The sequence below is a fragment of the Paracoccus sp. R86501 genome (assembly GCF_042466435.1).
Taxonomy (GTDB): domain Bacteria; phylum Pseudomonadota; class Alphaproteobacteria; order Rhodobacterales; family Rhodobacteraceae; genus Paracoccus.
In genome coordinates this window covers 1004710-1232254 of sequence record NZ_JAXHPZ010000001.1, presented here as the reverse complement: position 1 = coordinate 1232254, position 227545 = coordinate 1004710, and the positions used below count along the sequence as shown (strand labels likewise).

General features: G+C 63.5%; 214 protein-coding genes, 2 tRNA genes, 1 pseudogene, 1 riboswitch and 1 other annotated feature (1 of these 219 cut by a window edge). Of the genes and pseudogenes, 107 read left to right on the top strand and 110 right to left on the bottom strand.

Going from position 1 to position 227545, the window contains the following annotated elements; translation table 11 throughout:
* Window positions 1-65 precede the first annotated feature (65 nt).
* The 4 genes from typA to metK all read left to right on the top strand — a co-directional run bounded on the left by typA (window position 66) and on the right by metK (window position 5447).
* Window positions 66-1886, top strand: coding sequence for a translational GTPase TypA (typA, locus tag SJY40_RS06035; protein WP_378943825.1), 1821 nt, complete (start codon window positions 66-68; stop codon window positions 1884-1886).
* A gap of 278 nt (window positions 1887-2164) precedes the next feature.
* Window positions 2165-2800, top strand: coding sequence for a TetR-like C-terminal domain-containing protein (locus tag SJY40_RS06030; protein ID WP_378943823.1), 636 nt, complete (start codon window positions 2165-2167; stop codon window positions 2798-2800).
* A gap of 78 nt (window positions 2801-2878) precedes the next feature.
* On the top strand, window positions 2879-4264 hold the full coding sequence (ahcY, locus tag SJY40_RS06025; protein ID WP_378943821.1) for an adenosylhomocysteinase: 1386 nt from the start codon (window positions 2879-2881) through the stop codon (window positions 4262-4264).
* A 4-nt stretch (window positions 4265-4268) separates the two neighbouring features.
* The gene (metK, locus tag SJY40_RS06020; RefSeq protein ID WP_378943819.1) at window positions 4269-5447 is read left to right on the top strand and encodes a methionine adenosyltransferase; all 1179 of its coding nucleotides are present in this window, start codon (window positions 4269-4271) and stop codon (window positions 5445-5447) included.
* A gap of 87 nt (window positions 5448-5534) precedes the next feature.
* On the opposite strand, the gene SJY40_RS06015 is transcribed toward metK, so the two are convergent.
* Together SJY40_RS06015 and SJY40_RS06010 are read right to left on the bottom strand one after the other, a co-directional pair.
* On the bottom strand, window positions 5535-5834 hold the full coding sequence (locus tag SJY40_RS06015) for a DUF4870 family protein (protein WP_378943817.1): 300 nt from the start codon (window positions 5832-5834) through the stop codon (window positions 5535-5537).
* 11 nt (window positions 5835-5845) lie between these two features.
* Window positions 5846-6307: a type II toxin-antitoxin system RatA family toxin gene (locus tag SJY40_RS06010; RefSeq protein ID WP_378943815.1), complete on the bottom strand. Its 462-nt coding sequence runs from the start codon at window positions 6305-6307 to the stop codon at window positions 5846-5848.
* A 70-nt stretch (window positions 6308-6377) separates the two neighbouring features.
* On the opposite strand from SJY40_RS06010, the gene SJY40_RS06005 reads away from it, so the two are divergent.
* Window positions 6378-6563: a hypothetical protein gene (locus tag SJY40_RS06005; protein WP_378943813.1), complete on the top strand. Its 186-nt coding sequence runs from the start codon at window positions 6378-6380 to the stop codon at window positions 6561-6563.
* A 133-nt stretch (window positions 6564-6696) separates the two neighbouring features.
* On the opposite strand, the gene SJY40_RS06000 is transcribed toward SJY40_RS06005, so the two are convergent.
* Complete coding sequence (locus tag SJY40_RS06000) at window positions 6697-7530, bottom strand: neutral zinc metallopeptidase (RefSeq protein WP_378943811.1); 834 nt, start codon at window positions 7528-7530, stop codon at window positions 6697-6699.
* 157 nt (window positions 7531-7687) lie between these two features.
* On the opposite strand from SJY40_RS06000, the gene SJY40_RS05995 reads away from it, so the two are divergent.
* From SJY40_RS05995 to SJY40_RS05980, 4 genes are all read left to right on the top strand, one after another.
* A complete protein-coding gene (locus tag SJY40_RS05995) occupies window positions 7688-8266 on the top strand; it encodes a YqaA family protein (protein WP_378943809.1) in 579 nt (192 codons plus the stop codon).
* Window positions 8263-8739 carry a disulfide bond formation protein B gene (locus tag SJY40_RS05990; protein ID WP_378943807.1) on the top strand — a complete coding sequence of 159 codons (477 nt, stop codon included), beginning with the start codon at window positions 8263-8265 and terminating at the stop codon, window positions 8737-8739. The genes SJY40_RS05995 and SJY40_RS05990 overlap by 4 nt, the downstream gene beginning before the upstream one ends.
* A 94-nt stretch (window positions 8740-8833) precedes the next feature.
* Window positions 8834-11605, top strand: coding sequence for a DNA gyrase subunit A (gene gyrA, locus SJY40_RS05985; RefSeq protein ID WP_378943805.1), 2772 nt, complete (start codon window positions 8834-8836; stop codon window positions 11603-11605).
* Window positions 11606-11655: 50 nt separating this feature from the next.
* A complete protein-coding gene (locus SJY40_RS05980) occupies window positions 11656-12750 on the top strand; it encodes an AI-2E family transporter (protein WP_378943803.1) in 1095 nt (364 codons plus the stop codon).
* Between the two features lie 68 nt (window positions 12751-12818).
* Here SJY40_RS05980 and SJY40_RS05975 read toward each other — a convergent pair whose 3' ends face one another.
* The 4 genes from SJY40_RS05975 to SJY40_RS05960 form a co-directional block, all read right to left on the bottom strand.
* Window positions 12819-15269: a DUF3772 domain-containing protein gene (locus SJY40_RS05975; RefSeq protein WP_378943801.1), complete on the bottom strand. Its 2451-nt coding sequence runs from the start codon at window positions 15267-15269 to the stop codon at window positions 12819-12821.
* Between the two features lie 8 nt (window positions 15270-15277).
* Entirely contained in the window at window positions 15278-16309 is a 1032-nt protein-coding gene (locus SJY40_RS05970; RefSeq protein ID WP_378943799.1) for a cysteine synthase A, read from the bottom strand.
* A gap of 107 nt (window positions 16310-16416) precedes the next feature.
* Window positions 16417-17496 (bottom strand): NUDIX domain-containing protein, encoded by a 1080-nt coding sequence (locus SJY40_RS05965; RefSeq protein ID WP_378943797.1) that lies wholly within the window; start codon window positions 17494-17496, stop codon window positions 16417-16419.
* Complete coding sequence (locus tag SJY40_RS05960; RefSeq protein WP_378943795.1) at window positions 17493-18368, bottom strand: hypothetical protein; 876 nt, start codon at window positions 18366-18368, stop codon at window positions 17493-17495. Before SJY40_RS05960 ends, SJY40_RS05965 begins: the two co-directional genes overlap by 4 nt.
* A 108-nt stretch (window positions 18369-18476) precedes the next feature.
* On the opposite strand from SJY40_RS05960, the gene SJY40_RS05955 reads away from it, so the two are divergent.
* Window positions 18477-18566: transfer RNA gene (locus SJY40_RS05955), tRNA-Ser, on the top strand.
* A gap of 111 nt (window positions 18567-18677) precedes the next feature.
* On the opposite strand, the gene SJY40_RS05950 is transcribed toward SJY40_RS05955, so the two are convergent.
* Window positions 18678-19187 (bottom strand): superoxide dismutase family protein, encoded by a 510-nt coding sequence (locus SJY40_RS05950; protein WP_378943793.1) that lies wholly within the window; start codon window positions 19185-19187, stop codon window positions 18678-18680.
* Window positions 19188-19343: 156 nt separating this feature from the next.
* Between SJY40_RS05950 and SJY40_RS05945 the strand changes: the two genes are divergently transcribed.
* The 3 genes from SJY40_RS05945 to grxD all read left to right on the top strand — a co-directional run bounded on the left by SJY40_RS05945 (window position 19344) and on the right by grxD (window position 20304).
* Entirely contained in the window at window positions 19344-19511 is a 168-nt protein-coding gene (locus SJY40_RS05945; RefSeq protein ID WP_378943791.1) for a hypothetical protein, read from the top strand.
* Between the two features lie 121 nt (window positions 19512-19632).
* Entirely contained in the window at window positions 19633-19875 is a 243-nt protein-coding gene (locus tag SJY40_RS05940) for a BolA/IbaG family iron-sulfur metabolism protein (RefSeq protein ID WP_378943789.1), read from the top strand.
* A 66-nt stretch (window positions 19876-19941) separates the two neighbouring features.
* On the top strand, window positions 19942-20304 hold the full coding sequence (gene grxD / locus SJY40_RS05935) for a Grx4 family monothiol glutaredoxin (protein ID WP_378943787.1): 363 nt from the start codon (window positions 19942-19944) through the stop codon (window positions 20302-20304).
* A 36-nt stretch (window positions 20305-20340) separates the two neighbouring features.
* Here grxD and SJY40_RS05930 read toward each other — a convergent pair whose 3' ends face one another.
* From SJY40_RS05930 to lipA, 4 genes are all read right to left on the bottom strand, one after another.
* Entirely contained in the window at window positions 20341-21000 is a 660-nt protein-coding gene (locus tag SJY40_RS05930; protein ID WP_378943785.1) for a phage holin family protein, read from the bottom strand.
* Window positions 21001-21007: 7 nt separating this feature from the next.
* Window positions 21008-21439 (bottom strand): YqjD family protein, encoded by a 432-nt coding sequence (locus SJY40_RS05925; protein WP_378943783.1) that lies wholly within the window; start codon window positions 21437-21439, stop codon window positions 21008-21010.
* 115 nt (window positions 21440-21554) lie between these two features.
* Window positions 21555-21638 (bottom strand) — tRNA-Leu (locus tag SJY40_RS05920).
* Window positions 21639-21763: 125 nt separating this feature from the next.
* Window positions 21764-22714 carry a lipoyl synthase gene (gene lipA, locus SJY40_RS05915; protein WP_378943781.1) on the bottom strand — a complete coding sequence of 317 codons (951 nt, stop codon included), beginning with the start codon at window positions 22712-22714 and terminating at the stop codon, window positions 21764-21766.
* Between the two features lie 228 nt (window positions 22715-22942).
* Here lipA and SJY40_RS05910 point away from each other — a divergent pair, with 228 nt between their 5' ends.
* Window positions 22943-23491, top strand: a complete 549-nt coding sequence (locus SJY40_RS05910) for a peroxiredoxin (protein ID WP_378943779.1) — start codon at window positions 22943-22945, stop codon at window positions 23489-23491.
* A gap of 41 nt (window positions 23492-23532) precedes the next feature.
* Here SJY40_RS05910 and SJY40_RS05905 read toward each other — a convergent pair whose 3' ends face one another.
* Entirely contained in the window at window positions 23533-24435 is a 903-nt protein-coding gene (locus SJY40_RS05905) for a LysR substrate-binding domain-containing protein (protein ID WP_378943777.1), read from the bottom strand.
* A gap of 101 nt (window positions 24436-24536) precedes the next feature.
* Here SJY40_RS05905 and SJY40_RS05900 point away from each other — a divergent pair, with 101 nt between their 5' ends.
* Window positions 24537-26009 (top strand): catalase, encoded by a 1473-nt coding sequence (locus tag SJY40_RS05900; RefSeq protein ID WP_378943775.1) that lies wholly within the window; start codon window positions 24537-24539, stop codon window positions 26007-26009.
* A 48-nt stretch (window positions 26010-26057) separates the two neighbouring features.
* On the opposite strand, the gene SJY40_RS05895 is transcribed toward SJY40_RS05900, so the two are convergent.
* On the bottom strand, window positions 26058-27185 hold the full coding sequence (locus SJY40_RS05895; protein ID WP_378943773.1) for a DUF6456 domain-containing protein: 1128 nt from the start codon (window positions 27183-27185) through the stop codon (window positions 26058-26060).
* Window positions 27186-27401: 216 nt separating this feature from the next.
* On the opposite strand from SJY40_RS05895, the gene SJY40_RS05890 reads away from it, so the two are divergent.
* Window positions 27402-27734: a DUF6477 family protein gene (locus SJY40_RS05890; RefSeq protein WP_378943771.1), complete on the top strand. Its 333-nt coding sequence runs from the start codon at window positions 27402-27404 to the stop codon at window positions 27732-27734.
* A 2-nt stretch (window positions 27735-27736) separates the two neighbouring features.
* Here the strand turns inward: SJY40_RS05890 and SJY40_RS05885 are convergent, their stop codons facing one another.
* On the bottom strand, window positions 27737-29308 hold the full coding sequence (locus tag SJY40_RS05885) for a helicase HerA-like domain-containing protein (RefSeq protein WP_378943769.1): 1572 nt from the start codon (window positions 29306-29308) through the stop codon (window positions 27737-27739).
* 490 nt (window positions 29309-29798) lie between these two features.
* On the opposite strand from SJY40_RS05885, the gene SJY40_RS05880 reads away from it, so the two are divergent.
* Entirely contained in the window at window positions 29799-30641 is an 843-nt protein-coding gene (locus SJY40_RS05880) for an invasion associated locus B family protein (RefSeq protein ID WP_378943767.1), read from the top strand.
* Between the two features lie 70 nt (window positions 30642-30711).
* Here SJY40_RS05880 and SJY40_RS05875 read toward each other — a convergent pair whose 3' ends face one another.
* From SJY40_RS05875 to SJY40_RS05860, 4 genes are all read right to left on the bottom strand, one after another.
* Window positions 30712-32025 (bottom strand): beta-ketoacyl-[acyl-carrier-protein] synthase family protein, encoded by a 1314-nt coding sequence (locus SJY40_RS05875; RefSeq protein ID WP_378943765.1) that lies wholly within the window; start codon window positions 32023-32025, stop codon window positions 30712-30714.
* Window positions 32022-32288, bottom strand: a complete 267-nt coding sequence (locus tag SJY40_RS05870; protein WP_378943763.1) for an acyl carrier protein — start codon at window positions 32286-32288, stop codon at window positions 32022-32024. Before SJY40_RS05870 ends, SJY40_RS05875 begins: the two co-directional genes overlap by 4 nt.
* A 12-nt stretch (window positions 32289-32300) precedes the next feature.
* On the bottom strand, window positions 32301-33401 hold the full coding sequence (locus tag SJY40_RS05865; RefSeq protein WP_378943761.1) for a UDP-3-O-(3-hydroxymyristoyl)glucosamine N-acyltransferase: 1101 nt from the start codon (window positions 33399-33401) through the stop codon (window positions 32301-32303).
* Between the two features lie 70 nt (window positions 33402-33471).
* On the bottom strand, window positions 33472-35100 hold the full coding sequence (locus tag SJY40_RS05860; RefSeq protein ID WP_378943759.1) for a murein L,D-transpeptidase: 1629 nt from the start codon (window positions 35098-35100) through the stop codon (window positions 33472-33474).
* 305 nt (window positions 35101-35405) lie between these two features.
* Between SJY40_RS05860 and SJY40_RS05855 the strand changes: the two genes are divergently transcribed.
* Both SJY40_RS05855 and SJY40_RS05850 read left to right on the top strand, forming a co-directional pair.
* Complete coding sequence (locus SJY40_RS05855) at window positions 35406-35966, top strand: YcbK family protein (RefSeq protein WP_378943757.1); 561 nt, start codon at window positions 35406-35408, stop codon at window positions 35964-35966.
* 153 nt (window positions 35967-36119) lie between these two features.
* On the top strand, window positions 36120-36707 hold the full coding sequence (locus SJY40_RS05850; protein ID WP_378943755.1) for a TetR/AcrR family transcriptional regulator: 588 nt from the start codon (window positions 36120-36122) through the stop codon (window positions 36705-36707).
* Here SJY40_RS05850 and SJY40_RS05845 read toward each other — a convergent pair.
* A complete protein-coding gene (locus tag SJY40_RS05845; protein WP_378948294.1) occupies window positions 36704-37321 on the bottom strand; it encodes a TetR/AcrR family transcriptional regulator in 618 nt (205 codons plus the stop codon). The two genes, SJY40_RS05850 and SJY40_RS05845, sit on opposite strands and share 4 nt — an antisense overlap.
* Window positions 37322-37462: 141 nt before the next feature.
* On the opposite strand from SJY40_RS05845, the gene SJY40_RS05840 reads away from it, so the two are divergent.
* The 11 genes from SJY40_RS05840 to SJY40_RS05790 all read left to right on the top strand — a co-directional run bounded on the left by SJY40_RS05840 (window position 37463) and on the right by SJY40_RS05790 (window position 49861).
* Entirely contained in the window at window positions 37463-38788 is a 1326-nt protein-coding gene (locus SJY40_RS05840) for an aspartate aminotransferase family protein (protein WP_378943753.1), read from the top strand.
* A gap of 63 nt (window positions 38789-38851) precedes the next feature.
* Window positions 38852-40117 carry a Zn-dependent hydrolase gene (locus SJY40_RS05835; RefSeq protein WP_378943751.1) on the top strand — a complete coding sequence of 422 codons (1266 nt, stop codon included), beginning with the start codon at window positions 38852-38854 and terminating at the stop codon, window positions 40115-40117.
* A 27-nt stretch (window positions 40118-40144) separates the two neighbouring features.
* Window positions 40145-41596 (top strand): dihydropyrimidinase, encoded by a 1452-nt coding sequence (gene hydA, locus SJY40_RS05830; RefSeq protein WP_378943749.1) that lies wholly within the window; start codon window positions 40145-40147, stop codon window positions 41594-41596.
* Window positions 41597-41599: 3 nt separating this feature from the next.
* Window positions 41600-42379: an ABC transporter ATP-binding protein gene (locus SJY40_RS05825; protein WP_378943747.1), complete on the top strand. Its 780-nt coding sequence runs from the start codon at window positions 41600-41602 to the stop codon at window positions 42377-42379.
* A complete protein-coding gene (locus SJY40_RS05820) occupies window positions 42372-43247 on the top strand; it encodes an ABC transporter permease (RefSeq protein WP_378943745.1) in 876 nt (291 codons plus the stop codon). The genes SJY40_RS05825 and SJY40_RS05820 overlap by 8 nt, the downstream gene beginning before the upstream one ends.
* Window positions 43244-44077, top strand: coding sequence for an ABC transporter permease (locus SJY40_RS05815; RefSeq protein WP_378943743.1), 834 nt, complete (start codon window positions 43244-43246; stop codon window positions 44075-44077). The genes SJY40_RS05820 and SJY40_RS05815 overlap by 4 nt, the downstream gene beginning before the upstream one ends.
* Before the next feature lie 34 nt (window positions 44078-44111).
* On the top strand, window positions 44112-45095 hold the full coding sequence (locus SJY40_RS05810) for an ABC transporter substrate-binding protein (RefSeq protein WP_378943741.1): 984 nt from the start codon (window positions 44112-44114) through the stop codon (window positions 45093-45095).
* A 174-nt stretch (window positions 45096-45269) separates the two neighbouring features.
* The gene (locus SJY40_RS05805) at window positions 45270-46310 is read left to right on the top strand and encodes a TRAP transporter substrate-binding protein (RefSeq protein ID WP_378943739.1); all 1041 of its coding nucleotides are present in this window, start codon (window positions 45270-45272) and stop codon (window positions 46308-46310) included.
* Between the two features lie 2 nt (window positions 46311-46312).
* Window positions 46313-46834 (top strand): TRAP transporter small permease, encoded by a 522-nt coding sequence (locus SJY40_RS05800; RefSeq protein ID WP_378948292.1) that lies wholly within the window; start codon window positions 46313-46315, stop codon window positions 46832-46834.
* The gene (locus SJY40_RS05795; protein WP_378943737.1) at window positions 46831-48153 is read left to right on the top strand and encodes a TRAP transporter large permease; all 1323 of its coding nucleotides are present in this window, start codon (window positions 46831-46833) and stop codon (window positions 48151-48153) included. Before SJY40_RS05800 ends, SJY40_RS05795 begins: the two co-directional genes overlap by 4 nt.
* A 7-nt stretch (window positions 48154-48160) precedes the next feature.
* On the top strand, window positions 48161-49861 hold the full coding sequence (locus SJY40_RS05790) for a thiamine pyrophosphate-requiring protein (RefSeq protein WP_378943735.1): 1701 nt from the start codon (window positions 48161-48163) through the stop codon (window positions 49859-49861).
* A 4-nt stretch (window positions 49862-49865) separates the two neighbouring features.
* Here the strand turns inward: SJY40_RS05790 and SJY40_RS05785 are convergent, their stop codons facing one another.
* The 8 genes from SJY40_RS05785 to SJY40_RS05750 form a co-directional block, all read right to left on the bottom strand.
* Entirely contained in the window at window positions 49866-51317 is a 1452-nt protein-coding gene (locus SJY40_RS05785; RefSeq protein ID WP_378943733.1) for an aldehyde dehydrogenase, read from the bottom strand.
* A gap of 2 nt (window positions 51318-51319) precedes the next feature.
* Entirely contained in the window at window positions 51320-52054 is a 735-nt protein-coding gene (locus tag SJY40_RS05780) for an ABC transporter ATP-binding protein (RefSeq protein ID WP_378943731.1), read from the bottom strand.
* Window positions 52047-52775 (bottom strand): ABC transporter ATP-binding protein, encoded by a 729-nt coding sequence (locus tag SJY40_RS05775; protein ID WP_378943729.1) that lies wholly within the window; start codon window positions 52773-52775, stop codon window positions 52047-52049. Before SJY40_RS05775 ends, SJY40_RS05780 begins: the two co-directional genes overlap by 8 nt.
* Complete coding sequence (locus tag SJY40_RS05770) at window positions 52772-53686, bottom strand: branched-chain amino acid ABC transporter permease (RefSeq protein WP_378943727.1); 915 nt, start codon at window positions 53684-53686, stop codon at window positions 52772-52774. Before SJY40_RS05770 ends, SJY40_RS05775 begins: the two co-directional genes overlap by 4 nt.
* Entirely contained in the window at window positions 53683-54555 is an 873-nt protein-coding gene (locus SJY40_RS05765) for a branched-chain amino acid ABC transporter permease (RefSeq protein WP_378943725.1), read from the bottom strand. Before SJY40_RS05765 ends, SJY40_RS05770 begins: the two co-directional genes overlap by 4 nt.
* Before the next feature lie 4 nt (window positions 54556-54559).
* Complete coding sequence (locus SJY40_RS05760; protein ID WP_378943723.1) at window positions 54560-55789, bottom strand: amino acid ABC transporter substrate-binding protein; 1230 nt, start codon at window positions 55787-55789, stop codon at window positions 54560-54562.
* A gap of 245 nt (window positions 55790-56034) precedes the next feature.
* Window positions 56035-56346: an ETC complex I subunit gene (locus SJY40_RS05755; protein WP_378943721.1), complete on the bottom strand. Its 312-nt coding sequence runs from the start codon at window positions 56344-56346 to the stop codon at window positions 56035-56037.
* A gap of 80 nt (window positions 56347-56426) precedes the next feature.
* A complete protein-coding gene (locus SJY40_RS05750) occupies window positions 56427-56738 on the bottom strand; it encodes a hypothetical protein (protein WP_378943719.1) in 312 nt (103 codons plus the stop codon).
* Window positions 56739-56831: 93 nt separating this feature from the next.
* Between SJY40_RS05750 and SJY40_RS05745 the strand changes: the two genes are divergently transcribed.
* Complete coding sequence (locus SJY40_RS05745; RefSeq protein ID WP_378943717.1) at window positions 56832-57110, top strand: hypothetical protein; 279 nt, start codon at window positions 56832-56834, stop codon at window positions 57108-57110.
* On the opposite strand, the gene uvrB is transcribed toward SJY40_RS05745, so the two are convergent.
* The 10 genes from uvrB to coaBC form a co-directional block, all read right to left on the bottom strand.
* The gene (gene uvrB, locus SJY40_RS05740) at window positions 57107-59290 is read right to left on the bottom strand and encodes an excinuclease ABC subunit UvrB (RefSeq protein WP_378943715.1); all 2184 of its coding nucleotides are present in this window, start codon (window positions 59288-59290) and stop codon (window positions 57107-57109) included. The two genes, SJY40_RS05745 and uvrB, sit on opposite strands and share 4 nt — an antisense overlap.
* 69 nt (window positions 59291-59359) lie before the next feature.
* Entirely contained in the window at window positions 59360-60574 is a 1215-nt protein-coding gene (locus tag SJY40_RS05735) for an NAD(P)/FAD-dependent oxidoreductase (RefSeq protein ID WP_378943713.1), read from the bottom strand.
* A 101-nt stretch (window positions 60575-60675) separates the two neighbouring features.
* The gene (locus tag SJY40_RS05730; protein ID WP_378943711.1) at window positions 60676-61887 is read right to left on the bottom strand and encodes a cysteine desulfurase; all 1212 of its coding nucleotides are present in this window, start codon (window positions 61885-61887) and stop codon (window positions 60676-60678) included.
* On the bottom strand, window positions 61884-62477 hold the full coding sequence (locus SJY40_RS05725) for a Yip1 family protein (RefSeq protein ID WP_378943709.1): 594 nt from the start codon (window positions 62475-62477) through the stop codon (window positions 61884-61886). Before SJY40_RS05725 ends, SJY40_RS05730 begins: the two co-directional genes overlap by 4 nt.
* Window positions 62474-62884 (bottom strand): hypothetical protein, encoded by a 411-nt coding sequence (locus SJY40_RS05720; protein ID WP_378943707.1) that lies wholly within the window; start codon window positions 62882-62884, stop codon window positions 62474-62476. Before SJY40_RS05720 ends, SJY40_RS05725 begins: the two co-directional genes overlap by 4 nt.
* Before the next feature lie 80 nt (window positions 62885-62964).
* A complete protein-coding gene (locus SJY40_RS05715; protein WP_378943705.1) occupies window positions 62965-64308 on the bottom strand; it encodes a SufD family Fe-S cluster assembly protein in 1344 nt (447 codons plus the stop codon).
* Entirely contained in the window at window positions 64308-65063 is a 756-nt protein-coding gene (gene sufC, locus SJY40_RS05710) for a Fe-S cluster assembly ATPase SufC (protein WP_378943703.1), read from the bottom strand. The genes SJY40_RS05715 and sufC overlap by 1 nt, the downstream gene beginning before the upstream one ends.
* 77 nt (window positions 65064-65140) lie before the next feature.
* A complete protein-coding gene (sufB, locus tag SJY40_RS05705) occupies window positions 65141-66661 on the bottom strand; it encodes a Fe-S cluster assembly protein SufB (protein WP_378943701.1) in 1521 nt (506 codons plus the stop codon).
* A gap of 3 nt (window positions 66662-66664) precedes the next feature.
* On the bottom strand, window positions 66665-67747 hold the full coding sequence (locus SJY40_RS05700; protein ID WP_378943699.1) for a cysteine desulfurase family protein: 1083 nt from the start codon (window positions 67745-67747) through the stop codon (window positions 66665-66667).
* Complete coding sequence (coaBC, locus tag SJY40_RS05695; protein WP_378943697.1) at window positions 67744-68949, bottom strand: bifunctional phosphopantothenoylcysteine decarboxylase/phosphopantothenate--cysteine ligase CoaBC; 1206 nt, start codon at window positions 68947-68949, stop codon at window positions 67744-67746. Before coaBC ends, SJY40_RS05700 begins: the two co-directional genes overlap by 4 nt.
* A gap of 128 nt (window positions 68950-69077) precedes the next feature.
* On the opposite strand from coaBC, the gene SJY40_RS05690 reads away from it, so the two are divergent.
* A complete protein-coding gene (locus SJY40_RS05690) occupies window positions 69078-70592 on the top strand; it encodes a YifB family Mg chelatase-like AAA ATPase (protein WP_378943695.1) in 1515 nt (504 codons plus the stop codon).
* On the opposite strand, the gene gshB is transcribed toward SJY40_RS05690, so the two are convergent.
* The 3 genes from gshB to rsmI form a co-directional block, all read right to left on the bottom strand.
* Window positions 70589-71539, bottom strand: a complete 951-nt coding sequence (gshB, locus tag SJY40_RS05685; RefSeq protein WP_378943693.1) for a glutathione synthase — start codon at window positions 71537-71539, stop codon at window positions 70589-70591. The two genes, SJY40_RS05690 and gshB, sit on opposite strands and share 4 nt — an antisense overlap.
* Window positions 71540-71605: 66 nt before the next feature.
* Complete coding sequence (locus tag SJY40_RS05680) at window positions 71606-71971, bottom strand: YraN family protein (RefSeq protein WP_378943691.1); 366 nt, start codon at window positions 71969-71971, stop codon at window positions 71606-71608.
* On the bottom strand, window positions 71971-72879 hold the full coding sequence (gene rsmI / locus SJY40_RS05675; protein ID WP_378943689.1) for a 16S rRNA (cytidine(1402)-2'-O)-methyltransferase: 909 nt from the start codon (window positions 72877-72879) through the stop codon (window positions 71971-71973). The genes SJY40_RS05680 and rsmI overlap by 1 nt, the downstream gene beginning before the upstream one ends.
* 111 nt (window positions 72880-72990) lie before the next feature.
* Between rsmI and SJY40_RS05670 the strand changes: the two genes are divergently transcribed.
* Genes SJY40_RS05670 through murJ form a run of 3 tightly spaced genes read left to right on the top strand, consistent with a single transcriptional unit; the run spans window position 72991 to window position 78536 of the window.
* A complete protein-coding gene (locus SJY40_RS05670; protein ID WP_378943687.1) occupies window positions 72991-74199 on the top strand; it encodes a penicillin-binding protein activator in 1209 nt (402 codons plus the stop codon).
* A 21-nt stretch (window positions 74200-74220) separates the two neighbouring features.
* Window positions 74221-77004: a [protein-PII] uridylyltransferase gene (locus SJY40_RS05665; protein WP_378943685.1), complete on the top strand. Its 2784-nt coding sequence runs from the start codon at window positions 74221-74223 to the stop codon at window positions 77002-77004.
* On the top strand, window positions 77001-78536 hold the full coding sequence (gene murJ, locus SJY40_RS05660) for a murein biosynthesis integral membrane protein MurJ (RefSeq protein ID WP_378943683.1): 1536 nt from the start codon (window positions 77001-77003) through the stop codon (window positions 78534-78536). Before SJY40_RS05665 ends, murJ begins: the two co-directional genes overlap by 4 nt.
* On the opposite strand, the gene SJY40_RS05655 is transcribed toward murJ, so the two are convergent.
* Window positions 78527-79228 (bottom strand): rhomboid family intramembrane serine protease, encoded by a 702-nt coding sequence (locus SJY40_RS05655; RefSeq protein WP_378943681.1) that lies wholly within the window; start codon window positions 79226-79228, stop codon window positions 78527-78529. The genes murJ and SJY40_RS05655 overlap by 10 nt on opposite strands.
* 76 nt (window positions 79229-79304) lie before the next feature.
* On the opposite strand from SJY40_RS05655, the gene trpS reads away from it, so the two are divergent.
* From trpS to SJY40_RS05640, 3 genes are all read left to right on the top strand, one after another.
* Window positions 79305-80339 carry a tryptophan--tRNA ligase gene (trpS, locus tag SJY40_RS05650; RefSeq protein ID WP_378943679.1) on the top strand — a complete coding sequence of 345 codons (1035 nt, stop codon included), beginning with the start codon at window positions 79305-79307 and terminating at the stop codon, window positions 80337-80339.
* Window positions 80340-80465: 126 nt separating this feature from the next.
* Window positions 80466-80521: a sequence feature (sul1 is cis-regulatory element that is thought to sense ions involved in sulfur or methionine metabolism; They are found in Alphaproteobacteria), on the top strand.
* Between the two features lie 67 nt (window positions 80522-80588).
* Window positions 80589-82085 carry a SulP family inorganic anion transporter gene (locus SJY40_RS05645; protein ID WP_378943677.1) on the top strand — a complete coding sequence of 499 codons (1497 nt, stop codon included), beginning with the start codon at window positions 80589-80591 and terminating at the stop codon, window positions 82083-82085.
* Between the two features lie 12 nt (window positions 82086-82097).
* Window positions 82098-82955 carry a universal stress protein gene (locus SJY40_RS05640; protein ID WP_378943675.1) on the top strand — a complete coding sequence of 286 codons (858 nt, stop codon included), beginning with the start codon at window positions 82098-82100 and terminating at the stop codon, window positions 82953-82955.
* Window positions 82956-83032: 77 nt separating this feature from the next.
* Here SJY40_RS05640 and SJY40_RS05635 read toward each other — a convergent pair whose 3' ends face one another.
* The 3 genes from SJY40_RS05635 to SJY40_RS05625 are packed head-to-tail and all read right to left on the bottom strand — an operon-like array spanning window position 83033 to window position 84939.
* Window positions 83033-83968, bottom strand: coding sequence for a GGDEF domain-containing protein (locus SJY40_RS05635; RefSeq protein ID WP_378943673.1), 936 nt, complete (start codon window positions 83966-83968; stop codon window positions 83033-83035).
* Window positions 83969-84024: 56 nt separating this feature from the next.
* Entirely contained in the window at window positions 84025-84591 is a 567-nt protein-coding gene (locus tag SJY40_RS05630; protein ID WP_378943671.1) for a heme NO-binding domain-containing protein, read from the bottom strand.
* A gap of 57 nt (window positions 84592-84648) precedes the next feature.
* Complete coding sequence (locus SJY40_RS05625) at window positions 84649-84939, bottom strand: DUF3572 domain-containing protein (RefSeq protein ID WP_378943669.1); 291 nt, start codon at window positions 84937-84939, stop codon at window positions 84649-84651.
* 111 nt (window positions 84940-85050) lie between these two features.
* Between SJY40_RS05625 and SJY40_RS05620 the strand changes: the two genes are divergently transcribed.
* The 3 genes from SJY40_RS05620 (at window position 85051) to SJY40_RS05610 (ending at window position 87586) form a co-directional block, all read left to right on the top strand.
* Window positions 85051-86442 (top strand): diguanylate cyclase, encoded by a 1392-nt coding sequence (locus SJY40_RS05620; protein WP_378943667.1) that lies wholly within the window; start codon window positions 85051-85053, stop codon window positions 86440-86442.
* An 80-nt stretch (window positions 86443-86522) separates the two neighbouring features.
* Complete coding sequence (locus SJY40_RS05615) at window positions 86523-86915, top strand: DUF983 domain-containing protein (RefSeq protein ID WP_378943665.1); 393 nt, start codon at window positions 86523-86525, stop codon at window positions 86913-86915.
* On the top strand, window positions 86882-87586 hold the full coding sequence (locus tag SJY40_RS05610; RefSeq protein WP_378943663.1) for a DNA mismatch repair protein MutT: 705 nt from the start codon (window positions 86882-86884) through the stop codon (window positions 87584-87586). The genes SJY40_RS05615 and SJY40_RS05610 overlap by 34 nt, the downstream gene beginning before the upstream one ends.
* Here SJY40_RS05610 and SJY40_RS05605 read toward each other — a convergent pair whose 3' ends face one another.
* The 8 genes from SJY40_RS05605 to SJY40_RS05570 form a co-directional block, all read right to left on the bottom strand.
* Entirely contained in the window at window positions 87587-88357 is a 771-nt protein-coding gene (locus SJY40_RS05605) for an enoyl-CoA hydratase-related protein (protein WP_378943661.1), read from the bottom strand.
* Window positions 88358-88421: 64 nt separating this feature from the next.
* Complete coding sequence (locus SJY40_RS05600) at window positions 88422-88892, bottom strand: cytochrome c-type biogenesis protein (RefSeq protein ID WP_378943659.1); 471 nt, start codon at window positions 88890-88892, stop codon at window positions 88422-88424.
* Window positions 88889-90853 (bottom strand): heme lyase CcmF/NrfE family subunit, encoded by a 1965-nt coding sequence (locus SJY40_RS05595; RefSeq protein WP_378943657.1) that lies wholly within the window; start codon window positions 90851-90853, stop codon window positions 88889-88891. The genes SJY40_RS05600 and SJY40_RS05595 overlap by 4 nt, the downstream gene beginning before the upstream one ends.
* Window positions 90854-90954: 101 nt before the next feature.
* The gene (locus tag SJY40_RS05590; protein WP_378943655.1) at window positions 90955-91473 is read right to left on the bottom strand and encodes a holin family protein; all 519 of its coding nucleotides are present in this window, start codon (window positions 91471-91473) and stop codon (window positions 90955-90957) included.
* Window positions 91464-92075: a holin-associated N-acetylmuramidase gene (locus tag SJY40_RS05585; RefSeq protein WP_378943653.1), complete on the bottom strand. Its 612-nt coding sequence runs from the start codon at window positions 92073-92075 to the stop codon at window positions 91464-91466. The genes SJY40_RS05590 and SJY40_RS05585 overlap by 10 nt, the downstream gene beginning before the upstream one ends.
* A 97-nt stretch (window positions 92076-92172) precedes the next feature.
* Window positions 92173-92622, bottom strand: a complete 450-nt coding sequence (ccmE, locus tag SJY40_RS05580; protein WP_378943651.1) for a cytochrome c maturation protein CcmE — start codon at window positions 92620-92622, stop codon at window positions 92173-92175.
* A 24-nt stretch (window positions 92623-92646) separates the two neighbouring features.
* Complete coding sequence (locus SJY40_RS05575) at window positions 92647-93459, bottom strand: glutamate racemase (protein WP_378943649.1); 813 nt, start codon at window positions 93457-93459, stop codon at window positions 92647-92649.
* Between the two features lie 67 nt (window positions 93460-93526).
* Complete coding sequence (locus SJY40_RS05570; RefSeq protein WP_378943647.1) at window positions 93527-96916, bottom strand: indolepyruvate ferredoxin oxidoreductase family protein; 3390 nt, start codon at window positions 96914-96916, stop codon at window positions 93527-93529.
* 161 nt (window positions 96917-97077) lie between these two features.
* Between SJY40_RS05570 and SJY40_RS05565 the strand changes: the two genes are divergently transcribed.
* The 5 genes from SJY40_RS05565 (at window position 97078) to SJY40_RS05545 (ending at window position 102601) form a co-directional block, all read left to right on the top strand.
* Window positions 97078-97983: a LysR family transcriptional regulator gene (locus tag SJY40_RS05565; protein ID WP_378943645.1), complete on the top strand. Its 906-nt coding sequence runs from the start codon at window positions 97078-97080 to the stop codon at window positions 97981-97983.
* A gap of 330 nt (window positions 97984-98313) precedes the next feature.
* Window positions 98314-100494: a phosphoribosylformylglycinamidine synthase subunit PurL gene (purL, locus tag SJY40_RS05560; protein WP_378943643.1), complete on the top strand. Its 2181-nt coding sequence runs from the start codon at window positions 98314-98316 to the stop codon at window positions 100492-100494.
* Entirely contained in the window at window positions 100491-101636 is a 1146-nt protein-coding gene (locus SJY40_RS05555) for a bifunctional 2-C-methyl-D-erythritol 4-phosphate cytidylyltransferase/2-C-methyl-D-erythritol 2,4-cyclodiphosphate synthase (protein ID WP_378943641.1), read from the top strand. Before purL ends, SJY40_RS05555 begins: the two co-directional genes overlap by 4 nt.
* A gap of 3 nt (window positions 101637-101639) precedes the next feature.
* On the top strand, window positions 101640-102134 hold the full coding sequence (locus SJY40_RS05550; RefSeq protein ID WP_378943639.1) for a phosphatidylglycerophosphatase A: 495 nt from the start codon (window positions 101640-101642) through the stop codon (window positions 102132-102134).
* Complete coding sequence (locus SJY40_RS05545) at window positions 102131-102601, top strand: CinA family protein (RefSeq protein ID WP_378943637.1); 471 nt, start codon at window positions 102131-102133, stop codon at window positions 102599-102601. The genes SJY40_RS05550 and SJY40_RS05545 overlap by 4 nt, the downstream gene beginning before the upstream one ends.
* On the opposite strand, the gene SJY40_RS05540 is transcribed toward SJY40_RS05545, so the two are convergent.
* The 11 genes from SJY40_RS05540 to SJY40_RS05490 form a co-directional block, all read right to left on the bottom strand.
* Window positions 102602-103642, bottom strand: a complete 1041-nt coding sequence (locus SJY40_RS05540) for a threonine aldolase family protein (protein ID WP_378943635.1) — start codon at window positions 103640-103642, stop codon at window positions 102602-102604.
* A complete protein-coding gene (locus SJY40_RS05535; protein WP_378943633.1) occupies window positions 103639-104079 on the bottom strand; it encodes a YcgN family cysteine cluster protein in 441 nt (146 codons plus the stop codon). The genes SJY40_RS05540 and SJY40_RS05535 overlap by 4 nt, the downstream gene beginning before the upstream one ends.
* A complete protein-coding gene (locus SJY40_RS05530) occupies window positions 104079-105008 on the bottom strand; it encodes a bifunctional riboflavin kinase/FAD synthetase (RefSeq protein WP_378943631.1) in 930 nt (309 codons plus the stop codon). Before SJY40_RS05530 ends, SJY40_RS05535 begins: the two co-directional genes overlap by 1 nt.
* 31 nt (window positions 105009-105039) lie before the next feature.
* Entirely contained in the window at window positions 105040-105483 is a 444-nt protein-coding gene (locus SJY40_RS05525; RefSeq protein ID WP_378943629.1) for a MaoC family dehydratase, read from the bottom strand.
* Window positions 105484-105655: 172 nt separating this feature from the next.
* Window positions 105656-106525, bottom strand: coding sequence for a TIGR01459 family HAD-type hydrolase (locus tag SJY40_RS05520; RefSeq protein ID WP_378943627.1), 870 nt, complete (start codon window positions 106523-106525; stop codon window positions 105656-105658).
* A complete protein-coding gene (locus SJY40_RS05515; RefSeq protein ID WP_378943625.1) occupies window positions 106525-107442 on the bottom strand; it encodes a manganese-dependent inorganic pyrophosphatase in 918 nt (305 codons plus the stop codon). Before SJY40_RS05515 ends, SJY40_RS05520 begins: the two co-directional genes overlap by 1 nt.
* Before the next feature lie 145 nt (window positions 107443-107587).
* Window positions 107588-108100: a CarD family transcriptional regulator gene (locus SJY40_RS05510; protein ID WP_378943623.1), complete on the bottom strand. Its 513-nt coding sequence runs from the start codon at window positions 108098-108100 to the stop codon at window positions 107588-107590.
* 316 nt (window positions 108101-108416) lie between these two features.
* On the bottom strand, window positions 108417-108755 hold the full coding sequence (gene fdxA, locus SJY40_RS05505) for a ferredoxin FdxA (protein WP_378943621.1): 339 nt from the start codon (window positions 108753-108755) through the stop codon (window positions 108417-108419).
* The gene (locus SJY40_RS05500) at window positions 108752-109087 is read right to left on the bottom strand and encodes an RNA-binding S4 domain-containing protein (RefSeq protein WP_378943619.1); all 336 of its coding nucleotides are present in this window, start codon (window positions 109085-109087) and stop codon (window positions 108752-108754) included. Before SJY40_RS05500 ends, fdxA begins: the two co-directional genes overlap by 4 nt.
* Before the next feature lies 1 nt (window position 109088).
* A complete protein-coding gene (locus SJY40_RS05495) occupies window positions 109089-111941 on the bottom strand; it encodes a helicase-related protein (RefSeq protein ID WP_378948290.1) in 2853 nt (950 codons plus the stop codon).
* 9 nt (window positions 111942-111950) lie between these two features.
* A complete protein-coding gene (locus SJY40_RS05490) occupies window positions 111951-112466 on the bottom strand; it encodes a tetratricopeptide repeat protein (protein ID WP_378943617.1) in 516 nt (171 codons plus the stop codon).
* A 116-nt stretch (window positions 112467-112582) separates the two neighbouring features.
* On the opposite strand from SJY40_RS05490, the gene SJY40_RS05485 reads away from it, so the two are divergent.
* Window positions 112583-112867, top strand: a complete 285-nt coding sequence (locus SJY40_RS05485; protein ID WP_378943615.1) for an SCP2 sterol-binding domain-containing protein — start codon at window positions 112583-112585, stop codon at window positions 112865-112867.
* 5 nt (window positions 112868-112872) lie between these two features.
* Complete coding sequence (locus SJY40_RS05480) at window positions 112873-113817, top strand: alpha/beta hydrolase (protein ID WP_378943613.1); 945 nt, start codon at window positions 112873-112875, stop codon at window positions 113815-113817.
* Window positions 113818-113821: 4 nt separating this feature from the next.
* Here the strand turns inward: SJY40_RS05480 and SJY40_RS05475 are convergent, their stop codons facing one another.
* From SJY40_RS05475 to alr, 6 genes are all read right to left on the bottom strand, one after another.
* Window positions 113822-114763, bottom strand: a complete 942-nt coding sequence (locus tag SJY40_RS05475) for a hemolysin family protein (protein WP_378943611.1) — start codon at window positions 114761-114763, stop codon at window positions 113822-113824.
* Window positions 114763-115257, bottom strand: a complete 495-nt coding sequence (gene ybeY / locus SJY40_RS05470) for an rRNA maturation RNase YbeY (RefSeq protein WP_378943609.1) — start codon at window positions 115255-115257, stop codon at window positions 114763-114765. The genes SJY40_RS05475 and ybeY overlap by 1 nt, the downstream gene beginning before the upstream one ends.
* Window positions 115250-116326 (bottom strand): PhoH family protein, encoded by a 1077-nt coding sequence (locus SJY40_RS05465; RefSeq protein ID WP_378943607.1) that lies wholly within the window; start codon window positions 116324-116326, stop codon window positions 115250-115252. The genes ybeY and SJY40_RS05465 overlap by 8 nt, the downstream gene beginning before the upstream one ends.
* A gap of 153 nt (window positions 116327-116479) precedes the next feature.
* On the bottom strand, window positions 116480-117184 hold the full coding sequence (locus tag SJY40_RS05460) for an ABC transporter ATP-binding protein (protein ID WP_378943605.1): 705 nt from the start codon (window positions 117182-117184) through the stop codon (window positions 116480-116482).
* Window positions 117181-117945: an MlaE family ABC transporter permease gene (locus SJY40_RS05455; protein ID WP_378943603.1), complete on the bottom strand. Its 765-nt coding sequence runs from the start codon at window positions 117943-117945 to the stop codon at window positions 117181-117183. The genes SJY40_RS05460 and SJY40_RS05455 overlap by 4 nt, the downstream gene beginning before the upstream one ends.
* Window positions 117942-118958, bottom strand: a complete 1017-nt coding sequence (gene alr, locus SJY40_RS05450; RefSeq protein ID WP_378943601.1) for an alanine racemase — start codon at window positions 118956-118958, stop codon at window positions 117942-117944. The genes SJY40_RS05455 and alr overlap by 4 nt, the downstream gene beginning before the upstream one ends.
* 166 nt (window positions 118959-119124) lie before the next feature.
* Between alr and SJY40_RS05445 the strand changes: the two genes are divergently transcribed.
* The 6 genes from SJY40_RS05445 to SJY40_RS05420 all read left to right on the top strand — a co-directional run bounded on the left by SJY40_RS05445 (window position 119125) and on the right by SJY40_RS05420 (window position 124331).
* Window positions 119125-120657, top strand: coding sequence for an acyl-CoA carboxylase subunit beta (locus SJY40_RS05445; RefSeq protein WP_378943599.1), 1533 nt, complete (start codon window positions 119125-119127; stop codon window positions 120655-120657).
* A gap of 205 nt (window positions 120658-120862) precedes the next feature.
* On the top strand, window positions 120863-121018 hold the full coding sequence (locus SJY40_RS05440; protein ID WP_158529972.1) for a hypothetical protein: 156 nt from the start codon (window positions 120863-120865) through the stop codon (window positions 121016-121018).
* Between the two features lie 90 nt (window positions 121019-121108).
* Complete coding sequence (locus SJY40_RS05435; RefSeq protein ID WP_378943597.1) at window positions 121109-121525, top strand: hypothetical protein; 417 nt, start codon at window positions 121109-121111, stop codon at window positions 121523-121525.
* Window positions 121526-121652: 127 nt separating this feature from the next.
* On the top strand, window positions 121653-121892 hold the full coding sequence (locus SJY40_RS05430) for a hypothetical protein (RefSeq protein ID WP_108501576.1): 240 nt from the start codon (window positions 121653-121655) through the stop codon (window positions 121890-121892).
* Between the two features lie 78 nt (window positions 121893-121970).
* A complete protein-coding gene (locus SJY40_RS05425; RefSeq protein ID WP_378943594.1) occupies window positions 121971-122192 on the top strand; it encodes a hypothetical protein in 222 nt (73 codons plus the stop codon).
* Between the two features lie 93 nt (window positions 122193-122285).
* Window positions 122286-124331 (top strand): acetyl-CoA carboxylase biotin carboxylase subunit, encoded by a 2046-nt coding sequence (locus SJY40_RS05420; protein WP_378943592.1) that lies wholly within the window; start codon window positions 122286-122288, stop codon window positions 124329-124331.
* 76 nt (window positions 124332-124407) lie between these two features.
* Here SJY40_RS05420 and SJY40_RS05415 read toward each other — a convergent pair whose 3' ends face one another.
* Complete coding sequence (locus tag SJY40_RS05415; RefSeq protein ID WP_378943590.1) at window positions 124408-124824, bottom strand: DUF4174 domain-containing protein; 417 nt, start codon at window positions 124822-124824, stop codon at window positions 124408-124410.
* Between the two features lie 65 nt (window positions 124825-124889).
* Between SJY40_RS05415 and SJY40_RS05410 the strand changes: the two genes are divergently transcribed.
* The gene (locus tag SJY40_RS05410) at window positions 124890-125561 is read left to right on the top strand and encodes a hypothetical protein (protein WP_378943588.1); all 672 of its coding nucleotides are present in this window, start codon (window positions 124890-124892) and stop codon (window positions 125559-125561) included.
* Here the strand turns inward: SJY40_RS05410 and SJY40_RS05405 are convergent.
* Entirely contained in the window at window positions 125527-125715 is a 189-nt protein-coding gene (locus SJY40_RS05405; protein ID WP_378943586.1) for a hypothetical protein, read from the bottom strand. The two genes, SJY40_RS05410 and SJY40_RS05405, sit on opposite strands and share 35 nt — an antisense overlap.
* 90 nt (window positions 125716-125805) lie before the next feature.
* Window positions 125806-126348: a DUF4174 domain-containing protein gene (locus SJY40_RS05400; protein WP_378943584.1), complete on the bottom strand. Its 543-nt coding sequence runs from the start codon at window positions 126346-126348 to the stop codon at window positions 125806-125808.
* Between the two features lie 57 nt (window positions 126349-126405).
* Here SJY40_RS05400 and scpA point away from each other — a divergent pair, with 57 nt between their 5' ends.
* The 6 genes from scpA to SJY40_RS05370 all read left to right on the top strand — a co-directional run bounded on the left by scpA (window position 126406) and on the right by SJY40_RS05370 (window position 132254).
* Window positions 126406-128538 carry a methylmalonyl-CoA mutase gene (gene scpA, locus SJY40_RS05395; RefSeq protein ID WP_378943582.1) on the top strand — a complete coding sequence of 711 codons (2133 nt, stop codon included), beginning with the start codon at window positions 126406-126408 and terminating at the stop codon, window positions 128536-128538.
* A gap of 132 nt (window positions 128539-128670) precedes the next feature.
* Window positions 128671-129495, top strand: coding sequence for a glycosyl transferase (locus SJY40_RS05390; RefSeq protein ID WP_378943580.1), 825 nt, complete (start codon window positions 128671-128673; stop codon window positions 129493-129495).
* A gap of 3 nt (window positions 129496-129498) precedes the next feature.
* Window positions 129499-130017 (top strand): hypothetical protein, encoded by a 519-nt coding sequence (locus SJY40_RS05385; RefSeq protein ID WP_378943578.1) that lies wholly within the window; start codon window positions 129499-129501, stop codon window positions 130015-130017.
* 140 nt (window positions 130018-130157) lie between these two features.
* Entirely contained in the window at window positions 130158-131447 is a 1290-nt protein-coding gene (locus SJY40_RS05380; protein ID WP_378943576.1) for a homoserine dehydrogenase, read from the top strand.
* 108 nt (window positions 131448-131555) lie between these two features.
* Entirely contained in the window at window positions 131556-131762 is a 207-nt protein-coding gene (locus SJY40_RS05375) for a hypothetical protein (protein WP_378943574.1), read from the top strand.
* Between the two features lie 69 nt (window positions 131763-131831).
* Entirely contained in the window at window positions 131832-132254 is a 423-nt protein-coding gene (locus SJY40_RS05370) for a hypothetical protein (RefSeq protein ID WP_378943572.1), read from the top strand.
* Window positions 132255-132312: 58 nt separating this feature from the next.
* Here the strand turns inward: SJY40_RS05370 and SJY40_RS05365 are convergent, their stop codons facing one another.
* Entirely contained in the window at window positions 132313-133515 is a 1203-nt protein-coding gene (locus SJY40_RS05365; RefSeq protein WP_378943570.1) for a phosphoglycerate kinase, read from the bottom strand.
* Window positions 133516-133710: 195 nt separating this feature from the next.
* On the opposite strand from SJY40_RS05365, the gene SJY40_RS05360 reads away from it, so the two are divergent.
* The 3 genes from SJY40_RS05360 (at window position 133711) to SJY40_RS05350 (ending at window position 137444) form a co-directional block, all read left to right on the top strand.
* Window positions 133711-134217, top strand: a complete 507-nt coding sequence (locus tag SJY40_RS05360) for a peptidylprolyl isomerase (RefSeq protein WP_378943568.1) — start codon at window positions 133711-133713, stop codon at window positions 134215-134217.
* A complete protein-coding gene (locus SJY40_RS05355) occupies window positions 134210-134827 on the top strand; it encodes a peptidylprolyl isomerase (protein ID WP_378943566.1) in 618 nt (205 codons plus the stop codon). Before SJY40_RS05360 ends, SJY40_RS05355 begins: the two co-directional genes overlap by 8 nt.
* A gap of 76 nt (window positions 134828-134903) precedes the next feature.
* Window positions 134904-137444 (top strand): putative PEP-binding protein, encoded by a 2541-nt coding sequence (locus tag SJY40_RS05350; RefSeq protein ID WP_378943564.1) that lies wholly within the window; start codon window positions 134904-134906, stop codon window positions 137442-137444.
* 531 nt (window positions 137445-137975) lie between these two features.
* On the opposite strand, the gene SJY40_RS05345 is transcribed toward SJY40_RS05350, so the two are convergent.
* Entirely contained in the window at window positions 137976-138119 is a 144-nt protein-coding gene (locus SJY40_RS05345; protein ID WP_378943562.1) for a hypothetical protein, read from the bottom strand.
* On the opposite strand from SJY40_RS05345, the gene SJY40_RS05340 reads away from it, so the two are divergent.
* The 4 genes from SJY40_RS05340 to glmM are packed head-to-tail and all read left to right on the top strand — an operon-like array spanning window position 138118 to window position 141559.
* Complete coding sequence (locus SJY40_RS05340) at window positions 138118-138366, top strand: cell wall hydrolase (protein WP_378948288.1); 249 nt, start codon at window positions 138118-138120, stop codon at window positions 138364-138366. The two genes, SJY40_RS05345 and SJY40_RS05340, sit on opposite strands and share 2 nt — an antisense overlap.
* A gap of 57 nt (window positions 138367-138423) precedes the next feature.
* On the top strand, window positions 138424-139215 hold the full coding sequence (locus SJY40_RS05335) for a dihydroneopterin aldolase (RefSeq protein ID WP_378943560.1): 792 nt from the start codon (window positions 138424-138426) through the stop codon (window positions 139213-139215).
* A gap of 11 nt (window positions 139216-139226) precedes the next feature.
* A complete protein-coding gene (gene folP / locus SJY40_RS05330; protein WP_378943558.1) occupies window positions 139227-140219 on the top strand; it encodes a dihydropteroate synthase in 993 nt (330 codons plus the stop codon).
* Window positions 140216-141559, top strand: a complete 1344-nt coding sequence (gene glmM / locus SJY40_RS05325) for a phosphoglucosamine mutase (RefSeq protein WP_378943556.1) — start codon at window positions 140216-140218, stop codon at window positions 141557-141559. The genes folP and glmM overlap by 4 nt, the downstream gene beginning before the upstream one ends.
* 4 nt (window positions 141560-141563) lie before the next feature.
* Here glmM and SJY40_RS05320 read toward each other — a convergent pair whose 3' ends face one another.
* Complete coding sequence (locus tag SJY40_RS05320; protein ID WP_378943554.1) at window positions 141564-142697, bottom strand: FAD-dependent oxidoreductase; 1134 nt, start codon at window positions 142695-142697, stop codon at window positions 141564-141566.
* Between the two features lie 74 nt (window positions 142698-142771).
* Window positions 142772-143194, bottom strand: coding sequence for an RNA polymerase-binding protein DksA (gene dksA / locus SJY40_RS05315; protein WP_378943552.1), 423 nt, complete (start codon window positions 143192-143194; stop codon window positions 142772-142774).
* 175 nt (window positions 143195-143369) lie between these two features.
* On the opposite strand from dksA, the gene SJY40_RS05310 reads away from it, so the two are divergent.
* A complete protein-coding gene (locus SJY40_RS05310; protein ID WP_378943550.1) occupies window positions 143370-144209 on the top strand; it encodes an AAA family ATPase in 840 nt (279 codons plus the stop codon).
* A 67-nt stretch (window positions 144210-144276) separates the two neighbouring features.
* Window positions 144277-145557 carry an O-acetylhomoserine aminocarboxypropyltransferase/cysteine synthase family protein gene (locus tag SJY40_RS05305; RefSeq protein ID WP_378943548.1) on the top strand — a complete coding sequence of 427 codons (1281 nt, stop codon included), beginning with the start codon at window positions 144277-144279 and terminating at the stop codon, window positions 145555-145557.
* A 33-nt stretch (window positions 145558-145590) separates the two neighbouring features.
* On the opposite strand, the gene SJY40_RS05300 is transcribed toward SJY40_RS05305, so the two are convergent.
* Window positions 145591-146487: an SIMPL domain-containing protein gene (locus SJY40_RS05300; protein WP_378943546.1), complete on the bottom strand. Its 897-nt coding sequence runs from the start codon at window positions 146485-146487 to the stop codon at window positions 145591-145593.
* 248 nt (window positions 146488-146735) lie between these two features.
* Between SJY40_RS05300 and SJY40_RS05295 the strand changes: the two genes are divergently transcribed.
* Window positions 146736-149708: a hypothetical protein gene (locus tag SJY40_RS05295; RefSeq protein WP_378943544.1), complete on the top strand. Its 2973-nt coding sequence runs from the start codon at window positions 146736-146738 to the stop codon at window positions 149706-149708.
* Between the two features lie 28 nt (window positions 149709-149736).
* Here SJY40_RS05295 and SJY40_RS05290 read toward each other — a convergent pair whose 3' ends face one another.
* On the bottom strand, window positions 149737-150759 hold the full coding sequence (locus tag SJY40_RS05290) for a TraB/GumN family protein (RefSeq protein ID WP_378943542.1): 1023 nt from the start codon (window positions 150757-150759) through the stop codon (window positions 149737-149739).
* Window positions 150760-150954: 195 nt separating this feature from the next.
* Here SJY40_RS05290 and SJY40_RS05285 point away from each other — a divergent pair, with 195 nt between their 5' ends.
* Window positions 150955-151242 carry a co-chaperone GroES gene (locus tag SJY40_RS05285; protein ID WP_378943540.1) on the top strand — a complete coding sequence of 96 codons (288 nt, stop codon included), beginning with the start codon at window positions 150955-150957 and terminating at the stop codon, window positions 151240-151242.
* Between the two features lie 45 nt (window positions 151243-151287).
* Window positions 151288-152934: a chaperonin GroEL gene (gene groL / locus SJY40_RS05280; RefSeq protein ID WP_378943538.1), complete on the top strand. Its 1647-nt coding sequence runs from the start codon at window positions 151288-151290 to the stop codon at window positions 152932-152934.
* A 494-nt stretch (window positions 152935-153428) separates the two neighbouring features.
* Here groL and SJY40_RS05275 read toward each other — a convergent pair whose 3' ends face one another.
* Genes SJY40_RS05275 through SJY40_RS05260 form a run of 4 tightly spaced genes read right to left on the bottom strand, consistent with a single transcriptional unit; the run spans window position 153429 to window position 159126 of the window.
* On the bottom strand, window positions 153429-154952 hold the full coding sequence (locus SJY40_RS05275; protein WP_378943536.1) for a Ppx/GppA family phosphatase: 1524 nt from the start codon (window positions 154950-154952) through the stop codon (window positions 153429-153431).
* Between the two features lie 54 nt (window positions 154953-155006).
* Window positions 155007-157172, bottom strand: a complete 2166-nt coding sequence (locus tag SJY40_RS05270) for an RNA degradosome polyphosphate kinase (RefSeq protein WP_378943534.1) — start codon at window positions 157170-157172, stop codon at window positions 155007-155009.
* A 28-nt stretch (window positions 157173-157200) separates the two neighbouring features.
* Entirely contained in the window at window positions 157201-157905 is a 705-nt protein-coding gene (locus SJY40_RS05265) for a chromosomal replication initiator DnaA (protein ID WP_378943532.1), read from the bottom strand.
* Window positions 157906-157917: 12 nt separating this feature from the next.
* Window positions 157918-159126, bottom strand: a complete 1209-nt coding sequence (locus SJY40_RS05260; protein WP_378943530.1) for an AI-2E family transporter — start codon at window positions 159124-159126, stop codon at window positions 157918-157920.
* 164 nt (window positions 159127-159290) lie between these two features.
* Here SJY40_RS05260 and proS point away from each other — a divergent pair, with 164 nt between their 5' ends.
* The 6 genes from proS to SJY40_RS05230 all read left to right on the top strand — a co-directional run bounded on the left by proS (window position 159291) and on the right by SJY40_RS05230 (window position 166099).
* Window positions 159291-160652: a proline--tRNA ligase gene (proS, locus tag SJY40_RS05255; RefSeq protein WP_378943528.1), complete on the top strand. Its 1362-nt coding sequence runs from the start codon at window positions 159291-159293 to the stop codon at window positions 160650-160652.
* A gap of 179 nt (window positions 160653-160831) precedes the next feature.
* On the top strand, window positions 160832-162016 hold the full coding sequence (locus SJY40_RS05250) for an ABC transporter substrate-binding protein (protein WP_378943526.1): 1185 nt from the start codon (window positions 160832-160834) through the stop codon (window positions 162014-162016).
* Between the two features lie 114 nt (window positions 162017-162130).
* Window positions 162131-162913 carry an ABC transporter ATP-binding protein gene (locus SJY40_RS05245; protein ID WP_378943524.1) on the top strand — a complete coding sequence of 261 codons (783 nt, stop codon included), beginning with the start codon at window positions 162131-162133 and terminating at the stop codon, window positions 162911-162913.
* Window positions 162910-163743 (top strand): ABC transporter ATP-binding protein, encoded by an 834-nt coding sequence (locus SJY40_RS05240; RefSeq protein ID WP_378943522.1) that lies wholly within the window; start codon window positions 162910-162912, stop codon window positions 163741-163743. Before SJY40_RS05245 ends, SJY40_RS05240 begins: the two co-directional genes overlap by 4 nt.
* 3 nt (window positions 163744-163746) lie before the next feature.
* The gene (locus SJY40_RS05235) at window positions 163747-164754 is read left to right on the top strand and encodes a branched-chain amino acid ABC transporter permease (protein ID WP_378943520.1); all 1008 of its coding nucleotides are present in this window, start codon (window positions 163747-163749) and stop codon (window positions 164752-164754) included.
* A gap of 13 nt (window positions 164755-164767) precedes the next feature.
* On the top strand, window positions 164768-166099 hold the full coding sequence (locus SJY40_RS05230; protein WP_378943518.1) for a branched-chain amino acid ABC transporter permease: 1332 nt from the start codon (window positions 164768-164770) through the stop codon (window positions 166097-166099).
* 32 nt (window positions 166100-166131) lie between these two features.
* Here the strand turns inward: SJY40_RS05230 and SJY40_RS05225 are convergent, their stop codons facing one another.
* The gene (locus SJY40_RS05225; RefSeq protein ID WP_378943516.1) at window positions 166132-166644 is read right to left on the bottom strand and encodes a CAP domain-containing protein; all 513 of its coding nucleotides are present in this window, start codon (window positions 166642-166644) and stop codon (window positions 166132-166134) included.
* 122 nt (window positions 166645-166766) lie between these two features.
* On the opposite strand from SJY40_RS05225, the gene guaA reads away from it, so the two are divergent.
* From guaA to SJY40_RS05185, 8 genes are all read left to right on the top strand, one after another.
* Entirely contained in the window at window positions 166767-168326 is a 1560-nt protein-coding gene (guaA, locus tag SJY40_RS05220) for a glutamine-hydrolyzing GMP synthase (protein ID WP_378943514.1), read from the top strand.
* A 72-nt stretch (window positions 168327-168398) separates the two neighbouring features.
* Window positions 168399-169916 (top strand): cryptochrome/photolyase family protein, encoded by a 1518-nt coding sequence (locus SJY40_RS05215; protein WP_378943512.1) that lies wholly within the window; start codon window positions 168399-168401, stop codon window positions 169914-169916.
* Window positions 169917-169970: 54 nt separating this feature from the next.
* Window positions 169971-170771: a GNAT family N-acetyltransferase gene (locus SJY40_RS05210; protein WP_378943510.1), complete on the top strand. Its 801-nt coding sequence runs from the start codon at window positions 169971-169973 to the stop codon at window positions 170769-170771.
* A gap of 89 nt (window positions 170772-170860) precedes the next feature.
* Complete coding sequence (locus SJY40_RS05205; protein ID WP_378943508.1) at window positions 170861-172687, top strand: M3 family oligoendopeptidase; 1827 nt, start codon at window positions 170861-170863, stop codon at window positions 172685-172687.
* A gap of 114 nt (window positions 172688-172801) precedes the next feature.
* Window positions 172802-173983 (top strand): dipeptidase, encoded by a 1182-nt coding sequence (locus tag SJY40_RS05200; RefSeq protein ID WP_378943506.1) that lies wholly within the window; start codon window positions 172802-172804, stop codon window positions 173981-173983.
* Window positions 173984-173987: 4 nt separating this feature from the next.
* Window positions 173988-174371, top strand: coding sequence for a D-ribose pyranase (gene rbsD / locus SJY40_RS05195; RefSeq protein WP_378943504.1), 384 nt, complete (start codon window positions 173988-173990; stop codon window positions 174369-174371).
* A gap of 63 nt (window positions 174372-174434) precedes the next feature.
* Window positions 174435-174581 (top strand): entericidin A/B family lipoprotein, encoded by a 147-nt coding sequence (locus tag SJY40_RS05190; RefSeq protein ID WP_108501537.1) that lies wholly within the window; start codon window positions 174435-174437, stop codon window positions 174579-174581.
* Window positions 174582-174739: 158 nt separating this feature from the next.
* A complete protein-coding gene (locus SJY40_RS05185) occupies window positions 174740-175123 on the top strand; it encodes a hypothetical protein (protein ID WP_378943502.1) in 384 nt (127 codons plus the stop codon).
* Window positions 175124-175183: 60 nt separating this feature from the next.
* Here the strand turns inward: SJY40_RS05185 and lepA are convergent, their stop codons facing one another.
* From lepA to SJY40_RS05170, 3 genes are all read right to left on the bottom strand, one after another.
* Window positions 175184-176983: a translation elongation factor 4 gene (lepA, locus tag SJY40_RS05180; protein ID WP_378943500.1), complete on the bottom strand. Its 1800-nt coding sequence runs from the start codon at window positions 176981-176983 to the stop codon at window positions 175184-175186.
* A gap of 172 nt (window positions 176984-177155) precedes the next feature.
* A complete protein-coding gene (locus SJY40_RS05175; RefSeq protein WP_378943498.1) occupies window positions 177156-178085 on the bottom strand; it encodes a DMT family transporter in 930 nt (309 codons plus the stop codon).
* Window positions 178082-178777 carry an HAD family hydrolase gene (locus SJY40_RS05170; protein WP_378943496.1) on the bottom strand — a complete coding sequence of 232 codons (696 nt, stop codon included), beginning with the start codon at window positions 178775-178777 and terminating at the stop codon, window positions 178082-178084. The genes SJY40_RS05175 and SJY40_RS05170 overlap by 4 nt, the downstream gene beginning before the upstream one ends.
* 203 nt (window positions 178778-178980) lie before the next feature.
* Between SJY40_RS05170 and SJY40_RS05165 the strand changes: the two genes are divergently transcribed.
* The 6 genes from SJY40_RS05165 to SJY40_RS05140 all read left to right on the top strand — a co-directional run bounded on the left by SJY40_RS05165 (window position 178981) and on the right by SJY40_RS05140 (window position 184625).
* Window positions 178981-179283, top strand: a complete 303-nt coding sequence (locus SJY40_RS05165) for a hypothetical protein (RefSeq protein WP_378943494.1) — start codon at window positions 178981-178983, stop codon at window positions 179281-179283.
* Window positions 179284-179286: 3 nt separating this feature from the next.
* Entirely contained in the window at window positions 179287-179970 is a 684-nt protein-coding gene (locus SJY40_RS05160; protein WP_378943492.1) for an NAD-dependent deacylase, read from the top strand.
* Between the two features lie 36 nt (window positions 179971-180006).
* Window positions 180007-180195: riboswitch (cobalamin riboswitch) on the top strand.
* Between the two features lie 129 nt (window positions 180196-180324).
* The gene (locus SJY40_RS05155) at window positions 180325-182139 is read left to right on the top strand and encodes a TonB-dependent receptor plug domain-containing protein (RefSeq protein WP_378943490.1); all 1815 of its coding nucleotides are present in this window, start codon (window positions 180325-180327) and stop codon (window positions 182137-182139) included.
* Window positions 182126-182908, top strand: a complete 783-nt coding sequence (locus SJY40_RS05150; protein ID WP_378943488.1) for an ABC transporter substrate-binding protein — start codon at window positions 182126-182128, stop codon at window positions 182906-182908. Before SJY40_RS05155 ends, SJY40_RS05150 begins: the two co-directional genes overlap by 14 nt.
* A complete protein-coding gene (locus tag SJY40_RS05145) occupies window positions 182905-183891 on the top strand; it encodes a FecCD family ABC transporter permease (RefSeq protein WP_378943486.1) in 987 nt (328 codons plus the stop codon). The genes SJY40_RS05150 and SJY40_RS05145 overlap by 4 nt, the downstream gene beginning before the upstream one ends.
* Window positions 183891-184625 (top strand): ABC transporter ATP-binding protein, encoded by a 735-nt coding sequence (locus SJY40_RS05140; protein ID WP_378943484.1) that lies wholly within the window; start codon window positions 183891-183893, stop codon window positions 184623-184625. Before SJY40_RS05145 ends, SJY40_RS05140 begins: the two co-directional genes overlap by 1 nt.
* Here the strand turns inward: SJY40_RS05140 and parA are convergent.
* Both parA and SJY40_RS05130 read right to left on the bottom strand, forming a co-directional pair.
* Complete coding sequence (gene parA / locus SJY40_RS05135) at window positions 184622-185260, bottom strand: ParA family partition ATPase (protein ID WP_378943482.1); 639 nt, start codon at window positions 185258-185260, stop codon at window positions 184622-184624. The two genes, SJY40_RS05140 and parA, sit on opposite strands and share 4 nt — an antisense overlap.
* Before the next feature lie 79 nt (window positions 185261-185339).
* Window positions 185340-185663 (bottom strand): antibiotic biosynthesis monooxygenase family protein, encoded by a 324-nt coding sequence (locus SJY40_RS05130; protein ID WP_378943480.1) that lies wholly within the window; start codon window positions 185661-185663, stop codon window positions 185340-185342.
* A gap of 139 nt (window positions 185664-185802) precedes the next feature.
* Here SJY40_RS05130 and SJY40_RS05125 point away from each other — a divergent pair, with 139 nt between their 5' ends.
* Entirely contained in the window at window positions 185803-186852 is a 1050-nt protein-coding gene (locus tag SJY40_RS05125; protein ID WP_378943478.1) for a dipeptidase, read from the top strand.
* A 45-nt stretch (window positions 186853-186897) separates the two neighbouring features.
* Here the strand turns inward: SJY40_RS05125 and SJY40_RS05120 are convergent, their stop codons facing one another.
* Together SJY40_RS05120 and hemA are read right to left on the bottom strand one after the other, a co-directional pair.
* Window positions 186898-188211 carry a helix-turn-helix domain-containing protein gene (locus SJY40_RS05120; RefSeq protein ID WP_378943476.1) on the bottom strand — a complete coding sequence of 438 codons (1314 nt, stop codon included), beginning with the start codon at window positions 188209-188211 and terminating at the stop codon, window positions 186898-186900.
* A 109-nt stretch (window positions 188212-188320) separates the two neighbouring features.
* Window positions 188321-189550: a 5-aminolevulinate synthase gene (gene hemA / locus SJY40_RS05115; protein WP_378943474.1), complete on the bottom strand. Its 1230-nt coding sequence runs from the start codon at window positions 189548-189550 to the stop codon at window positions 188321-188323.
* A 164-nt stretch (window positions 189551-189714) separates the two neighbouring features.
* On the opposite strand from hemA, the gene SJY40_RS05110 reads away from it, so the two are divergent.
* The gene (locus SJY40_RS05110) at window positions 189715-191100 is read left to right on the top strand and encodes a dipeptidase (protein WP_378943472.1); all 1386 of its coding nucleotides are present in this window, start codon (window positions 189715-189717) and stop codon (window positions 191098-191100) included.
* A gap of 55 nt (window positions 191101-191155) precedes the next feature.
* Here SJY40_RS05110 and SJY40_RS05105 read toward each other — a convergent pair whose 3' ends face one another.
* The gene (locus tag SJY40_RS05105) at window positions 191156-191773 is read right to left on the bottom strand and encodes a lytic transglycosylase domain-containing protein (RefSeq protein WP_378943470.1); all 618 of its coding nucleotides are present in this window, start codon (window positions 191771-191773) and stop codon (window positions 191156-191158) included.
* 294 nt (window positions 191774-192067) lie between these two features.
* Here SJY40_RS05105 and gatB point away from each other — a divergent pair, with 294 nt between their 5' ends.
* The gene (gene gatB / locus SJY40_RS05100) at window positions 192068-193579 is read left to right on the top strand and encodes an Asp-tRNA(Asn)/Glu-tRNA(Gln) amidotransferase subunit GatB (protein ID WP_378948286.1); all 1512 of its coding nucleotides are present in this window, start codon (window positions 192068-192070) and stop codon (window positions 193577-193579) included.
* Between the two features lie 80 nt (window positions 193580-193659).
* Window positions 193660-193962 (top strand): hypothetical protein, encoded by a 303-nt coding sequence (locus SJY40_RS05095; RefSeq protein ID WP_378943468.1) that lies wholly within the window; start codon window positions 193660-193662, stop codon window positions 193960-193962.
* A 4-nt stretch (window positions 193963-193966) separates the two neighbouring features.
* Here the strand turns inward: SJY40_RS05095 and SJY40_RS05090 are convergent, their stop codons facing one another.
* The 4 genes and pseudogenes from SJY40_RS05090 to recA all read right to left on the bottom strand — a co-directional run bounded on the left by SJY40_RS05090 (window position 193967) and on the right by recA (window position 199006).
* Window positions 193967-194761: a class II glutamine amidotransferase gene (locus tag SJY40_RS05090; protein WP_378943466.1), complete on the bottom strand. Its 795-nt coding sequence runs from the start codon at window positions 194759-194761 to the stop codon at window positions 193967-193969.
* A gap of 60 nt (window positions 194762-194821) precedes the next feature.
* Window positions 194822-195121, bottom strand: coding sequence for a DUF1330 domain-containing protein (locus SJY40_RS05085; protein WP_378943464.1), 300 nt, complete (start codon window positions 195119-195121; stop codon window positions 194822-194824).
* Window positions 195118-197775, bottom strand: a complete 2658-nt coding sequence (gene alaS, locus SJY40_RS05080; RefSeq protein WP_378943462.1) for an alanine--tRNA ligase — start codon at window positions 197773-197775, stop codon at window positions 195118-195120. Before alaS ends, SJY40_RS05085 begins: the two co-directional genes overlap by 4 nt.
* A gap of 156 nt (window positions 197776-197931) precedes the next feature.
* Window positions 197932-199006: pseudogene (gene recA, locus SJY40_RS05075) on the bottom strand (recombinase RecA).
* A gap of 242 nt (window positions 199007-199248) precedes the next feature.
* On the opposite strand from recA, the gene SJY40_RS05070 reads away from it, so the two are divergent.
* A complete protein-coding gene (locus tag SJY40_RS05070) occupies window positions 199249-199833 on the top strand; it encodes a hypothetical protein (RefSeq protein ID WP_378943460.1) in 585 nt (194 codons plus the stop codon).
* A gap of 3 nt (window positions 199834-199836) precedes the next feature.
* Here the strand turns inward: SJY40_RS05070 and SJY40_RS05065 are convergent, their stop codons facing one another.
* From SJY40_RS05065 to SJY40_RS05055, 3 genes are all read right to left on the bottom strand, one after another.
* Window positions 199837-201942 carry an ATP-binding protein gene (locus SJY40_RS05065; protein WP_378943458.1) on the bottom strand — a complete coding sequence of 702 codons (2106 nt, stop codon included), beginning with the start codon at window positions 201940-201942 and terminating at the stop codon, window positions 199837-199839.
* An 86-nt stretch (window positions 201943-202028) separates the two neighbouring features.
* The gene (locus tag SJY40_RS05060) at window positions 202029-203180 is read right to left on the bottom strand and encodes an RsmB/NOP family class I SAM-dependent RNA methyltransferase (protein ID WP_378943456.1); all 1152 of its coding nucleotides are present in this window, start codon (window positions 203178-203180) and stop codon (window positions 202029-202031) included.
* 168 nt (window positions 203181-203348) lie between these two features.
* Window positions 203349-204032, bottom strand: a complete 684-nt coding sequence (locus SJY40_RS05055; RefSeq protein ID WP_378943454.1) for a GIY-YIG nuclease family protein — start codon at window positions 204030-204032, stop codon at window positions 203349-203351.
* 242 nt (window positions 204033-204274) lie between these two features.
* Here SJY40_RS05055 and SJY40_RS05050 point away from each other — a divergent pair, with 242 nt between their 5' ends.
* Window positions 204275-204799, top strand: a complete 525-nt coding sequence (locus tag SJY40_RS05050; RefSeq protein WP_378943452.1) for a redoxin domain-containing protein — start codon at window positions 204275-204277, stop codon at window positions 204797-204799.
* Window positions 204800-204835: 36 nt separating this feature from the next.
* Here SJY40_RS05050 and SJY40_RS05045 read toward each other — a convergent pair whose 3' ends face one another.
* Entirely contained in the window at window positions 204836-206167 is a 1332-nt protein-coding gene (locus tag SJY40_RS05045) for a dicarboxylate/amino acid:cation symporter (protein WP_378943450.1), read from the bottom strand.
* A gap of 210 nt (window positions 206168-206377) precedes the next feature.
* Here SJY40_RS05045 and SJY40_RS05040 point away from each other — a divergent pair, with 210 nt between their 5' ends.
* From SJY40_RS05040 to SJY40_RS05025, 4 genes are all read left to right on the top strand, one after another.
* Window positions 206378-208045, top strand: coding sequence for an ATP-binding protein (locus tag SJY40_RS05040; protein ID WP_378943448.1), 1668 nt, complete (start codon window positions 206378-206380; stop codon window positions 208043-208045).
* Entirely contained in the window at window positions 208045-209367 is a 1323-nt protein-coding gene (locus SJY40_RS05035) for a sigma-54-dependent transcriptional regulator (RefSeq protein ID WP_378943446.1), read from the top strand. The genes SJY40_RS05040 and SJY40_RS05035 overlap by 1 nt, the downstream gene beginning before the upstream one ends.
* A gap of 114 nt (window positions 209368-209481) precedes the next feature.
* The gene (locus tag SJY40_RS05030) at window positions 209482-210543 is read left to right on the top strand and encodes a type III polyketide synthase (RefSeq protein ID WP_378943444.1); all 1062 of its coding nucleotides are present in this window, start codon (window positions 209482-209484) and stop codon (window positions 210541-210543) included.
* The gene (locus tag SJY40_RS05025; RefSeq protein ID WP_378943442.1) at window positions 210543-211034 is read left to right on the top strand and encodes an isoprenylcysteine carboxyl methyltransferase family protein; all 492 of its coding nucleotides are present in this window, start codon (window positions 210543-210545) and stop codon (window positions 211032-211034) included. The genes SJY40_RS05030 and SJY40_RS05025 overlap by 1 nt, the downstream gene beginning before the upstream one ends.
* On the opposite strand, the gene guaD is transcribed toward SJY40_RS05025, so the two are convergent.
* From guaD to xdhA, 4 genes are read right to left on the bottom strand one after another with little or no spacing between them, the layout of a single operon-like run.
* Window positions 211026-212306 (bottom strand): guanine deaminase, encoded by a 1281-nt coding sequence (gene guaD, locus SJY40_RS05020; protein ID WP_378943440.1) that lies wholly within the window; start codon window positions 212304-212306, stop codon window positions 211026-211028. The genes SJY40_RS05025 and guaD overlap by 9 nt on opposite strands.
* Window positions 212294-213028 carry a xanthine dehydrogenase accessory protein XdhC gene (gene xdhC / locus SJY40_RS05015; protein ID WP_378943438.1) on the bottom strand — a complete coding sequence of 245 codons (735 nt, stop codon included), beginning with the start codon at window positions 213026-213028 and terminating at the stop codon, window positions 212294-212296. The genes guaD and xdhC overlap by 13 nt, the downstream gene beginning before the upstream one ends.
* A complete protein-coding gene (gene xdhB, locus SJY40_RS05010) occupies window positions 213025-215331 on the bottom strand; it encodes a xanthine dehydrogenase molybdopterin binding subunit (RefSeq protein ID WP_378943436.1) in 2307 nt (768 codons plus the stop codon). The genes xdhC and xdhB overlap by 4 nt, the downstream gene beginning before the upstream one ends.
* Before the next feature lie 2 nt (window positions 215332-215333).
* Window positions 215334-216785 carry a xanthine dehydrogenase small subunit gene (xdhA, locus tag SJY40_RS05005; RefSeq protein WP_378943434.1) on the bottom strand — a complete coding sequence of 484 codons (1452 nt, stop codon included), beginning with the start codon at window positions 216783-216785 and terminating at the stop codon, window positions 215334-215336.
* Between the two features lie 113 nt (window positions 216786-216898).
* Here xdhA and SJY40_RS05000 point away from each other — a divergent pair, with 113 nt between their 5' ends.
* Window positions 216899-217816: a LysR family transcriptional regulator gene (locus SJY40_RS05000; protein ID WP_378943432.1), complete on the top strand. Its 918-nt coding sequence runs from the start codon at window positions 216899-216901 to the stop codon at window positions 217814-217816.
* Here the strand turns inward: SJY40_RS05000 and SJY40_RS04995 are convergent.
* From SJY40_RS04995 to SJY40_RS04975, 5 genes are all read right to left on the bottom strand, one after another.
* Window positions 217797-219194 carry a PepSY-associated TM helix domain-containing protein gene (locus SJY40_RS04995; protein WP_378943430.1) on the bottom strand — a complete coding sequence of 466 codons (1398 nt, stop codon included), beginning with the start codon at window positions 219192-219194 and terminating at the stop codon, window positions 217797-217799. The genes SJY40_RS05000 and SJY40_RS04995 overlap by 20 nt on opposite strands.
* Before the next feature lie 114 nt (window positions 219195-219308).
* Window positions 219309-219662 carry a hypothetical protein gene (locus SJY40_RS04990; protein ID WP_378943428.1) on the bottom strand — a complete coding sequence of 118 codons (354 nt, stop codon included), beginning with the start codon at window positions 219660-219662 and terminating at the stop codon, window positions 219309-219311.
* A gap of 47 nt (window positions 219663-219709) precedes the next feature.
* A complete protein-coding gene (locus SJY40_RS04985) occupies window positions 219710-220963 on the bottom strand; it encodes a urate hydroxylase PuuD (protein WP_378943426.1) in 1254 nt (417 codons plus the stop codon).
* A 1-nt stretch (window position 220964) separates the two neighbouring features.
* On the bottom strand, window positions 220965-221318 hold the full coding sequence (uraH, locus tag SJY40_RS04980) for a hydroxyisourate hydrolase (protein WP_378943424.1): 354 nt from the start codon (window positions 221316-221318) through the stop codon (window positions 220965-220967).
* A 105-nt stretch (window positions 221319-221423) separates the two neighbouring features.
* Complete coding sequence (locus tag SJY40_RS04975) at window positions 221424-222902, bottom strand: nucleobase:cation symporter-2 family protein (protein ID WP_378943422.1); 1479 nt, start codon at window positions 222900-222902, stop codon at window positions 221424-221426.
* Between the two features lie 321 nt (window positions 222903-223223).
* On the opposite strand from SJY40_RS04975, the gene bhcR reads away from it, so the two are divergent.
* Window positions 223224-224036: an HTH-type transcriptional regulator BhcR gene (gene bhcR, locus SJY40_RS04970; protein ID WP_378943420.1), complete on the top strand. Its 813-nt coding sequence runs from the start codon at window positions 223224-223226 to the stop codon at window positions 224034-224036.
* Between the two features lie 18 nt (window positions 224037-224054).
* Here the strand turns inward: bhcR and SJY40_RS04965 are convergent, their stop codons facing one another.
* On the bottom strand, window positions 224055-225356 hold the full coding sequence (locus SJY40_RS04965; protein WP_378943418.1) for an NCS2 family permease: 1302 nt from the start codon (window positions 225354-225356) through the stop codon (window positions 224055-224057).
* 220 nt (window positions 225357-225576) lie between these two features.
* On the opposite strand from SJY40_RS04965, the gene puuE reads away from it, so the two are divergent.
* Together puuE and SJY40_RS04955 are read left to right on the top strand one after the other, a co-directional pair.
* Window positions 225577-226983, top strand: coding sequence for an allantoinase PuuE (puuE, locus tag SJY40_RS04960; protein WP_378943416.1), 1407 nt, complete (start codon window positions 225577-225579; stop codon window positions 226981-226983).
* Window positions 226980-227545: the 5' portion of a bifunctional allantoicase/(S)-ureidoglycine aminohydrolase gene (locus tag SJY40_RS04955; protein ID WP_378943414.1), read on the top strand. The gene runs 328 nt beyond the window's last position; 566 of the gene's 894 nt are visible here — the first part of the coding sequence; it begins with the start codon at window positions 226980-226982; its stop codon lies beyond the right edge, outside the window. Before puuE ends, SJY40_RS04955 begins: the two co-directional genes overlap by 4 nt.

Sequence of the window (227545 nt, the reverse complement as noted above, 5' to 3'; positions counted from 1 at the left end):
ATTTGCGGGCTAGCCTTTGGACGCCGCATCGGGTAGGGCAGCCGCGAACGTTAAAGAAGGCCGCCATGGATATCCGCAACATCGCCATCATCGCCCACGTTGACCACGGCAAGACCACGCTGGTGGACCAGCTGCTGCGGCAGTCCGGCTCTTTCCGCGAAAATCAAGCCGTTGCCGAACGCGCAATGGACAGCAACGACATCGAACGCGAACGCGGCATTACCATTCTTGCGAAGGCAACTTCGGTCGAATGGAAAGGCACGCGCATCAACATCGTCGACACCCCTGGTCACGCCGATTTCGGCGGCGAGGTGGAACGCATCCTCTCGATGGTCGATGGTGTCTGCCTGCTGGTCGATGCCGCCGAAGGTCCGATGCCGCAGACGAAATTCGTCTGCTCGAAGGCACTGGCCCTTGGCCTGCGCCCGATCGTGGTTCTGAACAAGGTCGACAAACCTGCCGCAGAACCCGAAAATGCCCTGAACGACGTGTTCGACCTGTTCGCCAACCTTGGCGCGAACGACGAACAGCTGGACTTCCCGCATGTCTATGCTTCGGGCATCGGCGGCTGGGCGGATGACACGCTGGAAGGTGACCGCAAGGACATGTCGGCGCTGTTCGACCTGATCCTGAAGCATGTCGAGCCTCCCAAGCAGATCACCCGCAACGACGAGCCTTTCCAGATGCTGGCGACCACGCTTGGTGCCGACAACTTCCTGGGCCGTCTGCTGACGGGTCGTGTCGAGGCCGGCACCGCCCGCGCCGGTGACACGCTGAAGGCGCTGTCGCGCGACGGCGAGCGGATCGAACAGTTCCGCATCAGCAAGATCCTGGCCTTCCGCGGTCTGACCCAGACCCCGATCGAGATGGCCGAAGCCGGTGACATCGTCACCATCGCGGGCATGGCGAAAGCCACCGTGGCCGATACGCTGTGTGACCCCGAGGTCGAAGCCGCCCTGCCCTCGCAGCCGATCGATCCGCCGACCATCAGCGTCACCTTCGGCATCAACGACAGCCCGCTTGCGGGCAAAGAAGGCAAGAAGGTCCAGTCGCGGGTCATCCGTGAACGCCTGATGCGCGAAGCCGAAATCAACGTCGCCATCAAGGTCGAAGACACCCCCGGCGGCGACGCCTTCGTGGTTTCGGGCCGTGGCGAATTGCAGATGGGCGTGTTGATCGAAAACATGCGCCGTGAAGGCTTCGAGCTGTCGATCAGCCGTCCCCGCGTCATCTTCCAGGAAGAAGATGGTGTCCGGATGGAGCCGATCGAAGAAGCCATCATCGACGTCGACGACGAATACACCGGCGTGGTGATCGAAAAGCTGACTGGCGAACGCAAGGGCGACCTGCTGGAAATGCGCCCCGCTGGCGTCGGCAAGACCCGCATCGTGGCACTTGTGCCGTCGCGCGGTCTGATCGGCTATCAGGGCGAATTCATGACCGACACGCGCGGCAACGGCGTGCTGAACCGCATCTTCCACAGCTGGGCCCCCTATAAGGGTGCCATTCAAGGCCGCCGTCAGGGCGTTCTGATCAGCATGGAGAACGGCATTTCGGTGTCCTACGCCCTGTGGAAGCTGGAAGATCGCGGCAAGTTCTTCATCGGCGCTCAGGAAGAGCTGTATCAGGGCATGATCATCGGCGAACACAGCCGTGACAACGACCTTGAAGTGAACCCGCTGAAGGGCAAGCAGCTGACCAACGTTCGCGCCTCGGGCACGGATGAAGCTGTCCGCCTGACGCCGCCGGTCCGCCTGTCGCTGGAAGAGGCAATCGCCTATATCAACGACGACGAGTTGGTCGAAGTCACGCCCAAGAACATCCGTCTGCGCAAGCGTCACCTTGACCCGCACGAGCGCAAGCGTGCGTCGCGCGCCGACGGCTGATCAAGACTAAATGACTGAGGGTTCCCGGAACATGTTTCCGGGGACTTTCTTATTTGACGATGACCTGTCGAAACGACAGGTCGGGCGAGCAATGGTTCCGTGATACCATTGCCGCAGGTTGCACCCTCTCTGCCCTCTTAGTGTCATACCTTTGATTGTTTGGTTGCCTATTTGGTTCCATACGGGTCTGATGACGATGTATCCTGTTTCGCGTGTTGCCTTGTATCGTCATCGACCCACCAACCAGCCTTACCGGATTCAAGCGAATGACCAACACGATGTCCTCTCCCGAAAACGCGCGCGTGCATGAAAGCGCGGTGACCGCCACTTTGCGGCTGATCGAGGAATCGCAATCGCATACGCCCAGTCTGCAAGACGTGGCCGATGCGATGGACATGCCGCTGGAACGTCTTCAGTCGATCTTCCCGGACAAGACTTCGCTGCTGATCTCGGTGGTCGAACAGGCCTGTATGGTCCTGATCGACCGATGCACCCGCGCCGTGGTGCAGATCGATCCCGACGATCCGATGCAACAGTGTCATGCGCTGATCACGGCCTATCTTTGCTGGGTCGTGGAATACCCCTCGCAGTTTCGCCTGATGTCGGACCAGCGCCTGATCAACGCCAACAGCTATTCCCAATTGCGCCGTTATCAGGATTCGATCAATGATCTGGCCAGCCGCATGATGCAGCGCGCGCAGGACAAGGGCCAGCTGCACCCCAAGGAAGACATCGCATCCCTGGTCATCACCAGCCGCTGCTTTGTCTATGGCACCGCGCGGATGATCGTGGACGGACGCCTTGGCGATTTTTCGCAGGACAGCGATCCGGTCAAAGCGGCGCAGGTCATCGTCGGCGATTATATCCGTCGGGTGGCCCGCGGGTCGCAGGGTCCGGTCAGCGCCGCCGGATGACGTGACAGTTTAACCCCTTTCGAACAGCCAGACCATGCGGTATCCCCGTGGCAACCTGGGAATGACGAAAGACACGACGTGACCGATTACATCATCAAAGATATCGCACTGGCCGATTACGGCCGCAAGGAACTGGACATCGCCGAGATCGAGATGCCCGGCCTGATGGCCCTGCTGGAGGAATACGGCGACAGCAAGCCCCTGAAGGGCGCACGGATCGTCGGCAGCCTTCACATGACCATCCAGACCGCCGTGCTGATCGAGACGCTGGTGGGCCTTGGTGCCGATGTGCGTTGGGCGTCGTGCAACATCTATTCGACGCAGGATCATGCGGCGGCGGCCATCGCCGCGGCGGGCATCCCGGTCTTCGCGATCAAGGGCCAGAGCCTTGAGGAGCATTGGGATTATCTGGACCGGTCCTTCCAGTTCGAAGAAGGCGCGAACCTGATCCTGGACGATGGCGGCGATGCGACGCTGTATGTCCTGCTGGGCGCGCGCGCCGAGGCGGGCGAGGACATCATCCCCGTCCCGCAATCGGATGAGGAAGCCGTTATCAAGGCGCAGATCGCAAAGCGCATGGAACAATCGCCGGGCTGGTTCACCAAGACCCGCGACCAGATCCTTGGCGTCTCCGAGGAGACGACCACCGGCGTCCACCGTCTTTACGATCTGCAGAAGAAGGGCCAGCTGCCCTTCCCCGCGATCAACGTCAATGACAGCGTCACCAAGTCGAAGTTCGACAACAAGTACGGCTGCAAGGAATTGCTGGTCGACGGCATCCGCCGCGCCACCGACGTGATGATGGCCGGCAAGGTCGCCGTCGTCTGCGGTTACGGCGATGTCGGCAAGGGCTGCGCCGCCAGCCTGGTCGGCGCGGGCGCCCGCGTGAAGGTGACCGAGGTCGACCCGATCTGCGCCCTGCAAGCCGCCATGGACGGCTTCGAGGTCGTGACGCTGGAAGACGTGGCCGACAGCGCCGACATTTTCGTCACCACCACCGGCAACCGCGACGTGATCCGGCTGGAACATATGCGCGTCATGAAGAACATGGCGATCGTCGGCAATATCGGCCATTTCGACAATGAAATTCAGGTCGCCAGCCTGCGCAACCACAAGTGGACCAACATCAAGGATCAGGTGGACATGATCGAGATGCCCTCGGGCAATCGCATCATCCTACTGAGCCAGGGCCGCCTGCTGAACCTTGGGAATGCCACCGGCCATCCGTCCTTCGTGATGTCGGCCAGCTTCACCAACCAGGTTCTGGCCCAGATCGAACTGTGGACCAAGGGCGACGAATACCAGCCGGGCGTCTATATCCTGCCCAAGGCACTGGACGAAAAAGTGGCACGTCTGCACCTTGAAAAGGTCGGGGCCAAGCTGAGCACGCTTTCCAAGGAACAGGCTGATTATATCGGCGTTACGCCCGAAGGCCCATTCAAATCCGACCATTACCGGTACTGATCACATGACAGAATATTCGCTGTTTACCTCCGAGTCCGTCTCGGAGGGGCATCCCGATAAGATCGCCGACCAGATTTCGGACGCGATCCTCGATGCCATCCTGACCGAAGATGCGCGCGCCCGTGTGGCCTGCGAGACGATGGTGAAAACCGGCGTCGCCATCATCTCGGGTGAAATCACCACCAGCGCGTGGGTGGATCTGGAATCCATCGTGCGCGGCGTCATCAACAATATCGGGTATAATTCGTCCGATGTCGGGTTTGACGGGGCGACCTGCTCGGTCATCAACATCATCGGCAAGCAATCGCCCGAGATCAATCAGGGCGTCGATCGTGCCAGTCTGGAAGAACAGGGTGCGGGCGATCAGGGTCTGATGTTCGGCTATGCCTCGGATGAGACCGACGTGCTGATGCCCGCGCCGATCACCTATGCCCACCGTCTGGTAGAACGCCAGTCCAAGGTGCGCCGCGACGGTTCGCTGGCTTGGCTGCGCCCGGATGCGAAATCGCAGGTGACCTTGCGCTATGGCGCTGATGGTCGTCCGGAGGGCATCGACGCGGTCGTGCTGTCCACGCAGCACAACCCCGAAATCAGCCTGGCCGATCTGCGCGAAGCCGTGATCGAGGAGATCATCAAGCCGGTCCTGCCGGCGGAATGGCTGTCCGCGGACACGAAATACTTTATCAACCCGACCGGCAAATTCGTCATCGGCGGGCCGGTGGGCGACTGCGGTCTGACGGGTCGCAAGATCATCGTCAACAGCTATGGCGGCATGGCCCGCCATGGTGGTGGTGCGTTTTCGGGCAAGGATCCGTCCAAGGTCAACCGTTCGGCGGCCTATGCGGGTCGTTGGGTTGCCAAGAACATCGTGGCTGCCGGTCTTGCACGTCGCTGCGAAATTCAGGTCAGCTATGCCATCGGCGTGGCCGAGCCGACCTCGATCAGCATCAACTGCTTCGGGACGGAAACGGTGTCTGCCGACAAGATCGTCGCCGCGGTGCGCGAGGTCTTCGACCTGCGTCCCTTCGCGATCATTCGCGAGCTGGACCTGCTGCACCCGATCTATCGCCCGACGGCCAGCTATGGCCACTTCGGTCGTGATCCCTATGCGCTTAACGGCGCAACGGCGTTCAGCTGGGAACGCACCGACCGGGCCGAGGCGTTGAAGGCCGCATTGACCTGAAACCGAAAAGGCCGCCTCACGGGGCGGCCTTTTTCGTCAAAGCGGTCAATATGCCATGACGCCCCAGTATCTGCTGCCGCTGATCGGTCAACCTTCATTCGCCAGCAGAAAGCCTGATATCACCCGAACCAATCCCCAGACCGCCAGAAACGCCCAGATCAGGAAGCCGATGCCGATCATCATGGTGATCATCGCGATCAAACCGATCAGAAGGCTGATCCAGAATGTCCTGATCTGGAAGCGAAGATGGCTATCCAGCACGGAATTCTGCCCGCGCGACATATAAGCATAGACGACACCGGCCAATGTCGTCAGCGCCACCAAATAGCCCACTGCAAAAAGACCATAGACGACTTTCGCGGGCATCAGATCATTCTGGGGCGTCATCAGCCTACTTCTCAGGAATACAGTTTGCGGGCGCGGTCTTCGAATGCGCGGACGATCCGCGACATGGCTTCGTTAAAGACGACGCCGATCAGCCGCTGCAGGATCATGTTCTTGAATTCGAAATCGACGAAGAACTCGACATGGCAGCCGCCTTCGGGACGATCCTTGAAGGTCCAGCCGCTGCGCATGTATTTGAACGGGCCGTCCAGATATTCCGTGTCGATTTTCAGAACGCCGTTCTCATCTTCGGGCCACAACACGACGCGGCTGCCAAACCGCTCGCGGAAGACTTTGAAGCTGATGACCAGATCGGCGGCAATCTCTTGTGCGCCATCATCGCGGGTCGTGGTGTTGCGGATACGGGCCGCGCTGTTCCACGGCAGAAACTGCGGATAGCTTTCGATGTCGGCCACCAGATCGTACATCTGGCGGGCGGTATAAGGCAGATCTCGGGTATCGTGATGTTTCGGCAAGGTATGGCTCTTGAGTTTCGTCGCGGCGTCTGTTTCGATTCCGATCAGGCATTAACAGGCAGGGCCCGCGATGAACAACATGATCTGGCTGATGCGTGCCACAAAATGGGCCCGCAAGCCACCAAGCGCAAAGATGGTCAAGCTGGTCTTTGCCATCATCGCGGCAGGTCTAGCCATGCTGCTGCTGGAAAAATTGGGAATGTGGCCCGAATGGGCCACATTGGATCAGCGTCGCGGAATGCGTATCCCGCGTTAGTCCTTGCGGATGGCCACCGGCTGCTGGCGCGGGGCACCCAGTTGCAGGGTGATCGCGAAGGCGGTCAGCAGACCCATGGCCATGAAGATCATCGTCATCCCGTATTCCTTTTATCCAGCTAACATCAACCTAATCACAGATCCGTGGCACGGAAAGTGTCACATTGTCCCATATCGCCACTTTCGAAGCCGCGCTGCAGCCATGTCTGGCGCTGCTGGGCCGAACCGTGGGTAAAACTGTCGGGCATCGGGTTCCGCCCGGCATTGGACTGGATGACATCGTCACCCACGGCCTCGGCTGCCTGCATCGCCTCTTGCATGTCCCCAACTTCCAGCGTGCCAAATCGTTCCTGAGCCTGACGCGCCCAGATCCCTGCGTAACAATCGGCCTGCAGTTCGGTCATCACGGATAGGCGGTTCGAATCCGCCTCGGAAACGCGACCACGTTCCTGGTTCACCGCGCCAAGCGTGCCGGTCAGGTTCTGGACGTGGTGGCCGACCTCATGCGCGATGACATAAGCGGCGGCGAAATCACCGCCCGCACCCATGCGGTTCGCCATCTGGTCGAAGAAATCGGTGTCCAGATAGACCTTCTGATCGCCGGGGCAATAGAACGGTCCCATGGCCGAGGATGCACCGCCGCAGGCCGACTGGATGGCGCCGCTGAACATCACCAGCTTGGGTTCGACATAGGCGACGTCGGCCTGATCGCGCAGGACGGGGGTCCAGACTTCTTCGGTATCGGCCAGAACGACCGAGACGAACTGGCCCATCTGTTCGTCCCGCTCGCTCAGTTCGGTCTGCTGGGTGCCACCATCCATACCCTGCACCAAGGGCGAGACATCGATGCCGAAGAAATAGCCGACAGCCAACACGACCAGCGTCCCCGCGATGCCGATGCCGCCTGCCCGGCCCATGCCGCGCCGATCCTCGATGTTGCTGCTGCCCCGCCGCCCGCGCCATTTCATGTGATGTCTTCCCTGTGCTGGGTGTTGTTTGGCAGCCAACGCGCCCGGCCGCATCGGGTTTCACGCAAGCATCACAGCCCTGCGACCCCACCGCAAGATGCTTGACCTTTGCGGCCTTCGGGGGGAAGGACAGGCAAGACAGGGAAAAGGGAACGCGATGCTGCGCAGGCTTTACGACTGGACGATGGGTTTGGCCGCACACCGGCGTGCTTCGACATGGCTGTTCGCGATCAGCTTCATCGAAAGCAGCGTCTTTCCCATTCCGCCCGATGTGCTGATGATCCCGATGGTTCTGGCACGCCGCGCGCGGGCATGGGCCATTGCCGCCATCGCCACCTGCGGGTCGGTTCTGGGGGCGCTGCTGGGATATTGGATCGGCGCCGCCCTGATGGAGTCCGTCGGCCAATGGGTCCTGACGATGTACGGCAAAGAGGCCGCATACGACCATCTTGCCCAGCAATTCGCAGCCTATGGCGGGTGGGCGGTGCTGTTCGCGGCGCTGACGCCCTTCCCCTTCAAGGTCATCACCATCTTTTCGGGCGCCGTGGGCATGTCCCTGCCCCTGTTCATCCTGACCACGATCATCGGTCGTGCCGCGCGCTTCTTCGTGGTGGCGGGGCTGCTATGGCGCTTTGGCCCGCCGATCCGTGATTTCATCGAGAAACGGCTTGGCCTGGTCTTCACTATCTTCATGGTCTGCCTGATCGGCGGATTTGCAGCTCTGAGGTTCCTGTGACTGATCGCCAGCTTGCCTATGTCGCCGGTGCGGGTTCGGCCGCGCTGCTGATCGCCGCCCTCGGGTTTCAGGCCGCGGGTTACATGCCGTGCGAACTGTGCATCCTGCAGCGATGGCCCCATGTCGCGGCGGTGGTGATCGCCGCGCTGGTGTGGCTGACCGGCTGGACACGGGCGCTTTCCATTCTGGGGATGGTTGCCGCAGGCACGGCGATGGGCTTTGCCATCTATCACGTCGGCGTCGAGATGACGTGGTGGAAGGGCCCCGCCCATTGTTCCGGCGGCGTCGCCGATTTCGCCCGCATGTCGGCCAGCGACCTGATGACCAAGCTGCAAGGTACCCCCGTGACCCGCTGCGACGAGGTCGCCTGGCGCTTCCTTGGGGTGTCGATGGCCGGCTGGAACGCGATCTGTTCGGCGATCCTTGCGATCATCTGGGGCATGGCTGCGCGAAAGGCAGGAAACAGGGGCTGAACCGGTGTTTTCCTGACCCTTGAAGCGGGGGCGCGATTGCCCCTTGCACCGGCCTCGGCTATACCAAAGATCGACAAGATGTTGAGGAATACCCGTGGCCGACACCCCAGAAGACGATCTGCCCCAATCCCCCGAGAATGGTGACGAAAACAGCACCGAGACGCGCGTGGTCATGCACCATGACGGACCGGTCATCGACATCAGCGACGAGATGCGGACTTCGTATCTGGACTATGCCATGTCGGTTATCGTCAGCCGTGCGATCCCGGATCTGCGCGATGGGCTGAAGCCGGTTCACCGCCGCATCCTCTATGCGATGGACGAAAGCGGCAATACGCCCGACAAATCCTATCGCAAATCGGCCCGTCCGGTCGGTGACGTGATGGGTAAGTATCACCCGCATGGCGACAGCGCGATCTATGATGCGCTGGTCCGTCTGGCGCAGAACTTTTCGATGTCGCTGCCTCTGCTGGACGGTCAGGGCAACTTCGGCAGCATGGACGGCGACAGCGCGGCCGCCATGCGTTATACCGAAGTCCGCATGGACAAACCGGCCAGCTATCTGCTGATGGACATCGACAAGGATACCGTCGATTTTCAGGACAACTATGACGGCAAGGACCGCGAACCGACGGTTCTGCCTGCGCGTTTCCCGAACATGCTGGTCAATGGTGCGGGCGGTATCGCCGTCGGCATGGCGACCAACATCCCGCCCCACAACCTGGGCGAAGTCATCGACGCCACGCTGGAGCTGATCGAGAACCCCGATCTGCCGACCGAACGCTTGCTGGAAATCATCCCCGGACCCGACTTTCCGACCGGTGCGACGATCCTGGGCCGTTCCGGGTCGCGCAAGGCCTATCTTGAGGGTCGCGGCAGCGTCATCATCCGGTCCAAGGTTCACATCGAAGAACCCCGCAAGGACCGCTATGCCATCGTTGTGGACGAAATTCCCTATCAGGTGAACAAGGCCACGCTGATCGAAAAGATCGCCGAGCTGGCCAAGGAAAAGCGCGTCGAGGGCATTTCCAGCGTTCAGGATGAATCCGACCGTCAGGGTGTGCGCGTCGTCGTCGAACTGAAGCGCGATGCCACCCCCGAGGTCGTGCTGAACCAGCTGTTCCGTTTCACCCAGTTGCAGACCAGCTTTGGCTGCAACATGCTGGCGCTGAACGGCGGCAAGCCCGAACAGTTGAAGCTGCGCGATTTTCTAACTTATTTCATCAGCTTCCGCGAAGAAGTTGTCGCGCGCCGCACCGCCTATGAATTGCGCAAGGCCCGCGAACGCAGCCATGTGCTGTGCGGTCTGGCCGTTGCGGTCAGCAATGTCGATGAAGTCGTCGCCACCATCCGTTCGTCCGCCGATGCCGCAGAAGCGCGCACCCGACTGATGGAACGTCGCTGGCCTGCCCATGACATCGTCGAATATCTGCGCTTGATCGACGATCCGCTGCATCCGGTGAATGAAGACGGGACCTACAACCTGTCGGAAACGCAGGCACGCGCCATTCTGGACCTGCGCCTGCAGCGTCTGACGCAGATCGGTGTCAAGGAAGTTACCGACGAACTGCAATCTCTGGCCGAAGCCATCCGTGATTTCCTGGCGATCCTGGCATCGCGCGAACGCATCATGGAGATCATCAGCGACGAGCTGCGCGAAATCCGCGGCCTGTTCGCCGTTCCCCGTCGCACCGAGATCGTCGAATGGTCCGGCGACATGATGGACGAGGACCTGATCGAGCGTGAGGACATGGTCGTGACCATCACCTCGGGCGGCTATATCAAGCGCACCGCGCTGGCCGAATTCCGTGCGCAGCGCCGCGGCGGCAAGGGTCTGTCGGGCATGGCCACCAAGGAAGACGACGTGGTCACCACCCTGTTCGTCGCCAACACCCATACCGAACTGCTGTTCTTCACCACGGACGGCATGGTCTATCGTCTGAAAACCTGGCGTCTGCCGCTTGGCGGCCGCACGTCCAAGGGCAAGGCCATCGTCAACATCCTGCCGATCGACGCGGGTGTTTCCATCGCGGCACTGCTGCCGATGGACGCCCCCGAGACCGAGTGGGAGAATTATCAGGTGGTCTTCGCCACCGATCAGGGCGACGTGCGCCGCAACGCGCTGTCTGACTTCACCAACATCATGCGTAACGGCAAGATTGCGATGAAGCTGCCCGAAGGCGTGACGCTGATCGGGGCGCGTCTGGCGACCGAACAGGATGACGTGATGATGTTCACATCGTCGGGTCGTGCCATCCGCTTCCCGACCACGGCGGTGCGTGTCTTCCAAAGCCGCGCCTCGACCGGGGTGCGCGGCATCCGGCTTGGCAAGGATGACAGCGTGGTCAGCATGTCCGTCATCCGTCACTTCGATGCCGATCCTGCCGAACGGGTGGCCTATCTGAAGATGCGCCGCGCGGTTGCAGGTGCGCTGGATGACGGCGCCGAGGCGGATGAGGACGAGGAAACCGTCGCCGAGGGCAGCATCACCCAGGAACGCTATGCCCAGATGTCGGCGGCCGAGGATCTGATTTTGACCATCACCGCGAATGGTGCGGGCAAGATCAGCTCCAGCCACGATTATCCGGTGCGCGGTCGCGGGGGCCAAGGCGTGATGGCCATGGACCGTGCGATGCGCGGCGGCGCCATCGTCGCCAGCTTCCCGGTGGAAGTCGATGACCAGATCATGCTGGCCACGTTGACAGGCCAGTCGATCCGCGTGCCGGTCGAGGGTATCAGCTTCCGGTCGCGTTCCGCCGGCGGTGTCCGCGTCTTCAACACCAGCAGCGGAGAGATCGTCGTCTCGGTCGCCCGCATCGCCGAACAGGCCGACGCCGAAGCGCTGCCCGAAGAAGATCAGGACTGAACACAACCCGCCCGCCCCTGACCGGGGCGGGCTTTTCCGAACCAGCGGGGATGCCCTTGGATCAATCGAACGACTCGGTCTTGCGCGAACGTCTTCAAACCGGCTTTCTGGGGATCATCGCGTTTTCCCTGTTGCTGTTCATGTTGGTGCAGGCGCGCTTTATCCTCATCTCGCTGGCGATCGCGATCATCCTGTTTTCGCTGACCTCCGATGCAATCCACGCCATCTCGACCCGTCTGAAGGTGCCGAACTGGCTGGCAACGACGCTGGCGCTGATTGGGATCGCGCTTGGGCTTCTGTGGATTTCGACGACCATCGTGGCGCAGGTCAATGAAATCGTCTTCCTGTCGATCAGCTATGCCGAACGTGCGCAGGCCGCCATACCGGCCCTGACCGAACGGTTGGGACCCGAGGCGCAGGAACGCATCATCACGGCGCTGACGAATTTCAACATCACCGGCTGGATCAGATCGCTTGCGGGTCAGGCATCGGGCATCCTGTCGGGCAGCGTACTGGTCATCCTGTTCGTAGGCTTCATGTTCGCCGAACAGGTCTGGTTCCCCCAAAAGGTCGAGCGTTTGTCCGAGGATGCCGACCAAGCGCGGCAGGTCCGTCGGATCATCACCTCGATCATGCACCGGGTGAACCGCTATCTGGTGGTCAAAACCGCGGTCAGTCTGGTCACCGCGACGCTGGTCTGGTTGATCTTCCGCGGTTTCGGGTTGGAACTGGCAACGGCCGTGGCGATCCTGACTTTCGTCCTAAATTTCATCCCTTCGGTCGGATCCATCGTGGCGACGGTCGTCGCGGCGATTCTGGTCTTCGTGCTGACGGGCGACATGACGATGACGCTGATCGTCGGGGCATTGTGCAGCCTTGTGCAGTTCATCATCGGCAATGTCATCGATCCGATGCTGCTTGGGCAGACGCTGCGCCTGTCCAGCTTCGGCATCATCCTGTCGCTGGCCTTCTGGGGCGCGGTCTGGGGCGTGCCGGGCATGTTCCTGGCGGTGCCGATCATGGTCGCGCTGATGATCGTCTGCGCGCATATCCCGTGGTTGCGCCCCGTGGCGGTGATGCTGTCGCGTGAAGGCTTGCCGGATGATGGCACCAGCGATCGCCACGACAGCCCACGCGCTGCCTAAGAAACACGGTTCGGCCATGAAGAAAGGGCGCCCTACTCGGGGCGCCCTTCTTTCGTGAACCCGCCGCCTTAGCGGTCGCCGTCACCGGTATCCGGCAGGGCATCGCCGTCGGCAGCCTGATCGAAGGTCAGCGCGGGGTCGTGCTTTTGCGGGCTGGACGGTGCCTCGCGCACGGGTTTTTCCGCGCCGGTCAGAGCCTCGGGGTTGCGGAGCCAGATGTCGCGCTGTGCGAAGGGCACTTCGATGGACTCTTCCTCGAAGCGACGGACGACCTCATGCAGCACGTCCGAGGTCACACCCAGCCCTGCGCCGACATCGGCCAGGATCGCACGGATCTCGAAGTCCAGCGAATCCGCGCCCAAGCCCCGGAACAGAACCGACGGGGGCGGATCGATGGCGACCATGGCCTGATCCTCGATGATCTCACGCAGGATGCGTTCGACCTTGCGGGTATCGGTGCCATAGGCCACGCCGACCGGAATGATGATGCGGCCCACCTTGTTATGGCGGGTCCAGTTGGTCACCGGCTGACTGATCAGGTCGCTGTTCGGAACGATGACTTCGGTCTTGTCAAAGGTCTCGACCTGGGTCGAACGCACCGAGATGCGCTTGACAATGCCCTGTTGACCGCCCGCGCTGATCCAGTCGCCGACGCTGACGGGGCGTTCGATCAGCAGGATGATGCCGGACACAAAGTTCGACACGATGTTCTGCAGACCGAAACCGATACCGACCGAAAGCGCACCGGCGACGATGGCAAGCGAACTAAGGTCGATGCCCGCCGAGGTGATCGCCAAAACCGCGGCCAGCACGATACCCACATAGCCCAGCCCCGACACCAGCGCATTCTGCCCGCCGGGATCAAGCTTGGTCTTGGGCAGGATCGAATTGCGGAACGCGCCTTGGACCGTCCGGGTCACGAAATAGCCGATGGCAAAGACGATCAGGAAGGTGATGATCGCGCCCGGCGACAGGGTGATGCCGCCAAGGCTGACACCGGTCCGGAAGCGAACCCAATATTCGCCCAGTTCCTGCACCGAGGCACCCCAGATGACCAGAAACAGCGGCACCGAGAGGATGACCAGCGCAAAGCCGATCAGCAGAGGCGCAAGGCCGTCACGGGCACCTTCGGCACCGCGTTGCAGCATGTTGAAAACGTCAGCGATGAAGTCCTGCAACAGGATCAGCAGCGCGACCAGACCAAGCGACAGCAGCCACGGCCAGACCAGCAGGTTGCCAAAGTTGATGAAGCCTGCAGCCATCGCGATCAGCGCGATGATCGGCACCACGCGGGTCAGCTGACCGGCCCATGCCACGATCCAGTGGCGATAGGACAGGTCCTGCGTCACGGAATCGCGCGTCAGGCGGCGCAGGGTATTGCCCAGCTTGAACATCGCCAGACCGGCCAGCACCACCATCACGACGTGCCAAACGCCCGCGGCGGCTTCGCTGAACTGGACCGGCACACGGCCAGCCTGGGCCTCGCCCTGTTCATAAAGGCCCGACAGCGGCAGGACCGCGCGGGTCAGGATATGATGGATCGACATCAGCGTGGCCAATGCGGTGACCATGCGGGCGGCCGAAATGCGCGCGGCTTCGCCCATCTGCAGCGATGTATAGGCGATGGCTTCGCGTGGGAACATGGCGCGGGCCAGCCAGATGCCACCGAACAGGATGACCGCGGCCACCGGCAGCGCATCAAGGAATGGGGTCGTCCAGGGACCGGGCAGACCGGTCGCCTTGATGGCGCGGATGGCAAGATTGACCCCGACCATCGGCACGGCGATCTGACCAAGCGACACGACAAAGGCCATGACCGCCCGGCTGTAGGATGACGCACGGGCCGACAGGCGCGACGGCAGGTTGATGATCCAGCGACGCCCAAGGGTCAGCAGCAGGATCGCCGCCAGCAGATAGGCACCGGCGACGGGCAGACGGGGCCGCACGTCGGCGAAGGTTTCCGTGGCGGCTCCTTGAACCGAAACTTCGGAGGCAACGCCCTCCAACAGTTCGAAACCGTCCGAAACCGCTGCAGCCCAGCTGGTGGGCAGCAGGGGCGACGGGGTCTGGCGGGCCAGTGCCAAGGCCTGACGCTGGCGCAGAACCTCATCGATCTGCGAGATGATGGAATTGGCGCGGCTGGCAGCCTCGGTTGCGGCAAGACGCGGTGCCTGTGCGGTGGACAGCTGTTCGTTCAGTTCCTCGCGGCGGGTCGCAACATCGGCGTCTTCGGTTTCGCCTTCAGCAGGCGCCGGACCAAGGGATTCGATCTGGTTGCGCAGGGTGGCGATGCGGTCGGCGTTGACGTTCTGGCCCAGTTGCAGGCGATCGCGCCATTCGACGATGGTATCACGCGCCTGCCCAAGGGCGGCATCGGACGCCTGCGGATCAACGGAAAGCCCCTCGACCTTTTCGGCAGTCTGCTCCCATTGGTCATAGTTCAGGGTCTGCTGGGCCAGGATGGGCGTTGCCGTGGTAGCCAGAAAGGCCACCATCAGCATTGCTAGGAAATGTCTCATGTAGTGGATCAACCTTCAAAGACTTCGGGCAGGTCCGGTGCGCCGTGGGTCAACCATTCGGGAACCGGAAGGCCCTTGGCGCGCAGGAACTCGGGGTTGAACAGCTTGGTCTGGTAACGGTTCCCGTAGTCGCACAGGATGGTGACGATGGTATGGCCCGGGCCCATTTCGCGCGCCATGCGAATGGCACCGGCGATGTTGATGCCCGACGAACCGCCAAGGCACAGCCCTTCGTCCTTCAGCAGGTCAAAGACGATGGGCAGGGCCTCATCGTCTGAAATGCGCCAGCTGAAATCGGGGGTGAAGCCCTTCAGGTTGTCGGTGATGCGCCCCTGCCCGATACCTTCGGTGATCGAACTGCCGGGGCTGTCGAATTCGCCGGTGGTATAGAAGGAATGAAGCGCCGCGCCCTCGGGGTCGGCCAGGCCGATCTTGACGCCCTTGGGCTGCAGCGCATCGGCCACCCCCGCCAGCGTTCCGCCCGATCCGACCGCGCAGATGAAACCGTCGACCTTGCCGCCGGTCTGTTCCCAGATCTCGGGGCCGGTGGTTTCGACATGGGCCTGACGGTTGGCGGTATTGTCGAACTGATTGGCCCAGATGGCGCCATTGGGTTCCGATTTAGCCAGCGCTTCGGCCAGACGACCGGAATAGCGGACATAGTTGTTGGGGTTCTTATAGGGGGCTGCCGGAACCTCGACCAAGGTGGCACCTGCAAGGCGCAGCATGTCCTTTTTTTCTTGGCTTTGGGTTTCCGGGATCACGATCACCGATTTGAAGCCCATCGAGGCCCCGACCAGCGCCAGCCCGATGCCGGTGTTGCCCGCCGTGCCTTCGACGATGGTGCCGCCCGGGCGCAATTCACCGCGCGCGACGGCATCCTTGATGATGTACAGCGCCGCGCGGTCCTTGACGGACTGGCCGGGGTTCATGAATTCGGCCTTGCCGAGGATCTCGCAGCCGGTTTCGTCGCTGGCGCGGTTCAGACGGATCAACGGGGTATTGCCGATCGCGTCGGCCAGATCAGAACAGATTCGCATGGCGATCGACCTTTTTTCCGGTTGGGTTCAATATGCTGAATACCTACACATGCACGCCACCAAGGGGCAACCCCGCCCCACGGTGCCGTGACCCGCAGGAAACGACCCTAGCGCCTTGCCAGTTCCGCCTTGAACCGGTCAGCGCGGGCGTCCAGCCACAGCGACAACGTCAACAAGGGCCCATTGGTGATCTGGCCCTGATCGACCAGATCGGACAGGCGCGCACGATCCATGACATGGCTGCGAATGTCTTCGGCCTCGGTGTCCAGACCGTGCACGCCGGTAACATCGTCCGGCAGATCCGCCACGCCGATGAACTGATAAAGGAATTCGCAGACCGCGCCGGGGCTGGGATAGCAGTTGAAACAGGGCAGCAATGTCGTGATATCCAGCGCGGCTTCTTCGCGGGCTTCGCGCAGGATGGCGCTTTCGACGGTCTCGCCTGCGTCGACGCGGCCTGCAATGGGTTCCAACTGCCAAGGTTGGCGGTCGCCGCGAATATAGGGGGCAAAGCGGAACTGTTCGATGATAAGCACGCGGTCGCGCACCGGGTCCCATGGCAGCATGACAACCGCGTCGCCCATCAGAAAGCCTTCACGGGTAACGCGGGCCGAGGTTCCGCCCTGATGCAGATCATGGGTCAGGCTGCGTTCCTCGACCGCGAAATAGCCGTGGAACCGTTGATGGCGCTCCAAAGTGCGGACCGCATCCGCACTGCGCTGTGCAACGACCCCCTGCCCCGAAATCGGCATTCGGCCAGCGCGGATCCTGGTCGAGGCCCAGATGCCGATCATCGGCAACCGCCATGCCAACAGGTCGGGATCGACGTGATCGCCCGCTGCCATGATCTGGCGCGCGATTTCAGCGTTCAGGCGATCGCGATCAGTGTCTGCATGCCACGGCTGGTCAGTATCGCCCTGCCCTGCAATGCCCATCACCTGATGCCCACCGACATCGCGAATTTGCAGCCCCATCACCGCCGCATAGCGAAGCATCTGCAGCGACGGCGTCACGGCGATGCCCGGCAACCGGCCGCCGTCATCTATCCACACGGGCCAGCCGTCGCGCTGCAGACCCGCCCAAGACCCGCCATGCAGGCTGCCGGTCAGCGTGACGTCGTGTCCCCGCAGATCAAGTGCCTGCATCAGCTGGGGCTGGGCCAGCGGTCCCGTCAGAACCACCGTCATAGCTGCTGCCCCTGCAAGCGCAGACCCGCCGCCATGCCCATATCGCGTGATGTTTGCAAAAATACCGTGTCATAGGCCGCGAACATCACCCGCGCCAATTCGCGACCCGCCGGCGAGGAGGCGAAAGAGATATAGGTCTCGACCTCATCATCTCTCAATGGCGAGTAGGCCATCATTAGAAATGATTGCAGCCAGTCGCGGGTCTCTGCCTCGATCTGATCCTGCTGGGCCCATGTTTCGGCAAGCATCTGGTCCTGCGTCAGGGGCATGTCGAAACCGCCGACCGCTTCGAACCCATCCGAAAACGCCACGGATGCATTTAGCCCGCTGCTGACGTTCGGGGCGACCAGATCTGCCACATCGATCAGACGCAGGATCTGTTCGGCGCGGGAGTCATCCTGAAACTCGGCTTGCGCGAAAGCGGCGCTGGCCTGCGCCGTCACTTCGTCGCTGAGCATCGCATGACGCGCCGAGGTTTCCAGTGGCACCATCCGCCGACCCAACCCCGTTTCGTAAAAACGCAGACCCTGTTCGATCAACGCCGGATCGGCACGATCCAATGCGCGTGTCAAACCCTGCCGGAACAAGGTCTGCAATCGCATGGGGTCGTGGATGTCCCCGACCGTTGCCGCCCATGGCCGTCCCGTCCCGGCAATCATGTTGTCCGCATCCAGCCGCGCGGCCTCGGAAACGGCCTCTTGCTGGAAAATCTGCATCTGGGGTTCAATCTTCAGCACCGACCACAGATGATCGACCGTGGCGGGTTGGGTCGTCATCTGGACCTGCAGCGTTCGTTCGGGCCAAGCTGCCGACGCGTCGGGCATGGCCGGCCCCGTGGCCAATGCGGTTCCAAGCCACAAGATCGTCAGCATCACCCGCACCTTCCCAAGAAAATTCAACACTTATGCATTTTTTGGTCGAAACCCCCTTGCGCTTCAACCCCTGTCGATCTAATCCCCGCCTCACCACCCAAGAAGCGCGGAGAGGTGCCGGAGTGGTCGAACGGGGCGGTCTCGAAAACCGTTGAGCCCGAGAGGGTTCCCAGGGTTCGAATCCCTGTCTCTCCGCCACTTTTCCACAACATTTCTGTTCGGAAAAGCGCACCCTGCGGGGGCTGTGGCATCCTGTCATTCAAAGGGGCAACGCCGAAACGCCGCCCCCGTGCAGTGATGTCAAACGGGTTATTCCGCTTCTGCTAGGACAGCGCAAAGCATCCGGTCGCCCGCATCGCCCGAGGGCTGCGATTCCAGATCATCGGCCTTGGCATGCAGCATGAAGGCAGTCCCATCGTCATCGCCGATCATGTCGGCACCCAGATCGGGGATGAAATATTCCACGGTGATCGCGCCTGTCTCGGGGACATGGATGTTGGGCATGTCGCCGACATGCGGGCCGGCCTCGGACATCACGCCGTGCTCTTCGCCTTCACTGGCCAGATGCCCGCCGGCGCTTTTGAAATCGGGGCCTTCGCACAGCCCTGTTTCATGCAGATGCGCGCCATAGGTGCCCGGTTCGACATCCGTCAGATCGATCGTGACATGCATCATGGCGGACGGCGTGGGCATCGCTTCGACCGTGCCGTGTGCATTGCCCTCGGCGTCGGCCACATCGGCGGACATGGCCTGATCCTGGGCCAAAGCCGGGGTGGCGGCCAGCAGGGCGATCAGGGCAGCGCTGGAAAAACGGGTCATGGTATCATCCTGTAGGTTGTTCAGTTGCTGACGCTCAACGGCTGCTGTGCGCCGATGTTCCACAGCGTCTGTCGAGATCGACATATGGTCGGGAACTTTGCGGGCCTTGCGGCGTCAAGGTCATGACAAGATATTCATCCATGAAAGGATTACCCCATGCGCTTCGTGACCCTTGGCCTGACCGCCGCCCTGCTGACGCTGGCCGCCTGTGGCAATACCGTAACGGAACGTGCTGCAACCGGTGGCATTGGTGGTGCAGCCGTCGCGGGCCCCGTCGGTGCCGTCGTAGGTGGGACCGCAGGTGCCGTCAGCACGATGAACTAAGCCCATCTTATCACCAAAGATGTCGATAAGGCCGCACCTTCACGGGTGCGGCCTTTCGCATGGCCTTGCGAGGCGCATGACCATCCCCTACATCTGACACGAAAGAAAGAAGGAATACCCGATGGCGATGGAAGCCCATGACATCGAAGCCCTGATCCAGGCCGCATTCCCGGATGCGAAGATCACGATCACCGATCTGGCCGGCGACGGCAATCACTATGCCGCCGAGGTCATCGACAAAAGCTTCCGCGGCCAGAACAGGGTCCAGCAACAGCGTGCAGTCTATGCCGCGCTGCAAGGCAAGATGGATGGCCCGGCCGGTGCGCTGCATGCGCTGGCCCTGACCACCAAGGCCCCCGCCTGACGGGCAGCCCCTGCCCCGAAATTACGGCCCGCCTCTAACGGGCCCGCGACCAAAAGGATTGCGCAAATGAGCGACGTGACCACGAACATCAAGGAAATCATCGAAACGAACCCGGTGGTTCTGTTCATGAAGGGCACCAAGGAAATGCCGCAGTGCGGTTTCTCCAGCCGGGTGGCTGGCGTGCTGAACTATATGGGCGTTTCGTTCCAGGATGTGAACGTGCTGGCCGATCAGGACTTGCGTCAGGGCATCAAGGATTTCTCGGACTGGCCGACCATCCCGCAACTGTATGTCAGCGGCGAATTCGTCGGTGGCTGCGACATCATCACCGAGATGACCCTTTCAGGTGAGCTGGATCAGTTGTTCGCGCAAAAAGGCGTGGAATATGATCAGGCCGCTGCGGATAAGATCCGCGAAGCGAACGCCTGATAAGGAAAGGGCGCCCATTGGGCGCCCTTTTCGTCTTCAGATCACGTCGTCCGGATCGTGATAGATGTCATTCCGACGGCTTTCCTGAACCTTGGCGGCCAGCGTAATGCCGACGGCAAAGGCTCCGATCAGCTTGGCCATACTTCCGGCATTGCTGTTCGAGGTCTGGCGTGCCTGCTGGACGAACTTGTCGGTCGAGCGTTGCGCGGCTTGGATGTTCTGCGTCGACAGTCCCAAGGACGAAGCTGTATCGCGGACGGTACCAAAGACACGGCGCTCGGCGTCGCCTGCCAATTTGGCCGCGCGGTAACCCGCTTCGTCCATCAGGGCATGCGCCTTGTTTTCAGCCATGGCCACCACTTTGTCGGCTTCGGTCCGCGCCTTGGCAACGGCAGCGTCGGTTGCCAGCGATACGCGCGCCTCGACTTCCTTCTTCAGGTCGTCCGAACTGGGCATCTTATGCTTTTCACGCGAAGACAGCGCGATCAGGATCAATGCGATGACCACCAGCCCGCCACCGATCGCCAGCGACGCCAAGGCGGCACCCCAACCCAGCTCGTTTGCCAGATAGGACCACAGCGCTGCGGTCAGGAACCCAAGGCCGATGACTGCGACCACACCGGCGGCACCTTTCAGTGCCGCGCGGCGGGCTTTGTCCGTCAGAGCAAGTTTTGCGTTACGGGCAAAATCGAACATATGCGCCTCAGCGACGCGCGATCAGCAGACCGACCAGGAAACCGACGCCTGCGGCGATGCCCAAGGACTGTGCCGGATTGCGACGGACCATTTCGGAAACTTCGTCATAACGCTCTTCGGCATAGATGGCGGCTTCATGCGCCTTCTGTTGACCGGCACCATACAGGCGTTCTGCTTCCAGACGGGCGCGATCGGCGTATTCCTGACCGGTTTCGCGGGCACGGCCGGCATAGTCGCGACCGGTTTCCACTGCGTCATTGGCGATTTCCGCGCCGCGCTGTGCCAGACGGTCAACACCCGAGTTTTCGGACAGGTTGTTCACCGTGTCACGGACATCTTCGCGAACCTTGCGCGCGCCCTCGTTCAGGTCGCCACGGGCTTCCTGAGCGGCTGCTGCTGCGTCGCGTTTCACGTCATCGGCGGAGGTCGAGTTTGCCATGATAAAATCCTTTCATCGGTGTCGTTTCACCTTCGATGGACAAACAAACGCCCAAGGTGATTGTTCCCGATCAGGACAAAAATCTTTATTGACAGGAATTAATTGCGAAAGAGCGTGGTAGGGGCGGCCGGACTCGAACCGGCACTCATTGCTGAAACGGATTTTGAATCCGTCGCGTCTACCATTCCGCCACGCCCCCGACTAATCGGCGCTCTTTCGGCGCGACCCCTTCGGGTCTGACAGACGAATATTTCCGTCTGCGCGCAGATGCAAGAGGAAGAAACGAGGCGCGGCATCATTGCCACGCCCCATCGTCGATATCGCTTACGCGCGGCCCAACTTGGCCAGACGTGCATCCCGCAGTTGCGCGAAATCATCGCCCGCGTGATAGGACGACCGCGTCAGCGGCGTGGCCGACACCATCAGGAACCCTTTGCCATAGGCTGATTTTTCGTAACCCTTGAATTCTTCGGGGGTGACGAAGCGGTTGACGCGGTGGTGCTTGGGGCTGGGCTGCAGATACTGGCCGATGGTGATGAAGTCGATATCGGCAGCGCGCATGTCGTCCATGACCTGCAGAACGCCCTGACGATCCTCACCCAGACCGACCATGATCCCCGACTTGGTGAACATCGTCGGGTCCATTTCCTTGATCTGCTGCAACAGCCGCAGCGAATGGAAATAGCGCGCACCGGGACGGACCGTCGGATAGAGGCCCGGAACCGTTTCCAAATTGTGATTGAAGACGTCGGGACGCGCCTCGACGACGATTTCCAGCGATCCGGGCTTGGACTTCAGAAAGTCGGGCGTCAGGACCTCGATGGTCGACGAAGGCGAGCGATGGCGAATCGCGCGGATGGTCTGGGCGAAATGTTCGGCCCCGCCGTCGTCCAGATCGTCGCGGTTGACGCTGGTGATGACGACATGGTTCAGCCCCAGCTTCTGCACGGCATGGGCCACGCGTCCGGGTTCGAAGGCGTCCAGATCCTGCGGGCGGCCGGTGGCCACATTGCAGAAGGTGCAGCCACGGGTGCAGATTTCTCCCATGATCATCATGGTGGCGTGGCCCTGGCTCCAACATTCGCCGACGTTGGGGCAGCCCGCCTCTTCGCAGACGGTCGACAGGCGGTTTTCCCGCAGCAGATCACGCGTCTGCTTGTAGCCTTCCGAGGTGGGTGCCTTGACCCTGATCCAATCGGGTTTCTTGGGCTGTGCCTGGTCGGCGCGATGCGCCTTTTCCGGGTGACGCTGATCCGGCATCCTGAGGTCGCGCAAGGTCTTGGTCCTTTCGATCGCGGTTCCCGCAGAATTAGGCTGTTTTTGCACGATTGGCAACGCGTTGCCGATGCGCACGACACATGGCTGTCATGCCCCGGCCCCAGACTGCGATCTGGCTGCGTCGCGGCATTGCCCTTGCCGCATTGCAGCGTTACCACCCCGCCCAAGGGGAGGAAGTCGCAGGCATCGCATCGGCGGTGTCCATTCACACAGACAGGAGCCTTTATGAAACCCGGATCGAAACTGCCAGACGTCACCTTCCACACCCGTGTCCGTGACGAATCGATCGGCGGCTCGAACCCGTTCCGCTGGCAGGACATGACCACGGCGGATTACTTTGCCGGCAAGCGCGTCGTGCTGTTTTCGTTGCCCGGTGCGTTCACCCCGACCTGTTCGACCTATCAGCTGCCGGGGTTCGAAGCGTCCCATGACAAGCTGAAGGACCTGGGCATCGACGCCGTCTATTGCATGTCGGTCAACGACAGCTTCGTGATGAACCAGTGGGCGAAGTCGCAGAACCTGAACCACGTCACGGTCATCCCGGACGGATCGGGCGAGTTCACCGACAAGGTCGGCATGCTGGTGCGCAAGGACAACCTCAGCTTCGGCGCGCGCAGCTGGCGCTATGCCGCCATCGTCGATGACGGCAAGGTCGTTGCATGGTTCGAGGAACCCGGCCGTTGCGACAATTGCGCCGACGATCCCTATGGCGAAACCTCGCCCGAGGCGATCATGGCATGGCTGCAGAACGCTAACGTCGCCGAAATGGCCTGATGGCAATGGCGGGGTCGGCCGCGTGTTGACACCGCCACCCCCTAGCCCAGCAGGGGCTGCGCCGCGCTGCGCAGCATCTGGGCCAAATCGTCGAACCACCCCTGTGCGGGCGTCGATTTGCGGCGCAACAGCATGATCTGACGGGCCGGTTGCGGTTCGGGAAAGCTGATGGCGGTCAGACCCGGCGCGGCGGCGGTTTCCTGACCCATGGCGATCTGCGGCAGGAAGGTCAGCCCCATCCCCTGCGCCGCCAATCGGCACAGGGTCGAGAGCGACGCCGCCCCCAGATCCAGCCGACTGCTGCGCCGATTGAGGCCGCAGACCTCCAACGCCTGATCGCCAAGGCAATGCCCCTCGTCCAGCAGCAGCAGATGCCCCGGATCCAGCGCCGCGGGCGCGATCGCCTTGTCGCCAAGGTCCGCGATGCGCGCCGCACTGCCCGCCAGCAGAAAGCGGTCCTGAAACAGCAGCTCGCCGTTCAGGTTCGGGTCCTCGGGCGGGCTGGCGACGACGACGGCATCCAGCCTGCCGGCCAGCAATTCGTCCAACAGCGTTTCGGTCTGCGCCTCACGCAGGTGCAGATCGCGACCGATATCGCGGGCGCGCAGGATGGGCAGCACCTCGGGCAGCAGATAGGGCGCGACGGTCGGGATCATGCCCAGCATCAGCCGCCCGCCCTGCCCCGGCTGGCGCAAACCGGTCTCGAGATCGGTCATGGCGGCCATCACCTGTTCGGCATGACCGGCCAAGGCGCGTCCCTGCGGCGTCATCACGACCCCTTGGGGCGTGCGTTCGACCAGCCGCGCGCCGATCTCATCCTCCAACGCGCGGATCTGCATCGAGAGCGCGGGCTGCGTGACATGGATCGCCTCGGCAGCGCGGGTGAAATTACCGCTGCGTGACAGGGCCAGAAAGTAGCGTAATTGGCGAAACGTGATGTTCATAAGGCATTCTGATCACATCCAACAGAAAATGCAATTTCCGTTTATATGATCCCTGCGTCATCTTGCGTCCATATCGCAGACCCAACCAAGGATCGCATTGCATGAACGACCATTCCTCCCGCCCCAAGATGACAACCACGGCTGGAGCGCCGATCGTCTCGAACCAGAACAGCGAAACCGCAGGCCCGCGCGGCCCGCTTCTGATGCAGGATTACCAGCTGCTTGAAAAGCTGGCCCATCAGAACCGTGAACGCATCCCCGAGCGTGTCGTCCATGCCAAGGGCTGGGGCGCATTCGGCACCTTCACCGTGACGAACGACATCACGCAGTACAGCTGCGCCTCGATCTTTGCCGAAGTCGGCAAGACGACCGACATGCTGGCGCGTTTCTCGACGGTGGCGGGCGAACAGGGCGCGGCCGACCACGAACGCGACGTGCGGGGCTTTGCGCTGAAATTCTATACCGATCAGGGCAACTGGGACATCGTGGGCAACAACACGCCCGTGTTCTTTGTGCGCGATCCGATGAAGTTCCCGGACTTCATCCACACGCAGAAGCGCCATCCGCGCACCAATCTGCGCAGCCCGACGGCCATGTGGGACTTCTGGGGGCAGCATCCCGAATCGCTGCATCAGGTGACGATCCTGATGTCGGACCGCGGTCTGCCGCAGGACCCGACCTTCATGAACGGCTATGGCAGCCACACCTATTCCTTCTGGAACAAGGCGGGCGAGCGGTTCTGGGTCAAGTTCCACTTCAAGACCCAGCAGGGGCATCGCCACTTCACCAACGGCGAGGCCGCCGAGATCATCGGCCATTCGCGCGAAGGCTATCAGGAGGCGCTGTTCGGCAAGATCGAAAACGGCCAGCACCCCCGCTGGAAGATGTTCGTACAGGTCATGCCCGAGGCGGACGCAGAAACCACGGAATTCGACCCCTTCGATCTGACCAAGGTCTGGTCGCACAAGGATTATCCGCTGATCGAAGTTGGTGAATTCGCGCTGAACCGCAACGCCGACAACTACTTCGCCCAGATCGAGCAGGCCGCCTTCAGCCCGTCGAACAAGGTGCCGGGTATCGGTTATTCGCCCGACAAGATGCTGCAGGCGCGGGTCTTCAGCTATGCCGATGCCCACCGCTATCGTCTGGGGACGCATTACGAACACCTGCCGGTGAACGCGCCGAAATGCCCGGTCCATCACTATCACAAGGATGGCCAGATGAACTTCTTCGGGCATCAGTCGGGCAGCATCGACGCCTATTACGAGCCGAACAGCTTTGGCGGCGCCGTCGAGGACGCCAGCTTTGCCGAACCGCCGCTGCGGATTTCGGGCGAGGCCGGACGTCATGCGCATCAGCAGCAGATGGACGATTATGTCCAGCCGCGCGCTCTGCATGACCAGGTGCTGAACGATGAAGAACGCGCGCGGCTGTACCACAATCTGGCCGCCGCGATGGAGGGCGCCGATAACGCCATCGTCGAAATCGCCTTGGGCCATTTCGACCGTATCAGCCCGACCTATGGCGCTGGCATCCGTGCCGCGCGTCAGGAAATTGCCCGCCGTCACGATTGACGACACCGCAAATGAAAGGGGCGCCCCGGTGGCGCCCCTTTTCCTGCATCACCCGATCAGCGGCGATCCCTTGCCGTAATGTTCGGCATAATGCCGTTCCAGCCGCATCAGCGCCAGTCGCAGGACGATCTTGCCGGAACGTGCCGACCAGCCCAAGCGGCGCTCGGTCATTTCGATCCCTTCCAGAAAGCAGCAAACCCGCAGCACGATGTCGCCCATGCCCGGCCCAAGGTCGCGCAAGGCCAGCGCCACGCGATCGCGCGCCGATTCCGATCCACCGCGATACCCCGAGGCGTTATGCGACACATCGATCCCGGAGGTCATGAAGCCGTCCCAGTTCTGCGTCACGCGCGGCCCCATCTGCGCCAGTTCGAAGTCTTCGCGCAGGCGTTCGCCGGCGGTGACCATGCCGGGGGTCAGGAAAGCCTCGCCCTGATGGTCGCGGCGGCGGGCCAGCACCAGCAAAGGGCTTTCGGCGATATTGACACGCATGCGCTTGCGGCGGCCATCCTCGGGGTCCTGCAGGACGCGATCTTCAAAGGTGCGGTGCTGATCGGCATGCTGGAATGTCGCTGCCGCCTCGGCCATGCCATCGGGCTGAACGGGGCTGGCATCGGCAAAGGAATCCGGTCCCATCGCCGCATTGCGCTGACGCGGCGACCGCAGCATCTGGCGCAGGGCATCGCGACCGGCGGGCGCGATCACATAGCGCTGGACCCGTCCGCCACCGCGGGTCTGGACGACCCATCCCTTCAGGGCCATCGCCTCGGCCAGATGGCGTTCCAGCACCACGGTCCGGATTTCATCGCGGGTGACGATGGCCTTATCCATGCCCGGCGCCGTGACCATGACGGCCCCCGCTTCGGCCAGCCTGCGCAGGACGCGCAGCGATTGGCGGTCATCGTTCGGCTTGGGCTGCGTATCGGTCTGCGCCAAGGCACCATCGACCAGCGGGTCGTCGCGGCGGGCCTCGAAGCGGCGGATGCGGCGCAGGATGGTCGAGGCATGGCACCCCGCTTCGCGTGCCAGTGAGCGGATGGTCTCGCCATGTTCGACATGGCGCAGGTAAAGGCGCGCATCGTCACCCAAGGCATCGCCGGTTGCGGGTTGCCGTCCTTCAGAACGGTGCTCCGCGATGGGGGTGTCGAGTGCGAAATCACCGGTCAATATGGTCATGTCAGGCCCCTTGTCGTCCTCGGGTCGCCCGGAAGTTGACCACCCTGGGTTGAAATATTTGCCCTGTGGTTAACAGGGTATTACTGCACATAGCCGCAACATTCCCTAACAATTCCTAAAGATTCCTTGCCCAAGCGGACGCTGCGTTGACCCATTTGGCAACACGCGCTTTGGTTGTGTGATGGTGGCTTCGCGTCAAATCTAAGGATCAAAAGAATGACCCACAGCACGAATGTCATCGCCTTCCCCGCACGCAATGCGAATCAACCCTTCCGTCGTCCGGCGGCATTGATCCGCGCGGCCCGCGAAGGTCAGCGCGCATGGAAGCGTGAACGCGACCTGGCCCGCCTGCTGCGCGCCGATCGCTGCCCCGAGCCTGCCCGCGCCCTGTCGCGCCTGCGCACCGAGGAGGAGATCCAGAACGATTTCCGCCTGAACCGTCTGGCCGATTACGACTTGAAGCGTCATGTGCTGCTGATGATCGCCATCATGGCCGAAATGCGCGCGGCCATCGAGGCGCACCCCGTGCCGATGGCCACCGCGCTTTAGGTTCAGCGACCTTTCAGAAGCGATCCAAGGACACCCCGGACCAAGGCCTGCCCGGTCCGGGTTCCCAACTGCCGCGCCAGACTTTTGCCGAACGTCTCGAAGACGCTGTCGGACCGGCTGCTGCGGCGCGTCGTTTTCTTCTCCGCCTTGGGTGCCTCATAGCGGCGCGCATTGCGATGACCATCGCCGGGCGACATGTCGAACAGATCGTCATCGGATCGCTTGGCGACCTCGGCTTCGGCCTGCTGCGCGGCGTCGGCGGTGCGCCTTGCCAGAATTTCCTGCGCAGAATCCCGATCCAGCGTCGTGTCGTACTTCAGTCCCTGCGGCGATTTCTTAAGAATATCCGCCCGTGTCGCCTGATCGATGGGACCAAGCTGGCTGAACGGCGGACGGATCAGCGTGCGCTGTGCAATGCCGGGGGTGCCCTTCGCCCCCAGAAAAGATGTCACGGCCTCACCGGTGCCGACCTGCTGGATTGCTTCGGCGATGTCGAATTCGGGGTTCGGGCGATAGTTTTCGGCCGCCAGCCGCAAGGCCTTCTGGTCCTTGGCCGTGAATGAGCGCAGGGCGTGCTGCACGCGATTGCCCAGCTGCCCCAGCACGCTTTCGGGAATATCGGCGGGGTTCTGGCTGACGAACCAGACGCTGACCCCCTTGGACCGGATCAGCCGCGCCACGCGTTCGACCTTGTCGATCAGGGCTTTGGGGGCGTCGTCGAACAACAGATGCGCCTCGTCGAAGAAGAAGGCGATACGGGGACGGTCCGGGTCGCCGACCTCGGGCAGCTGCTCGAACAGTTCGGACAAAAGCCACAGCAGGAAGGTCGCGTAAAGCTTGGGCGCATTCATCAGCCGTTCGGCGGCCAGGATGTTGATCACCCCCCTGCCCGATGCGTCCTGTCGCATCAGGTCCGACAGTTCCAGCGCGGGCTCCCCGAACAGCCGGTCGCCGCCCTCGTTTTCCAGCACCAGCAGGGCACGCTGGATCGCACCGACACTGGCGGTGCTGACATTGCCATAGCGCAGGGACAGATCCTGCGCGTTCTGCCCGACCCAGATTAGCATCGCCTGAAGGTCCTTCAAGTCCAGCAGCGGCAGGCCGTTCTCATCGGCGACGCGGAAGGCGATGTTCATCACGCCCTCCTGTGCCGCCGTCAAATCCAACAGTCGCGACAGCAGCAGCGGTCCCATTTCGGCAGGCGTCGTGCGAACGGGGTGACCCAGCTCGCCCCAGACATCCCAGAAAGTGACGGGGAAGGACTGGTAACTCAGCGTGCAGCCGATCTGATCGGCGCGTGTTTCGAATGCGTCATGCAGCTTGAAGTCGGAACGCCCCGCGCAGGCCAGCCCCGACAGATCGCCCTTGATGTCCGAAAGGAACACCGGCACGCCGGCCAGCGACAGGCTCTCGGCCAGGGTCTGGAGGGTGACGGTCTTGCCGGTGCCCGTCGCGCCCGCGATCAAACCGTGCCGGTTGGCATACTTCAGCAGCAGCGTTTCGGGCGTCGCATAGCCTTGGCCCGCGCCCCCGACAAACAGCGTGCCCGCCTCTGCATCCAGAAGTGGCGACATGGTGACCCCCGATCATTATTTCACGCGCGCAACAAAAAGCGCTCCCCATAAAAAGACAATCTTAACCTGTTTGGCGCAAGATCAACTTGTTCGGGATCGCCGGTCGCGGGTTCGAGCATCCTCCCTCTTGAACTGCCGCGCCCTTCGGGGCGCGGCTTTTTTGTGAAGGGCGCAGAATGCATCAGCAGTTGACTGATCACGGTCGCGCGATTAGCGTGCACATCAATAATGACCGGCCAGTCCGGCAGGGAGACTACGCAAAAGCGTCGGGGCCGTGGTGAAAGCCACGGCCTTTCGCGTTCCGATCCCGCTTGCACCGCCTGCCGCCTTGCCGCAACCTTGCCGGCATGACCGCGCGGATCACGCCATCACCCGCCGATCACCCGACGCTCAAATCAAGGTGAAGCACGGGTGGGTCGGTGGCACCTGACAAGGTGCCGGTGGCGTGCTAGATCAGCGCCAATGCTTTGAGCAAAGGGAAGAAACGTAGATGTCCATCAAACCCTCGCACGCGCTGTTGGCCGCATTGGCCCTGATCGCAGGCCCGGCATTCGCGCAGGAAGCCGCCGCCCCGACCCAACCCGAGGCGGCCTCGACCGAGCAGCCCGGCGACGCGGCAGACGCCACCAACGCCACCCCGACCGAAGCCCCGGCCGAGGCAGCACCCGCCACTGACAGCGATGCGGAAGCTGCCCCCACGCAGGAAGACGCCGCAACCGAGCCGACCGAGCCTGCAGATCAGGCCGCCGATCAGACGGATGAACCGGCCGCGCCGACCGAGGCCGCGCCCGCGGATGCCGCTGCCGCTGAAAAGCCCGCAGCGAATGACCCCAACCGCCCCGGCACCTATTACGCCAAATCCGAACATGGCGATTGGACCATCCGCTGCATCCGCGCAGGCGAGGGCAAGGACCCCTGCGAGATGTACAAGCTGTTGAACGATCAGGACGACAACGCAGTGGCCGAGCTGACGCTGGTCCCGCTGTCGAACGGCAATGTCGCAGCCGGTGCCACGCTGGTCGCTCCGCTGGAAACCGACCTGATCGAGGGACTGGGCTTCCGCGTCGACAGCGGCGAGATGCGTGGCTATCCCTTCAGCTTCTGTGCGCCGGTGGGCTGCATTTCGCGCCTTGGGTTCACGCAGGGTGAACTGAACGGCATGAAGCGCGGCAACAAGGCCTCGGTCCAGCTGCTGCCCTTCGGTGGCGATCCCAAGAAGCCGGTCCAGCTGGACATCTCGCTGTCGGGCTTCACGGCTGCCTTCGATGAGCTGGCTGCATATGCCGCCCTGCCCGCCGATCAGAAACCGGCCGAAGATAAACCTGCCGAGTGATCCGGCTGACATGACGATCGGACCGCGCCCTCTCCGGGGCGCGGTTTTTTCATGCCCGATCGGGGAAGGGTCAGATACGGCGCAGCGCGATGACCGCGTTCAGTCCGCCAAAGGCGAAGGCGTTCGAGAGGACGGCCTCGACCTCGACCTCGCGCGCTTCGTTGGGCACCACGTCCAGCGCGCATTCCGGATCGTGTTCCTGATAGCCGATGGTCGGCGCGATGACGCCGTCGCGCAGCGCCATGATGCAGGCCAACAGCTCGACCGCACCCGTGCCCCCGATCAGGTGACCATGCATGGATTTGGTCGATGAGATCATCAGCTGGTCGGCGTGATGGCCGAATGCATGTGCCACGGCGGCACATTCCGTTTTGTCGTTGGCCGCCGTGCCGGTGCCATGGGCGTTGATATAGCCGATCTGTTCGCGGTTCAGCCCGGCGTCCATCATCGCACCGGTGATCGCGCGTTCCGCCCCTTGGGCCGACGGCATCACGATGTCCTGCGCATCCGACGACATGGCAAAGCCCACGACCTCGGCCAGGATATCGGCGCCACGGGCTTTGGCGCGACCGTATTCCTCGAAGACGAAGACGCCCGCACCTTCGCCCTGAACCATGCCGTTGCGGTTGCCACTGAAGGGGCGGCAGGCGTCCTTGGACATGACGCGCAGGCCTTCCCATGCCTTGACGCCACCAAAGCACAGCATCGCCTCGGACCCGCCCGACAGCATGACGTCGGCGGCACCGGACCGCACCATCTGGAAGGCCAGACCCATCGCGTGGTTGGAACTGGCGCAGGCAGTTGCGACGGTGAATGCCGGGCCGCGCAGACCGAATTCCATGCTGACATGGCTGGCGGCGGCGTTGTTCATCAGCTTGGGGACCACGAAAGGATGAACGCGGTTCTTGCCCTCTTCATAGACGGCGCGATAATTTTCGTCCCAAGTGTTCAGCCCGCCACCTGCGGTGCCCAGAATGACCCCCGACCGCAGCCCAAGCGCACCTTCGAAGTTCAGCCCGGCCTGCGCGACGGCCTGTTTGGCTGCCAGCAGCGTGAACTGGGTGAACTTGTCATAGAGCAGGATCTGCTGGCGGTTGAAGTAGGTCTCGGGCGTCCAGTTGTGGATCTGACCGCCGATCTGGATCGACAGGCGCTCGACGTCGCGGAAATCCAGCTGGGTGATGCCGCAGCGACCTTCGCGAAACGCCTTCAGCGTTGATGGCACATCATGGCCAAGCGCGTTGATGGTGCCCGCCCCGGTAATTACCACGCGCCGTAGACCATCGCGCCCTGCCCTGTCGGTCCCCGCCGCGACCGAGGGCGCAGCCACACCCCGGTCGATCTTATCCGCCTGCTTGCCGACGGGGTTCTTCTTCTTGCTCATCCGTCCTTTTCCGCGACAAGGCGCTGAACAGCGGCGATGATCGTGCCCATGTTCGAGATGTCGAATTCGGATTTTTCGGGCTCGTTCGCGTTGAAGGGGATGGTGATGTCGAACTCCTCCTCGATTGCGAAGATGGATTCGACCAGCCCAAGGCTGTCGATACCCAGTTCCTCGGGGGTCGCGTCGTCAGTCACCTGTTCAGGCTCCAGCATCGCCTGTTCGGCAATGATGGCACGAATTCGGGTCTGGATGTCTTCGGTCATGTCGCCTCCTGCCTAGCCCTTTTCCAACAGACGTGTAACGGTTTCCTGAAGCTTTGATAGCTGTTGTGCGAAACGCGGCAAACGGCGCATCGCTTTCTGGATTTCGAGCTGGGTTTCCATCTTGACCGCCGGGTTGCCCAGGATCACGCGCCCCGCCGGAACGCGGGTAAAGATCTTGGTCGCACCGCCCGCGATCACATCGTCGCCGATGGTGATATTGTCGGAAACGCCGACCTTGCCCGCCAGAACGACGCGGTCGCCCACGGTCGACGACCCTGCAATGCCGACCTGGCTGCATAGCAGGCAATCTTGACCCACCACCACGTTGTGGCCCAGCATCACAAGGTTGTCGATCTTGCTGCCCGACCCCACGCGTGTCGCGCGGATCGTCCCCCGGTCGATGGTCGCATTCGAGCCGATCTCGACGTCATCACCCAATTCGACGGTCCCAAGCGAATGGATGCGGGTCCAGTGCTGGGCCGAAATGGCGGCGCGGGCGCCAAGGGTGCGGCGGATTTCCTCGATGCCCAATTCCTCGGGGGTGACAAAGGAAAAGCCGTCGCCGCCGATCACCGCTCCGGGTTGGATGAACAGACGGTCACCCGCGATCACGTCGTGGCCAATGCGGACACCGGCGTGAATGACGGCATCGCTGCCGATCCGCGCATTGCGCCCGATGCTGACATGCGAGGCGATACGCGCATTCGCCCCAATGACCGCGTCGCGTCCCACCACCACAAATGGCGCAATGGCCGCGCCATCGCCAATGGTTGCGGTCGGGTGGATCACTGCGGTCGCATGGATGCCGGGTTCGATATCGGGGCCTTGGTCGAAGGCGCGCGTCAGCCCCGCCATCACCAGACGCGGACGCGGCGCAAAGATCGCGGCCCTGACGCCATAAGCTTCGGGGTCCATGCCTTCGGCCAGAATGGCGATGCAGCCGGAGCTCAGGGCCTCGGCATATTTGGGTGCCATGGCCAAGGCGATCTGGCCGCCGGTGGCGTCGGCTGGCTGTGTCTGGGCGGGCTCACCCGCGCCGGTGACCTGCAGGTCGGTCTCGCCCCACGCGCGCGCGTCCAGCGATTGCGCCAATTCCTTGATCGTGACGGTCATAATGCCCCCTTTTGGCCAAGGGCTTAACGCGTTTGCCCATGTCCTGCCAGCAAAACGCGCCGGCGGCGGATCACGACGGTGCGTTGTCCTGACCGACGCCCTGCGCCTGAAGTGCCTGCCAGATGCGGCCATCGCGACCATAGACGTCGCCATAGAGACGCACATTCCCCGACTGATCCGGCCATGCAGTGAAATAGACCAGATGCACCGGCAACGCAGGCCGAAGGGTCAACCAGGTCTCGCGACCGCTATCGAGGGTGCGCTGGAACAGCCCCGCGGGATCGTCGGTCTGCTGCGACAGCAGTTCACGCGCCAGATCACGCGGATCGCCGATCCGAACGCAGCCATGCGAATAGGCGCGCGTCGAATTGCCGAACAGATGCTTGCTGGGCGTGTCGTGAAGATAGATGTTCCACTGGTTGGGGAAGATGAATTTGACGATGCCTAGCGCATTGTCCTCGTTCGGTTTTTCCCGCATCCGATAGGGGAAGTTGCTGGCGGTGTACTGATTGAAATCAATGCTGTCGCGCGACACGACATTGCCGCGCCGGTCGACCACATCCAGTTGCGACACGGCATTCCGGTTCGCCTGCAGCTTGGGCAGATATTCCCGCGTGGTGATCGAACGCGGTACGTTCCACGCCGGGTTCACCACGACATTGGACATCATGTCCGAAAATTCGGGCGTGCGCATATGTTCGTCGTTCTTGCCGACGACGCTGCGGGTGCGGAACACTTCCTGCCCGTCTTGGAAAACAGCGGTTTCATACTGCGGGATGTTCACCCAGATATAGCGGCCGTCGAAGTTGTCCTGCCCCATCCAGCGTAGACGCTCCATCGCGACAAGGATGGCGCGCTGACGGGCATTCTGGCCGGCAGTGACATCGCCATTCAGCAGGCGGATGGTCTGCGGACCGGCGATGCCATCGTCACGCAAACCCGCGGCACGCTGGTATGCAGCAACGGCTTCGGACAAGGCGGCATCGTACAGGGTCGGATCGGTGGCCGGGGCATCGAAGCCGATCGCCGCCAGACGATCACGCAACGGGGCGACGCCCGCGCCGGTCTGGCCGACGCGCCAGACGGCCTCGGGTGCCGGGGGCAGACCTTGCGGCACGGCCAGTTGTTCGGGACCGTAAAGCGCGTTCTGCAACGTCTTATAGGCTGGATGGCTTGGGCCTGCGTTCATCAGGACCGCAGTCGGATCAGACGATGCCTGGAAGACCCGCAGCGTCGCGGCGATCGCGGGGCGCTTTGCCGTGCGTTTGATATCGGCGTCCACTGCCGCAGGTGACAGGATACCGCCCCCCAGATCGCGCAGCAGGCGGGCCGCGCGGGTGGCATAGGCCACTTCGTCCCTGATGCTGCGGGGATGGTCGGGCAAAGCGGCCGCGTCATAGCGCGAGGCCGGGATGCCATGACGCGGCATCGCCTCGATCGCCAGCCTGACGGCCTGACGGCGCGCCTCGGCGTCGGAGCCGATGAAAACGGGCGCCAAACCGTTGCCGCCATAGAAGGCCGCCAGATCGGAATCACCCGAAACCGCCTGCGCCAGATCCATCTGCGCCGATGAAAACTGCAGCTTGGGACCGGGAACCGACATCAATGCCGCGACCCTTTCCTGCGCGATCGCAGGTCCCGACAAGACCGCTGCGCCCAGCATGATTGCAAAAACCGATCCCACACGCCAAGCGGACATGACACACCCCAATTCACCAGTTACTGATTGTCTCATACCGGATCGGCACAAGCTACCTGCCATCCCGTTGACGCCGTGCGGGAAAAAGGTCCGTTGCAGCCAAGTCACAGGGTTTCGCCCTATCTGCAACATTCGTCAACTTGGGCGGTTTCTTGCCGAAGCTTGCGCTTTCATGGCGTGCAAAGCCAGATTCCGTTTCTCAACCTCAAGGTATTTTGACACTATGTTAGCAAGTCGGGGATAAACCACGACGTGCCGCGAAAGTTTCGCGGATCCAAAAAACGAAGCAGGACAGGCGATCTGACATGACAATGGACCTCATCTCCCGTCGCGGCGTGCTGGGCGCATTTGCAGCAACCAGCGTCGTGGCTGCTCCGGTTATGGCTAACGCTTTCGGGTTCCTTCGCGGTGCGGGCGACATGCGCCGCGTGCGGATGTATTCGGGGCGTACCGGTGAAAGCATCGACACCGTCTATTGGGTCGACGGCAAGTACATCCGCGAAGCTCTGAATGAAATCAACGTCTTCATGCGCGATTGGCGCACCGGCGAAGTGATCGGCATCGACCCGCGCACCATCGACGTGGCCGCCGCATCTTCGCGTCTGCTGCAGACGAACGAACCCTATATGATGCTGTCGGGATACCGTTCCCCGCGCACGAACGCGATGTTGCGCCGCACGTCCAGCGGTGTCGCCAAGAATTCGCTGCACATGACGGGCAAGGCTGCCGACCTGCGGCTAAAGTCGCGTTCGGTCGCCCAGATGTATCAGGCCGCAGCTGCCTGCCGCGGTGGCGGTGTCGGTCGCTACAGCCGCTCGAACTTTGTGCATATGGATTGCGGTCCGGTCCGCACCTGGGGCAGCTGATCCCCGGATCGGCAAGCTATCCGAACCACCTGCGCCCTTGCCGTCCGGCAGGGGGTGTTGCCCGCAAACGGGCTTCGTATCATTTCGGGCTTGCCCTTCACGTCAGCTGCGGTCAGCCTTGTCTGGATGTTGCATGCTGAAGATCGGACCTACATGAGCCCCCAGAACACGCGCCGTTTCCGCACCGCCAAGACCATCCAGGCGGCCGCCGTCGAACTGTCGGTCCGTGAAGGCATCGCCAATGTCACGACCGAAGCGATTGCCCGTCATGCAGGCATCAGCACGCGCACGTTCTTCAACTATTATCCCTATAAGGAAGCGGCCCTGATGGGTCCGCCACCCGATTATCCGCCCGAAGCTTCGGAGAAATTCGTCGCAGGCAAAGGGCGACTGATCGACGATCTGCAGGTTCTGATCTCGGCGCATCTGGCGCGCTATCTGAACGAGCGTGAGATGATCGGCCAGATGCTGTCCCTGTCGGAAAGCGACGCCAAGCTGGAGGCCCTGCGCAACAGCGCCATGCTGGCCCGTCGCGCCCAGATGCGCGGCCTGCTGCACCGTCGCCTGCCCGGATCGGACGAACGCGTGATCGAGATTCTGGCCGCCGCCATCATCGCCGCGACCAATGCCGCGACCAAGGACTGGGTCGCCGGCACGCGCGAAGATTTCATCGCATCAGCTCATGAAAACCTGTCGCTGATCCTGACCGCCGCCGAAATGCTGGGCACCCCCAGCACCTAAGGCGTCAGCAGCTTGCGATACATCTGGTCCAGAAATTCCTGCCCTTCTGCAAAGGGATCGCGCCCGCTGCCGAGCACTGCGCGCACCTGAATTTCGAAATCGGCGTAATGCTGGGTCATCGACCAGATCGAGAAGATCAGGTGGCGCGGATCGCTTTGCGCCAACCGCCCTTCGTCCATCCAGCCCTGCAGCACGGTAACGGTCCGGTTGACGATTTCGCGCAACCCGCCGCCCAGTATCTGGGTAAGATGCGGCGCACCTTGCAAAATTTCATAGGCGAACAGCCGGGATTCGCGCGGGTAATCCCGCGACATCCGCATCTTAGCGGCGACATATTCCAGCACCTCGGACAACGGGTCGCCGGCGGGGTCGATTTGCTGCATTGGGGCAAGCCACATATCCAGCAGCTCGGTCAGCAGTGTTTTGTGAATGTCATCCTTGGACGCGAAATAATAAAGCACGTTCGGTTTGGACAACCCGGCAGATCTGGCGATCTGGTCGATCGTCGCACCGCGAAAGCCGTTTGCTGAAAAAACGTTCAGTGCCCCGTCCATGATCAAATCGCGATTCTTCTGCTGAATACGGGTCATTCGGGGCATTTTCGCGTCTGTCATTGGCGTCTCCGCTCTGGCATGATCTGAAATTGGGCAGTTGAGGTGCAAATGTACTTGGCCGGTTCAGCACGCTTGACTGACATTCGACCCGTGCTAGCTTGATCCTGACCGTTTGGTCAATAATTCAAAAGGGTTCCAAAGATGCCGCTTGACCGCAAGCCCGCCCCGAATGATCTGCGCGCCTTCTGGATGCCATATACCGCGAACCGACAGTTCAAGTCGGCGCCGCGGATGTTGGTGGCATCGAAGGACATGCACTATACTTCTTCGGACGACCGCCAGATCCTGGATGGCACGGCGGGCCTGTGGTGTTGCAACGCCGGCCATTGCCGTCCCCGCATTACCGAAGCGGTGCAGAAACAGGTGGCCGAACTTGATTATGCCCCCGCTTTCCAGATGGGTCACCCCCTAGCCTTCGAAGTCGCCAACCGCATCGTGGACATCGCGCCCGACGGGATGGAGCATGTCTTCTTCTGCAACTCGGGGTCCGAGGCGGTCGATACGGCGCTGAAGATCGCGCTGGCCTATCACCGGGCGCGGGGCGATGCATCGCGCACGCGGCTGATCGGGCGGGAACGTGGTTATCACGGGACCGGATTCGGCGGCATCTCGGTTGGTGGCATCGTCAACAATCGCCGGCATTTCGGTACCCTGCTGGCAGGGGTTGACCACATGCCCCACACGCATCTGCCCGAAAACGTCTTTACCAAGGGCCAGCCCGAACACGGCGCAAACTTGGCCGATGAGCTGGAACGCATCGTCGCGCTGCATGGCGCCGAAACCATCGCCGCCGTCATCGTCGAGCCGATGGCCGGTTCCACCGGTGTCCTGATGCCGCCCAAAGGATACCTGCAACGCCTGCGCGACATCACCCGCAAGCATGGCATCCTGTTGATCTTCGACGAGGTCATCACCGGCTTCGGTCGCTTGGGCAGCCCCTTCGCCGCCCAGCATTTCGATGTCATTCCCGACATGATCACCTGCGCCAAGGGCCTGACCAACGGGGTCATTCCGATGGGCGCGGTGCTGGCGACGGCCCAGATCCACGATGCCTTCATGCAAGGCCCCGAACATATGATCGAGCTGTTCCACGGCTATACCTATTCCGGCAACCCGATCAGCTGCGCGGCCGCCCTTGCGACGCTGGACACCTATGCCGAGGAAGGTCTGCTGATCCGTGCGGCCCAGCTGGAGACATATTGGCAGGATGCGCTGCACAGCCTGCGCGACCATCCCAATGTCATCGATATCCGCAACATGGGCCTGATCGGCGCGGTCGAACTGGCCCCCATTGCCGGTGAACCGGGCAAGCGGGGCTTCGACGCCTTCGTTCGCGCCTTCGAGGCCGGTATTCTGATCCGCGTCACCGGTGACATCATCGCGCTGTCGCCGCCGCTGATCATTTCGACCGCACAGATCGACGAGTTGATCGGCACCCTGGGCGACGTTCTGAAACAGACCGCCTGACCATACAGACTTATCCAGCCGACCCCGCAAAAAGACGGGGCGGCTAGACAGGAAGGACACGACATGACCGTTGCAAGCGGGGTGGTTTCGGCTGCCAATATGAAAATCGACGGCGACCGGCTGTGGGACAGCCTGATGCAGATGGCCAAGGTCGGCCCGGGCATCGCTGGCGGCAACAATCGCCAGACCCTGACGGATGAGGACGCCGAAGGCCGCCGCCTGTTCCAGTCCTGGTGCGAAGATGCCGGCATGACCATGGGTCTGGACCGCATGGGCAACATGTTCATGCGCCATGAAGGTGCCGAACCCGATCTGGACCCCGTCTATATCGGCAGCCATCTGGACACCCAGCCCACGGGCGGAAAATACGACGGGGTGTTGGGCGTGCTGGCAGGGCTGGAGGTGATCCGCTCGATCCGCGATATGGGCCTGCAGACCCGCCGACCCATTGTTGTCGTGAACTGGACAAACGAAGAAGGCGCGCGTTTCGCCCCCGCCATGCTGGCCTCGGGCGTCTTCGCAGGCGTGCTGACCGAAGATTACGCCAACAGCCGTGAAGACGCCGAGGGCAAGACCTTTGGTGCCGAACTGGACCGCATCGGCTGGTGCGGAACCGAGGATGTCGGCAAGCGGCCGATCCATGCGATGTTCGAATACCACATCGAACAGGGCCCGATCTTGGAGGCCGAGGGCAAGGACATCGGCGTCGTCACCCATGGTCAGGGCCTGTGGTGGTTGCAGGTGACGCTGACCGGTAAGGATGCGCATACCGGATCGACCCCCATGAACATGCGGGTGAACGCGGGCCTTGGCATGGCCCGCATCACCGAAGCGGTACACCGGATCGCGATGGATCATCAGCCCGCGGCAGTTGGTGCCGTGGGTCAGGCCAATGTTTACCCCAACAGCCGGAACGTGATCCCCGGCAAGGCGGTCTTTACCATCGACTTCCGCTCACCCGATCTGGAAAAGCTGACCTCGATGCGTTCCAAGTTGGAAACGGAAGCAGCTGATATCGCACGCGACCTTGGGCTTGGCATCGAAATCGAACCGGTGGGCCATTTCGACCCTGTGACCTTCGACCCGACGCTGGTCGCCTCCGTTCGGCAGGCGGCGGAGCGGTTGGGCCACAGCCATATGGATATCATTTCCGGCGCGGGTCATGACGCCTGCTGGATCAACAAGGTCGCGCCGACGGTAATGATCATGTGCCCCTGTGTGGGCGGGCTGTCCCATAATGAGGCCGAAGATATCACGCCCCAATGGGCGGCTGCAGGCGGCGACGTCCTGCTGCATGCGGTTCTGGATGCCGCCGAAATCATCCGCTGAACGGAACATCAAGAAAGGGCTGGCAAGATGAGCACGGTCATCAGGAACGGCACCATCGTCACCGCAGATCTGACCTATAAGTCCGATGTGCTGATCGAGGGCGGAAAGATCGTCGCAATCGGCGATGGTCTGGTTGGCGACAAGACGCTGGACGCCACGGGATGCTATGTCATGCCCGGCGGCATCGACCCGCACACCCATCTGGAAATGCCCTTCATGGGCACCTATTCCGCCGATGATTTCGAAAGCGGCACCCGCGCAGCGCTGGCAGGTGGCACGACGATGGTGGTGGACTTTGCCCTGCCCTCGCCCGGTCAGGGCCTGCTGGACGCACTGCAGATGTGGGACAACAAATCGGGCCGCGCGCATTGCGACTATAGCTATCACATGGCGGTGACGTGGTGGGGCGAACAGGTTTTCGATGAAATGCAGGCGGTCGTCGATCGCGGCATCACCAGCTTCAAGCATTTCATGGCCTACAAAGGCGCCTTGATGGTGAATGACGATGAGCTGTTTGCCTCCTTCCGCCGCGTCGGTGATCTGGGCGGCATCGCCATGGTCCACGCCGAAAACGGCGATGTGGTGGCCGAACTCTCCGCGCGCCTTCTGGCCGAGGGCAATACCGGTCCCGAGGCACATGCCTATTCCCGCCCCCCTCAGGTCGAGGGTGAGGCTACGAACCGCGCGATCATGGTCGCGGATATGGCGGGCGTGCCGCTCTATGTCGTCCATGTCAGCTGCGAGGACAGCCACGAAGCCATCCGCCGCGCCCGCCAACAAGGCAAGCGTGTCTGGGGCGAACCGCTGATCCAGCATCTGACGCTGGATGACAGCGAATATTCCCATCCCGATTGGGACCATGCTGCCCGCCGCGTCATGTCGCCACCCTTCCGCAACAAGCTGCATCAGGACAGCCTCTGGGCCGGATTGCAGTCGGGCAGCCTGTCGGTCGTGGCAACGGATCATTGCGCTTTCACCACCGAACAGAAGCGCTATGGCATCGACGATTTCACCAAGATCCCGAACGGCACGGGCGGGCTGGAAGATCGGATGCCGATGCTGTGGACCCATGGCGTTGAAACCGGACGTTTGACGCCGAATGAATTCGTCGCCGCAACCTCGACCAATATCGCAAAGATCTTGGGGATGTACCCGCGCAAGGGGGCCGTTCTGGTCGGGGCCGATGCCGATCTTGTGGTCTGGGACCCCGCGGCCAGCAAGACGATCAGCGCGGGCAGCCAGCAGTCGGCCATCGACTACAACGTCTTCGAAGGCCAACAGGTCATCGGCCTGCCCCGCTTTACCCTGACCCGCGGCGTCGTTGCCGTGACCGAAGGCAAAGTGGACAGCCGCGAAGGACATGGCGAATTCGTCGCCCGCGAACCCAAGGGCAATGTGAACCGCGCGCTGAGCGCGTGGAAAGAACTGACGGCTCCGCGGCCCATCGCGCGTGGCGGCATTCCTGCAAGCGGGGTCTGAGGGTTGGACGATACTGTCATCAAGGCGCAGGGCGTCGGCTTGACCTTTCAAACTGCCGATGGCCCGATCCACGCGCTGAAGGACGTGGATCTGGACATCAAACGCGGCGAATTCGTCAGCTTTATCGGCCCCTCGGGCTGTGGCAAGACCACCTTTCTGCGCAGCATCGCCGCGCTGGAAACCGTGACGGCGGGGCAGATCAGCGTCAATGGCATGACGCCGGATCAGGCGCGCAAGGCGCGGGCCTATGGCTATGTGTTTCAGGCGCCGGGGCTTTATCCGTGGCGCACGATCAAGGGCAATATTTCTCTGCCGCTGGAAATCATGGGCTTTTCCCGCGAAGAACGTGCCAAACGGATTGCCCATGTCCTTGAACTGGTCGAACTGGACAATTTCGGTGGCAAATACCCCTGGCAGCTGTCGGGCGGTATGAAGCAACGTGCCAGCATTGCGCGTGCTTTGGCGTTCGACGCCGACATCCTGCTGATGGATGAACCCTTCGGCGCCTTGGATGAAATCGTCCGCGACCGCCTGAACGAAGCGCTTCTGACCCTATGGGCTAAAACGCAAAAGACCATCGGCTTTGTGACCCATTCCATCCCCGAGGCGGTCTATCTCTCAACCAAGATCGTCGTCATGTCGCCCCGTCCGGGACGCATCACGCGAGTCATTCACAGCACGCTGCCGCGCGAACGCCCGCTGGAGATCCGCGACACGCCGGAATTCATTGCGCTGGCGCATGAGGTCCGCGAAGGGCTGCGCGAAGGGCACAGCTATGACTAGGGTGTGGCGCGCGGGTGCGCCTGTCCTGACCGTGCTGCTGGTCATCATCGCCATCTGGTATCTGGGTGCGATCCGCATGAACGCGACATGGGAACGCGATCAGGCCGCCCGTGCAGGGGTGGAAATCACCCTGCCCCAGATGATCACGCGTACCCTGACCCAAGACCGCCCCATCCTGCCCGCACCCCATCAGGTTGCGGCGGGTCTTTATGACGGAATTGCTGGTCAGGCCATCACATCGCGCCGCAGTCTGGTCTGGCATGGCTGGGTGACGCTGTCGGCGACCTTGGCAGGCTTTGCCATCGGCACGGGCGCTGGCATCCTGCTGGCGGTTGGTATTGTCCACAGCCGCAGCATGGACCAGTCGGTCATGCCTTGGGCCGTGGCCAGCCAGACCGTGCCCATTCTGGCCATCGCCCCCATGGTGATCGTCGTTTTCGCCAGCGCCGGCATCACCGGTCTGCTGCCCAAGGCGATCATCGCGGCGTGGCTGTCGTTCTTTCCGGTGCTGGTCGGCATGGTCAAGGGCCTGCGCACACCCGACGCCATGCAGCTGGACCAGATGAGGTCCTGGAGCGCCAGCGACAACCAGCAATTCTGGCGTCTGCGCCTGCCATCGTCCCTGCCCTATCTGTTCACCAGTTTGAAGGTCGCCATCGCAGCCGCGCTGGTCGGCACCATTGTCGGCGAATTGCCTGCGGGCGCGACGGCCGGTCTGGGCGCGCGACTGCTGTCGGGCAGCTATTACGGTCAAACCGTGCAGATCTGGTCGGCGCTATTCGCGGCGGCTTTGCTGGCGGCGGGATTGGTGGCCGTTGTCGGCGTGATTGAAAAAGCAACGCTGCGGCGCATGGGGTTGGCACGATGAACGCATTGCCGATCCTTGGTGTCTGGCTGGGCGGTTGGGCGCTGAACATCTGGCTGGCCCGCTTCGACACCCGCCTTAGCCGTACGGCAGTCGCCGTGGTCTTTGGCGCCACGCTGATCATCCTGTGGGAAATGGCGGTCCGGCTTTATGCCATCCCCGCCGTCATCCTGCCCGCCCCCAGCCAGATCGCCCAAAGCTTCGTGGCCAACCGCAGCATCCTCTGGACAGATTTCGTGCAGACCATCCTGCGCGGCGCATTGACGGGCTGGCTGATCGGGGCGCTTGCCGCGATGCTGACCGCCATCGCCATCGACCGCAGCCCGTTCCTGCAACGCGGGCTGCTGCCCATCGGCAATTTCGTGGCCGCCCTGCCCATCGTCGGCATCGCGCCGATCCTGGTCATGTGGTTCGGCTTCGACTGGCAGTCGAAGGCCGCCGTGGTCGTGGTCATGGTGTTCTTCCCGATCTTGGTGAACATGGTCGCGGGGCTGAAAGCCACCGACGCGATGCAGCGCGACCTGATGGCCAGCTGGGCCGCGCCTTATGCGGCGGCGCTGTGGAAGCTGCGCCTGCCTGCGGCGATGCCTTTCCTGTTCAACGGGCTGAAGATCACCACGACGCTGGCGCTGATCGGCGCCATCGTGGCCGAGTTCTTCGGCAGCCCGACGCGAGGCATGGGGTTCCGCATCTCGACCGCCGTGGGACGGCTGGATCTGCCGCTTGTCTGGGCAGAGATCGTCGTGGCGGCGCTGGCCGGAACGCTATTCTATGGACTTGTTGCGCTGATCGAAAAGAAGGTGACGTTCTGGCACCCGTCGCAGCGCAAGTAACGGGGCACGCCCCAGCAACAGGAGAGTTTGAGATATGAAACGACTGATGATCTCGGCGGCAGGACTGGCCTTGATGGCGGGGGTGGTTCAGGCGAACGACCTGACGCTGCAGCTGAAATGGGTGACGCAGGCGCAGTTCGCCGGTTACTATGTCGCGCAGGAAAAGGGCTTCTACGAGGAAGAGGGCCTGAACGTCACCATCAAGCCCGGCGGCCCCGACATTGCGCCGACGCAGGTTCTGGCAGGTGGTGGCGCGGATGTCGTCGTCGAATGGATGCCCGCCGCGCTGGCCGCCCGTGAAAAGGGTCTGCCGCTGGTCAATATCGCGCAGCCTTTCAAATCTTCGGGGATGATGCTGACCTGCCTGAAAGAAAGCGGCATTTCCGATCCCAAGACCGATTTCGCCGGCAAGACGCTTGGCGTCTGGTTTGCGGGCAACGAATATCCGTTCCTGTCGTGGATGAACACGCTTGGCCTGTCGACCGAAGGTGGCGAGGGTGGCGTCACGGTCCTGAAACAGGGCTTCAATGTCGATCCGCTGCTGCAGAAACAGGCCGCCTGCATCAGCACCATGACCTATAACGAATACGGTCAGGTTCTGGACGCGGGCCTGTCCGAGGACGACCTGGTGACCTTCAAATACGAAGATCAGGGCGTCGCCACGCTGGAAGATGGTCTTTATGTGCTGGAAGACACGCTGTCCGATGACGCCAAGGTCGAGGATCTGGCCCAGTTCGTGCGTGCCAGCATGAAGGGCTGGACCTATGCCGCCGAAAACCCCGAGGAAGCCGCCGAGATCGTTCTGGAGAACGACGAGACCGGCGCGCAGACGATGGAACACCAGACCCGCATGATGTCCGAAATTGCCAAGCTGCTGGAGGGGTCGGACGGCACCTTGGCCGAGGCCGATTACCAGCGCACCGTCAACACGCTGCTGTCGGGCGGCTCGGACCCGGTGATTGCCGCCGCGCCCGAAGGTGCCTGGGTGTCAACCGTCACGGATCGCGCCTTCCAGTAAGGACTGCTGCGGGGCCGACCATGCGACGGCCCCGTGCTTGCGCAAGCATGAATACTGCTCCGAAAATGTCCAATTATTGCCGGAATATGTCTATTCCTGCCGGATCAAATCCCCCCTAACATCACCCATAGGTTCGGCCCCTGAGGAGATGCGCCGATCCGATGGGAGGATATCATGATCAATCGACGGCAGATCCTTGCCAGCGGTGCGGCTGCGGTCGCCCTGCCGGCCTATATGCGCAAGGCCTGGGCGCAATCCCCGCAGGTCGAGCTGAAGCTGCACCACTTTCTTGGACCCAAGGCGCCAGCCCATACCAAGATGCTGCAGCCTTGGGCGGACCGCATCCGCGAACAATCCGAAGGCCGCATCAACATCGAGCTGTATCCCGCCATGTCGCTTGGCGGCGCGCCCCCGCAGCTGTTCCGCCAGGTGGCAGAAGGCGTCGTTGACATCATCTGGACGGTGAACGGCTATACGCCGGGCCTGTTTCCGCGCGCCGAGGTCTTTGAACTGCCGACGATCTATACCAACGATCTGGCCGCTGCCAATCTGGCCATGCGCGACGTCTTCGACGACCATCTGGCCGCGGATTTCGCCGATGTGCATGTGCTGTTCCTGCATGTTCACGCAGGTCAGGCCATCCAGATGGCGCAGAAGATGGTCCGCAGTCCGGATGATACCAAGGGCCTGAAGCTGCGCGTTCCCGGCCCCACGGGCAATGCCGTGGTCGAGGCGATGGGCGCCACCCCCGTAACCATGCCCGTTCCCGATCTGCCGCAGGCGCTTGGCACCAATGCCGTCGACGGCGCCCTGATCCCGTGGGAGATCATCCCCCCGCTGCAGCTGTTCGAATCGACGCAGTACCAGATCGAGGGACCGGACCGGAACCGCTTTGGCACCACGACTTTCCAGGTGTCGATGAACAAGGCCCGGTGGGACGGCATGGACCCCGAACTGCAGCAGATCTTTACCGACAACAGCGGCGAGGATTGGCTGCGCGAGGTGGCCGAGGTCTGGCGTGCTGCCGATGATTTCGGCATCCAGATGGCCGTGGACAATGGCAACGAACATGTCGTCCTGACCCAAGCGGAAATGGATGCCTTCAATCAGGTGCTGGCCCCCGTGGTCGATGATTGGACCGCCGCGCAATCGGGCTTTGATGCCGCCGCATTGGTCGCTGCCGCCCGTCAGGCCATGTCGGACCGGCAATCTTGACCATGTCACCCGACACGAATGTCCCCCGCGGGCTGATCTTCCGGATCACCCGCGGATGGGCGCTGCTGGGGGGCGTGCTGACCATGGGGCTGGCGCTGATGACGGCGGGCAGCGCGGTCTCGAACCTGCTGACGGGCCGCCCCTTCGCCGCCGATTACGAGCTGGTCAAGCATGTCATCGCCATCGCGATCTTCATGTTCCTGCCCTATTGCCAGATCACCGGGGCGAACGTCTCGGTCGATATCTTCACCGTGCGTATGGGCGCCCGCAAGAAGGCCGCAATGGCGCTGCTGTCGTCGTTGCTGGCGCTGGCCTTCGCGTTGCTGATGCTGGTCCAGATGTATGGCGGGTTGCAAAGCTATCTGAAATACCGCGAGGTCACGCCAGTGCTGAAGCTGCCGCTCTGGACGGCCTTTCCGCCGATCCTGATGTCGCTGGCCCTGCTGGCGCTGGCGGCCTGTGCGACGCTGATGGTGCAGTTGCGACAGGTGACATCGCCGGCTGACGACGGGGTGGATGCATGATCGACAATTTTCTGATCGGCATCGCCGGGCTGGTCGCCCTGCTGGGGCTGATCGCGATCCGGGTGCCCATCGCCTATACGATGATCCTGATCGGCTTTACGGGCATCTGCCTGCAGTCGGGACCCTCCATCATCCTGAACCAGTTGAAGGATCTGGCCTACGCGCAATTCTCGAACTACGACCTCTCGGTCCTGCCGATGTTCATCCTGATGGGCGGGCTGGCGGCGCGCTGCGGGTTGTCGGCGGATATCTTCCGGGGCGCAAATGCCTGGCTGGGTCGGTTCCAGGGCGGCGTCGCCATGGCATCCATCGCGGCCTGCGCGGGCTTCGGGGCGGTCTGCGGGTCATCGACCGCGACGGCCTCGACCATGGGTCAGGTCGCCATCCCCGAGCTGCGGAAATACCGCTACAGCGGTGCGCTGGCGACCGGCTGCATCGCAGCGGGCGGTACGCTTGGCATCCTGATCCCGCCATCGGTCGTGCTGATCGTCTATGCCATCATCGTCGAGGTGAACATCGTCACCATGTTCGCCGCTGCCCTGATCCCGGGCATTCTGGCGACCCTGATGTTCATCGCGACCATCGCGCTTTACGTGCGCTTCGTGCCGGGGTCCGGTCCCAAGGCACAGCCGGTGGGACGGTCCGATCTGATCGCGGCAAGCATCGCCATGCTGCCGGTGCTGGTGATCTTCGGCGTGGTCATCGGCGGCATCTATGCGGGCATCTACAGCCCGACGGCGGCGGCAGCGATCGGGGTGGTCATGGTCGTCATCTACGGCGTGGCGCGCGGCAGGCTGGGTCTGACCGACATGGTCGAGGCCATGCTGGAGACCGCGCGCAACAGCGGCATGATCTTCCTGATCGTCTTCGGGGCGGAACTGCTCAAGATATTCATGTCGCGCGCGGGCGTTCCGCAGGCGGCGGCCGATCTGTTGCAGAACAGCGGGCTGGCACCGATGACCATTATGGTGCTGATCATCGTCACCTTCCTGGTCCTGGGCTGCCTGATGGACAGCCTGTCGATGGTGATCCTGGCCATCCCCTTCTTCTGGCCCGTCGTCGCAGGCTTGGACTATGGGCTGACGCCGGATGAGACCAAGCTGTGGTTCGGCATCATCATTCTGGTGGTGGTGGAACTGGGGCTGATCACGCCACCCGTCGGGCTGAACGTCTTCATCATCAATGCCGTCGCCCGCGACGTGCCCATGCGCGAAACCTTCCGCGGCGTGATGCCCTTCTTCGGGTCCGAGATCCTGCGCATCGTCCTGCTGGTCCTGTTCCCCGCCATCGCGCTCTACCTGCCACGCCTGCTGCAATGAGGCTGCCATGACCGAACCAATGACCATGACCGCCGGCGGTGCCCTGCTGGCGCGGCTGAAACGCATCGGCGTCGATTACATCTTCGCCAATTCCGGCACCGATTTCCCGCCCATCATCGAAGGCCTGGCCGAGGCCTCCGCCAAGAACATCGATCTGCCGCAGGCTATCGTCATTCCCCATGAAGGCGCAGCGATGGCCATGGCGCATGGGTATTATCTGGCGACGGGTCGGTCGCAGGCGGTGATGGCGCATACCAACGTGGGGCTGGCCAATTGCGCCATCGGGGCGATCAACGCCGCGGTGGAACATGTGCCGGTCCTGCTGTTTTCGGGGCGGACACCCACCACCGAACAGGGCAGGCTCGGCGCGCGCACGGTGCCCATCGGCTGGGGGCAAGAAATGCGCGATCAGACCGCCCTGGTGCGCGAGGCCAGCAAATGGGACTATGAACTGCGCTTTCCCGAACAGGTGACCGAGGTCGCCGACCGTGCCTGGGCCATCGCCAATTCGACTCCGCGCGGCCCGGTCTATGTCAGCCTGCCGCGCGAGGTTCTGTGCGAAACTGCCCCCGCCGACGGCCTTGACATCCCGCTACTGATGCAGCCGGCAATCTCGCATGCCAGTACCGATCAGATCGATCAGGCGGCCCGCATCCTTGCCAACGCCCGCAATCCTGTCATTTTTGCCCAGCATGGCGCAGGCAGCGCCGAGGCTTTTGCTGCGCTGTCGGACCTGGCGCTGGAATGGGGCATTCCCGTCTGTCAGTACTGGGCGGTCGGTCTGGCCATTCCCACCGATCATCCGATGGCCGCCGGTCCTGACCCTGCGCCCCTGCTGGCCGAGGCTGACGCGATCCTGTTGCTGGACGCGCTGGCACCTTGGGCACCCGACATTCACAAACCGGACGCGGCGTGCCAGATCATCCAGATGGGCCAGGACCCCTTGGCCATGCGGGTGCCGATCAGGAACTTCCGCTCGGACCTGTCGATTGCCTGCGATACCGCCGATGGTATTCTGGCGCTGAAAGCGGCGATGGACGCGCATCGTCCTGCCGATCAGGCCGACCGCGTGGAACGGATCACCCGGCGCAATGCCGATGCCCGGTCGCAGGTTCTGGACCGTGCCGGTGCGGGTGGCACGGGCGCGATGACCAAGGAATATGTCAGCCTGTGTCTATCGCGGGCGATTCAGGGGCAAGGTGCGTCGATCCTGTCGGAACTGGGATGCCCGATGGCCCCGATGGCGCTGGACCACCATCAGGCGTGGTTTCAGGAACCGCATGCGGGGGGCTTGGGCTGGTCGTTTCCGGCGGCATTGGGGATGCAGCTGGCCGATCGTGACAGGCTGATCGTGGCGACCATGGGCGACGGGTCCTATATGTTCTCGAACCCGGTCGCCTGTCACCAGATCGCCGAGGCGCTTCAGCTGCCTCTGTTGCTGGTCATCGTGAACAATGCCGAATGGGGCGCGGTGCGGCAGTCGGTGCTGGGCATCTATCCAGATGGCTATGCGGCCCGCACCAACAGCATGCCCCTGACGCAGCTGTCACCTGTGCCGGACTTCACGCAGGTGGCCAAGGCCAGCCGCGCTTGGGCCCGCAGCGTTCAGGATGGCGCCGATCTGCCCGCCGCGATCACGGCGGCGCTGGACCACATCCGCACGAACCGCAGCCTTGCGCTGCTGGACGTGCGGGTGCGGCCCGCCTAGGCGATCAGATCGGATAATGCAGCGGTCCGTCCTGAATGGTGATCCACCGTGTTTCGGTGAACTCCTGGATGGCCGACTGCCCCCCGAAACGACCATATCCGGATGCTTTTGTCCCGCCAAAGGGCATCTGCGCCTCATCGTGGACGGTCGGGCCGTTGATGTGGCAAATGCCGGATTCGATACGCCGCGCGACCGACATCGCGCGCATGGTATCGCGCCCGAAGACCGCCGCCGACAGGCCGTATTCCGTGTCATTGGCCACCTGAACGGCCTCGTCGATGCTTGAAACACGGACGATCGTCACCACGGGGCCGAAGGATTCCTCGGAGTAGATGCGCATGGCCGGGGTCACATGATCCAGCGCGATGGCCGAGATCAACGTGCCATCGTGATCACCGCCCGCGACCATCTTGGCGCCCTTGGCAAGCGCGTCCTTGACTAGATCCTGAATGCGCCGCGCCGCCGTGGCATCGACGACGCTGCCCAAGGGGGCCTTGCCCTCGGTCGGATCGCCGGCGGTCAGCGTCCGGACCTTGATTGCCAGCGCCTCGACGAAATCATCGGCCAGGCTGTCATCGACGACCAGCCGCTCGGTCGCCATACAGATCTGACCCTGGTTCATATAGGCGCCAAAGGCTGCGGCGGCGACGGCGGCATCGATGTCGGCATCATCCAGCACCACCATCGGGGCCTTGCCGCCCAGCTCCAGCAGCGCGGGCTTCAGGTGCCGGCCCGCCAGTTCCGAGATGATCCTGCCGACGCGGGTCGAGCCGGTGAAATTCACGCGCCGCACGGCAGGCTGGGCGATCAGCGCCTCGACGATGTCGGGGGCGTCCTCGGGGGCGTTGGAAATGGCGTTCAGCACACCAGCGGGCAATCCGGCCTCGTTCAGGGTGTTGACGATCAGGCGATGGGTGCGCGGGCAGATCTCGGATGTTTTCATCACCACGGTGTTCCCGCAGGCCAAGGGCATCGCGATCGACCGCACCCCGAGGATCACCGGCGCGTTCCACGGGGCCATCGACAACACCACACCCGCGGCCTGCCGGACGGCCATCGCCATCGTGCCGGGGCGGTTCGAGGGGATGATCTGCCCCGTGATCTGGGTGGTCATCCCGCCCGCCTCGCGCAGCATGTCGGCGGCCAGCGTGACGTTGAAACCGGCCCAGCCTGCCGTCGCGCCGATTTCGGAGGCCATGGCATCGACGAAATCTGGCATTTTCTCCATCAGGATGTCGGCGGCCTTCAGCAGCACCGTCCGCCGCGCCTTGGGCGAGCTTTGCGACCATTCGGGAAATGCGGCGGCGGCAGCATCGACGGCACTGATGGCATCCTCGACACTGGCGGCCGAGGCGCGCGTCGCCGGCTGGTTGGTCAATGGGTTCAGGCGCTCGAACGTGGCGCCGTCGGTGGCGACGATGTCCTTGCCGCCGATCATCAGTCCAAGTGTTTCCACAGTCAAAGCTCCTTCGTCAAATCCTGAACATCCGCACCCAGAAAGGCGCTGCGGACCTGGGGGTCATTCGCCAGACTGTCAGCGGGACCCTGCCCCACGATCCGTCCGGCTTCCAGCAGATAGCCGCGATCCGCGATCGACAGGCTGATCCGCACGTTCTGTTCCACGATCAGCAGGGCAACCCCCGCATCGCCGATCCGGGCCAGGGCCGCGAACAATTCGCCGACCAGCACGGGGGCAAGGCCAAGGCTGGGTTCGTCCAGCATCAGCAGGCGCGGCTGCGACATCAGCGCCCGCCCGATGGCGACCATCTGCTGTTCACCGCCCGACATGGTGCGCACGGCCTGTCGGTGGCGCTCGGCCAGACGGGGAAAGAGGTCCAGCACCAGATCGCGGCTGCGCGCCTGATCCGCCCGCGCCCGTCGGGGGTTGGCCCCCAGCAACAGGTTTTCGGCTACCGTCAGTTCGCCAAAGATGCCGCGGCCTTCGGGGACGACGGCGATGCCGGTTTCGACCACCTGATGGGGCGGGATGCGGGTCAGGTCGCGCCCCTCCATCGTGATGACGGCACCGGGCTGCGGCGTCACCAGTCCGGCGACGGATTTTATCAGCGTCGATTTTCCCGCCCCGTTGGCCCCCAGCACGACCACGACCTCGGATGGCGTCATCGACATGGCAACATCCTGCAGGGCGGCGTGCTTGCCATAGCTGACGTTCAGGTTGCGCAACTCAAACATCGGCAGTCCCCAGATAGGCCCGTACCACCGCAGGATCGGCCAGAACCGAGGCCGTGTCCCCATCCGCAATCAGTTTCCCCGCATTCATGACCACGCATCGGGTGCAGATCGCCCGCACGGCCTGCATGACATGTTCCACCAGCAGCACGGTCATACCCATGTCCCGCAGCCCCGCAATCAGGTCGATGCCGATGCGCAATTCTGAGGGGTTCAGCCCCGCAAGCCATTCGTCCAGCAGCAGCAGCCGCGGCTTGGCCGCCAAGGCGCGGGCCAGTTCGACCCGTTTCTGATCGATATAGGTCAGACTGCCGACCGGCATGGCGCCCCGCCCCTGCAGACCCACGGTGGCCAACAGCGTGTCGGCCTCGGACCGTGCTGCCTGCCCCCACAGCCGGTCCTGCCGGAAGGCAAGGGCCGCCACCACGTTGTCGCGCGCATCCAGCGACGGCAGCACCTTGACCAGTTGGAAGGTCCGCGCCACACCGCGTCGCGCGATCCGGTGCGGCGACAGGCCGGTGATGTCCTGACCGTCCAGAACGATCCGACCCCCACTGGGCCGGATCGCCCCCGAGATCATGTTCATCATCGTCGTCTTGCCCGACCCGTTCAGACCCAGCAGCGCCATGGCCTGCCCCCGCGGCACGTCGAACGACAGATCGTCCACCGCCGTCAGCCCGCCGAAACGCTTGGTGATGCCCTGAACCTGCAGCATCGTGGTCATGTCGCCCCCTTTTCGCCGCGCGACCGGAACAACCCGGCCACGCCCTGCGGCAGCAGGAAGACGATCACGATGAACAGCACCCCCAGCAGGATCGAGTAGTGGTTCGGAAAATTGGCCGACAGCCATTCGAACAGCAGGAACAGGGGGATCGCGCCAAGCGTCGGTCCCCACAACCGCGTCGCCCCGCCGAACAGCGCCATGATCAGCGCCATGAAGGATACGGTCGGGTTGAAGACGATGGCAGGCTCGACATAGGTCCAGCGCGGCGACTGGATCGCCCCGACCAGCGTCATGATGCCCGCGCTGACGACAAAGAGGACGATCTTGGTGCGCGCGATGTCGATGCCGATATGGCTGGCCACGACCTCATCGTCGGCGATCACCTTCAGGGCCAGCCCAAGGCGGCTGCGTTGCACCCACCACGTCAGCAACAGCGTGGCCGTCGCCAGCGCCAACAGCTGCCAATAGATGTGCTGCGGACCGAACGGCAGGAAGATATAGCGGCCAAGGGTGCCGTTCACGGTCGTTTCATACCATGTGACCAGCTGTCGGATCAGCTCGGCCAAGCCGAATGAGAAGATGACGAAATAGACCCCAGCCAGCCGCAGCGTCGCCAGCCCCACCAGCAGCGCGACCCCCATGCCGATGATCAGCGCCACCAGCAGGACCAGCGGATAAGGCAGCGCCTCGCTGAGGACGGCGACGGTATAGGCGCCGATCCCGAAGAAGGCGACGGTCGCCAGCGACACATAACCCGTGCGCCCCGAGAACAGCCCCCAAGCCGAGGCCAGAGTGACATAGCCCGCCATCCCGATCAGCAGGCCCAGCCAGTATGGACCCACCCAGAAGGGGGCCGCCGCCAAAAGCGCCAGAACCAGCACGGCCAGCGGGAAACCCAATGCGGACCTCATGTCCGGGCCCTTCCGAACAATCCCGCAGGGCGCCACAGCAGGATGGCCAGAAAGATCATATAGACCGACGCCATCGTCAGGCCCGGGCTGACATATGTGGCGACCGCGGTTTCCGACAGTCCAAGGATCAGCCCGGCACAAAGCGCTCCGGCAAGGTTGCCCACGCCACCCATGATCACGACGATCAGCGCCTTCATGGTAAAGACCACCCCCGAGGCCGCCGTGAAGGTCTGGTACATCGAGACGACCACGCCTCCGCATGCCGCCAGCGCGCCGCCCAAGGCGAAGGCAAAGCGTGCGGCCCGATGCGGATCGATCCCGACCAGAGGCGCCGCAGCCGGGTTGACCGCCACTGCACGCAGGGCCGTGCCCCACCGGCTGCGCGTCAGCGCCAGATACAGCCCCGCCCCGATCGCCAGCGCCAGTCCAAGCGCCAGCAGCCGGTTCGCCGCCACCTTGACGCCCAGGACATCGACCCCGAACCCAAGGTAGTTGTAGCTGACGTAATTGCCGCCAAAGCCGACCAGCATGACGCCCTGAATGACGAACAGTAGGCCGAATGTGGCCAGGATCGAATTGATTTCGAGCGTGGCGGTATTCGCCGAACGCGCGACCAGCGGTGCCAGCAGAATGCCATAGATCAGCCACCCAAGGGCAAAACCTGCCGGCGCGATGATCGCCAGCCCCAGCAGCGGGCTGACCCCAAGTCGATCCTGAACCAGATAGGCGGCGAATGCGGCCGCGATGACGGTTTCGCCATAGGCCAAGTTCATAGTGCGGGCGATGCCGTATTGGATCGTCAGCCCCATCGCCACCAGCGCATAGGTTCCGCCCAGGACCAGCCCTGCGATGACAGTGGTCAGCAGCATGCGATTACTGGCCTTGCCAAGCGGGCTTGGGCAACATGGCACTGCCTGCGCCGTCGCGATCGGCAGGCGCGATGGCCACGAATTTGCCGTCCTGCCATTGGCCAGTCAGCCACAGATCGCGCAGCTGGTTGTCCTGCAGCGTCACCTGCCCCATGGCGGTATCGAAGGTGCCGGTCGAAAGCTCTTCGGCGACGGCATCGCGGTCCAGACCTCGGCGCCTGATCGCCTCCTGCAGCATCTGCAGGCTGGAATAGGTCACCACGGACGCCCAGAGGTCCGGGGCCTGCCCCGTCACCTGCTGGTGGCGTTCGCGATACTCGATGTTCTGTTCGTTGCCGTAATCGATGCCCCCAAGGCTGAGGATCCCTTCGGCGTTTTCACCGTTTGCCGCCTGGAACGCGGGAAAGCTGGTGCCGACGCCAAGATACGTCAGCTTGGGATTGAAGCCCGCGACCTGGGCCTGCTGCGTCAGGGCAAAGGTTTCGGGCGGATAGGAGAATGCCACGAAGCTGTCCGCGCCACTGGCGGCAGCCTCGTTGATGATCGAGGTGAAATCCGTGGTCCCGGCGGGATAGGTGATGTCATAGACGACCTCCAGCCCGGCATCGGACATTGCGGGTCGGGCGGCGGTCACCAGATCGATGCCGAAGCCATCCGCGACCGAGATCATCGCCACCTTGTCGTTGATCGTGCCATCGGCCGAAGCGCCCGACACCACCTGCGCCAGCGATCCGGCGTAATCATGCCCGCCGCCCAGCATCCAATAGCTTTTGGTCCAACGCTTGACGAAATCGGGCGCCTTGTCGGTTACCGCCGATACCGCCAGCTGGGGATAGCCATAGCGGTCGTAAAGCGGCGCGACGGCCAGATTGAAGCCCGTCCCCCAGGGCGGCAGGATGAAATCGACCTTGTCCTGAGTGGCCAGGCGTTCGGTGGCACGGACCACCTCCTCGGCCGAGGACCGGTCGTCATATTCGATGACCTCCAGCGGCAGCCGGGTCCCGTCCGGCATCTCCAACCCGCCAGCCGCCTGAACATCGGCGACCCAAAGCTGATAGTTCGGGGTGGTGGTCATCCCTGCCCCGCCCGCATTCACGCCGGTCTTGGACACCGCATAGCCGATGGTGACGGTGTCGCGATCCTGCGCAAGGGTGGCAATGGGCGCCGCGCCGGCCACAAGGGCCACCGAAATGCACAGATGGCGCAAAAGCTGCCTGCGGGTTGCCGTGGTCATCGAAAATCCTCCCATGAAAATACACGCTGGACGGACAAGCGCCCGGCCGCTGAACCGTCGAAACCCCTCCTCGGTGCAACGGTCTTTCCACGACGCTAGAAGCTTACCATCACGAACTGAATAGACATTTTCAGCGTTTTTTGGGACTTTTCACTGGCGTCCGCAAGTCGGGAAACCACCCAAATGGAACGAAAAATGGCGACCCTTACGGGCCGCCATGATGCAGAACGTCGATGTCGGAACGGTCAGTGGGTCCAGGGCGCGCGCCGGTCGGTGGCGAAATTCTCACCATATCCACGCGGGCGGATATTCGCGGCGCGTTTCTGCGGTTGCTGGACGACGAAGTCATGGCCGTGTTCGCGGGCGTAATCTTCCGCCTGCTTGCAGGTGTCGAAACGCAGGCGAACCTGGCTTTGGGTGTCACCGCTGCTGGTCCAACCCATCAGGGGATCAACCTCACGCGTATCGGCGGGCGGAAATTCCAGCACCCAGCCTTTGGTCTTTGCCGTACCCGACTGCATGGCATTGCGGGCAGGTTGATAGATACGCACGAGCATTTCGGATATTCCTCGACCAGATGTGGGGTGTTTATCGCCAAATCCGCGCAGCGGTTCAAGCCCCGGAACGCAGCCGCGCGCTATTCCGACGCATCGGGAAAGGCGGTGGTCAGCTGCGCAACGCCCGTCTGCTTGTCGAAAATGCAGACCGACAGTTCCTGCCCCTGCGCAGTTTCCGCGGTCACCAAAGCCGCCGCATAGCTGTCCGAACCGAATTCGTTCAGGCGCAGATCGATTTCCGAACCGGGGGCGGATCTTTCTGCCAGATCTGTGCAGGCTGCCCTCAGATCCCTGCGCAGCTGTTCCCATGCCTCGTCACTTGATGCATAACCGCCAACAGGCACGCAAAGCGCCAGACAGGTCAGCAGGGTTGCCGGATAACCATGTTTCACAACAGTTTTCCTTTCAAGGGAACGCATCTGGCGGCATCATGTTTGGTGACAGTGGCCTTTCCGGCCACCCAAGTCACATGAGAGAACCGTGATATGCAAAAATTCAAACGCGCCACGGCATTTGCCCTTCCCGGTCTGCTGCTGACCCTGGCGGCCTGCGCCACCACGAATTACACCGTCAGCAGCCAAAGCTGCGACCTGCGCAAGCATCAGGCATTGGTCGGTCAGAACGTCGGCGGCATCACCCTGCCCCCAACGCTGCGCCGCCAGGAGGTGCCCTTCGGTTCGTCGCCCCGCATGTCGAACGACCCTTCGCGCCTGACGATGTTCATCGACGTGAAGGGCTGGATCGGACAGGTCGCCTGCGGTTAACCGCGTTTTGACCGCTTGTTGCCGCCGCGCTGTCCGGCGCGGCCCGCCGTCGAACGTCCCGACGACTTGACGGCAGCATCGGCGGCCTGATCGATGGCAGATTGACGCGCCATCGGATCGTCGGAAATAGCCAGATCGACCGCCTCAAGGCGTTTGACCTCATCGCGCAGACGGGCGGCTTCCTCGAATTCCAGATTTTCGGCGGCCTTGCGCATTTGGGTCCGCATGGCGTCCAGATGGGCGGCAAGGTTCGCGCCGATCAGCGGCTTGTCGACCTTGGTCGTGACGCGCGACTGATCGGTATCGCCCTGCCACAGCCCGGCCAAGACATCCTCGACGTTCTTGCGGACCGTTGTCGGCGTGATGCCATGTTCCTCGTTATAGGCCATTTGGCGTTCACGGCGACGGTCGGTTTCGGCCATCGCGCGCTCCATGCTGCCGGTAATCCGGTCGGCATACATGATGACCCGCCCGTCCGAATTTCGCGCAGCCCGACCGATTGTCTGGATCAGCGAGGTCTCGGACCGCAAGAAACCTTCCTTGTCAGCGTCCAGAATGGCGACCAGTCCGCATTCGGGAATATCCAAACCCTCGCGCAGCAGGTTGATGCCGATCAGCACATCGAAAGCGCCAAGGCGAAGGTCGCGCAGGATCTCGATCCGTTCGATGGTGTCAATATCGCTGTGCATGTAACGAACCTTGATGCCCTGTTCATGCAAGTATTCGGTCAGATCCTCGGCCATGCGCTTGGTCAGCGTAGTGCACAGCGTCCGCATGCCCTTGGCGGTGACGCGGCGAACCTCGTCCAGCAGGTCGTCGACCTGGGTCTCGACAGGGCGGATTTCGATCACCGGGTCCAGAAGGCCGGTAGGTCGGATAATCTGTTCGGTGAAAACACCACCGGTCTGGTCCATTTCCCATTGCGCCGGGGTGGCACTGACAAAGACCGACTGAGGCCGCATTGCGTCCCATTCCTCGAACTTGAGGGGCCGGTTGTCCATGCAACTGGGCAGACGGAAGCCGTGCTCCGCCAGCGTGAACTTGCGCCTGAAGTCGCCCCGATACATGCCGCCGATCTGCGGCACGCTGACGTGGCTTTCATCGGCAAAGACGATGGCGTTGTCGGGGATGAATTCGAACAGCGTGGGGGGCGGTTCACCCGGTGCGCGGCCCGTCAGATAGCGGGAATAGTTCTCGATGCCGTTGCAGACACCGGTCGCCTCCAGCATCTCGATGTCGAAATTGGTGCGCTGTTCCAGCCGCTGCGCTTCCAGCAGCTTGCCTTCGTCGGTTAGTTGCTTCAGTCGGCCATGCAGCTCTTGTTTGATGCCCTTGACGGCCTGCTGCATCGTCGGGCGCGGCGTCACATAGTGGCTGTTGGCATAGATGCGGATCTGCTTGAAGCTGTCGGCCTTGGCACCGGTCAGAGGGTCGAACTCGGTGATCGCCTCCAGCTCATTCCCGAAGAAATCAAAGCGCCACGCGCGATCCTCAAGGTGTGCAGGCCAGACTTCGACCAGATCGCCACGCACGCGGAAACCGCCACGCTGGAATGACGCATCAAGACGTTTGTACTGCTGCGCCACCAGCTGTCCCAGAAATTCGCGCTGGTCATAGCTTTCGCCGACAATCATGTCCTGCGTCATGGCCGAATAGGTCTCGACCGAACCGATGCCATAGATGCAGCTGACCGAGGCCACGATGATCACATCATCGCGTTCCAGCAGCGCCCGGGTGGCACTGTGGCGCATCCGGTCGATGGCCTCGTTGATCTGGGATTCTTTCTCGATATAGGTGTCGGACCGCGCGACATAGGCTTCGGGCTGGTAATAGTCGTAATAGCTGACGAAATATTCGACTGCGTTATCGGGAAAGAACCCTTTAAATTCGCCGTAAAGCTGGGCAGCCAGCGTCTTGTTCGGGGCCAGGATGATGGCGGGACGGTTCGTTTCCTCGATCACCTTGGCCATCGTATAGGTCTTGCCGGTGCCGGTCGCACCCAGCAGGACCTGATCACGTTCACCGGCCTTCACGCCTTGCGACAGTTCGGCGATGGCCGTGGGCTGATCGCCTGCTGGCTTGAATTCGCTGTTCATGACAAAACGTTTCCCGCCCTCAAGCTTAGGGCGGGTCACTTCGGCAAAGCGCGTCACGGGCGCGCTGGTGTTGTTGTGACCCATGAGGTTCCTGATCCGTTCGAGCTTGCCACCAAGATGTGTGTGGCATGCCCAAAGATCAACAGCCCTGCGTCACCCTTTCAGGCGGGCGGGCTGCAACGCGTCCCAACCCTCACCGCCGTCAAGTTCCTCGGCCAGAATTTCGGCGGTGACGGGACCAAGGGTAAAGCCCTGATGCCCGTGTCCGAAATGTGCCCAGAGGTTCGGCTGATCGGGGATGCGCCCTACCAGTGGCAGCATGTCGGGCATGCAGGGACGGCGTCCGGTCCAAGGCTCCGCCTCGACGGGCGCGCCCAGATCGAACAGCTCGCGTGCGGCTTCCTCACCGTGACGCAACTGCGGTGGGGTGCTGCGCGGGTGCAGGGTCAGTTCGGCCGCCGTGGCGATCCGCAGACCGCGACGCATCGGCGAAAACACGACAGAATTTCCGAAATCGGCGATGGGATGATGCGGTGCGGCCTCCATCCGGTAATGGCGGTGATAGCCACGCTTGTAGACCATAGGCACCTTCAACCCGAAGCGTGCGGTCAGCATCGGCGACCAGGGCCCAAGCGCCACGATGGCATGTTCGCCCGAGGCGTCGTCCACCACCCATGCCTCGCCCTTGCGATGCAAATCGCCCGCATCGGCATTGACGATCTGACCGCCCTGCCGTTGGAACAGCGCTGCATAGGACGCGACCAGCGCGCCGGGATCAGATGAATTCCAGCTGTCCGACCAGTGGGTTGCGCCCAAGATATCAGCCTTTATCGAAGGCTCCATCGCGCGCAGTTCCACCCCGTCCATCAGCCGTGCCTGAACACCGAATTCGGTCTTGAACCGTTCGGCATTCTTCTGCGCCTTGTCCAGCTTGGCGTGGGTGCGATGCAGTTCGATATAGCCGTCACGGCGGATGATGTTGTCCGCGCCCGCTGCCGCGATCAGCGGCCCGTGCATATCAGTTGACTGGCGGATCAGCTTGCCCCAAGTGACCGAAGCCCGCCGGTGCGACGCAGGCAGCGAATTGATCGCGTATTTCCACACCGCCCCGACTTGGGAAACCAGCCCCGGAATATTCCATTTGACGTCATAGCCGCGGCCCATGGCGATCTGGATCAGGGCGGCGGGTTGCAACGGCATGGCATATGGCTCGACAGCCTCCGTCTGGATCAGGCCCGCATTGCCATAGCTGGTTTCGCGCCCCGGTGATCCACGATCGACGATCGTCACCTGATGACCACGCGCTTGCAGCGCCAGACCGGTCGTCACGCCGACCATGCCCGCACCCAGAACCAGAACCTCTGCCATGACGGCCTCCTGACTTGCTTTATGTCAGGGATGCCCAGATCGGCGGGTTGGGGCAAGATTTATCGGGCAATCTTCGACGACTGCCCGATAATTTGCAAGATTCAGGCGAAAAGCTCATGGCAGAAGCTTAATCCTTCGACCAAAGCGTCTACTTCTTCGACAGTGTTGTACATGGCGAAGGATGCACGCGCGCTGGCATTGACACCAAAGAACTCCATCAGTGGCATGGCGCAATGGCTGCCGGCACGCACCGCGATGCCGCGCTTGTCCAGAATGGTCGAGATGTCATGCGCATGCGCGCCCTGCATCACCATCGAAAAGATCGCCCCCTTGTCCGGCGCATCCCCTTGGATCTGCAACCAGTTCAGGTCGCGGAAGCGGTCACGGGCATGGTCGCGCAGGGTGCGTTCATGGGCGGCGATATTCTCCATCCCGAGGCCCATCATGTATTCCAGCGCGACGCCAAGGCCGATCTGGTTGACGATGCCGGGGGTGCCTGCCTCGAACCGAAGGGGCGGGTCGTTATAGGTGATCGCATCGCGCGCGACGGTCTTGATCATGTCACCACCGCCCATGAAGGGGCGCATCTCGGCCTGCCGTTCGGCCTTGATCCAGATCGCGCCCGAGCCGGAGGGACCGTAGAGCTTGTGACCCGTGATGCAGTAGAAATCGACCCCAAGCGCCGCCACATCGACCGGCATGTGGACCGAGGCCTGACTGCCGTTGACAAGCACGGGCACATCGGTGCCTGCGGCAATCGCGGCTACATCGACCACGGTGCCGGTCACGTTCGACATATGCGTCACGGCGATCAGTTTCGTGCGTGGACCAACGGCCTCTAGTACCTTTTCGGGCGACAGGCTGCCATCGGGCTCCGGCTCGACCCATTTCAGGACGACGCCCTGACGTTCGCGCAGAAAATGCCACGGCACGATATTGGCGTGATGTTCCATGACGGACAGCACGATCTCATCGCCTTCCTTCAGCCTCGGCGCGGCCCAGCCATAGCTGACCATGTTCAACGCCTCGGTCGAGCCGGAGGTGAAGATCACCTCATCCTCCTGCGGGGCGTTCAGAAAGCGGGCGATGATGCCGCGCACGCGTTCGTAATTGTCGGTCGCCAAATTCGACAGATGGTGCAAGCCGCGATGGACATTGGCGTATTCGCCAGAATAGGCGCGGCTGATCGCGTCGATCACGACCTGCGGCTTCTGGGCGCTGGCGCCGCTGTCCAGATAGACCAGCGGCCTGCCGTTGACCTGCGTGGACAGGATGGGAAAATCGGCACGGACGGCATTCACGTCAAAGCTCATTGCGGCATCTCCGGCAGCAGGCCAATCGAGGCGGCGAAAAATGACAGCAGAAAGCCCATGGCCAAAAGTGTCGCGAAAAGACCCAGCATCACCTTGGGACCGCTGGCAAAACCGTGCAGCGCCTTGGTGAACTGGACCGTCAGCCAAAGGAACATGGCGATGGCCAGCAACCCCAGCATCCCCGACAGCGACGGCAGCGCCAGCGACAGTACGATCTGGGCGATCTGGATCAGCAGCAACATCACCTCGATCCAGACAGTCAGCAGCAGCGCATCGGCAAAATTGCCCTGCCCGCCGAACATGCGGCCGACCCCCGTCATCAGGCCCGCACCCACGATGATGGCGACCATCTGCATCCCTGCCATCACCAGCGGCTGCTGGACCAGCGAATACATCGGCGGCGTTTCCGCCTGCGGAACGGGGAACAGCATGGCCGCCAGATAGGCCAGCAGCCCTGAAACCGACACCGCCAGCAGCAGCGCCATCCAGCGCACGGGCATCGGCAGGTTCAGTGCCATCAGCATCCGCGCACCGGTTTCGGGGTTGCGCAGGGTCTGACGCACAAGCGCCTTGAAGTCGTCAAAGGTCATAAGCGTCTTACCAGTGCTGAGATGCCCGCACCCCAGATGAACAAAAAGGCAATTCCTGCGATGGTCTGGGTCAGTGCCAGCGCCGGTCCCGGACCGATCAGCCCGGCAACCATTCCCGCCAGCAGCATTGCCGGCGAAACCGCCAGCAGCGCCCAGAACAGCGCCAGACGCGCATCCTGCGGGCCAAGGCGCCAAGGCGTCAGGCGCGACAAAAGCGACGTCAGCGCAGCCACGCCATAGGCCAACAGCGGCATCATGAAGATCGTGCCCATGACCGCGCCGCCGATCCGCGCTTCTAGTGGAATCGAAGGGTCCAGTGCGGCTGCGCGGGCGTGACCGGGGGCCTGTGCGATCAGCGAGATCAGCATCGCCACCATCAACACCACCAGCATGACCCGGTCCGGCATGCCGGAAAGGCTCCGCACCACATGGCGCGGAGCCCACCAGCTTTCGAACACGCGCAGAACCATACCGCCGCGCGCGGTCCTTAGATGTGCGGACGAGTTGTCAGCCACGCTTCCAACCGATCATTGATGTCATCACGCAGTTCTTCATCCTCGACCTCGGACAGGGCGTCGGCCAAGAAGGACAGCACCAGGAAGACGATGGCGCGGTCATAGGGCACACCGCGCGACCGCAGATAGAACAGCGCCTCTTCGTCGATGGCACCCGTGGTCGAACCATGCGAACATTTGACGTCGTCGGCGTAGATCTCAAGCTCGGGCTTGGCAAGGAACTGGCTGTTTTCATCCAGCAGCAGCGCTTGGCTGATCTGATAACCGTCGGTCTTTTGCGCGCCTTGCTTGACCAGGATCTTGCCCTGGAACACGCCGGTCGCGCCGTTCTTCAGCACCTTCTTAAAGACCTGACGGCTTTCGCCGCGTTCGGCCCCATGGGTGATAAAGACGGTGTCGTCATGGTGGAACGCACCGTTGTTGCCGTCACCCAGAACCGCTGCGGCGATATGCGCAACCGCATCGTCGCCGACCATGTCGATGGCGCCTTCGTGACGCATCAGCGTGCCGTTGACGGCCAAAGTGAAGCTCTTGAACTGAGCCTCGGCGCCGACGCGGGCGAAGATATGTGACAGACCGACCTTGGGATCGACGGCCCGCTTGGCTGCGATATGGTGCAGCTTGGCGCCATCGGCCAGATCAACCTCCAGCATGCCGTTCGAGCGTGCGCCGACCATGCCGCTTTCCAGCAGAGTCATTTCGGCGCCCGCCTCGACACGGATGACGTGATGCCAGACAGCATCGGCATCTTCCGTGCCACGGCGATACAGAACATGCACCGGTTTCGACGGCTTGCCCGTCACGCGGATCAGCAAACCGTCATGCGCCACGGCGGTGTTCAGCGCCGCGAAGGGACGCTTGACCGGGGTCTGACCGGCCAGCTCCAGCTGACCGTAGAGGTCGGCGGACCAGTGGTCGCCTGCTGCATCGGCCTTGGCAAGGGTCGTGATCTCGATCCCTTCCAGCGTCAGATCGTCGGATGCGGCCTCGTCGAAGGCACCGTCCACGAACACCAGCGTCAGCTTGTCGCGACCGGTGAACAGCGGCGATTCCGCGCCATCCGCATCGAACGGCAGTGCCGTTGCGGTCGGCGCGTTGAAGGCACGAGGGTCGGTATAGCGCCAGTATTCGTCACGCGGCGCGGGCAGGCCCATGGCGCGCAGACGCGCCATCGCATCCGCACGCGCATCGGCGCTGAAGCCCGCATCGGGCATGGTGATCGCAGCAAGGCGATCTTCCAGTGCGCTCGCAGCTTTCGGGTTGCCCGAGACCTGCGGCGTCACCTCATTGATGGGTTTCACGGCGGTATCGGACATCAATCGGCCTCCGCCAGCAGATCGCCGTAACCGTTGTGTTCGACTTCCAGCGCCAGTTCCGGGCCGCCCGACTTGATGATGCGGCCATTCGACATGATGTGGACGACATCGGGTTTGATGTGATCCAGCAGGCGCTGGTAGTGGGTGATGACCAAGAAGCTGCGGTCGGGCGAACGCAGGGCGTTCACGCCTTCGGACACCAGACGCATGGCGTTGACGTCCAGACCCGAATCCGTTTCATCCATGATGCACATGCGCGGCGACAGCATGGCCATCTGCAGGATCTCGTTGCGCTTCTTTTCCCCGCCCGAGAAGCCGACGTTGACCGGACGCTTCAGCATTTCGGGGCTGATCTGCAGATCGGCGGCCTTGGCGCGGACTTCCTTGAGGAACTCACCCGCGGTCAGTTCGACTTCGCCGCGTGCCTTGCGCTGCGCGTTCACGGCGGTGCGCAGGAACGTCATGTTGCCCACGCCGGGGATTTCAACGGGGTATTGGAACGCAAGGAACAGACCGGCAGCGGCGCGAACCTCGGGGTCCATGTCCAGCAGGTCTTCACCGTCCAGCGTGGCTTCACCGTCGGTAACTTCGTAACCGTCGCGGCCCGACAGCACATAGGACAGCGTGGATTTGCCCGAGCCGTTCGGCCCCATGATGGCGTGAACCTCACCTGCGGGCACTTCAAGGGACAGACCTTTCAGGATCTGCTTATCCTCTTCTTCAAGTTTGACGTGCAGGTTGTTGATTTTCAGCATAATTTCCTCAAACGGCAAAGACGCCCCTTGGGCGCCGTGATGTCAGTTGGCCGGGCCCCGAAGACCCGGCCGAATATTCAGCCCACCGAGCCTTCCAGCGAGATGGCGACCAATGCTTGTGCTTCCATGGCGAATTCCATCGGCAGAGCCTGCAGAACCTCGCGGCAGAAACCGTTGACGACCAAGGCCACAGCCTCTTCCTCGTCCATGCCGCGCGAACGGCAATAGAACAGCTGGTCGTCATCGACCTTACTGGTCGTCGCCTCGTGTTCGACACGGCTGCTGGTGTTCTTGACCTCGATATAGGGCACGGTGTGGGCGCCGCATTTATCGCCGATCAGCAGGCTGTCGCACTGGGTATAGTTCCGGCTGTTGGTGGCACGCGGATGCATGCTGACCAGACCGCGATAGGTGTTCTGCGCCTGACCCGCCGAGATCCCTTTGGAAACGATCCGCGACTTGGTGTTCTTGCCCAGATGCACCATCTTGGTGCCGGTATCGGCCTGCTGCCAGTTGTTGGCGATGGCGATCGAATAGAACTCGCCCTGGCTGTCGTCGCCGCGCAGGATGCAGGACGGGTACTTCCAAGTGATCGCGGAACCGGTCTCGACCTGCGTCCACATGATCTTGGAGCGTGCGCCACGGCAATCGGCCCGCTTGGTCACGAAGTTATAGATGCCGCCCTTGCCGTCCTCGTCGCCGGGGAACCAGTTCTGGACGGTGGAATACTTCACCTCGGCATCTTCCAGAACGACGATTTCGACCACTGCAGCATGCAGCTGGGCGATGTCGCGCTTGGGGGCGGTGCAGCCCTCGAGATAGCTGACCGAGCTGCCTTTTTCGGCAACGATCAGCGTGCGTTCGAACTGGCCGGTGTTTTCGGCATTGATCCGGAAATAGGTTGACAGCTCCATCGGGCAAGTCACGCCTTCGGGGATGTAGACGAAGGACCCGTCCGAGAAGACCGCGCTGTTCAAAGTGGCGAAATAGTTGTCGGTCGCCGGAACGACCGTGCCCAAATATTTCTTCACCAGCTCGGGGTGTTCGCGGATCGCTTCGCTGATCGAACAGAAGATGACGCCGGCCTTGGCCAGTTCGTCCTTGAAGGTCGTGCCGACGCTGACGCTGTCGAAGACGGCATCCACGGCGACCTTGCGGCCTTCGGCGGGCGCGTTTTCAGCACCCTCGACGCCTGCAAGGATCATCTGTTCCTTCAGCGGGATACCCAGCTTTTCATAGGTCGCCAGCAGCTTGGGATCGACCTCGTCCAGCGACTTAGGCTTTTCTTGCATGCTTTTCGGGCGCGCATAGTAGTACTGGTCCTGATAATCGATCTCAGGATAGTTCAGCATCGCCCATTTCGGCTCGGTCATGGTGACCCAACGGCGATAGGCTTGCAGCCGCCACTCGGTCATCCATTCCGGTTCGCCGTTCTTTTCCGAGATCAGACGAACGATGTCTTCGCTCACGCCTTTCGGCGCGTATTCCATCTCGATCTCGGTGTTCCAGCCGTATTTGTAGCTGCCCATGTTCTGCACGGTTTCGACCGTTTCGCGGTTGACGCCTTCGCGCACGTCAAGATCGGTGGTACCCGTCATCCCTTATCCTTCCTTGGTGGCGGGCCCCTGCCCAGCCATTCCCGTCACGCCGTTTCTATCGCGCCAGCGTGAATACGACTTTTCCCAGGCATCCGCAAATCGGTTGATCTGATCGTCGCCCAAAGCCGGGCTTATCGATATGCGGATCGCCGATTGCGCAAGCTGATCGTCAAAACCCATGGCCTGCAACGTGCCACTAGCCCGAACCTTGCCCGACGAACAGGCCGAACCTGCCGAAATCGCAAAGCCTGCCAGATCCATCTGCATGACCTGGGTTTCGCCCTTCCACCCCGATGTAAGAAGGCAGGTGGTGTTCGGCAAGCGCCGCGCGCCTTTTCCGGCGATGACGGCCTCGGGCGCGATGTCGCAGAGGCGCGCCTCCAGCAGGTCGCGCCGTGCGGCGACTTCGTCCCACATCCCGTTCTCCAGATCGCGCTGCGCGGCTTGGGCCGCGGCGGCGAAGGCCAGGATGCCGATCATGTTTTCGGTCCCGGCCCTGCGACCCTGTTCCTGACCGCCGCCGCGCAGCAGCGCCGGCACTTCGGTTCCCTTGCGCAGAACCAGCGCGCCGATACCCTTGGGACCGCCCAGTTTATGCGCGCTGACGAAGCCCGCCGTGACGCCCAGCCAGTTAAAGGCGAAGGGCACCTTGCCGAAGGCCTGCGTCAGATCGCTGGAGGCCAGCCCCTGCGGCAGGTCCTGCATCACGCCGGTTTCGCTGTTGGCCAGTTGCAGGCTGGTCGTCGCCGGATCGTCCACGGTGACGATGCCGTCTGCGTCCACCGGCAGCGTCGCGTCGCACCAAACCTTGATGGCGCTATGTTCAACCTCGGCGCAGCGCATGTTGCGACCACCAAGGATCATCGCCGCCGCCTCGGTCGTGCCCGAGGTAAAAACCACATCAGCACCCTCGGCCCCCAAGGCGACCGAGATCTGTTCACGCGCCCGCTCCATCGCCATCTTGGCGGCGCGGCCTTCGGTATGGACCGAGGAGGGATTGCCGCCGATCTCCAGCGCCTCGACGATGGCGGCCTTCACCTCGGGGCGCAGCGGGGTTGTGGCGTTCCAGTCCAGATAGGTTCTCATGTCGTCTTTCCGTTCAGATGGTCGGCGATCCGTTCTGCCAGACGTGCTGCCACGTCGTCCTTGCCCATGCGGGGCCATTCTTCAGGCCCCGTATCGCTGATCAGGGTCACCGCGTTTTCAGTGCCACCCATGATACCCGTCGCCGGGCTGACATCATTCGCCATGATCCAGTCACAGCCCTTACGCAACCGCTTGGCGGTTGCATTCGCGATCACATCATTCGTTTCGGCAGCAAAGCCGACGACCAGATCGGGCCGGTCATCAGCGCGGCTGATCCACGCCAGAATGTCAGGATTTTCGGCCATCTCTAGCGCAGGGGGCTGGCCAGAGCCGTCTTTCTTGATCTTGCGATCCGATGCCCCCACCACATGCCAATCCGCCACCGCCGCCGCCATGACCGCCGCATCGGCAGGCAGCGCCGCCTGCACCGCATCGCGCATCTGGCGGGCGGTTTCCACCGCGATCACCCGCACGCCCGAAGGTGCCGGAACCGCCGCAGGTCCCGTAACGAAACTGACCCTTGCGCCCAGATCGCGCAAGGCCACTGCAATCGCTGCCCCCTGCGCCCCGCTGGAGCGGTTGGCGATATAGCGGACCGGATCAATCGGTTCATGCGTCGGACCGGATGTCACGATCACATGCCGCCCCGCCAAAGGTCGCTTCGGCAAAAGGGCGTCGCGGATGGCCGTAACGATGGCCTCGGGTTCGGCCATCCGGCCTGCGCCGTATTCACCGCAAGCCATGTCGCCGCTGTCCGGCCCCACGGTCAGGATGCCGTCGCCATGCAGGGTCGCAAGGTTGCGCTGCGTGGCAGGGTGATCCCACATCCGCACGTTCATCGCCGGCGCGATCAGCACCCGCTTGTCCGTCGCCAGCAGCAGGGTCGAGGCCAGATCATTCGCCTGCCCCTGCGCCATCTTGGCCATCATATCCGCCGTCGCGGGGGCGACCACGACCAGATCGGCATTACGCGACAGCTGGATATGGCCGATCTCGGCCTCGGAATTGCGGTCCCACAGGGTGTCGTGCACGGGTTCGCCCGCCAGAACCGACAGGGTCATCGGCGTGGTGAACTGCGCGCCCGCCGCCGTCAGGACGGGCGTGACTAACGCACCCTCGGCCCGGATCAGCCGGATCAGCTGCGGGATCTTGTAGGCCGAGATCCCTCCGCCCACGATCAACAGAATTCGTTTGCCCAGCATTCATCCGCCCCGCTTGCTTGCGCCCCGAACAGATAACCGCCATCCCCCTATGCCGCAAGGAACAGGCTTGCGTTAACCCATCCTTAACCCCGGCCCGTTAACCATTGCGCGATATCCGGGGAAAAACCATGGTCGCCACCGCCTATTCCGTCGCCTTCGACGGCGTCGAAGCCCGCCTGGTCGAGGTGCAATGCGCCGTCGCCGCGGGTCTGCCCGGCTTTTCCATTGTCGGCCTGCCCGACAAGGCTGTCAGCGAGGCGCGCGAGAGGGTCAAGGCCGCCTTCGGGGCGCTGTCGATCGCCATGCCCAGCAGGCGCGTGACCGTGAACCTCTCGCCCGCCAACCTGCCGAAAGAGGGATCGCATTTCGACCTTCCCATCGCGCTGGCCGTTCTTGCCGCGCTGGAGATCGTGCCCGCGGATGAGGTCGCCCGCTGCGTGGCCTTGGGCGAACTGGCGCTGGACGGGCGGCTGGTGCGGGTCACCGGCGCCCTGCCCGCCGCAATGGCCGCCTCCGAAGACGACCGTGCATTGCTGTGTCCGCGTGAATGCGGACCCGAGGCGGCTTGGGTCGGCTCGGTGCCGGTGCTGGCGGCCGGGACGCTGAAGCAGGTGGTCGATCATCTGACCGACCGCGGCCCCATCACCCCCGCCAGCCCCGGTCTTGTGGGCGATGGCCCGCCTGTTGGCTGTCTGTCCGAAGTGAAGGGTCAGGAACGTGCCAAACGCGCGTTGGAAATCGCGGCCGCCGGTCGCCACCATATGCTGATGGTCGGCCCACCCGGTGCGGGAAAATCCATGCTGGCCGCCCGCATCCCCGGCCTGATGCCGCCGCTGTCGGCGCGCGAGGCGTTGGAGACCTCGATGATCCATTCGCTGGCAGGCACCCTGCCCGATGGCGGCCTGACCCGTCATGCGCCCTTTCAGGAACCCCATCACACGGCATCGGTCCCCGCCATCGTCGGTGGCGGGCGGAGTGCCAAACCCGGCCAGATCAGCCTTGCCCATAACGGCGTGCTGTTCCTTGACGAATTCCCCGAGTTTCCCCGCCAGCTGCTGGATACCCTGCGCCAGCCTATCGAAAGCGGCGAGGTGATGGTCGCCCGCGCCAATGCCCACGTCAGATATCCTTGTCGGTTCCTGCTGGTGGCAGCGGCGAACCCCTGCCGCTGCGGCTATCTGGCCGATCCGGCGCGGGCCTGTTCGCGTGCGCCGGTCTGCGGCGGGGATTACATGTCGAAGATATCCGGCCCGCTGATGGACCGTTTCGACCTGCGGCTGGAGGTGCCGGGCGTCAGCTATCAGGATCTGGACCGCGCCGCAGGTGGGGAAACATCGACGACCGTGGCGGCACGCGTGGCGCAGGCGCGGCAGGTGCAGGCAGAACGCTTCAGGGACCACCCGCAGGTGACGGTCAATGCTGATGCGTCCGGCACCCTGCTGGAGCAGATCGCCGCGCCCGATGATGCCGGACGCGCGCTGATCTCAAAGGCGGCGGAAAAGCTGGGACTGACAGCGCGGGGCTATCACCGCATCCTGCGCAGCGCCCGCACCATCGCCGATCTTGAAGGAGCGGATCAAGTTCGGGTCCACCATCTGGCCGAGGCCATCAGCTATCGCCTGCCTTTCGTCGCGGGCGGTTAACCCTTGTCGGCCACGCGCCGTTCGATCGCTTCCCACATGGCTTCGGCGGCGTTGATGCCATCAAAGCGTTCAAGTTCCTGAATTCCCGTGGGCGATGTCACGTTGATCTCGGTCAGCCAGCCGTCGATGACGTCGATGCCGGTGAAGACCAGCCCCTTTTCACGCAGGACGGGGCCAATGCGCTTGCAGATCTCGTATTCGCGCTCGGTCAGGCCGATCTGTTCGGCGCGACCACCGACATGCATGTTCGAGCGAGCCTCACCCTCCATCGGGACGCGGTTGATCGCGCCCACGGGTTCGCCATCGACCAGAATGATGCGCTTGTCGCCCTCGGTCACCTTGGCCAAATATTTCTGCGCAATCATCGGTTCGCGGTTGATGCCCGCAAAGGTTTCCAGCAGCGACGACAGGTTCGGATCGCCGGGCTTCAGGTGGAAGACCCCCGCACCCCCATTGCCGTAAAGCGGTTTGACGATGATTTCACTGTGGCGTTCGCGGAAGGCGCGGAAGGCGGCCGGATCGCGGGCGATCATCGTGGGCGGCGTCAGGTCGGGGAAATCCAGCACCATCAGCTTCTCGGGGCAGTTCCTGACCCAGAACGGGTCGTTCACAACCAGCGTGTCCGGATGCACCCGGTCCAGCAGATGGGTCGTGGTGACATAGCCCATGTCGAAGGGCGGGTCCTGACGCAGCCAGACGACGTCGAACTCGGTCAGATCAACCTCGGCCCAATCGCCGAAGGTGACGTGGTCGCCCTGCTTGCGGCGCAGGGTGACGGGACGACCGCGGGCAATGACGCGGCCTTCGTCATAGCGCAGCTGGTCGGCGGTATATTGGAACAGCCGGTGGCCGCGGGCCTCGGCCTCCAGCCCGATGCGGAACGTGCTGTCGGCATCGATCGAGACATCCTCGATCGGGTCCATCTGCAAGGCGACGTAAAGGCTCATGCTGCCCCTCCTGAACTTTGGGGATGTTGTGACCTGCGCCTGTGCCGGATGCAAGCCCGTGGCGCCTCAGGTGGCGTCGAAGGCGTTCGGGATCAAGTCGATGCGGCCCATTTCATCGACCAGCGCCGCATCGAAACGCATGGGCGCGTCCTGCCCCAACCCCGCCTGCCCGCAATATTCCTGCGCCGCCTGCATGATCCGCCCCATCTGCGCAGGCAGGATGCGTTGGGCCGCAGCGGCATGGGTGGCGGCGGCCTTGACCTCGACGAAGACCACATCCGGGCCGTCGCGCAGGATCAGGTCGATTTCCGCCCCGGTGCCGCGCCAGCGGGTTTCCAGCACGGTGGCGCCACGCCTCTGATACAGGCGTGCGACCGCTTCCTCGGCCATCTGCCCCGACACCGCCGCGACCTGACCACGACGACTGCGCATCAGCGCTGCCCCGCCAGTGCCAGCGCGCGCTGATAGACATCGCGCTTGGGCAGGCCCAGTTCCTGCGCGGCCTCGCGCGCGGCATCCTTGACGGACATGCTGGCCATGTGGCGCAGGATGACATCGTCCAACTGCGCCTCGCCCACGACGACCTCGCCGGGGCGGTCAAGGACCATGACGACCTCGCCCTTCAGGGTTGCCATGCGGGGGTCGGCGGCCAGATCCTCGGCGGTGCCGCGGATGACCTCTTCGAATTTTTTGGTCAGTTCGCGGGCGATGACGGTCATGCGCTTGGGGTCGATGGCGGCCAGATCGGTTAGTGTGCGGTTCACGCGACGCGGGCTTTCGAACAGGATCAGCGTCGAATCGACCGCAGTCCACGTGCGCAGGAACGTCTGGCGCGCCGTCGCGGTCGATGGCGGAAATCCAAGGAACATGAAGCGATCGCTTGGCAGCCCCGACAGCGACAGCGCCACCAGCGATGATGACGGCCCCGGCAGCGCATGGACACGCGCGCCCGCTTCGGCTGCGTCGACCGCAAGGCGATAGCCGGGATCAGCCACCAGGGGCGTCCCTGCATCCGAACAATAGGCGACGCTGGACCCTTCTGCCAAGGCCGCCAGCAGCGCCGGTCGGGCGCGATCGCCGTTATGATCGTGATAGGCAAGGATGCGACGCCCGCGCAGAGGAATGCCGTGAATGTCCATCAGGTGACGCAGCACGCGGGTATCTTCGGCGGCCAGCATGTCGGCGCTGTTCAGCACGTCCAGCGCCCGCAGGGTGATGTCGCGGGCGGCCCCGATGGGCGTGGCCACCAGATAGAGGCCACCGTCAAGGCGCTTGGCCTCGACATGGGCGGTCAGGCGGCGGGCGGGTTCGGCCTCGGGGCGGTCGTGGCGGTCGGTCATCGAACCCTCCTTGTTGTGCTGTCGCGGGGTGGCGCTGATTGCCAATCACGGGCACAGGTCATAGTCTGCGACCATAAGCGTGCCTCGTATCATCTGACAGGGAAGTTTCACATGTTTGCATCCGCCACAACCCGGCCCGGGCAGGGCCTGCGCCGGGCAGCGATCCGTACGACCGCGGTGATCTCGGCACTGTTCCTTGCCGCCTGCGATCCGGTCGCGATGACCGAACAGGCCAGCGGCCCCGAGATCGGCCAGATGATCGACCCCGGCCAGCCCGTACGCGTGGCTTTGCTGGTGCCCGGCGGCACGCAATCGCAGGAAATGCAGTGGCTGGCCCGCAGCCTGACGAATTCCGCCAAGATGGCGGCGGCGGATGCCCAGGGCGCCAGCATCGATCTGCGCGTCTATGACACCGCGGGATCGGATGCGCAGGCCGTTGCGCAGGCCAATGCGGCGGCAGATGCAGGCGCGCAGGTCATTCTCGGGCCGCTGTTCGCGGGCAACGCGAATGCCGTCGGGAACGCGATGCTGCCGCGCAACATCAACGTGCTGACATTCTCGAACAACACCGAGGTTGCGGGCGGCAACGTCTTCACCCTTGGCAACAGCTTCGACAATATCGCCGACCGGCTGGTGCGCTATGGCGTCAAGCGCGGCAAGAAGAACGTCCTGCTGGTGGCCGAAGACGACGTCGCGGGCCAGCTTGGCGCCCGCGCCATCCAGACCGCCATCGCCCGCAACGGCGCGCGTCTGGCAGGTCGGGTCAACCACCCGGTCTCGATCTCGGGGATCGATGCGGCGACCCCGCGCGTGGCCGAGGCCGTCAAGACGGGCCAGGTCGATTCGATCTTCATGACCGCCAACAATCAGGCCGTTCTGCCTTATCTGACCGAGAACCTGGCCAAGGCCGGTGTGCGCTCGCCCGTGACGCAGATGATGGGGCTGACCCGTTGGGACCAGCCGCGCGACCGTCTGGGCATGCCACAGCTGTCCGAGGGCTGGTTCGCCATCCCCGACCAAGGCCTGCAGCAGCAGTTCGAGGCGCGCTATGCCCAGACCTTTGGCGAGGCGCCCCACCAGCTGGCATCGCTGTCCTATGACGGCGTCGCGGCCATTGCATCCCTGGCCCGCGCGGGCAAGCGCAACGCGCTGACCACCACCGGCCTGACGCAGCCCGCAGGGTTCTCGGGCGTGGCGGGCATCTTCCGGCTGAAGCGTGACGGTACCTCGCAGCGGGGCCTGTCGGTCGCGACCATCCGCGACGGCAATCTGGTCATCCTCGACCCCGCACCGCGCAATGCCCGCGGCTTCGGATCGTAAACTGGGACGGTACGGCAGAACATGACAAGCAACGGCGTCATCGACGGCGCCCCGGAAATGGCCGGGGCGCAGTTTCTTCGTGACGGGGAAGAGCTGCTGCGGGCGCTGGATACGCGCCTGCAGGGCATGACCGAGCCCCGCCAGATCCGCAGCGAGACCGTCGCCATGCTGACGCAGGCGCGGGCCGACGAAATGCAGGCCATCGAGGCCGCCTTCGCCACCCACCCCCGCGCCGCCCGCGAAACGGTGCGCGCCATTGCCAATCTGACCGACCAGATCGTCACCGCGATCCACCACGTCGCCGTGACGATGCTGCACCCCTTGGATGCCCCGTCCGAGGGTGAACGGCTGGCCGTGCTGGCCGTCGGCGGCTATGGCCGGGCGGAAATGGCACCGGCGTCCGATGTCAACCTGCTGTTTCTGACCCCTTGGAAGATCACCGCATGGGCAGAAAGCGTCGTGGAATCGATGCTTTACATGATGTGGGACCTGAAGCTGAAGATCGGCCATTCGATCCGCAGCGTCGATGATTGCCTGCGTCTTGGTGAAGGCGACATGACGATCCGCACCTCGCTGGTGGAACACCGGTTGGTGACGGGCCACGCGCCCTTGGCGCAAGAATTGCGGCAGCGTCTCTGGGACGAGCTGTTCGACCGCACCGTCCCTGAATTCATCGAGGCCAAGCTGGACGAACGCGCTGCGCGCCATGTCCGGCAGGGTGGCCAGCGCTATGTGCTGGAACCCAACGTGAAAGAGGGCAAGGGCTGCCTGCGCGACCTGCAGACCCTTTACTGGATCGCGAAATACATCCACCGCGTCGATCGCGCTGTCGAGTTGGTGGACCTTGGCGTCTTTACCCGCGACGAACATCTGGCCTTTTGGCAGGCCGAGGATTTCCTCTGGGCCGTGCGCTGCCATCTGCATCTGATATCCGGACGTCCGGTGGACGTGCTGTCCTTCGACATGCAGGTCGAGGTCGCCCGTCGCATGGGGTATTCCGACACGACCGCGCGGCGCGGCGTCGAATATTTCATGCAGGATTACTTCCGCCATGCCACACGCGTGGGCGAACTGACCCGCGTCTTTCTGGCCGCGCTGGAAACCCAGCACGTCCGTACCGCTCCCTTCCTTGGGCGGCTGTTCCGTCGCAAGCGCAAGATGAAGCCGGGCTTTGCCGATCAGCAGGGTCGCCTGTCCTATGAATCCGAAACCGGTTTTCTGGCCGACCCCCTGAACCTGCTGCGCATCTTCGAGGAAGCCCTGCGCACCGGCGTGCTGATCCATCCCGATGCCATGCGCCTTGTGGCCGCCAATCTGGATGTCATCGACGACAGGGTCCAATCCGACCCCGAGGCGATCCGCATTTTCATGGACATGCTGCTGAAGCATGGAAGCCCCGAACGCGCCCTGCGGCGCATGAACGAACTGGGCGTGCTGGCGGCCTTCATTCCGGAATTCGAACCGGTGGTGGCAATGATGCAGTTCAACGTCTATCACCATTATACCGTCGACGAACATTCCATCCAGTGCATCGCCGCCCTGGCCGAGATCGAGCGCGGCGAGCACCCCGAAAACCTGCCCCTGTCCAGCCAGATCATCGATGCCGGCGTGAACCGTCGGGTGCTGTATCTGGCCACCCTGCTGCATGATATCGGCAAGGGTCGCCCCGAAGACCATTCGATCCTTGGGGCCCGGATCGCACGACGCATCGCCACGCGGTTCGGCTTCAATCAGGAAGATATCGACACCGTCGAATGGCTGGTGCGCAACCACCTGCTGATGTCGGATGTGGCGCAGAAACGCGACATAAGCGACCCCCGCACCCTGCGTGATTTCGCCAAGGCGGTGAAGACCCGCAAGCGACTGGACATGCTGCTGGTCCTGACGGTCTGTGACATCCGCGGCGTGGGTCCGGGGACTTGGAACAACTGGAAGGCCGCTCTGCTGCGCACGCTGCATCAGGAAACCGCCGCTGCCCTCGAAAACGGGCTGGAGGAGTTGAACCGCGACAAGCGCCAGAACGAAGCCAAGCGGTCGCTGCGTCACATGCTGGTCGCCAAAGGCTGGGAGGCCCGCCAGATCCGCGCCGAGATCGCGCGCCATTACGACGCCTATTGGCCAGGGCTTCCGACGCAGACGCATGCCGTCTTCGCGGAACTGCTGCGCGGCATAGGTCCGGACGAAATCCGCATCGACCTGCGCGCCGATGTGGACCGGGATGCGACACGCACGGCCTTTGTGCTGTCCGATCACCCGGGCATCTTTTCGCGTCTGGCGGGGGCACTGACGCTGACCGGGGCGAATGTCGTTGACGCGCGGACCTATACCACGCGCGACGGCTATGCGACGGCGGTCTTCTGGATCCAGGATGCCGAAGGTCACCCCTTTGCCGAAGACCGCCTGCCCAAGCTGCGCCAGACCATCCTGCGCACGCTCAGCGGTGAAATCGTCGCGCGCGAGGCTTTTGCCAGCCGCGACAAGCCCAAAAAGCGCAACCGGGAATTCAAGTTCCCGACCCATATCACCTTCGACAACGAAGGCAGCGACATCTATACCATCGTCGAGGTGGACACCCGCGACAGGCCCGGCTTGCTCTATGATCTGACGCGGACGCTGGCTGCGAACCACATCCAGATCGTCAGCGCGGTGATCGCCACCTTCGGCGCGCAGGTCGTTGACAGTTTCTACGTCAAGGACATGTTCGGACTGAAATTGCACAGCCCCTCGAAACGCGAGGCGCTGGAAAAGAAACTGCGGACGGCGATCGCCGACGGCGTGAAACGGGCAGAGGCAGAACAGGGATGAAATCCGGACTGGTGCGTGGCTTCCTTGCAGTAGGAAGCTGGACGCTGATTTCGCGTGCGTCGGGCTTTGTGCGCGACATCCTGATGGCGGCATGGCTGGGCACCGGCCCCGTGGCCGAGGCGTTCCTGATCGCCCTGTCGCTGCCCAACATGTTCCGCAGGTTCTTTGCCGAGGGCGCGTTCAACACCGCCTTCGTGCCGATGTTCTCCAAGAAGCTGGAGGATCACCAACAGGCGCAACGCTTTGCATCCGAGGCGTTTTCCGGCCTGCTGGCGGCTGTGCTGGTTCTGTCGGCGGTCGCAATGATCGCCATGCCCGGGCTGGTCTGGCTGATGGCATCGGGATTTGCGGGCGACGAACGCTTTGATCTGGCGGTGGAATACGGGCGGATCACCTTTCCCTATATCCTGCTGATTTCCATGGCGTCGATGATTTCCGGCGTGCTGAACGCCAATGGCCGCTTTACGGCGGCGGCAGCGGCGCCTGTTTTGCTGAACCTGCTGTTCATCGTGGCGATGGGTCTTGGCCGCTGGCAGGGCTGGGATCTGGGGCTGACGCTGGCTTGGGCCACGCCGGTCACGGGCATCGCCCAGTTGGCGCTGGTCTGGTGGGACGCGCATCGCACGGGTTGGACCTTCCGCCCGCGCCGCCCGCGACTGACGCCCGACATGCGCCGCCTGATCGCAGTCGCCCTGCCCGCCGCCTTTGCCGGTGGCGTTGTACAGATCAACCTGCTGGTCGGTCGTCAGGTCGGATCGCGCTTTGATGGAGCGATCGGCTGGCTGTCCTATTCCGACCGCCTGTATCAACTGCCGCTTGGCGTGGTGGGGGCTGCGGTGGCGGTGGTGTTACTGCCGGAACTGGCGCGTCGCATTCGCGCCGATGATCACGCGGGCGGTCAGTCGGCCTATAGCCGCGCGACGGAATTCGGGTTGTTCCTGACCCTGCCTGCCGCCTTTGCCATTGCCGTCATCGCCGAACCGATGGTTTCCACCCTGTTCCAACGCGGCGCCTTTTCCGCCTTCGACACCCAGCAGACAGCGGCGGCGCTGATCGTCTATGCCATCGGCCTGCCGGCTTTCGTGCTGCAAAAGATCCTGCAACCGCTGTTCTTTGCGCGCGAAGATACGCGGACACCGCTGAGGTTCGCGCTGATCTCGATGGTGGTGAACGCGGTGGCGGCCTTCAGCCTGATGCCGTTCCTGGGCTTCCTTGCGGCGGCCTTGGGCACAACCATCGCGGCCTGGGTCATGGTTGCGCAACTGTGGCTGGGCACGCGGGACATGGGTCAGGCAGCGCGGGCCGATGCGCGGCTGGTCCGGGCCTTTCCGCGCATCCTGACGGCCTCGGCGCTGATGGCCACGGCCCTGTGGGGGATGCGCGAATGGCTGGAGGCGGCTGACGCAGGCCGCGGTGTCGGGCTGGCGGTTCTGGTCTTTGGCGGGGCAGCGATCTATTTTTCGCTGGCGTTCATCACCGGGGCCTATCGCCTGTCCGAACTGAAAGCCGCCGTTCGCCGGGGTCAGCGCTGACGCAACTGCGTCAGCGCGCGCCGCACTCCTCCGTCGACCAGCACAAAGCTGAGGCCGAAGCCGGTCACAAATCCTGCGACCTCGGCGATCCAACCGGTCCCGGCACCGCCGAAGATCAGCCCGAAGACCAGCTGGAAGGCCAGCAGCATGCCGATCAGGGTAAAGGCCCGCAGCCGGTTGGCATTCACCGCCGCCAGTTTGGTCCACAGCAGGAAGGTGAACGCCCCGACCAGCCCATAGACCGCCGGATAGCCGCCGATCAGCAGCGATGGCCGCGCCCCGATCACCTGCAGCACCGCCGCATAGATCGCAGCGCCACCGATGGCCGAACCCAGGAACAGCGCCACCACCGCCAGCGGCCGGAACTGCTGGGCAACCAGATTGCCAAGCGCCAGCGTGAAGACCACAACGAACAGCGCATGCGTCAGCGAGGTGTGGACGAAGCTGAAGGACAGCGCGCGATACATCTGGTCCAGATCGACGGCACCCAAGGTCCAGGCCCGCTGGAACAGTTCAGGCGGGAAAGCCGTCATGCGGATCGCATTCAAGCGCATGCCCACGCCTTCGGCACCGCCAATCAGGCCCGCCTGCCCCAAGGCAAAGACCGCCTCGGAGGCGATGACGGGCAGGGTCAGCAACCAGATCACGGGCGGCAACGGGTTCAGCGGGGATTCGGTCAGGCCTTGACGCATGGCGTTTCCTTGGCGGTTGCGGAAGTTTCCCCCAACCGCTAAGCCAGCGGCCAGGAAATTCCAAGGCAGGCCGGTCATGTCCGAACCCATCAACAGCACCTTCCGCCCGCGTATCTTTTCGGGGATCCAGCCCTCGGGCGGGTTGACGCTTGGCAATTATCTGGGCGCGCTGAAGCGTTTCGCGGCCCTGCAAGGCGATCAGGCCGAGACCGCCTATTGCGTGGTCAACCTGCATGCGATCACCGTCTGGCAGGACCCTCAGATTCTGCAATCGCGCACGCGCGAGGCTGCCGCGGCCTTCATGGCGGCGGGCGTGGACCCGGCCCGGTCGATCCTGTTCAACCAGAGCCAAGTCAGTGCGCATGCCGAAATGTCGTGGCTGTTCAACACCGTCGCCCGCGTCGGTTGGATGTACCGGATGACCCAGTTTAAGGATAAGGCGGGCAAGAACAGCGAAAACGCCAGCCTTGGCCTGCTGGCCTATCCGGCGCTGATGGCGGCGGACATCCTGACCTATCAGGCAACAGCCGTTCCCGTGGGTGAGGATCAGAAGCAGCATCTGGAGCTGACCCGCGACATCGCCGCCAAGTTCAACCACGACTATGGCGTGAACCACTTCCCCATCACCGAACCCTTGATCGAAGGGGTGGCCACGCGTGTCATGTCCCTCCGCGACGGGTCGAAAAAGATGTCGAAATCCGACCCTTCGGATGCCAGCCGGATCAATCTGACCGATGATTCCGATGCCATCGCCCAGAAGATCCGCAAGGCGCGCACCGATGCCGACCCCCTGCCCGGCCAGATGGAGGGGCTGAAGGACCGCCCCGAGGCGCGCAATCTGGTCAACATCTATGCCGCGTTGGCCGATGAGACCCCCGATCAGGTGCTGGCCCGTTTCGAGGGTCAGGGCTTTGGCGCGTTCAAGCCCGCTCTGGCCGAAGTCGCCGTCGAGGCGATGGCCCCAATCACCCGCAAGATGTCGGAATATATGGCCGACCCCGCGCAGATCGACGCGGTGCTGGCGGATGGCGCGGAACGTGCGGATGCGATCGCAACCCCGATCCTAGAGCGGACCAAGGATATCATGGGGCTGCTGCGCACGCGCCGCTGATCCGACTCTCTGCCCGAAAAATGTGACCGCTATCCCTCAGGGGTGGCGGTTTTTTCTGTTTTCGCCCTGTTTTAGGTCCTTAGGCTTGCGATCACGGGCAAGTTACGGCTATCAGCCTGTCAAACGACTGGACCCGGTGAGAATCCGGGTGGCTCTTCCGGCCGCCGATCCGCCGGACAAATCGAACCTTGCAAATTGCACGATGGACCCGGCGCGGATTGCGTCGCAACGGTCAGGAACGGATGAATCATGTTTTCAATTGAACAATACAAGCGGGAATGGCTGGGCAATATCCGCCCCGACATCCTGTCAGGTCTGGTGGTCGCGCTTGCGCTGATCCCCGAGGCCATCGCCTTTTCCATCATCGCGGGCGTGGACCCCAAGGTGGGGCTTTACGCCAGCTTTTCGATTGCAGTGATCACGGCGATCACCGGCGGGCGCCCGGGGATGATCTCGGCGGCGACGGCGGCGACGGCGGTCCTGATGGTCACGCTGGTGGCCGACCACGGGCTGCAGTATCTGCTGGCGGCGACGGTGCTGGCCGGTCTGATCCAGATGGGATGCGGACTGCTGAAGCTGGGCTTCGTCATGCGCTATGTCTCGAAATCGGTGATGACCGGTTTCGTCAATGCGCTGGCGATACTGATCTTCATGGCGCAATTGCCCGAACTGGACTTTGCGACGCCCGGGGTGACCTGGTTCACCTATGTGCTGGTCGCGGCGGCCTTGGCGATCATCTATCTGTTCCCCTATGTCACCAAGGCTATCCCGTCGCCGCTGGTGACCATCGTGGTGCTGACCGCACTGGCGATGCTGCTGGGTTGGGACGTGCGGACCGTGGGCGACATGGGCGCCCTGCCCGATACGCTGCCGATCTTCCTGCTGCCCGATGTGCCTCTGAACCTTGAAACGTTGAAGATCATCCTGCCCTATTCGGTCGCGGTGGCGGTCGTGGGTCTGCTGGAAAGTCTGATGACGCAGAACCTGGTGGACGAGCTGACGGACACCAAGACCAACCGCAATCAGGAATGCATCGGTCAGGGCCTTGCCAATACCGCCACCGGCTTTATCGGCGGCATGGCGGGTTGCGCTATGATCGGCCAGTCGATGATCAACGTCAAATCCGGGGGGCGCGGCCGTCTGTCGTCCTTTGTCGCAGGTGTTTTCCTGCTGATCCTGGTTGTGGGCCTTGGCGATCTGGTCAGCCAGATCCCGATGCCTGCATTGGTCGCGATCATGATCATGGTCTCGATCGGGACCTTCAGCTGGTCGTCCATCGCCAACCTGCGCACGCATCCGCGGTCGTCCTCGATCGTGATGCTGGCCACCGTGGCTGTCGTCGTCTGGACGCATAACCTGGCGATCGGGGTGCTGGTCGGCGTGCTGTTGTCGGGCATCTTCTTTGCCGCCAAGATCGCACAGCTGTTCCACGTCCGTTCGACCATCTCGGATGACGGGCGCGAGCGCCGCTATATCATCGAGGGTCAGTTGTTCTATGGCTCGGTCGAGGATTTCATGGCCGCCTTCGACTTTTCCGAGGCGCTGGACCGGGTCATCATCGACGTCAGCGGCGCCCATATCTGGGACATCAGTTCGGTTCAGGCGCTGGACATGGCGATCCTGAAATTCCGCCGCGACGGTGCCGAAGTGCAGCTGATCGGCATGAACGAGGCTTCGGAAACCATCGTCGACAAGCTTGCCGTGCATGACAAGCCCGGCGCGATGGATAAACTGGCAGCGCACTAAGGGGGGATGGAGATGACCGATAACATCATCGCACTTGTCAACGGGTCGGGCTATGCGGCCTCGGTCTGCGAACATGCGGCCTGGGCGTCGGTACTGACCGGCGCACCGGTGCAGCTGCTGCACGTCATGGGCCGCCGCGAGGCTGCCGGGCCGCAGGATCTGTCCGGCGCGATCCGGCTTGGCGCACGCAGCGCCCTGCTGGACGAACTGGCCACGCTGGACGCCCAACGCGCCCGCATCGCCAATGAGGCGGGTCGCGCATTGCTGGAAGACGCGCGCCAGCTGACCGAAGGCGCGGGTGCGACCGGCGTCACGACCCGACTGGAACAGGGCGACCTGATCGAGCGGACCGTCGGCCACGAAGCTCCCGATACCCGTCTGATCGTCATCGGCAAGCGCGGTGCCGCAGCCGATTTCGCCAAAGGGCATCTGGGGTCGAACCTCGAGCGCATCGTCCGCGCCGCGCATAAGCCGGTGCTGGTCGCATCGCGTGCCTTCAAGCCGATCCGGAAGGTGCTGGTCGCCTTCGACGGGGGCAGTTCGTCGTTGAAGGCTCTCCAGCACATGGCCTCCAGCCCGGTCTTCAAGGATCTGCAGATCGAGCTGGCGATGGCCGGCAACAGCGGTGAAAACGCGCGTGATACCTTGGATGAGGCCTTGCTCCGTCTGCGCGCCGCCGGTCTGCGTGCCGACGCCGTCGTCCTGCAGGGGTCGGCCGACACCGCCCTTGCCGAACGGATCGAGACCGGCGCGCATGATCTGCTGGTCATGGGTGCCTATGGTCACAGCCGCATCCGCAGCATGATCATCGGCTCTACCACGACGCAGATGCTGATCGCCTGCAAGCTGCCGGTGCTGCTGTTCCGTTAAGCGACCTATCTTGATGCTATGGCAATGCCGCACCCGTCACCGGGTGCGGCATTTTCATTTTCTGGCGCGGCCCCCGATCAGCCGATTGTCGCGCAGCCGCGTCCCTTGCGCTTGGATTCATACAGCACGGCATCGGCCATCTCCAGCAGGCGTTCGGGCGTTTCAAGGCGGTCGTGGCTCCAGATGACGACGCCGATGCTGGCCGAAACGCGCAGGTCGGTCAGCTGGGGCGGCGACAGTTCCTGAATATTGCCGATCAGACGCTCGGCCACATGACCGATGGCCACTGGACAGACCATGCCCCGCAGGATCAGCACGAATTCATCCCCGCCGATCCGGGCGGCGGTATCATCCTTGCGGACCAACCCCTGCAGGACCGAGCCCACATCGCGCAAAAGATCATCGCCCGCCTTATGTCCAAGCCGGTCATTGACCTGTTTGAAATGGTCCAAGTCCATGTGGATCAGCGCGAAAGGCGTCGGCGTTTCGCTCCGCTTGTCCGTGGACTGGCGCATGGCGATGCAAAGCGCCCCCTCCAATGCGCGACGGTTGCCCAAGCCGGTCAGGGGATCGGTCTGCGCCTGCAGCAGCGCGACCTCGCGCGCGGCCGAAAGCTGTTGATTGAAGCGCGACAGCTCGGTCAGGACGCCACGGTTGGCTTCTTGCAGGAACAGCAGCTCCATCGCCAGATCGCTTGGGGCAAAATCGGCGTCGGTCAGCTGCGCCTTGCGGATTGCGCGGGTCAGCCCGATGCCAAAGCCCAGATTCACCAGCATGTTTCCGTCAGACAGCCGTACGCCGTGGCCGCGCAGCACCAGATCGGTGATATGCTGGACGCGCAGGAACAGGCGGATGCCCCGATCGACCGCATTGCGGATAGCGTCTATCGCCTCGGCTCCCTGACCGGCGCGACCGCTGATCAGGCTGCCGTGCAGACCGCTGCGAAGGCCCGGGACCAGCTTCAGCAGCGTTGGTCCGATGGACAGCACTGTCCCGCGATCGTTCAGGACCATGTGCATCGGCATTAGCTGGGACAGGGCTTCGATAGGAAGATGTGCAACCGCGTTCTTCATGCCTGGCTCACCTCTGCTGCGCCGTATTGGATCGAGAAGAGCCTGCCTTCGGCGAATTGTTCGTCCCAGACCTCGATTCGAATGGCCCCATCTTCGACTGAGATCAGGCACAGCGCGCCATAATCGTCCGCCATCCCGCGGATCACGCCCGCCAGCACCGATTGCCATGTTTGTTCGGGGTCCAGCATGACCACCCAAAAGGCATGATCCTTGGCATCGACCTGCAGGCGCGGAACCTTCAGGCTGGGCAGGACCAGTTGCGCCCTGCCCGGCAGTTCTTCCAGACGCAGCAGGAAATCCTTGAAGTCGCGCCCCGAAAACCGCAGCAGTCGTCGAACCGGTTCGATCCGGGTCATCCATGCGCCCAGATCCTCCAACATCTCGCTGTGGGGTTTGCCCATGCGGAATGCCGCGCGCTGCAAGGATTCGGCCCCGAAACCCGCGCCCAAGGGCGCCACCGAGCCGCGTGCGACCCCCGCTTCCTCGGCGACGGCATCCACAAGCGCGTCGCCATATGTCGATCTGAGAAACTCTTCGATCCCGCGATTTATCAGTGAATTCATGCCGCACCTCGATTCGGATCGACGTTAGCAATCAGGGGTGAATAAATCGCAAACGGATCAGTCCGCTTCCCACCCATAGCTGCCGGGTCCGGAAAGCGCCGTCCGGGCTGCCATCACGTCCTGCGGACGCAGCTGAAGGGCCTGGGCAAAGTCGTGGATGCGGTCGTCGCTTTCCACCACGAAGTCCAACAGGAAGACAGCAATGTCGGGCCGACGCGAGATCTGGCGCAGGTCGTCGGGTTCAAGACCGCTTGCGCCCATGAAATGCGACAGTTCCTCGGGGCGCTCGGCCATGGCCAGCAGGATTTCGGTCGCCAGTTCGTGGGCCTGTTCGGGGGTATATGCCATGCGATTTTATCCTTATGTCGAAAATGTCGGTGCCGCGCTCAAATTGAAACAATTTATTAAACATTTGAGGCGAAATTGATGTTCTGATGTCGAGACTTGCTGGATGGTTAGATGACGGCTCGTATCCTTGTCGTAGATGCCGTGGCAACCGCCCGCATCACATTGAAGGTCCGGCTAGCGTCGGTCTGCTATGACGTCGCGGCTGCAAGCAGCACCGCCGAGGTTTTTGCAGCCGTTGAAAATGCCCGGCCCGGGTTGATTATTCTGGGCGGCGACCCCGAAGATACCGCCATGGTCGAGGCTTGCCGCACTCTGACCACCGATCCGCGTACCGCCGACATTCCCGTGTTGATGCTGGTTCAGGGACCGCAGCGGTTGGCGGCATTGGAAGCCGGCGCGATCGCGGCGCTTTCTCCGCAGGTCGAGGACCAGATGCTGATGGCGCGTGTCCGTGGCATCCTGCGCGATGCCGAACCCGCCAACAGCCCCGAACTGGGCATGGCCGAGGCTGCGGCGACCTTTGTCCATGCCCGCAAGCCGCAGGTGGTGCTGATCGCCGATATGCCCGCCCGCGCGCAACGCTGGCGCCAGCTGCTGGCCGAGCGCATGGATTGCCGTTTCGATATCAAGGACCCTGATGAAGCTTTGGCCGCAGCGACCGCCGGGCGGAACGCGGATGTCTATCTGATCTCGGTCGATATCCGCAGTAATGGCGACGGCCTGCGCCTGTTGTCCGAACTGCGGTCGCGCCAGGGATCGCGGGATGCAGGCTTTGTCATCGCCATCGGCCCCGATGCCGAGGAGCTGGCGTCCTTTGCCTTGGACCTTGGCGCCAGCGATGTGGTGCCGCAGGATCTTGGCGGCCCCGAAGGCGCGGGCGCGGCTGCCGTGTCGTTGCAGATGCTATTGTCGCGCAAGACCCGTGGCGACGAACGCCGTGCCGAGGCGCAGCGCAACATGGTCTGGGCCATGACCGACCCGCTGACCGGGCTGTACAACAGGCGCTATGCCATCCCCAAGCTGTCGGCGATCACCCGCGATGCGTTGCTGGGCCATCAGGGCTTTGCGGTCTTCGTCATGGATCTGGACCATTTCAAGCGCGTCAACGACGGCTATGGCCACAGCGCGGGCGATGCCGTCCTGACCGAGATTGCCGCAAGGTTCCGCACGGCCCTTGGTCCGTCTGGACTGGCCGCCCGCATGGGTGGCGAGGAGTTTCTGGGCGTCATCCCCGATTGCACGCAGGACGAAGCCTGCGCCGTGGCCGAACGTCTGCGCCAATCCATCGCCCAACGTCCCGTCACCCTGCCCGTCATCACCGGCGGCGGCGAGATCGTGGTGACGGCCTCGATCGGGGTGGCGACGGTGGCGCCGATGCAATGCGATGGCTGGCCCGATCAGGTTGCTCGCATGACGCTGGAACGGGCCGATCAGGCGCTGTTGTCGGCCAAGGGATCGGGACGCAACCGCGTCATATGTTCGCGCCCCGACCGCGCCGCTTGACGACCACTTCCAAACCCTCGGGCAAATGCCTAGGTTCAGGGCACCGGACGATCCGTTCGGCCCCAAGCAGGAGCATCGGCATGTCCCAATCCGAAAGCCTCGCGTCCGACACGCTGGATCGCCCGACCAAGCCCGCCATGCTGCGCGGTGCCATGTGTCGCTGTCCCGCGTGTGGCGAGGGCAAGCTGTACAAGAGCTATCTGAAGGTCAACGACCACTGCCCGTCGTGCAACGAGGCGCTGCATCATCACCGCGCCGATGACGGTCCGGCCTATCTGACGATTCTGCTGGTGTCGCATATGGGCGCGCCCCTGTTGCTGGCGATCTTCGTGGCCTATCGCCCAAGCGCCATGACCCTACTGCTGTCCTTTGGCCTCGGGGCGATCGTGCTGTCGCTGCTTTTGCTGCCGGTCATCAAGGGTGGCATGGTCGGTTTCCAATGGGCGCGCCGGATGCACGGCTTCGACGCGTGACGACCGAAGCGCCGATCAGGGATGCGGCAACGGTAATTATCCTGCGCCGTGACGCCGGTGAAACCCGTGTCCTGATGGGGATGCGCGGTGCCAAGGCGGCCTTCATGCCGTCAAAGTTTGTCTTCCCCGGCGGCGCGGTGGATCTTGCCGATGCGGACGTACCGCTGGCCGCGCGGCTGCGCGACGACTGCCACCGCCGTTTGGTCGATCCGGACGGGCAGAACAGCCCGCATACCATCGCCGTAGCGGCGCTGCGCGAACTGGCCGAAGAGACTGGCCTGCTGATCGGTCAGGCCGGAAAATCCGCGCTGGCGGGCTATGCCGAGGCCGGGTTGATGCCGGATGCCTCGGCGCTGCGCTATCTGTTCCGTGCGATTACGCCGGCAGGCCGGCCCCGCCGCTTCGACGCGCATTTCTTCATCGCGGACGCCGCCCGGGTGCATGGCGACCCCGACGACTTCAGCCGCGCCTGCGACGAGCTTTCGCATCTGCATTGGGTTACCCTGTCCGAGGCCCGCAACCTTGACCTGCCCTTTATCACCGAGGTCGTGCTGGCCGAGCTGTCCCAGCTGATTGCAGGGCTGCCGCATGGCAGCCCCTTGCCGTGCCCCGCCTCGGTGCCGTTCTTCGACAACCGGACGACAACGCCAACATTCAGCCAGATCACCTGATCAGCGCCCTGTGAACACCGGACGGCGCTTTTCCAGAAATGCGGTGACACCTTCGACGAAATCAGCGCTGCGTCCCGCCTGGCCCTGCAGCTTGGCCTCCAGCGCCAGTTGGGCGTCCAGATCATTGCCAGTCGATGCGGCCACCGCCTGACGGACGGCCAGATAGGCGCCGGTCGGCCCGTCGGCCAGCGCACACGCCCGCGCGGCAACGACCTCGGCAAACTGGTCATCGGGAACTGACTGCCAGATCATGCCCCACTCCTGCGCCTGATCGGCGGTGACGGGTTCGGCAAACAGCATCATTCCCATGGCGCGCGCCGCCCCAACGCTGCGCGGGATGATCCATGTGCCGCCCGCATCCGGGATCAGCCCGATGCGCGTGAAGGCCTGAATGAAGCTTGCCCCTTGCGTCGCGATCACGACATCGGCCGCCAGCGCTAGGTTCGCCCCCGCGCCCGCCGCCGTGCCGTTCACCGCGGCGATCACTGGCACCGGACATTGCGTGATGGCCCGCAGCATCGGTTCGTATTCGTCACGCAGCGTGCCCTCCAGATCGGCCGCCGCGGCCTTGTCGGTCAGATCCTGACCCGAGCAGAACCCCCGCCCCGCACCCGTCAGCACCACGCAGCGCACCGAAGCATCAAGCGTCGTCAGCGCCTGCGTGATCTCCCGGCGCATCTGGCTGTTCAGGGCATTCATGACCGAGGGCCTGTTCAACGTCAGCGTCGCGACGCCATCCCGGATCTGGAATTCGATGGTCTGAAAGCTCATGTGCCCCTCCTGTTGGTGGGGGGATCATGCAGGATTGCAGGGCCGGGGAAAGCGCGACCCCGCGTCAGTCGCGCGCATCAGATTGCATGATGCGGTCCAGCCGCATGCGTTCATCTGCGGAAAGCTCCGGCACCTCAGGCGTGGCAATGTTGCGCGTCCGCAGGAAACGCAGCCCCAGCAGCAGCCCCAACAGCGCCATGAATGGCCCCGCCAGCCACAGGATCAGATTGCTGCCGGTGGCCCTCGGCTCGAACAGGACGAACTCGCCGAACCGGTTGACGACATTGTCCATCACCTGGTCATCCGTATCGCCCGCGACCAGCCGTTCGCGCACATAGAGCCGCAGATCGCGGCTGATGGCGGCATTAGAATCATCAATGTTTTCGCCCTGACACACCGGGCAGCGCAGCTTTTGCGACAGGCTGCGGGCACGTGTTTCAAGCGCCGGATCAGACAGTATCTCATCGGGCTGAACGGCCAGCACGGGCGAGGCGAGGGTCAGCAGGACGACCAGCAGCCGGACCGCGCCCCTCATTCCGCAGGCACCGCTTTGGCGGCGCGTGGCTTGGCGCTTCCGGCTGCAACGCGATAGCGACGGTCGGTCAGGCTGATCAGACCGCCCAAGGCCATCAGCAATGCGCCGCCCCAGATCCAGTTGGCGAAGGGCTTGATATAGGTGCGGACCGCCCATCCTCCGTCGGGCTGTTCGTCGCCGATGACGACATAGAGGTCGCGTAGGAAGCCGAAGTCGATGGCAGCCTCGGTCGTGGGCATGTTCTGGACCGGATAAACGCGTTTTTCCGGCTGCAGGATCGCAACAGTGCGACCATTCCGGCTGGCCTCGATCGTAGCCTGCTGGGCATAGAAGTTCGGGCCGTCATGGCGCTTGACCGAGGTCAGCAGCAGCTCATAATTCCCGACCTCGAAGGGCTGGCCGACCTGCGCCACGCGCACATCCTCGACCTGCCAAGCCTGAATCAACGCAACGGCGATGAAGGTCACCCCAAGCCCGCCATGGGCGATGGCCTTGCCCCAATCGGCGCGCGGCAGGCGCAGCAGACGCGACGGCCCCGATTTGCCCGTCCGCGACCACAATTCGGCCAAGGCACCGAAGATCAGCCACGACCCAAGCCCCGCCCCGATCACCGCTAGGGCCGAATGCCCGGTCGAGACTGCGAAGACCAGCAACATGACAGCGCAACTGAGCACAAGCGCCCCGCGCAGAGGACGCAGCGACCGGCCAAGCGTCGCGCGTTTCCACGGAACGATGGATCCGATGGGCAGCATGATGGCCAGAACGATCATGAAAGGTGTGAAGGCCTGATCGAAAAACGGCGGGCCGACCGACAGGACGCGGCCCCAGACCATTTCGGCCACCAGCGGCCAGATGGTGCCGACGAAGACGACGAAGGCTGAAACCGCCAGCAGCACGTTGTTCAGCACCAATGCCCCTTCGCGTGACACGGGCGCAAAGACGCCCTTGGCCGTCATCACCGACGCCCGCGCGGCGTAAAGCGTTAGCGCGCCACCGACGAAGAAGGCCAGGATCGCCAAAATGAAAACGCCGCGTTCAGGGTCGTTGGCAAAGCTGTGGACCGAGGTGATGACCCCCGAACGCACGATGAACGTCCCGATCAGCGAGAATCCGAAGGCCATGATCGCCAGCAGGATTGTCCAGCTTTTCAGCGCCTCGCGCTTTTCGACGACGATGGCGGAATGCACCAACGCGGCGGCCAGAAGCCACGGCATGAAGCTGGCATTCTCGACCGGATCCCAGAACCAGAAACCGCCCCAGCCCAATTCGTAATAGGCCCACCAGGACCCCATTGCGATGCCGATGGTCAGAAACACCCAAGCCGCCAACGTCCAAGGACGCACCCAACGCGCCCATGCGGCATCGACACGCCCCTCGATCAGGGCGGCGACGGCAAAGCTGAAGGCCATCGAAAGCCCGACATAGCCAAGATAGAGGAACGGCGGGTGGAACGCCAACCCGGGATCCTGCAGCAGCGGGTTCAGGTCCTGACCGTTGAACGGCGGGTTACCTAACCGCCAGAACGGGTTGGATGTGAAGATAATGAAGGCGTAGAAGGCCGCCCCGATAGCTGCCTGAACGCCCAGCACACGCGCCCGCAGGCTCGGCGGCAGGTTCCCCCCAAACAATGCCGCCGCCGCGCCGAACAGCGCCAGGATCGTCACCCACAGCAGCATCGACCCTTCGTGGTTCCCCCAGACACCGCTGACCTTGTAAAGCAGCGGCTTCGACGTATGGGAGTTCTCATAAACCAGCAGGACCGAAAAATCTGATGTGACGAAAGCGATGGTCAGCGCGCCAAAGCTGATCAGCATCAGGATCAGCTGGGCCAGCGCCGCAGGACGTGCGCTGTCCATCCAGCCGTGCCAGCCCTTGGCGGCCCCCACCATGGGCACCGTCATCTGGTAAATGGCGACCATGAAGGCCAGGATCAGTGAGAAATGGCCAAGTTCTGCAATCATCAGGGGGTATCCTTTGTTGATCGCAGCATAGGGGCGCGACGAAGAAGGGAAAAGTCCCCCCTTCGTCCCGACAGGTCAGTTTTATGTGTCGTCGCCGCGGCCTAATCGCGCACCGAGGCAACCCAGTCCCTCAGCGCGGCATTGTCGGCGAAATCACCCGAAGGCACGGTGACCAGCTGGGCGACGGTCGTGGTCTTTTCCTCGGCAGGCTGGCTGGGCCAGACCCGGTCGCGAAAATGATGCGCCTCTCGCGCGCCGAAGTAGAAACCGACAATGGCCCCCAGCAGCCACCACAGCGGTTCCGGGACCAACTGCAGCCCCTGCATGCGCAGACTGAAGCCGTCGGGATCGATCATCGAATAGATGAACAAGGCCATCGTTCCCAATGCCAGAAGCGGTCTGGGAACCCGGTTCAACCCGTTGACAAAGCTGTCGAACCATCCCCTTGGCGCCAGCGTGAACTCTTGCCCGTACTGGCTGATGGCACGGGCATAGGCCTCTTCGTCCAGTTCCATCCTGCGGGTGGCATTCTGGGTAAAGACTTCGGCCATGCCGGTGGCGGCGCTGCCAAGCGCGGTAACGGTCGGAGCGACGCCGATCAGGCGATCAATCATGCCCATTTTGCGGTCCTCTCATGATGTTCGGCCTGCGACAGGTGGTATTTGGGGGCGATGAACTCCTCTGCCCGGGTGATCCAGCCGCCCTTTCCGCCCGCATTCGTCCGCGCGTATTTACGGCTGGTGGGACGCTGATCGGCCAGATTGTAGTAATAATTGCGCCGCTCGATCCCATAGGCATCGTTGAAATGCAGCGGTGCGGCCTTGGCAGCCTGCGCAGCCGCCGCAATGGTCATCGGTCCCACCGCACCATCGGCCGTGGTGGCAAAGCCCATGCGCGTCACCAGCCGCTGCAGGATCTTGACCGCATTCGTGCCCGCGTTGACGTACATGTCAAAGACGCTGGCCTGCACAGGTTCGGGCAGTTCGGCCAGACGCGGCTTGCGGAAATAATGCTCGACAAAGATCTGCTCGGCCTGCGCGCGGGTCAGGGCGCGAACGTCGGTCGCGTTGACCCGGCCATCCTTGTTCAGGTCCAGCCCAAGCGACTTCATCGTACCAATGGTGACACCGAAATTCGTCGCTCCGCCGGGATCGTCGGGGTCGTTAACATACCCCCCTTCGCGCATGACGATCTGTTGTGCAATCTGTTCGACGCTTTGCATGACACCCCCGTTTCGGGCAGCAAGCTGATGCTGCCTCAGGCCGGGAAGGCTGCGTCTTTGTGGTTAACCTTCGATTAACCCGCCGTGCGTTGCAGGCTCAGCTTTCTGGTTCCTGATAGACGCCCGAAGCCTTCAATGTGTCAACGACCTCTTTGGGCATATAGGTTTCATCGTGCTTGGCCAGCAGTTCGCGCGCTTCGAACCGGCCCTGTCGGTACCAGCCCTTGGCGATGGTGCCCTGACCTTCGCTGAACAGATCCGGCTTGGGATCGTTGCCGACATAGCTGACGGGAATTTCGGCCAGACCGTCGGTGATGACGAAATCAAAGGCCACGCCCTCGCCCATCTGCATCGAGCCTTCCTTGACCAATCCGCCCAGCTGGAAGAATTCGTCAGGCTCGGGGGCCGCTTCGCTGACCTGCGTTGGCGACCGATAGAGGTTGATCCCGTCGCTGAAACCGTAGCCGATCAAAGCGACTGCAATCGTCAGCGCAACAGCGGCGGCCGCAATCACCTGGATGCGACGCTGTTTCTTCAGTGACTTCATGCCCGCCATCGTTTCCCTCCCCCGTCAGGCCGCTTCGAACTGGATCGATCGGCGCAGGAATTGCGTTGCTTTGCCCGACACACGCACCGGATCGCCGGTCGTCAGGAATTTCGACACCTGCCCCGGTCCGACAAATTCGGGCCTGCGCTGCAGATAATCGGCGAGGCTCTCGGCGACCAGCCCGGCCTGGCTGTAAACCTTGACGTGCTGACCCAATGCGGCCTGAAACGCGCCTTCCATCAGCGGGTAATGCGTGCAGCCAAGAATGGCTGCCTCGGGCGATGGCATGCGGCGCAGCAAGGCCTCGACATGGCTGTGAACCAGCGCCTCGGCCAGAATTTCGTCGCCCATTTCAATGGCATCGACGACACCGCCACAGGGCTGCGCCTCGACATCGACACCGACGGCGCGGAAGGCCAGTTCACGCTGGAAGGCGCGGCTGGCGACCGTGGCAGGGGTGGCGAACAGTGCGACATTGTTCACTGCGACGCGACGGGGCGGCGAATTGTCGCCCCAGCCACGTTCGGTCAGTGCCTCGATCATCGGGACAAAGACACCCAGCACACGCTTGTCCTTGGGCAGCCAGGTTTCCTGCATGCGCCGCAGGGCCGCTGCGCTGGCCGTGTTGCATGCCAGGATCACCAGATCGCAGCCTTCGTCCCACAGGCGTTCCACCGCCGCGCAGGTCAGCTGATAGATGTCGTCCGACGTCCGCACCCCGTAAGGCGCATGGGCATTGTCACCCAGATAGACCAACGGCAGATCCGGCAGACGCCCCGAGATCGCATGATGAACCGTCAGCCCGCCAAGCCCTGAATCGAAAACTCCGACCGCCATCGTCCGTCCCCTCGTATCGCGTGCCGCCCTTCATAGGGCGACACGTCGGGTTTGCAAACGGTCCAGTTCACTCGGCCGCTTCACGGAGTGGTGCGTGACCGTCGCGGAATTGCTGCAACAGCTCGGCCCGCCGCGCGGCTGCCAGATCAGCGGCCTTATCCTTGACCGGCCCATAGCCGCGAACCGACATCGGCAATTGCGCCAGTTCGATCGCGACAGGCATCGTGGTATCGGTGACGGCGGCAAAGACCTCGGCCATGTCGCGTTCGTATTCGCGGATCATGGCGCGTTCGCGTTTGCGTTCGGCCGAATAGCCGAAGGGATCCAGCGGCGTTCCGCGCAGCCCCTTCATCGCAGCCAGCACCTTGAAGGCCTTCAGCACCCAAGGCCCGAATTCGCGCTTTTTCGGACGACCGTTGGCATCCTTGCCGGTCAGCATCGGAGGCGCCAGATGCAGCGACAGCCTGACATCGCCATCCCACTTTTCCGCAACCTGCTGGGCCGCCGTCAGATGAAGCCGGGCGACTTCGTATTCATCCTTATACGCCAACAGCTTGTAATAGCTTTCTGCGACGACCTCACGCATCTGCGGCGGCGCTGCCTGGACCAGTTTGCCAAAGCGTTTGGCCAGCCGCTTGCCCTGATAGCCGATCAAGCGCTCCTCCCGCAGGGCGACCGGATCCGCGGGCAGAGTGGACACCGTCGCGGGCTTGCGGGCCTGGTCCGGGAAGGCCACGGCCCAACGCCCGATCTGGAACGCCCGCTGGTTTTCGGCGACCTTGGCCCCGTTCAGCTTGATCGCCTCCATGATCGTCTCCAGCTGCAGCGGGATCAGCCCGCGCTGCCAGCAGGCGCCCAGCACCAGCATGTTCGAATAGATCGAGTCGCCCAGCATCCGCAGCGCCAAATCGTTCGCATCGAAGAAGGCGACCTTGTCCTGCAGCCGCGCCTGGAGCGAGACCTTCAGCCGGTCCGAGGGTACCTGAAAATCACGGAAGCGGGTGAAATCACCGGTGATGATCTCGTGGTCGTTCACGACTGCGCCGGTGCGCCCCTGGGTCATCAGACCGATGGTCTTGGCACCTGCAGTGACGACCAGATCGCCGCCGATGATGCAATCGGCCTCGCCCACGGCGACGCGGATGGCACTGATGTCGCCGGGCTTTTCGGCAAGACGCAGATGGATATGCACGGCGCCGCCCTTCTGGGCCAGTCCCGCCATCTCCATCATGCCGGCACCCTTGCCGTCCATATGCGCGGCCTGCGCCAGAACCGCACCGACCGTCACGACGCCGGTCCCGCCAACGCCGGTGATGACGATGTTATGGGTGCCATCGATCTTGGGCAGTTCAGGCGTCGGCAGATCCGGCAGGTCGAAGGCCTGTGCCTTGGGCTTGCGCAACGACCCGCCACGCACCGACACGAAGCTTGGGCAGAACCCCTGAACGCAGCTGTAATCCTTGTTGCAGCTGGACTGGTCGATCTGGCGCTTGCGCCCCAGCTCGGTCTCCAAAGGCACGATCGACACGCAATTCGACTGGACCGAGCAATCGCCGCAGCCTTCGCAAACCTCGGGGTTGATCCAGATACGGCGATCGGGGTCGGGGAATTGACCCTTCTTGCGACGGCGACGTTTTTCGGCGGCGCAGGTCTGGATGTACAGGATGGCGCTGACACCCTTGCTGCCTTGGATACCACGCTGAACCTCGGGCATCTGGGCGCGTTCCTCGAAACGCAGACCCTTGGGGAACTGGTCGTGGTCCACATCCTCTTTTTCGTCATAGACGACCACGACCGGATCGACGCCCATCGCCACCAGTTCGCGCGCGATTTGCGATGCCGACAAACCGCCTTCGTTCGGCTGCCCGCCCGTCATGGCAACCGCGTCGTTATAGAGGATCTTATAGGTGATGTTCGTCCCCGCAGCCAGCGCTGCACGGATCGCCAAAATCCCCGAATGATTATAGGTTCCGTCGCCAAGATTTTGGAAAACATGATTTCTGGTGCTGAATGGCGCCTCACCGATCCAGTTCGCACCCTCGCCGCCCATATGGGTGAAACCCTCGGTGTCGCGACCCATCCACTGGACCATGTAATGACACCCGATCCCCGCATAGGCGCGGCTTCCTTCGGGCAGCTTGGTCGAGCTGTTGTGCGGACAGCCCGAACAGAACCACGGCGTGCGGGTGGCAATTTCGGGCGCGTTGTCGTTCCGACGAACTTCGGTCAGACGTGCAAGCCCGGCGCGAACCGCTTCGGTGCCGCGACCTTCCTCGATCAGAATGCCGCCGATCTTCTGGGCGATCATCACCGGGTCCAGCGCATAGCGGGTCGGAAACAGTTCTTCCTTGGTGCGGTCATGCTTCCAGCCGTGGACGCGGCGGCCATGGCGGTTGTCGAAGATGGCTTCTTTCAGCTGAACCTCGATCAGCTTTCGCTTTTCCTCGACGCAGACAACCAGTTCCAGATCCTCGGACCATTCCTGAATGGACTTCATGTCCATCGGCCAGGTCTGCCCTACCTTATAGGTGGTGATGCCAAGCCTGTCGGCCTCGGCCTCGTCGATGCCCAGTAACGACAGCGCATGCACCAGATCCAGCCAGTTCTTGCCCGCAGCGACAAAGCCGATCCGTGCGCCGGGCTTGCCCCAGACCTGACGGTCGATGCGGTTGGCGCGCGAAAATGCTTCGGCTGCCCACCGCTTGTGGTCGATCATCCGGGCCTCTTGTGCGACAGGCGTGTCGCCAAGGCGAATGTTCAGTCCGCCTTCGGGCATGGCAAAATCAGGGGTCACGAAGGTCAGGCGGTGCGGATCACCATCGACGACGGCCGTGGCTTCGACCGTGTCCTTCATCGTCTTCAGGCCAGCCCACACCCCCGCAAATCGCGACAGCGCGAACCCGTAAAGCCCATAGTCCATGATTTCCTGCACACCGGCCGGCGACAGAACCGGCATATAGGCGTCAATCATCGCCCAATCCGACTGATGCAGCACCGTCGAGCTTTCGCCCGTATGATCGTCCCCCATCGCCATGACGACCCCGCCATGGCGCGACGAACCGGCCATATTGGCGTGCTTCATCACGTCGCCCGTCCGGTCCACGCCGGGACCTTTCCCGTACCACAGCGCAAAGACGCCATCATGGCGCCCCTCTCCCCGCAGCTCTGCCTGCTGACTGCCCCAGATTGCCGTTGCGGCAAGGTCTTCGTTCAGACCCGGCTGGAACAGAACCTGCGCCTCGGCCAGCCGCTTTGATTCGCGCATCATCTGAAGGTCCACCGCCCCCAACGGCGACCCCCGATAGCCCGTGACCAACCCTGCCGTATCCAGTCCGGCAAGTTTGTCGCGTGCCGATTGCATCAGCATCAGACGCACCAATGCCTGCGTTCCATTCAGCAATACATGACGCTTTGATAAATCGAGGCGGTCCGCCAGCGAAAATTCCTGCTTGCTCATCCTGCCTATCCTCCAATGCCTGATGACCTTTCCGGCAGTATAGGTCAGAATTGCTGACCGACGAAGACAAAAAACTGTACGTGAGGTTACCTTGCAGGAATTCTACCTGCGGGTTAGGTCTGCAAAAAGCGCATGGCTGATATGGCAGGAATGTAACAACTATGGACTGGGACAAGCTCAGAATCTTTCACGCGGTCGCGGATGCGGGCAGCCTGACGCATGCGGGCGATGTTCTGCACCTGTCGCAATCCGCCGTCAGCCGTCAGATCCGCGCGCTGGAGGAAGGTCTGGGAACGACGCTGTTCCACCGTCACGCGCGCGGACTGATTCTGACCGAACAGGGCGAACTGCTGTTCGAGGCGACGTCATCCATGGCGCGCAAACTGGACAGCGCCTCGGCCCGCATCCGCGACAGCGAAGAAAACGTCTTCGGAGAGCTGAAAGTCACAACTGCCGTTGGTTTCGGCACGCTGTGGCTGGCACCGCGTCTGGTGAAGCTGTACGAGAAATACCCTGATCTTCGCATCGACCTGATGCTTGAAGAACGGGTTCTGGACCTACCCATGCGCGAAGCCGACGTGGCCATCCGCATGAAAGAACCCAGCCAGTCCGACCTTATCCGCCGCCGCCTGCTGAATATCCGCATGCGTCTTTACGCCAGCCCCGGCTACCTCGAAGCGCGGGGAATGCCGCAGTCATTGGCCGATCTGAGCGATCACCGGCTGATCTGTCAGAAGCCCGACGTTCCGCAGGTGACAGCCGGCGCGCGTCTGGTGCAGGATCTGATGGCCCAGAACGTCGGATCGACGCTGACCGTCAACAACTACTTCGGCGTGCTGCAGGCGGTTCTGGCCAATCTGGGCATCGGCGTGCTGCCCGATTATCTGACGGCCAGCCACCCCGATCTGGTGCGCGTCTTCCCCGACCACGAATCAAGCGAAGTCCCCGTGTTCCTGGCCTACCCCGAGGAACTGCGGCAGACCCGGCGCGTCGCCGTCTTCCGCGATTTTGTGCTGGAGGAAATTCAGGCCTATCGCCGCCACCAGAGCCAGGCCGGCATCGAATAGCCGATCTGCCTGCAAATTAAGCCCACCAAGCTTCGCAATCTGCTGAAACCGCGGGCAATCCAGCCCACGTCTTCAGCTATTCACAAACTGCATGGCCGCTATGCTGCAATTGCAGCATCAAAAGACTTGCAGAGTTCACATCATGCACATAAATCGGGCTCAGAAGGCGATGTTCAGCGTAATTGCTAATCACCTTCTACCTCCCTGTTGGACTTAGGCCGGGCCTTGTGCCCGGCTTTTTTTTGTTCCGGCGGGATCAATGCCACCCTTCCCATGACGGCGACAAGGTCCTAAAAGGCCCGTGATTTCATGCGCAGGAAGGGCCCAACCATGCAGGAACCGTCGATCACCCCGGAACTGATCGCCGCGCACGGGCTAAAGCCCGAAGAATATGACAGCATCCTGCAGATCATCGGGCGCGAACCGACCTTCACGGAACTGGGCATCTTCAGCGCGATGTGGAACGAACATTGTTCCTATAAGTCCTCCAAGAAATGGCTGCGCACCTTGCCGGTCGATGGCCCGCAGGTCATCTGCGGCCCGGGCGAAAACGCCGGCGTCGTCGATATCGGTGACGGACAGGCGGTCGTCTTCAAGATGGAAAGCCACAACCACCCCAGCTATATCGAGCCGCACCAAGGTGCCGCTACCGGTATCGGCGGCATCCTGCGCGACGTCTTCACCATGGGCGCGCGTCCCATTGCCGCCATGGACGCACTGTCCTTTGGCCGCCCCGAACATCCCAAGACCCCGCATCTTGTCAAGGGTGTGGTCGAAGGCATCGGTGCCTATGGAAACGCGTTCGGCGTCCCGAATGTCGGCGGCGAGGTGCGCTTCCACGCATCCTATGACGGCAACTGCCTCGTGAACGCCTTTGCGGCAGGCTTGGCCGATGCGGACAAGATCTTCTATTCCGCAGCATCAGGCATGGGCATGCCGGTCGTCTATCTTGGCGCCAAGACCGGCCGCGACGGCGTCGGTGGCGCCACCATGGCCAGCGCGGAATTCGACGACACCATCGAAGACAAGCGTCCGACCGTTCAGGTCGGCGATCCCTTCACCGAAAAATGCTTGCTGGAAGCCTGCCTGGAGCTGATGGCCTCGGGCAGCGTCATCTCCATTCAGGATATGGGCGCGGCCGGTTTGACCTGTTCCGCCGTGGAAATGGGCGACAAGGGCGGTCTGGGCATCAAGCTGGTACTGGACGACGTCCCGCAGCGCGAAACCAATATGACTGCGTACGAGATGATGCTGTCAGAATCCCAAGAACGGATGCTGATGGTGCTGAAGCCGGAAAAAGAGGCTGAAGCCCGCGCCATCTTCGAAAAATGGGATCTGGATTTTGCCATCGTCGGCGAGACCATCCCCGAAGACCGCTTCCTGATTGTCCACCGCGATACCGTCATGGCGGATATCCCGCTGTCCAAGCTGGCTTCCAGCGCGCCGGAATATGACCGCCCGTGGGTGGAAACCCCCGCAGCGGGTGACATGCCCGCCCTGCCCGCCATCACCCCGATCGACGGCCTGAAGGCGTTGATCGGCAGCCCGAACTATGCCCATAAGTCGTGGGTCTGGCAGCAATATGACACGCAGGTCGGCGCTGATACGATCCGTCGCCCTGGCATGGGCGCAGGCGTCGTGCGTGTGCATGGCACCCGCAAGGCGCTGGCCTTCACCAGCGACGTGACCCCGCGCTATGTCAAAGCCAATCCGTTCGAGGGTGGCAAGCAGGCCGTGGCCGAAGCCTATCGCAACCTGACCGCCGTGGGCGCCCTGCCCTTGGCCACCACCGACAACCTGAACTTCGGCAACCCCGAAAAGCCCGAGATCATGGGCCAGCTGGTCGGCGCAATCAAGGGCATCGGCGAAGCCTGCCGTGCGCTGGACTTTCCGATCGTGTCGGGCAACGTCTCGCTTTACAATGAAACCGACGGCAGCGGCATCATGCCGACCCCGACCATCGGTGGCGTCGGCCTGATCGCCGATCTGGACGATCTGATTGCAGGCCTACCCAATGATGGCGACGTGGCGCTGGTCATCGGCACGACCGCAGGCCATCTGGGGCAATCTGCCTTGGCAGCCGAGGCTTTCGGCATCGAAGCCGGCGACGCCCCCCATGTCGATCTGGCCGCCGAACGTCTGCATGGTGAATTCCTGCGGGCCAGTCGCGGTCTGTTCAGCTCGGCCACGGATCTGTCCGACGGTGGCTTGGCTTTGGCCGCGTTCGAAATGGCCGAGGCTGCCGGTCTGGGCGTGACGCTGGACAGCACCGACATCGCACAGCTGTTCGGCGAGGATCAGGCCCGCTATCTGGTCGCTTGCACCGCTGACAATGCCAAGGCGTTGGCGGACGCGGCGCAGCAGGCGGGCGTTCCGGTTGCGACCGTTGGTCAGTTCGGTGGTGATACCATCAAGTTGGGCGATGATGCATCGGCGCTGGCCGGACTTTCGTCGCTGTATCGCGGCGCGTTTGCCAAAGCCATCAAAGGCGACATGCCGGACCACGCATGACCGTTACGGCCCCTGCGGGATATGCCGCCATTATCACGGCGGCTGGCCGCGGCACCCGCGCGGGGCCGGGCGATCCCAAACAATGGCGCGAGATCGCTGGCCGCCCGGTCCTTGATCGGGCGCTTGCCGCCTTTGCAGGGTTTCCCCGCGTGGTTCTGGTTGTCCATCCCGACGATATGGGCGCGGCCATCGCGCGCTATGCAGGGCCTGTCACCATCGTAACTGGTGGCGACAGCCGATCCGCCAGCGTCCTCGCGGGCCTGCACGCGTTAGAGGGTCAGGCAACCCATGTTCTGATCCATGACGGCGCGCGGCCCTTGGTTGACGATGCGGTCATTCAGGGGGTCATCGATGCCCTGCAGGCCGGGTCTGTGGCTGCGGCGCCAGCGCTGCCCGTGTCGGATGCGCTGTGGCGCGCGGAAGGCAACCGCGTGGCGGGTGCGGCCCCCCGTGACAACCTGTTCCGCGCACAAACCCCGCAGGGCTTCTGTCTGGACGCCATTTTGGCCGCCCATCGCGCGCACCCCGAAGGGGCCGCCGACGATGTCGAACTTGCGCAGCGGGCCGGGCATCCGGTGGACATCACGCCGGGATCGGAAGACAATCTGAAAATCACGTATCCCGCAGATTTCGCGCGGGCCGAACGCATCCTTGGGGGTCGCATGGATATTCGCCTTGGCAATGGCTATGATGTTCACGCTTTTGGACCGGGCGACCATGTCTGGCTGTGCGGGATCAAGGTCGCGCATGAGGCGGGCCTGATCGGACATTCCGATGCCGATGTCGGCATGCACGCCCTGACCGATGCGATTTACGGCGCGCTGGCGATGGGCGATATCGGGCGGCACTTTCCGCCCTCGGACCCGCAATGGAAGGGTGCCGACAGCAGCATCTTTCTGGAACACGCCGCCAATCTGGCCCGCGAAGAAGGCTTTCGCTTCGGCAATGCCGACGTCACCCTGATCTGCGAGGCCCCGAAGATCGGCCCCCATGCCATTGCCATGCAGGACCGCCTTGCCGACATCATGGGGCTGGAGGCTGGGCGCATCAGCGTCAAGGCCACCACGTCCGAGCGTTTGGGCTTTACCGGACGGCGCGAAGGGATTGCTTCGATCGCAACCGTCACTCTGATCAAGGATTAGACCATGGAACGCCTGCTTTGCATCTGGTTCGGCGCGGGCCTGCTGCGTCCCGCCCCCGGCACCTGGGGATCGGCGGTCGCGGTGGCGCTTGGGCTGCTGATCCACCGTATCGGGCATTTTCCGCTGCTGGCAGTGGCGACCATCGCGGTGACGGCGACCGGCTTTTGGACCGTCGCACGCCACACCAAGGGCATGACCGATCCCGACCGCAGCGAGATCGTCATAGACGAGGTCGCAGGCCAATGGATCGCCCTGCTGTTCCCGTCCTTCGGGTTCTGGATGATGGGCTTGCCTGCGGACAGCTTCCCCTATCCGGGCTGGGTCGCCGCCTTCCTGTTCTTCCGTCTGTTCGACATCTGGAAGCCCGGCATCATCGGCCGCGCCGACCGTCGCCATGACGCCAAGGGCGTGATGATGGATGACCTGTGGGCTGGCTTGTTCGCAGGCATCGCCACGATGATCGCCGCGGCCGCGTTCCACATCCCGATGATGCTGTGACGCAGGCAGCCGATGTCCTGCAGGCGGCACGTGACCGGGGCGTGATGATCGCCACCGCCGAAAGCTGCACCGGCGGGTTGATCGCCGGTGCCCTGACCGAGGTGCCCGGGTCGTCGGATGCCTTCGACCGGGGCTTTGTCACCTATTCCAACAGCGCCAAGCAGCAGATGCTGGGCGTTCTGCCCGACACGCTGACCGAATACGGCGCCGTCAGCGAAGAGGTCGCGGCCCAGATGGCGGCAGGCGCCCTGCGCAATTCGGATGCAGGAATTGCGGTGTCCGTAACCGGCATCGCAGGCCCCGGCGGCTCCGAACACAAGCCCGAAGGCCGTGTCTGTTTCGGCATTGCCCAGCCTTATGGCACGCAAACTGAAACGGTGGATTTCGGCGCGATCGGTCGCCAGAACGTCCGCGCCGCAACGGTTCAGCACGCCCTGCAGTTGCTGCTGGACGCGCTGAAGGATTGATCAGCCAGCCAGAATGGCCGACAGGGCCTGCACTTGGTCATCCGGCGTATCCCAAGCACAGACAAGGCGGATGGGGACCAGGCCCGTCCCCTCGACCGAAGGGTCCGGCCAGGGATAGTAATAGGCCCCTGCCGCCTGCGCGCGCTGGTGGGTTTCAGGTCGGATCGCGGCAAAAACGCCGTTCGATTGAACGGGCTGCAACAACCGCCCTCCGCCTGCTTCGACCGCCAGCCCCAGCAGCTGCGCCTTGGCGTTGGCTTGGCTTGCCAAATCGCGCCACAGGCCGTCCGTCGCAAGCGCCAGCATCTGTGCCGCCAGAAAGCGGTTCTTGGAAAAGACATGCCCCGCCTGCTTGCGGCGGTAATCGAAACCTGCCGCCCGTGCCGGGTCGAAGAAGACCACGGCCTCGGCTCCCATGGCGCCGTTCTTGGTGCCGCCGAAGCACAGCGCATCGACACCCGCCCGCCATGTCAGGTCGGCAGGCGAACAGCCCAGATGGGCCACCGCATTGGAAAAGCGTGCGCCGTCCATATGCAGCGGCAGCCCCGCGTCATGGGCCACGCGGGCCAGTTCAACCACCTGGTCGGGGGTATAGACTGTCCCCCATTCCGTCGCATTCGTGATCGAGACCATGGCGTTCATCCCGCCGTTCAGCCCTTCATCCGCGCCCTCGGCAATGGCGCGCGACAGAACCTGCGGGGTCAGCTTGCCTCCCGCCCCCGGCAGGGTCACCAGCTTGGCACCATGGGAAAAGAACTCGGGCGCACCGCATTCGCTGGTCTGGATATGCGCGTCGTCGCGGCAATAGATCCGGCCATAGGGTGGAGACAGCTGCGCGCAGACCAGTGCATTGGCCGCGGTGCCGGTGGCCACGAAGCGAACCTCGGCCTCGGGGGCCTCCAGCAGGTCGCGGATGGCCTCCTTGGCCTCGGCGGTGACGTGATCGGCGCCATAGCTCTTGGCGGCACCCGAATTGGCGCGCACCAGCGCTTCGATCACCACGGGATGGGCCGCGTGGACATTGTCGGAGGCGAAATTCATGACAGATCCTCGATGATGTGATCCTCCCAGTCATCTTCCTCGACCGACAGCTCGCTGACGGTCCAGCCGCGCACGCTGGCCCCGGCCTTATGCACCGTTTCGCGGTCACCCGAGATCAGATAGTGCCAGTCGTAAAGCGGCCTGCCCTCATGGCGCAGGCGATAGGCGCAGGTCGCGGGCAGCCACCAAGCGATCTCCTTGATCTTCTTGGGGGTCAGAACCACGCAATCGGGCACGAAATCATGGCGATTGGCATAGCTGCTGCACTGACATGCCTGACCATCCAGCAGCTTGCAGGCGACGCGGGTAAAGGCCAGTTCGTTGGTGTCCTCGAACTCGATCTTGTTCAGGCAGCATTTGCCACAACCGTCACACAGCGCCTCCCACTCGGTCGGCGTCAGCTTGGCCAGCGGCTTTTCCCAGAAGTAATCGCGCATCAGCGACCTGCCAGAATGGTGCGCGCATCGCGGGCATCCTGCGCGATCTGCTCGATCAGGGCGTTGACGCCATCGAAGCTGGCCTCGTCGCGCAGAAAATCGACCAGAGCGACCGACAGATGGTGGCCGTAAAGGTCACCGTCGAAATCGAACAGATGAACCTCGAGGTTGGGTTCGTTGCGACCGAACATCGGGCGCACCCCAAGCGAGGCAACCCCTTGGCATGCCCCCTTGTCCGGCCCGGTCAGGATATCGATCAACACGGCATAGACGCCAAGGCGCGGCAGGTGCAGATCGTCCATGCGCAGGTTCGCGGTCGGCCAGCCGAATTCGCGCCCGCGTTTTTCGCCATGCACGACCTCGCCCTCGATCCGGTGCCAATGGCCCAGCATACGCTCGGCCTCATGGGTGCGGCCATCGGTCAACGCCTTGCGAATGGCGGTCGAGCTGTATTGCTCGTCCCCCGTGCCGATCAAGGGCACGATGCTGACGCCAAACCCAAGCTCGCGGCCCAGATCCTGCAAGGTCTGCGCGGTGCCCTGCCGGTCCCGGCCAAAGCAGAAATCCGCCCCGACGGTGACATGCGACACCCCCAGCCCGTCGGCCAGCACCTGACGGGCAAAGGCGTCGGGCGTCAGTCCCGCCAGCACCGCATCGAACGGCAGTTCGTAAAGATGATCGACGCCAAGCCGCGCCAGACGGTTCGCGCGCGCTTCGGGGTTCATCAACCGGAACGGCGGTGTGTCAGGGACGAAGTACTGACGCGGGTGCGGCTCGAAGGTGACGACCCCAAGGGGTGCGTCGCCAACTGCGCGGGCGGCGTCGATGACGGCCCTGTGGCCCTTGTGAACGCCGTCGAAATTGCCCATGGCAACGCTTGCCCCGCGGGCATCTGACGGCTGTCCTGTCCAGTCTCGGTGGATCTGCAATGCGCCCCCAATGGAACGCCCTTGCGCCCCGTCAGTCGAACTTGCGGCTTGGGGCCAGCACGACCGCCTCGCCTTTCAGCACGACCCTATCGCCCACGAGGCAGCGGGTTGCAAGCGTGACACGCCTTTTTGAGTGATCGATCGTCTCGACCGTCACTTCGGCCCGCACGACGTCGCCCGGACGGACCGGCGCCATGAACTTCAGTGTCTGTCCCAGATAGACCGTGCCATGCCCCGGCAGCTGTTCGCCGATCACCGCCGAGATCAACCCCGCCGTCAGCATCCCATGCGCGATCCGGCCTTCGAAGATCGTGTCCTGCGCATAGGCATCATCCAGATGCACCGGGTTCCGGTCGGTCGAAACGGTGGCGAACATCTGGATGTCCTCATCGGTGATCTGCTTTCGAAGGTGGCGGGACATGCCCACCTCCAGATCCTCGATGACGATCGTGCCCTTGGGAAAGTTGTCCAGCATGTCGTGATCCATTCGCCTGCCGCTGCATCTTGGTACATGCTGCATAGCAGAAAAATGATCATAAAGCAATAAAGTGTCGCTATTGATACTTTAGTCGGAATTATATTTCTTTAGGGCCGTCGCATCAAAAAGCCCGCACAATGGCGGGCCTTTCGGTCTTATGTCGCGCAGATCAGCGCAGGCGCCCTATCGCATAGGCAGGCGTACGATCACGTGCCCCGAGCCAGTCCCGCAGTTTGTCAGCGTCCGGGTTTTCAACGTCGCTGCCGAAAGCATCCGCCGCCAGACCACCCGTCACGAAGATCGAGTTGATTCCCTGCTGCATCGCGCCCAGAATGTCGGTGTCGATCCCGTCACCAACAGCCAGACAGCGTGCATCAGGCCCAAGACCCATCAGTTGGCGCGCCCGATCATAGATCGGGGCGTGGGGCTTGCCATAATACAGCGCCTTGCCGCCCATGCTTTCATAGAATTCGGCCAAGGCACCGGCGCAATAGATGCGCGTCTCGCCCATGTCCACGACCAGATCGGGATTGGCGCAGAGCATCACCAGCCCGCGGTCGATCGCGTCTTGGAAACGGTCACGATAATCTTCGGGGGTTTCGGTTTCTTCGTCGAATGGCCCCGAGGCGACGATACCCTCGGCCTCGGCCAGCGGCACGCGCATGATCGCGGGGCTGCCGACGTGGGCTTGCGTAATATCGGTGAAGAAGCCGTCATCCTTCGCCTGCCCGATGTGCCACAGCTTACGGCCTACGGCGCCTTCGAACATCGCATCCTGCGCCGCATCACCCGAGCTGACGACCAGATCCCAGGCATCGCGCGGAACGCCCATGCGGTCGAGCTGGGCGACGACATATTGTTTCGGACGAGGTGCATTGGTCATCAGGCAGACTTTGCCGCCTTGGGCCCGAAACGCCTGCAGGGCCGCGACCGCCGCGGGATAGGGCTGCTTGCCGTTATGCAAACAACCCCAGAGATCGCAGAACAGCGCGTCATAGCTGGCCGAGATCTCGGCCAGCGACTGGAGGATGCGGGTCATCAGACGGCCAGGACCGGGATGATCTGCTTCTTGCGGCTCATGACGCCCGGCAGAACGACAGTATCGCCAGTGACAGTTGCGGCAAAGCTGCGTTCCGCGACTTGCTTGACGAAGTCGTTGGGCACCAGAAGGGTTGCCTCTTCGCGCAGGATGTCGACGATGAACAGCAGCACCTCATCGGCACCATCGGCGGCAGCAACTCCCGGCATTGCAGCCATCAGCGCGGCCTTGCGGTCCAGCAGAACCTGCGGAGCGGTCGTTTCCAGAACCGAGACGCGCAGCTTCTTGCCGCCCAGTTCGTATTCCTTGCTGTCCATCCGCAGCAGCGCATCATCGCCAAAGGCGCTGACGTCCGACTTCGCGGCAAACATCTCGGCGGCGAATTCGGTGATGTTCACGCCCAGATCGGCGGCCAGCTTTTCGGCAACGGCACGGTCATGCGCGGTGGTGGTCGGGCTGCGGAATTCCAGCGTGTCCGACAGGATGCAGGTCAGCATCGCGCCTTTGACACCTTCGGGCGCGCGCGCCATGTCGTCGCCGATCAGGTCGTGCATGATGGTGGCGGTGCAGGCCAGCGGGCGGATGGTGATATTGATCGGCGCACGGGTCTTGATGCCGCCAGCCAGCAGATGGTGGTCAATGATCTCGATCACATCGGCTTCGGCCAGCGAAGCGGGCAGTTCGGCCGGGTTGTTGGTGTTGACGATAACGCATTTGTCACCGGCCGCGACATCCGCGATGATTTCCGGCTTGGCCAGATTCCAGCGGGTCAGCATCCATGCGGCTTCGGTATTGGGTTCGCCCTGCAGGACCGCCACGGCGGGGGTCTTGCGGACTTCGTTCAGATACCATGCCCAGATGATGGGCGAGCCGGTGGAATCCGTGTCGGGGGAAGTGTGGCCGAATACCTTGATCATCATACGCCTCGATCGTTCTTCAGGGTGGGTTTATCGCCGGGGTTATAGGCGGGTCGAAAAGCGTTGTCCACGTTTGGAACAACGGCTTTTTCATGACAGAAGGGCGTCCCGCGGAACGCCCTTCTGTCGGATTGTCAGTCGGCCTTCAGGCAGCAACGCGCGAGGTCAGAACCTCTTCGACGCGCTTTTGCGCACCGCCCTCGTCAATACCGATCACGGCGGCGACTTCACGGGTCAGTCGGTCCAGCGCGGCTTCGTACAGCTGACGCTCGGAATAGGATTGTTCGCGCTGGTCATCGCTACGATGCAGATCACGAACCACCTCGGCAATTGCCATCAGATCGCCCGAGTTGATCTTCTGTTCGTATTCCTGCGCACGGCGTGACCACATCGCACGCTTGACGCGGGCCTTGCCCTTCAGCGTTTCCAGCGCGCGGTCGATCAGATCCGGCGTTAACAGGCTGCGCATGCCGATTTCCGTGGCACGGGCGGTCGGTACGCGCAGGGTCATCTTGTCCTTGTCGAACGAAATGACGAACATCTCAAGCTTGAGACCGGCAACCTCTTGCTCGTCGATCGATACGATCCGGCCCACACCATGGGCGGGGTAAACGACGAAGTCATCGGGGCGGAACTCGTTCTTCTTGGATTTCGACATCTGGCTTCCTTATGGTGGTGTCCTCGGGACGGACACAAGGGCCCGCAGGAGGCTGTCGCCACCTTCGACCCGTTCGGTTTTGTCTATGGCTCTGACCCGGCAGAGGATGCAGAGAACGGCAGCATCGGGCGTAAACCCGAAAGCGCCCCTGACTTTCGCCAGAAGCACGTCTAGATCATATATAACATAAAAATGACGCCGAAAAAAGCGGTCGCATGCAGATTGCCGAAAGTGACCGTGACGCGGCATTCCCCCGTCACGGCAATGGCTTGCATGTCAGTGCGGGCGGATCTGCACCCTGCCCGCCCGAATCATGTCAGTCGCCCGCACCCGGCGCTTCCGAGAAGAACTTGTCCAGCTTGCCCTCCTGGCCATCCATTTCGGTGGCCGTCGGCAAGGGATCTTTCTTCTGGGTAATCACGGGCCATTGCTCGGAATACTTGCGGTTGAACTCGACCCATTTTTCCATGTCCGGCTCGGTGTCGGCACGGATTGCATCGGCAGGGCATTCGGGTTCGCAGACGCCGCAATCGATGCATTCGTCAGGATGAATGACCAGCGTATTCTCACCTTCGTAGAAGCAATCCACGGGGCAGACTTCGACGCAGTCGGTATATTTGCACATGATGCAGTTGTCGGTCACGACATAGGTCATCTGGGCACTCTTGTCTTGAGGTTCGCGATGTCACTAGACCCATCCGAGGGATCAATCAACCCATCGTCATCGTCCAGATACATCAGGCTTGCTTCCGAAGCAGGTCCGCGACGGTCGGCGAAATCGACGACCGTCACGTTGCGGATCTGCTGATAGGCCGAGATGCGCAGCTTGTCACCGATGCGCACCGTCTTTCCGGGCTTGCGGCAGGGCTGGCCGTTCACCCGGATGCCGCCCGCTTCGATGCGGTCGGCAGCCAGGCCGCGGGTCTTGAAGAACCGCGCGAAGAACAGCCATTTATCCAGCCGCAGTACCGCAGCCGCTTCGGTCACGTCAGGATTTATCCTTCAGCGCCGCCAGGATGGCGAAGGGGCTGTCGGGGTCGGCCTTCTTTTCGGGACGCGAGGAGAAGGTCTTGGGTCCGGCATTCGACGGCTTGCCGCCTTTCTTGGGACCGCCGGGCTTGCCCTGACGTTCGCGACGTTCGCCCTGCGGGGCGGCATTCTTGCTACCTTCGCGGCGCGGACCACGGTTGCCCTGCGGACGCTCGGCGCGGTCACCCTGCGGACGATCCCCTTGCGGACGGCGGTTGCCGCGCGGCTTGGGGGCCCATTTGAAGGTATAGAACACCTCGGTTTCCGGCGGGGCGATATCCTCGGCGGGGGTTTCGGTTTCCTCAACCACCGGCGCGGCGGGGTGCTCGGCTTCCCATTTGGCGCGCGTTTCGGCGGCCAGAACCAATTCTTCCTCGGTCATGGGCGCAGCCGAGGCGTCGCCTTCGGGGGCGGGCGTCACGACCGGGGCCTCGACGGCCTTGACCTTGGGACGCTCGCCCTTGTCGGCGGAATAGCCCAGACCCTGCATCAGCCCCGAGAACTGCTCCAGCGTCATGCCGGTGATCGACAGCATGTCGGGATTGGCCTCGAAGCCGCCGCGCGTGTCCTGTGCACGCAGCAGGTCTGCCAGACGCTCCAGCATGTCGATGCGGATCGCGCGTTCGCCCGCCGGACGATAGCCCGACAGCGTATAAACCTCGGTCGGCAGATCGCTGATATGCGGGATCGTGACCAGACCGGGGGGCGGGCTTTCGGGGAATTCGTTCAGCCCTTGCGACAGCGACCACAGAACCAGACGCAGACGCGTCGGCGCGGGCTTCAGCAGCGCGGGCATGAAGATGGTGAACTGGCCGAAACGGATGCCATGCTTGCGCAGGGCGCCACGGGATTCCTGATCCAGTTCCTTGACCTCGGTGGCGACACCATCACGCGGCAGGACGCCAAGCGCCTCGACCATGCGGAAGGCAAAACCGCGGGCCAGACCGGTCAGGGTCTCGTCCTTCTGCAGGCCCAGCAGGGGCTCGAAGGCGGCGGCAACCTTGCGGTCGATGAAATGCTGCAGACGACGCGTGACCTTTTCCGAGATCTCGGTGCCGGCCTCTTCGTCGACAAAGGCATGCACGCCGGGATGCAGGGGGTCAGACCCCGCGACCAGCTTGCCGATCGCCTGGTCGCCCCACATCAGGCCGCCCTGTTCGGTAAAGTCCATCTCGGTGTCGGGCGCGTTATAGAAACGGTCCGCCCGCAGGTGGAATTCGGGGCGCAATGCCTCGTAGCCGGCGCGATTCAGCATCTTGGCCTCGTCCGCCGAGGCGGTCTGGTCGGGGCGGAAACGGAATCCTTCAAGACGGCCGGCGAATTCGCCCTCGACCGTCACTTCGCCCTTGTCGTTCACTTCGGCCACAAGGCTCTCCTTCTGCTTGAGCCGCCGCATCAACACGGATGTGCGCCGGTCCACAAATCGTTGGGTCAGCGCCGCGTGCAACGCGTCTGACAGGCGGTCTTCTACAGCGCGCGTTTCCCCGCGCCAATGCTTTTCGTCCTGAACCCACCCGGTTCTTTGCGCGACATAGGTCCAGGTGCGGATATACGCCAGCCGTTTCGATATGGCGTCGATATCCCCATGCGTCTTGTCGATCCGCTTGATGGACCGGTCCAGCCAATCCGCCGGGATGGTGCCATCTTGCAGAAAGCCGAAGATTTGCGCCAGCAGCGTTGCATGCTCCATCTGCGAAATACCGCGGAAATCAGGCACGCGGCAGACGTCCCACAGCAGTTTGACGTCCTTGCCGCCGCGCACGCGATCCTTGATTTCAGGCAGTTCGCGCAGGATCTTCAGCGTGGCGACGTCGTCAGCCTCGCGGCCGCGCCCCAGTAGTTCCTGCCCCGAGGCCGCCTCGAGGCTCTCGACCAGGCGGTCCATGGTGCCGAACTCCAGCCGACCATTGCGCCATGTCAGGCGGCTGATCGGGGCAAAACGGTGGTTTTCCAGTGCATCGACCAAGCCTTCGTCCAGCGGCTCGGCCTCGCCCGTCACGCCGAAGGTGCCGGATTCGGTGTGACGCCCTGCCCGTCCGGCGATCTGGCCCATTTCATGCGGGAACAGCGGGCGCACGCGGCGTCCGTCGAATTTATGCGTGGCGCTGAAGGCGACATGCTTGATGTCAAGGTTCAGGCCCATGCCGATGGCGTCGGTGGCGACAAGGTAATCGACCTCGCCGTTCTGATACATCTCGACCTGGGCATTGCGGGTGCGGGGCGACAGCGCGCCCATGACGACCGCACAGCCGCCCTTCTGGCGGCGGATCAGTTCGGCCATCGCATAGACGTCATCGACGCTGAAGCCGACGATCGCGCTGCGGGCGGGCATGCGCGACAGTTTCTTGGACCCCGCCCAGGACAGCTGGGACATGCGTGGGCGCTGGACGAAATGCACATCCGGGATAAGCGCCGCAATCGCGGGCCGCATGGTGGAACTGCCCAGCAGCAGCGTCTCCTTGCTGCCGCGCATGTTCAGCAGGCGGTCGGTAAAGACATGCCCGCGCCCCGGATCGGCGCAGAGCTGGATTTCGTCGATGGCCACGAAGTCGGCGGCGATGTCGGGCATCGCCTCGGTCGTGGCGACCCAATATTGCACCCGATCGGGAACGATGCGTTCCTCGCCCGTGACCAGCGCCACGACCGAAGGACCGCGCGCCTTGACGATGCGGTCATAGACCTCGCGTGCCAGCAGGCGCAGCGGCAGCCCGATGACGCCAGTGCGATGTCCCAGCATCCGCGAGATTGCCTCATGCGTCTTGCCGGTGTTCGTGGGGCCCAGGATTGCGGTGACCCGTCCGCGCGTCATCATGTTCATTGCCTAGATATCGGTACCAAGTGCCTTGCGTTCCAGACGTGCGACGCCATCAATTGCCTCTTGCTGGTGGGGGTGGATCTTCAGGCTTTGCCGAAAGGCGGTCAGGGCGCGTTCATCGTCGCCCATGTCCTCCAGCAAGCTGCCCAACTGGGTCAGCGCCTGGAACTGGCGCGGCTGCAATTCCAGCGTGCGCGCCAGATCGGCCAAGGCGGGACCGAATTCACCCGCCGCCGAATAGGCCGCCGCCCTTGCGTGAAAGCCGCTGGCGAAATCGGGCGCATGATCGGTCAGCGCCGTCAGATGCCCGATGGCCGCGGGAATGTCGCCCATGTCCAGTGCATCCTCGCCCCGTTTCAACAGCAGGTCCATCGCGGCCGAGCCCGATTTCGACCAGTCCCGCAGGATGTCGCTTTCGGCAATCCGCCAGCCCTCGCCCTCGGGGTTGGCCAGCCGTGAAAAAGCATCGTCCTGCGCCATCGCAGGCAGCGTCGCGGCAATAACGATGAAAATCGTCAGCACCTTGCATCGCAATGCCGTGACGGCAGTATGGAAAACCTGACAGGACGCCTTCATATGATAAGGTGTAACCCGGCCAGCAGGCAGGGTGCCAGCCAAAGCGCACTATGAGGTACAAAATGAGCGATGTTGTGAACGGGGCCGTCAAAAAGCTGAGCGAAAAGATCGACAGCTTCAATTCGACCGCGAAATTCGTGATCGAGGACGAAGGCGCGATCATGATCGACGAAAACGGCGTGCATGCCGGCGACGAAGAGTCCGAAGTGACCCTGACCGCCAGCCGCGAAACGTTCGAAGGCATCCTGAACGGCGACATCAACCCCGCCACCGCCTTCATGACCGGCAAGCTGAAGGTCGATGGCTCGATGGGCGTCGCCATGCAGTTGGGTCAGAAGCTGTCCTGAACCATATGCAGCAGGCGCCATTCCATCAGCTTGCTGACGACGATCTGGCGCCTGCCAGCGCCTTTTTCGTCACGGCCGATGATGGCAGGCGCCTGCGGCTTGCCCTGTGGCAACCGCCAGACGACAACGCATGCGGGACGGTCCTGCTGTTCCCCGGCCGCACCGAATACGTCGAAAAATACGCCCGCATCGCGCGCCGTCTGACGGACGAAGGCTATGCCGTCATCGCCATCGACTGGCGTGGACAGGGCATGTCCGAACGGCTGCAGGACGATCCCCGTCCGGGCCATATCACCGAATTTTCAGACTATCAGCGCGACGTGATCGAAATGGTCGTCGCAGCCGAGCGGATCAAGCTGCCGCAGCCCTGGCATCTGCTGGCCCATTCGATGGGCGGCTGCATCGGGCTAGCGGCACTGGACAACGGGCTGCCGGTGCAAAGCGCGGTGTTCTCCGCCCCGATGTGGGGCATCAGCCTGCGGCGGTTCCAGCACGGTGCGGCGCTTGGCATCGCCTATCTGGCGGGGCGCATCGGACGTGGCGGTGTCGTGGCCCCCGGCAGCGGCGGCGCAACGGCGACCTATGCGCTGGAAGAAAGCTTCAACAACAACCTGCTGACCGGCAATGTCAACGAATGGGCCCGCCTGATGCGAGAGGCCGTGAACTGGCCGCAGCTGACCATCGGCGGCGCCAGTTTCGACTGGGTCAGTCAGGCGCTGAACGAATGCTCACGCCTGTCGCGCATCACATCGCCCGATCTGCCGATGCTGGTCGCATTGGGGTCCGATGAAAAGGTCGTCTCGGCCCAAGCCATCCGCGACCGTGCCGCAAGATGGCCCAAAGGTCGTCTGTTTGAAATCGACGGATCACGGCACGAGATCATGGCAGAAACCCCCGAACGCCGCGACCGTTTTCTGGCGGCGATGCTGGCCCGGTTCCGGGCCAGCTGACAGGTCAGTCTTCGCGGTCAGGTTGGGTCTGCTGCGCCACGGGACGGTCCGATGGCGTACCGACACTAGGCATGCGCAGACGAATACGCTTTAGACGACGGGGATCGGCCTCGACCACTTCGAACTCCGCGCCGGACGGGTGGCTGATCACTTCGCCCCGCAGTGGGACGCGTCCGGCCAGCATGAAGATCAAGCCGCCAAGGGTATCGACCTCTTCGTCGACCTCGGCGTCCAGCAGATGCAGGCCGGTTTCCTCTTCGATGTCGGACAGGCTCGCGCGGGCCTGAATGAACCACTGGCCGGGTTTTTCGCGCACCCAGAGACCGCCTTCGACCTCGTCATGTTCGTCCTCGATCTCTCCGATGACCTGTTCGATCAGGTCTTCGATGGTGACCAGCCCGTCCACGCCGCCGTATTCATCGATGACCAGCGCCATATGCGTCCGCTTCTGCTGCATCTGCTGCAACAGCACGCCGATGGGCATCGATGGCGGAACGTAAAGCAAAGGACGCAGCATCGGGCGCAGGGTGAACTTGCCGCCCTCCCCAAAGCCGTGCTTCAGCGCCAGATCCTTCAGGTGGATCAGGCCAAGCGGACTGTCCAAAGTGCCTCGAAAGACCGGAATGCGGGAAAAGCCGTGTTCGCGGAACATCTCGACCAGATCGGGAAGGGTGATGTTAGCGGGGGCGGCGATGATCTCGACCTTGGGGATGGCGACGTCGTCAACGCGCATCCGGCGCAGGTTGACCAGCCCCGGCTTACCGGAATGCCGGTCTTCGGATGCCTGGTTTTCGTCATCCTGAGATTCGGAATTGGTCAGTGCGTGGAACACCCGACCGAAGAAACCGCGATTGGGACTTTCGCGCTCTTCGTCCTCGGACATGTCAACCATATGGGCCGGCGTGTCGTCGTTGGAATAGTCAGGTAATCGAGCTTCCGAATTCATCAGTCTGTCTCCCGATAGGGGTCTGGAATGTCCAGCGTCGCAAGGATTGCGCGCTCGGATGCCTCCATCAGTTCGGCATCCGGATCGTTCAGATGATCATAGCCCAGAAGGTGCAGCGTTGCATGCACCAGCAGATGGGTCACGTGATCGGCAAAGGGTTTGCCCTGCGCCTGCGCCTCGGCGACGCAGGTGTCATAGGCGATCGCGATGTCGCCCAGTTCCTCGTCTTCAGGCAGCATGGGGCGTTCGCCGGGGGCGTGGGGTTCGGGATCTTCCGACGGCCAGGACAGCACATTCGTGGCCTTGGGCTTACCCCGGAAATCCGCGTTCAGTGCCGCGATGCGGATGTCGTCGCAGCCCATGACCACGACCTCTCCGCCGGTTGCCACCCATTCGAGGGTCGCGGCAACGGCAGTGGCCGCCAACCCTTCAAGGTCGGCGGCCTGCCATCTGTCGTCTTCGATGACGCAATCGACCGTTATTTCGTCAGCCATCGCTTCGCATTGCACGGCGCGGAACATATTGCCCGCGCGCTTCCTCTGTCTGGCCGCGGGCCACTGCCGCGATTTCCTCGGCGTCATACGCCTTGATGATGCGCGCGACAAGCGGGTGGCGCACGACGTCATCGGCGGTGAAATAGCTAAAGCTGATGCCCTTGACGTCCTTCAGCACCTTCTCGGCATCCACCAGACCCGACTGCATCCCGCGCGGCAGGTCGATCTGCGTGCGGTCGCCGGTGATGACCATGCGCGATCCTTCGCCAAGACGGGTCAGGAACATCTTCATCTGCATGCTGCTGGCGTTCTGTGCCTCGTCCAGCACCACGAAGGCGCGTGACAGCGTGCGCCCGCGCATGAAGGCCAGCGGCGCGATCTCGATCCGCTTTTCCTCCATCAGCTTCTGCATCTGCTTGCCGGGAAGGAAATCGTTCAGCGCATCATAGAGCGGCTGCATGTAGGGATCGACTTTTTCCTTCATGTCGCCGGGAAGGAAGCCAAGCCGTTCGCCCGCCTCGACCGCAGGACGCGACAGGATGATCTTGTCAACCTCGCCCTGAATCAGCATGGTCACGCCGACGGCAACCGCTAGATAGGTCTTGCCGGTACCCGCAGGTCCGATGCCGAAGGCCAGTTCGTTCTGGAACAGCGACCGGACATAGGCCTTCTGCGCGTCGGTGCGCGGCTCGACCGATTTCTTGCGGGTGCGCAATTCGAAATTGCCCTGCGCGAACATCTCAAGCTGTTCGTCGCGGGTCACCTCGCTTGCGGGTTCGACACCCATGCGTAGGGCGGCTTCGACTTCGGCGGGTGTGACGGGGCGATGCTGTTCAAGGCGCGCATAGAGGCCGTTCAGCAACTGCGCGGCCTCGGACTGGGCCTCGGGGCCACCGACGATGGCAATCTGGTTGCCACGGCGCAGGATGTGCACGCCCAAGGCTTCCTCGATCCGCGCCAGATGGGTGTCGTTGGCACCGCACAGATCGATCAGCAGCCGGTTGTCAGGAAACTCCAGCAGGGTTTCTGCCGGAGGGGTGGCGACGGGGGGCGTTGGGGAAAGACCCAAATGTTTCTCCTGCTCAGGCATCTGTTGTCATGGTGGCAAGCCACGGGGATTCGCACAAGCCGATGTTGGCGGCATCTGCGGCGGTTGTGCCGACAATTCCGGCAGAACTTCTGCAATCGCACAAAAGTTGCATCCGATATTGGCATCCTTGGCCTATTTCGCCACCCCGTCGCCCAAAAAATCAGCCAATTCCGGCGCGCCCGACATGGTAGCGACCGGACCGTCATGAACGATCCGCTCCGCCTGCAGCAGCGCCACCCGGTCGCCGATGGCCCGCACCGAGTCCATGTCGTGGGTGATGGTGATCGCTGTGGCCCCGGTCTGGGTGACAATGTCGCGGATCAGCGCGTTGATCGCGCGGGCGCGGATCGGGTCAAGTCCCGTGGTGGGCTCGTCGAAGAAGATGACCGAAGGGTCGTCGGCAATGGCACGTGCCAGCCCCACCCGCTTGGCCATTCCCCCCGACAGCTGCGCGGGCATCAGATCGGCGGTCTCGGGACCCAAGCCGACGCGTGCCAGCTTGTCCAGTGCGATGGGACGGGCCTTGGCGTCGGACATCCGCTGGCGCAGGCGAAAGGCGACGTTCTGCCATACGGACAGGCTGTCGAACAGCGCCGCACCTTGGAACAACATGCCAAAGCCCGCCATGAAGCCTGCACGGTCCATCGGCTTGCCATGCCATGTGACCTGCCCCCGGTCAGGCTGAACCAGCCCCAAGATGCATTTCAGCAGCACGGATTTTCCGGTGCCGGACTGACCGATGACGCAAAGACTTTCGCCCTGCCCCACCTGCAGGTCCACCCCCGCCAGCACCTGCTTGGAGCCAAAGGATTTATGCAGGTCCCGCAGCGCGATCATTTGAAGAACAGCCCCGTCAGCGCGAAATTCGCGGCCAGAATGCCGACCGCTGCTGCGACGACGGCCTGCGTGGTCGCCCGCCCGACGCCCGCCGCTCCGCGGGATGAATTCATGCCGAACCAACATCCCGACAGCGCCACGATCAGCCCGAAGACCGCCCCCTTGATCAGGCCCGAGCCGATGTCCCACGCCTCGAGATACGCCCAGCTGTTGGCGATATAAGTCGCCGAATTGAACCCTAGCGATCCCGTGCCCACCAGCCATCCCCCCATGATGCCGATGATATCGCCCACGGCCACCAGCACCGGCAACGACAGGATCGCGGCCCAAAGGCGCGGCGTGACCAGCCAGCGGATCGGGTCGGTGGACAACGTCACCAGCGCGTCGATCTGTTCAGTGACGCGCATGGTGCCGATCTCGGCGGCGATGCTGCTGGCGACGCGGGCCGCCACCATCAGTCCGCCCAGCACCGGCCCCAATTCGCGCACCATGCCGATGGCAACGATGGCAGGGACCACGTCGCCCGCCTGAAACCGTTCGCCGCCGGAATGGATCTGCAGGGCCAGTGCCGCGCCGGTGAACAGCGCGGTCAGCCCGACGACCGGCAAGGACAGCCAGCCGATCTGCAGCAGCTGTGTCCCAAGCGCCCGCGTCGGAAAGGGCCGCAGGCCGCCAAGACCCCGCCCGGCAAAGATCGCGACCGCCCCGATGCCGTGCGTCACACGCAGCGCGGCGCGGCCAAGCGACCTGATGGGGGTCACGGATAGGTCCGCTGATAGCGTTGGCGCAGCGAGGTCAGGATCTCGTATCCGATGGTTCCGGCCAGATCGGCCAGACGGTCGATGGGTTGGTTGGCGCAGATCAGGTCCAGCGTCGGCGGCACGACCTTCAGCGCCGTCACGTCAACCGTGATCAGGTCCATCGAGACCCGCCCCACGATCGGGCAGGCCACATCGCCCGCATACATCTGCGCGCCCGTGCCGGACAGCGCCCGCAGGATGCCATCTGCATAGCCCGCATCGACCGTGGCGATCCGGCAGTCGCGTTCGGCACGCCACGAGGCGCCATAGCCGACAGTCTCTCCGGCTTTGACATCGCGGGTCTGGATGACGCGGGGCGACAAGGTGACGGCCTGTTGCGCCTCGGCATAGGGCATGCCGCCGTACATGCCGATCCCCGCGCGGACCATGTCAAAGTGATAATCGGGCCCCAAAAGGATGCCGCCCGTCGCCGCCAGCGAACGCGGAACATTGCAACCATCGGTCATGGCGCGGAAGGCCGCCAGTTGGGCCGCATTGGCGGGATGATCGGGTTCGTCGGCACAAGCCAGATGCGACATGATGAAGGCCGGACCGGCGGCCAGCACCTCGGTGCGGATGGCGGCCCATTCGGCAGCCTCCATGCCAAGGCGGTTCATGCCGCTGTCCAACTGGATGGCAAAGGGCTGACCGGGGCGCATGGTGCGGTCGCGGAAGAATTGTTCGGGGCTGTTCAGGACAGGAACAAGCCCGGTCAGATCCTCGCCCACCATATAGCCCGACAGGACGTTAATGGTCGCATCCGCGGGCAGCAGCGGGCGGATGGCCTGACCTTCCGCAGCCAGCGCCACGAAGAAATCGCGCGCCCCCGCCTGATACAAGACCGGCGCGATCCGCGTGGCGCCCAAACCATAAGCATCGGCCTTGACCACCGCTGCCGCCCGCGCACCGGGGGCTTTCGCCGCAAGTGCGCTGTAATTGGCCATGATGGCCGAGATGTCGATCTGCAAACCCATGCCGCTGGATTGCCTCTGCACCGCCCCAAGGTCAAGACCCGCCAGTCATTCGCAATTTTGCAGTTTGCGACGCGGCTTTTTCGCGACGTTTGCAAATGTTCCCGATTTTTCTTTGCTGCATCTGCATCACCAGCTAGCGTGGCGGGATGACATCAAGGGGGCTTCCATGACCGACATTCTGCAAGAGCTTGAGCGCCGCCGCAGCGAGGCCCGTCTGGGTGGCGGACAGCGGCGCATCGATGCCCAGCATGGTCGGGGAAAACTGACGGCACGCGAACGGATCGAGCTGCTGGTCAACGAGGACAGCTTCGAGGAATTCGACATGTTCGTCGCCCATCGCAGCACCGATTTCGGGATGGAGGCCGACCGCCCTTATGGTGACGGCGTGGTCACGGGTTGGGGCACGATCAACGGGCGCATGGTCTATGTCTATAGCCAGGATTTCACCGTCTTCGGTGGCAGCCTGTCGGAAACCCATGCCCAGAAGATCTGCAAGATCATGGATATGGCCATGCAGAACGGCGCCCCCGTCATCGGGCTGAACGATTCGGGCGGCGCGCGTATCCAGGAAGGTGTCGCCAGCCTTGCGGGCTATGCCGAGGTGTTCCAGCGCAACGTCATGGCATCCGGCGTGGTGCCGCAGATCAGCGTCATCATGGGACCATGTGCGGGCGGCGCGGTCTATTCGCCCGCGATGACCGACTTTATCTTCATGGTGAAGGACACGTCCTATATGTTCGTGACCGGCCCGGATGTGGTCAAGACCGTCACGAACGAAGTGGTGACCGCCGAACAGCTGGGCGGCGCATCGACCCACACCAAGAAATCCTCGGTCGCGGATGGGGCCTTCGAAGATGACGTCGAAGCGCTGGCCGAGATCAGGCGGCTGTTCGATTTCCTGCCGCTGAACAACCGCGAACGCGCGCCGACCCGCCCGTTCTTCGACGATCCTGCACGGATCGAGCCCAGCCTGGACACGCTGATCCCCGACAACCCGAACCAGCCCTATGACATGAAAGAGCTGATCGCCAAGGTCGCGGACGAGGGCGATTTCTACGAGATCCAGAAGGATTTCGCCGCCAATATCCTGATCGGTTTTATCCGCATCGAAGGGCAGACCGTCGGCGTCGTCGCCAACCAGCCGATGGTCCTGGCCGGCTGTCTGGATATCGACAGCAGCCGCAAGGCGGCGCGTTTCGTGCGCTTCTGCGACGCCTTCGAGATCCCGATTTTGACGCTGGTCGATGTTCCGGGCTTTTTGCCGGGCACCAGTCAGGAATATGGCGGCGTCATCAAGCATGGCGCGAAACTGCTGTTCGCCTATGGCGAGGCGACCGTGCCCAAGGTCACGGTCATCACCCGCAAGGCCTATGGCGGCGCCTATGACGTGATGTCGTCCAAGCATCTGCGCGGCGATTTCAACTATGCCTGGCCCACGGCGGAAATCGCCGTGATGGGTGCCAAAGGTGCGGTCGAGATCCTCTATCGCAGCGAGTTGGACCAGCCAGAAAAAATCGCGGCCCGCACCAAGGATTACGAGGACCGCTTCGCCAATCCCTTCGTCGCCGCCGAAAAGGGCTTCATCGACGAGGTGATCCAGCCACGGTCCACCCGCCGCCGCGTGGCACGGGCTTTTGCCAGCCTGCGCGGCAAGCGGCTGCAGAACCCGTGGAAAAAGCACGACAACATTCCGCTGTAACCGCCGGGGAAGAAACGCCGATGCACAACTGCGTGAATGATGCAGCAAGGCCACAGGGTGCCCCGCTTGTGCGGGGGGCCATCAGGGATGCCTGTCTGAAGCGGAGGCGCGATTGTATCATCGCGCGCAAGTCGGCCATCGAACAAGCCGACTGTAACCCGAGCAGAAGGACGCCACCGCGTCCCCATCACAGGAGCGTTTCTCCATGTCCAAAAAAATCATCCTCGGCCTGGTGCTGGTTTCCGCATTCGCCGCATGCCAGCGTCAGCAGCCCGCAGACGTCTATGTGCCGACCGCGCCCGCAGCGCCGATGGTCAACCCCGTCACGACCGAGCCTGTCTATCAGGGCAAATTCGGCTAAGACGCACCGTCCGACAATCGTGCGCGGGCGGGCGGCCTGCCCGCGCGCAGCGACCGCCGCCCCCGTGCATCACAGCAAAGGGGCCAAGCCATGCTGAAGCATCGCGGCTTTCCGGGGCGTCTTCCCGGCTCAGACTATCAGTTCACCATTCGGCGGGAAAACCGCAAGAAAGGTGCCACCCCCATCACCATGCGCGAACGTTTCCGCGACCGCCGTCCGCCGGACAAGCGCGCCGACGCGGCATTCCTGTCCGCATTGATCGCCAATTTCGGTGACCAGCCCTTCGAACGCGGCAATCTGGACGCCGGTCGTCTTGGCTGGCTGATCGGCCGCGAGGTCAAGGCGGTGGGCGAATTCGATCCCGCCGATTACGACCAACTGCTGCAGGTCAACATGGCAGTCGCCGAAGCATCCTTCCCCGAGCTTTTCGCCAAGGACAGTCCGCCCGAATTCGATTGGGACGACATGGACTGGGACGATATGGACGAGGACGGGAACGACGTCTGATGGGCGAATTGGCGCTGAACCTGTTGAAGTCACACGCATGTCAGTTTGACGTCGCGGTTCAGTGTGCGATAACCGTCAACAATCCACAACCGGCCGGTACACGGCCTCTCAAGACAGGCAGTCTAACATGCAAAAATCCCTCATCATCCGCCTTGGTGGCATCTCGGCTCTGGTTCTGGGTCTGGCCGCTTGCGACCCCAACATGCAGACCGGCCTGTCGCCGGACGCACAGCGCGCCGCTGGCGGTGCAGTTGCCGGTGCCGTCATCGCCAAGGCGCTTGACGAAGACATCGCGACCGGTGCGGCACTTGGTGGTGCAGCCGGCGCGCTTTGCGACGACGCAGGCGTCTGCCAGCGCCGCTACTGATCCATTTGCCCCTCGGGGCGAACCAATTGGGCCGGGACGGCGTTTCGTCCCTGCCACTTTCAAGACAGGATCTGACATATGTCCAAGACATTTGCCGTTGCTGCCGTCCTCGGCGCTCTTGCGCTGGCTGGTTGCACCCAGAACATCCAGCCGACCGACGTTGATCGTGCGGCCATCGGCGCCGCTGCCGGCGCCACGATCGCCAAGGTCGGCGGTCGCAAGGAAAGCGACATCTACAAGGCTGCTGCCATCGGCGCGGCCGGCGGCGCGCTGTGCAACGACGTTCGTCTTTGCCAATAAGAACCTGATCGGCGCGCAAGCGCGATCCGTATCGATGGCCGTCCAAAGCGATGCTTTGGGCGGCTTTTTCATGTTCCGTCCTGGGAGGAGCCAATGTTCAAGAAAATCCTGATCGCCAACCGGGGCGAAATCGCATGCCGTGTCATCAAGACCGCCCGCAAGATGGGCATCGCCACGGTCGCGGTCTATTCGGACGCCGACCGCAATGCGCTGCACGTCAAGATGGCGGATGAGGCGATCCATATCGGCCCCGCGCCCGCCAACCAGTCCTATATCGTGATCGACAAGATTATGGACGCCGTGCGGCAATCGGGCGCCGAGGCCGTGCACCCCGGATACGGCTTCCTGTCGGAAAACCGCAAGTTCGCCGAGGCACTGGAGGCCGAGGGCGTCGCCTTCATCGGCCCGCCGTCGGGGGCGATCGAATCGATGGGCGACAAGATCACCTCGAAGAAACTGGCGCAGGAGGCTGGCGTCAGCACCGTCCCCGGATACATGGGCCTGATCGAGGATGCCGAAGAAGCGGCGAAGATCAGCGACCAGATCGGCTATCCGGTGATGATCAAGGCCAGCGCCGGTGGTGGTGGCAAGGGCATGCGCATTGCTTGGAATGCCGATGAGGCCCGCGAAGGGTTCGAAAGCTCCAAATCAGAAGCGGCCAACAGCTTTGGCGACGACCGCATCTTCATCGAGAAATTCGTCACCCAGCCCCGCCACATCGAGATTCAGGTTCTGGCCGACACCCATGGCAACGCCGTCTATCTGCACGAACGCGAATGTTCGATCCAGCGGCGCAATCAGAAGGTCATCGAAGAGGCACCCTCGCCCTTCCTTGATGCCGAAACCCGCCGCGCGATGGGCGAACAGGCCGTGGCCCTTGCCAAGGCCGTCGATTACACCAGCGCAGGCACGGTCGAATTCATCGTGGATGGCGACCGGAATTTCTATTTCCTTGAGATGAACACGCGCCTTCAGGTCGAACATCCGGTGACCGAGCTGATCACCGGCGTCGATCTGGTCGAGCAGATGATCCGCGTTGCTGCCGGTGATCCGCTGCCCTTCGAACAGTCGGATCTGAAGATCAACGGTTGGGCGATGGAAAGCCGGCTTTATGCCGAAGACCCTTACCGCAACTTCCTGCCCTCGATCGGGCGACTGACCCGTTACCGCCCGCCCGCCGAAATCGCCGCCGGTCCGATGGTCACCAGTGGCAAATGGCTGGCACAGGGCACGGCGCATGGCGAAACTGCCGTGCGCAACGATACCGGCGTTTACGAGGGCGGCGAGATCAGCATGTTCTATGACCCGATGATCGCCAAGCTGTGCACCTGGGCCCCTACCCGTCCCGAAGCAATTCAGGCGATGCGCGTCGCACTGGACGAATTCGAGGTCGAAGGCATAGGCCACAATCTGCCCTTCCTGTCCGCCGTGATGGATCACCCCAAGTTCGCATCGGGCAAGATCACCACCGCCTTCATTGCCGAAGAATACCCCGACGGCTTCCAAGGTGCGCAATTGGATGCGGATGCGCTGGAACGTATCGCCGCCGCCGCCGCCGCCATGCACCGCGTGTCCGAAATCCGCGACACGCGTATCAGCGGACGGCTTGGCAACCACGAACGTCGCGTGGGCGAAAACTGGGTGGCCTTTGCTGCGGGTCAGGAATGGCCGGTCAGGATCGTCGCCGACAGTGATGGTGCCGATGTCCACATCAACGACCGCCGCATCCGCATCGAGAGCGATTGGCGTCCCGGCAAGTCGCTGGCGCAACTGGAGGTGGAAGGCCAGCGGCTGGTCCTGAAGGTTGAAAAGATCGCGGCAGGTTTCCGCATTCGCAGCCGCGGGGCCGACATGAAGGTTTATGTCCGACGCCCCAAGGCCGCCGAGCTGGCGCGGTTGATGCCGGAAAAGCAGGCGGCGGACACATCTAAGTTCCTGCTGTGTCCGATGCCGGGTCTGGTCGTCAAGATCAACGCCGCTCCGGGCGACGAGGTGCAAGAGGGTCAGCCCCTTGCCACCGTCGAGGCGATGAAGATGGAAAACATCCTGCGCGCCGAACGCAAAGGCGTGGTGAAATCCGTCAATGCCGCCCCCGGTGAAAGCCTGCGGGTTGACGATATCATCATGGAGTTCGAATGATCGACGCCCCCGCATCCTGCCCGCCCCTTGCGCCGGAAACACCGTCAGGTGCGGCGCGGGGCGGTGATGCGGGGCGTTACCCGTCGGCCTCGCGCTGGCGCATGGGCATGCTGTCGATCAGGCTGATGACCTGCGCGGGATCGACCAGCGTGGTCTGCGACAGCTTCACACTGCCATCCTTGCCGATCAGCAAAACGGCAAAATCGGTACCGACGCGGTCGCGCAGATCGGCCGCACCGGGACCTTCGGTCAGGACCACGACCTCGCGTTCGACCAGGGCGGGTGTTTCGGTGCGCAGGGCGTCCAGTTGCGCTTCGACTTCGGGGCCGTCGCCAAGAACGACGACAGGGCGGGCCTTCCATCTCAGGTCGTCCAAGGTTCCGGTCTGGATCGGCGTGATCCGCAGGGTCATGGCGCCGCTGCGCATGGTATCGGCAGGGGACATCACGGGGGCGGACGCCAGAAGCAGCGCGGTAAGGCAGGCCTGTCGCATCGAATTCTCCTATGGCTCGCAGATAGGACGCCCCAGTCCGTGCAACAGTTCCCGCCGAGGTTGCGATGCCGCCGCTTGACGCCTATCTCAGCCCGCAATCTCAGCAGGCGGTCATCGCCGGGTTGTTTCTGTCTTTCGGTTGGCTTGTGGTGGCCGCCCAGACCCGGCGTCGCGATGCCCGCCTGCGTCGCGAACGCGAGGCCGACATCCAACGCGCCCTGCTGGCCGAGATTCGCGCGCATGTGGTGTCGCTGGAACAGCAGACCCCCTCGGCCAGCGACGCAGAGACGCTGATCGCCCGCATCCGGTCAGGCGATTTCGTCCCGACCCTGTCGCAGCAGGCGAACGACCGTATCTTCGCCGCCGTCATCAGCGAATTGCATATCCTGCCCGCGCCGGTGATCGATCCGATCGTGCTCTACTACCGGCTGTTGTCGATTATGGGCGCCTTGGCGGGCGATCTGCGGCGGATCGCGCGTCGGGACGGCGAACGGGCGGCGCAAATGATGGGGGATTACCTGTCGCTGATGGCCGAAACCCGCGACTGCGGCATTCAGGCCATTCGCGTTCTGACCGAATGCCTGCGGGGCGGGCCGGATGCTGTCGAACAGATGCTTGATGCAGATGAGGCCGAGGCCTTGGCCCAGCTGGCCCGTCAATTGCCCGACGAGCTGTTGCAGATGCGCGGTCGTCTGGACGCGGTCAGTAACCAATCTTCGGACCCGAGAGGCCGGTGATGGGACGCAACCCGATGGCACGTACGATTTCATTGGCACGGCTCAGCACGGGCTTCTTGACCTCGGGGCGGGCGGTCTGTTCGGGACGGCGCTCAGGCGCGGCCTGCGTCTTGGCGACGGTCTGGGTGGAACGGTCCTTGCGTGGTTCTGCCATGATAGACCCCCTGCTTGGCGCGAATGATCCGCGACTGTTGCCTTATGATATAAGAAACGCGCCGCATTTCCACAAGTTTCCTGCGCCTGCTTATCGCAGCACGCTGCCCCGCCCGATCTCTTGCCGGCGCAAAGGCAGGCGGTCGATGGCGCGACCGATCTCGCGCACGTCCCAAGGCGATGGCCTGCGGATCTTGATCTGCCCGTCCTTGTCGATCAGCACCAGCGAAAACCCCCGCGGATGCAAGCTGCGCCGCCAGATGCTGTCGGCTGCGGGATCGGCGTCAAGGATCACCACCGCGTCACGCACGGCCAGCGCCGCCGCCCCGCGCCGCAAGGCCTCGACCTGTTCGATGAACGCCGGATCGCCCTCGGTGTCGGCAAAGACCACGATGGGGCGGCTGTTCCACAGGAAGTCATCGGGGGCCGTGTCGCTGGCGGACAGGAAGCTGACCTCGGGCGGGGTGATCCTGGCGGGATCCTTCGGCTCGACGCTGGTTTGCGCGATAGGCGGCAGGCGCGCCGGATTAGGTCGAGCGGCGGTTTCGGGGTCCGGGACGTCGGGCGGCGGCGCATCGCGCCCGGGACCCATGGCCGACAGGGCCATCACGAAAAACAGGAATTTCAACTTCATCGGCACCTCGTCTTCCTATGAATATAGGGTGGAACGGGCCGCGGGAAAGGATGGATCATGACAAAACCCACGCTTCAGGACTGGCGGACCCTTGCCCAGAAGGAACTGAAAGGTCGTGATCCCGACGACCTGACCTGGGATACGCTGGAGGGCATTCCCGTCAAGCCGCTGTATACGCAGGACGATGTGCAAGGTCTGGACCATCTGGGCACCCTGCCCGGCATCGCGCCCTTTACCCGTGGTCCGCGTGCGACAATGTATGCAGGCCGCCCGTGGACGATCCGCCAGTATGCGGGCTTTTCCACGGCCGAGGAATCCAACGCCTTCTATCGCCGGGCGCTGGATGCGGGCCAGCAGGGCGTTTCGGTGGCCTTCGATCTGGCCACCCATCGCGGCTATGACAGCGACCATCCGCGGGTCGAGGGCGACGTCGGCAAGGCAGGCGTCGCCATCGACAGCGTCGAGGACATGAAGATCCTGTTCGACGGCATCCCGCTGGACAAGGTGTCGGTGTCGATGACCATGAACGGCGCCGTCATTCCAATTCTGGCCAGCTTCATCGTGACGGGCGAGGAACAGGGTCACAACCGCGCGGTCCTATCGGGCACCATCCAGAACGACATCCTGAAAGAGTTCATGGTGCGAAACACCTATATCTATCCGCCCGAACCCAGCATGCGGATCATCAGCGACATCATCGAATATACCAGCACGCAGATGCCGCGTTTCAACAGCATCTCGATTTCCGGCTATCACATGCAGGAGGCCGGGGCGAACCTGGTACAAGAGCTGGCCTATACCCTGGCCGACGGGCGCGAATACGTGCGGGCGGCGATTGATGCGGGGATGGATGTCGATGCCTTCGCGGGGCGGCTGTCGTTCTTTTTTGCCATCGGCATGAACTTCTTCATGGAGATCGCCAAGCTGCGCGCCGCGCGTCTGCTGTGGCACAGGATCATGACCGAATTCGGCGCCAAGAAACCCGGCAGCCTGATGTTGCGGACGCATTGCCAGACCTCGGGCGTCAGCTTGCAGGAACAGGACCCCTATAACAACGTGGTCCGCACTGCATATGAGGCGATGTCAGCGGCCCTTGGTGGCACGCAGTCTCTGCACACCAACGCGCTGGACGAGGCGATTGCCTTGCCCACCGATTTCAGCGCCCGGATCGCCCGCAACACCCAGTTGATCCTGCAGGAGGAAACCGGCATCACCAATGTCGTCGATCCGCTGGCGGGCAGCTATTACATCGAAAGCCTGACCGCCGAGCTGGCCGAAAAGGCCTGGGCCCTGATCGAAGAGGTCGAAGAGATGGGCGGCATGACCAAGGCCGTCGCCAGCGGCATGCCCAAGCTGCGCATCGAGGAAACCGCCGCCCGCCGACAGGCTCTGATCGACCGGGGCGAGGATGTGATCGTCGGCGTCAACAAGTACCGCAAGGACAAGGAAGACCCGATCGACATTCTGGACGTGGACAACGTCAAGGTCCGCGCGTCCCAAGTGGCGCGACTGGCCGATATCCGCGCCACCCGCGACCAATCCGCCTGCGATGCGGCGCTGGCCGAACTCTCGCGCCGCGCCCGTGAAGGCGGCAACCTGCTGGAGGCTGCCGTCGAGGCTGCCCGCGCCCGTGCAACCGTCGGAGAGATCAGCATGGCCATGGAAGACGAATTCGGGCGTCACCGCGCCGAGGTGAAGACGCTGGCCGGGGTCTATGGTGCGGCCTATGAAGGCGACGAGGGCTTTGCCCAGATCCAGCGCGACGTCGAGACCTTCGCCGAGGAGGAAGGCCGCCGCCCCCGCATGCTGGTCGTCAAGATGGGTCAGGACGGTCACGACCGCGGCGCCAAGGTCATCGCCACAGCCTTTGCCGACATCGGCTTCGACGTTAACGTCGGCCCGCTGTTCCAGACCCCCGAGGAAGCCGCGCAGGATGCCGTGGACAACGACGTGCATGTCGTGGGCATCAGTTCGCAGGCGGCGGGCCACAAGACACTGGCCCCGAAGCTGATCGAGGCGCTAAAGGCGCAGGGTGCGGGCGACATCCTGGTCATCTGCGGCGGGGTCATCCCTCAGCAGGATTACGAGTTCCTGCAAAAAGCGGGGGTCAAGGCGATCTTCGGGCCGGGAACCAACATCCCCTCGGCCGCGGCCGATATCCTGAAGCTGATCCGCGCCACCCGCCCCTGATTGCGTCCCGCGATGGCCGGGGGGCTTCGCACCCCCCGGACCCCCTGCGCAATCACGCGCTTATGCCATCGGCAGGCGTTGTCTTGGGCGCGGTCGTGTGAAACCTTGGGGAAGCAATGGCAAGGACCTGACATGAGCGACGGACGCAACGGGGCAATCAAGCAGATCATCTGCATCAAATGGGGCGCGAAGTTCGGGCCGGAATACGTGAACCGGCTGCATGCCATGGTGGCGCGAAACATCACGCCGCCCTTCCGGTTGTTCTGCTTTACCGATGACGGCACGGGGCTGCATCCCGATGTTGCCGTCAGACCGCTGCCCGAGTTCGCCTATGATGCCCCTGTGCGGACCAAGGGCAAATGGCCCAAGTCGCGGCTATGGGGGGATCTGGGCGATGTAAAGGGAGTGGTGCTGTTTCTGGATCTGGACGTGATCGTCACGGGCAATCTGGACCCCTTCTTCGAATTCGGTGATCCGAACGACACCGTCCTGGGCCGCAACCCGAACACTCCATTGGAGAAGATGGGGCAGACATCCGTCTATCGGATGACGGTGGGCAATCTTGCGCCGCTGCAGCAGATCTTCCGCGCCGATCCGCAGGGCATCGCCGATCAGTACAAATACGAACAGCGCTTCGTGACCCGCAATGCGCCGGGCGGCGTCAAGTTCTGGCCCAAGGGCTGGCTGGCGCATTTCCGGTTCCACTGCATCCCGAACTTTCCGATGAACTATCTGCGCGAACCACGCATTCCCAAGGGCACGCGCATCGTGATGTTCCCCGGCAACCTGAACCCGCCCGATGCCATCGCGGGCCGGTGGGACGAGGCCGACCCGATCCGCACCCCCGGTCAGCACCTGAAGGCGGCCTTCGCGCCTGACCGCCGTGAAAGTTTTCTGAAGCATGTCCGCCATTATGTCCGTCCGACGACATGGGTCGACAAGCTGTGGCGGGAATGACCGATGGGCCTGCCGCGTGCCCCCGATCGCCTGCCCGACGATATGGCGCTGGCCATCGGTCACGCCGTCGCCGCCTTCGGCTTTCTGGAGGAGGCGTTGAAACGTGCGATCTTCTCCCTGACGCGCAAGGGTCTTGGTCAGGACGCCAGCGAGGCCGCGTTGCAGGCGTGGCTGCAGCGGATGGAAGATATCGCCGATGATACCCTTGGCACGCTGATCGACAGCTTCGTCGCCTCGGCCAAGGGGGCCGAGGATCTGGACGTGCTGGCCCGCGACCTGCGACGGTTGCGGGTGCTGCGGAACCTGCTATGCCATGCCTCGTGGCGGCCGGGCGAGCGGCCGGGCATGTGGCATCCGACCTTCATCAACACGCGCGGCGAACGCCATCCCGACGATATGTCCGCAGAAGACGTCGCCGCGATCCGTGACGATACGCTGTCGGCGGCCCGCCGTGTCGTACGCATCATGCGCGCCACCGGCATCGAGGGCCAATGGGCCGGCATGGCGGATGTCACGCCCTGAGGCAGCCAGCCGACGACCGTGACATTTTCGGCGCGTCTTGCGGCCCTGATCCGGCGTGATCCGCCCCCCGGCCCGTTTCACGCGTTGCAGATCGGGCCGCCACAGGCTAACACCCGCGAAATCAAAGACGAGAGGCACTCATGTCGTCCCCCCTCCGCCTTGGCATCGCCGGGCTTGGCACCGTCGGGATCGGTGTCGTCAAGATCATTCAGAAGCACGCCGATCTGCTGGCCAAACGGTCCGGCCGAGAGGTCTGCATCACCGCCGTTTCGGCCCGTGACCGGATGAAGAACCGCGATGCGGATCTGTCGTCCTATCGGTGGGAAACCGACCCGATGGCCGTGGCGACCGCCGATGACGTCGATGTCTTCATCGAACTGGTCGGTGGCGATGAGGGCGTGGCCCGCGACACGATCGAGGCCGCGCTGCGGTCCGGCAAGGATGTCGTCACCGCCAACAAGGCGCTGCTGGCGATGCATGGCCACGAACTGGCCCAACTGGCCGAAAGCACCGGTCAGGTGATCCGCTTCGAAGCGGCGGTTGCCGGTGGCATCCCGGTCATCAAGACGATGACCGAATCCATGGCCGGTAACCAGATCAACCGTGTCATGGGCGTGATGAACGGCACCTGCAACTATATCCTGACGCGGATGGAAAGCGCCGGCCTGCCCTATGAGGCCGTCTTCGAAGAGGCCCGCCAGCTGGGCTATCTGGAGGCCGATCCGAACCTTGATGTCGGCGGTATAGACGCGGGGCACAAGCTGGCGATCCTGTCCTCGATCGCCTTCGGCACGCAGGTCAGCTTTGCCGATGTCGAGATCGAGGGGATCGAGCGGATCAGCATTGACGACATCCGTCGCGCCTCGGACATGGGATACCGGATCAAGCTGCTGGGCATCGCGCAGATGACCGCGCGTGGTCTGGAACAGCGCATGTCGCCCTGCCTGGTCCCCGCCGACAGCCCCTTGGGGCAGCTGGTCGGTGGCACCAACATGGTGGTCATCGAAGGCGATGCCGTTGGCCAGATCGTGCTGCGTGGCGCGGGAGCGGGCGAAGGTCCGACCGCCAGCGCAGTGCTGTCCGACATCGTGGAAATCGCGCGCGGCGTCCGGCTGCCGGTCTTCGGCCAGCCTGCGGGCGACCTGAAGGCCGCCCTGCCCGCGCGGACTGCCGTGCCCGCCGCCTATTACATCCGGCTGGAACTGCAGGACAAACCCGGTGCGCTAGCCAAGGTGGCGACGGTTCTGGGCGATGCCGGCATCTCGATCGACCGGATGCGCCAATACGGCCAGCATACGCCGGCCAGCGTGCCCGTGCTGGTGGTCACCCACAAGACCACCCCCGAGGCCATCGACTTTGCCATCGAAGCCCTGCCCCGGACCGGCGTTCTGGTCAGCGATCCGGTCGAGCTGCGGATCGAGGAAGTCTGAACCGAAAGGGGGCCGTCGCGGCCCCCTTTTTCGCTTCGCAGAATCACTTGAAGGGCGCAACAACCTCAAGTTGAATGGCAAGATATTTTTACTGCAAATGATTGCTGGATGACGCAGGCGACGGCCAAACGCGCCACGATCGGACAAAAATCTGTAGCTTGGCCGGAGGCGCATTCCCGGCATCATTGGCGAATTGACGCCCTGACCGATCAGATTGATATCCAATATAAATGTGCAGACATTACACGGCACGAGGCTTTTGCCATGCCGTTCAGGCCGAACGTGGTCAATAAAACCTTAATGAAAGCCGCCTAGCCGCAGCCGTTTCGCGCATCGATAGACAGGGCATCAACCTTAACGCCCCCTCTGTCGAAAGGCCCGTTCATGAGTATCCCGCTTGGCAATCAGCACCTTTCCCTATTCGGTATCCGCCCCCTGACGGCACAGGATCTGACGGCGGATCAACGCAACATCTTCCAACGCCCGATCACCGTCGCCGCCGAGGGCGTGACCGAGGTCGCGGACAGCAAATCGGCGGGGGGAATGACGGGCGAGTTATCCTCGGAATGGCTGCGAAAGACCGAAAGCTATCGCAGCAGCGCCAAGGCAGGCCAACAACCCGAGGCGCAGCCCGAGCCTGAACAGGCTGCCCAAGCCACAACTGACGACCCGCAACCCGCGCAAGACCTCGACAGCACGGCCCCCGAGCCCGCGCCGCAGCCCGAGCCGCAGGCAGCGCCGCAGCAACCGCCGGCCACTTCGACACCTCCGCGCCGGGGTGTGCTGGCCGGTCTGTTCGGCCGGTAATAGATGCAAAAACGGGGCCGCGATCGCGGCCCCGTTCCAGTCAGTCGGCAGCCCGATCTCAGTGCTTGGCTGCTTCCAATGCGGCGACGCCGGGCAGAACCTTGCCCTCCATCCATTCCAGGAAGGCACCGCCCGCCGTCGAGATGAAGGTGAAGTCCTGCGCCGCGCCCGCCTTGTTCAGCGCCGAAACGGTATCACCACCGCCTGCGACCGAAACCAGCTGTTCGTTACGCGTCAGTTCGGCGGCCACTTGTGCGGCGGCATTGGTGGCCGCGTCGAAAGGCTCGATCTCGAAGGCGCCAAGCGGGCCGTTCCAGATCAGCGTCTTGCAGGCGGTCATCGCCTCGCGCAGCGCCTCGACGGTCTGGGGACCGGCATCCAGGATCATCGCGTCGGCCGGGCATTCGGCGACCGGCAGCGTTTCGCTGGCGGCACCCGCCTTGAATTCGCGCGCGACCACGATGTTGACCGGCAGGTGGATCTTGCAGCCGGTCTGATCGGCCTTTTCCAAGATCGCCCTGGCGGTATCGGCCATGTCGCGTTCGGCCAGCGACTTGCCGACCTCGACGCCTTGGGCGACCAGGAAGGTGTTGGCCATGCCGCCGCCGATAACCAGGTGATCAACCTTGTCGATCAGGTTCATCAGCAGGTCCAGCTTGGACGACACCTTGGCACCGCCGACCACGGCCATGACCGGACGCTGCGGTTCGCCAAGCGCAGCTTCCAGCGCCAGCAGCTCGGCCTCCATCAGGCGGCCTGCGCCCGCGTTCAGCAGACGGGCCAGCCCTTCGGTCGAGGCATGGGCGCGGTGGGACGCCGAAAACGCATCGTTGATATAGGCACCACCAAGCGCCGCCAACGATGCAGCGAAGGTCGCGTCGTTGGTTTCCTCACCCTCGTGGAAACGGGTGTTTTCCAGCAGCGCGATCTGGCCCGGCTCCAGCGCGGCAACGACGCGCTTGGCAGGACCTCCAATGCAATCATCGGCAAAGACGACGGGCTGGCCCAGAGCCGCTTCCAATGCGGGGACGATCTGCTTCAGGCTCATGCCTTCGACCCGCTTGCCCTTGGGACGGTCGAAATGGGCCAGAAGGACGGGAATGCCGCCCTTGGACTGGATGTCCTTGACGGTCGGGACAATCTTGTCGATGCGCGTGGTATCGGTCACTTGGCCGTTTTCCACGGGCACGTTCACGTTGACGCGGGTCAGGACGATCTTTCCATCAAGATCCATCTCGTCGAGCGTATTGAACTTGGCCATGAGGCGTCCTTTCGGGCTGTGCGCGTTGTCTTGGCTTGTCCCCGATGGCGGGCGTAACGTCAACTGTGGCGATCATCGGGACTGTGCAGCTTCCCGCTTGCCGGGCATCTGCAATGCACGCGTCACGGTTTCGCGCGTTGCCCTTGGGCCGGACAATGCCTAGATCAGGGGTCGAACATGCCAAAGGAGGGCCTTATGGCCGAGTATAAAGACCCCGAGAATACCATCATCATCACCCTCAAGGACGGCCCCGTCGTCATCGAGCTGCTGAGCGATGTTGCCCCCAAGCATGCCGAACGTATGAAGGAACTGGCCCGCGCCGGTGCCTATGACAACGTCGCATTCCACCGCGTCATCGACGGTTTCATGGCGCAGACCGGCGATGTCGCCAATGCGAACATGGAAAAGGACTACAACCCCGGCCGCGCAGGCACCGGCGGATCGGACAAGCCCGACCTTCCCGCCGAATTCAGCAAGCTGCCGCACGATCGTGGCACCATCGGCGCCGCACGTTCGGCCAACCCGAACAGTGCCAACAGCCAGTTCTTCATCAACTTCAACGACAATCATTTCCTGAACGGTCAATACACGGTCTATGGTCGCGTGATTTCCGGCATGGAGCATGTTAACAAGATCCAGCGCGGCGAGCCGCCGGTGAACCCCGACCGCATGATCTCGGTCAAGGTGGCCGCAGATGCGTAATCTGGCCCTGATCCCCGCCTTCATCGCGCTTGGTGCCGGATCGGCGCTGGCGCAGGCCTCGAACCCGCAGGTCGAAGACACCGATGGCCCGAACATGGTCATTGAGGTGGCTGACGCCGCAGGCGAATCCAAGGGCACCATCGTCCTTGATCTGCGCGAAGATCTGGCCCCGAACCATGTCGCCCGTCTGGTCGAGCTGACCAAGGACGGCGCTTATGACGGTGTGGTCTTCCACCGCGTCATCGAGGGCTTCATGGCGCAGACCGGCGACGTGCAGAATGGCAAGCAGGGCGAAGACACTGCCAATGCCGGAATGGGCGGTTCGGACAAGCCTGACCTCGAGGCCGAATTCACCGAGACCGAGTTCGACCGCGGCACCGTGGGCATGGCCCGCGCCATGGACCCCAACAGCGCGAACAGCCAGTTCTTCATCGACCTGGCCCCCGCGCCCTTCCTGAACGGCGAATATACCGTCGTCGGTCAGCTGATCGAAGGTTGGGACGTGCTGGACGCCATCAAGAAGGGCGACAGCGCGGCCAATGGCTCGGTGTCGGAACCCGACTACATGATGACGGTGACCATCGCCGAAACCGAGGGCGACGACGCCTGATCTGACAGGGAAAGGGGGCCTCGGCCCCCTTTTTCGCACTTGCGGCACGGTCGTGGCGGGGCCATGCTGCCGCGCAATGAACACGCAGGAACTCTCAGAGGCGACGCTGATCACCCCGTCGGGGCGGATCGACCGGGCACGTCACGGCTGGCGGGCGAAATGCCTGCAACGGCTGGTGCGGATGGACCTGCCCGTTCCGCGCAGCTTTGCCATCTGCTGCAATACCGTCCGCCTGATCGCCCAAGGCCGCAGCATCCGCCCCGAGGTGTTGAACGACATCCTGTCGGGCAGCGGGTTAGTCAGCGTCCGCCCCTCGGCGGTGATGCCTGAATGGGGCGGCCCCGGGACGGTCCTGAACGTCGGCATCAACGATGAACTGCACGCCAAGCTTACGGAACAGATCGGACAGGCCAACGCCGATGCCGTCTATCTGTCCTTCGTGCAAAGCTATGCCATCCATATCGCGCGGCTGGACCCCGACATGTTCACGCATGACGGCCCCGACGCCTTGGCGCAGGCGCTGCGCAGCTATCGCGACGAAATGGACGCCCCCTTCCCTCAGGACCCGGCCGAGCAGCTGTCGCAGGTGCTGCGGTCCATGGCCCGCGCGTGGGACGGCCCCACCGCCCGCCTGCTGCGTCAGGCCAAGGGCGCGCCCGCCGATGCCCCGCTTGGGCTGGTGGTGCAGGAAATGGCCTTGGCGCTTGGGCCGGGGCTGTGTGGGTCGGGCTCGATCCAGTTCATCGACCCGGTGACCGGCACGCCGCGCGTGACGGGGCGTTTCCGTGGCCAGCATCACGGTGGCGCCATCGGCGTGGGTGCCGAGACGATGTATCTGACCAAGGACGACCGCGGCCCCGCGCTTGAGGACACCGACCCCGACATCTTCGCCACCCTCTGCGAATTCGGCGCCGCATCGCGCAAGCGCCTGCGCGAGGAGATGCAGATCGAATTCGTCGTGACCGAGGGCCGGATCTCGGTCATTGATGCGGTGCGCGTGGCACGCGGATCGCGGGCGGGCGTGCGTATCGCCGTCAGTCTGGCGCGCGACGGCATCATTCCTCACGATGAGGCGCTGATGCGCGTCGAACCCCGTGCGCTGGCCGACCTGCTGCACCATCAGGTCGATCCGCGCGCGCCCCGCGACCTGATCGCGCGCGGCATCGACGCCAGCCCCGGCGCGGCGACCGGCTATCTGGTCTTTTCCGCCACTGCTGCGCAGGCCGCCAATGCGCGGGGCGAGGCCTGCATCCTGGTCCGCCGCGAAACCGGCCCCGAGGATATCCGCGGCATGCATGCCTCGGTCGCGGTGCTGACCGAACGCGGCGGCACGACCAGCCATGCGGCGGTCATCGCGCGCGGGCTGGGCCTGCCTTGCATCGTGGGGGCCAACGGCATCGTCATCGACGCCCGGAACCGCACCCTGAGCGCCGGCAAGCGTGTGCTGAAGGAAGGCGACATCATCACCATCGACGGCAGCTCGGGTGAAGTGTTGGCCGGTAGCGCGGTCCTGTTACCGCCCGCGCTGGACGATGCTTTTACCCAACTGCTGGACTGGGCGTCCCAAGCTGGCGGTCTGAAGGTCCGGGCCAATGCAGACACGCCCGAAGACGCCAAGACCGCGCGCCGCTTTCAGGCACAGGGCATCGGGCTTTGCCGGACCGAACACATGTTCTTCGACGCCGACCGCCTGCCCGCCATGCGCGAGATGATCTTTGCCGACACGCCTGACGATCGCCGCCTGTCGCTGGAGCGTATCCTGCCGATGCAGCGCAAGGACTTCAGCAGCCTGTTCGAGATCATGGCCGGCCTGCCCGTGACCATCCGCCTGTTCGACCCGCCGCTACACGAATTCCTGCCTCATGAACGCGAAGGCATGCGTGAACTGGCCGAGTCGCTGGACCTGCCATTGTCCGATGTCATCCGGCGGGTCGAGGCCCTGACCGAGTTCAACCCGATGCTGGGCATGCGCGGCGTCCGCTTGGGGATCACCGTTCCAGAAATTTACGACATGCAGGCCCGCGCCATCTTCGAAGCCACCGTCGATGCCAGCCAGAAGGGCGACCCCGTCGTCCCCGAGATCATGATCCCCCTTGTCAGCGCCATGCGCGAGGTTGAGTTGGTCAAGACCCGCATCGATGCCGTGGCCGCCGCCGTGCGCAATGAACGGCGGGCCGATTTCACCTATCGCCTTGGGGTGATGGTCGAAACACCGCGTGCCGCGCTGCGGGCGGGTGATATCGCCGCGCATTCGGCGTTTCTGTCTTTCGGCACGAACGATCTGACGCAGATGACCTATGGCCTGTCGCGCGATGATGCGGGGCAATTCATGGGCACCTATGTTGGCCAAGGCGTCTATGCCGAAGACCCATTCCACGTCCTGGACGAAGACGGCGTGGGGGAACTGATCCTGACCGGTGTCCAGCGCGCGCGCAGGCAATCGCCGGGGATCACCATCTCGGTCTGCGGGGAACATGGCGGCAACCCGGAATCCATCGCCTTCTGCCATGATGCGGGTGTGGATTACGTATCCTGTTCGCCGTTCCGCGTGCCCGTGGCGCGCCTGGCGGCGGCGCAATCCGCGATCCGCAGCCGGAAACCGCGCGAATCCACTTGATTCTGCAACTTTTGGTTGTGACCTCGCAGCGTGTCGCTGCGGGGCGCAGTGCCAGTTTGTGCTGAATCTTGCCGTAACGCCAAAAAGTCGGTGGCGGATTCCTGCCGGAATTCGGGAAAATCCGGCAAGTTCCACGTCTCACGGGGATGTGGGATGGCGCGAGGCGTCCGAGAAACCTTAAGTCCTGCGTCAGACCGCACGTTCCCTTCAGTCTGCCCTGAAGCACGCGCCTTAACGCCCTCTCAACGGGTTCCTGATATAGGACTACACATGCCCATGCTGCTGTCACGGCTGGCGCACGTCTGCTTTTGTGCTGCCACTGCCATACCCTTCATCGCGACAAGCGCCTCTGCCGGTGGCAGCGGATCGCTTTTCTCCTCGGAAGCCGGGTTTTTCGGCTCGTTGCAGGCTGCGGCAAACATGCCGCGTCCTACGCCGCTTCTATACACGGATGCCGAACCTGTGAAAGTGCAAATTTCACCGGATGAACCTGTCGCGCAGCTGCATCTGGCAAGCGCTAAGACACGGTATTCAAAGGAAGATCTGAGCTGCCTTGCCGAAGCCCTCTACCATGAGGCCCGTGGCGAGGGTGCGCAGGGTCAGCGCGCCGTGGCAGAAGTGATTCTGAACCGCGTTCAACAGCCGGTCCTTCCCCACCAGCGTCTGCGGCGTCATCCGTCAGCCCAGCCAGTTCAGCTATACCATCGGCGGTCACAAACCGATCCGCAACAAGGCCGCATATCTGCGTGCCATGGACATCGCGCAGGACGCTTTGTCGGGCGCACCGCGTCAGTTGACCGGCGGGGCGACCTATTTCCACACGCCCGCCGTTCGCCCGGCATGGGCCCGCCGTTTCCAGAAGACCGTCCAGATCGGACGCCACATCTTCTATCGCACGGGACAGCGCGTCGCCTCGAACTGAGGGGACCGGTGATCGGCGGGGCTTGTCCAGCGCGCCGATTTCCTGTGAATGGCGGTCATGGAACAAGCTGACCGTATTTTTCTGCGCGACCACGTGCTCTCCGCCGATATCGGCGCTTTTCAGTCCGAACGCGGGCTAGAACAGCGGCTGCGCTTCAACATCACCGTCAACCTGCGTCACAGCGTTTCGGGCAGCGATGATCACGTCGATCACATCCTGTCCTATGACGTGCTGACGCAGGCGGTGACGACCGCATTGGCCGATCAACGCTATAACCTTGTGGAAACCTTGGCCGAGAAGATCGCCGCCGAGGTTCTGGCCCATCCCCGTGCCGCGCAGGTCGCCGTGACGGTGGAAAAGCTTGACCGCGGGCCGGGCGCGCTTGGCGTTTCGATCACGCGCCGGGCTGCACGGCTGGACGCGACGGGCGTCACGGCCGAACCCGCCATTCTGGTCCATGCTGCAGGTGCCCCCATTCCGGCGGGCGGCCTGATCATCGTGCCATCGGCCCCGGGCTTGCCCCTGCCCCAAGGCGGCAACAGCCGTCGGATCGCGTTGCTGGCAATGGATCAGGCCGCTTGGGCCTTGGCCGGTGCGCTGGACCTTGAGGTCGCCGAAACCCGCACCGAGTTGGACGCCGCCGCTCTGTCGGGCCAGCAGGTGGTCTGGGCACCAAGCCGCCTGACCGCCGACGAGGCTGCCGCAGGTCAGACCGCCGAAACCTTGGGGATATGGCTGGCGACGCGCCTGCAGGCCCGCACGCTGACCTTTGCATTGCCCAAGGATGCCCCGCTTCCCGCCACGGACGCCGACCTGCCCGCAAGGATCGACCGCGTCCTGGTGCCCTGAGGAAAGCCACCATGTCCGACACCCGTGTCTATTACCGCCCCATCCCGCAAGCCGACGGCGGCCGCTGGCGCCTTGCCGGCGGCTGGACGGGCTTCACCCTGCTGGAACGTCTGCAGCGCGGTCACGCGCCTGTAGTTGTGTCCGAAGCCCCTGCCGATGTCATTGCAGCGCTGACCGCCCCCCGCGTGCCGGTCATGGGGCTGGCGATGGACCGGCCCCGCCTGATGGGCATCGTCAATGCCACGCCAGACAGCTTTTCCGACGGCGGCAGCTATGACGCCATCGCGCAATCGCGGGCGCTGATCGCTGCAGGCGCGGATATTCTGGACATCGGCGGCGAATCCACCCGTCCCGGCGCGACCGAAGTCCCTGTCGACGAGGAGATCGCTCGCATCCTGCCATCCATTCGGGCGATGTCGGGGGCGGTTCCGGTGTCGGTTGACACGCGCAAGGCATTGGTGGCCCAAGCTGCGCTGCAGGCAGGGGCGGCGATGGTCAATGACGTCTCGGGCTTCGACTTCGACCCGGATCTGCCGTCTGTCGTGGCCGACAGCGGCCAGCCCGTCTGCCTGATGCACGCGCAGGGTCTGCCCCACGACATGCAGGACGACCCGCGATATGACGACGTGGTGCTGGACGTCTATGATGCCCTGCAGGATCGGATCGCCCGCGCCCGCGCGGCGGGAATTCGCGCAGACCGGATCGTGATCGATCCCGGTATCGGATTCGGCAAGACCGAAGCGCATAATCTGGCGATCCTGCGGCGGATCTCGTTGTATCACGGGCTGGGCTGTCCGATTCTGCTGGGCGTCTCGCGCAAGCGCTTCATCGGCCGGATCGGCGGGGCCGAAACACCGCGGGACCGCGCGCCGGGGACATTGGCGCTGAGCCTTGCCGCCGTGGCGCAGGGCATCCAGATCCACCGCGTCCATGATGTCGCGGAACACGCACAAGGGCTGCGCCTGATCGCCGCCCTCAACGAGAACGGAAGGACAGGGACATGAGCAGGAAGTTTTTCGGAACCGACGGTGTGCGCGGTCGCGCCAACACCTATCCCATGACCGCTGACATGGCGCTGCGCCTTGGGGCGGCGGCGGGGCGCTATTTCCGCCGCGACGGGCGCAACCGGCACCGCGTGGTCATCGGCAAGGACACGCGCCTGTCGGGCTATATGCTGGAAAACGCCCTAACGGCGGGGCTGACCAGCACCGGCATGAACGTGCTGCTGCTGGGGCCAGTGCCGACGCCTGCGGTGGGTTTTCTGACACGCTCGATGCGGGCGGATCTTGGGATCATGATCTCGGCCAGCCACAATCCGGCCGAGGATAACGGCATCAAGTTCTTCGGCCCCGACGGTTTCAAGCTGTCCGACGAAGCCGAGGCCGAGATCGAGGCAATCGTCGCGGGCGAGATCGAGCCTGCGCAGCCCCAGAATATCGGTCGTGCCAAGCGCATCGATGACGGGCGCGGTCGCTATATGGAATATGCCAAGACCACCCTGCCCTCGGGGTTGCGGCTGGACGGGCTGAAGGTCGTGCTGGATTGCGCCAACGGGGCCGCCTATCGCGCGGCACCGGATGTGTTGTGGGAACTGGGCGCGGATGTGATCCCGCTTGGGGTCAAACCCGACGGCTTCAACATCAACGACGGTGTCGGCAGCACCCACCCCGAGGCCTGCGCCGCCGCCGTGCGCGAACATGGCGCCCATCTGGGGATCAGTCTGGACGGTGATGCAGACCGCGTGGTCATCGTGGATCAGAACGGCAAGGTGGCCGATGGCGATCAGATCATGGCGCTGCTGGCCGCGCGTTGGGCCGAACAGGGTCGCTTGGCGGGGGGCGCATTGGTCGCGACCGTGATGTCGAACCTTGGGTTGGAGCACTTCCTGCAGGCGCGCAACCTGCGGCTGGAACGCACGCAGGTCGGTGACCGCTATGTCGTGGAACGCATGCGCGAAGGCGGCTTCAACCTTGGGGGCGAACAGTCGGGCCATATCGTCATGACCGATTACGCCACCACTGGCGACGGTCTGGTCGCGGCGATGCAGGTTCTGGCCGCGATGGCCGAAACCGGCCAGCAGGCCAGCGAATTGGTGTCCCAGTTCCAGCCGGTGCCGCAGCTGCTGAAGAACGTGCGCTATACCGCCGGTGCCGATCCGCTGTCGCAGGATGCGGTCCGCAAGGTCATCGCCGATGCCGAGGCGCGTCTGGCGGGATCGGGTCGCGTGCTGATCCGCAAATCGGGGACCGAACCGCTGATCCGCGTCATGGCCGAGGCCGAGGATGAAACCACCCTGCATGAGGTCGTTAACGGCATCGTCGCCGCGGTCGAGGTCGCAGCCTGACCCCTCAGGGGCAGTCCGTCACCGGATCATAGTCGTAAAGCCAATCAAAGCGCCCCGGCATCAGTCGGGGCGCAAAACGATCGGCCAGCCGCAAAACACCATGCGCTGCCCGCCGCTTTAGCCCTTGCAGGTGATAGTTGCGGGCATTGTCATTGGCGGCCTGCACGATGCGCGTGACGCGCGGCTGACGAATGCCCTGATATCGCGCCAAGGCCGCCCGCGTGTCGGGATCGGCGTCAAGGCAGGCCGCGACCGTCCATGCATCCTCGATCGCCATGCCGGCCCCTTGCGCCAGAAACGGCAGGGTCGGATGGGCCGCATCGCCCAGCAGGGCCAACCGGTCGTCATGCCAGCGTGTGGCCACGGGATGTCGGAACAGCCCCCAGACCGAGGTCTGGCGAACCTGGGCCAGCCACCCCGGCACTGGCCCGCCGAAATCGGCGAATGCGTCGCGCAGGTTGCCGGGATCATCGGCGTGGGACCAGCCTTCGTCCTGCCAGTCGCGGCGCTCGACCACGGCGACAATATTGCGGATGCCATGCGCCAGGGGATAGCTGACCAGATGCCGCCCCGGCCCCATGAAGACCTGCGCCACGGCGTGATCGGCGGCCGCATCGGGAATGGTCGCACGCCACGCGCTCTGACCTGTAAAGAAGGGAACCTGCTGGCCGTTCAGATGCTGCCGCAGGGGGCTTTTCAATCCGTCGGCCGCAATGACCAGTCCGGCGGGCGGTGTCGCGACCCGCTGTCCAAGATGAAGCGCGACGCCTGCATCGCAGGCGGCCCTTTGCAGGATATCGATCAGGCGAGGGCGGTGGATGACCAGAAACCGCGCATCGGGCCTGTGTTGCTGCAAGTCCATCCTCAGCACGACCCTGCCCGCGGCATCATGCAGCCGGACGCCCGTGTTGCGCAGCGCGTGGTCCGCCAATGCCGGTGCAAGCCCCAAGGCATCCAGCACCCTGACCGCATTGGCCGAGATCTGGATGCCCGCGCCGACCTCGGACAGTTCGGACGCCTGTTCCAGCACCGTCACCTGCGCGCCGCGACGGGCCAGCGCGATGGCGGCGGTCAATCCGCCTATCCCCGCACCGACGACCGTGACCTTGCGTCCCTGCAATGCACCCTTGGTGGTCATTCACGCCCCCCGTATGAAAAAAGCCCCGCTGATGACCAGCATCGGCGGGGCGATCGTTGCAATATGCTGCGTGATCAATCGTCGCGGTGCACGCGTTCCTTGCGTTCGTGACGCTCTTGCGCCTCGAGCGTCAGGGTGGCGATGGGGCGGGCGTCAAGACGGCGGAGGCTGATCGGCTCTCCGGTCAGGTCGCAATACCCGTATTCGCCGGTCTCGATGCGGCGAAGCGCCGCGTCGATCTTGCTGACCAGTTTGCGTTGACGGTCGCGCGTGCGCAATTCCAGCGCGCGATCGGTTTCCTCGCTTGCGCGATCGGCAAGGTCGGGCACGCTGCGGGCGCTGTCCTGCAGGCCTTCAAGCGTTTCTGCCGAAAGGTCCTGCAATTCCTGCTTCCAGGCTTCAAGCTTGCGACGGAAATATTCGAGCTGAAGCTCGTTCATGAAGGGCTCGTCCTCGGCGGGGCGATAATCCTTGGGAAGGAAGGTCTGGGCTTTCATTACGTCCTCCGGCGGCGCCGGGCGGAGCAAAAGTTTCCGGCACCTTGCGCGCCCCATTAAAGTATGACTGCCTGCTTGTCACTATGTTTGCGCAGCCTAATTCATTACAACCCCGGATCACGGGTCGGGCAACAGGCACTTTCGGCCAAGCAGTTCACGAAAAAGGAGAGTCTTGATGCAATTCACCGGGACAGATCGATATGTCGCGCCCCCCGACCTGGCCGTCGCCGTCAATGCCGCCGTGACGCTGGAACGGCCCTTGCTGGTCAAGGGCGAACCCGGCACCGGCAAGACCGAACTGGCCCGTCAGGTTGCCACCAGCCTGGGGATGCCGATCATCGAATGGCACGTGAAATCAACGACAAAGGCGCAGCAGGGCCTGTATGAATACGACGCGGTCAGCCGGTTGCGTGACAGCCAGCTGGGCGATGCCCGCGTGAACGAAGTGTCGAATTACATCCGCAAGGGCAAGCTGTGGCAGGCCTTCGAGGCACCGCAGCGGGTCGTGTTGCTGATCGATGAAGTCGATAAGGCCGATATCGAATTTCCAAACGATCTGCTTCAGGAATTGGACCGGATGGAGTTTCACGTCTATGAAACAGGCCAGACAATTCGCGCGGCGCAAAGACCGGTCGTCATCATTACCTCGAATAATGAAAAGGAATTGCCCGACGCATTTTTGCGCCGTTGCTTTTTCCATTATATCCGTTTTCCCGATGCCGAAACCTTGCGCGCCATCGTAAACGTCCATTACCCGAACCTGAAACCCCGCCTGCTGGACGAAGCGCTGACGCAATTCACCGATCTGCGCGAGGTGCCGGGGATGAAGAAAAAGCCCTCGACCAGCGAATTTCTGGACTGGCTGAAACTGATCCTGGCCGAAGACCTGGCCCCCGAGGATCTGAAGCGTGATCCCGCCACGATGCTGCCCCGTCTGCACGGTGCGCTTTTGAAGAACGAACAGGATGTCGCGCTGTTCGAACGGCTGGCCTTCATGTCGCGCCGACAGCGCTAAGGGTCAGGCTTGCGGCGCGGGCCCTGCCCCGCCTAGGCTGGCGCCGCAACATATATGGGAGGGTTTCATGACACAGGGCTTCGACACGACGGCCATTCACGCAGGCGCCGCGGCCGATCCGGCCACGGGTGCGCGGCAGGTGCCGATCTATCAGACGACGGCCTATGCCTTCCGCGACGCCGATCACGCCGCAGCGCTGTTCAACCTGCAAGAGGTCGGCTTCATCTATTCCCGCCTGACGAACCCGACCGTTGCGGCGCTGCAGTCGCGGGTCGCGGCACTTGAGGGCGGCGCGGGGGCGGTCTGCTGTTCTTCCGGCCATGCGGCCCAGATCCTGGCGCTGTTCCCGCTGATGGAGCCGGGGCGCAACATCGTCGCCTCGACGCGGCTTTATGGCGGCACGGTCACGCAGTTCAGCCAGACAATCCGGCGCTTTGGCTGGTCGGCGAAATTCGTCGATCTGGACGATCCGCAGGCGCTGAAGGACGCCATCGACGACGACACCCGCGCGATCTTCTGCGAATTGATCAGCAACCCGGGCGGCTATGTCACCGACATCCCCGCGGTCGCGGCCATTGCCGATGACGCGGGTATTCCGCTGATCGTGGACAACACGCTGGCGACCCCCTATCTGTGCCGCCCGATCGAGATGGGCGCCACATTGGTCGTCCACAGCCTGACGAAATACATGACCGGCAACGGCACCGTCACCGGCGGCGTCGTTGTCGACAGCGGCAAGTTCGACTGGTCGGCCAGCGACAAATTCCCCAGTCTGTCAGCCCCCGAGCCTGCCTATCACGGGCTGAAGTTCCACGAGACCTTCGGCAATCTGGCCTTCACCTTCCATGGCATCGCCATCGGTCTGCGCGATCTGGGCATGACCATGAACCCGCAGGGCGCCCATTACACGCTGATGGGGATCGAGACGCTTGGCCTGCGCATGCAGCGGCATTGCGAAAACGCGCTGAAGGTCGCGCAATGGCTGGAAAACGATCCGCGGGTCGAGACCGTCACCTATGCCGGGCTGGACAGTTCGCCATGGAAGGCAACCGCCGACCGGCTGTATCCCAAGGGGATCGGCGGTCTGTTCACCTTCGCGATCAAAGGCGGCTATCAGGCGGCGGTCAAGCTGGTCGATGCGCTGGAGCTGTTCAGCCATGTGGCCAACCTGGGCGATGCGCGGTCGCTGGTGATCCATTCAGCATCGACCACCCACCGCCAGCTGACCGAGGATCAGCAGCGCGCTGCAGGTGCCGGACCTGAAATCGTGCGCCTGTCCGTCGGCATCGAGGATGTCGCCGATCTGATCGCAGATCTGGATCAGGCGCTGGCCAAGGCGACGGCCTGAGGGCATCGGGGGCCATCGCGGCCCCCGATCGTATCAATTAGCGGGGGCGTCCGTTTCGGGCAGCGGCTCGACGATGCCCGGCACCACGGGTTCGTCCGGCGCGGGCGCACCGTCGCCATGCATCGGCACGTCGCCGCCCTTCGTGCGGTGATGCTTCTGCCCCTTGGGTTGCATCGGCGCGCAGGCCCCATCCCCCGTCAGCGCATAGTCGATGTCGACACGTGACGACATCTCCATCTCGCCGGCCTGAACCGGAACGCTGTCGGCCATCGCGGCTTCCATCCGCATCATCGGGCGGGGACCGCCACCACTGCTCTGGCTGTCACGGATGGACAGGACGGGGCCGAGGGTCAGACCGGCGGCCTCGGCCAGAACCTCGGCCTTGCGGCGGGCGTCGGTGACGGCCTGCTCGCGGGCGTCGTCCTGGGCATCGGCGCCGTCTTCGCGCGAAAACTCGATGCCGTTGATTTCATTGGCGCCTGCGCTGACGATGGCATCCAGCACCTCGCCCAAGCGGGCCAGATCGTTAACGCGGACGCTGACCATGTTGCTGGCCTGATAGCCGGTGACGGTCGGGGCGCGATCCTCGTCGTATTTCATCAGCGGGTTCAGGTTCAACCCCGAGGTCTGGATCTGCGCCTGATCGATCCCCGCATCGGTCAGCGCCTTGACGACCGCCGCCTGCTGGCCGGAGTTCTGGTCCATCGCGGCCTTGGCGCTGTCACCTTGGGTGGTCACACCCAACTGAACGGTCGCCATATCGGGGGCGATCCGCGCCAGCCCTTCACCGGTGACCGACAGGCGCGACACCTCGGCCCCCGCGCCGCAGGTCATGCTGGGGGCGGCCATGGCCGATGTGGACATCAGGCCGACGGCGGCCACGCCAAGCGCCAATGCGCGGGCCTTGGAAAACTGCAGGTGCGACGCCATGGAAGATCCTCCTTGATCGTTTCATCGAACGTTTCATTCCGTGCAGCATTCATGCACCCCGCCCGCATTCCTGCCTAGGCCGGAAGGTGTCGAAAGCGGTCACAGTTCTGCCAGTTCTTCTTTCAACGTTCCACAATTTGCGGTAGTGATGGGTAAGGTCAACGACATCATGCGGCTTAAAATGCATGATGCAAATCGAGCAGCGAACCATACAAATGAACCAGCATGCCGCGCCCCCCGAATTTGCCATGAGCTTCACCCAGGAAGCCGTCCAGCTGGAACGCCGTGACGGTCCGGAATGGCGCCCCTTGGGACAGGCCCGTTTCACCGGTGACGATCTTACCGCCCGCCTGATCGCGATGCGCGATCAGGCGGGTGGCGGCGGGGGGGAACTGGACACGCTTCTGGTCATCCCCGACGATCAGGTCCTCTATACCACGCTGACGGTGCCCTTCGGGTCGGATACCCCGGCAACCATCGCGCGGGCGCTGGAAGCATCGACCCCCTATGCGGCGCAGGATCTGGTCTTTGACTGGTGCCCGGCCGTCAACGGCGACATCGAAACGCTGCGCGTCGCCGCCGTCGCCCGCCGCACCCTGTCCGAGGCCGAGGATTTCGCCCGCGCCCAAGGGTTCCGTCCCTCGGGCTTCCAGGCGCGCCCCGATGACGACCGGTTTGAGGGGCAACCCGACTTCGGCACCTCGCGGCTGGCGCAGGAACAGTTCGATCGCCGTCCGTTCAGCGACCCCGATCTGGTGCATGCGCGCGTCACCGCCCCCTTCATCGAACCGGCGACCATCAACGCGCCCGAAGTCGCAGCCCCCGTCGTCGCGCAGCCCGAGCCGCAGCCGATCATCGTGTCGCGGATCACGTCGCATGTGGCCGTTGCAGATGCGCCGCAAAAGGATGCCAAGCCCCGCACGCCCCTGGTCGCCACCCCGGCAGCGCCCACCGAGGGCGGCGCTGCCGTGATCCGTCACGGCCAGAATGCGCCATTGACCGCAAAGCGCCTGTCGCCGCGTGCCGAGGCGGTTCACAACCGAGCTGCTGCAGCCAAGGCCAACCGCAAGCAGACCGCCCCCGCCGCTGCCGCGACCGGCGTTGCCGCCAGCCTGCGCAAGCTGGACCCGGCGCGACTGCCCGTGATGGTCGGTGGACTGGCGATTGCCGTGGTGTTGGGTCTGGTCGTCTTTGGCGGCGACAGCCAGCCTGTGATCGAGGCCGAACCCGCGCCACAGCGCACCGCAGCCGTTCAACCGGCCGAACCCGCGCCGCAAGCGGCTCAGCCTCCGCAGGCCGAGGTGCAGGAACCTGCCGCCGAAATTCCCACCGCCGCCCTGCCGCCGATCCAGATGCCCCAGCCCGTGGGTGAAGGCATCCTGCGTGATGCGCCCGCCGATGCCCCCGCCGCCGATACGCCGGATGACGACCCGCTGACGCGGGCTCTGGCCGAAGCGATGGCTGCCAACCCCGAGCCGGAACCTGTCGCGCAGACGCTGACGAATGACCAGATCGCCGCAGCGACCCTGCTGCCGCGTCAACTGTCGGCACCGCAACCTGCGGCGTCGGCGCGGCCCGATGACAGCCAGACCGTCGGCGCGCCGCTGACCCCCGAGGCCGTGCCCGCTGCGGCCCCCGCACCTCAGGAACGGCCCGCGCCGACCCAAAGCGCCGCTCCCGCCGAAAAGCCCGAGCCGGCACCGGCTGCGACCGCGATCAGCCGGGCGGTGAACCTGCAAAGCTCGGCCCGTCCGCCGCGGACGACACCCGCGCGCGCCTCGACGCCCGCAGCGCCCGAGGCCCGTCCGCGTGTGCCCTCGAACCCGCTGCCGTTCGAGGATGGTGCAGCGACCGCCGCTGCCCCCCGCATTGCTGCAAGCCGCCCGCCGGAACGTCCGGCGCGTGCTGCTGCGCGTCCGGCAGCGCCTACCCCTGCACCCACGCCTGCCCCTGCGCCCGCTGCGGCACCCGAACGTCCTGCTGCGCCTGCGCCCGCCGCAAACCTTGGGGCGCGCCCGCCCAGCATCTCGCGGCCCGCGCGCAGCCCTCAGCCGGCAGAAACCGCAGCACCTGCTCCGGCACCCAGTGCTGCGCCGGCGACCGCTGGTCGCCCGCCCTCGCGTCCACAGGATCTGTCACTGCTGGAAGAAGGCAGCGCTGCAGAAGATGACGCCCCGCGCCAGTTGACGCAGGCCGAGCGCAGTCTGCTGGAACGCCAACTGCACGATCTGCGCACCGCACAGGCCGGTGATGCCGGGTTCAGCCCCAAGGAACGCGGGCTGGTCTTCCGCCTTGCCGACGCCCGTCCGGTGCGCAAGCCGGTCTCGGTTCGCGGACCGTCGCAGAAGGCGGTTGAATCCGCCGTGGCTCAGGCCGTCAGCGGTGGCCGCCCCGAACCCAAGGCCGATGCGTCAAAGGCCGACAATGCCCCTCCCGCCATCCGGGCAACGGCATCGGGCGCGATCGACGGATCGAACCGGCCAAGCGCCAAGCCGCGCAGCAACGGCTCGCCCAGTCTGTCGTCGGCGGCTGTAGACGCAGCCGTTGCCTCGGCCATCGAAGCGCAGCCTTCGGCGGGTTCGGTGGCCTTGACCTCATTGGCGTCATCGGCCTTGCCGCCGCGTCGTGCGGCGCGCGCGGCCCCTGCTGCTGCCAACGCCATGGTTGCCAGCGCCGTACCGGTAGCTGCGGCGGTCGTGCCCTCGGTCGCGGACCGTCAGGCAGCTGATCAGGCTGCGGCACAGGCCGAGCAGCGCCGTCAGGATGATGAACTGCAAGCGCAGGCCGAAGCGCGTGCCCGTTCGCAGGCCGCCGCCGATGCCCGCGCCGAGGCGCAGGCCCGCGCCGCCGCCGAAGCCCGTGCCCGCGCGCAAGCCGAAGCCGAGGCCCGCGCCGCCGCCGCCCGCAACCAGCAGTACCGTCCCCCGGAAGTCAACGCAGAACCCGACGTCATCGCGGCAATCCCACAAGGCGCCAATGGCTCGGCCGGGTCCAGCGCGACTGTCAAGGATGGCATCAAGCTGAACAGCACGCAGATCATCGGCACCATCGGCGCCGGTCAGGCCAGCCGAGCCTTGGTGCGCCTGTCGAACGGCCGCGTATTGACCCTGCGGATCGGCGACAAGATCAACGGCGGTCAGATCACCGCCATCGGTGACAGCCGGATCACCTATCAGAAGCGTGGTCAGGCCCATGCCCTGGGCGTCTTGAACGGCCAGTGATCAGATGGCTCTGCGCCAGCGCGCAGGGTCAACCATCAAGGCGCTGGACGCTGTAGCCCTGTTCCTGCAGCAGGTTCAAAACCCCCGCCTTGCCCGGCAGATGCAACGCACCGAAGGCCGCGACGATCCCCTTGCCATCGCGATGCGCCTTATCGGCCCCTTCGGTCAGCACGCCGATCCATTTGCGGTTGCGATTGTCCATCAGCCGGTCCTGCGCCAGGGCCATCTGTTCATCGACTTCGGATTTGGGCAGGCCGGAATTCTCATAGGCGTCGAACCGTCCGAATTCCCAGATCTCCCAGACATTCCCGCTGAAATAGGCATCCGTCAGCGTCACCGCATAATCATCGGCATGCGCAGCCGAGGGCAAGGCGGTGCGGATCATGTCAACCTCTTGCGCGGGGGTCAGGTCGGAATAGAGGTCGAAGATGGTATCCCAAGGCTCCAACGCATGGATGGGCGTCTGCTGCTGTTGCGCCTGATGAACCAGCAGATGGTCCAAGCCACCGGTCTTGCCACCCGATTTTTCCATCGCATCCAGCATGCAGGGCGAGATCCCAAGCATCATCGACACATACCAAGGCCGCAACCGCGAGGTAATGACGGCAGGCGATCCGCGGTCCGACATGGCATCCGACAGCTGCTGCCATTCGTCGGGGGACAGACGCTCTGGCAGGGTCGGGCCATCGGCATCGACCATCAGGCTGGGATCGGATTGCAGCGCCTCGGTCAGGCGGGCTTCTTCGCGCGGCCCGGCCTCGACATACAGCGCGGCCGCGTCGGCGATGACCGGCTGCAGGCGCTTGACCATCGGCGCGTGGCGGTCGTCGCCAAAGTGATAGGTGCCGACCAATGTGATCTGCAGCTCGCCCTTGCTGGCGCGAAACAGCAGACCGTCGCGGAAGGGCACGTCGCGCACGGCGGCGTCGATCCGCGCCTTCTTGTCCGCGGGCATGGTGTCGAACAGGTTTTGGCCCGTGCAACCGTCGGCCCAAGCGGGCACCGACAGGGACACAATCGCCAGCGCGGCGGCCTTCAGGACATGTCGCATCGCGTCTTTCCAAATGCGTGGCAGATGCTGCGCAGGCTGTCACGAAATGCACCCGCCTTCCAGCGGGGCCATGCAAAATCCGGATGCAAACCCGTTGACAGTGTCGTGTGTCGCGCCTAAATCAACGTCATTGGCACTCGCACCCGGTGAGTGCCAACAACGCAACACTGTAACCTGAAATATCGGAGTGTTCACATGGCATTTAAACCGCTGCAAGACCGCGTTCTGGTCCGCCGCGTCCAGTCGGAAGAAAAGACCAAGGGCGGTCTGATCATCCCCGACAACGCCAAGGAAAAGCCCGCAGAAGGCGAAGTCGTCTCGGTCGGTGATGGCGCACGCAAGGACTCGGGCGAGCTGATCGCACCCTCGGTCAACGCAGGCGACCGCGTGCTGTTCGGCAAATGGTCCGGCACCGAAGTCACGGTCGACGGCGAAGAGCTGCTGATCATGAAAGAAGGCGACATCCTGGGCGTGATCAGCTGATCACCCGGATAGTCCCTTTCTTCAAACAAACTTCAGGAGATTCAAATGGCAGCTAAAGAAGTCAAATTCGGCACCGACGCACGCGACCGGATGCTGAAAGGCGTCAACATCCTTGCGGATGCCGTCAAAGTCACCTTGGGCCCCAAAGGCCGCAACGTCGTCATCGACAAATCCTTCGGTGCACCGCGCATCACCAAAGACGGTGTGTCGGTTGCCAAGGAAATCGAACTGTCCGACAAGTTCGAGAACATGGGCGCTCAGATGGTCCGCGAAGTCGCTTCGCGCACCAATGACGAAGCCGGCGACGGCACCACCACTGCGACGGTTCTGGCTCAGGCCATCGTCAAAGAGGGCATGAAGGCCGTTGCTGCCGGCATGAACCCCATGGACCTGAAGCGCGGCATCGATCTGGCCACCACCAAGGTCGTGGAAGCCATCAAAGCTGCTTCGCGTCCCGTGAACGACACCGACGAAGTCGCTCAGGTCGGCACGATCTCGGCGAACGGCGAAGCGTCGATCGGTCGCATGATCGCTGACGCCATGCAGAAAGTTGGAAACGAGGGTGTCATCACCGTCGAAGAAAACAAAGGCATGGAAACCGAAGTCGAAGTCGTCGAAGGCATGCAGTTCGACCGCGGCTACCTGTCCCCCTATTTCGTGACCAACCCCGACAAGATGGTTGCCGAAATGGAAGACGCCTACATCCTGCTGCACGAAAAGAAACTTTCGTCGCTGCAGCCGATGGTTCCGCTGCTGGAAGCCGTCATCCAGTCGGGCAAGCCGCTGGTCATCGTCTCGGAAGACGTCGAAGGCGAGGCTCTGGCCACGCTGGTCGTCAACAAGCTGCGTGGCGGCCTGAAGATCGCTGCCGTCAAGGCACCGGGCTTCGGTGATCGTCGCAAGTCGATGTTGCAGGACCTTGCGATCCTGACCGGTGGTCAGGTCATCAGCGAAGACCTGGGCATGAAGCTGGAAAACGTCACGATCGACATGCTTGGCACCGCCAAGAAGGTCACGATCAACAAGGACAACACCACCATCGTCGATGGCGCCGGTGACAAGTCCGAGATCGAAGCACGTGTCGCCCAGATCCGTCAGCAGATCGAAGAAACCACTTCGGACTATGACAAGGAAAAGCTGCAGGAACGCGTTGCCAAACTGGCAGGCGGCGTTGCAGTCATCCGCGTCGGCGGCATGAGCGAAATCGAAGTGAAAGAGCGTAAGGACCGCGTCGACGACGCCCTGAACGCAACCCGCGCCGCCGTCCAAGAGGGCGTTGTCGTTGGTGGTGGTGTTGCCCTGGTTCAGGGTGGCAAGGTTCTGGAAGGTCTGACGGGTGCGAACTCGGATCAGGACGCCGGTATCTCGATCGTCCGCCGCGCGCTGGAAGCTCCGATGCGCCAGATCGCTGAAAACGCTGGCGTCGATGGCGCCGTCGTGGCTGGCAAGGTCCGTGAGTTGACCGACAAGGCCTTCGGCTTCAACGCCCAGACCGAAGAATATGGCGACATGTTCAAGTTCGGCGTGATCGACCCCGCAAAGGTCGTCCGCACCGCGCTGGAAGACGCTTCCTCGGTTGCGGGCCTGCTGATCACCACCGAAGCCATGATCGTCGAAAAGCCCGAGCCGAAAGGCCAGGGCGGCGGCATGCCCGACATGGGTGGCATGGGCGGCATGGGCGGCATGATGTAATCATCCCCCTGCCCCATGGCAGATACGGAAAAGGGCGTCCCTCGGGGCGCCCTTTTTTTCGTTCGCAATTTGAACTGCCAAAACAATTGGGACTAAGATTGAATTGCGAAGGTGTTCCAAATTCGCGGCGCTTATCGCGATGGACATACTGCGATCCGGTCGATGAATGCAGGCTTCGTCAGATCGCAGATCCAAGATCGCGACGATGTAACGATGAAACCGTTCATTCACGAAGACCACCGGTTCGCGCGCCGGTCTTGGTTTATATTCTGTAGCATCATCTTAACGCCGGCCATTGTTGTGACGGAGTTTGAGGCTGTGTTGGACAGCGGCCTGTTTTTCACGGATACAAATGCCCAAAGCGTCCGCAATCTGGTCACCGGATTTTTCGGCAAAACTGCCCTCCACCATAGGCCAGTCTTATCAACCCGCACGCTATGAGGCAGCAACAAACTCCGAAGCGACGTTTTCGTCAACGAAAAATGCGCTAGCGCCTAGGTGATACGACCTTCAACCTTCATGGATTTGCACAAAGACTGGAAACGCGATTTGGCAACCTCGCCCATCAGGGCGCGCCCGGTCTTGGTCAGATCCAGCGTCACGCTTTGGCCCGGCACATGCTTTAGCGAAGCGGCACCTGCCAGATCGTCGATGGCAAACATTGCACCAAAGCGCATGGCCTTGCCCAAAATCTCGGCCGCCAAAATTTCATCATCCGAGAGCAGCGCGAACAGTGGTGCCATCTGCGATTGGGCGCGATTGTTCTTGTAGCGGTGCAACAGCGCCAGCCCCAAGTAAATCCGTTCAGGGTGGCTGAGGGCGGCCATATTGGCGCGGGTTACATTGTCGAAACAGGCCTCGGCGCGGTAATCGGGGTGGGCGCGCCAAGCCGTATCATGCAGGAGGCAGGCGGCCTGCATCAGGCGGTCGCGCTCCGGCGTCAGATCTGGGAACAGCGGCAGCAGGAAGTGATACAGCTTCTTGCCGAACCCGGGCAGCCGCGCCATTTGCTTTTCAGTAAAGCGCGCGGCCTCCAGCAGGGGATCACGGCGGCGCAACGTATCGGACATATGTTCGTACAGCAGGCCTTCGCGGATACCAAAGCTGGAGACGGCCAGCTCCTTCGGCGCAAAGACATCGATCAGCTGCGACAGGACCTTGCTGGCCAGCGGCACCAGCTCGATCCGCGATGATGATATGCCGACCTTGCCGCGCAGCGTGTTAAGATCATGCTGACCCATCCATTCGATGGTCTCTGCCACCGCATCCGGGCTCATCCGGTATTCGTGCAGCACCGTCATCGGATACTTGCTGCGTTCCATGTCCAGACGCGCGATGGCCCGCCATGAACCGCCAACCAGATAGATGCGTTCGTGATCGGTGCCGACCTCATCGGCCAGTTCGGCCAGAATCGACGTGATATGGTCCTGCAACTTTTCGGGCGGCACCTGCTGCAGGCGGAACGGCCCCAGTTGCGAGGTGACGCGCTTGCCGACCTTGCCGTTTTCGACCACCGCCAACTCAAGGGAGTTGCCGCCGATGTCGCAGACCAACCCCTTGGCATCGGGCCAGCCCAGCAGAACGCCCTGCGCCGACAAACGGGCCTCTTCCTGACCGTCGATGACGAACAGCTTCAGCCCGGTTTCCTTTTCGACGCGCGCCTGGAAGGCGGGACCGTCCTCGGCTTCGCGGACGGCGGCGGTGGCGACACAGGTCAGCGGTTGGATGTCCATGCTTTTGGCAAGCGCCGCGAAACGTGCCAGCGCGGAAAAACCGCGTTCGACCCCGGCGGGGTTCAGGCGGCCCGTGGTAGCCATGTCCTGCCCCAGTCCCGCCATGACCTTTTCATTGTAGAAATAGGCCGGCGACCGCGCCGCCCCGTCAAAGACCACAAGCCGGATCGAGTTCGACCCGACATCCACGATCCCCACACGTTTCAACGCCCGCTTGGGCAGCTTGGAGAACTTGCGACCGAATGGCTCGATCTTCTGTCCGCTGGTGGTTCGCACCCCGTTCATCTTCAAGCCTTTCGCAATGCCTTCAAGGTTCCTTGGCCCGACAAGGCCAAGGCGTCAATCGGAAGAATGTGTCAGCGCCGGAACATCACGCGCCCCCGCCGTGCCCCGCCCCGACAGCGAGGGGTTCTCCATGAAGAACCGGTGGCAGTTGAACAGATCGTCGCGGCCCTGCGGAAGATAGCGCAAAAAACGGCCATCGGGCTGCAATAGCCAGCTTTGCGCCTCGTCGGCCATGTTGGCGGCCATGACCTGATTGACGATCTGCGCCTTGACGGTTTCGTTGCGACATTCGACCAATGTTTCGACCCGACGGTTCAGGTTGCGATCCATCCAGTCGGCGGAACTGATGAAGACCCGCGATTTGATCGACGGCAAGCCGCAGCCATTGCCGAAGCAGACGATCCGCGAATGTTCAAGGTACCGACCGACGATCGATTTTACGCGGATATTTTCCGACAACCCTTTGATGCCCGGCCTGATTCCGCAGATACCACGCACGACAAGGTTGATCTTGACCCCTGCCTCGCTGGCGGCATAGAGCGCCTCGATCACGTCGGTTTCGGTCAGCGAATTGACCTTGACCCAGATGGCTGCCGGACGCCCCTGTCGGGCGAATTCGGCCTCGGCGGCGATCAGGGCGATCAGATGCGGTTTCAGTTCGATGGGCGAGATCGACAGGTTTTCCAGCCCCGCGGGCTGCACGTATCCCGACAGATAGTTGAAGACCTTGGTGGCATCGCGGCCCAGTTCGGCATCGCAGGTGAACAGCGACATGTCTGTATAGATCCGCGCCGTGATCGGGTGATAGTTGCCGGTGCCGTAGTGGGTATAGGTCACCAGCGTATCGCCTTCGCGCCGCACGATCGTGCTGATCTTGGCGTGGGTCTTATAGTTCACGAAACCATAGACGACATGCGCACCGGCGCGTTCCAGACGACGCGACTGGCGGATATTGGCGGCCTCGTCGAAGCGCGCCTTCAGTTCGACCAGCGCCGTGACGGATTTGCCGGCCTCGGCGGCCTCGCACAGGGCATCGACGATGGGGCTGTCGCGGCTGGTGCGATAGAGCGTCTGCTTGATCGCCAACACGTCGGGATCACGCGCGGCCTGCGCCAGAAAGCGCACCACCATGTCAAAGGTCTCATAGGGGTGATGCAGCAGCATGTCCTTTTGCCGGATGGCCGAGAACATGTCGCCGTCATGGTCCTGCACCCGTTCGGGCACGCGCGGCGTAAAGACCGGCCACAGCAGGTCGCGGCGGTTGTCCAGCACCAGCTCGGACAGGTCGGCCATGCCCAGAAGGCCCTCGACTTCGATGACCTCGTCGGCGGTCACCTCCAGTTCGTCCATGATCAGGCGGCGCAGGCGATCCGGCGCCCCCGAGGTGATCTTCAGCCGGATGACGCTGCCCCGACGGCGACGCTTCAGCGCGGTTTCGAATTCGCGGACCAGATCCTCGGCCTCTTCCTCGACCTCCAGATCGCTGTCGCGCAGCACGCGGAAGCTGCAGTGACCGACGTCGCGATAGCCGGGGAACAGGCTGGACAGATGCATCAGCAGCAGGTCCTCCAGCCTCAGGAAACGCTCTCCCCCCGGCAGGGACACGAAGCGCGGCAGCTGCGCCGGGATGGGCAGCAGGGCCTGCATCTTGCGGTCATCGGTTTCGCGCGCCAGCTGCAGGGCCAGCGAAAATCCGGTGTTCGGAATGAAGGGGAACGGATGCGCGGGATCGATGGCCAGCGGCGATAGGACCGGAAAGACGCGGTTCAGGAAATAATGGCGCAGGAATTCCTCTTCGGCGCGGGTCAGGCGCTGGCGGGACAGGATGACGATGCCGGCCTGCTCCATCTCTTTGCGCAATCCGTTCCAGACCCCCTGTTGCGCGGCCATCAGGCGGCGGGCATCGCCGTTGATCAATGCCAGCTGTTCGGCAGGCAGCAGCCCGTCGTCCGAAGGCGTCGTGCTGCCTTCGCGCACCAATTCGCGCAGGCCCGCGACACGGGTGGTATAGAATTCGTCCAGATTGGTCGCGCTGATCGATACGAAGCGCAGGCGTTCCAACAGCGGCACGCGTGGGTTACGCGCTTCGTCCAGCACCCGCCAGTTAAACGACAGCCAGCTGAGTTCACGGTTGAAGAACCGGTTCACCCCCTGCGGCACACCGCCCGGCAGCGACTTGGGTTCCGGAAAAGGCGAACGGAGGAAATCGGCTTGGGTCATGATATTCCAGCAACGTCGGTTAGCGCGATCATGCGTCAGCCTCGGACAGCTTGTCCAGCAGGTCGGCGGCGATACGGCGGGTGACGGGGCCTTTCTGCGCCATCGCGGCGTGATCCATTGCCGCGACCAGCCGACGGGCCAACCCAAGATCGCGGTCCATGTGCAGCGCCAGCCAGTCGATCAGCCCGGCGGGCACGGCCAGTTGCCGGTCCGCGAACAGCTTGACCAGCACCGCTGCCAGCAGCGCTTGATCCGGCGGACCAAGGTGAACCTGCGGCATGGCATCCATCCGCGACCGCAGATCGGGCAGCAACAGCCCCCAATCGCGCGGGGGCCTGCGTGCGGTCATCAGCAGCAGGCAGTCGCGCGGGCCACACAGGTTCCACAGGTGGAACAGGGCCTGTTCGACCCCGGCGGCAAAGCCCGCATGATCGGCATCCTCGATGACGATGGCCCCACCCTCGGCGGCCAGCATGTCGGGGGCATCGGGGCGGAGAGCCGCCGCCGCGATCCGCCGCGCGCCGTTTTCCGCGGCCCAGAAGGCCGCCATATGCGTCTTGCCCGCGCCCTCGGGTCCGATCAGCAGCATCCGTCCGTTCGGCCATGACATCGGCGCATCCAATGCCGCCAGTGCCGCGCGATTGGCGGGCGCGGGCAGAAAGTCGGCCCGCGCATGGGCCGGAGGCGTCGTCAGGTCCAATGTCAGCTGGCGGGAAGGATTGCCTTGGGTCACGCGGCCTCCGGGTCAGTCCGTCATCCGGCGCGACAGGTCTTCCTGCATCACCTCGATTTCCTGCTGCCCGCGGGCGTGATCGGCGGCCAGCCGGGCCTGACGCATGCTGTCGCGCACGGTGCCCGACGGCACGATCTCGACCAGGATCGGCAAGTCGGGATCGGATGGCGCGACCTGCCCGGTATAGAGCGAACTTTCCCGATAGCGCGCGATCAGGAAGCGCGCCAGAACCCCAAGTGCCGCTGCCATCGGCACGGCCATGACCAGACCGACAAAGCCGAACAACGCGCCAAAGACCGACAGCGCCAGCAACAGCCAGACCGGGTGAAGACCGACATGACCGCCGACGATCTTGGGCTGCAGATAATTCCCCTCGACCACCTGACCGATGCCGAAGATGGCGACGACGGCGCCGATCCAGACCGGCTCGCCCCAGAAGCTGAACAGCGCGACCCCGATGGCCGTCGCCCCACCGATCAGCACGCCGACATAGGGGATGAAGGACAGACAGGCCGCCATGATGCCGATGAAGAACCCGAAGGGCAGCCCCACGATCATCAGCGCAATCGCGTACCAGATGCCAAGGATCAGGATGACCAGCGACTGGCCGCGAAGAAAGCCGGACAGCGCATCGTCGATCTCGGATGCCAGTTGGCGGACGGTGGGGGCATGTTCGCGTGGCAGATGGCGGTCGACGGCACGCACCATGTTGTCCCAGTCCAGCAGCAGATAGAACGCCACCACCGGCACGATGACCAACAGCGCGATGGCCCCGATCACGCCCCGCACCGACCCCAGAATGGTCGAGGCAAAGCTGCCCGCCCGTTCCCCGATGGCCGTCTGCAGATCTGCCAGCGTCTTGTCCAGGCCCGCGCCCTGCGGGATGGTGCCCGGAAAGCGGTTGTCGACGAAGGCGCGGGCCTGATCCAGCATCTGCGGCGCGGTCTCGATCAGGGCGCTGGCCTGACGGACCAGAACCGGCACGATCAGCAAGACCACCGCAACGCAGAGAAGCACCACGACGAAGGTGATGACCACCACCGACATGGTGCGCGACAGGCCAAGACGTTCCAGACGGTCCGCGACCGGATCCAGCAGATAGGCGACCCCTGCCCCCAGAATGAACGGCAGAACCGCCTGACCCAGCAACCACAGCGTCAGCAGCAGGGTGATTGCCGCCACCCCCCACCACATGATCTGCTTGCGAACGGGGATGCGCATGAACCTGCCCTTATGATTTGATGTACCGCCCGAATGTGACCGCCCGCGCCGACGGTTGCAAGCGCCATACGGTCGGCTTGCACGTCGCGCGGGGCCGCAGGTTCTTGGCAAGTGGCCGCCGGTCCTGTAACCCTGCGCCAAACCGCTTTGAAGGACCGTTCCCCATGCGCATGTCGCGTTATTTCCTGCCCGTACTGAAGGAAGACCCCAAAGAGGCGCAGATCGTCAGCCACCGGCTGATGCTGCGCGCGGGCATGATCAAGCAACAGGCGGCGGGGATCTATTCCTGGCTGCCGCTTGGCTACAAGGTGCTGCGCCGCATCGAACAGATCGTGCATGAGGAACAGCAGCGCGCCGGTCACATCCCGATGCTGATGCCGACGCTGCAGCCCGCCGATCTGTGGCGCGAATCCGGTCGTTATGACGATTACGGCGAAGAAATGCTGCGCGTCACCGACCGCCAGAAGCGCGACCTGCTGTACGGTCCCACGAACGAGGAGATGATCACCGACATCTTCCGCAGCCACGTCAACAGCTATAAGGAACTGCCGCTGACGCTGTACCACATCCAGTGGAAGTTCCGGGACGAGATCCGCCCCCGTTTCGGCGTGATGCGCGGCCGCGAATTCCTGATGAAGGACGGCTATACCTTCGATCTGACCAAGGAAGACGCGCTGCACGCCTATAACCGCCATCTGGTGACCTATCTGCGCAGCTATGAACGCATGGGCCTGCAGGCGATCCCGATGCGTGCCGACAGCGGTCCCATCGGCGGCGACGACACGCATGAATTCCTGGTGCTGGCGGAAACCGGTGAATCCGAGGTCTTCTACGACAGCCAGATCACTGACCTGAAGTTCGGCGACCGCCAGATCGATTACGACAGCGTCGATGAATGCCAGGCGGTGATGGATGAATTCACCAGCCGCTATGCCCGCACCGACGAAACCCACGATCAGGCCGTCTTCGATCAGGTCCCCGAGGAACGCCGTCGCACCGCACGCGGTATCGAGGTCGGCCAGATCTTCTATTTCGGCACCAAATATTCCGAACCGATGGGTGCCACGGTCGTCGGCCCCGATGGGCAGCGCGTGCCGGTCCACATGGGCAGCCACGGCATCGGCGTTTCCCGCCTGCTGGGCGCCATCATCGAGGCGAACCACGACGACAAGGGCATCATCTGGCCCGAAGGCGTGACGCCCTTCCACGTCAGCATCGTCAACCTGAAGCAGGGCGATGCCTCAACCGATGGCGCCTGCGAGGCGATCTATGCCGAGCTGCAGACCCGTGGCTTGGACCCGCTTTATGATGACCGCAACGAACGGGCGGGGGCGAAATTCGCATCCATGGACCTGATCGGCGCGCCCTGGCGCATCACGGTCGGCCCGCGCGGTCTGGCCAACAATCTTGTGGAACTGACCGATCGCCGCAGCGGTGAAAGCACCGAGATGTCGGCCCGCGACGCCATCGCCCGCGTCCAGCAGATCTATCAGCCCATTCTGGGCCTGTCGGTTCAGGACAAGTGATCCGACGCGACCGGCGGCCATGCTCCGCCGGTCGCGCTGATGCAAGCCGTTGAATGGCGCAACGTCACCTTGTCAATCTGTCTAAAAACCATGCAGATCGGCGCGACATGGCGCTTCCTTTTTCGGAAACCGGCTTCTAACGTCACCCTCAGGACAACGTTCCAACTGGGAGACGACCAATGAAAAAGCTTCTTCTCGCGACCGCCGCCGGCGCATTGATGGCCGGTGCCGCTGGTGCTGAAGAAATCAAGCTGGGCGTATCGCTCGGCTTTACCGGTCCGCTGGAATCCATGGCCCCCGCCATGCAGCAGGGTGCGGAACTGGCGATGAAGGAAGTCAGCGACAGCGGCCTGCTGATGGACGGCTCGACCGTCGTGTCGGTTACCGGCGACAGCACCTGCATCGACGCAGCCGCAGCCACCGCCACCGTGGAACGCCTGATCGCCGCGGAAGGCGTCAAGGGCATCATGGGGGGCATGTGTTCGGGTGAAACCATCGCCAGCCTTGAGAACGTCGCCAAGGCGAACGGTATGGTGATGATCTCGCCCTCGGCCACCTCGCCTGCGCTGACCACGATCGAGGATGACGGGCTGTTCTTCCGCACCGCACCCTCGGATGCGCGTCAGGGCGATGTGATGGCCGACATCGTGCTGGGCCGCGACATCAAGACCGTCGCCGTGACCTATACCAACAACGATTACGGCAAAGGTCTGGCCGACAGCTTTGCCAATGCCTTCGAGGAAAAGGGCGGCAGCGTCACCGTCAACAGCGCGCATGACGACGGCAAGGCCGATTATTCCGCCGAGGTCGCCGCACTGGCCGCCGCCGGTGGCGACGCGCTAGTTGTGGTCGGCTATGTCGATCAGGGCGGTTCGGGCGTGGTTCGCGCCGCGCTGGACACCGGTGCGTTCGAGACTTTCGTCTTCCCCGACGGCATGGTCGGTTCGGCGCTGGAGACCAATTTCGGTTCGGAGATCGACGGCAGCTTCGGCCAGAACCCCGCAGCTGACGGTCCGGGCCGCGAAACCTTCCTGTCCATGGCCACCGAAGCGGGCTTCGACGGTTCGGGCGCGTTCTCGGGCGAGGCATATGACGCCGCTGCCCTGATGCTGCTGGCGATGGCCAAGTCGGGTTCATCCGATCCCGCGACCTATAAGGGCAGCGTCATGGATGTCGCCAACGCCCCCGGCGAAGAAATTCTGCCCGGCGAACTGGCCAAGGCGCTGGAGATCATCAACGGCGGCGGCGATGTCGATTATGTCGGCGCAACCGCGGTCGAACTGATCGAGCCGGGTAAATCCTCGGGTGTCTACCGCGAGGTTGAGTTCAAGGACGGCAAGATGGAGGTCGTCGGCTATCGCTAAGCCGGCCTGACCGACAGAAAGCCCGGCATCTTAGAGGTGCCGGGCTTTTCGCAATGATAATAGCCTGTTGCAGGCAGTTCTTCGCCAACGAAGTGAAGACAGGGAAACAGATACATGATCAGGGTCGAAGACCTTCACAGACATTTCGGCGGATTCCGCGCCGTCGATGGCGCCAGCCTGACGATCGAGACCGGATCAATCACCGGCTTGATCGGCCCGAACGGCGCCGGCAAATCGACGCTGTTCAACGTGATTGCAGGCGTGCTGCCTCCTACATCCGGACGGGTGTTCATGGACGGCGAGGATATCACCGGCCTGCCGCCCCACACGTTGTTCCACAAGGGTCTGCTGCGGACCTTCCAGATGGCCCATGAATTCGCCAGCATGACCGTGCGCGAAAACCTGATGATGGTCCCCGGCGTGCAGTCGGGCGAAACCATCTGGAAAACATGGTTCCAGCGCGGTCGCATCGCCCGCGAAGAGGCCGAACTGCGCAAGAAGGCCGATGAGGTTCTGGATTTCCTGACCATCCGCCACCTTGCGAACGAACATGCGGGCAATCTGTCGGGCGGCCAGAAAAAGCTGCTGGAGCTGGGCCGCACGATGATGGTTGACGCCAAGATCGTCTTCTTGGACGAGGTCGGTGCAGGCGTGAACCGCACCCTGCTGATGACCATCGCCGACGCGATCATCCGCCTGAACAAGGAACGCGGCTATACCTTCTGCGTCATCGAACACGACATGGATTTCATCGGCAAGCTCTGCGACCCGGTCATCGTCATGGCCGAGGGCAAGGTGCTGGCCCAAGGCAGCGCATCCGACATCATGCAGAACGAACAGGTGATCGAGGCCTATCTGGGCACCGGTCTGAAGAACAAGGACATGGTGGGCGCATGAGCGACAGCAATTCCAGCTTCGGCAATCGCGGCAATCGCGACGCCTCGGTCGTCAACACGCGCGGCATGGGCACCATCGACGGCACCCGCAGGTCCGGCCCCGTGGGCGAGGGTCGCGCGGGCGATCCTTTCCTGATCGGCGAAGGCATGACCGGCGGATATGGCAAGGGTGCCGATATCCTGCACGACTGCACCATCGCCGTTGAACAGGGCCAGATCGCGGTGATCGTCGGCCCGAACGGGGCTGGCAAATCGACCGCGATGAAGGCCATTTTCGGCATGCTGAACCTGCGTCAGGGCAGCGTGCGCTTGAACGGTCAGGACATCACCGCGCTGAACCCGCAGGACCGCGTCAAGGCGGGCATGGGCTTCGTGCCGCAGGTCAACAACATCTTCCCGTCGATGACGGTCGAGGAAAACCTGGAAATGGGGGCCTTCATCCGCAACGACGACATCCGCCAGACCATGCAGCAGGTCTATGACCTGTTCCCCGCTGTTGCCGAAAAGCGCAAACAGGCGGCGGGTGAATTGTCGGGCGGTCAGCGTCAGCAGGTGGCAGTGGGTCGCGCGCTGATGACCCAGCCTAAGGTCCTGATGCTGGACGAACCGACCGCGGGCGTCAGCCCCATCGTCATGGATGAATTGTTCGACCGCATCATCGCCATCGCACGCGGCGGCATGCCCGTGCTGATGGTGGAACAGAATGCGCAGCAGGCGATGAATATCGCCGACAAGGCCTATGTGCTGGTGCAGGGCGCGAATGCCCATACCGGCACCGGCGCCGAACTGATGGCCAATGACGAGGTGCGCCGCACCTTCCTGGGGGGCTGAGCCATGGATTTCCTGAATGCCCTCGTGGTTTTTCTGAATTTTGTTTTCATTCCGGCCGCCGCTTATGGCGCGCAGCTGGCATTGGGCGCGCTTGGCGTGACGCTGGTTTACGGCATTCTGCGCTTTTCCAACTTTGCCCATGGCGACACCATGGCGTTTGGCACAGCGGTCGTCATTCTGGTCACATGGGGTCTGCAGGCCATGGGCATTTCGCTTGGGCCGCTGCCGACTGCGCTGCTGGCGTTGCCCTTCGGGATTGCGGCGACGGCGGTATTGGTGCTGGCCACCGACCGCGCCGTTTATCGGTTCTATCGCATCAAGAAGGCCGCGCCGATCATTCTTGTCATGGCCTCGGTCGGGGTGATGTTCGTGATGAACGGGCTGACGCGCCTGCTGATCGGCGTCAGCGAATACCGCTTTGACGATGGCGAACGTTTCATCATCAATGTCCGCGATTTCCGTGAATGGAGCGGCTTGCCCGAAGGTCTGGCCCTGCGCAGCACGCAGGCGCTGACGCTGGTCGTGGCTGTCATCGTGGTCGCCGCGCTGTTCTGGTTCCTGAACCGCACCAAGTCGGGCAAGGCCATGCGCGCCTATTCCGACAACGAGGATCTGGCCCTGCTGTCGGGCATCGACCCCGAACGCGTCGTACGGCTGACATGGATCATCGCTGCCAGCCTGGCGACCATCGCAGGCACGCTTTACGGGTTGGACAAGTCCTTCAAGGCCTTCAACTATTTCCAGATCCTGCTGCCCATCTTTGCCGCTGCCATCGTGGGCGGTCTGGGCAGCCCGCTTGGCGCCATCGCAGGCGGTTTCCTAGTCGCGTTCTCCGAGGTCGCGGTCACCTATCCTTGGGTCAAGATCGTCGGCTATGTCGCCCCTTGGTATGAGCCAAGCGGCCTGATGCAGCTGCTGGGAACGGAATATAAATTCGCCGTCAGCTTCGTCATTCTGATCGTGGTCCTGCTGTTCCGCCCCACGGGGCTGTTCCGCGGCAAGTCGGTGTAAGGGGGGAACGGATATGTCCAACACTCGTCAATCCGCAGGTTACAGCGCGTGGCGCGCGCCCGTCCTGTTCGCCATCCTTGCCATCCTGTTCGTGCTGGAAGGCACCGTTCGAAACAGCATGTTCTCGGGCAGCTGGAACACCTCGCTGGCGATCCTGAACATGGGGCTGCTGTCGGCGATCACTGCCTTGGGCGTGAACATGCAATGGGGCTATGCCGGGCTGTTCAACGTCGGCGTCGTGGGCTTTCTGGCGCTTGGCGGTCTGGCCCCGGTGCTGGTCTCCCTGCCCCCCGTCGAAGGCGCATGGCAGGCTGGTGGCAGCCGTCTGCTGGCGGCTCTGGCCGTGGGTGTCGGCGTGCTGGCCATCGCCAAGCTGGTCTGGACACGAACCCGCAGCGGCCTGCTGATCGCGGCGGTTCTGCTGGCAGGCTTCTTCGCCTATCGCTATCTGTTCGACCCCGCGGTCATCGCGATCGAAGCGAACAACCCGTCGCGTCATGGCAACATCGGCGGGCTGGGGTTGCCGGTGATGCTGTCATGGCTAGTGGGCGGTCTGTTCGCGGCAGCTGCGGCCTGGGCCATCGGCAAGGTCGCCTTGGGCCTGCGCTCGGACTATCTGGCCATTGCCACGCTTGGCATCGGTGAAATCATCGTCGCCGTCATGAAGAACGAGGATTGGCTGGCGCGCGGGGTGAAGAACATCACCTCGATCCCACGCCCCGTCGCATACGAGGTCGATATGCAGAACAACCCCGATTTCGTCGGTTTCGCGCAAAGCTGGGGCTTCCAGGCGGCCGAGGCTTCGGGGATCTGGGTCAAGCTGTCCTATATGACGCTATTCCTTGTGGTGCTGCTGGTGCTGATCCTGCTGGCCGAACTGGCGCTGAAATCGCCTTGGGGCCGGATGATGCGCGCCATCCGCGACAATGAAACCGCAGCTGAGGCGATGGGCAAGGATGTCACCCGCCGCCACCTACAGGTCTTCATCCTGGGGTCGGCGGTGATCGGCATCGCGGGTGCGATGATGGTGACGCTGGACGGGCTGCTGACGCCCACCAGCTATAACCCGCTGCGCTATACCTTCCTGATCTGGGTGATGGTGATCGTCGGTGGGTCGGGCAACAACTGGGGTGCGGTTCTTGGCGCAGTGACCATCTGGTTCCTGTGGATCAAGGTCGAGGTCTGGGGCCCTGCGCTGATCGGCCTTCTGACCGCCGCCCTGCCCGATGGTCCGCTGAAACTGCACCTGCTGGACAGCGCGCCGCATATGCGGTTCATCGCGATGGGGCTGGTGCTGCTTTTGGTGTTAAGATTTGCGCCGCGGGGCCTGCTGCCCGAGAAATAAGGAAAGGGGCGCCACTGGCGCCCCGTTTCATATCAGCAATCGTTGCCCAGAACCGCACTGTACCACATGCGGCCGTCCGAACTGCGTGCCGATCCGGTCCCGATCTCATAGCTCAGCTGGCCCAGAACCTGTTCGCGGTTCGGGCCCGGCACCAGCCATGTCGCGACCGTCGCGGGTGCGCTGCTGCCCGTGCCGACCAGCTGGATGACGCCACAGGTCGGGTAATCGACCGCCCGCGCCCGGTTGACAACGTTTGATCCGTTCGACCCCGCCACATCTGCACGCCCCATGCGGGCCATGTCGCAGGCATGCGATGCCGCAATGCGGTTCAGCAGTTCGCTTTCCGTAAGAATGGTCTTGCCTTCGGCGGCACGGGCGGCGGTGATGCCTTCGCGCAACTGTCGGGCGGCCAAGGCATCACCATTGCATTGCAGGGCCAGTGCCTCTTCGGCGGGGGGCTGAGGCTGGTTCAGGGCCGGAAACCCCGATTGGCACCCGGCCAGGGCCACGACGGCGGATGCTGCAATAAGGGAAACCTTGAACATGACAAAACCTCGGTTGCTGACTTGATACATTTTGGCCCAACGCCAAGGGGTTGCGAGGGTTCCGCGCGACCACATGGCGCGAAGGTCTTGCAAGGACGGAAAAGCGCGCTTAAAGCGCAGTCATGACCCAGCACCAGCGCCTTTTGATCATCGACTTCGGCAGCCAGGTGACGCAGCTGATCGCGCGTCGCCTGCGTGAACTGAATGTCTATTGCGAAATCCACCCCTTCAACACGGTGACCGATGCGTCGCTGCGCGAGATGGCCCCGCAAGCGGTCATCCTGTCCGGCGGCCCGGCCAGCGTGACGCAGGACGACAGTCCCCGCGCACCCCAGGCGGTGTTCGAGATGGGCGTCCCCGTCTTCGGCGTCTGCTATGGCCAACAGGTCATGATGGAACAGCTGGGCGGCAGCGTCGAAGCCGGCCATCACGCCGAATATGGCCGCGCCTTCATCGCCCCCGCCCCCGGCCACAAGCAGGACGGCATCTTTGCGGGCCTGTTCGACACCGGCCGCGAAGAAGTCTGGATGAGCCATGGTGACCGCGTCACCAGCCTGGCCCCCGGCTTCGAGGTGATCGGCACCTCGCCCAACGCGCCCATGGCGATGATTGCGGATGAGACACGCCACTTCTATGCCGTGCAGTTCCACCCCGAGGTGCATCACACCCCGAACGGTCGCACGATGCTGGAGAACTTTGTCCGTCTGGCAGGGTTCACCGGCGACTGGACCATGGCGTCCTACAAGGACGAAGCGATCCGCAAGATCCGCGAACAGGTGGGCGACCGCAAGGTCATCTGCGGGTTGTCGGGCGGCGTCGATTCGTCGGTTGCTGCCGTCCTGATCCACGAAGCGATCGGCGACCAGCTGACCTGCGTCTTTGTCGATCACGGCCTGCTGCGGCTGAATGAAGGCGACGAAGTCGTCAAGATGTTCCGCGACAACTACAACATCCCGCTGATCGCCGCGGATGAAGCCGATCTGTTCCTTGGCAAGCTTGAAGGTGTCTCCGACCCCGAAACCAAGCGCAAGATCATCGGCGGCTTGTTCATCGACGTCTTCCAGAAATACGCGACCCAGATCGAGGGCGCGGATTTCCTGGCCCAAGGCACGCTGTACCCGGACGTCATCGAAAGCGTCAGCTTCAGCGGCGGTCCCTCGGTCACGATCAAGTCGCACCACAATGTCGGCGGTCTGCCCGAAAAGATGGGCCTGAAACTGGTCGAGCCTCTGCGCGAACTGTTCAAGGACGAAGTCCGCGAGCTGGGCCGCGAATTGGGCCTGCCCGAGAGCTTCATCGGTCGCCACCCCTTCCCCGGCCCCGGTCTGGCCATCCGCTGCCCCGGAGAGATCACCCGCGAAAAGCTGGCGATCCTGCAAAAGGCGGATGCGGTCTTCATCGACCAGATCCGCAAGCACGGTCTCTATGACGATATCTGGCAGGCCTTCGTGGCCATTCTGCCGGTGCGCACCGTGGGCGTGATGGGCGACGGACGGACCTATGATTTCGCCTGCGCCCTGCGTGCAGTGACCAGCGTCGACGGGATGACAGCGGATTACTATCCCTTCACCCATGAATTCCTGGGCGAGACCGCGACCCGCATCATCAACGAGGTCAAGGGCATCAACCGCTGCACCTATGACATCACGTCCAAGCCTCCGGGCACGATCGAATGGGAATGACGCGGCACCGCGTCGCATCGTAACTTGCAAGCGCGTGGGGAAACCTGCGCGCTTTCGCGTTTGGGGGAACCGATGCCGAACCTGATCCTGGGCGACCAACTGTCCCACGACCTGTCCGCCCTGCGCGCGGCTACCCCCGACGACATCATCGTCATGGCCGAGGTGATGGCCGAGGCCAGCTATGTCCGCCATCACCCCAAAAAGATCGCGCTGATTTTTGCCGCCATGCGCAAATTCGCCGCCGAACTGACCGAACAGGGCTGGCAGGTCGCCTATACGCGCTTGGATGACCCCGAAAACAGCCACAAGATCGACGGCGAATTGCTGCGCCGGGCTGCGGAACATGGGGCGCAGGACATCATCGCGACCGAGCCGGGCGAATGGCGGCTGATCCAGATCCTGTCGCAGATACCCCTGCCCGTGCGCCAGCTGCCCGACGACCGCTTCTTTGCGACGCACACCGAGTTTCAGGACTGGGCCCGCGACCGCAAGGAGCTGCGGATGGAGTGGTTCTATCGCCAGATGCGCCGCAAGACCGGCCTGCTGATGGAAGGCGACGAACCGGCAGGCGGCAAGTGGAATTATGACCACGACAACCGCAAGCCCGCCGCCCCCGACCTGTTCCGCCCCCATCCCCCGCGCTTTCCGCCCGACGCGATCACCCAGCAGGTGCTGGATCTGGTTCAGGACCGCTTTGGCGATAACTTCGGTGATCTGCTGCCCTTCGACTTTGCCACCGACCGCAAGGGCGCGTTGCAAGTGCTGGATCACTTCATCGAACATTCGCTGGACCTGTTCGGGCCTTATCAGGATGCGATGCTGTCGGATGATCCCTTCCTGCACCACTCGATCCTTTCGCCCTATATCAACACCGGCCTGCTGTCCCCGTCCGAGGTCTGTCAGGCCGCGGCTGACGCGCATCTGGCGGGAAAAGTGCGCCCGAATTCTGCCGAGGGGTTTATCCGTCAGATCCTTGGCTGGCGCGAATTCATGCGCGGCATCTATTTCCTTGAAGGCCCGGAATACACCAGCCGCAATGCGCTTGGGCACAACCGCGACCTGCCGCCGCTTTACTGGGGCGCGGAAACGCGGATGAACTGCCTGTCCCATGCCGTCGGTCAGACAAAGCGCCATGCCTATGCCCATCACATTCAACGCCTGATGATCACCGGCAATTTCGCCCTGCTGGCGGGGATCGACCCTGCGCAGGTCCATGAATGGTACCTCGAGGTCTATATCGACGCCTACGAATGGGTCGAGGCCCCGAACACCATCGGCATGAGCCAATTCGCCGATGGCGGACTGGTCGGGTCCAAGCCCTATGTCAGTTCCGGCAATTACATCAACAAGATGTCGGATTACTGCAAGACCTGCGCCTATTCGGTGACGGCCAAGACCGGCGACAAGGCCTGCCCCTTCAATCTGCTCTATTGGGATTTTCTGATCCGTCACCGCGACCGCCTGCATGACAACCCGCGGATCGGGCGTGCGTATGCAACCTGGGACCGCATGGCAAAGGACCGCCGCGACACCGTCCTCCAGGATGCCGCAGCGTTTCTGGGACGGATGGAAGCGAGCGAGACCGTCTGATCAGCTTGACGCCACCGCAATCGCCGGGGATAGCTGGGGCAAAAGGGGACCGACATGAGCTGCGCCTGCGGACATCACCATGCCACCACCACCGATGACAGCGGCACGCCCGCGCGACTTTCGGTCCCGATGGTGGCGCTGCACGGCAGCCTGACCTGCGCCGACATGGGCCAGATGATGACAGCCCTGTCGCTGCTGCCCGATCACGTCGATCTTAGCCGCACCGAGCCGGGATGCCTGCGCTTCGACATCACCCAATCCGAAGACCCGATGGTCTGGACCCTGTCCGAGGTCTTTGCCGATGCCGATGCCTTCGCCGCCCATCAGGCCCGCACTGCCGACAGCATATGGGGCCGTGACAGCCGCGATCTGGGCCGCGATTTCCACCGCCACGATCTGCACCCCCTGATCCGCGCCGAGGTTGCGGGCGATCACGCCGCATTGGATCGGCTGCTGACAGACGCTTTCGGATCACCCGCCGAGGCGCAACTGCTGCGCAAGCTGCGCGAAAACGGCGATCTGGAGATGTCGCTGGTGGCCCATGCCCAAGGCGTGCCCATCGGCCATGTCGCCCTGTCGCGCCTGTCTGCGGAACGTCCGGCATTGGCGCTGGCCCCCATGGCGGTGCATCCGGCTTTGCAGGGCCGCGGCCTCGGGACGGCATTGGTGCATATGGCGCTGCAGGCGGCTGGCGAGCGTCCGGTGGTGGTGCTGGGCGATCCCGCCTTCTATGCGCGCATGGGCTTCGCCCCCGCCGATCTGCAATCGCCCTATGCCGGGCCTGCGTTGCAGATCTTCGGTGATCTGCCCAAGGGCAGTAGGGTCATCCATGCCTCAGCCTTCAGCGATCTTTGACCGCCATCCCGCCGTCATCCTACGGGGGGATCTTGCGCCTGCCCCATGCAGGGTCCACATCTGTCGCAACAGACGGAAAAGGATATGACATGGCAGACCCGCAGGTTTTCGACGCAGCCGACGCCGCCAAGGCACGCACCGCCCCCGATCTTGGCACGCTTCCCGAATGGGATCTGACCGACCTCTATCCCGCGCCCGACAGCCCGCAGCTGAACGATGATCTGGCGCAGTTGGAGAATCTGGTCCAAGGCTTTGCCGCCGATTACCAAGGCAAGCTGGCCGATCTGAGCCCCGCCGAGATGCTGGAATGCATCGAGACCTATCAGCAGATCGACATCATCGCGGGCAAGCTGATGTCCTATATCGGGCTGCGCTATTACCAGAACACCACCGATCCGACGCGTGCGAAACAGATGGGCGACCTGCAGGCGCGCATCACCGACATGACGACGCCGCTGGTGTTCTTCAGCCTCGAATTCAACCGCATCCCCGAAGCCTCCTATCAGGCAATGTTCGACGCGCCCGACGGACCCGCTCGTTACCGCCCCGTCTTCGACCGCATGCGCGCCATGCGCCCGCACCAGTTGTCGGACGAATTGGAACAGTTCCTGCATGACAATTCCGTCGTGGGCGCCTCGGCCTGGAACCGGCTGTTCGATGAAACCACCGCGGCCCTGACCTTCGATGTCGATGGCGAGACGATGGGCATGGAAGCGACGCTGAACCTGCTGACCGACCACGACCGCGCACGGCGCGAGGCGGGCGCCAAGGCGCTGGCCAAGGTCTTTGGTGAAAACGTCGGCCTGTTCGCCCGCATCCACAACACGCTGGCCAAGGAAAAGGCCATCGAGGACAAGTGGCGCAAGATGCCCACCCCGCAATACGGTCGCCATCTGTCCAACCACGTCGAGCCCGAGGTCGTCGAGGCCCTGCGCAACGCCGTCACCGCCGCCTATCCGCGCCTGTCGCACCGCTATTACGCGCTGAAGGCCAAATGGCTGGGTCTGGACACGCTGCAAGTCTGGGACCGCAACGCGCCCTTGCCGACCGAAAACCCGCGCACCATCGACTGGCCCGAGGCCCGCAGCACCGTTCTTGACGCCTATGCCGGTTTCGACCCCAAACTGGCCGAACTGGCCGAGCCCTTCTTTGACCACGGCTGGATCGATGCCGCCGTGACGCCGGGCAAGGCGCCGGGTGCCTTCGCCCATCCGACCGTCAGCACCGCGCATCCCTATGTGCTGCTGAACTATCTGGGCAAACCACGCGACGTGATGACCTTGGCGCATGAACTGGGCCATGGCGTCCACCAGCGTCTGGCCGCGGGTCAGGGCGAATTGCTGTCATCGACGCCGCTGACGCTGGCCGAAACGGCGTCGGTCTTTGGCGAAATGCTGACCTTCCGCGCGCTTCTGGCCAAGACCACCGATCCGCAGCAGAAAAAGGCCCTGCTGGCTGGCAAGGTCGAAGATATGATCAACACGGTCGTCCGCCAGATCGCCTTCTATGATTTCGAATGCAAACTGCATGCCGCACGTGCCGAGGGCGAACTGACCCCCGACGACATCAACGCCCTGTGGATGTCCGTGCAGGCCGAAAGCCTTGGCCCGGTCTTCGAATTCATGCCGGGGTACGAAACCTTCTGGACCTATGTCCCGCATTTCGTGCATTCGCCCTTCTACGTCTATGCCTATGCCTTTGGCGACGGCTTGGTGAACGCGCTCTATGCAGCATACGAAGACGGCTTGCCCGACTTCCAGTCGAAGTATTTCGACATGCTGTCGGCAGGTGGGTCCAAACACCACAAGGAACTGCTGGCCCCCTTCGGGCTGGATGCCTCAGACCCGGCCTTCTGGGACAAGGGGCTGTCGATGATCGAAGGCTTCATCGACGAATTGGAAGCCTTGGAGGACTGAGGCCACGGCGGGGGCCGCATCGGTCCCCGCCGCGTCAACCATGTCCGACGCGCAAGCTTGCCCCCGCGCCCGTTTCCGGACAGGCTTGACCGGAACGACGTGGGGGGACTGGCGATGTGGAAGAAGCTTGCCTTGGGGGCCGCGCTGCTGGCCGGATGTGCGGTGGCGGCCTTCCTGATCTTCGCCCCGCCCTATGCCGAGCGTATGATGAACCCGGTGACCATGCCCGCTGAAGGCTGGCCCGTCTCGGATCAGGCGCGCGCCCTGCACCAGACCCTGACCATCGGCGATCTGCATGCCGACCCGCTGCTGTGGGACCGCGATCTGCTGAAACAGGTGGCACGCGGACATAGCGACGTGCCGCGGTTGCTGCAGGGCAATATGGCAGTGCAGGTCTTCACCACCGTCACCAAAAGCCCGCGCGGTCAGAATTACGACCACAACAGCGCCGAAGCCGGCGACAATATCACGCCCCTGTTCATCGGTCAGCTGCGCCCGCCCCGGTCGTGGTTTTCGCTGCGGGAACGGGCACTGGTGCAGGCAAGCGCGCTGACCGAGGCCGCTGACCATGACCCCGAACACCTGCGCATCATCCGCAGCCGTCAGGATCTGCAGCACCTGCTGCAGGACCGCGCCTCGGGTCAGCAGGTGCTGGGGGCGCTGCTGGGCTCGGAAGGCGGGCATCCGTTGGAGGGTGATCTGGCCAACCTGCAGATCCTTTATGACGTGGGCTTTCGCCTGATGGGGCTGACGCATTTCTTTGACAACGAATTGGGCGGCAGCCTGCACGGGCAGGACGCGGCCGGACTGACCGATTTCGGTCGGCAGGTCGTACAGCAGATGGTGGAACGCGGCATGGTGATCGACCTTGCCCATGCCTCGCCCGCGATGGTGCGCGATGTGCTGGCCATACCTGACACGCGGCCCATCATCTCGCACACGGGGATCGCGTCGCATTGCCCCAGCCCGCGCAACCTGCCCGATGAACTGGTGACCCAAGTGGCGCAATCAGGCGGGCTGATCGGCATCGGCTTCTGGTCGGACGTCGTCTGCGGCAAGACCCCCGCCGATGTCGCGGGTGCCATCGCCGCCGCGATCGCGGTCGCGGGCGAGGATCACGTCGCCCTTGGCTCCGATTGGGACGGATCAGTTGATTCCCCCTTTGATGCGGCGCATCTTGCGGCGCTGACCCAAGCGCTGATCGATCAGGGCCTGACCTCGGACCAGATCGCCAAGGTGATGGGCGGCAACATGATGGAATACCTGCGGCAGACCCTGCCCGAAACGGACGGATGAAGACATGAAACGAACCACCCTGCTGCATGCCGAACTGTCGGGACTGGTCGCGGCCATGGGCCACGGCGATCTGATCGTCATCGGCGATGCGGGCCTGCCCGTGCCGTCCGGCGTGCGGTGCATCGACCTGGCCCTGACGCGCGGCATTCCCGGCACCATGCAGGTACTTGACGCACTGCTGAGCGAGTTGACAGTCGAGCGGTCCTGCATCGCCGACGAAGCATCAGACACGCTGATCGCCGATTTCACCGAACGCCAGATCGGCGTGGTGACGCGCATGTCGCATGACGACTTCAAGCGCCAGACGGCAGGCGCGCGTGCCATCATCCGCAGTGGAGAATGCACGCCCTATGCAAACATCTGCCTGTGGTCCGGCGTCGCTTTCTGACGCGGAACCCAAGACGGTCACCGGCGTTGCAACTTCAGATGGTGATCAACAGGAGACCGACCCATGCAGAAGAAAATCCTCGGGCTTAGCGCCGTTCTGGCAATGATGGCGCTTTCGGCATGCGAAACCGTGCAGGGCGCGGGCCGCGACATTTCGACCGCAGGCGCCGTGGTCCAGCAAGAAAGCGCCGAGGCGCAGGCCGGCATGTAAGCCCAAGCCACCGGAATTGACGGCCCCCGCAGTTCGACTGTCGGGGGCCTTTTCATGGGCAATCCGGCCATCCGCCCGACGTGATTTGCATCACATGCATATCTGTGGAAGCATTCGGGCTGCGTCACCCAATTGTCCACAGTCGAGGAGACATCCGCATGCGAATGCTTGCAATCATGTTGATCGCCCTGCCGCTGCCCGCCTTTGCCTTCACCGCCCAAAACGGGATGGAGGTGCAGCAGCTGAACCAGACCGACATCGCCGTGCCATTTGAAAGCGGCCGCCTGACGACCGAATACTGGTGCGCCGCGGGCGATCTGGCCAACAAGCGGATGCAGCAACCGGTATCCGCCCGCATCTGGCGCGCAACGCCCAAACCCCGTGGCCGCGGCGAAGGCCTGACCTTCACCCTCGACCAGACCCGCAAGGCCGAAGGCGCGGGCCTGTCCGAATTCGGGTCGGGGGAACATGACGGAGCCATTTCGGTCGGACAGGCTGTAAGTGCCTATTGCGACCCGATCATTCCCGACATGCGGAACTGAGGCACAAATGACAAACAGGGCCCGCGATGGGGCCCTGTTCCAAACTGGATGTCGATGGCGTCAGCTGTCCATCTTAAGCGCCTGGATGAACGCGGTCTGAGGGATCTCGACCTTGCCGAACTGGCGCATCTTCTTCTTGCCGGCCTTCTGCTTTTCCAGCAGCTTCTTCTTACGCGTCGCGTCACCGCCATAGCATTTGGCCGTCACGTCCTTGCGCATTGCCGACAAGGTTTCCCGCGCGATCACGCGGCTGCCGATGGCGGCCTGGATCGGGATCTTGAACATGTGCCGCGGGATCAGCTCTTTCAGCTTCTCGACCATGGCGCGGCCACGGCTTTCGGCACGGTCACGGTGGACCATCATCGACAGCGCATCCACCGGTTCATCGTTCACAAGGATCGACATCTTGACCAGGAAATCCTCACGGTATTCGCTGATCTGATAGTCGAAGCTGGCGTAACCCTTGGTCACCGATTTCAGGCGGTCATAGAAGTCGAACACCACCTCGGCCAGCGGCAGGTCATAGACCGCCATGGCGCGGCTGCCTGCATAGGTCAGGTCCATCTGGATGCCGCGACGGTCCTGACACAGCTTCAGCACGTCGCCCAGATATTCGTCCGGCACCATGATGGTCGCCTTGATGCGCGGCTCGGTGATGTGGTCGATGATCGAGGGGTCCGGCATATCGGCGGGGTTGTGCAGGTCGATGACCTCACCGTCGCGCATATGCAGCTTGAAGACCACGCTCGGCGCTGTGGTGATCAGGTCCAGATCGTATTCGCGTTCCAGACGGTCGCGGATCACCTCGAGGTGCAGCAGCCCAAGGAAGCCGCAACGGAACCCGAACCCAAGGGCCGCCGAAGTTTCCATTTCATAGCTGAAGCTGGCGTCGTTCAGGGCCAGCTTTTCGATGGCGTCGCGCAGGGGTTCGAAGTCATTCGCATCGACGGGGAACAGCCCGCAGAAGACCACCGGCTGTGCAGGCTTGAAGCCCGGCAGCGCCTTGTCGGCGCCCTTCTTTTCGGTGGTGATCGTGTCGCCGACGCGGGTATCGCGCACCTGCTTGATGGATGCGGTGAAGACGCCGATCTCGCCCGGGCCAAGTTCCGCAATGTCCTTCATCGCAGGCGTCAGAACGGCCAGCTTGTCCAGACGATAGGTCGCGCCCGTCTGCATCATCTTGACCTGATCGCCCTTGCGGACCACCCCGTCCATGACGCGGATCATGACGACGACGCCTAGATAGCTGTCGTACCAGCTGTCCACCAGCATCGCCTTCAGCGGCGCATCGCGGTCGCCGGTCGGTGCGGGCAGACGGGTGACGATGGCTTCCAGAACGTCGGGAATGCCGACGCCGGTCTTGGCGCTGATCGACACGGCCTGACTGGCGTCGATGCCGATCACATCCTCGATCTGCGCTTTCACGCGCTCGGGCTCGGATGCGGGCAGGTCGATTTTGTTCAGGACGGGCACGATCTCGTGGTCGGCATCGATGGCCTGATAGACGTTGGCCAGCGTCTGCGCCTCGACGCCTTGGGTGGCATCGACGACCAGCAGCGAACCCTCGACCGCGCGCATGGACCGGCTGACTTCATAGGCGAAGTCAACATGGCCCGGCGTGTCGATCAGGTTCAACACATAGGTGTGCCCATCCTTGGCAGGATAGTTGATGCGCACCGTGTTCGCCTTGATGGTGATTCCACGCTCCCGCTCGATATCCATGCTGTCCAGCATCTGGGTCTTCATGTCGCGTTCGGCGACAGTCCCCGTAAGCTGGATCAGCCGGTCGGCCAAGGTGGATTTGCCGTGGTCGATATGAGCCACGATCGAGAAGTTGCGAATGAGGGACAATTCGGTCATGGCCGGGCTATACTGGGTTGCGAGGGCCACGAAAAGAGGATTTCGCAGCCATGGCCCGTTTGTTTTCAGCGACACCGCGGCAGGACGCACCCGATGTGGTTCGCGGGGGGCGTGTTCGGGGAACACGCAGCCGGCAAGGCCCCTCGATGGGGCCGCTGCCGGCTTGCCCGTTTCAGGTCAGCGGACCGTTGCCCGGACGCATCGCGCCTGCCACGGGCTTGCGACGAAGTCCCGCCTCGCGCCACATGGCATAACCGCCCGCCCCCGCGATCAGCGCAGCCCCCAGCAGCATCGGCAGGTCGGGCCGTTCGCCAAAGACCACCAGCGCCACGACCAGCGCGAATGCCAGCCGGGAATAGCGGAAGGGCGCCACGACCGATGCCTCGCCCATTCGCGACGCCGCCACCAGCGCGGTATAACCCAGCACCCCGAATACCAGCGTCCCCAGCAGGAACGCGGCCTGCACCGGATCGGGCATCACCGCCGGCTCGCCACCCAGCGCAGCTAGAACCAGTCCCGCAGGCACCATCGCCCCGTAGGCCGATGCCGACAGCTGGTCCGAGGGTACGCCCTTGGGGATCCGGCGCGTTGCCAGATCGCGCAGCGTCAGCCCGATCACCCCCATCACCGCCAACAGCATTGATGGATGGAACGCCGCCGTTCCCGGCCTCAGGATCAGCAGCACCCCGACAAAGCCCACCGCAACCGAGGACCAGCGCCGCCAGCCCACCTGTTCACCCAGAAACAGCGCCGCCCCCAACACCAGCGTCAGCGGCAGCACCTGCAGAATGGCCGAGGTCGTCGCCAGTTCGCCCAGCGCCAGTGCCATGACGAAACCGAAGGCGCCGATGATTTCCCCCAGATTGCGCAAGGCCACCATCGGATGCAGCAGGTCCCGCGTCCACATCGCCTGCCCCTGCATCGCCAGTTTGGCCCAGAAGACACCCAGCGCCGCCAGCCCGGTGATCGCCAGCAATTCCCAGACGGGCATCGCGGCGGTCAGTGTCTTGATGAAGGCATCCTCCAGCGCGAACATCGCCATTGCCGCGCTCATGAACAGCGATGCGCGACCATTGTCGGAAAGACGGCTGAAGGCGCTCATGCCGATGCCTCGATTTCGGCAACCAGACCCGGCAGCCCGCCGATGGTCGGCAGTTCGCGCAGCCGGGGATGGTCGGGCGTTTCGGCATGTTCGGCGATCCATGTCAGCCCATGGGGGATATGCACACCCCAACCGCCGATCTGCAGCACCGGGATCACGTCGCTCTTCATCGAATTGCCGGCCATCAGAAAGCGATCAGGGGCGATGCCGTGACTGTTCATCACCCGGGAATAGGCTTCGGGCGTCTTGTCCACCAGGATCTCGACCGCCTCGAACATCTCGGCCAGCCCCGATGCGGCCACCTTGCGTTCCTGATCCATCAGGTCCCCCTTGGTGATCAGGATCAACCGTCGTCCCTGCAACGCCTCCAGCGCCTTGGCGACATCGGGCAGCGCATGGACAGGATGGGCCAGCATATCCTGCCCCATCTCAAGGATACGCCCGATGGTCCGCCCATCGACGTTCCCATCCGTCAGCTCGACCGCAGTCTGCACCATCGACAGGGTGAACCCCTTGATGCCATAGCCATAGCGGACAAGGTTCGCCCGCTCGACGTCGTACAGGCGGGATGCGATGGTCTCGGCCTCTCCGTGATCGGCCAACAGGGCGGTGAATTCGGCCTCGGTCACGCGAAAGAAGGTCTCGTTCTCCCACAGGGTGTCATCCGCATCCAGTCCGATGGCTTCGATCATCCCACAGCTCCTGCATTCGCGACCATATCTGCACGGAATGCAGGTCTTGCGCGTGTCACGCAACCCCCGGCGCAGATCGCAATGACCGCAACGTGATTGAGAAGTGCCCCCCTTTTTGGTATCAATGGGAACCGTCAGGGCAAGAAAGACCGGAACCAACCGGCATCCCCGACATCCGAGGACGAGAATCGAGGAGACAGCCCATGCTGAACCGTCTGGTGATCGCGGCAGCCACCATTATGCTGACCACCCCTCTGGCCATGGCCGGACCCATCGACAATGCCTGCGTGCGATCCGATCGCGCCCGTGGCAATGCCCCCCTGTGCGGTTGCATCCAGCAGGTTGCCAATCAGACCCTGTCACGGTCGGACCAGCGCAAGGCCGCAGCTTTCTTCCGCGATCCGCATCGTGCGCAGGAAATCCGCACCTCCAAACGCGATTCGGACAATTCCTTCTGGCGCCGCTATCGCAACTTTGCAGGTCAGGCCGAACGCCTCTGCCGCTGATCCATGCGCATCACCATTCTGACCGGCGCGGGGATATCCGCCGAAAGCGGCCTGGCAACCTTCCGCGCGTCCGACGGGCTGTGGGAAAACCACAGCATCATGGATGTCGCCACCCCCGAAGGCTTCACCAAGGACCCCGCGCTGGTTCACGCCTTCTACAACATGCGCCGCAAGGCCGCGCTCGAGGCCCAGCCGAACGCCGCGCATCTGTCGCTGCTGCGGCTGGCCACGCATCACGACCTGACACTTGTGACGCAGAACGTCGATGATCTGCACGAACGCGCAGGCAGCCGCGATGTCATCCACATGCATGGCGCATTGAACCGCGCGTGCTGTGCCGCCTGTGGGCACAACTGGCCTGCCCCCATGGTCATGCACCCCAAGGACTCCTGCCCGGCCTGTGGCAAGCCCTCCCCGCGTCCTGACATCGTCTGGTTCGGGGAAATGCCCCTGCATATGGAACGCATCTGGGACGTGCTGGAAAACAGTGACCTCTTCGTGGCCATCGGCACATCGGGCAACGTCTATCCCGCGGCAGGATTTGCCCAGCACGCGGGGCGCAACGGCGCGAAATGCCTTGAACTGAACCTCGAGGCCAGCGTCAACGCCGATGATTTCGACCAACAGATCCTTGGGCCTGCCAGTATGACCGTCCCCGGGTGGGTCGATGACATCTGTCATGCCTAGAACCCGATAAATCTTGCGTAACGGGGGCGTGATGGGCTAGGGCCATCCTGCCTCGGTTCCGGGTTCGCCCGGTGAAAAGGGAACGCAGTGAAAGTCTGCGGCTGCCCCCGCAACTGTCAGCGGTCAGCAAGGTCGGATATGCCACTGTCCCCGATGGGGGTGGGAAGGCCCGGTCAAGCGACGACCCGCCCAGCCAGGAGACCTGCCGAGCGCGATCACCCAAAGCATATGCGGGGCGCATATGTGAAACGGATCTTCCGTCGAGGTGGTATTCGCCGTTGGGGTCCCTTGGGGCCGCAGCTGACCATACCCGCCCGGCCGCGACAGGTCCGGGCATCCCGAAGGATGCAGAACGTGCCCTTGCTGTCCCGCCTTTGCCTTGCCACCGCCCTGACCGCCCCCTGCATTGCCGCCGCGCAGGAAGCACCCGTCATGCTGCCCCCCATCATCATGTCGGCCAATCAGACAGCGACCCAGCCGGGCCGCACGGGCGCCGACGTCCAGATCATCACCCGCGAGGATCTGCAGCGCGACGGGACTACGCGTCTGGTGGATTACCTTGCGACGCTTCCGGGGGTGTCGGTCACCTCGAACGGCGGGTTCGGCACGCAATCGACGCTGCGCCTGCGCGGTCTGCCGACGCAATACGTCAAGGTGCTGGTGGACGGCATCGATGTCAGCGACCCCTCGGCCCCGCAGATCCGCTTTGACGCGGGCGCCATGCTGACCGGCGACATCGCCCGGATCGAGGTGCTGAAGGGCCCCCAGAGCGCGCTCTACGGCTCCGAGGCGATCGGTGGGGTGGTCTCCATCACCACGCTGGACGCCAACCGTCAGGGTCTGCACCAGCAGGCGGGCGTGGAATACGGCAGCAACAACAGCACGCGCCTGTCCTATGGCGTGCAGGCCGCCAACGACACCCAGCGCGCCGCCCTGACGGTGCAGCATTACGAAACCGACGGTTTTTCGGTCGCCGATGAGAACGACGGCAATACCGAAGACGACGGCGCCCGCGCCACCCGCGTTACCCTCTCGGCCAGTCAGGACCTGACGCCCGATTTGACGGTGGGCGTTGCGGGCTTCTGGCAGAAGACCCGCGTCGACACCGATGGCGACTTCCCGGTGCTGGTCAACAATGCCGACCGCAGCGCGGGCATCATGCGCGGGGCGCGGGTCTTTGCCGATTACACCATGGGCGTAACCGAACACGCGTTTTCGGTGCAGCGAAGCGAAACCTCGCGGCAGGAAACCTTCGGGGGCTTCACCTATCCCTATGAGGGTGAGCGGACCGAATACGCCTATGACGGGTCCACGCTTGTCGGTCAGGACGTGACCCTTGCGTGGGGTGCCAGCCACAGTGACGAACGCTTTCAGGGCGATGCCACCGACGCACGCTATCTGACGAATTCACTCTATGCCGAGGCGCAATGGGCCGCCACGCCTGATCTCGATATCGCCCTGTCGGCGCGTCACGACCACAATTCGCAATTCGGCGGCAAGGAGACCGGGCGTCTGGCCATCGCTTGGCGCGCGACCGACACCATCACCCTGCGTGGCCAGCACGGCAGCGGCTATCGCGCGCCCTCCCCCTATGAGCTTTATGCCACATGGGGCGGCAATCCCGACCTGACCCCTGAAACCGCCATCGGCACCGAGATCGGTCTGGACTATGCCCCCACCGCCGACGTCAGCTTCGGCGTGACGCTGTTCCGTGCGAAGATCACCGATCTGATCGACTATTCGCTGGACGACTTCGGCTATGAACAGATCACCGGCGACAGCCGCACCCAGGGGATCGAACTGACCGGCGAAATCGCCATCACCGACCGCATCCGCCTGTCTGGCAACCTGACTTATACCGACACGCGCGACCCGAACGGCGATCCGCTGAACCGCGTGCCCGAACGCAGCGCGACCTTGCGGGTCGAGGGCGATCTAAACGCCTCCACCCGCGCCAGCCTTCAGGCAACCTATCAGGACGGGCTGCTGGATGACGGGACGGAAATGCCGTCCTTCACCGTGCTGAACGCCCAGATCGAGCGTGACCTGACCCCCACCACCACCGGCTATCTGCGGGTCGAGAACCTGCTGGACCGCGAATACCAGGTGCTTGAGGGCTATGGCACATCCGACCGGGCGATCTTTGCGGGGCTGCGTGCCTCTTTCTAGGCTGGCACTGATGCTGGCGCTGGTGGCGACACCGGCGCTGGCGGCCCCTGCGCGGGTTGTTTCCATGAACCTTTGCACGGATCAGCTGGCGCTGATGCTGGCGGCACCGGGGCAGCTGATCTCGGTCGGCAGCTATGCGCAGGACCCCGACCTGTCGCCCATGGCAGATGCCGCCAAGGCGCTGCCCGCCAACCATGGCCGCGCCGAGGAAATCTATCTGATGGCCCCCGATCTGGTGCTGACCGGACAGTTCTCGGCCGGGCCCGCCGTACAGATGCTGCAGGACCTTGGCATCCCGGTGCAGATCCTGCCGCCCGCCGACACCATCCCACAGATCCGCGACCAGATCATCCGCATAGGCGATCTGCTGGGACGGCAGGATGCGGCCCGCGATCTGCTGGCGCGCTTTGACGCGGGGTTGGCGCGGATCCCGCAGCGGACCAAGGGGCGGGCGATGTTCTATGACGCGAACGGCTTCACCGCCGGGGGGCAGACGCTGTCCCACACCATCCTGACGCAGGCGGGTTGGCGGAACATCTCCGCCGATCTGGGCATCACCGGCCCGGGCGCGCTGCCCTTGGAACAGATGGTCATGGCCACCCCCGATCTGATCGTCACCGGCGCCCGCTGGCCCGGCCAGTCGCGGGCCGAGGCGATCCTGGATCACCCCGCGCTGCGCCATGCTGCCAAGGTACCCTCCGTCACCACCGACAACACATGGATCTGCGGCACGCCCTTCATCCTGTCCGCCATCGAGAGCCTGCCATGACGCCCCTCTTCCGCCTGCTGGTCGCGCTGGTGCTGGCGCTGTTCGTCGCATCGCTGCTGATTGGACCTGCGGGGGTGGGCGTGCTGGCCAGCCTCAAGGCGCTGATCCTTGGGGGTGAGGGCCCCCTGCCCATCGTCATGCGGCAGATCCGCCTGCCGCGTGCGCTGCTTGGGGTGGCCGTCGGCGCGGGGCTGGGGCTGACCGGCGCCGCGATGCAGGGCTATCTGCGCAACCCCCTGGCCGAGCCGGGGCTGATCGGCGTGTCGGGCATGGCGGCGCTTGGGGCGGTGATCGCCATCCAGACGGGGGCTTCGCTGGCCTTCGCGCTGGCGCTGCCTGCTGCGGCGCTGACGGGGGCGGCCATCGGCATCGGCCTGCTGGTGGCTTTGGCGGGCCCACGCGGAGGATCGGTGACGCTGATCCTGGCGGGGGTGGCGATTTCTGCCATGGCAGGTGCGGGGACGGCGCTGGTGCTGAACCTCTCGCCCAACCCTTATGCCGCGAATGAGATCATCTTCTGGCTGATGGGATCGCTGGCCGACCGGTCGCTGGTCCATGTCGCGCTGGCTATGCCACCGATGGCATTGGGGGCAGCGCTGATCGCCACCACGGCCCGTGGGCTTGATGCCCTGACCCTAGGCGAGGCTGCGGCGCAGGCCCTCGGCATCGACGCCACCACCCTGCGCTGGCGGCTGATCGCCGGGGTGGCGCTGATCGTCGGCCCCGCGACGGCGGTTGCGGGGGCCATCGGATTTGTCGGGCTGGTGGTGCCGCACCTGCTGCGCCCTTGGGTCGGGGCACGCCCGTCGCGGCTGCTGCCCGCCTCGGCGCTCGGGGGGGCGGCGCTTTTGCTGGCAGCCGACATCGCGGTGCGGGTCATCACCCCCGAACGCGACCTGAAGCTGGGGGTGCTGACCGCCATCGTCGGCGCGCCGCTGTTCCTGCATTTGATCTGGAAAACCCGCAGCGGGGGGCGCATCTGATGCTGAGGCTTGAAGACCTGTCGGTGATCCGGCGCAACCGCCCGGTGCTGCAAGGCATCGACCTGACCGTTGGCCCATCCGAATTCATCGGCCTGATCGGTCCTAACGGCGCGGGCAAATCAACCCTGATGGAGGCCGCCCTTGGCCTGATCCCCGCCACGGGGCAGTCATCGCTGGCGCAGATGGCCGCGGCCCCCCGTGCCCGACATGCCGCCTATCTGCCGCAGGCCAAGGAAATCGCATGGCCGGTCAGCGTCCGTGATCTGGTTTCGCTTGGTCGCCTTGCATGGCCCGGTGGCGGGGGCACATCCGCCGACCGGCAGGCCATCGACCGCGCCATCACCCGCATGGGACTGGAGGCATTCGCCCACCGTACCGCGCAGCGCCTGTCCGGGGGCGAGCAGGCCCGCGCCCTGATCGCCCGCGCACTGGCGCAGGACACGCCGCTGTTGTTGGCGGATGAACCGATCGCCGGGCTGGACCCGGCGCAACAACTGGCCACCATGCGGCTGTTTGCGGCTTTGGCAAGCGAAGGGCGGGGCGTCATCGCCTCGATCCATGATCTGGGGCTGGCAGCGCGGTTCTGCACACGGCTGGTCCTGCTGGCCGAGGGGCGCATCATCGCCGACGGCACCCCCGATCAGGTGCTGCAGGACGACCTGATGACCCGTGCCTTCGGGATCACCCTGCGCCGTGTCCAGACCCCCGACGGGTTGGCGATTCTGCCGGTCTAGACCTCCAGCCGCGCCAGGATCTCATCGGTCAGGGCGGCGATCTCGGCACGGGCGGGGCCTGATCGGGCAGTCTCGATGGCACCAAGGCCCTGACCAAGCGTCTCGGCATAGGCGACACGGTTGGCGATCTGGACTTCGGCCACGCTTGCGCCCAGTTCCTTTGCCTTTTCAGCGACTTCGGCGGACAACCTTGTGTTGGGACGGGCGCGGTTCAAGACGACCAGCACGTCGGCTTTTTCACGCCGCGCAAGGTCCAGAACCCCCTCGGTCGCCCACAGGTCGACATGGCTGGTCGCAACAGGCACCAGCACCAGATCCGCCGCCTTGAGCGATGGCCGCAGGTCGCTGTCGATCTTGGGGGGCGTGTCGATGATGACGAAATCGAAGCGCTTCTTCAGCTTCTCGCTCTCATAGCTGGCACCCCATGCGGATGACGTCGAGAAATCCATCGCCTCATCCTCGCCCTGCGCCTGCATGCGTTCCATGAACCACCGGCCCATGCTGCCCTGCGGGTCGGTATCGACCAAGGCCACCGAATGTCCCCGGCCGTGCAGCGATACCGCCAGGTTCACCGCCAACGTGGTCTTGCCCGACCCGCCCTTCTGCTGGGCCACGGTGATGATGCGTCCTGCCATACGCCGTTCCTTCTGCTGTCCCTTGCGGCGACGTTAACAGGCGGCGACGCAATTGCACGACTATAATGCAGTTGCAGCATCAGCGGCCAAAGACGGCCTGCACCTCGTACATGACCGGCTCGAAGCTTTTGCACATGCCGTGGATCTCGCGGTTGCGTCGGCGCATCTCGGCGCTGCGCAGCATGGCCTGGTAATCACCGCGGTCGTTCCACTGGGAATAGGTGGCGATCCGGGTCTGGGCGTCGTTCAGATGGATCGCCCCGCCCAGACAGCCGGGCTGCTGGCTGATGACCTGTTCCCAAGCCGCCGTCAGCATGTCCAGGACGTCATGCGCGCTGCCCGGTGTCACCTCGAAGGTCGTGATGACGGTCTGGCCGGTGAAATCTGACAGGATCTGTGGCATCTCGGTCCCCTTGCGTGATGGAAGACCAGCGTAATACCGTCGCGCGATTCCGCAAAGCCCGCAGATACCCTCCGCGGATACCATTGCGTCCGTACCGGCGCCTGTGCATCTTGCGCCCGAACAAGACAGGGGAACGCATATGGTCCGGATCTTCGATGGGCATAACGACTTTCTGCAACGCGTGGTGGCCGCCGGGGCGGGTGGCACCGATCTGTGGCTGAAGGGCGACGGGACGGGGCATCTGGACCTGGGGCGGATGCAGCAAGGCGGGTTGGCGGGTGGCTTTTTCGCCATCTGGATCCCTGCGACCGAAGGGTTCAGCGACCCCGACGCCCAGCAAAAGATGGAAAATCCACCCTTCCACATGCCCCTGCCTGCGGAAATTCCCGCGGATATCGCGCTGCCCCAAGCCTTTGCACAGGCCGCCGCACTGCTGGCGCTTGAACGCACCGGCACGCTTGGGATTGCCCGCAAGGCATCCGATCTGACCGATCTGATGGATCAGGGCCGCATCGCCGCCATCATGCACATGGAGGGCATCGAGGCGATCCGCACCCCGGATGACCTGCACCTGTGGCATGCCGCCGGTCTGCGGTCACTGGGGCCGGTCTGGTCGCGTCCGACGCGCTTTGCCGAAGGGGTGCCCTTTGCCTTTCCGGCCTCACCCGATATCGGCGCCGGTCTGACGCAGGCCGGTCGCGCCATGGTGACGGAATGCAACAGGCTTGGCATCATGCTGGACCTGTCGCATCTGAACGAGGCCGGTTTCAACGACATCGCGGCCCTGTCGGATGCCCCGCTGGTTGCCAGCCACAGCGGCGTTCACGCCATCTGCGAAAGCACGCGGAACCTGACCGACCGACAGCTGCGCCAGATCGCGGACAGCAAGGGTCTGGTAGGGCTGAACTTCGCCTCCAGCTTCCTGCGTCCCGATGGCAAACGCCTGCCCCTGCAGGATCTGGGCGTGATGCTGCGCCATCTGGACCATCTGTTGTCGATCCTGGGCGAAGATGGGGTGGCCTTCGGTTCGGACTTCGACGGCGCACTAATGCCGCAGGACATCCCGGACGCCGCTGCCCTGCCGCGCCTGATCGGCGCCATGCAGGACCACGGCTATGGCGAGGAACTGATCCGCAAGATCGCCTGCGACAACTGGCTGGGTGTTCTGCGGCGCACCTGGAAGGGCTGATCCCCAAACGAAAACTGCCGGGCGTGATGCCCGGCAGTGTCATGATCATTCGGTGGTTTCAGGTGCCTGATTGGGATCTGGCGCAATCTGCGCGACCGCCACCATCTGCGCCAGTTCAGGATCAGAGCTGGTATCGGCCAAGGCATAGCGTTCGGTCAGGCTTTGCGTGGACAGTTCGACCTTGCTGATGACCTGCGCGCCGGGGGCTGCGGGACCATAGGTCTGGCCGTTGACCGCGAAATACATGGCGCCCGAATTGCCAGTGCGAAGGCTGGGCGCCTCCTCCAGCTTGGGCAGGGTAAAACGTTCGCCCGCATCCATGATCTTTTCCAGCAGCACCGTGCCATCGGCCGAGGTCACGCGCACCCACGCCGGGCGGACGGCCATCAGCTCGACCTCGGGGGCGTCGGGCGCGACAGTGCGCACGGCGGTCTCCGTCGGTGCGGTCGTCTCGGCATTCGCGATGCGTGGGCCGACCTGCGACTGGTCATCTGTCGGGGCCATGGGGCCGGACATGACGCCGCCGGCCTGCGGCTGCGGGAACTGAGTGACCTTGCCGGCCGATGCGATGATCGAATCGACGCTTGGGCCACCGTCCAGCAGGCCGGGGTCGATCGCGGCGATCGGACCGTCACGCGCGGTCATCACCGGCGCTTCCAAAATCTGCGGGCGGTACAGGCGATCCAGCGCCTCGGGCTGGGGAAGGTTGCGGGCAATCTCTGCACCTTCGGCACTGTCCAGCGACGGGTCCGACAGACCGGCGACCTGCGTCGGGTCCAGTTCGGTCACGATGCCGGGCATGTCATCGCCGGGGGTCAGGGTGACGCGCTGGACTTCCTGTAAGACGGCATAGCCGCCATAGGCCAGACCACCGATCAGCGCCATCAGCACGAAGATCGCCCCGATGGCCCGCGGTTCGATATCCGACCAGAAGCTTTGTTCCTGCGGAATAAACAGCGCGTGGGGGTTGGCCAGCGCTTCGGCAGGATCGGACGGCCGGCGCGCGGGCTTGGGCCCGGATGCCGAAGGCGCCATGCCATGCGTCGGCATGAAACCCGATTCCGCGCAGAACCGGCGGAAGGTCCAATCAGGGTCCATTCCCAGATAACGCGCATAGGATCGGACATAGCCCGAAACGAAGCTTGGCGTGTCGAAAGAGGAAATGTCGCAATTCTCGATGGCCGCGACATAGGATGCCCGGATCCGCAGTTCACGTTGAACATCAAGCAGCGATTTGCTCAATGTCGCCCGTTCACCACGCATCAAGTCGCCCAGACGCGTATCATCGTCGAGGAACTGGTTGTCGTCCTCCACTTGCGCGAACTCCTCTGCTGGGTGTGTTGCCCGCAGCCTGCTCATCCCGAATGCCTCATACGACGGTTATGCAAGCTCTCCGAATCGGAAAGTCATGCTGCTTCTTTACCCGCAGGTTATCACGCGGACGAGAGCAGTTCACGGGGCGATTTGTCTAAGCGCTCAATTCGGCGCAATTCAGCGCGCAATGCGACCAAAGCGTGTCCATCGCGCCCACCAGATGATCGATCTGCTTGGGATCATGCACCGGAGAGGGCGTGAACCGCAGTCGTTCCGTGCCGCGCGGCACCGTCGGGAAGTTGATCGGCTGCACATAGATGCCGTAATCACGCAGCATCATGTCCGACAGCGCCTTGCAATGGACGGGGTGGCCGACATGGACCGGCACGATGTGGCTGCCGTGATCGATGATCGGCATGCCAAGCGATTTCAGCCGCATTTTCAGGATACGGGCGTGCAATTGCTGGGCATCGCGCAGCTTCTGTCCGTCGGGCGTCTTCAGGAAGGCGATCGATGCCGCCGCACCTGCCGCAACTGTCGGCGGCAGCGAGGTCGTGAAGATGAACCCCGGCGCATAGGAGCGGATCGCGTCGCACATCTTGTCGCTGGCCGCGATATAGCCGCCAAAGACCCCGAAGGCCTTGCCGAGCGTGCCGTTGATGATGTCGATGCGCCCCGACAGGTGGTCGCGTTCGGCAACACCACCGCCGCGCGGACCGTACATGCCCACGGCGTGCACTTCGTCCAGATAGGTCAGCGCACCGAATTCGTCGGCCAGATCGCACAGCGCCTCGATGGGGCCGAAATCGCCGTCCATGGAATAGATGGACTCGAAGGCGATCAGCTTGGGGGCCGCCGGATCATCGGCCTCCAGCAGTTCGCGCAGATGGGCGATGTCATTGTGGCGGAAGATGCGCTTGGCACCGCCGTTGCGCTTGATCCCCTCGATCATCGAGGCATGGTTCAATTCGTCGGAATAGATGATCAGCCCGGGGAACAGCTTGGGCAGCGTCGAGAGGGTCGCGTCGTTGGCGATATAGGCACTGGAAAAGACAAGCGCCGCTTCCTTGTCGTGCAGATCCGCCAGCTCGGACTCCAGCCGCTTGTGATAGACCGTGGTCCCGCTGATGTTGCGCGTGCCGCCCGACCCTGCGCCGGTGGCATCAAGCGCCTCGTGCATGGCGGACAGGACGACGGGGTGCTGACCCATGCCCAGATAGTCGTTGCCACACCAGACGGTGATTTCCTGCTGCTGACCGTCCGGACGGTTCCAGACAGCCTGCGGAAAACGGCCTTTCGCGCGTTCGATATCGATGAAGGTGCGATAGCGGCCTTCGTCGTGCAGACGCGAAATCGCCTGGTCCAATGCGGCATCATATTTCATTGCGGGCGTTCCCTTGCATAGCTGGCTGGGTGCGATCATGGTCCGACCACGCGCGGCACGTCCTAAATAAGGGGCAAGCCGCGAAAATGACAGGTCAAAAACGTCGTGCTGGGACAAAAGGTCCAGTTCGAAAACTGACAGATCTTCTCGGAAAGGCAGGAAACATGGTGGAAAACACATCGGTGCAGGGCATGCTGACGCAGCTGGATCAGGGGCTTGACGGGGCGCTGGACAGGCTGCTGGACTTCCTGCGCATCCCGTCGATCTCGACCGATCCGGCGCATAAGGCCGATGTGCGGCAGGCGGCGGAATGGCTGGCGGCACAGCTGCGCGACCTTGGCTTCGAGGTGACGCTGCATGACACGCCGGGCCATCCGATGGTCACGGCGACCTCGGCCAAGGGCGATGCGCGGCCCGTGCTGTTCTATGGCCATTACGACGTCCAGCCGGTCGATCCGCTGGAGCTGTGGAACAGCCCGCCCTTCGAGCCCGCCATCGAGGACACCCCCGACGGGCGCGTCATCCGCGGTCGCGGCGCATCCGACGACAAGGGCCAGCTGATGACCTTCGTCGAGGCGTTCCGCGCGTGGAAAGCCGTCCACGACACCCTGCCCACCGACCTGATCCTGCTGTTCGAGGGCGAAGAAGAATCCGGCTCTCCCTCGCTTCGCCCGTTCCTGCATGAACATGCCGACGCCCTGCGCGCATCGGTCGCGATGATCTGCGACACAAGCCGCTATTCCGATGGCCGCCCGGCCATCACCACCCAGCTGCGCGGCCTTGTCGGGCAGGAAGTCACCATCACCGCCGCCGACCGCGATCTGCATTCCGGCAGCTTCGGCGGGTTGGCCGCCAACCCGATCATGATCCTGTCGCAGGCTTTGGCCGCGCTGAAGGACGACACCGGTCGCGTCACCCTGCCCGGCTTTTACGATGGCGTGGCGGAACTGACGCCGGAACTGGCCGCCGATTGGCAGGCGCTTGGCTTTGACGCCGCCGACTTCCTTGGCCGCGTCGGGCTGAAGGACCCCATCGGCGAAAAGGGCCGCACTCCGCTGGAAATGGTCTGGAACCAGCCGACCGCTGAAATCAACGGCATCGCTGGCGGCTATGCGGGCGAAGGCTTCAAGACCGTGCTGCCCGCACAGGCCCGCGCCAAGGTCAGCTTCCGCCTGACCGGCAAGCAGAACCCCGACGCCATCCGCGATGCCTTCCAGGCGCACGTCCGTCGCATTGTCCCTGCCGATTGCCGCGTGGACTTCCATGACCACGGCGCCAGCCCCGCCAGCAGCATGGATATCGGTGATCCGGCCTTTGCGGCGGCGAAACAGGCGCTGACCGATGAATGGGACCGCGAGGCTGCCTTTATCGGCGCAGGCGGATCGATCCCCATCGCGGGTGACTTCAAAGAGATTCTGGGCATGGATTCCATGCTGATCGGCTTTGCCCGCGATGACGACCGCATCCATTCGCCGAACGAAAAATACGACGTCGAGAGCTTTGCCAAGGGCGCGCGGTCCTGGGTGCGCATTCTGGCGGCGCTGCGCTGACGAAAAAGGGCGGCACCCAGGTGCCGCCCTTACCGCATGCGGATGATGCGTCTAATCAGCCTTCGACGCTGCAATAGCTTTGGCTGGACGTCCAATTCGCGATATCGGCGCGCTTCGAGGAACTGCGCATCGGCGCCCAGTCCCGCGCCACACCGCGCCAGCCATTGCCGTCATGGGCGACGGCATTGTCGCGTTCCACCTGATGCGACATGATCTTGACGGCGCAGGTCATATTGTCCGACCCGTTGCGGATGTTGCCCGTGCAGCCATAGTTGCGCCATGTCGCGGGTGCGATCTGCATCAGGCCCAACCACTTGCCACCACCACCGGCGGCTTGCGGGTTATAGGTGCTTTCATGCTTGGCCACAGCCGACAGCAGACCAGCCCAGAATGCCTTGCGACCGGTCTGGGTCAGCTGGCGATAGTTCGGGCAAAATTCGTTGATGTCCTGCGGGACGCGCGACATGATCGTTACCCCTTCGCGGTCCAGCGCCGCAAGGGTGGCGGTGGTCCACGCATCGGACCCACCCTTGGCGTCCCACCGCATCGGCGGCTCGGCGACCAGGGCCAGCTCTTCGGCCTCCATCTTCACGGCTTCGGCCTTGTCGGCGGAAGGCGTGGTGGAACAGGCGGCAAGAACGGCCAAAGCGGCCAAGGACAGCGCAGCGCGCATCGGAACCTCGTGGGTCTGTTTCGTTACCCACTGCCTTAGCCGAAGCCCGAAATGCCGCAAGCGGCGCGTCCGCATGTCGGCGGGAACGCGCCACCCTGCGCCCGGATGGATGACGGATTCCCGCCGATCGCCCGCCGGATCACGGCAAAACACACGCGCAATTCGTTTTGCGCGGCAATCGTGGCGATTCGGCGGGCGAATGACAGATGGCATCGCGGCAGGCCGTGACAATCCTGCGACCTTGCCCTAAAACCCGCGCAAAGAAAGATCCGCCGCACGATGAGGCCCTATCAGATGCTAGACCTGACCTATACCGCCCCGCAGCCCAAGGTGATCCAAGGCGCCAAAAGCGATTGGGAACTTGTCATCGGCCTCGAGGTCCACGCGCAGGTCGCATCCAACGCCAAGCTGTTTTCCGGCGCCTCGACCGAATTCGGGTCCGAACCCAACAGCAACGTGGCTTTCGTGGACGCGGCCATGCCCGGCATGCTGCCCGTCATCAACGAATATTGCGTCGCGCAGGCCGTGCGCACGGGACTTGGCCTGAAAGCCGAGATCAACCTGCGCAGCGCCTTCGACCGCAAGAACTATTTCTATCCCGATCTTCCGCAGGGCTATCAAATCAGCCAGCTGTATCACCCCATCGTGGGCGAAGGCGAAATCATCGTCAACATGGGTCCGGGCGTCGCCCGCCATGTGCGCATCGAACGCATCCATCTGGAACAGGACGCGGGCAAGTCGATCCACGACATGGACCCCAACATGTCCTTCGTGGACCTGAACCGCACCGGCGTCGCCCTGATGGAGATCGTCAGCCGTCCCGACATCCGTGGCCCCGAAGAGGCCGCTGCCTATGTTGTCAAGCTGCGCCAGATCCTGCGCTATCTGGGCACCTGCGACGGCAACATGCAGAACGGCAACCTGCGCGCCGACGTGAACGTGTCGGTCTGCAAGCCCGGCGATTATGAACGCTTTGCCGAGACCGGTGATTTCAGCCATCTGGGCACGCGCTGCGAGATCAAGAACATGAACTCGATGCGCTTCATACAAGCGGCCATCGAATACGAGGCACGCCGCCAGATCGCCATCATCGAGGATGGCGGCAAGGTCGTACAGGAAACGCGCCTTTATGACGCTGACAAGGGTGAAACCCGGTCGATGCGGTCCAAGGAAGAAGCGCATGACTATCGCTATTTCCCCGACCCCGATCTGCTGCCGCTGGAGATCGAACAGGCTTGGGTCGATGACATCGCAGGTGCGATGCCGGAACTGCCCGACGAAAAGAAGGCACGCTTCGTCAAGGACATGGGCCTGTCGGAATATGACGCGGGCGTTCTGACCGCCGAGCTGGAAAACGCGAACTTTTTCGAGGCCGTGGCCGCGGGTCGTGACGGCAAGATGGCCGCCAATTGGGTCATCAACGAATTGTTCGGTCGGTTGAACAAGGAAGGCTTCACGGTTCAGACCTCGCCCATCTCGGCGGATCAGCTGGGCGGCGTGGTCGATCTGATCGCCAAGGGTGACATCTCGGGCAAGATCGCCAAGGACCTGTTCGAGATCCTTTGGACCGAAGGCGGCGACCCCGCCCAGCTGGTCGAGGAACGCGGCATGAAGCAGGTCACCGACCTTGGCGCCATCGAGGCCGCCGTGGACGAGATCATCGCCGCCAACCCCGCGCAAGTCGAAAAGGCCAAGGCCAACCCCAAGCTGGCGGGCTGGTTCGTCGGTCAGGTTCTGAAGGCCACGGGCGGCAAGGCCAACCCCGCCGCCGTCAATGAGCTGGTCGCCAAGAAGCTGGCGCAGTGACATCATGACCCCGTCCGCCTTGGGCGGGGTCTTTCCTTTTCAAACGGGCGCGGCCCTTTTTCGTGAATGGCAGGATGCAGATGGGTATTTCTGAACCGGGCTTTGAATATTCCGTCGTCGCGGCCCCCTCGCGTGGGGAAAAGGACAAGGACGCCAAGACCCCGACCGACCGCTATGCGCTGGCGCTGACCGCCCAGCTGAACAGCATGGCCGCCGAGGGTTGGGAATATCTGCGCGCCGACGTCCTGCCATCCGAGGAACGCAGCGGTCTGACCGGACGCACCACGGTCTATCACAACGTGCTGGTCTTCCGCCGTGCGACCGGCAAGGGCAAAGCTGCCCCCAAGCCCAAGCCCGAACCGGCGATCGACCCCAAGTTCTAGGGCGTCACGCCACCGCCCGCAGGCTGTCGGGACAGAAGCTGCTGATCTGGACGGTATCGCGTTCGAAGATGCAGAAGCTGCCCGGCGGAACTTCGGACCAATCCGCCTGATCGGTCTCCAACGGCTCGGACACCACGGCCCATCCCTGCCGCGACGCCGACCACCGGTGATAGAGCGATGGCGCATGATCATCACTGCTGTAGCGCAGGGCGTAAAGCCGTTCGCCGTCCGACAGCGCACAGGCGGCGCGAACATGCGGAGCGACGCCGCGCTGTCGCGCAAGATCGCCCATCAGACCGATCGCGCGCTGCATGGCAGCCTTGGGGTCGCGGTCCAGACCCTGTCCAAGCGCAATCAGGAACAGCGCCTCGCTGTCGGTCGCGCCCTTGCGTTCGCAATAGAGATCATCGGGGATCAACGCATCGGCATGGCGGCGAAAGCTGTCATAGCCGCCGAACTGGCCGTTATGCATAAAGCTCCAGCGGCCAACGGCGAAGGGATGGCAGTTGTTGCGGCTGGTCGCGGTGCCGGTCGAAGCACGCACATGCGCCATGAACAACCCTGACCGCACCTGCCCCACAAGACTGCGCAGGTTCGGGTCCGACCACGCCGGCAACACATCGCGATACAGACCGGGCTGGGGGCGTTCGCTATACCATGCGATCCCGAAGCCATCCGCATTGACGGGCGTGGGGCATTGGGTTGCCCCCTGCGCCTGCCGGATCAGCGAATGCGCCGGCAGGCTGACGATGTCCTCAAGAAAGATCGACTGGCCCAGATAGGCCGCCCAACGACACATGCCCTGCCCCTTTGCGTCTTCTTTGTGACAGAGCTAGCACAAAGGTATGACGCATTCACCTTATTCCGCAGGCGGAGGCGTCTCTTCCACGATCACCAGGTCGCGTTCGCTTGCGCCTTTGGCATGTGCCAGCGCCGCCTGGTATTCACTGCTGTGATAACAGGCAACCGCGGCCTCCAGACTGGGGAAGCGGGCAACGACGTTGCGGGCGCGGTCATTGCCCTCCAGCTGGTGGTAGCGACCGCCGCGCGCGACGAAGACGCCGCCGTGAAGGGCGATCGCAGGACCGGCCTCCTTGGCATAGCGGCCATAGGCCTCGGCGTCGGTGACGGTCACATGTGCAATCCAGAGCGCGGTCATGCGGTTTCTCCGATCAGGGTTTCGACTTGGGCGAATGCCGCATCGGCGGCATCAAGGCTGGGCGCACCGCCCTGGGCACGGTCGGGACGGCCACCGCCCCCCTTGCCACCAAGTGCTGCGGTTGCGGTCTGCACGATGGCAACGGCGCTGACGCGGTCGGTCAGATCACCCGTGACGCCTGCGGCCACCGTGGCCTTGCCATCGGATTCCGCCAGAACCAGCACGACGCCACTGCCCAGCTGTGCCTTCATCTCATCGACCAAGGCGCCCAGTTCCTTGCCGCCCACGCCCTCGACCTTGCGACCGATGAACTTGATGCCGGCAATCTCTTTCGCCTCGGATGCACCGCCGCCGCCCATGGCCAGCTGACGCTTCAGCTGGGCCACTTCGTTGGCCAAGGCCTTGCGTTCGTCGGCCATCGCGCGAACGCGGTTCACCACCTCGGCGGATTGCGCCTTCAGAATGCCCGCGATTTCCGTCAGGCGACGGTCGGCGTCGCGCAGGTGGTCCATGGCCGCTTGGCCCGTCAGCGCCTCGATCCGGCGCACGCCTGCGCTGGAGGCACTGTCGCCCAGCAGCGCGAAGGCCCCGATATCGCCGGTGCGCATGACATGCGTGCCGCCGCAGAGTTCCAGCGAATAGGTCGTGCCGTCGGTACCCTTGCCGCTGCCGTCCTGGCTGCCCATCGATACGACGCGGACCTCGTCGCCGTATTTTTCACCGAACAGGGCCTGCGCGCCGATGCCGCGTGCATCGTCCGGCGTCATGATACGGGTCACCACGGCGCTGTTCTGGCGGATGAAGTCATTCACCTCGGCCTCGACCTGCGCCATTTCCTCGGCGCTGACCGCGTGGTTATGGCTGAAGTCGAACCGCAGGCGATCCGGCGCATTCAGGCTGCCCCGCTGCGAGACATGATCGCCAAGCGCGCGACGCAGCGCCTCGTGCAACAGGTGCGTGGCCGAATGGTTGGCCCGGATCGCCCCACGGCGCGCGTGATCGACCGTCAAGGTTGCGCCCTGACCGCGGCTGATCGTGCCCACGGTCACTTCGGCCATATGGATGAAGACACCGGCAACGCGCTTGGTATCGGTGACGCGGGCCGCGCCGGTGTCGGTCTTGATCAGACCGGTATCACCAACCTGACCGCCGCTTTCGCCATAGAAGGGCGTCTGGTTCACAACGATGCTGACCGTGCTGCCTTCGCCCGCGTCTGCAGCTTCGGCACCATCAGCGACCAGTGCCAGAACCTGCCCTTCGGCGGTTTCGGTATCATAGCCGAGGAATTCCGTGACGCCGTGCTTTTCGGCCAGTTCGAACCAGACGGTGGCATCGGCCGCTTCGCCCGAGCCGGACCATGCGGCACGCGCCATGCGCTTCTGTTCGGCCATGGCGCTGTCGAAGCCCTCGGTTTCCACGGCGCGACCCTTTTCGCGCAGAGCGTCCTGCGTCAGGTCCAGCGGGAAGCCGAAGGTATCATACAGCTTGAATGCAGATTCGCCGGGCAGGTTCGCGCCTTCCGGCAGCTTGGCCAATTCATCGTCCAGCAGGCGCAGACCGCGGTCCAGCGTCTGGCGGAAACGGGTTTCTTCGCTGCGCAGCGTTTCTTCGATCATCGACTGCGCGCGGGTCAGTTCGGGATAGGCCGCGCCCATCTGGCGGACCAGTTCCGGCACCAGCTTGTGCATGACCGGATCCTGTGCACCCAGCATGTGGGCGTGGCGCATCGCGCGGCGCATGATGCGGCGCAGGACATAGCCGCGGCCTTCGTTGCTGGGCATCACCCCATCGGCCAGCAGGAAGCTGGTCGAACGCAGGTGGTCGGCGATGACACGGTGGTGCACCTTGCCGGGCCCGTCGGGATCGGCGCTGGTAACATTGGCGCTGGCCTCGATCAGGCTGCGCATCAGGTCGGTGTCGTAATTATCGTGCTTGCCCTGCAGCAGTGCCGCGATCCGTTCCAGCCCCATGCCGGTATCGATCGACTGCATGTCCAGCGCGCGCATCGAGCCATCCTCGAACTGCTCGTTCTGCATGAAGACGACGTTCCAGATCTCGATGAAGCGGTCGCCATCCTCATCCTTGCTGCCCGGAGGGCCGCCCCAGATCTTGTCGCCGTGGTCGAAGAAGATCTCGGTGCAGGGGCCGCAGGGACCGGTCGGCCCCATCTGCCAGAAGTTGTCGCTGGTCGGAATGCGGATGATGCGGTCGTCGGTCAGGCCCGCGACCTTCTTCCACATCTGGGCGGCTTCGTCATCGGTGTGATAGACGGTGACCAGCAGACGATCCTTGGGGATGCCGAATTCGCGGGTCAGCAGCTCCCAGGCATAGGGGATCGCCTCGGCCTTGAAGTAATCGCCGAAGCTGAAGTTGCCCAGCATCTCGAAGAACGTATGGTGCCGCGCGGTATAGCCGACGTTGTCCAGATCGTTGTGCTTGCCGCCTGCACGCACGCATTTCTGCGCGGTGGTGGCGCGGCTGTAATCGCGCGTTTCCAGGCCGGTGAACATGTTCTTGAACTGAACCATGCCCGAATTGGCGAACATCAGTGTCGGGTCGTTGCGCGGAACCAGCGGGCTGCTGTCCACGACACGGTGGCCGTTCTTTTCGAAATAGCCAAGGAAGGTGGATCGGATGTCGTTCAGACTGGGCATGGCGGGCCTTCATCGCAAATATGTTCTGGCTGTTTCCGGCCAAGCCGGACTTGCTGCTTGGTCTATCGCCAGCCTTCACGGCTGTCCAGCAATCGCAAACGAAAGCGCGCGAGGGATGATCCCACGCGCGCCATGCAGTTCAAACCGGGACCGGGATCAATCCTCGGTCAGGGCCTCGTTGTCGCCGCCTTCTTCGCTGCCGAATTCCAGACCGTGGCTGGCGCGGATCTTGTCTTCGATGGCAAAGGCCACTTCGGGACGGTCGCGCATAAACTGCTTGGCATTTTCGCGCCCCTGCCCGATGCGTTCGTCGCCATAGGAATACCAGGCGCCCGACTTTTCAACGACGCCGGCCTTGACGCCAAGGTCGATCAATTCACCGACCTTGCTGATGCCCTCGCCATACATGATGTCGAATTCAACCTGGCGGAAAGGCGGCGCGACCTTGTTCTTGACGACCTTGACGCGGGTCGCGTTGCCAACGACCTCGTCGCGGTCCTTGACCGAACCGATGCGGCGGATGTCCAGACGGACCGAGGCATAGAACTTCAGCGCGTTGCCGCCCGTCGTGGTTTCCGGGTTGCCGAACATGACGCCGATCTTCATGCGGATCTGGTTGATGAAGATCACCATGCAATTGGAACGCCCGATGCTGGCGGTCAGCTTGCGCATCGCCTGGCTCATCAGGCGGGCCTGACTGCCCATCTGCATGTCGCCCATGTCGCCTTCGATTTCCGATTTCGGCGTCAGCGCCGCGACCGAGTTGACCACGACCAGGCTGACCGCACCCGAACGCACCAGCGTATCGACGATTTCCAGCGCCTGTTCGCCGGTGTCGGGCTGGCTGATCAGCAGCTCATCCAGATTCACGCCAAGCTTCTTGGCATATTGCGGGTCCAGCGCGTGTTCGGCATCGACGAATGCGCAGACGCCGCCCTTTTTCTGTTCCTCGGCCACGACATGCAGCGTCAGCGTGGTCTTGCCCGAGCTTTCCGGCCCGAAGATCTCGATGATGCGGCCCTTGGGCAGACCGCCGATCCCAAGCGCGATGTCCAGACCAAGCGACCCGGTCGAGGTCGAACTCGATCTCGGCCACGGGGCTGTCTTTGCCCAGCTTCATGATCGAACCCTTGCCGAACTGGCGTTCGATCTGGGCCAAGGCGCTGTCCAGCGCCTTCTGCTTGTCTGCTGTGCGTTTGTCGGTCATGTCGAAAATGCTCGCCTGTGCCATGTCATTCCCATCGTTATTTCACAGCCCACCGGACTGGGCAATCACCTCAACGGAACGAATGTTCACGTCCTGTTCGCATATACATGCGCCATCGCCCCCCGGTTTTCAAGCATGACGTGGTTAATAATCGATTCGCTTTCCCGACCTTGACCCGCGCGCGGTTAACAAAGCGTTTACACTGCTGCGCACGCCCGTTATCCACGGCCCGATTGCAGCAAACCACATGATCGGAGCGACTGCGAATGCTGATATTCTGGGAACAGAGACTGGTCTTTCTTGCGACCCCCAAGACCGCCTCGAGCGCCATCGAGATGTCGCTGGAATCGCTGGCATCCGCCGCCCTGCAGCGCCCTGCGCAGCTGAAGCACACCGATATCGGGACCTATCACCGCCATCTTGGCCCCTGGCTGGAGGCGCAGACAGGCGACCGCTTCACCACCGTCGCCCTGATGCGCGAACCCGTCAACTGGCTGCGCAGCTGGTACCGCTTCAAGCTGCGCGACGACCACGAAGACCCCCAGCATGCGATGGATGGCATCAGCTTTGCCGATTTCGCCAATGATTACGCGCTGAAGGGCGGCCCCGAGGCTTTGGGCATCGGAACGCAGGGCGCTTTCCTGACCGAAGGTCTGCGGACCGTCAACTGCATCTTCCAATACGAACGCATTCAGGATTTCGTCGATTTTCTGGAAACCCGGCTGGATTGCGCGATCGAACTGCCGCGCATCAACGTTCCGCCCAGTGTCGATGTCCATCTGGACACCGCCGCCGAACGGAACCTGCGGCAGGCGATGTCCTTTGATCTGGACCTCTACGACACGCTTTAGGGGTCAATGCGGGCGCGGGTCCGGGGTGGCCAGCTGGGTGCGGACCAGTTCGGTCAGCTCGGTCAGGGTGAAGGGTTTGGCCAGGAAGGCCGCGTTCGGCACCGGCACCTGACCATCGACGAAGATGTCTTCGGTATAGCCCGACATGAAGATGACGCGGGCCTGCGGGATCAGCTTCAATGCCTCGCGCACCCATGACGGGCCGTCCAGACCCGGCATGACCACATCGGTCACGAAGATGTCGATCTGACAGTCGCCCTTTTCCAACAATTCCAGCGCCGCCTCGCCCGAGGCGGCCTCGGCGACCTCGAACCCTTTCAGCTTCAGCGCGCGCGAGGCAAAGGCCCGGACCGGGGCTTCGTCCTCGACCAGCAGGACGCGACCACGCGGGCCGGTGGACATCTGGTCAACCCGTGCCGCGGGGGCCGCGACCGGCGGGGCCTTCAACAGCGACCGCGCATGCGCCGGCAGATAGATGGTAAAGGTCGTGCCCTTGCCCAGCTCGCTGTCGCAGAAGATATAGCCGCCGGTCTGCTTGATGATGCCATAGGCGGTCGACAGCCCCAGTCCCGTACCCTCGCCCGCCTTCTTGGTCGTGAAGAAGGGATCGAAGATCTTCTCCAGATGATCGGGCGCGATGCCATTGCCCGCGTCGCGCACCGTGATCGCGACATAGTCGCCCTGCGCCAGCGTCACCCGGTCACGATGCTCGGGCGCGGCCAGATGCATGTTGCGCGTTTCGACCAGAATGTTGCCACCTGAAGGCATCGCGTCACGGGCGTTGACCACTAGGTTCATGATCACCTGTTCAAGTTGGCGCTTGTCAGCACGGATGGCGCGCAGGGCCGGATCGTGGGTGATGGTCAACCCGACGCGTTCACCCACCAACCGGTTCAGCAGATGGGTCAGATCGGCCAGCGTGTCGCGCAGGTCCAGCATCTGCATCGTCAGCGTCTGCTTGCGCGAAAACGCCAGCAGCTGTCCCACCAGCGCCGCAGCCCGATTGGCGTTCTGGCTGATCTGGTCCAGATCGGCGAAATCCGGATCTCCCTTGTCATGGCGCAGCATCAGCAGGTCGCAATGCCCGCTGATGGCGGTCAGAAGATTGTTGAAATCATGTGCGACGCCGCCCGCCAGCTGGCCGATGGCCTGCATTTTCTGGCTCTGGGCGAATTGTGCCTCCAGCGTCTTCAGCGCGCTGGCGTCGGTCAACACGGCGATGATCTGATCGCCCGCAAACGGGTCCCGTGCCAGTCCCACCTGAAAATGGCGGTCGCGCATGTCGCCGTTGCGACTGTCAGGGTGGCGGAGGCGCAGCATTTCGGTCCGGTTGACGGCGCGCCCGGCGCACATGTCGGACAGCCAGTCGGCTAAGGGCCGGCCGGGGCCGTCCAGCAGCTGCGTGATGTTCTGGTCCAGCGCGTCCGTCAGCATGCCGTCCAGCAGCGCCCGCGCTGCTGCGTTCGCACGGCAGATCACCCCGTCGGACCGCAGCCGCAGCAGCGCCACGGGAATGGCATCGAATTCGTCACGATCCTCGGCGTCGTCCAGATCCAGCGCGACGTGGAAGGGTTCGTCCATCTGTCCGGCCCGCAGATAGGACCAAATCTGCAGCGGTGCATCGGGCAGACAGCTGAGGGTCAGGACATCGCCATCGGGCAAGGCCATTTCCGCATTGCCAAGGCGCAGGGCGCGCGTCAACATCTGCTGCAACTGGCCATCGGCGTCGGCGCGCAGCCGGGTCATCAGCGACAGGATGCTGCGTCCGGTCAGATCCTCGAACCCCAGATGGGCGGATTGGTTCTGATAAAGCACAAGACCGTCGGCATCACACAGCCAGATCGGCTCGGCGGCGGCGGCCACTTCGGACCGGATCGCCGACAGCGCGCGCCGGGCGGCCATTCCGCGCGACAGATGCGACAGGCCGACCGCTCCGCCCAGCAGATACCACGCCACGCCCACGGTTCCCGCCGCAACCGCCGTCAGCCCCGTCGCGGCCCCCGGCGCCACCGCCAGAATGCCCGCCCCCGCCACCATCGGCGTCAGCAACAGCGGCAAGGCCGCCATCGCCCCCTTGGGCAGGCCTGCGTGTTGGTCCAGATGCGCCATGCGAATCGTCCTTTTGCCCTTTGACGATCCTCTGCCTAGCCGACCCGGTCTTAACAGGGCGTTAACTTTGATCCCGCTTCTGGGCATCAGCTCCGACGCACCAGCACAGCCAGATAGAAGCCGTCGCCCGCCGTCAACGGCGTCCAGGATTGCTGGTGCTGTGCCTCGAAGCCCGGATGGCGTTCCAGAAATCCGCGCAGCTGGTCGCCGTTCTCATCGTCCAGAACCGAGCAGGTCATATAGGCCAAATGCCCACCGACGCGCACCATCGGGACGACCTGATCCAAAATCTCGGCCTGCACTTCGGTCAGGCGGATCAGCTGTTCCTGGGTCAGGCGCCATTTCGCATCGGGCGTGCGGCGCCAGGTGCCGGTGCCCGAACAGGGCACGTCGGCCACGATCAGATCATAGCTGCCCTCGGGCTTGCGCAGGATGCGCACGGGGACGCCCGCGCGTTCAGCGCGTTCGGGCAGATCGCCCATGCGGGCCGGCAGGGCGTCATGGGCCTCGTATCGGGCCTTGGGCTGGCGCGCGGCCAGCGCCAGCGTCTTGCCGCCCCCGCCCGCGCAATAATCCAGCACGCGGTCGTCAGGGCGCAGTGGCAGCGCCGCGCAGGCCAACTGGGGCGAGAGGTCCTGCAGCTCGATCCCGCCATCACGATACAGACCGGACCGTGCGACGGCGCGTTCGTTGCCCAGAACCTGCAGCGCGGTGGGCAGGTCGTCGGCGGCGCGGGTGGGAATGTCTTCGCCGGCCAGCTGATCCATGGCGCTGTCGGGGTCGCAGCGCTGCGGGTTCACGCGCAGCCAGACCGGCGCGCGATCGGCCATCGCCGCGGCGACCTGCCCCGCCTGACGCCCGAGCGAGGCATACCAGCGCGGCCTGATCCAACCGGGCAGATCATCGGGCAGATCGTCCGGCGGGACATGCCCTGCCTCGGTATCGGTCAGGGGTGCGGGCGAATGTCCCTCGCCCGAGAAAAGATCCGCGATCGGTAGGTCGTTGCGCCGGGCGTGGCCGATCATCAGGCCGCGACCGTCAAGCGACCCGCCAAGGGCCGCCAGACTGTCGCGCTGACGCAACGCGCCAAAGACCAGATCACGCAGCTTGGCGCGATCCCCCGATCCGGCAAAGCGGCTGCCCCGCGACCAGCGCAACAACGCCTGTTCAGCGGGCATCCCCGCCAGCACCTGATCCAGAACCGTGATCGCGGCGGCAATCCGCGCCCCCGGCGTCACGTAGCAGGCCCGTTTTGGGAAAATTCGATGCGCATCTGTCAGCCCCCTTGCAGTCTGCCCGATTTGAACGGCGTCGGGCCTAGCACGGTCGAAACCATGCGCTCAAGCCGCGGTCGGCTGCAAGCGGGTCCTGACGTCAGAATGACGTTACCTCAGAAGGCCTGCACCTCAGAACGCCTGCGCCCGGACGCGCACGAAAGGCAGCCAGGCCAACAGCGGGATCGGCGCCAGCGCCGCGATGTGGATCAACCCCGGAACATCATGCATCACCGCAAGCCGCATAAGGTATCGCGCCATCGCCAGGCTTTCCGAAGGCGCACGCCCGAAGATCCCGTCAATGTAATCGCGCCCGAACTCCCACACCGGCATCGCCGATGCCCCCGAGATCACGGCCGCGATCAGCGCCAGCAGCAGTGGATAGAGAACCAGCCCCAGCAGCCCCAACAGGGCCGAACCCGCGATCTTGCATCCCAGCACGATGTTATAGGCAAAGCTGGCCTTGCGCAGCACCGGCGACACCGCCAGCACATCCCCCCACGAGGCGTCGAACCATTCCGTGCCGATGGTATCGGCCTGACGTCCGCGAAGGGCGCGGTGGAACGCACCCTCGATGGTGCGGGCGCGACGGTCGTGGATGACGAATTCGATCAGCGGCTTTTCGGGAAAGGCCGTCGCCTGTTCGGCCACACGTGCCAGCCCCCGGCTGGAATAGCCGATCTTGATGCGCCGCGGATGGCTGGGAAAGCGATAGCCATAGACGATGTTGGGATTGGTCGGCGATCCGACGATCACCGTCCGGGACAGGTCGAAGCTGCCGCGCACGGTCCTGAGTTGCTTGCCTTTGACGCCCAAGGACAGGTTCCTTCATGTGCCGGACCCGCGCACCGGGCCTTCTGCTGGCGGGGCGGTCGTGAAACGTATCAGGAACCACCCTTAGCCTTTTGAACGGAATTAGGAAAAACCGCCGCCTTGCGCAAGAACAAATGGTTAACACGGGCAATGATTTACGCAATCGTTTGCGGGTCCATGTGCAACCGGGACGCAGGGATCGCGTTGGGCGGCAAGTTCACCGATCAAAACGGAGATACGCCACGATGACCCATCACAGCACGCCCATCCCCGGCCAGCTTGCCCCGCTGATCACCGCCAAGAACCATCAGGACAACGCCTTCGCCCTGCCCGCCACGCCAGACAACCGCATGACGGCGGTCTTCTTCTACCGCGGTATCCACTGCCCCATCTGCAAAAAGCAGATCGAGGAATTGGCACGCCGTCAGGGTGAATTCCGCGATCTGGGTGTGGATGTCGCCGCCATCTCGATGGACGATCGCGAAAGGTTCGACCGCCAGCAGCAGGAATGGGATCTGGGCGATCTGCATGTCGGCCACGATCTGACCGAAGAATTTGCCCGTGAATGGGGATTGTTCATCTCGGACAAGGAAAATGACGCCGAGCCTGCGCGTTTTGCCGAACCGGGCATCGCGATCCTTTATCCCGATGGGCGGATCTATGCGATGTATCTGCAGAACGTGCCCTTCGCGCGCCCGACCACGGATGATCTGCTGTCGGGACTGAAGTTCATTCTGGAAAACGACTATCCCATTCGCGGGACCGCATAAGCAAAGGGGGCCATTGCGGCCCCCTTTTCCGTTCCGTCACTGACCGTCGGGGATCAGCGCGCCTTCGGCGACTTCGGGCAGCTTGCCGTTCAGCGCAGCGTTCAGCTGATCGCGATCCAGCGCGCCTTCCCACCGGCTGACGACGACCGTGGCCACCGCATTGCCGATGAAGTTGGTGATCGAGCGGCATTCCGACATGAAGCGGTCCACCCCCAGGATCAGCGCCATGCCCGCAACCGGCACCGTCGGCACCACCGACAGCGTCGCCGCCAGCGTGATGAAGCCCGCACCAGTCACGCCCGCAGCCCCCTTCGACGACAGCATCGCGACCAGAAGCAGCAGCACCTGTTGTTGCAGCGACAGGTCGGTATTCGTCGCCTGCGCGATGAACAGCGCCGCCAGCGTCATATAGATGTTGGTGCCATCCAGGTTGAAGGAATAGCCCGTCGGCACGACCAGCCCCACGACGGGACGCGCGCAACCGGCCCGCTCCATCTTTTCCATCAGCGACGGCAGCGCCAATTCCGACGACGATGTGCCCAGCACCAGCAGGATTTCCGTCCGCAAATAGCTGATCAGCTTGAAGATCGAAAAGCCGTTCAGCAGGCAGACAGTGCCCAGAATCATGACAATGAACAGCGCCGAGGTCAGATAGAAGGTCCCGACCAGCGCCGCCAGATTGGCCACCGCGCTGATGCCGTATTTGCCGATGGTGAAGGCGAAGGCCCCGAAGGCGCCGATGGGGGCGGCCTTCATCAGGATATCGACGACGCGGAAGATCGCCTGGCTGGCACTTTCAAAGACGGCCAGCACTGGCTTAGCCTTGTCGCCGATCAGGATCATGGAAATCCCGAACAGGATCGCCACGAACAGCACCTGCAGGATGTTGCCCTCGACGAAAGCCGACACCAGCGTGGTGGGGATGATGTCCATAACAAAGCCCGTCAGCGATGTCTCATGCGCCTTTTCGGCATAGCCGGTGACGGTGCTGGCATCCAGCGTCGCCGGATCGATGTTCATGCCACTGCCCGGCTGGATGACATTGGCGACGATCAGCCCGACGATCAGCGCCAGCGTGGAGAACGTCAGGAAATAGGCGAAGGATTTGCCCACGACGGACCCGACGCCGCGCAGGCTGCCCATGCCGGCCAGCCCGGTCACGATGGTCAGGAAGATCACCGGCGCGATGATCATCTTGACCAGCTTGATGAAACCGTCGCCCAGGGGCTTCAGCGCCTCACCCGTCTGGGGGAAGAAATGCCCGACCAGCGCGCCGCAGATGATGGCGGTCACGACCTGAAAATAGAGATGGGCGTAGAACGGCTTGGGGGTGGGCGCATGGGGTTGCGCGGATGGATCCAGCTGCATGAGGTCTCCTCCTACCTTTGCATGTGACGGAAATCTTGCGGGCAGAATAAGCATCGCAGGCGACATCCGAAGGGGCTGGACGCATGACTGCAATGCGTTGAAAACATGGCTTTCCTATGCCGTGATGGGGGTAATCATGTGTGGTTTCCCACACGCCCCGCATCTGCTAGTGTGGAAAACGAAACAACGTCGCCGGACCGATCCCCCCAGATGCCCACACCCCAGACGCGCGGCGATTCGTCCCGCCCACCCCTGCAACGCATCGCGCTGGCCGTCGTGCTGATGGTTTCGGTGCCGCTGGCGACCTGGCATCTGACCAAGGGCGCCGCCATGGCGCGTCTGGAACAGGCGGCGACGGCCATCGCCCAGACCCGCTTGCTGGCGCTGGACAGCATCCTTGATCGGCAGCGAGCCGTTGCGATGGTGCTGTCGGTCGATCAGCAGGTCATCGCGACCCTGCGCGACGGGCGCATGTCCGACCCCGAGGTTTCCGCCAAGCTGGACCTGCTGCGCGGCGAAACCCAAAGCAGTGTCATCTATCTGATGAATGCCCAGGGGCGGGCGGTGGCGGCATCGAACTGGGATCAGCCGGCCAGTTTTGTCGGGCATGACTATGGGTTCCGCGACTATTTCCGGCAGGCGATGCAGAACGGCACGGGTCAGGAATATGCGCTTGGCACGGTCAGCGGTCGGCACGGGCTGTATCTTGCCCATGACATCCGCGACGAAGGCCGCCCCATCGGCGTCATCGTCGTCAAGATCGAGTTCGACCAGTTGGAGCGTGCATGGGCCCGCGACAGCGACGCGACCTTCGTGATGGGCAGCGACGACCGGGTGCTGATCTCCAGCCGTCCCGACCTGCGGTTCCAACCCCTGCCCGTGTCCCGCGGCGTCCTGACCACCCGTGCGCCCCTGCGCCGCAGCGACTGGCAACTGGTCGTGCAGACCTCGACCGCAGGGCCCCGCCGTCTGGCGGCCTTGGCTGCGGGGACGGCGCTGCTGGTGGTGATGCTGGGCGGGATCGTGGCCGCGCTGATCGCGGCACGGATGCGCCGCGCGGCACGGCAGGCCCGCGCCCAAGCCGCCTATCGCGCCGATCTGGAGCAGGCGGTGCAGACCCGCACGCGCGACCTCTCGGATGAGATGCGCGAACGCAAGGCGGCCGAACAGCGCCTGATCCGCCTACAATCCGATCTGGTGCAGGCGAACAAGCTGGCCACCCTTGGCCAGATCACCGCGGGCGTGGCGCATGAATTGAACCAGCCGCTGGCCACCATCCGCCTGCTGGCGCAGAACGGGCAGGCCCTGCTGCCCGCACATGCGGCGCAGGCCACCGGCGACAACCTGACCCGCATCATCGGCATGACCGACCGCATCGCCGTCATCACCGACCGCCTGCGCGGCTTTTCCCGCAAGGCGACGGGGACGATGCAGGCGGTGTCCCTGCAAAGCGCGATACAGGCGTCGCTGATGCTGACGGCCAGCCGCAGGCGGGCCAGCGCCATGCGGTTTGACCTGCCCGATCTGCCCGACGATTTGTGCGTGCACGCCGAATTTGTCCGGTTGGAGCAGATCCTGGTGAACCTGCTTACGAATGCCCATGATGCCCAGCACGACTGCCCCGACCCGTGGATCCAGCTGCGGGCCAGCTGGGACGCCGCGACCCTGACCCTGACCATCACCGACAACGGGCCGGGTCTTGGCCCTGAGGCCGCGACGCGGCTGTTCACCCCCTTCGCCACCGACAAGCCGCAGGGCATGGGGCTGGGGCTTGTCATCTCGCGCGATATCGCCCGCGATTTCGGGGGCGACCTGACCCTCGATCCCGCAGTTCCGGGACAGGGTGCCACCTTCCGCCTGACGCTAAGGAGAGCCTGATGCCCCAAGACCCCTGCATCTGCCTGATCGACGATGACGACGACCTGCGGGCGGCGCTGGCGCAGATGCTGACGATTGCGGGCATCGCCGTGCGCGACTTCGCCGATGCCCATGCGGCCCTGCAGATCCTGAGCCCCGATTTCGACGGGGCGGTCCTGACCGACGTGCGCATGCCCGGCATGGACGGCCTGCAGCTGTTCCAGCACCTGCACGACATGGACGCCGATCTGCCGGTGATCCTGCTGACGGGGCATGGCGATGTCGAGATGGCGGTCAGGGCGCTGCACGCGGGGGCCTATGATTTCCTAACCAAGCCCGTTGCCGCCGAAGTTCTGACCGCCGCGCTGCGACGCGCGCTGACGGCCCGCAGGCTAGTTCTGGAAAACCGCCGCCTGCGGCAGGCGCAGGGCGATGTCGCGCTGGCGCATCCGCCGCTGATGGGGGACAGCCCCGTGATGCGGCAGCTGCGCGACAGCCTGATCCGCGTGGCCGATGCGCAAAGCGATGCGCTGATCACAGGCCCCGGCGGTGCCGGAAAATCGCTGGTTGCGCGCGCCATCCACCGGCACGGGCCGCGCCGCGCCAAGCCCTTCGTCATGCTGGATTGCGCCGCCCTGTCGCCAGACCGGATCGACGCGACGCTGCTGGGGGCCGAACCCGCGCCCAATGCCCGTCATACGCGCACCTCCGGCCTGCTGGAAAAGGCCCATCGCGGCGTCCTGTGCCTTGATGACGTCGCAGCCCTGCCCCAGCCCGCCCAGACACGTCTGCTGAAGCTGGTCGAGGCGGCGGAATTCTGGCCCGCCGGTGCCGCAGCCCCCCGACCGCTGGATCTGCAGATCATCGCCACCGCCGAAAGCGAGACCCAGGGCGATCTGCACTCGGGGCTGTATTATCGCCTGTCGCGCGCCATCGTGACGGTTCCGTCGCTGTCGGCGCGGATGCAGGACGTTCCGGCGCTGTTCCGCCATTTCCTGCAATCGGCGGCGGACCGGCTGTCGCGCAGCGTGCCGCCCTTGACCGATCTGGTGCTGGCCCATCTGGCGACCCATCGCTGGCCGGGCAACCTGCGCGAACTTCAGGCCTTTGCCGAACACCATCTGCTGGGGATCGAGGGGACGGCAGGCCACACGCCCCCCGCCCGCCCCGCGCTGGCCCAGATGGTCGCCACCTATGAGGCAGCGTTGATCCGCGACACCCTGCGCGACTGTCAGGGCCATGCGACACAGGCGATGGAGATGCTGGGGCTGCCGCGCAAGACCTTCTATGACAAGCTGGCCCGCCACGGTATCAAACCGGGCAGTTTTCGTGACCCTGCGTAAGGCAGCCCCACCTGCGGAACGCTTGGGCGTCATGGCGTGTTGTTGCCCTGGCCCGAACAGATAATCCGCGACAATCGTTGATGCGCATCGGGATCCGACTTGCAAGGAATAGCGATGCCCGTCTTTCTGCATGGCCTGTCAACCGCCCTTCCCCCCAATCGCCTTGACCAATCCGACGTCGAATCCCGCGCGGCGCTGATCTTCGGGGGACGCTATCCCCAGTTCGACCGGCTTGCGCGCACCTTCGGAACCTCGGGCATCAAGCACCGCTATTCGGTCATGCCGCTGGACTGGTTTTCCGAAGATCACGGCTGGAAGGATCGCAACGACGCCTATCTGACCGGTGCGGAACAGATGTTCATCGATGCCGCGGATCAGGCCCTGTCCGATGCCGGATGGCGCGCCGATCAGGTCGATTGCGTGGTCACCGTATCATCCACAGGCATCGCCACCCCCACGATCGAGGCCCGCGTCTTTACCCGCATGGGGTTCCGCGACGACATCCTGCGGGTGCCGCTGTTCGGGCTTGGCTGCGCGGGCGGGGTTTCGGGGCTGTCGGTCGCGCAACGGCTGGCTGACGGCGCCGATGCACCCAAGGTCCTGCTGGTCGTGATCGAGGCCTGTTCGCTGTCTTTCCGTACCGACCGCCTGCAAAAGGCCGATATCATCGCCACCGTGCTGTTCGGTGATGGCGCAGCAGCAGCCTGTCTTGCGTCGGATCTGCCCGACAAAGGCCCGCATGTGCAACTGGGCAAGGGATATCAGAAGATCTGGCCCGACACCTTGGCGATCATGGGCTGGGACGTGGATGAGACCGGCCTTGGCGTGGTCTTCGACCGGTCGATCCCCAGCTTCGTGTCGGAACATTTCGCCCAGGCCGCCGATCAGGCGCTGACCGCATCGGGTCTGACCCCCGACGGCATCGACCGTTACGTCTGCCACCCCGGCGGTGCGAAAGTGGTCGAAGCGATCGAGGCCTCGCTGCAGCTGACGCCCGGCGTGCTGGACGCCGAACGTGACGTGCTGCGTGACACCGGCAACATGTCCGCCCCGACGGTGATGTTCGTGCTGAAATCGGTGCTGCAATCGGGTGCCAAGGGCCAGATGATGGCCTGCGCGCTTGGACCGGGCTTCACCGGGTCCTTCCTGCCGATGCATGTGTCGGCGGGCACGTGATGCAGACGGCGACGCTGCTGTTTCTGGGCTTCGTCCTGCTGCAGCGCGGGGCCGAACTGGTCATCGCCCGCATCAACACCCGCCGCCTTCTGGCCCGTGGCGCGCATGAGGTCGGGGCCGAGCATTATCCCTTCATGGTCGCCATGCATGCCCTGTGGCTGATCTGCCTGATCGTCTTCGGATATGATCGCGGCGTCGATCCGTGGTGGCTGACCGGCTTTGCCCTGCTTCAGGTGCTGCGCCTGTGGATCCTTGGCACCCTCGGGTCGCGCTGGACGACGCGCATCATCATCCTGCCCGAACCGCTGGTCCGCCGGGGCCCGTTTCGCATCTTGCGCCACCCGAACTATACCCTTGTGGTGGCCGAGATCATCGTCGCGCCGATGGTGCTGGGGCTGGTCTGGGTGGCCGCGCTGTTCACCGTGCTGAACGCCCTGATGCTGTGGGTGCGTATCAGGGCCGAAAATGCAGCGCTTGCGCCCCTACGCTGACTTGCAGGGGCGACCGGCGACATAGGTTTGCGCCACGGCACGGTCGTCGCCCATGATCTGCAGGATGAACAGCTCCTCGGACAAGGTCTCGGCGCGTTCCATCCGCAGGTCCATGGCGGCCGTCGCGCGGGCGTCCAGCACCACCAGATCGGCATCCGATCCCGGCGCCAGCGTGCCAATGCGGTCCTGCATGCCAAGCGCAATGGCATTGCCCCGCGTGGCCCAATGGAAGGCCGCCAGCGGGTGCAGCTTCTGCCCGCGCATCTGCAGGACCTTGTAGCCTTCGTTCAGGGTCTGAAGCATGGAATAGCTGGTGCCACCACCGATATCGGTTGCGATACCGCTGACGATGCCAGCATCGCGCAAGCCGGCCTCATCGAACAGACCGGACCCGAGGAACAGGTTCGACGTCGGGCAAAAGACCGCGCGACTGCCCGTTTCGGCCATCCGCGCGATTTCGCGCTGTTCAAGGTGGATCGAATGGCCCAGCAGCAGCCTGTCGGACAACAAGCCATGCTGTTCATAAATATCCAGATAATCCCGCGCCTTGGGGTAAAGGCTTAAAGTAAAGTCGATCTCGTCCCGGTTCTCGGACAAATGGGTCTGGATGTGACAGTCAGGGTGTTCCTCTGCCAGCTGACCTGTCATCTGCAACTGTTCCGGCGTCGAGGTGATCGCAAACCGCGGCGTGATCGCATAGCTTTGCCGCCCCTTGCCGTGCCAGTCCCGGATCAGCGCCTTGCTGTCGTCATAGCCCTGCTGCGGTGTGTCCAGCACCGCGTCGGGCGCATTGCGATCCATCATCACCTTGCCCGCCACCATCGCCATATTGCGATCATGGGCGGCAGTGAACAGCGCTACCGCGCTGGTCTTGTGGCTGGAGCAAAAGGCAACACCCGTCGTCGTTCCATGTGCGGTCAGCTGATCAAGGAACAGTCCCGCCATCCGCGTCGCATGGTCCGGGTCGGCAAAGCGGGCTTCCTCGGGGAAGGTATAGGTGTTCAGCCAGTCCAGCAGCTGCGCACCCCAGCTGGCGATCACCTGCACCTGCGGGAAATGCAGATGCGGGTCGATGAAACCCGCCATGATCAGATGTGGGCGGTGGTCGGTCTCGGGCAGGTCATCGCGCGCCAGATCGGCATGGTCACCGACGGCGACGATCTTGCCGTCCTGAACGACGATCACGCCGTCTTCCCAAAAGCGGTGGTTGTCCTGCGTTTCGGCAGGATCGGCGTGAAAGTCGAGGACGCGGCCCCGGATCAGCTGTTGCATGTGTACTTTTTCGACAAGGAAACTGAGGTGAGCCTGCCGATCAATTCGGCGGCGGTGAAAGCGGCGATGACCTCGGGGCGCTTGTCATGGGACAGGCCCGCGCCGATGGGGCAGATCAGCCGCGTCGTGTCGATGCCCTTGGCAAAGCGTGTGAACTGCGCGCGTTTCGTGGCGCTGCCGATCATGCCGACATAGGGCAGATCGGGGCGCGACAAGGCTTCGGCCGCCAGCAGGAAATCCAACGCGTGGTCATGGGTCAGGATGATGACCGCCGTGCCGGGGCGGGCATCGCGGATCAGCGCTTCGGGCAGCGGCGTCAGCTGGGTTACGATGCCGGGGGCCGCCAGCGCCAGTTCCTGCGCCCGCGGGTCGATCAACGTGGCATTCACCGGCAGCGGTTGCAGCGCCAGCGCCAGCGCCCGCCCGACATGGCCCGCACCGAAGATCAGCGCGTCGGGATGGTCCTGCGGCGTCGGTCCCTGCCGGTCCAGTTCCAGAACGACCCGCCCGCCGCAGCATTGGCCGATCTCCGGCCCCAAGGGCACATCCATCCGGTCCAGTTCCAACCCCTGCGCCAGCATCGCCCGCGCCCGGTCGATGGCCATGTATTCCAGCTGGCCACCGCCGATGGTGCCCTGGACGCTGTCGGGACCGACGAACATCTCGGCGCCCACGTCGCGCGGGGTGGACCCGCGGGCGGATATGACGCGAACGCGGATCATCCGCGCAGGCGGTCCACCGCCATCAGTACGCGTTCGGGCGTGGCGGGCGCATCGAGGCGGGCGGGTTCGCGGTAATCGGCCATCGAGGCGACGGCCATGTTGATTGCCTCGAAGACGCTGATGCCCAGCATGAAGGGCGGCTCGCCCACGGCCTTGGACCGCTTGATGGTGCGCTCGGCGGCCTGCGACCAATTGGCCAGCGTGACGTTGAAAATACGCGGGCGGTCGCTGGCCAGCGGCACCTTATAGGTCGAGGGCGCATGGGTCCGCAGGCGGCCCTTGTCGTCCCACCACAATTCCTCGGTCGTCAGCCAGCCTGCGCCTTGGACAAAGGCACCTTCGACCTGGCCCTTGTCGATGGCGGGGTTAAGGCTGCGGCCCACGTCATGCAGCACGTCGCTGCGGTCGATGACATATTCGCCGGTCAGCGTGTCCACCGAGACCTCGGAAACCGCAGCGCCATAGGCATAGTAATAGAACGGCCTGCCGCGCCCCGTCGAACGGTCCCAGTGAATGTCCGGCGTCTTGTAATGCCCTACCGCCGAAAGGTTCACCCGCGCCATATAGGCGGCGGCGATCACCTCGGTAAAGGGGATGGCTGTATCGCCCGCCATGATGTGGCCGGGCACGAATTGCACCGCATCTGTGGCGACCTGCCAACGCTCGGCGACGAATTCCACCAGCCGCGCCTTGATCTGATCCGCCGCGTCCAGCGCCGCCATGCCGTTCAGGTCGGTCCCCGAAGATGCCGCCGTGGCCGAGGTGTTGGGCACTTTCTCCGTCGTGGTCTTGGTGATCTTGACGCGGGCGATGTCGCATTGGAACGCTTCGGCCACGACCTGCGCGACCTTGGTGTTCAGACCCTGCCCCATCTCGGTCCCGCCGTGGTTCAGCATGACCGAGCCGTCGGAATAGATATGGATCAGCGCGCCCGCCTGATTGTACCAGGTCGCGGTGAAGCTGATGCCGAATTTGACCGGCGTCATGGCGATGCCCTTGCGGATCACCCCGCCTTTGGCATTCCAGTCCAGCACCGCCTGACGACGCGCCTGATAATCGCTGCTGGCTTCCAGTTCGTCCAGAATGCGCGGCAGGATCTGATCATTGACCTGCTGGTGATAGGGCGTCAGTTGCCCGTTTTCATAGAGGTTAGCCCGCCGGATCTCCAAAGTATCGCGGCCAAGGGCATAGGCGATTTCTTCGATCATGCGTTCGGCGACGATCACGCCCTGCGGCCCGCCAAAGCCGCGGAAGGCGGTGTTGCTGACGGTGTTTGTCTTCATCGGATGGCTGCTGACGCGCACATCGGGATAGAAATAGGCGTTATCGGCGTGAAACAGCGCCCGATCCGTCACCGGCCCCGACAGGTCCGACGAAAAGCCGCAGCGCGCATACCAATCGCCCTGAACGGCGCGGATTTTGCCCGAATCGTCAAAGCCCACCTCGTAATCGACCACAAAATCATGGCGCTTGCCGGTGGCGATCATGTCGTCATCGCGGTCGGGCCGGATTTTCACCGCCCGTTTCCAGCGCTTTGCCGCAATGGCGGCGACGCAGGCGAACAGGTTCATCTGCGTTTCCTTGCCGCCGAACCCGCCGCCCATCCGGCGCACGTTCACGATGACCGAATGGCTGGGCACCTGCAGGGCATGGGCGACCATATGCTGCACCTCGGAGGGGTGCTGGGTCGAGACGTTGATGGTCATGTCATCATCCTCGCCCGGCACGGCCATGGCGATCTGACCCTCAAGATAGAAGTGATCCTGCCCGCCGATCTCGAACCGTCCGCTGATCCGGCGCGGCGCATCCGCCATCCCCCGGTCGGCATCGCCACGGCGCAGCGTCAGGGGATCGGTGACATAGCCCATGCCTGCATCACGCGCGGCAATAGGGTCCAGCGCATGGGGCAGCGCGTCATAAATGATGCGCGCCTTATGGGCCGCCCGACGCGCCTGATCGCGGGTTTTCGCGATGACCGCAAAGACCGGCTGACCCCAGAACAGCACAGTTTCCTCGGCAAAGATCGGATCGTCCTTTTTGCCATTGGCCGAGACGTCGTTGATCCCCGGAATATCCTTGGACGTCAGCACGCCGATAACACCGGGGTGGGCCAGCGTATCGCTGAAATCCATGCCGGTGATGGTGCCATGGGCGCATTGCGACAGGCCCAGATAGGCATGAACCAACCCCTGCGGTTCGTTCAGATCGTCGGTGTATTCCGCACGCCCCGTGACATGTTTGGAGGCGCTGTCATGGGCGGTGTCCTGATGGGCAAGCCCGCGAATGCTGGTGTCGTCTTTCATGATCATGCCCCCACGGCTTGCGTCAGGCGGACCGGAAGGCCCGGCTCTGATTGTTCCAGCCAGAAGCGGCGGAACAGGTTTTGCGCCACGCGGGCACGGTAATCGGCGCTGGCGCGCATATCCGACATCGGGCTGAAATCATCGGCCACGGCGCGGGCGGCGGCGTCGAAGGTCGCCTGCGCCATGGGCTGGCCTTGCAGCGCGGCTTCGGCGCGGACGGCACGCTTGGGCGTGGCGGCCATACCGCCGAATGCGACGCGGGCATCCTGAATGATGCCGTCCTGCACCGTCAGGCAGAACCCTGCGGCGACGGCGGTGATGTCGCTGTCGCGGCGCTTGCTGACCTTATAGGCGGCGATCACCGCATCAGGGCGCGTCGGGATGATGACGGTTTCCACGAACTCACCCTGCTGGCGGTCCTGTTTGCCGTAATCGATAAAGTAATCCTGCAGCGGCAGTTCGCGGCGTACGTCACCACGGCGCAGCACGATCCGCGCCCCAAGCGCGATCAGTAATGGCGGCGTATCCCCGATGGGCGAGCCGTTGGCGATATTGGCGCCGATGGTGCCCATGTTGCGCACCTGCCAGCCACCGATACGCAGCCAATAGTCATAGGCCGCGGGGATGTGCTGACGGATCAGCGGCGCGGCCTCGGAATAAGTCACGCCCGCGCCGATATGCAATTCGCCATCAATGACTTGCACCGACTTCATCAGGTGACCGATGAAGATCGCGGGACTGATGTCGCGCATGAATTTCGTCACCCACAGGCCGACGTCCGTGGCACCTGCAACCAGCGTCGCCTTGGGTTCGTCCATCAAAACCCGCGCCAGATCATCGGCATCGGCGGGAATGATGGCGCGGTCGCCGTCGCGATCCAGATCGACCCGGCTCGCAGGCATCGCGGCCAGCCGCGCGGCCACGGCATCGCGTTCCCGTATCAGCGCATCGGCGGCCTGCCCGCCCGCGCGGCCGGCGGCCAGCGCGGCGGTGATGATGGGTTCGTATCCGGTGCAGCGGCAGATGTTGCCCTGAAGCGCGATCTCGATATCGGTGGCATTGGCATCGGGTTTCGTCATCCAAAGCCCGTAAAGCGCCATGACGATCCCCGGCGTGCAGAAGCCACATTGGCTGCCGTGATGTTCGACCATGGCTGCCTGAACGGGGTGCAGACCGCCATCCGGTCCCTGCAGATGTTCAATCGTGACGACATGACAGCCGTGACAGGACGCCAGCAACCGGATGCAGGCGTTGATAGGTTCATAGACCAGACCGCCGGTCGTCGGACGCCCCAGCAGCACGGTGCAGGCGCCGCAGTCCCCCTCGGCGCAGCCTTCCTTGGTGCCGGTCAGGCGGCGTGCGATCCGCAGATGGTCCAGCAGCGTGTCCGAGGCACCCACCTGCGACAGGGCAACCTCTTGGTCGTTCAACAGAAAACGCAGCTGGGTGGTCATGGTGTTCCTTCCTGGCGGGCATCGCGTCGGGCAGCTTATGCGGGAAAAGGGGATTGCGGAATTGGCGGCGACGTAGAAGACTTTACATGAAACGTTGAAAGCCAACCACCACCATGTCCTATCTTGAAAGCCTGCGGGTCTTTGTTCGCGTGGTCGAGTTGGGCTCGATCACCGCCGGAGGCAGGGATTTGCGCCTTTCACCGGCAGTTGCCTCGAATTGTATCAAGGATCTTGAAAATCGCTTCGGGCTGCGCCTGCTGAACCGCACCACCCGCAAGCTGACCACGACCGAGGTCGGGCGCGCCTTCTACGACCACGCCCGCCGCGTGATCGAGACCCTGGACGAGGCCGAGGCGCTGGTCAGCAGCTTTTCGGGCAAGCCGCAGGGCGTGATCCGCCTGACCGCGCCATTGGGGCTGGGGCGACGGCTGGTCGCGCCGTTGATTCCGGCCTTCTGCCATGACAACCCCGGCGTCGAGTTCCGACTGCGCCTGTCCGATCGCAGCGTCAATATCGTCGAAGATGCCATCGACCTGGCGTTTTTTCTGGGCGAACCGGCGGATTCGGCGCTGAAATGGCGCAAGATCGCCGATTGCCCGCGGGTTCTGGTCGCATCGCCGCGCTATCTGGCCGAACACGGCACGCCGCAGGTGCCAGACGATCTGTCGGCGCACAACTGCCTGCTGCTGCGCTATCCCCGCAGTCCCGAATATTTCTGGACGCTGATGACCGATGACGGGCCGCGCAAGATGATGGTCTCGGGGCGGTTCGACACGGATGACGGCGATGTGCTGACATCCTGGGCGCTGGACGGTCATGGCATCGCCAACCGCCCCGAATACGAGGTCGCCGATGAATTGCGCGACGGTCGGCTGGTGCGCCTGCTGCCGCAGACGCCGCCGATCCCCGCGCAATTCGGCTGCCTTGCCCCCCATCGCCGGCTGCAGGACCCAAAGGTCCGCATGTTTGCCGATTTCGCGGTCAGGGAGCTCAAGCCGGTGTTTCAGCCGGTCAGCCAAATACCCGCCTGAACGCAGGCACGCGGGCCAACAGCAGCCGGTCGATCAGCAGCGCCGCCGCCATGGTGACCCCGGCCATCGGAAAGGCCACGCCGATCACGCATCCCAGCACCACCGCGCCGCGCCACAGCGGCATATCCGACGGCATCGGCGGCGGCACCAGCCGCATCTGGCCCGCAGGCCTACGCTTCCACCACAGCACCACCCCCGAGACACAGAGGAAGATCACCGCAAGGCAGAAGGCGGTATTGGCCAGCACGCTCCACAGTCCCAAGGTGCCCATGTGCAGGGCGATCCCGACTGCCATCGCCTTGCCCGCCCATGAATAATCCCCAAAGCCAACGTCAGCCAGGATACGCCCGCTGTACTGGTCAATATGCACAGTGCGGTCGGTTGTTGGGTTCAGGCTGTCGGTGTTCATCGAATCCCGTGCCAGCGTCCAGACGCCGGTGTCACCCTTGGGCATCATCACCTGATAGCGCCCCTGGAACCCGATGCTGCGGGCCAAGGCATCGATGCTGTCGATGGTGACGGGCTGGCCCGCCGGAATGCCGGTGACACCGGCTTCGGACCCTGACGCGGGCATAGGGGTCTGTTCCAGCGCCCAGGCCACCTGCTTGGGGCCGTCATTCATGCTGCCATGGGTCACATCCGACAGGGGCACCGCGTCCCATTTGGCGGCAGGAAAGGTGGACCAAGCCTGGGTCAGCTTCTCGCCCCAGACACCGGACCATGCCAGCCCCGACACCAGAAAGAACACCATTGCGACCGAGATCCAGATCCCCACCGTGCCATGCAGCGACCGCCACAGTGCGCGACCGCGCGCCATCGGGTTCGGGATCAGCGCGCGCGCCCATCCGCCCTGACGCGGCCACCACATATAAAGTCCTGTTGCCATCAGCACGATCCCAAGCGAGGCCGCGATTTCCAGCATGCGATCACCGGTCACCCCCAACAGCAGCGACGAATGGATGCCGTCGGCCATGTCATACCACCCGCTGCGGCGTGGAAAGCGGGTCACGACCTGCGCAGTATAGGGATCGACGGCGACCGTCTGCGCGCCCGACGAGCGGTCGATGCGAAAGATGGCCGCCAGATCGGGGCTGCGGGGCGCGACGTATTGCACCGGCTGCCCATCGGGAACGGCGGCGATTGCCACCGCCGCCTGCAGGTTCAGGCTGGTCGTCTGGCCCTGCGGCGTCACGGGGATGCGTTCGCCGTCGCGGCCATCCAGATGGGCGATCCACAGCATCATCATGCCGGTCACCGCCAGCACCAGGAAGAACGGAACGACGAACAGCCCCGCATAGAAATGCCAGCGCCAGGCGGCGCGATAGAGCTTGGCGCCCTTGTTGGCGGCGTCCAGTGCCGTGTTCGGGGTGGTCCTCATGGCAGGTCACGGCGCGATGCGCCGCCCGCCTTGGCAGGAAAAGTGAGGGTCATGGGAGTTATCCTTGGGCATGGCCGCGCCATGCGGGTTTCGCTGTCAGAAGATCGGCTCTGATCAGGCGCGCGGAGGTGCGCGGGCGAAACCGTCCAGGGGGGCCTGCAGCGGATGCCACAGGTGATCGGCGATGCGGGGCGTGAAACCTTGCGCCAGCCGGACCCACAAGGGGGGCATCGGCGTGGCGACATGACCGATGGCATGGACCAGCATGCAGGCGTGGTCATGGGCGGGGGCGGGCTTTTCGCCCAATTCAAGTCGGGCCAGCGACACCTCGACCAACCCGTGGCCCGTGCAGATCACCACCGCGTGGTCGTCAATCACACCCAGATCCGCAAGCGCCGCCGAGGATTTCGGCAGCACCACGCCAAGGATCACCCCCAGCAGCAGGACAAGGCGAAGCATCTGCATCATCGCGCTGGCTTACCCCGCCGCGCCGCCCCTGTTAAGCGGAAATCGGATCAGAGCCCCGCCGTGCCAAAGGCGCCGACCCGACGAAACCAGCGGATGATCTGGCGACGCTCATCATCTTCCATGCTGGTGATATTGGCGGGGGGCATGGCGTCGGTCAGCCCCGCCTGCACATAGATCTGCCGTGCCGCCCGCGCGATGTCGGTTGGCGTCTCCAGATACAGCCCGCGCGGGGCGTGATAGATACCTTCCCACACGGGTTCGCGGGCGTGGCACATGGAACAGCGGCCGATGACGGTCCGAGAGACGTCATCGAAGCCCTCGGCCTCGGCGAATTTCGCCTCGGCCGGGGTGAAGGGGCGCGCCATCGCCTCGTCATAGCTGTCTTGGTTCAGCCCAAGCGCCGAGAGCCACATTATGGCCACGAACAGCATGGTCGTCACCGCCCATGTCCACCACTGATAGCCCTTGCGGGCATGCATCGTGTTGAAGAAATGCCGAATGGTCACGCCCATCAGGAAGATCAGCGCCGCGATCAGCCAGTTGTATTCGCTGGCGAAGGCCAAGGGGTAGTGGTTCGACAGCATCAAGAAGATGACCGGCAGGGTCAGATAGTTGTTATGCGTGGACCGCAGCTTGGCGATCTTGCCGTATTTGGGGTCCGGCGCACGTCCGGCCTTCAGGTCGGCCACAACGATGCGCTGGTTGGGCATGATGATCAGGAAGACGTTGGCCGTCATGATCGTGGCCGTGAAGGCCCCCAGATGCAGCAGCGCCGCGCGTCCGGTGAAGACCTGATCGTATCCCCAGCCCATCACCACCAGCGCCACGAACAGCAGCAGCATCAGCACCGTCGGGCGCTGACCCAAGGGCGATTTGCACAAGCCGTCATAGATCAGCCAGCCAATCGCCAGCGACCCGCCCGACACCAGGATCGCCTGCCATGTTGCCAGATCGGCCTTGGCCGGATCGATCAGGAACAGGTTCGCCCCCGCCCAATAGGTGACCATCAGCAGCGCGGCCCCTGACAGCCACGTTGAATAGCTTTCCCATTTGAACCATGTCAGATGCTCGGGCATGCGTTCGGGCGCGACCAGATATTTCTGGACATGGTAAAAGCCGCCGCCATGGACCTGCCATTCCTCGCCATGCGCGCCTTTCGGCATGCCGGGGGCCTTTTGCAGACCCAGATCCAGCGCGATGAAATAGAACGACGACCCGATCCATGCGATCGCGGTGATGACATGGGTCCAGCGGACGGCGAAGGCCAGCCATTCCCAGATGATGACGGTATCGGGGATCATCTCAGCTGCCCCTGTAGGTCGAATAGCCGAAGGGCGAGATCAGCAGCGGCACATGATAGTGGTCCTGCTGCGACATGCCGAAACGGATGGGGATAATGTCCAGAAAACGCGGGCTTTCGGGCGGGATGCCGGTCGCATCCATCCAGTCGCCTGCATGGAATTCCAGTTCGTACATGCCGGTGGCGAAATCGCCCTGAGGCAGGATCTGGCTGTCGGTCCGGCCATCCTCATTGGTGACAAGGCGGGCGATTTCGGTTCGCGCGCTGCCTTGCAGGCGGAACAGAACCACCGTCATGCCGCGGGCGGGTTGGCCACGGGCCGTATCCAGAACATGGGTGGTCAGATAACCTGTCATCTCGTCCCTCTGCTGATTATGCTTGGTTTCTTGATAACCGATCCCTGCCTGCGCGCGAGGTGAAACGCGCGCAAGGCAGTCTTTAGATTTCATGTATAATCGGCCTCAGTGATCGGCCAGCTTGCCCGCCGCGCGCAGTTCGTCCTGATCGGGCTGGGGCGCACCGTTATAGAACCAGTTCAGCAACACCGCGCTGATCGCCGCCAGCAGGATGCCCGAATGGATCAGCGGGTGGATCGCATGCGGCATCCACTGCTTGAAATCGGGGGCGACCACCGGGATCATCGCCATGCCGATGCTGATGGCCACGACGAACAGGTTATGGCGATTATTGGTAAAATCGACCCGCGACAGAATCCGCACGCCGGTGGCCGCGACCATGCCGAACATGACCAGACCTGCCCCACCCAGAACCGTGGTCGGCAGGCTTTCCACCAGCGCGCCCATCTTGGGGATCAGCCCCAGTACGATCATGATGACGCCGCCCGCCACACAGACAAAGCGCGACCGAACGCCCGTGACGCCCACCAACCCGACATTCTGGCTGAACGAGGTATAAGGGAAAGTGTTGAAGATTCCGCCCAGCATCGTTCCCAGACCATCGGCGCGCAGACCCGCGGCCAGTTGCTTCTGGGAAACGGGCTTTGCGCACATCTCGGACAGGGCAAGGAACATGCCGGTGGATTCGATCATCACGACGATCATCACCAGCACCATGGTCAGCACCATCACCAGATCGAAAGTCGGCAGGCCGAAATGGAAGGGCGTGATCAACGCGAACCATTGCGCATCGGCCACGCGGTCGAAATGCATCATCCCCAGCACGGCGGCTGTGATGCCACCGACCGCGATACCGATCAGCACCGCGATATTGGCGATGAAGCCGCTGGCAAAGCGCGACACCAGCAGGATGGTGCCCAGCACCAGCGCCGCAATGGCGATATTGCCGCCCGCCGCGTAAAGCGGGTTCGCGACGGTGGGGGCCAGACGCACGCCCTCGGGGACGCCGCCGGCGGCAATCGCGTCCTGCAACCAGGCGGCCTGCGCGGGATCGACCAGCTTGGGCGCGGTCGGGCCGACCTGCAGGCCGAAGATCCAATTGATGCCGATGGGCATCAGACTGATCCCGATGGCCAGAATGACCGTGCCGGTCACAACTGGCGGGAAGAACCGCAGCATCCGGCTGATCACCGGCGCCAGCAAGATCGCGATCAGACCCGCCGCGATGATGGCGCCGAACAGCGCCCTTGCCCCATCCGCACCGGGGTTCCCCGAGGCGATGGCCACCATCGGGCCGACGGCGGCAAAGGTGACGCCCATCATCACGGGCAGCTTGATGCCGAAATATTGGGTGGCGCCAAGGCTCTGGATCAGGGTGGCGATGCCGCAGACGAACAGATCGGCCGAGATCAGGAAGGCCACCTCGGTCGGGGACAGTTGCAGCGCGCGGCCCACGATCAGCGGTACGGCGATCGCACCCGCATACATCACCAGCACATGCTGGAACCCAAGCGTGATCAGCTTGGGTGTCGGCAAACGTTCATCGACGGGATGGACCCCGGCCGCGCCCGTTGTTTCGGTCATGTGATCGCCCCCTCTGGCAGAATGTCGCGACAAGTCTGCGCCCGGTCCTTGGCGCGGAAAACGGATTTCGTGCCAAGGGACAGGCAGATACCGGTATTGCCTGCAGAATATGCAAACCGGCTGACCTGACGTGATGTGGTCGCGCCCTCCTCGGCGCAAGAAAAGGCTAGCATTCGCCCCGCAGTCGCGCCATTTTTCTGGAAAATTCATCCGCATCGTGGAAGAAGGCGAAAAGCGCAGCAAGGTCAGCACCTTGCATTTTCCACCCGCATCTGCGGATTTTCGCGCCGCGCGACATGCATTCTTAACGGAGCTTAGAAAATGGCCGATCCGATCCGCCGCCGGGGCCGCCCCAGAAAATCGCAGCCCGAGGCACCGGGCACCGTGCAGGCACTGGACCGCGCGCTGGACCTGCTGGACCTGCTGGCCCTACGGTCGGGGCTGACCCTCAGCGAGATCGCCGAACAGGCGGGGCAGCCGCCATCGACCGTGCACCGCGTCCTGCACACATTGGCGCAGCGGGGAATGGTCGAAAGCGATCCGACCACACAGGCGTGGAACATCGGCCCCGCCACCTTCCGTCTGGGCTCGGCCTTCATGCGGCGGTCGGGCATCGTCGAACGCGCCCGTCCGATCCTGCGCGGACTGATGGAGCACACGGGCGAAACCGCGAACCTTGGCATCCTGCAAGGCAACCACGTGCTGTTCGTCAGTCAGGCCGAAACGCAGGAAACCATCCGCGCCTTCTTCCCGCCCGGCACACGCTCGCCGCTGCATGCCTCGGGGATTGGTAAGGCGCTACTGGCCTTCGGGCGCGATGATATCTTCAATGGACTTGTGCAGTCAGGCGAGCTTGAGCGTTTCACCGACAAGACGCTTGCCGACCCCGATGATCTGCAAGCCGACATGTCCCGCATCCGGCATCGCGGATTTTCCTTCGATGATGAGGAAAAGACCCGCGGCATGCGTTGCATCGCCGCCCCCGTCTTCGATCTGTCAGGAGAGGCGATCGCAGGTATCTCGGTCAGCGGGCCGACGCATCGGATCGGGTCCGAACACGTCAAGACGCTGGGCGCGGTGGTCGCCGCCGCAGCCGCATCCCTGACCGAGGCGATGGGCGGCGCGACCCAGTGATCGCGCCTGCCCGTTGACTTAATGGCCGCCGAAGAAGGCGTATTTGAAGACAAACAGCGCCGCGATCACCCAGGTCGCCGCATGCACCTGCCGCGCACGGCCCGTTAGCAGCTTGATCAGCGCGTAGCTGATGAAACCAAAGGCCAGACCGTTGGCGATGGAATAGGTGAAGGGCATGGCGATGGCGGTCAGGACGGCCGGTGCGGCCTCGGTCACGTCATCCCAATCAATCTCGGCCAGTTCGCGCAGCATCAGCGTGGCGACATACAGCAGCGCCGGTGCCGTGGCATAGGCAGGAACCGACCCGGCCAGCGGCGCAAAGAACATCGCCAGCAGGAACATCACGCCGACGACGACCGCCGTCAGACCCGTGCGTCCGCCTGCCTGCACGCCCGAGGCGCTTTCGACATAGGCCGTCGTCGACGACGTCCCGAGCAACGAACCCGCCGTGATGGCGGTGGAATCCGCCATCAGCGCCCGACCGAGGTTGCTGTTTTCATGGGTGTCGCCATCACCCAGCAGGCCCGCGCGTTTGGCAACGCCGATCAGGGTGCCAGTGGCATCGAACACCTCGACTAGCACCATCACCAGCACGACCTGAAAGATGCCATAGGTCAGCGCGCCCATCACATCCAGTTGCAGGAACGTCGGCGCGACCGAAGGCGGCATCGACACCACGCCGCCAAACTGGCTGACGCCCAGTGCGATGGCCGCGACAGTGACGACCAGAATTCCGATCAGGATCGCGCCCGTCACCTTCATCGCATCCAGCGCCACGATGATGAAAAAACCGGCAATCGTCAGCAACGTCCCCGTCGCGGTCAGATCGCCCAGCGCCACCAGCGTGTCAGGGTTCGCCACTATCAGGCCCGATGATTTCATCGCGATGATCGCCAGAAACAGCCCGATGCCTGCCGCGATCGCACTGCGCATGGATGCGGGAATGCCCGCGATCAGCCAGCTGCGGATGCCGGTGATCGACAGGAACAGGAAGATGATCCCGCTGATGAAAACCGCGCCCAGCGCCTGTTGCCACGAAAAGCCCATGACGCCCACGACGGTGAAGGCGAAGAACGCGTTCAGCCCCATGCCGGGTGCCATGCCGATGGGCCAGTTCGCCCACAGCCCCATGATCAGCGACCCGACAGCTGCGGCAAGGCATGTCGCCACGAAGACCGCGTCGCGGTCCATGCCCGTGGTTGACAGAATGTCGGGATTGACGAAGATGATATAGGCCATGGTCAGGAATGTGGTGATCCCTGCGATCACCTCGGTCCTGACGGTGCTGCCCTTGTCAGACAGCTTGAAAAAGCGTTCCATGTTTCCCCCTGATACGGCTCTGACGGCCGCCTATCGGGGCGCAGCTTGGGGGCTGCGTCAGGCGGTCGCAATTGTCCCCTGCCCGTAAGTCTTTCAACGCGATTTTGAAAGCCCCCACGATCTTTGCCGAATCCTTGATACAGAATTCCACATCTGTCGGCTTGCCCGCGCGGGCGCGTCAGGGTCTTGTGACGTAACGACAATCAGCCCGGAGGATTTCATGCGCTACAGCCGCGATCTGTCAGGATATGGCGAAACCACACCGGACCCGCAATGGCCGGGTGGTGCCAAGATCGCCGTCCAGTTCGTCGTCAATTACGAAGAGGGCGGCGAAAACAGCATCGAGCATGGCGATGCCGCATCCGAGGCCTTCCTGTCCGAGATCATCGGCGCGCAGCCATGGCAGGGTCAGCGGCACTGGAACATGGAATCCATCTATGACTATGGCGCGCGGTCGGGCTTCTGGCGGCTGCACCGGCTGCTGAAGGATATTCCCGTCACCGTCTATGGCGTCGCCACCGCGCTGGAACGCAGCCCCGAACAGGTCGCCGCCATGAAGGCCGCCAAATGGGAGATTGCGACCCACGGGCTGAAATGGATCGACTATCGCAACATCCCCGCCGAAACCGAAGCCGACCACATTGCCCAAGCCATCCGCTTGCACACGCAGGTGACGGGCGAACGTCCCTATGGCTTCTATCAGGGTCGCACCTCGATGAATACGGTGCCGCTGGGGTGCGAGGAAGGTGGCTTTGCCTATCTGGCCGATACCATCGCCGACGACCTGCCCTATTGGCACGTCCACAAGGGCAAGCCTCAGCTGATGGTGCCCTATACGATGGATGCCAATGACATGCGCTTTTCCAGCGGTCAGGGGTTCGGCACGGGGCAGGAATTCTTCGACTATTTGCGCGACAGCTTCGACGTGCTTTACGCCGAAGGTGCAGCCGGCGCGCCCAAGATGATGTCCATTGGTCTGCACTGTCGCCTTGCAGGCCGCCCCGGTCGTGCCAAGGCCATCCAGCAGTTTCTGGACCACTGCCGCGCGCATGACGGCGTCTGGTTCGCCAGCCGTCTGGACATCGCCCGCCACTGGGCCGACACCCATCCCTATCAGCCCCGCACCCGCCCCTCTGAAATGACGCGTGATGATTTCGTGGCCCGCTTTGGCGGCATCTATGAACACTCGCCCTTCATCGCCGAACGGGTCTGGGAGGCCGAAATGGGCGCGGTGCATGACAGCGCCGTGGGTCTGTCGGGCCGGATGGCGCAATTCTTCCGCGCCGCCAGCGATGAAGAACGCCTTGGCGTGCTGACCGCCCACCCCGATCTGGCCGGTAAGCTGGCGCTAGCCAAACGCCTGACCGCCGACAGCAGCGCCGAACAGGCCAGCGCCGGTCTGGACGCCCTGACCGATGCCGAACGTGCCGATTTCACCGCATTGAACGACGCCTATGTCGCCAAGCACGGCTTTCCCTTCATCATCGCCGTCCGCGACCATGACAAGGCGGGCATCCTGTCTGCCATGCAGGCCCGCGTCGATAACGACACCCCCACCGAACGCGCGACAGCCGAGGCGCAAGTCATCCGCATCGCCGAACTTCGCCTGAAAGAGGCCCTGACATGACCGACCAGCCCCCCAAAGGCGCCCCCACCGGCGACATCGCTCAGCTGCCGCCCGAACCCGCGCAGCGCATCCCATACGCGGGCCCCGTCGCCGGCCTGCCGCCCCAGACCGGGATGACGACCGATACGGCAGTCTTCACCGACGCCTATGCCGTCATTCCCCGCACGGTGATGCGCGACATCGTCACCAGCTATCTGCCGGGCTGGACGGGTATGCGGATGTGGATGCTGGCCCGCCCCTTGACCGGTTTCGCCGAAACCTTCAGCCAGTATATCGTCGAACTGGCCGAACATGGTGGCACCGACACGCCCGATGACGACGCTGAAATCCAGCACGCCATCTTCGTCACCGGCGGCGATCTGCAGATCACCATCGACGGCACCGATCATCAGCTGACGCCCGGTGCCTTCGCCTATGTCCCACCGGGAACGCCGTGGAAGATCTGGAACCGCACCGCAGGTCCCGCGGGCTTCCACTGGTGGCGCAAGCGCTGGCAACCTGCCGTCGGAGTCTCCAAGCCCGATCCCATCGTGGTGCAGGAACAGCACATCGCGCCATCCCT

Bases quoted from the DNA above. Each gene is read 5' to 3' on its own strand.
- SJY40_RS05535 (WP_378943633.1), bottom strand. From the start codon at position 104,079: ATGCGCGATTACTTCTGGGAAAAGCCGCTGGCCAAGCTGACGCCGACC.
- SJY40_RS04975 (WP_378943422.1), bottom strand. From the start codon at position 222,902: ATGACCGAAACAACGGGCGCGGCCGGGGTCCATCCCGTCGATGAACGT.
- proS (WP_378943528.1), top strand. From the start codon at position 159,291: ATGCGCATGTCGCGTTATTTCCTGCCCGTACTGAAGGAAGACCCCAAA.
- SJY40_RS05765 (WP_378943725.1), bottom strand. From the start codon at position 54,555: ATGCTGCTGACCACTGTCATCGCAGGGCTGGTCCTGGGCGGAACCTAT.
- SJY40_RS05670 (WP_378943687.1), top strand. From the start codon at position 72,991: ATGTTTGCATCCGCCACAACCCGGCCCGGGCAGGGCCTGCGCCGGGCA.
- SJY40_RS05025 (WP_378943442.1), top strand. From the start codon at position 210,543: ATGCAGACGGCGACGCTGCTGTTTCTGGGCTTCGTCCTGCTGCAGCGC.
- metK (WP_378943819.1), top strand. From the start codon at position 4,269: ATGACAGAATATTCGCTGTTTACCTCCGAGTCCGTCTCGGAGGGGCAT.
- murJ (WP_378943683.1), top strand. From the start codon at position 77,001: ATGAAATCCGGACTGGTGCGTGGCTTCCTTGCAGTAGGAAGCTGGACG.
- SJY40_RS05475 (WP_378943611.1), bottom strand. From the start codon at position 114,763: ATGAATTCGGAAGCTCGATTACCTGACTATTCCAACGACGACACGCCG.
- SJY40_RS05495 (WP_378948290.1), bottom strand. From the start codon at position 111,941: ATGATGACGCGCGGACGGGTCACCGCAATCCTGGGCCCCACGAACACC.
- SJY40_RS05970 (WP_378943799.1), bottom strand. From the start codon at position 16,309: ATGCGAATCTGTTCTGATCTGGCCGACGCGATCGGCAATACCCCGTTG.
- SJY40_RS05550 (WP_378943639.1), top strand. From the start codon at position 101,640: ATGGAACGCCTGCTTTGCATCTGGTTCGGCGCGGGCCTGCTGCGTCCC.
- SJY40_RS05410 (WP_378943588.1), top strand. From the start codon at position 124,890: ATGCCGCCGCTTGACGCCTATCTCAGCCCGCAATCTCAGCAGGCGGTC.
- SJY40_RS05790 (WP_378943735.1), top strand. From the start codon at position 48,161: ATGACCGAACCAATGACCATGACCGCCGGCGGTGCCCTGCTGGCGCGG.
- SJY40_RS05385 (WP_378943578.1), top strand. From the start codon at position 129,499: ATGGGCCTGCCGCGTGCCCCCGATCGCCTGCCCGACGATATGGCGCTG.
- SJY40_RS05875 (WP_378943765.1), bottom strand. From the start codon at position 32,025: ATGAGCAAGAAGAAGAACCCCGTCGGCAAGCAGGCGGATAAGATCGAC.
- SJY40_RS05755 (WP_378943721.1), bottom strand. From the start codon at position 56,346: ATGCTCGTGCGTATCTATCAACCTGCCCGCAATGCCATGCAGTCGGGT.
- SJY40_RS04995 (WP_378943430.1), bottom strand. From the start codon at position 219,194: ATGAGGACCACCCCGAACACGGCACTGGACGCCGCCAACAAGGGCGCC.
- SJY40_RS05820 (WP_378943745.1), top strand. From the start codon at position 42,372: ATGACTAGGGTGTGGCGCGCGGGTGCGCCTGTCCTGACCGTGCTGCTG.
- SJY40_RS05035 (WP_378943446.1), top strand. From the start codon at position 208,045: ATGCCCCAAGACCCCTGCATCTGCCTGATCGACGATGACGACGACCTG.
- SJY40_RS05585 (WP_378943653.1), bottom strand. From the start codon at position 92,075: ATGCAAAGCGTCGAACAGATTGCACAACAGATCGTCATGCGCGAAGGG.
- alaS (WP_378943462.1), bottom strand. From the start codon at position 197,775: ATGCCCAGTCTGAACGACATCCGATCCACCTTCCTTGGCTATTTCGAA.
- groL (WP_378943538.1), top strand. From the start codon at position 151,288: ATGGCAGCTAAAGAAGTCAAATTCGGCACCGACGCACGCGACCGGATG.
- SJY40_RS05300 (WP_378943546.1), bottom strand. From the start codon at position 146,487: ATGGCGTCGCACCTGCAGTTTTCCAAGGCCCGCGCATTGGCGCTTGGC.
- SJY40_RS05950 (WP_378943793.1), bottom strand. From the start codon at position 19,187: ATGACCCGTTTTTCCAGCGCTGCCCTGATCGCCCTGCTGGCCGCCACC.
- SJY40_RS05635 (WP_378943673.1), bottom strand. From the start codon at position 83,968: ATGGTCCTGAACGATCGCGGGACAGTGCTGTCCATCGGACCAACGCTG.
- SJY40_RS05640 (WP_378943675.1), top strand. From the start codon at position 82,098: ATGACCGATAACATCATCGCACTTGTCAACGGGTCGGGCTATGCGGCC.
- SJY40_RS05620 (WP_378943667.1), top strand. From the start codon at position 85,051: ATGACGGCTCGTATCCTTGTCGTAGATGCCGTGGCAACCGCCCGCATC.
- SJY40_RS05865 (WP_378943761.1), bottom strand. From the start codon at position 33,401: ATGACCGTCACGATCAAGGAATTGGCGCAATCGCTGGACGCGCGCGCG.
- hydA (WP_378943749.1), top strand. From the start codon at position 40,145: ATGAGCACGGTCATCAGGAACGGCACCATCGTCACCGCAGATCTGACC.
- folP (WP_378943558.1), top strand. From the start codon at position 139,227: ATGTCCGACACCCGTGTCTATTACCGCCCCATCCCGCAAGCCGACGGC.
- typA (WP_378943825.1), top strand. From the start codon at position 66: ATGGATATCCGCAACATCGCCATCATCGCCCACGTTGACCACGGCAAG.
- SJY40_RS05690 (WP_378943695.1), top strand. From the start codon at position 69,078: ATGGTCGCCACCGCCTATTCCGTCGCCTTCGACGGCGTCGAAGCCCGC.
- SJY40_RS05870 (WP_378943763.1), bottom strand. From the start codon at position 32,288: ATGACCGAAGACATCCAGACCCGAATTCGTGCCATCATTGCCGAACAG.
- SJY40_RS05275 (WP_378943536.1), bottom strand. From the start codon at position 154,952: ATGAACGGGGTGCGAACCACCAGCGGACAGAAGATCGAGCCATTCGGT.
- SJY40_RS05600 (WP_378943659.1), bottom strand. From the start codon at position 88,892: ATGAGGGGCGCGGTCCGGCTGCTGGTCGTCCTGCTGACCCTCGCCTCG.
- SJY40_RS05715 (WP_378943705.1), bottom strand. From the start codon at position 64,308: ATGTCCGATACCGCCGTGAAACCCATCAATGAGGTGACGCCGCAGGTC.
- rsmI (WP_378943689.1), bottom strand. From the start codon at position 72,879: ATGACCGACCGCCACGACCGCCCCGAGGCCGAACCCGCCCGCCGCCTG.
- SJY40_RS05460 (WP_378943605.1), bottom strand. From the start codon at position 117,184: ATGATCGCGCTGCGGGACCTGCATAAATCCTTTGGCTCCAAGCAGGTG.
- SJY40_RS05440 (WP_158529972.1), top strand. From the start codon at position 120,863: ATGTCCAAAAAAATCATCCTCGGCCTGGTGCTGGTTTCCGCATTCGCC.
- SJY40_RS05720 (WP_378943707.1), bottom strand. From the start codon at position 62,884: ATGCCGGACCGGGTCATGCTGGTGGTGTTGATGGTGGCGATGCTGATC.
- SJY40_RS05345 (WP_378943562.1), bottom strand. From the start codon at position 138,119: ATGACGCCGCAGACGCTGGTGGGGAAGGACCGGCTGTTGAACGCGGTT.
- guaA (WP_378943514.1), top strand. From the start codon at position 166,767: ATGACCCAGCACCAGCGCCTTTTGATCATCGACTTCGGCAGCCAGGTG.
- SJY40_RS05205 (WP_378943508.1), top strand. From the start codon at position 170,861: ATGGCAGACCCGCAGGTTTTCGACGCAGCCGACGCCGCCAAGGCACGC.
- grxD (WP_378943787.1), top strand. From the start codon at position 19,942: ATGAGCGACGTGACCACGAACATCAAGGAAATCATCGAAACGAACCCG.
- xdhC (WP_378943438.1), bottom strand. From the start codon at position 213,028: ATGATCCGCGTTCGCGTCATATCCGCCCGCGGGTCCACCCCGCGCGAC.
- SJY40_RS04965 (WP_378943418.1), bottom strand. From the start codon at position 225,356: ATGGAACGCTTTTTCAAGCTGTCTGACAAGGGCAGCACCGTCAGGACC.
- SJY40_RS05515 (WP_378943625.1), bottom strand. From the start codon at position 107,442: ATGATCAAGGTATTCGGCCACACTTCCCCCGACACGGATTCCACCGGC.
- SJY40_RS05030 (WP_378943444.1), top strand. From the start codon at position 209,482: ATGCCCGTCTTTCTGCATGGCCTGTCAACCGCCCTTCCCCCCAATCGC.
- SJY40_RS05860 (WP_378943759.1), bottom strand. From the start codon at position 35,100: ATGTCCGCTTGGCGTGTGGGATCGGTTTTTGCAATCATGCTGGGCGCA.
- rbsD (WP_378943504.1), top strand. From the start codon at position 173,988: ATGAAACGAACCACCCTGCTGCATGCCGAACTGTCGGGACTGGTCGCG.
- SJY40_RS05995 (WP_378943809.1), top strand. From the start codon at position 7,688: ATGCTGCGCAGGCTTTACGACTGGACGATGGGTTTGGCCGCACACCGG.
- SJY40_RS05960 (WP_378943795.1), bottom strand. From the start codon at position 18,368: ATGCTGACGATCTTGTGGCTTGGAACCGCATTGGCCACGGGGCCGGCC.
- hemA (WP_378943474.1), bottom strand. From the start codon at position 189,550: ATGAAATATGATGCCGCATTGGACCAGGCGATTTCGCGTCTGCACGAC.
- SJY40_RS05270 (WP_378943534.1), bottom strand. From the start codon at position 157,172: ATGACCCAAGCCGATTTCCTCCGTTCGCCTTTTCCGGAACCCAAGTCG.
- SJY40_RS05400 (WP_378943584.1), bottom strand. From the start codon at position 126,348: ATGAAGTTGAAATTCCTGTTTTTCGTGATGGCCCTGTCGGCCATGGGT.
- sufC (WP_378943703.1), bottom strand. From the start codon at position 65,063: ATGCTGAAAATCAACAACCTGCACGTCAAACTTGAAGAAGAGGATAAG.
- SJY40_RS05605 (WP_378943661.1), bottom strand. From the start codon at position 88,357: ATGAGCTTTCAGACCATCGAATTCCAGATCCGGGATGGCGTCGCGACG.
- SJY40_RS05130 (WP_378943480.1), bottom strand. From the start codon at position 185,663: ATGCCACAGATCCTGTCAGATTTCACCGGCCAGACCGTCATCACGACC.
- SJY40_RS05370 (WP_378943572.1), top strand. From the start codon at position 131,832: ATGAGTATCCCGCTTGGCAATCAGCACCTTTCCCTATTCGGTATCCGC.
- SJY40_RS05910 (WP_378943779.1), top strand. From the start codon at position 22,943: ATGAAACCCGGATCGAAACTGCCAGACGTCACCTTCCACACCCGTGTC.
- trpS (WP_378943679.1), top strand. From the start codon at position 79,305: ATGTCCGAACCCATCAACAGCACCTTCCGCCCGCGTATCTTTTCGGGG.
- SJY40_RS05975 (WP_378943801.1), bottom strand. From the start codon at position 15,269: ATGAGACATTTCCTAGCAATGCTGATGGTGGCCTTTCTGGCTACCACG.
- uvrB (WP_378943715.1), bottom strand. From the start codon at position 59,290: ATGGGTCACAACAACACCAGCGCGCCCGTGACGCGCTTTGCCGAAGTG.
- SJY40_RS05050 (WP_378943452.1), top strand. From the start codon at position 204,275: ATGACCCATCACAGCACGCCCATCCCCGGCCAGCTTGCCCCGCTGATC.
- SJY40_RS05815 (WP_378943743.1), top strand. From the start codon at position 43,244: ATGAACGCATTGCCGATCCTTGGTGTCTGGCTGGGCGGTTGGGCGCTG.
- SJY40_RS05065 (WP_378943458.1), bottom strand. From the start codon at position 201,942: ATGGCGCATCTGGACCAACACGCAGGCCTGCCCAAGGGGGCGATGGCG.
- SJY40_RS06030 (WP_378943823.1), top strand. From the start codon at position 2,165: ATGTCCTCTCCCGAAAACGCGCGCGTGCATGAAAGCGCGGTGACCGCC.
- SJY40_RS05095 (WP_378943468.1), top strand. From the start codon at position 193,660: ATGGGTATTTCTGAACCGGGCTTTGAATATTCCGTCGTCGCGGCCCCC.
- SJY40_RS05090 (WP_378943466.1), bottom strand. From the start codon at position 194,761: ATGTGTCGTTGGGCGGCCTATCTGGGCCAGTCGATCTTTCTTGAGGAC.
- SJY40_RS05700 (WP_378943699.1), bottom strand. From the start codon at position 67,747: ATGAGAACCTATCTGGACTGGAACGCCACAACCCCGCTGCGCCCCGAG.
- SJY40_RS05745 (WP_378943717.1), top strand. From the start codon at position 56,832: ATGCAAAAATTCAAACGCGCCACGGCATTTGCCCTTCCCGGTCTGCTG.
- SJY40_RS04985 (WP_378943426.1), bottom strand. From the start codon at position 220,963: ATGATCCCCGATACCGTCATCATCTGGGAATGGCTGGCCTTCGCCGTC.
- SJY40_RS05890 (WP_378943771.1), top strand. From the start codon at position 27,402: ATGACCCACAGCACGAATGTCATCGCCTTCCCCGCACGCAATGCGAAT.
- SJY40_RS05365 (WP_378943570.1), bottom strand. From the start codon at position 133,515: ATGGCCAAGTTCAATACGCTCGACGAGATGGATCTTGATGGAAAGATC.
- SJY40_RS05125 (WP_378943478.1), top strand. From the start codon at position 185,803: ATGGTCCGGATCTTCGATGGGCATAACGACTTTCTGCAACGCGTGGTG.
- SJY40_RS05185 (WP_378943502.1), top strand. From the start codon at position 174,740: ATGCGAATGCTTGCAATCATGTTGATCGCCCTGCCGCTGCCCGCCTTT.
- SJY40_RS05420 (WP_378943592.1), top strand. From the start codon at position 122,286: ATGTTCAAGAAAATCCTGATCGCCAACCGGGGCGAAATCGCATGCCGT.
- SJY40_RS05770 (WP_378943727.1), bottom strand. From the start codon at position 53,686: ATGAGGTCCGCATTGGGTTTCCCGCTGGCCGTGCTGGTTCTGGCGCTT.
- SJY40_RS06005 (WP_378943813.1), top strand. From the start codon at position 6,378: ATGAACAACATGATCTGGCTGATGCGTGCCACAAAATGGGCCCGCAAG.
- SJY40_RS05250 (WP_378943526.1), top strand. From the start codon at position 160,832: ATGAAAAAGCTTCTTCTCGCGACCGCCGCCGGCGCATTGATGGCCGGT.
- alr (WP_378943601.1), bottom strand. From the start codon at position 118,958: ATGGGTTTGCAGATCGACATCTCGGCCATCATGGCCAATTACAGCGCA.
- SJY40_RS05595 (WP_378943657.1), bottom strand. From the start codon at position 90,853: ATGATTGCAGAACTTGGCCATTTCTCACTGATCCTGGCCTTCATGGTC.
- SJY40_RS05945 (WP_378943791.1), top strand. From the start codon at position 19,344: ATGCGCTTCGTGACCCTTGGCCTGACCGCCGCCCTGCTGACGCTGGCC.
- SJY40_RS05885 (WP_378943769.1), bottom strand. From the start codon at position 29,308: ATGTCGCCACTTCTGGATGCAGAGGCGGGCACGCTGTTTGTCGGGGGC.
- SJY40_RS05525 (WP_378943629.1), bottom strand. From the start codon at position 105,483: ATGCTGGACAACTTTCCCAAGGGCACGATCGTCATCGAGGATCTGGAG.
- SJY40_RS06015 (WP_378943817.1), bottom strand. From the start codon at position 5,834: ATGACGCCCCAGAATGATCTGATGCCCGCGAAAGTCGTCTATGGTCTT.
- SJY40_RS05240 (WP_378943522.1), top strand. From the start codon at position 162,910: ATGAGCGACAGCAATTCCAGCTTCGGCAATCGCGGCAATCGCGACGCC.
- SJY40_RS05630 (WP_378943671.1), bottom strand. From the start codon at position 84,591: ATGAATTCACTGATAAATCGCGGGATCGAAGAGTTTCTCAGATCGACA.
- SJY40_RS05930 (WP_378943785.1), bottom strand. From the start codon at position 21,000: ATGTTCGATTTTGCCCGTAACGCAAAACTTGCTCTGACGGACAAAGCC.
- SJY40_RS05590 (WP_378943655.1), bottom strand. From the start codon at position 91,473: ATGGGCATGATTGATCGCCTGATCGGCGTCGCTCCGACCGTTACCGCG.
- SJY40_RS05510 (WP_378943623.1), bottom strand. From the start codon at position 108,100: ATGTCGAAATCCAAGAAGAACGAGTTCCGCCCCGATGACTTCGTCGTT.
- gshB (WP_378943693.1), bottom strand. From the start codon at position 71,539: ATGAGCCTTTACGTCGCCTTGCAGATGGACCCGATCGAGGATGTCTCG.
- purL (WP_378943643.1), top strand. From the start codon at position 98,314: ATGCAGGAACCGTCGATCACCCCGGAACTGATCGCCGCGCACGGGCTA.
- SJY40_RS05445 (WP_378943599.1), top strand. From the start codon at position 119,125: ATGACCGACATTCTGCAAGAGCTTGAGCGCCGCCGCAGCGAGGCCCGT.
- gatB (WP_378948286.1), top strand. From the start codon at position 192,068: ATGCTAGACCTGACCTATACCGCCCCGCAGCCCAAGGTGATCCAAGGC.
- SJY40_RS05285 (WP_378943540.1), top strand. From the start codon at position 150,955: ATGGCATTTAAACCGCTGCAAGACCGCGTTCTGGTCCGCCGCGTCCAG.
- SJY40_RS05840 (WP_378943753.1), top strand. From the start codon at position 37,463: ATGCCGCTTGACCGCAAGCCCGCCCCGAATGATCTGCGCGCCTTCTGG.
- SJY40_RS05520 (WP_378943627.1), bottom strand. From the start codon at position 106,525: ATGACCCGCATCCTCCAGTCGCTGGCCGAGATCTCGGCCAGCTATGAC.
- SJY40_RS05645 (WP_378943677.1), top strand. From the start codon at position 80,589: ATGTTTTCAATTGAACAATACAAGCGGGAATGGCTGGGCAATATCCGC.
- SJY40_RS05235 (WP_378943520.1), top strand. From the start codon at position 163,747: ATGGATTTCCTGAATGCCCTCGTGGTTTTTCTGAATTTTGTTTTCATT.
- SJY40_RS05260 (WP_378943530.1), bottom strand. From the start codon at position 159,126: ATGCGCATCCCCGTTCGCAAGCAGATCATGTGGTGGGGGGTGGCGGCA.
- ccmE (WP_378943651.1), bottom strand. From the start codon at position 92,622: ATGAAGTCACTGAAGAAACAGCGTCGCATCCAGGTGATTGCGGCCGCC.
- SJY40_RS05045 (WP_378943450.1), bottom strand. From the start codon at position 206,167: ATGCAGCTGGATCCATCCGCGCAACCCCATGCGCCCACCCCCAAGCCG.
- SJY40_RS05375 (WP_378943574.1), top strand. From the start codon at position 131,556: ATGACGCAGGCGACGGCCAAACGCGCCACGATCGGACAAAAATCTGTA.
- SJY40_RS05320 (WP_378943554.1), bottom strand. From the start codon at position 142,697: ATGACCACCAAGGGTGCATTGCAGGGACGCAAGGTCACGGTCGTCGGT.
- bhcR (WP_378943420.1), top strand. From the start codon at position 223,224: ATGGCCGATCCGATCCGCCGCCGGGGCCGCCCCAGAAAATCGCAGCCC.
- SJY40_RS05855 (WP_378943757.1), top strand. From the start codon at position 35,406: ATGACAATGGACCTCATCTCCCGTCGCGGCGTGCTGGGCGCATTTGCA.
- SJY40_RS05355 (WP_378943566.1), top strand. From the start codon at position 134,210: ATGCGTAATCTGGCCCTGATCCCCGCCTTCATCGCGCTTGGTGCCGGA.
- SJY40_RS05175 (WP_378943498.1), bottom strand. From the start codon at position 178,085: ATGAGCGCCTTCAGCCGTCTTTCCGACAATGGTCGCGCATCGCTGTTC.
- SJY40_RS05680 (WP_378943691.1), bottom strand. From the start codon at position 71,971: ATGCGCAGTCGTCGTGGTCAGGTCGCGGCGGTGTCGGGGCAGATGGCC.
- SJY40_RS05565 (WP_378943645.1), top strand. From the start codon at position 97,078: ATGGACTGGGACAAGCTCAGAATCTTTCACGCGGTCGCGGATGCGGGC.
- SJY40_RS05295 (WP_378943544.1), top strand. From the start codon at position 146,736: ATGAGCTTCACCCAGGAAGCCGTCCAGCTGGAACGCCGTGACGGTCCG.
- SJY40_RS05000 (WP_378943432.1), top strand. From the start codon at position 216,899: ATGTCCTATCTTGAAAGCCTGCGGGTCTTTGTTCGCGTGGTCGAGTTG.
- fdxA (WP_378943621.1), bottom strand. From the start codon at position 108,755: ATGACCTATGTCGTGACCGACAACTGCATCATGTGCAAATATACCGAC.
- xdhB (WP_378943436.1), bottom strand. From the start codon at position 215,331: ATGAAAGACGACACCAGCATTCGCGGGCTTGCCCATCAGGACACCGCC.
- lepA (WP_378943500.1), bottom strand. From the start codon at position 176,983: ATGACCGAATTGTCCCTCATTCGCAACTTCTCGATCGTGGCTCATATC.
- dksA (WP_378943552.1), bottom strand. From the start codon at position 143,194: ATGAAAGCCCAGACCTTCCTTCCCAAGGATTATCGCCCCGCCGAGGAC.
- SJY40_RS05200 (WP_378943506.1), top strand. From the start codon at position 172,802: ATGTGGAAGAAGCTTGCCTTGGGGGCCGCGCTGCTGGCCGGATGTGCG.
- SJY40_RS05845 (WP_378948294.1), bottom strand. From the start codon at position 37,321: ATGACAGACGCGAAAATGCCCCGAATGACCCGTATTCAGCAGAAGAAT.
- SJY40_RS06000 (WP_378943811.1), bottom strand. From the start codon at position 7,530: ATGAAATGGCGCGGGCGGCGGGGCAGCAGCAACATCGAGGATCGGCGC.
- SJY40_RS05435 (WP_378943597.1), top strand. From the start codon at position 121,109: ATGCTGAAGCATCGCGGCTTTCCGGGGCGTCTTCCCGGCTCAGACTAT.
- scpA (WP_378943582.1), top strand. From the start codon at position 126,406: ATGACAAAACCCACGCTTCAGGACTGGCGGACCCTTGCCCAGAAGGAA.
- SJY40_RS04990 (WP_378943428.1), bottom strand. From the start codon at position 219,662: ATGATGCAGATGCTTCGCCTTGTCCTGCTGCTGGGGGTGATCCTTGGC.
- SJY40_RS05925 (WP_378943783.1), bottom strand. From the start codon at position 21,439: ATGGCAAACTCGACCTCCGCCGATGACGTGAAACGCGACGCAGCAGCA.
- SJY40_RS05570 (WP_378943647.1), bottom strand. From the start codon at position 96,916: ATGAGCAAGCAGGAATTTTCGCTGGCGGACCGCCTCGATTTATCAAAG.
- SJY40_RS05795 (WP_378943737.1), top strand. From the start codon at position 46,831: ATGATCGACAATTTTCTGATCGGCATCGCCGGGCTGGTCGCCCTGCTG.
- ybeY (WP_378943609.1), bottom strand. From the start codon at position 115,257: ATGGCTGACGAAATAACGGTCGATTGCGTCATCGAAGACGACAGATGG.
- SJY40_RS05625 (WP_378943669.1), bottom strand. From the start codon at position 84,939: ATGGCATATACCCCCGAACAGGCCCACGAACTGGCGACCGAAATCCTG.
- SJY40_RS05880 (WP_378943767.1), top strand. From the start codon at position 29,799: ATGTCCATCAAACCCTCGCACGCGCTGTTGGCCGCATTGGCCCTGATC.
- SJY40_RS05390 (WP_378943580.1), top strand. From the start codon at position 128,671: ATGAGCGACGGACGCAACGGGGCAATCAAGCAGATCATCTGCATCAAA.
- xdhA (WP_378943434.1), bottom strand. From the start codon at position 216,785: ATGACCACCCAGCTGCGTTTTCTGTTGAACGACCAAGAGGTTGCCCTG.
- SJY40_RS05305 (WP_378943548.1), top strand. From the start codon at position 144,277: ATGACACAGGGCTTCGACACGACGGCCATTCACGCAGGCGCCGCGGCC.
- SJY40_RS05800 (WP_378948292.1), top strand. From the start codon at position 46,313: ATGTCACCCGACACGAATGTCCCCCGCGGGCTGATCTTCCGGATCACC.
- SJY40_RS05940 (WP_378943789.1), top strand. From the start codon at position 19,633: ATGGCGATGGAAGCCCATGACATCGAAGCCCTGATCCAGGCCGCATTC.
- SJY40_RS05615 (WP_378943665.1), top strand. From the start codon at position 86,523: ATGTCCCAATCCGAAAGCCTCGCGTCCGACACGCTGGATCGCCCGACC.
- SJY40_RS05070 (WP_378943460.1), top strand. From the start codon at position 199,249: ATGCTGATATTCTGGGAACAGAGACTGGTCTTTCTTGCGACCCCCAAG.
- SJY40_RS05540 (WP_378943635.1), bottom strand. From the start codon at position 103,642: ATGAATTTCGCCTCCGACAATGTCCACGCGGCCCATCCCGTGGTGATC.
- SJY40_RS05380 (WP_378943576.1), top strand. From the start codon at position 130,158: ATGTCGTCCCCCCTCCGCCTTGGCATCGCCGGGCTTGGCACCGTCGGG.
- SJY40_RS05735 (WP_378943713.1), bottom strand. From the start codon at position 60,574: ATGGCAGAGGTTCTGGTTCTGGGTGCGGGCATGGTCGGCGTGACGACC.
- SJY40_RS05225 (WP_378943516.1), bottom strand. From the start codon at position 166,644: ATGTTCAAGGTTTCCCTTATTGCAGCATCCGCCGTCGTGGCCCTGGCC.
- SJY40_RS05165 (WP_378943494.1), top strand. From the start codon at position 178,981: ATGCTGAACCGTCTGGTGATCGCGGCAGCCACCATTATGCTGACCACC.
- SJY40_RS05360 (WP_378943568.1), top strand. From the start codon at position 133,711: ATGGCCGAGTATAAAGACCCCGAGAATACCATCATCATCACCCTCAAG.
- SJY40_RS05965 (WP_378943797.1), bottom strand. From the start codon at position 17,496: ATGACGGTGGTTCTGACGGGACCGCTGGCCCAGCCCCAGCTGATGCAG.
- SJY40_RS05210 (WP_378943510.1), top strand. From the start codon at position 169,971: ATGAGCTGCGCCTGCGGACATCACCATGCCACCACCACCGATGACAGC.
- SJY40_RS05575 (WP_378943649.1), bottom strand. From the start codon at position 93,459: ATGGCGGTCGGAGTTTTCGATTCAGGGCTTGGCGGGCTGACGGTTCAT.
- SJY40_RS05160 (WP_378943492.1), top strand. From the start codon at position 179,287: ATGCGCATCACCATTCTGACCGGCGCGGGGATATCCGCCGAAAGCGGC.
- SJY40_RS05110 (WP_378943472.1), top strand. From the start codon at position 189,715: ATGGTGGAAAACACATCGGTGCAGGGCATGCTGACGCAGCTGGATCAG.
- SJY40_RS05425 (WP_378943594.1), top strand. From the start codon at position 121,971: ATGTCCAAGACATTTGCCGTTGCTGCCGTCCTCGGCGCTCTTGCGCTG.
- parA (WP_378943482.1), bottom strand. From the start codon at position 185,260: ATGGCAGGACGCATCATCACCGTGGCCCAGCAGAAGGGCGGGTCGGGC.
- uraH (WP_378943424.1), bottom strand. From the start codon at position 221,318: ATGACAGGTTATCTGACCACCCATGTTCTGGATACGGCCCGTGGCCAA.
- SJY40_RS05245 (WP_378943524.1), top strand. From the start codon at position 162,131: ATGATCAGGGTCGAAGACCTTCACAGACATTTCGGCGGATTCCGCGCC.
- SJY40_RS05335 (WP_378943560.1), top strand. From the start codon at position 138,424: ATGGAACAAGCTGACCGTATTTTTCTGCGCGACCACGTGCTCTCCGCC.
- SJY40_RS05230 (WP_378943518.1), top strand. From the start codon at position 164,768: ATGTCCAACACTCGTCAATCCGCAGGTTACAGCGCGTGGCGCGCGCCC.
- SJY40_RS05190 (WP_108501537.1), top strand. From the start codon at position 174,435: ATGCAGAAGAAAATCCTCGGGCTTAGCGCCGTTCTGGCAATGATGGCG.
- SJY40_RS05780 (WP_378943731.1), bottom strand. From the start codon at position 52,054: ATGTTTGAGTTGCGCAACCTGAACGTCAGCTATGGCAAGCACGCCGCC.
- SJY40_RS05895 (WP_378943773.1), bottom strand. From the start codon at position 27,185: ATGACCATATTGACCGGTGATTTCGCACTCGACACCCCCATCGCGGAG.
- coaBC (WP_378943697.1), bottom strand. From the start codon at position 68,949: ATGCTGGGCAAACGAATTCTGTTGATCGTGGGCGGAGGGATCTCGGCC.
- SJY40_RS05810 (WP_378943741.1), top strand. From the start codon at position 44,112: ATGAAACGACTGATGATCTCGGCGGCAGGACTGGCCTTGATGGCGGGG.
- SJY40_RS05120 (WP_378943476.1), bottom strand. From the start codon at position 188,211: ATGAGCAGGCTGCGGGCAACACACCCAGCAGAGGAGTTCGCGCAAGTG.
- SJY40_RS05290 (WP_378943542.1), bottom strand. From the start codon at position 150,759: ATGCGACATGTCCTGAAGGCCGCCGCGCTGGCGATTGTGTCCCTGTCG.
- glmM (WP_378943556.1), top strand. From the start codon at position 140,216: ATGAGCAGGAAGTTTTTCGGAACCGACGGTGTGCGCGGTCGCGCCAAC.
- SJY40_RS05665 (WP_378943685.1), top strand. From the start codon at position 74,221: ATGACAAGCAACGGCGTCATCGACGGCGCCCCGGAAATGGCCGGGGCG.
- SJY40_RS05145 (WP_378943486.1), top strand. From the start codon at position 182,905: ATGACGCCCCTCTTCCGCCTGCTGGTCGCGCTGGTGCTGGCGCTGTTC.
- SJY40_RS05805 (WP_378943739.1), top strand. From the start codon at position 45,270: ATGATCAATCGACGGCAGATCCTTGCCAGCGGTGCGGCTGCGGTCGCC.
- sufB (WP_378943701.1), bottom strand. From the start codon at position 66,661: ATGACGGGTACCACCGATCTTGACGTGCGCGAAGGCGTCAACCGCGAA.
- SJY40_RS05835 (WP_378943751.1), top strand. From the start codon at position 38,852: ATGACCGTTGCAAGCGGGGTGGTTTCGGCTGCCAATATGAAAATCGAC.
- puuE (WP_378943416.1), top strand. From the start codon at position 225,577: ATGCGCTACAGCCGCGATCTGTCAGGATATGGCGAAACCACACCGGAC.
- SJY40_RS05480 (WP_378943613.1), top strand. From the start codon at position 112,873: ATGCAGCAGGCGCCATTCCATCAGCTTGCTGACGACGATCTGGCGCCT.
- SJY40_RS05555 (WP_378943641.1), top strand. From the start codon at position 100,491: ATGACCGTTACGGCCCCTGCGGGATATGCCGCCATTATCACGGCGGCT.
- SJY40_RS05610 (WP_378943663.1), top strand. From the start codon at position 86,882: ATGGGCGCGCCGGATGCACGGCTTCGACGCGTGACGACCGAAGCGCCG.
- SJY40_RS05905 (WP_378943777.1), bottom strand. From the start codon at position 24,435: ATGAACATCACGTTTCGCCAATTACGCTACTTTCTGGCCCTGTCACGC.
- SJY40_RS05170 (WP_378943496.1), bottom strand. From the start codon at position 178,777: ATGATCGAAGCCATCGGACTGGATGCGGATGACACCCTGTGGGAGAAC.
- SJY40_RS05775 (WP_378943729.1), bottom strand. From the start codon at position 52,775: ATGACCACGATGCTGCAGGTTCAGGGCATCACCAAGCGTTTCGGCGGG.
- SJY40_RS05215 (WP_378943512.1), top strand. From the start codon at position 168,399: ATGCCGAACCTGATCCTGGGCGACCAACTGTCCCACGACCTGTCCGCC.
- SJY40_RS05405 (WP_378943586.1), bottom strand. From the start codon at position 125,715: ATGGCAGAACCACGCAAGGACCGTTCCACCCAGACCGTCGCCAAGACG.
- SJY40_RS05900 (WP_378943775.1), top strand. From the start codon at position 24,537: ATGAACGACCATTCCTCCCGCCCCAAGATGACAACCACGGCTGGAGCG.
- SJY40_RS05730 (WP_378943711.1), bottom strand. From the start codon at position 61,887: ATGAGCTTTGACGTGAATGCCGTCCGTGCCGATTTTCCCATCCTGTCC.
- SJY40_RS05085 (WP_378943464.1), bottom strand. From the start codon at position 195,121: ATGACCGCGCTCTGGATTGCACATGTGACCGTCACCGACGCCGAGGCC.
- SJY40_RS05415 (WP_378943590.1), bottom strand. From the start codon at position 124,824: ATGCGACAGGCCTGCCTTACCGCGCTGCTTCTGGCGTCCGCCCCCGTG.
- SJY40_RS05485 (WP_378943615.1), top strand. From the start codon at position 112,583: ATGAGCGATGTTGTGAACGGGGCCGTCAAAAAGCTGAGCGAAAAGATC.
- SJY40_RS05040 (WP_378943448.1), top strand. From the start codon at position 206,378: ATGCCCACACCCCAGACGCGCGGCGATTCGTCCCGCCCACCCCTGCAA.
- SJY40_RS05310 (WP_378943550.1), top strand. From the start codon at position 143,370: ATGCAATTCACCGGGACAGATCGATATGTCGCGCCCCCCGACCTGGCC.
- SJY40_RS05430 (WP_108501576.1), top strand. From the start codon at position 121,653: ATGCAAAAATCCCTCATCATCCGCCTTGGTGGCATCTCGGCTCTGGTT.
- SJY40_RS05350 (WP_378943564.1), top strand. From the start codon at position 134,904: ATGAACACGCAGGAACTCTCAGAGGCGACGCTGATCACCCCGTCGGGG.
- SJY40_RS05850 (WP_378943755.1), top strand. From the start codon at position 36,120: ATGAGCCCCCAGAACACGCGCCGTTTCCGCACCGCCAAGACCATCCAG.
- SJY40_RS05105 (WP_378943470.1), bottom strand. From the start codon at position 191,773: ATGCGCGCTGCGCTGTCCTTGGCCGCTTTGGCCGTTCTTGCCGCCTGT.
- guaD (WP_378943440.1), bottom strand. From the start codon at position 212,306: ATGCAACAGCTGATCCGGGGCCGCGTCCTCGACTTTCACGCCGATCCT.
- SJY40_RS05725 (WP_378943709.1), bottom strand. From the start codon at position 62,477: ATGACCTTTGACGACTTCAAGGCGCTTGTGCGTCAGACCCTGCGCAAC.
- SJY40_RS05655 (WP_378943681.1), bottom strand. From the start codon at position 79,228: ATGCGTCAAGGCCTGACCGAATCCCCGCTGAACCCGTTGCCGCCCGTG.
- SJY40_RS05980 (WP_378943803.1), top strand. From the start codon at position 11,656: ATGCCCTTGGATCAATCGAACGACTCGGTCTTGCGCGAACGTCTTCAA.
- SJY40_RS05140 (WP_378943484.1), top strand. From the start codon at position 183,891: ATGCTGAGGCTTGAAGACCTGTCGGTGATCCGGCGCAACCGCCCGGTG.
- SJY40_RS05760 (WP_378943723.1), bottom strand. From the start codon at position 55,789: ATGACCACGGCAACCCGCAGGCAGCTTTTGCGCCATCTGTGCATTTCG.